Annotated in this window: 169 protein-coding genes, 21 tRNA genes, 5 rRNA genes and 2 pseudogenes (1 of these 197 cut by a window edge); 30 read left to right on the top strand and 167 right to left on the bottom strand. The window is 41.4% G+C overall.

Annotated elements, in window-relative coordinates; genetic code table 11:
* The 37 genes from LPB220_RS00990 to tgt all read right to left on the bottom strand — a co-directional run.
* Positions 1–1,166 (bottom strand): 23S ribosomal RNA (locus LPB220_RS00990); it reaches 1,734 nt to the left of the window's first position.
* 124 nt (positions 1,167–1,290) lie between these two features.
* Positions 1,291–1,363, bottom strand: a tRNA-Ala gene (locus tag LPB220_RS00985).
* 53 nt (positions 1,364–1,416) lie between these two features.
* A 16S ribosomal RNA gene (locus LPB220_RS00980) occupies positions 1,417–2,962 on the bottom strand.
* The 16S and 23S rRNA genes sit together here with 1 tRNA gene alongside, the layout of an rRNA operon.
* A 256-nt stretch (positions 2,963–3,218) precedes the next feature.
* Positions 3,219–4,490, bottom strand: coding sequence for a gamma-glutamylcysteine synthetase (locus LPB220_RS00975; RefSeq protein WP_150905109.1), 1,272 nt, complete (start codon positions 4,488–4,490; stop codon positions 3,219–3,221).
* Between the two features lie 254 nt (positions 4,491–4,744).
* Positions 4,745–5,131 carry a 50S ribosomal protein L17 gene (gene rplQ / locus LPB220_RS00970; RefSeq protein WP_003002399.1) on the bottom strand — a complete coding sequence of 129 codons (387 nt, stop codon included), beginning with the start codon at positions 5,129–5,131 and terminating at the stop codon, positions 4,745–4,747.
* Positions 5,132–5,142: 11 nt separating this feature from the next.
* Positions 5,143–6,081, bottom strand: coding sequence for a DNA-directed RNA polymerase subunit alpha (locus LPB220_RS00965; protein ID WP_003009635.1), 939 nt, complete (start codon positions 6,079–6,081; stop codon positions 5,143–5,145).
* A gap of 45 nt (positions 6,082–6,126) precedes the next feature.
* Positions 6,127–6,510 carry a 30S ribosomal protein S11 gene (gene rpsK / locus LPB220_RS00960; RefSeq protein ID WP_003002390.1) on the bottom strand — a complete coding sequence of 128 codons (384 nt, stop codon included), beginning with the start codon at positions 6,508–6,510 and terminating at the stop codon, positions 6,127–6,129.
* A 23-nt stretch (positions 6,511–6,533) separates the two neighbouring features.
* Complete coding sequence (gene rpsM / locus LPB220_RS00955; RefSeq protein ID WP_003009631.1) at positions 6,534–6,899, bottom strand: 30S ribosomal protein S13; 366 nt, start codon at positions 6,897–6,899, stop codon at positions 6,534–6,536.
* Positions 6,900–6,916: 17 nt separating this feature from the next.
* Positions 6,917–7,033: a 50S ribosomal protein L36 gene (gene rpmJ / locus LPB220_RS00950; RefSeq protein ID WP_001808836.1), complete on the bottom strand. Its 117-nt coding sequence runs from the start codon at positions 7,031–7,033 to the stop codon at positions 6,917–6,919.
* A gap of 23 nt (positions 7,034–7,056) precedes the next feature.
* Positions 7,057–7,275, bottom strand: a complete 219-nt coding sequence (gene infA / locus LPB220_RS00945; RefSeq protein WP_001029883.1) for a translation initiation factor IF-1 — start codon at positions 7,273–7,275, stop codon at positions 7,057–7,059.
* 116 nt (positions 7,276–7,391) lie between these two features.
* A complete protein-coding gene (locus LPB220_RS00940) occupies positions 7,392–8,030 on the bottom strand; it encodes an adenylate kinase (RefSeq protein WP_003009627.1) in 639 nt (212 codons plus the stop codon).
* Positions 8,031–8,126: 96 nt separating this feature from the next.
* Positions 8,127–9,437 carry a preprotein translocase subunit SecY gene (gene secY, locus LPB220_RS00935; protein WP_023920186.1) on the bottom strand — a complete coding sequence of 437 codons (1,311 nt, stop codon included), beginning with the start codon at positions 9,435–9,437 and terminating at the stop codon, positions 8,127–8,129.
* A gap of 12 nt (positions 9,438–9,449) precedes the next feature.
* Positions 9,450–9,890, bottom strand: a complete 441-nt coding sequence (rplO, locus tag LPB220_RS00930; RefSeq protein ID WP_003002405.1) for a 50S ribosomal protein L15 — start codon at positions 9,888–9,890, stop codon at positions 9,450–9,452.
* Positions 9,891–10,036: 146 nt separating this feature from the next.
* Positions 10,037–10,219, bottom strand: a complete 183-nt coding sequence (gene rpmD, locus LPB220_RS00925) for a 50S ribosomal protein L30 (RefSeq protein ID WP_002894509.1) — start codon at positions 10,217–10,219, stop codon at positions 10,037–10,039.
* Positions 10,220–10,233: 14 nt separating this feature from the next.
* Positions 10,234–10,728, bottom strand: coding sequence for a 30S ribosomal protein S5 (gene rpsE / locus LPB220_RS00920; protein ID WP_003009617.1), 495 nt, complete (start codon positions 10,726–10,728; stop codon positions 10,234–10,236).
* Positions 10,729–10,745: 17 nt separating this feature from the next.
* The gene (rplR, locus tag LPB220_RS00915) at positions 10,746–11,102 is read right to left on the bottom strand and encodes a 50S ribosomal protein L18 (RefSeq protein WP_003010871.1); all 357 of its coding nucleotides are present in this window, start codon (positions 11,100–11,102) and stop codon (positions 10,746–10,748) included.
* An 83-nt stretch (positions 11,103–11,185) separates the two neighbouring features.
* Complete coding sequence (rplF, locus tag LPB220_RS00910; RefSeq protein WP_003010839.1) at positions 11,186–11,722, bottom strand: 50S ribosomal protein L6; 537 nt, start codon at positions 11,720–11,722, stop codon at positions 11,186–11,188.
* Between the two features lie 190 nt (positions 11,723–11,912).
* Positions 11,913–12,311 (bottom strand): 30S ribosomal protein S8, encoded by a 399-nt coding sequence (rpsH, locus tag LPB220_RS00905; protein WP_003010897.1) that lies wholly within the window; start codon positions 12,309–12,311, stop codon positions 11,913–11,915.
* Between the two features lie 211 nt (positions 12,312–12,522).
* Positions 12,523–12,708, bottom strand: a complete 186-nt coding sequence (locus tag LPB220_RS00900) for a type Z 30S ribosomal protein S14 (protein ID WP_001085699.1) — start codon at positions 12,706–12,708, stop codon at positions 12,523–12,525.
* A 17-nt stretch (positions 12,709–12,725) separates the two neighbouring features.
* Positions 12,726–13,268: a 50S ribosomal protein L5 gene (gene rplE, locus LPB220_RS00895; protein ID WP_003009606.1), complete on the bottom strand. Its 543-nt coding sequence runs from the start codon at positions 13,266–13,268 to the stop codon at positions 12,726–12,728.
* Positions 13,269–13,291: 23 nt separating this feature from the next.
* Positions 13,292–13,597, bottom strand: coding sequence for a 50S ribosomal protein L24 (gene rplX / locus LPB220_RS00890; RefSeq protein ID WP_003002315.1), 306 nt, complete (start codon positions 13,595–13,597; stop codon positions 13,292–13,294).
* A 73-nt stretch (positions 13,598–13,670) separates the two neighbouring features.
* Positions 13,671–14,039, bottom strand: coding sequence for a 50S ribosomal protein L14 (gene rplN, locus LPB220_RS00885; protein WP_003002384.1), 369 nt, complete (start codon positions 14,037–14,039; stop codon positions 13,671–13,673).
* Positions 14,040–14,064: 25 nt separating this feature from the next.
* Complete coding sequence (gene rpsQ, locus LPB220_RS00880) at positions 14,065–14,325, bottom strand: 30S ribosomal protein S17 (RefSeq protein WP_003009600.1); 261 nt, start codon at positions 14,323–14,325, stop codon at positions 14,065–14,067.
* Positions 14,326–14,348: 23 nt separating this feature from the next.
* Positions 14,349–14,555 (bottom strand): 50S ribosomal protein L29, encoded by a 207-nt coding sequence (gene rpmC / locus LPB220_RS00875; RefSeq protein WP_150905107.1) that lies wholly within the window; start codon positions 14,553–14,555, stop codon positions 14,349–14,351.
* Positions 14,556–14,564: 9 nt separating this feature from the next.
* A complete protein-coding gene (gene rplP / locus LPB220_RS00870) occupies positions 14,565–14,978 on the bottom strand; it encodes a 50S ribosomal protein L16 (protein ID WP_000960947.1) in 414 nt (137 codons plus the stop codon).
* 3 nt (positions 14,979–14,981) lie between these two features.
* Entirely contained in the window at positions 14,982–15,635 is a 654-nt protein-coding gene (gene rpsC, locus LPB220_RS00865) for a 30S ribosomal protein S3 (protein WP_003002336.1), read from the bottom strand.
* A 12-nt stretch (positions 15,636–15,647) separates the two neighbouring features.
* Positions 15,648–15,992, bottom strand: a complete 345-nt coding sequence (gene rplV, locus LPB220_RS00860; protein WP_000818139.1) for a 50S ribosomal protein L22 — start codon at positions 15,990–15,992, stop codon at positions 15,648–15,650.
* 11 nt (positions 15,993–16,003) lie between these two features.
* The gene (gene rpsS / locus LPB220_RS00855; protein ID WP_000533766.1) at positions 16,004–16,285 is read right to left on the bottom strand and encodes a 30S ribosomal protein S19; all 282 of its coding nucleotides are present in this window, start codon (positions 16,283–16,285) and stop codon (positions 16,004–16,006) included.
* 96 nt (positions 16,286–16,381) lie between these two features.
* Positions 16,382–17,215, bottom strand: a complete 834-nt coding sequence (gene rplB / locus LPB220_RS00850; RefSeq protein ID WP_000512900.1) for a 50S ribosomal protein L2 — start codon at positions 17,213–17,215, stop codon at positions 16,382–16,384.
* A gap of 17 nt (positions 17,216–17,232) precedes the next feature.
* Positions 17,233–17,529: a 50S ribosomal protein L23 gene (locus tag LPB220_RS00845; RefSeq protein WP_003009593.1), complete on the bottom strand. Its 297-nt coding sequence runs from the start codon at positions 17,527–17,529 to the stop codon at positions 17,233–17,235.
* Positions 17,529–18,152: a 50S ribosomal protein L4 gene (gene rplD / locus LPB220_RS00840; RefSeq protein ID WP_003009591.1), complete on the bottom strand. Its 624-nt coding sequence runs from the start codon at positions 18,150–18,152 to the stop codon at positions 17,529–17,531. The genes LPB220_RS00845 and rplD overlap by 1 nt, the downstream gene beginning before the upstream one ends.
* A 24-nt stretch (positions 18,153–18,176) precedes the next feature.
* Positions 18,177–18,803 (bottom strand): 50S ribosomal protein L3, encoded by a 627-nt coding sequence (gene rplC / locus LPB220_RS00835; protein WP_003010846.1) that lies wholly within the window; start codon positions 18,801–18,803, stop codon positions 18,177–18,179.
* Positions 18,804–18,884: 81 nt separating this feature from the next.
* Positions 18,885–19,193, bottom strand: coding sequence for a 30S ribosomal protein S10 (gene rpsJ / locus LPB220_RS00830; RefSeq protein ID WP_003009585.1), 309 nt, complete (start codon positions 19,191–19,193; stop codon positions 18,885–18,887).
* Positions 19,194–19,516: 323 nt separating this feature from the next.
* On the bottom strand, positions 19,517–19,897 hold the full coding sequence (locus LPB220_RS00825; protein ID WP_150905105.1) for a hypothetical protein: 381 nt from the start codon (positions 19,895–19,897) through the stop codon (positions 19,517–19,519).
* 76 nt (positions 19,898–19,973) lie between these two features.
* Positions 19,974–20,885 carry a helix-turn-helix domain-containing protein gene (locus LPB220_RS00820; protein WP_191904612.1) on the bottom strand — a complete coding sequence of 304 codons (912 nt, stop codon included), beginning with the start codon at positions 20,883–20,885 and terminating at the stop codon, positions 19,974–19,976.
* A 108-nt stretch (positions 20,886–20,993) separates the two neighbouring features.
* Complete coding sequence (locus tag LPB220_RS00815) at positions 20,994–21,614, bottom strand: uridine kinase (RefSeq protein WP_150905101.1); 621 nt, start codon at positions 21,612–21,614, stop codon at positions 20,994–20,996.
* A gap of 1 nt (position 21,615) precedes the next feature.
* Positions 21,616–22,758 carry a tRNA guanosine(34) transglycosylase Tgt gene (gene tgt / locus LPB220_RS00810; RefSeq protein ID WP_129299720.1) on the bottom strand — a complete coding sequence of 381 codons (1,143 nt, stop codon included), beginning with the start codon at positions 22,756–22,758 and terminating at the stop codon, positions 21,616–21,618.
* A 149-nt stretch (positions 22,759–22,907) separates the two neighbouring features.
* On the opposite strand from tgt, the gene LPB220_RS00805 reads away from it, so the two are divergent.
* On the top strand, positions 22,908–23,777 hold the full coding sequence (locus LPB220_RS00805; protein ID WP_150905099.1) for a DUF975 family protein: 870 nt from the start codon (positions 22,908–22,910) through the stop codon (positions 23,775–23,777).
* 56 nt (positions 23,778–23,833) lie between these two features.
* On the opposite strand, the gene LPB220_RS00800 is transcribed toward LPB220_RS00805, so the two are convergent.
* The 16 genes and pseudogenes from LPB220_RS00800 to hisS form a co-directional block, all read right to left on the bottom strand.
* Complete coding sequence (locus tag LPB220_RS00800; RefSeq protein WP_021154247.1) at positions 23,834–24,286, bottom strand: CoA-binding protein; 453 nt, start codon at positions 24,284–24,286, stop codon at positions 23,834–23,836.
* 71 nt (positions 24,287–24,357) lie between these two features.
* Positions 24,358–27,003 carry a DNA polymerase I gene (gene polA / locus LPB220_RS00795; RefSeq protein ID WP_150905097.1) on the bottom strand — a complete coding sequence of 882 codons (2,646 nt, stop codon included), beginning with the start codon at positions 27,001–27,003 and terminating at the stop codon, positions 24,358–24,360.
* 257 nt (positions 27,004–27,260) lie between these two features.
* Positions 27,261–28,724 carry an alpha-L-fucosidase gene (locus LPB220_RS00790; RefSeq protein WP_150905095.1) on the bottom strand — a complete coding sequence of 488 codons (1,464 nt, stop codon included), beginning with the start codon at positions 28,722–28,724 and terminating at the stop codon, positions 27,261–27,263.
* A 141-nt stretch (positions 28,725–28,865) separates the two neighbouring features.
* Entirely contained in the window at positions 28,866–29,642 is a 777-nt protein-coding gene (gene trpA, locus LPB220_RS00785) for a tryptophan synthase subunit alpha (protein WP_150905093.1), read from the bottom strand.
* Between the two features lies 1 nt (position 29,643).
* Entirely contained in the window at positions 29,644–30,849 is a 1,206-nt protein-coding gene (trpB, locus tag LPB220_RS00780) for a tryptophan synthase subunit beta (protein WP_150905091.1), read from the bottom strand.
* Positions 30,839–31,426: a phosphoribosylanthranilate isomerase gene (locus LPB220_RS00775; RefSeq protein ID WP_150905089.1), complete on the bottom strand. Its 588-nt coding sequence runs from the start codon at positions 31,424–31,426 to the stop codon at positions 30,839–30,841. The genes trpB and LPB220_RS00775 overlap by 11 nt, the downstream gene beginning before the upstream one ends.
* Positions 31,413–32,180, bottom strand: a complete 768-nt coding sequence (gene trpC, locus LPB220_RS00770) for an indole-3-glycerol phosphate synthase TrpC (RefSeq protein ID WP_150905087.1) — start codon at positions 32,178–32,180, stop codon at positions 31,413–31,415. The genes LPB220_RS00775 and trpC overlap by 14 nt, the downstream gene beginning before the upstream one ends.
* Positions 32,177–33,181: an anthranilate phosphoribosyltransferase gene (gene trpD, locus LPB220_RS10920; protein WP_229060287.1), complete on the bottom strand. Its 1,005-nt coding sequence runs from the start codon at positions 33,179–33,181 to the stop codon at positions 32,177–32,179. The genes trpC and trpD overlap by 4 nt, the downstream gene beginning before the upstream one ends.
* Before the next feature lie 9 nt (positions 33,182–33,190).
* Positions 33,191–33,751, bottom strand: a pseudogene (locus LPB220_RS10915) (aminodeoxychorismate/anthranilate synthase component II); the annotation flags it as partial.
* Positions 33,748–35,106 (bottom strand): anthranilate synthase component I, encoded by a 1,359-nt coding sequence (trpE, locus tag LPB220_RS00760; RefSeq protein ID WP_150905083.1) that lies wholly within the window; start codon positions 35,104–35,106, stop codon positions 33,748–33,750. The pseudogene LPB220_RS10915 and the gene trpE, both read right to left, overlap by 4 nt.
* A 509-nt stretch (positions 35,107–35,615) precedes the next feature.
* Positions 35,616–35,978 carry a DUF1304 domain-containing protein gene (locus tag LPB220_RS00755; RefSeq protein ID WP_003009544.1) on the bottom strand — a complete coding sequence of 121 codons (363 nt, stop codon included), beginning with the start codon at positions 35,976–35,978 and terminating at the stop codon, positions 35,616–35,618.
* Between the two features lie 15 nt (positions 35,979–35,993).
* Positions 35,994–36,422, bottom strand: coding sequence for a MarR family winged helix-turn-helix transcriptional regulator (locus LPB220_RS00750; protein ID WP_003009542.1), 429 nt, complete (start codon positions 36,420–36,422; stop codon positions 35,994–35,996).
* A gap of 268 nt (positions 36,423–36,690) precedes the next feature.
* Positions 36,691–37,320, bottom strand: coding sequence for an HAD-IA family hydrolase (locus LPB220_RS00745; protein ID WP_150905081.1), 630 nt, complete (start codon positions 37,318–37,320; stop codon positions 36,691–36,693).
* On the bottom strand, positions 37,317–38,597 hold the full coding sequence (locus LPB220_RS00740; RefSeq protein WP_150905079.1) for an MATE family efflux transporter: 1,281 nt from the start codon (positions 38,595–38,597) through the stop codon (positions 37,317–37,319). The genes LPB220_RS00745 and LPB220_RS00740 overlap by 4 nt, the downstream gene beginning before the upstream one ends.
* A gap of 50 nt (positions 38,598–38,647) precedes the next feature.
* Positions 38,648–40,132: a threonine synthase gene (thrC, locus tag LPB220_RS00735; RefSeq protein ID WP_150905077.1), complete on the bottom strand. Its 1,485-nt coding sequence runs from the start codon at positions 40,130–40,132 to the stop codon at positions 38,648–38,650.
* Positions 40,133–40,312: 180 nt separating this feature from the next.
* Positions 40,313–41,596 carry a histidine--tRNA ligase gene (gene hisS / locus LPB220_RS00730; protein WP_150905075.1) on the bottom strand — a complete coding sequence of 428 codons (1,284 nt, stop codon included), beginning with the start codon at positions 41,594–41,596 and terminating at the stop codon, positions 40,313–40,315.
* Positions 41,597–41,766: 170 nt separating this feature from the next.
* Here hisS and LPB220_RS00725 point away from each other — a divergent pair, with 170 nt between their 5' ends.
* Positions 41,767–42,108 carry a metal-sulfur cluster assembly factor gene (locus tag LPB220_RS00725; RefSeq protein WP_150905073.1) on the top strand — a complete coding sequence of 114 codons (342 nt, stop codon included), beginning with the start codon at positions 41,767–41,769 and terminating at the stop codon, positions 42,106–42,108.
* A 162-nt stretch (positions 42,109–42,270) separates the two neighbouring features.
* Here the strand turns inward: LPB220_RS00725 and LPB220_RS00720 are convergent, their stop codons facing one another.
* Together LPB220_RS00720 and ilvD are read right to left on the bottom strand one after the other, a co-directional pair.
* Positions 42,271–43,545, bottom strand: coding sequence for a uracil-xanthine permease family protein (locus LPB220_RS00720; RefSeq protein WP_150905071.1), 1,275 nt, complete (start codon positions 43,543–43,545; stop codon positions 42,271–42,273).
* Between the two features lie 585 nt (positions 43,546–44,130).
* Positions 44,131–45,834 (bottom strand): dihydroxy-acid dehydratase, encoded by a 1,704-nt coding sequence (gene ilvD / locus LPB220_RS00710; protein WP_150905069.1) that lies wholly within the window; start codon positions 45,832–45,834, stop codon positions 44,131–44,133.
* 214 nt (positions 45,835–46,048) lie between these two features.
* On the opposite strand from ilvD, the gene rpmF reads away from it, so the two are divergent.
* The 4 genes from rpmF to LPB220_RS00690 all read left to right on the top strand — a co-directional run bounded on the left by rpmF (position 46,049) and on the right by LPB220_RS00690 (position 47,572).
* Positions 46,049–46,231, top strand: a complete 183-nt coding sequence (gene rpmF, locus LPB220_RS00705; protein WP_003009516.1) for a 50S ribosomal protein L32 — start codon at positions 46,049–46,051, stop codon at positions 46,229–46,231.
* Positions 46,232–46,246: 15 nt separating this feature from the next.
* Complete coding sequence (gene rpmG / locus LPB220_RS00700; RefSeq protein WP_001265622.1) at positions 46,247–46,396, top strand: 50S ribosomal protein L33; 150 nt, start codon at positions 46,247–46,249, stop codon at positions 46,394–46,396.
* 383 nt (positions 46,397–46,779) lie between these two features.
* Complete coding sequence (locus LPB220_RS00695) at positions 46,780–46,968, top strand: hypothetical protein (protein WP_000171299.1); 189 nt, start codon at positions 46,780–46,782, stop codon at positions 46,966–46,968.
* A complete protein-coding gene (locus tag LPB220_RS00690) occupies positions 46,961–47,572 on the top strand; it encodes a Fic/DOC family protein (protein ID WP_000240414.1) in 612 nt (203 codons plus the stop codon). The genes LPB220_RS00695 and LPB220_RS00690 overlap by 8 nt, the downstream gene beginning before the upstream one ends.
* Positions 47,573–47,764: 192 nt before the next feature.
* Here LPB220_RS00690 and LPB220_RS00685 read toward each other — a convergent pair whose 3' ends face one another.
* Entirely contained in the window at positions 47,765–48,520 is a 756-nt protein-coding gene (locus LPB220_RS00685) for an SDR family NAD(P)-dependent oxidoreductase (protein WP_150905068.1), read from the bottom strand.
* Positions 48,521–48,802: 282 nt separating this feature from the next.
* Here LPB220_RS00685 and LPB220_RS00680 point away from each other — a divergent pair, with 282 nt between their 5' ends.
* Positions 48,803–49,165, top strand: coding sequence for a MerR family transcriptional regulator (locus LPB220_RS00680; protein WP_150905066.1), 363 nt, complete (start codon positions 48,803–48,805; stop codon positions 49,163–49,165).
* A gap of 357 nt (positions 49,166–49,522) precedes the next feature.
* Here the strand turns inward: LPB220_RS00680 and LPB220_RS00670 are convergent, their stop codons facing one another.
* From LPB220_RS00670 to LPB220_RS00645, 6 genes are all read right to left on the bottom strand, one after another.
* Positions 49,523–50,209, bottom strand: coding sequence for an XRE family transcriptional regulator (locus LPB220_RS00670; RefSeq protein ID WP_150905064.1), 687 nt, complete (start codon positions 50,207–50,209; stop codon positions 49,523–49,525).
* Positions 50,210–50,217: 8 nt separating this feature from the next.
* Positions 50,218–51,078, bottom strand: a complete 861-nt coding sequence (locus LPB220_RS00665; RefSeq protein WP_150905062.1) for an ImmA/IrrE family metallo-endopeptidase — start codon at positions 51,076–51,078, stop codon at positions 50,218–50,220.
* Positions 51,079–51,202: 124 nt separating this feature from the next.
* Positions 51,203–51,388, bottom strand: coding sequence for a hypothetical protein (locus LPB220_RS00660; RefSeq protein ID WP_150905061.1), 186 nt, complete (start codon positions 51,386–51,388; stop codon positions 51,203–51,205).
* The gene (locus tag LPB220_RS00655; protein ID WP_150905059.1) at positions 51,369–52,382 is read right to left on the bottom strand and encodes a hypothetical protein; all 1,014 of its coding nucleotides are present in this window, start codon (positions 52,380–52,382) and stop codon (positions 51,369–51,371) included. Before LPB220_RS00655 ends, LPB220_RS00660 begins: the two co-directional genes overlap by 20 nt.
* Before the next feature lie 29 nt (positions 52,383–52,411).
* The gene (locus tag LPB220_RS00650; RefSeq protein ID WP_150905057.1) at positions 52,412–52,828 is read right to left on the bottom strand and encodes a pyridoxamine 5'-phosphate oxidase family protein; all 417 of its coding nucleotides are present in this window, start codon (positions 52,826–52,828) and stop codon (positions 52,412–52,414) included.
* A 58-nt stretch (positions 52,829–52,886) separates the two neighbouring features.
* Entirely contained in the window at positions 52,887–53,228 is a 342-nt protein-coding gene (locus LPB220_RS00645; RefSeq protein ID WP_150905056.1) for a helix-turn-helix domain-containing protein, read from the bottom strand.
* Positions 53,229–53,889: 661 nt separating this feature from the next.
* Between LPB220_RS00645 and LPB220_RS00640 the strand changes: the two genes are divergently transcribed.
* The 17 genes from LPB220_RS00640 (at position 53,890) to LPB220_RS00560 (ending at position 70,003) form a co-directional block, all read left to right on the top strand.
* Positions 53,890–54,072 carry a hypothetical protein gene (locus LPB220_RS00640; protein ID WP_049488287.1) on the top strand — a complete coding sequence of 61 codons (183 nt, stop codon included), beginning with the start codon at positions 53,890–53,892 and terminating at the stop codon, positions 54,070–54,072.
* Between the two features lie 34 nt (positions 54,073–54,106).
* Entirely contained in the window at positions 54,107–54,403 is a 297-nt protein-coding gene (locus LPB220_RS00635) for a cytoplasmic protein (RefSeq protein WP_150905054.1), read from the top strand.
* 21 nt (positions 54,404–54,424) lie between these two features.
* Positions 54,425–54,886, top strand: a complete 462-nt coding sequence (locus LPB220_RS00630) for a conjugal transfer protein (protein ID WP_150905052.1) — start codon at positions 54,425–54,427, stop codon at positions 54,884–54,886.
* Between the two features lie 13 nt (positions 54,887–54,899).
* On the top strand, positions 54,900–56,588 hold the full coding sequence (locus tag LPB220_RS00625; protein WP_150905050.1) for an FtsK/SpoIIIE domain-containing protein: 1,689 nt from the start codon (positions 54,900–54,902) through the stop codon (positions 56,586–56,588).
* Positions 56,589–56,795: 207 nt separating this feature from the next.
* On the top strand, positions 56,796–58,028 hold the full coding sequence (locus LPB220_RS00620; protein ID WP_150905048.1) for a replication initiation factor domain-containing protein: 1,233 nt from the start codon (positions 56,796–56,798) through the stop codon (positions 58,026–58,028).
* Between the two features lie 14 nt (positions 58,029–58,042).
* Complete coding sequence (locus LPB220_RS00615) at positions 58,043–58,276, top strand: hypothetical protein (protein ID WP_049488277.1); 234 nt, start codon at positions 58,043–58,045, stop codon at positions 58,274–58,276.
* A 1-nt stretch (position 58,277) separates the two neighbouring features.
* A complete protein-coding gene (locus tag LPB220_RS00610) occupies positions 58,278–58,835 on the top strand; it encodes a conjugal transfer protein (RefSeq protein ID WP_150905046.1) in 558 nt (185 codons plus the stop codon).
* An 11-nt stretch (positions 58,836–58,846) separates the two neighbouring features.
* On the top strand, positions 58,847–59,842 hold the full coding sequence (locus LPB220_RS00605; RefSeq protein WP_150905045.1) for a conjugal transfer protein: 996 nt from the start codon (positions 58,847–58,849) through the stop codon (positions 59,840–59,842).
* Between the two features lie 9 nt (positions 59,843–59,851).
* Positions 59,852–60,076 carry a TcpD family membrane protein gene (locus LPB220_RS00600; RefSeq protein WP_001095596.1) on the top strand — a complete coding sequence of 75 codons (225 nt, stop codon included), beginning with the start codon at positions 59,852–59,854 and terminating at the stop codon, positions 60,074–60,076.
* Between the two features lie 2 nt (positions 60,077–60,078).
* Positions 60,079–60,489, top strand: a complete 411-nt coding sequence (locus LPB220_RS00595; protein ID WP_150905043.1) for a conjugal transfer protein — start codon at positions 60,079–60,081, stop codon at positions 60,487–60,489.
* A 13-nt stretch (positions 60,490–60,502) separates the two neighbouring features.
* Positions 60,503–63,007, top strand: coding sequence for an ATP-binding protein (locus LPB220_RS00590; RefSeq protein WP_150905041.1), 2,505 nt, complete (start codon positions 60,503–60,505; stop codon positions 63,005–63,007).
* 11 nt (positions 63,008–63,018) lie between these two features.
* Entirely contained in the window at positions 63,019–64,905 is a 1,887-nt protein-coding gene (locus tag LPB220_RS00585; RefSeq protein ID WP_150905039.1) for a multidrug effflux MFS transporter, read from the top strand.
* 1 nt (position 64,906) lies between these two features.
* Positions 64,907–65,131, top strand: a complete 225-nt coding sequence (locus LPB220_RS00580; RefSeq protein WP_006152844.1) for a hypothetical protein — start codon at positions 64,907–64,909, stop codon at positions 65,129–65,131.
* 16 nt (positions 65,132–65,147) lie between these two features.
* Positions 65,148–66,260 (top strand): CHAP domain-containing protein, encoded by a 1,113-nt coding sequence (locus LPB220_RS00575; RefSeq protein WP_150905037.1) that lies wholly within the window; start codon positions 65,148–65,150, stop codon positions 66,258–66,260.
* 13 nt (positions 66,261–66,273) lie between these two features.
* A complete protein-coding gene (locus LPB220_RS00570) occupies positions 66,274–66,531 on the top strand; it encodes a MerR family transcriptional regulator (protein ID WP_006149329.1) in 258 nt (85 codons plus the stop codon).
* Positions 66,532–66,639: 108 nt separating this feature from the next.
* A complete protein-coding gene (locus LPB220_RS00565) occupies positions 66,640–67,905 on the top strand; it encodes a tyrosine-type recombinase/integrase (RefSeq protein ID WP_150905035.1) in 1,266 nt (421 codons plus the stop codon).
* A 613-nt stretch (positions 67,906–68,518) separates the two neighbouring features.
* Entirely contained in the window at positions 68,519–70,003 is a 1,485-nt protein-coding gene (locus LPB220_RS00560) for an RNA-binding domain-containing protein (protein WP_150905032.1), read from the top strand.
* A 309-nt stretch (positions 70,004–70,312) separates the two neighbouring features.
* On the opposite strand, the gene LPB220_RS00555 is transcribed toward LPB220_RS00560, so the two are convergent.
* The 7 genes from LPB220_RS00555 to LPB220_RS00525 form a co-directional block, all read right to left on the bottom strand.
* Positions 70,313–71,092 carry a dimethylarginine dimethylaminohydrolase family protein gene (locus LPB220_RS00555; protein WP_150905030.1) on the bottom strand — a complete coding sequence of 260 codons (780 nt, stop codon included), beginning with the start codon at positions 71,090–71,092 and terminating at the stop codon, positions 70,313–70,315.
* Positions 71,093–71,119: 27 nt separating this feature from the next.
* Positions 71,120–72,199, bottom strand: coding sequence for an alanine/ornithine racemase family PLP-dependent enzyme (locus LPB220_RS00550; RefSeq protein WP_150905028.1), 1,080 nt, complete (start codon positions 72,197–72,199; stop codon positions 71,120–71,122).
* Between the two features lie 32 nt (positions 72,200–72,231).
* Positions 72,232–73,668 carry an amino acid permease gene (locus tag LPB220_RS00545; protein WP_150905026.1) on the bottom strand — a complete coding sequence of 479 codons (1,437 nt, stop codon included), beginning with the start codon at positions 73,666–73,668 and terminating at the stop codon, positions 72,232–72,234.
* Positions 73,669–73,754: 86 nt separating this feature from the next.
* The gene (locus tag LPB220_RS00540) at positions 73,755–74,531 is read right to left on the bottom strand and encodes a dimethylarginine dimethylaminohydrolase family protein (protein ID WP_150905024.1); all 777 of its coding nucleotides are present in this window, start codon (positions 74,529–74,531) and stop codon (positions 73,755–73,757) included.
* 649 nt (positions 74,532–75,180) lie between these two features.
* Positions 75,181–75,816, bottom strand: coding sequence for an SdpI family protein (locus LPB220_RS00535; protein WP_150905023.1), 636 nt, complete (start codon positions 75,814–75,816; stop codon positions 75,181–75,183).
* A complete protein-coding gene (locus LPB220_RS00530) occupies positions 75,803–76,084 on the bottom strand; it encodes an autorepressor SdpR family transcription factor (protein ID WP_031572731.1) in 282 nt (93 codons plus the stop codon). The genes LPB220_RS00535 and LPB220_RS00530 overlap by 14 nt, the downstream gene beginning before the upstream one ends.
* 618 nt (positions 76,085–76,702) lie before the next feature.
* Positions 76,703–77,305, bottom strand: a complete 603-nt coding sequence (locus LPB220_RS00525) for a hypothetical protein (RefSeq protein ID WP_150905022.1) — start codon at positions 77,303–77,305, stop codon at positions 76,703–76,705.
* 211 nt (positions 77,306–77,516) lie between these two features.
* Here LPB220_RS00525 and LPB220_RS00520 point away from each other — a divergent pair, with 211 nt between their 5' ends.
* Positions 77,517–78,434, top strand: a complete 918-nt coding sequence (locus tag LPB220_RS00520) for a helix-turn-helix domain-containing protein (protein WP_049472646.1) — start codon at positions 77,517–77,519, stop codon at positions 78,432–78,434.
* 489 nt (positions 78,435–78,923) lie between these two features.
* Positions 78,924–80,093: a CynX/NimT family MFS transporter gene (locus tag LPB220_RS00515; RefSeq protein ID WP_150905021.1), complete on the top strand. Its 1,170-nt coding sequence runs from the start codon at positions 78,924–78,926 to the stop codon at positions 80,091–80,093.
* 100 nt (positions 80,094–80,193) lie between these two features.
* Here the strand turns inward: LPB220_RS00515 and LPB220_RS00510 are convergent, their stop codons facing one another.
* The 19 genes from LPB220_RS00510 to LPB220_RS00420 all read right to left on the bottom strand — a co-directional run bounded on the left by LPB220_RS00510 (position 80,194) and on the right by LPB220_RS00420 (position 98,549).
* Positions 80,194–81,312: a LysM peptidoglycan-binding domain-containing protein gene (locus LPB220_RS00510; RefSeq protein ID WP_150905020.1), complete on the bottom strand. Its 1,119-nt coding sequence runs from the start codon at positions 81,310–81,312 to the stop codon at positions 80,194–80,196.
* A 305-nt stretch (positions 81,313–81,617) separates the two neighbouring features.
* On the bottom strand, positions 81,618–82,241 hold the full coding sequence (locus LPB220_RS00505) for a V-type ATP synthase subunit D (protein ID WP_070666698.1): 624 nt from the start codon (positions 82,239–82,241) through the stop codon (positions 81,618–81,620).
* Between the two features lie 3 nt (positions 82,242–82,244).
* Positions 82,245–83,630, bottom strand: a complete 1,386-nt coding sequence (locus tag LPB220_RS00500) for a V-type ATP synthase subunit B (protein ID WP_003002370.1) — start codon at positions 83,628–83,630, stop codon at positions 82,245–82,247.
* The gene (locus LPB220_RS00495) at positions 83,617–85,407 is read right to left on the bottom strand and encodes a V-type ATP synthase subunit A (RefSeq protein ID WP_070594659.1); all 1,791 of its coding nucleotides are present in this window, start codon (positions 85,405–85,407) and stop codon (positions 83,617–83,619) included. Before LPB220_RS00495 ends, LPB220_RS00500 begins: the two co-directional genes overlap by 14 nt.
* A gap of 33 nt (positions 85,408–85,440) precedes the next feature.
* Positions 85,441–86,145, bottom strand: a complete 705-nt coding sequence (locus LPB220_RS00490; RefSeq protein ID WP_150905019.1) for a GNAT family N-acetyltransferase — start codon at positions 86,143–86,145, stop codon at positions 85,441–85,443.
* Positions 86,142–86,462 carry a V-type ATP synthase subunit F gene (locus LPB220_RS00485; RefSeq protein WP_003009443.1) on the bottom strand — a complete coding sequence of 107 codons (321 nt, stop codon included), beginning with the start codon at positions 86,460–86,462 and terminating at the stop codon, positions 86,142–86,144. The genes LPB220_RS00490 and LPB220_RS00485 overlap by 4 nt, the downstream gene beginning before the upstream one ends.
* A complete protein-coding gene (locus LPB220_RS00480; RefSeq protein ID WP_150905018.1) occupies positions 86,443–87,462 on the bottom strand; it encodes a V-type ATPase subunit in 1,020 nt (339 codons plus the stop codon). The genes LPB220_RS00485 and LPB220_RS00480 overlap by 20 nt, the downstream gene beginning before the upstream one ends.
* 9 nt (positions 87,463–87,471) lie before the next feature.
* The gene (locus tag LPB220_RS00475; RefSeq protein WP_150905017.1) at positions 87,472–88,062 is read right to left on the bottom strand and encodes a hypothetical protein; all 591 of its coding nucleotides are present in this window, start codon (positions 88,060–88,062) and stop codon (positions 87,472–87,474) included.
* A gap of 70 nt (positions 88,063–88,132) precedes the next feature.
* Complete coding sequence (locus LPB220_RS00470; protein WP_003009435.1) at positions 88,133–88,612, bottom strand: V-type ATP synthase subunit K; 480 nt, start codon at positions 88,610–88,612, stop codon at positions 88,133–88,135.
* A gap of 30 nt (positions 88,613–88,642) precedes the next feature.
* Positions 88,643–90,604, bottom strand: a complete 1,962-nt coding sequence (locus LPB220_RS00465) for a V-type ATP synthase subunit I (RefSeq protein WP_150905016.1) — start codon at positions 90,602–90,604, stop codon at positions 88,643–88,645.
* Complete coding sequence (locus tag LPB220_RS00460; RefSeq protein WP_150905015.1) at positions 90,594–90,917, bottom strand: hypothetical protein; 324 nt, start codon at positions 90,915–90,917, stop codon at positions 90,594–90,596. The genes LPB220_RS00465 and LPB220_RS00460 overlap by 11 nt, the downstream gene beginning before the upstream one ends.
* 123 nt (positions 90,918–91,040) lie before the next feature.
* Entirely contained in the window at positions 91,041–91,937 is an 897-nt protein-coding gene (locus LPB220_RS00455; RefSeq protein ID WP_150905014.1) for an ROK family protein, read from the bottom strand.
* A complete protein-coding gene (locus LPB220_RS00450) occupies positions 91,934–92,770 on the bottom strand; it encodes a MurR/RpiR family transcriptional regulator (RefSeq protein WP_061591041.1) in 837 nt (278 codons plus the stop codon). Before LPB220_RS00450 ends, LPB220_RS00455 begins: the two co-directional genes overlap by 4 nt.
* A 213-nt stretch (positions 92,771–92,983) precedes the next feature.
* Complete coding sequence (locus LPB220_RS00445; RefSeq protein WP_049483957.1) at positions 92,984–93,433, bottom strand: YhcH/YjgK/YiaL family protein; 450 nt, start codon at positions 93,431–93,433, stop codon at positions 92,984–92,986.
* A gap of 150 nt (positions 93,434–93,583) precedes the next feature.
* Positions 93,584–94,693 carry a Gfo/Idh/MocA family protein gene (locus LPB220_RS00440; protein WP_000248712.1) on the bottom strand — a complete coding sequence of 370 codons (1,110 nt, stop codon included), beginning with the start codon at positions 94,691–94,693 and terminating at the stop codon, positions 93,584–93,586.
* A 188-nt stretch (positions 94,694–94,881) separates the two neighbouring features.
* Positions 94,882–95,340 carry a YhcH/YjgK/YiaL family protein gene (locus LPB220_RS00435; RefSeq protein ID WP_000587140.1) on the bottom strand — a complete coding sequence of 153 codons (459 nt, stop codon included), beginning with the start codon at positions 95,338–95,340 and terminating at the stop codon, positions 94,882–94,884.
* Between the two features lie 25 nt (positions 95,341–95,365).
* Positions 95,366–96,907, bottom strand: coding sequence for a sodium:solute symporter (locus LPB220_RS00430; RefSeq protein ID WP_049483958.1), 1,542 nt, complete (start codon positions 96,905–96,907; stop codon positions 95,366–95,368).
* Between the two features lie 27 nt (positions 96,908–96,934).
* Complete coding sequence (locus LPB220_RS00425; protein ID WP_150905013.1) at positions 96,935–97,858, bottom strand: dihydrodipicolinate synthase family protein; 924 nt, start codon at positions 97,856–97,858, stop codon at positions 96,935–96,937.
* A 16-nt stretch (positions 97,859–97,874) separates the two neighbouring features.
* Positions 97,875–98,549 (bottom strand): N-acetylmannosamine-6-phosphate 2-epimerase, encoded by a 675-nt coding sequence (locus LPB220_RS00420; RefSeq protein ID WP_049483960.1) that lies wholly within the window; start codon positions 98,547–98,549, stop codon positions 97,875–97,877.
* Positions 98,550–99,026: 477 nt separating this feature from the next.
* Between LPB220_RS00420 and LPB220_RS00415 the strand changes: the two genes are divergently transcribed.
* Positions 99,027–99,866 carry a MurR/RpiR family transcriptional regulator gene (locus tag LPB220_RS00415; RefSeq protein WP_150905012.1) on the top strand — a complete coding sequence of 280 codons (840 nt, stop codon included), beginning with the start codon at positions 99,027–99,029 and terminating at the stop codon, positions 99,864–99,866.
* Positions 99,867–99,982: 116 nt separating this feature from the next.
* Here LPB220_RS00415 and LPB220_RS00410 read toward each other — a convergent pair whose 3' ends face one another.
* The 18 genes and pseudogenes from LPB220_RS00410 to LPB220_RS00320 form a co-directional block, all read right to left on the bottom strand.
* Complete coding sequence (locus LPB220_RS00410) at positions 99,983–100,369, bottom strand: ABC transporter permease (RefSeq protein WP_150905011.1); 387 nt, start codon at positions 100,367–100,369, stop codon at positions 99,983–99,985.
* Positions 100,370–100,527: 158 nt separating this feature from the next.
* Entirely contained in the window at positions 100,528–101,580 is a 1,053-nt protein-coding gene (locus LPB220_RS00405; RefSeq protein WP_049472663.1) for a zinc-dependent alcohol dehydrogenase family protein, read from the bottom strand.
* A 159-nt stretch (positions 101,581–101,739) separates the two neighbouring features.
* Positions 101,740–102,063 (bottom strand): hypothetical protein, encoded by a 324-nt coding sequence (locus LPB220_RS00400; RefSeq protein ID WP_003009394.1) that lies wholly within the window; start codon positions 102,061–102,063, stop codon positions 101,740–101,742.
* A complete protein-coding gene (locus LPB220_RS00395) occupies positions 102,063–102,368 on the bottom strand; it encodes a hypothetical protein (RefSeq protein WP_003002376.1) in 306 nt (101 codons plus the stop codon). The genes LPB220_RS00400 and LPB220_RS00395 overlap by 1 nt, the downstream gene beginning before the upstream one ends.
* 13 nt (positions 102,369–102,381) lie before the next feature.
* Positions 102,382–102,930, bottom strand: coding sequence for a hypothetical protein (locus LPB220_RS00390; protein ID WP_150905010.1), 549 nt, complete (start codon positions 102,928–102,930; stop codon positions 102,382–102,384).
* Between the two features lie 310 nt (positions 102,931–103,240).
* The gene (gene adhE / locus LPB220_RS00385; protein ID WP_150905009.1) at positions 103,241–105,892 is read right to left on the bottom strand and encodes a bifunctional acetaldehyde-CoA/alcohol dehydrogenase; all 2,652 of its coding nucleotides are present in this window, start codon (positions 105,890–105,892) and stop codon (positions 103,241–103,243) included.
* A 401-nt stretch (positions 105,893–106,293) separates the two neighbouring features.
* Positions 106,294–108,096, bottom strand: a complete 1,803-nt coding sequence (locus tag LPB220_RS00380) for an acyltransferase family protein (protein ID WP_023920066.1) — start codon at positions 108,094–108,096, stop codon at positions 106,294–106,296.
* A complete protein-coding gene (locus tag LPB220_RS00375) occupies positions 108,086–108,490 on the bottom strand; it encodes a hypothetical protein (protein WP_070586627.1) in 405 nt (134 codons plus the stop codon). The genes LPB220_RS00380 and LPB220_RS00375 overlap by 11 nt, the downstream gene beginning before the upstream one ends.
* Positions 108,491–108,518: 28 nt before the next feature.
* Positions 108,519–108,944, bottom strand: coding sequence for a low molecular weight protein-tyrosine-phosphatase (locus tag LPB220_RS00370; protein WP_070594674.1), 426 nt, complete (start codon positions 108,942–108,944; stop codon positions 108,519–108,521).
* Between the two features lie 118 nt (positions 108,945–109,062).
* Positions 109,063–109,629: a nucleotidyltransferase family protein gene (locus LPB220_RS00365; protein ID WP_150905008.1), complete on the bottom strand. Its 567-nt coding sequence runs from the start codon at positions 109,627–109,629 to the stop codon at positions 109,063–109,065.
* Between the two features lie 6 nt (positions 109,630–109,635).
* The gene (gene ruvB, locus LPB220_RS00360; RefSeq protein WP_021154208.1) at positions 109,636–110,634 is read right to left on the bottom strand and encodes a Holliday junction branch migration DNA helicase RuvB; all 999 of its coding nucleotides are present in this window, start codon (positions 110,632–110,634) and stop codon (positions 109,636–109,638) included.
* 417 nt (positions 110,635–111,051) lie between these two features.
* Positions 111,052–112,092 carry an aldose epimerase family protein gene (locus LPB220_RS00350; RefSeq protein WP_045760100.1) on the bottom strand — a complete coding sequence of 347 codons (1,041 nt, stop codon included), beginning with the start codon at positions 112,090–112,092 and terminating at the stop codon, positions 111,052–111,054.
* A gap of 81 nt (positions 112,093–112,173) precedes the next feature.
* A complete protein-coding gene (locus LPB220_RS00345) occupies positions 112,174–113,343 on the bottom strand; it encodes an SIS domain-containing protein (RefSeq protein ID WP_150905006.1) in 1,170 nt (389 codons plus the stop codon).
* 83 nt (positions 113,344–113,426) lie between these two features.
* Positions 113,427–113,831 carry a PTS sugar transporter subunit IIA gene (locus tag LPB220_RS00340; protein ID WP_150905004.1) on the bottom strand — a complete coding sequence of 135 codons (405 nt, stop codon included), beginning with the start codon at positions 113,829–113,831 and terminating at the stop codon, positions 113,427–113,429.
* Positions 113,832–113,842: 11 nt separating this feature from the next.
* Positions 113,843–114,661 (bottom strand): PTS system mannose/fructose/sorbose family transporter subunit IID, encoded by an 819-nt coding sequence (locus LPB220_RS00335; RefSeq protein ID WP_023920055.1) that lies wholly within the window; start codon positions 114,659–114,661, stop codon positions 113,843–113,845.
* Entirely contained in the window at positions 114,648–115,562 is a 915-nt protein-coding gene (locus LPB220_RS00330) for a PTS mannose/fructose/sorbose/N-acetylgalactosamine transporter subunit IIC (RefSeq protein WP_023920053.1), read from the bottom strand. Before LPB220_RS00330 ends, LPB220_RS00335 begins: the two co-directional genes overlap by 14 nt.
* 26 nt (positions 115,563–115,588) lie before the next feature.
* Positions 115,589–116,065 carry a PTS system mannose/fructose/N-acetylgalactosamine-transporter subunit IIB gene (locus LPB220_RS00325; RefSeq protein WP_003009322.1) on the bottom strand — a complete coding sequence of 159 codons (477 nt, stop codon included), beginning with the start codon at positions 116,063–116,065 and terminating at the stop codon, positions 115,589–115,591.
* Positions 116,062–117,848, bottom strand: a pseudogene (locus LPB220_RS00320) (glycoside hydrolase family 35 protein). The gene LPB220_RS00325 and the pseudogene LPB220_RS00320 overlap by 4 nt, the downstream one beginning before the upstream one ends.
* A 132-nt stretch (positions 117,849–117,980) precedes the next feature.
* Between LPB220_RS00320 and LPB220_RS00315 the strand changes: the two are divergent.
* Positions 117,981–118,697, top strand: a complete 717-nt coding sequence (locus tag LPB220_RS00315) for a GntR family transcriptional regulator (protein WP_031572835.1) — start codon at positions 117,981–117,983, stop codon at positions 118,695–118,697.
* 338 nt (positions 118,698–119,035) lie between these two features.
* On the opposite strand, the gene purB is transcribed toward LPB220_RS00315, so the two are convergent.
* From purB to purD, 6 genes are all read right to left on the bottom strand, one after another.
* Positions 119,036–120,334, bottom strand: coding sequence for an adenylosuccinate lyase (gene purB / locus LPB220_RS00305; protein ID WP_003002393.1), 1,299 nt, complete (start codon positions 120,332–120,334; stop codon positions 119,036–119,038).
* Positions 120,335–120,388: 54 nt separating this feature from the next.
* Positions 120,389–120,616: a phosphoribosylaminoimidazole carboxylase gene (locus LPB220_RS00300; protein WP_150905002.1), complete on the bottom strand. Its 228-nt coding sequence runs from the start codon at positions 120,614–120,616 to the stop codon at positions 120,389–120,391.
* An 8-nt stretch (positions 120,617–120,624) separates the two neighbouring features.
* Positions 120,625–121,575 carry a ketopantoate reductase family protein gene (locus LPB220_RS00295; protein ID WP_150905001.1) on the bottom strand — a complete coding sequence of 317 codons (951 nt, stop codon included), beginning with the start codon at positions 121,573–121,575 and terminating at the stop codon, positions 120,625–120,627.
* Positions 121,576–122,667 (bottom strand): 5-(carboxyamino)imidazole ribonucleotide synthase, encoded by a 1,092-nt coding sequence (purK, locus tag LPB220_RS00290; protein ID WP_150904999.1) that lies wholly within the window; start codon positions 122,665–122,667, stop codon positions 121,576–121,578.
* Entirely contained in the window at positions 122,654–123,142 is a 489-nt protein-coding gene (gene purE / locus LPB220_RS00285; protein ID WP_003015335.1) for a 5-(carboxyamino)imidazole ribonucleotide mutase, read from the bottom strand. Before purE ends, purK begins: the two co-directional genes overlap by 14 nt.
* Before the next feature lie 234 nt (positions 123,143–123,376).
* Positions 123,377–124,642 (bottom strand): phosphoribosylamine--glycine ligase, encoded by a 1,266-nt coding sequence (gene purD / locus LPB220_RS00280; protein ID WP_150904997.1) that lies wholly within the window; start codon positions 124,640–124,642, stop codon positions 123,377–123,379.
* Positions 124,643–124,824: 182 nt separating this feature from the next.
* On the opposite strand from purD, the gene LPB220_RS00275 reads away from it, so the two are divergent.
* Positions 124,825–125,844 (top strand): GBS Bsp-like repeat-containing protein, encoded by a 1,020-nt coding sequence (locus LPB220_RS00275; RefSeq protein WP_150904996.1) that lies wholly within the window; start codon positions 124,825–124,827, stop codon positions 125,842–125,844.
* A 54-nt stretch (positions 125,845–125,898) separates the two neighbouring features.
* On the opposite strand, the gene purH is transcribed toward LPB220_RS00275, so the two are convergent.
* The 52 genes from purH to ychF form a co-directional block, all read right to left on the bottom strand.
* The gene (purH, locus tag LPB220_RS00270) at positions 125,899–127,446 is read right to left on the bottom strand and encodes a bifunctional phosphoribosylaminoimidazolecarboxamide formyltransferase/IMP cyclohydrolase (RefSeq protein WP_049490653.1); all 1,548 of its coding nucleotides are present in this window, start codon (positions 127,444–127,446) and stop codon (positions 125,899–125,901) included.
* 1 nt (position 127,447) lies between these two features.
* Positions 127,448–127,912 (bottom strand): GNAT family N-acetyltransferase, encoded by a 465-nt coding sequence (locus LPB220_RS00265; protein ID WP_049486264.1) that lies wholly within the window; start codon positions 127,910–127,912, stop codon positions 127,448–127,450.
* 43 nt (positions 127,913–127,955) lie between these two features.
* Positions 127,956–128,510, bottom strand: coding sequence for a phosphoribosylglycinamide formyltransferase (gene purN, locus LPB220_RS00260; protein WP_150904994.1), 555 nt, complete (start codon positions 128,508–128,510; stop codon positions 127,956–127,958).
* Positions 128,510–129,532, bottom strand: coding sequence for a phosphoribosylformylglycinamidine cyclo-ligase (purM, locus tag LPB220_RS00255; RefSeq protein ID WP_014712617.1), 1,023 nt, complete (start codon positions 129,530–129,532; stop codon positions 128,510–128,512). Before purM ends, purN begins: the two co-directional genes overlap by 1 nt.
* A 209-nt stretch (positions 129,533–129,741) precedes the next feature.
* Positions 129,742–131,181 carry an amidophosphoribosyltransferase gene (gene purF, locus LPB220_RS00250; RefSeq protein ID WP_014712616.1) on the bottom strand — a complete coding sequence of 480 codons (1,440 nt, stop codon included), beginning with the start codon at positions 131,179–131,181 and terminating at the stop codon, positions 129,742–129,744.
* 12 nt (positions 131,182–131,193) lie between these two features.
* A complete protein-coding gene (locus tag LPB220_RS00245; protein WP_150904992.1) occupies positions 131,194–134,919 on the bottom strand; it encodes a phosphoribosylformylglycinamidine synthase in 3,726 nt (1,241 codons plus the stop codon).
* 63 nt (positions 134,920–134,982) lie between these two features.
* Positions 134,983–135,690, bottom strand: a complete 708-nt coding sequence (gene purC / locus LPB220_RS00240; RefSeq protein ID WP_061590634.1) for a phosphoribosylaminoimidazolesuccinocarboxamide synthase — start codon at positions 135,688–135,690, stop codon at positions 134,983–134,985.
* A 150-nt stretch (positions 135,691–135,840) separates the two neighbouring features.
* Positions 135,841–136,089 carry an acyl carrier protein gene (locus LPB220_RS00235; RefSeq protein WP_024054589.1) on the bottom strand — a complete coding sequence of 83 codons (249 nt, stop codon included), beginning with the start codon at positions 136,087–136,089 and terminating at the stop codon, positions 135,841–135,843.
* 3 nt (positions 136,090–136,092) lie between these two features.
* Positions 136,093–137,088: a phosphate acyltransferase PlsX gene (gene plsX / locus LPB220_RS00230; RefSeq protein ID WP_150904991.1), complete on the bottom strand. Its 996-nt coding sequence runs from the start codon at positions 137,086–137,088 to the stop codon at positions 136,093–136,095.
* Positions 137,085–137,864: a DNA repair protein RecO gene (gene recO, locus LPB220_RS00225; protein ID WP_045760082.1), complete on the bottom strand. Its 780-nt coding sequence runs from the start codon at positions 137,862–137,864 to the stop codon at positions 137,085–137,087. The genes plsX and recO overlap by 4 nt, the downstream gene beginning before the upstream one ends.
* Complete coding sequence (locus LPB220_RS00220; RefSeq protein WP_150904989.1) at positions 137,848–139,029, bottom strand: pyridoxal phosphate-dependent aminotransferase; 1,182 nt, start codon at positions 139,027–139,029, stop codon at positions 137,848–137,850. The genes recO and LPB220_RS00220 overlap by 17 nt, the downstream gene beginning before the upstream one ends.
* Before the next feature lie 155 nt (positions 139,030–139,184).
* Positions 139,185–140,033, bottom strand: a complete 849-nt coding sequence (gene srtB / locus LPB220_RS00215; RefSeq protein ID WP_049490639.1) for a class B sortase, LPKTxAVK-specific — start codon at positions 140,031–140,033, stop codon at positions 139,185–139,187.
* Between the two features lie 88 nt (positions 140,034–140,121).
* Complete coding sequence (locus LPB220_RS00210; RefSeq protein WP_150904987.1) at positions 140,122–140,871, bottom strand: hypothetical protein; 750 nt, start codon at positions 140,869–140,871, stop codon at positions 140,122–140,124.
* A 169-nt stretch (positions 140,872–141,040) separates the two neighbouring features.
* The gene (locus LPB220_RS10735; protein WP_191904611.1) at positions 141,041–141,181 is read right to left on the bottom strand and encodes a hypothetical protein; all 141 of its coding nucleotides are present in this window, start codon (positions 141,179–141,181) and stop codon (positions 141,041–141,043) included.
* A gap of 48 nt (positions 141,182–141,229) precedes the next feature.
* Positions 141,230–142,204, bottom strand: coding sequence for a ribose-phosphate diphosphokinase (locus tag LPB220_RS00205; RefSeq protein WP_150904985.1), 975 nt, complete (start codon positions 142,202–142,204; stop codon positions 141,230–141,232).
* A 179-nt stretch (positions 142,205–142,383) separates the two neighbouring features.
* Positions 142,384–143,625 (bottom strand): peptidoglycan hydrolase PcsB, encoded by a 1,242-nt coding sequence (gene pcsB / locus LPB220_RS00200; protein ID WP_049473285.1) that lies wholly within the window; start codon positions 143,623–143,625, stop codon positions 142,384–142,386.
* Positions 143,626–143,718: 93 nt separating this feature from the next.
* Positions 143,719–144,219, bottom strand: coding sequence for a rod shape-determining protein MreD (mreD, locus tag LPB220_RS00195; RefSeq protein WP_150904983.1), 501 nt, complete (start codon positions 144,217–144,219; stop codon positions 143,719–143,721).
* 1 nt (position 144,220) lies between these two features.
* Positions 144,221–145,039: a rod shape-determining protein MreC gene (gene mreC, locus LPB220_RS00190; protein ID WP_150904981.1), complete on the bottom strand. Its 819-nt coding sequence runs from the start codon at positions 145,037–145,039 to the stop codon at positions 144,221–144,223.
* Positions 145,040–145,101: 62 nt separating this feature from the next.
* Positions 145,102–145,189 (bottom strand) — tRNA-Ser (locus LPB220_RS00185).
* A 4-nt stretch (positions 145,190–145,193) separates the two neighbouring features.
* A tRNA-Ile gene (locus tag LPB220_RS00180) sits at positions 145,194–145,267 on the bottom strand.
* 33 nt (positions 145,268–145,300) lie between these two features.
* Positions 145,301–145,371 (bottom strand) — tRNA-Gly (locus LPB220_RS00175).
* 16 nt (positions 145,372–145,387) lie between these two features.
* A tRNA-Phe gene (locus LPB220_RS00170) sits at positions 145,388–145,460 on the bottom strand.
* Positions 145,461–145,463: 3 nt separating this feature from the next.
* A tRNA-Met gene (locus tag LPB220_RS00165) sits at positions 145,464–145,537 on the bottom strand.
* A 9-nt stretch (positions 145,538–145,546) separates the two neighbouring features.
* A tRNA-Ser gene (locus tag LPB220_RS00160) sits at positions 145,547–145,636 on the bottom strand.
* 10 nt (positions 145,637–145,646) lie between these two features.
* Positions 145,647–145,720 (bottom strand) — tRNA-Ile (locus tag LPB220_RS00155).
* 16 nt (positions 145,721–145,736) lie between these two features.
* Positions 145,737–145,810: transfer RNA gene (locus tag LPB220_RS00150), tRNA-Met, on the bottom strand.
* Positions 145,811–145,816: 6 nt separating this feature from the next.
* Positions 145,817–145,890, bottom strand: a tRNA-Pro gene (locus LPB220_RS00145).
* Between the two features lie 19 nt (positions 145,891–145,909).
* Positions 145,910–145,983, bottom strand: a tRNA-Arg gene (locus LPB220_RS00140).
* A gap of 36 nt (positions 145,984–146,019) precedes the next feature.
* Positions 146,020–146,093, bottom strand: a tRNA-Arg gene (locus LPB220_RS00135).
* Positions 146,094–146,112: 19 nt separating this feature from the next.
* Positions 146,113–146,198: transfer RNA gene (locus tag LPB220_RS00130), tRNA-Leu, on the bottom strand.
* A 7-nt stretch (positions 146,199–146,205) separates the two neighbouring features.
* Positions 146,206–146,277: transfer RNA gene (locus LPB220_RS00125), tRNA-Gly, on the bottom strand.
* 23 nt (positions 146,278–146,300) lie between these two features.
* Positions 146,301–146,373 (bottom strand) — tRNA-Thr (locus tag LPB220_RS00120).
* Positions 146,374–146,390: 17 nt separating this feature from the next.
* Positions 146,391–146,472 (bottom strand) — tRNA-Leu (locus LPB220_RS00115).
* Between the two features lie 6 nt (positions 146,473–146,478).
* Positions 146,479–146,551: transfer RNA gene (locus LPB220_RS00110), tRNA-Lys, on the bottom strand.
* 24 nt (positions 146,552–146,575) lie between these two features.
* A tRNA-Asp gene (locus LPB220_RS00105) sits at positions 146,576–146,648 on the bottom strand.
* A gap of 2 nt (positions 146,649–146,650) precedes the next feature.
* Positions 146,651–146,723: transfer RNA gene (locus LPB220_RS00100), tRNA-Val, on the bottom strand.
* Positions 146,724–146,854: 131 nt separating this feature from the next.
* Positions 146,855–146,970: ribosomal RNA gene (rrf, locus tag LPB220_RS00095) — 5S ribosomal RNA — on the bottom strand.
* Between the two features lie 79 nt (positions 146,971–147,049).
* Positions 147,050–149,949: ribosomal RNA gene (locus LPB220_RS00090) — 23S ribosomal RNA — on the bottom strand.
* A 124-nt stretch (positions 149,950–150,073) separates the two neighbouring features.
* Positions 150,074–150,146, bottom strand: a tRNA-Ala gene (locus LPB220_RS00085).
* A 53-nt stretch (positions 150,147–150,199) separates the two neighbouring features.
* Positions 150,200–151,747 (bottom strand): 16S ribosomal RNA (locus LPB220_RS00080).
* Between the two features lie 243 nt (positions 151,748–151,990).
* A complete protein-coding gene (locus LPB220_RS00075; protein ID WP_003009261.1) occupies positions 151,991–152,470 on the bottom strand; it encodes a sigma-70 family RNA polymerase sigma factor in 480 nt (159 codons plus the stop codon).
* Between the two features lie 154 nt (positions 152,471–152,624).
* Positions 152,625–152,696 (bottom strand) — tRNA-Glu (locus LPB220_RS00070).
* 91 nt (positions 152,697–152,787) lie between these two features.
* Entirely contained in the window at positions 152,788–154,761 is a 1,974-nt protein-coding gene (gene ftsH / locus LPB220_RS00065) for an ATP-dependent zinc metalloprotease FtsH (protein ID WP_003002062.1), read from the bottom strand.
* Positions 154,762–154,771: 10 nt separating this feature from the next.
* Positions 154,772–155,314, bottom strand: coding sequence for a hypoxanthine phosphoribosyltransferase (hpt, locus tag LPB220_RS00060; protein ID WP_003018402.1), 543 nt, complete (start codon positions 155,312–155,314; stop codon positions 154,772–154,774).
* A gap of 4 nt (positions 155,315–155,318) precedes the next feature.
* Positions 155,319–156,593 (bottom strand): tRNA lysidine(34) synthetase TilS, encoded by a 1,275-nt coding sequence (tilS, locus tag LPB220_RS00055; RefSeq protein ID WP_150904980.1) that lies wholly within the window; start codon positions 156,591–156,593, stop codon positions 155,319–155,321.
* Complete coding sequence (locus tag LPB220_RS00050; RefSeq protein ID WP_225305917.1) at positions 156,593–157,858, bottom strand: serine hydrolase; 1,266 nt, start codon at positions 157,856–157,858, stop codon at positions 156,593–156,595. Before LPB220_RS00050 ends, tilS begins: the two co-directional genes overlap by 1 nt.
* Positions 157,851–157,979 (bottom strand): SP_0009 family protein, encoded by a 129-nt coding sequence (locus tag LPB220_RS10910; RefSeq protein ID WP_003009253.1) that lies wholly within the window; start codon positions 157,977–157,979, stop codon positions 157,851–157,853. Before LPB220_RS10910 ends, LPB220_RS00050 begins: the two co-directional genes overlap by 8 nt.
* Positions 157,980–157,982: 3 nt before the next feature.
* Positions 157,983–158,351: an FtsB family cell division protein gene (locus LPB220_RS00045; protein WP_003009251.1), complete on the bottom strand. Its 369-nt coding sequence runs from the start codon at positions 158,349–158,351 to the stop codon at positions 157,983–157,985.
* Positions 158,344–158,610, bottom strand: a complete 267-nt coding sequence (locus LPB220_RS00040) for an RNA-binding S4 domain-containing protein (protein WP_003002258.1) — start codon at positions 158,608–158,610, stop codon at positions 158,344–158,346. Before LPB220_RS00040 ends, LPB220_RS00045 begins: the two co-directional genes overlap by 8 nt.
* Before the next feature lie 68 nt (positions 158,611–158,678).
* Positions 158,679–162,173 carry a transcription-repair coupling factor gene (gene mfd / locus LPB220_RS00035; protein ID WP_150904976.1) on the bottom strand — a complete coding sequence of 1,165 codons (3,495 nt, stop codon included), beginning with the start codon at positions 162,171–162,173 and terminating at the stop codon, positions 158,679–158,681.
* Between the two features lie 4 nt (positions 162,174–162,177).
* Positions 162,178–162,747: an aminoacyl-tRNA hydrolase gene (pth, locus tag LPB220_RS00030; RefSeq protein WP_003009246.1), complete on the bottom strand. Its 570-nt coding sequence runs from the start codon at positions 162,745–162,747 to the stop codon at positions 162,178–162,180.
* Between the two features lie 68 nt (positions 162,748–162,815).
* On the bottom strand, positions 162,816–163,931 hold the full coding sequence (gene ychF / locus LPB220_RS00025; protein WP_003009244.1) for a redox-regulated ATPase YchF: 1,116 nt from the start codon (positions 163,929–163,931) through the stop codon (positions 162,816–162,818).
* Positions 163,932–164,108: 177 nt separating this feature from the next.
* Between ychF and LPB220_RS00020 the strand changes: the two genes are divergently transcribed.
* Entirely contained in the window at positions 164,109–164,606 is a 498-nt protein-coding gene (locus LPB220_RS00020) for a DUF1307 domain-containing protein (protein WP_031574824.1), read from the top strand.
* Positions 164,607–164,641: 35 nt separating this feature from the next.
* On the opposite strand, the gene LPB220_RS00015 is transcribed toward LPB220_RS00020, so the two are convergent.
* The 3 genes from LPB220_RS00015 to dnaA all read right to left on the bottom strand — a co-directional run bounded on the left by LPB220_RS00015 (position 164,642) and on the right by dnaA (position 167,500).
* Positions 164,642–164,833, bottom strand: coding sequence for a DUF951 domain-containing protein (locus LPB220_RS00015; protein ID WP_003002008.1), 192 nt, complete (start codon positions 164,831–164,833; stop codon positions 164,642–164,644).
* A gap of 12 nt (positions 164,834–164,845) precedes the next feature.
* Positions 164,846–165,982: a DNA polymerase III subunit beta gene (gene dnaN / locus LPB220_RS00010; RefSeq protein WP_021154169.1), complete on the bottom strand. Its 1,137-nt coding sequence runs from the start codon at positions 165,980–165,982 to the stop codon at positions 164,846–164,848.
* Between the two features lie 159 nt (positions 165,983–166,141).
* Entirely contained in the window at positions 166,142–167,500 is a 1,359-nt protein-coding gene (dnaA, locus tag LPB220_RS00005; protein ID WP_031574821.1) for a chromosomal replication initiator protein DnaA, read from the bottom strand.

Genomic DNA, 167,500 nt, shown 5'->3' with positions numbered 1-167,500 from the left:
TACATTTTCGGCGCAGGGTCACTCGACTAGTGAGCTATTACGCACTCTTTGAATGAATAGCTGCTTCTAAGCTAACATCCTAGTTGTCTGTGCAACCCCACATCCTTTTCCACTTAACAATTATTTTGGGACCTTAGCTGGTGGTCTGGGCTGTTTCCCTTTCGACTACGGATCTTAGCACTCGCAGTCTGACTGCCGACCATAATTCATTGGCATTCGGAGTTTATCTGAGATTGGTAATCCGGGATGGACCCCTCACCCAAACAGTGCTCTACCTCCAAGAATCTTAATGTCGACGCTAGCCCTAAAGCTATTTCGGAGAGAACCAGCTATCTCCAAGTTCGTTTGGAATTTCTCCGCTACCCACAAGTCATCCAAGCACTTTTCAACGTGCCCTGGTTCGGTCCTCCAGTGAGTTTTACCTCACCTTCAACCTGCTCATGGGTAGGTCACATGGTTTCGGGTCTACGACATAATACTAATCCGCCCTATTCAGACTCGGTTTCCCTACGGCTCCGTCTCTTCAACTTAACCTCGCATCATATCGTAACTCGCCGGTTCATTCTACAAAAGGCACGCTCTCACCCATTAACGGGCTCGAACTTGTTGTAGGCACACGGTTTCAGGTTCTATTTCACTCCCCTCCCGGGGTGCTTTTCACCTTTCCCTCACGGTACTGGTTCACTATCGGTCACTAGAGAGTATTTAGGGTTGGGAGATGGTCCTCCCAGATTCCGACGGGATTTCTCGTGTCCCACCGTACTCAGGATACTGCTAGGTATAAAGACTATTTCGAATACGAGGCTCTTACTCTCTTTGGCTGACCTTCCCATGTCATTCTTCTATAATCTTTAAGTCCACATTGCAGTCCTACAACCCCGAGGAGTAAACTCCTCGGTTTGCCCTCCTGCCGTTTCGCTCGCCGCTACTCAGGCAATCGCTTTTGCTTTCTCTTCCTGCAGCTACTTAGATGTTTCAGTTCACTGCGTCTTCCTCTACCTATCCTTAACAGATAGGAGTACTAGCCATCAGCTAGTGGGTTCCCCCATTCGGACATCTCTGGATCGTCGCTTACTTACAGCTCCCCAAAGCATTTCGTCGTTTGTCACGTCCTTCTTCGGCTTCTAGTGCCAAGGCATCCACCGTGCGCCCTTATTAACTTAACCTTATTTTTGGTCTTGCGACCTAAACTCTTTAAATATTTACAGCGTTTCGGTTTATTTTCTTGTTACTATTTGATATAGATATTCAATTTTCAATGTTCAATCTTAACACTCCTTAAAGTGTTAATGGAGCCTAGCGGGATCGAACCGCTGACCTCCTGCGTGCAAAGCAGGCGCTCTCCCAGCTGAGCTAAGGCCCCACAAGACCTCTCAAAACTAAACAAGACCAACGTACAGGTTTCCTTTTCCTTAGAAAGGAGGTGATCCAGCCGCACCTTCCGATACGGCTACCTTGTTACGACTTCACCCCAATCATCTATCCCACCTTAGGCGGCTGGCTCCAAATGGTTACCTCACCGACTTCGGGTGTTACAAACTCTCGTGGTGTGACGGGCGGTGTGTACAAGGCCCGGGAACGTATTCACCGCGGCGTGCTGATCCGCGATTACTAGCGATTCCGACTTCATGTAGGCGAGTTGCAGCCTACAATCCGAACTGAGACTGGCTTTAAGAGATTAGCTTGTCGTCACCGACTCGCGACTCGTTGTACCAGCCATTGTAGCACGTGTGTAGCCCAGGTCATAAGGGGCATGATGATTTGACGTCATCCCCACCTTCCTCCGGTTTATTACCGGCAGTCTCGCTAGAGTGCCCAACTAAATGATGGCAACTAACAATAGGGGTTGCGCTCGTTGCGGGACTTAACCCAACATCTCACGACACGAGCTGACGACAACCATGCACCACCTGTCACCTCTGTCCCGAAGGAAAACTCTATCTCTAGAGCGGTCAGAGGGATGTCAAGACCTGGTAAGGTTCTTCGCGTTGCTTCGAATTAAACCACATGCTCCACCGCTTGTGCGGGCCCCCGTCAATTCCTTTGAGTTTCAACCTTGCGGTCGTACTCCCCAGGCGGAGTGCTTAATGCGTTAGCTGCGGCACTGAGTCCTGGAAAGGACCCAACACCTAGCACTCATCGTTTACGGCGTGGACTACCAGGGTATCTAATCCTGTTTGCTCCCCACGCTTTCGAGCCTCAGCGTCAGTTACAGACCAGAGAGCCGCTTTCGCCACCGGTGTTCCTCCATATATCTACGCATTTCACCGCTACACATGGAATTCCACTCTCCCCTTCTGCACTCAAGTTAAACAGTTTCCAAAGCGTACTATGGTTAAGCCACAGCCTTTAACTTCAGACTTATCTAACCGCCTGCGCTCGCTTTACGCCCAATAAATCCGGATAACGCTCGGGACCTACGTATTACCGCGGCTGCTGGCACGTAGTTAGCCGTCCCTTTCTGGTAAGTTACCGTCACAGTGTGAACTTTCCACTCTCACACTCGTTCTTCTCTTACAACAGAGCTTTACGATCCGAAAACCTTCTTCACTCACGCGGCGTTGCTCGGTCAGGGTTGCCCCCATTGCCGAAGATTCCCTACTGCTGCCTCCCGTAGGAGTCTGGGCCGTGTCTCAGTCCCAGTGTGGCCGATCACCCTCTCAGGTCGGCTATGTATCGTCGCCTTGGTGAGCCGTTACCTCACCAACTAGCTAATACAACGCAGGTCCATCTCTTAGTGATGCAATTGCACCTTTCAAATCATTATCATGCGATATCGACTTTTATGCGGTATTAGCTATCGTTTCCAATAGTTATCCCCCGCTAAGAGGCAGGTTACCTACGCGTTACTCACCCGTTCGCAACTCATCCAGAAGAGCAAGCTCCTCCTTCAGCGTTCTACTTGCATGTATTAGGCACGCCGCCAGCGTTCATCCTGAGCCAGGATCAAACTCTCATTAAAAGTTTGAGTTCTCACTCATTTCTGTCACTGACAGATTTATTGTTTTTTCATTGTTCAGTACTATAACCTTAGTTATAGCGCCCTGCACATTGGTTCGTCTTGTTCAGTTTTCAAAGGTCTTTGTCGCTCTCGCGCGACAACTATATTAGTATATCATGACCTTACCTTACTGTCAATACTTTTTCTTAAAAAAATTTATTTTTTTGAAAGTTTTTTTAAAAGTAATAAAGAAAAGCCTGTATTACAGGCTTTTCTATTATTCTAGTTCTTTGTTAATGATGAGAAATTTTTCTTCTCCGTAACCTCTTTTCATTAAACCTGCTTCAGCTATGTCTAGAAGATCTTTTGAAAAGGATTGGATCGCTTCTTTTTCTTCTTTACTTAGAATTTTCTTTGAATATTTCTTTCTAAGTTTTCGATAGTCCTGTTCTTCATTTTTAAAAAATGAAGAATCTTCTAAAAAGTTTTCCAGTTTTTCTAATTCTACAAACAAGCCCAGCTCAAAGGCTATCGGGGCAAAGGTGGTTTCTAATGCTTGTGTACAAACGCTTCTAAATTCCACAGTCCCACGAGCAGTTAAATCTTGAAATTGGTAACTTCGATGTTGTTTTAGATCTTCTTTTACAGGGTTAATGATCTTCGCATTTCCATCAGCCGTATAGGCTGTAATTTCTTTTTGATCTAGATAGTCCTCCACTCGAATTGGTTTAAAATAATAAGATTTCTCCTCTCTAGTTGCCGTAAAAATAGCCGTTCTAGCGAGATTATTAAAAAACTCTTCTTCGCTTTGGTAGTCCTTAGGATAAATCCCTACATTTTCCTTATAATAACCATGTAAGGATTCTTCCCAGAAAATATCTCTGGCAATTTTTGTATCCCAAGCCTCTGCTGAAAATTCTGAGTTAGAAAACAAATATGCTTTTGCTGCTTCAATTTTATTAAAGGCATTAATGATGCGAAGATAGTTATCGCGCCTTACATCCAATTGAACCTGGTTTCCGCATATAAATGCTCCGTACGAAGGATAAGAGTGTGTTTTCATCCCTGTACCATTCATTGCAAGGAAAGCCATTAACATCTTGTATCGTTCGATTTTCACTGGGCTATTATCATTTTCTTGCCACAGAGGATGGATTCCGTGCCCTTGGATTTCGTGATTATTTTCTTGCAAAATCGGTTGAATAATCTTCAAATAGGCCTCAAAACGTTTGGCCACCTCATTTATAGAACGAGCTCTCTCAAATGCAAATTCAATTGTATTGTAACTCAACTCGAATAGAATACGATCTTTAGAAGAGCAGTGAATCAATTGAATAGGATTTTGATCGTCATCTATTTTTTCAACTTCAAAATCTGATAAGTTGGCTAAGGTTCGAAAAAGATTTTTCGTCACCTCTATATTTGTTTTATTTCCATTTGTTTCTACAATCGGGAACTCTAATTCAACTCCGACAAAGAGTTCCGAATCCTCTTTCATATTACTAAGGTACTTCTCTTTTAGTAATTTAATTGCTTGTTGTTTTGTCATTGAATCCTTTTTCTTCTATTGGAGATATGGGTTTCATTATATCATTTTTTGTTATTCTCGACTACTCATGAAAAGCAAGACAAAACGCCTGCTTACGAAATTGTTTTAAATTAAAGCAATTTCGTAAACAAGCGTCTACCATTCATTCAATATGATGAGTGTTCCCGCTGGGGAAAATCCCCAGCGGTAGACCAGAGCTAGACTAAGAATAACAGTGTATTCCATCATCATAACACTCAACAAAATTGATGATATTATACCAATTCGATGATAGCCATTGGCGCAGCATCACCACGACGTGGTTCAGTTTTAAGGATACGAGTATATCCACCATTGCGCTCAGCATAACGAGGTGCTAATTCAGAGAACAATTTTTGAAGTGCAGTTGTTTCTGAGTATTTACCTGTTTCTTCATCAAAGTTTTGTGATGCAACTTCGTTACGTACGAATGCAGCAGCTTGACGACGTGCATGCAAATCACCACGTTTACCCAAAGTAATCATTTTTTCAACTGATTTACGGATTTCTTTCGCACGTGCTTCAGTTGTTACAATTGCTTCATTGATGATAAGATCTGTAGTCAAATCGCGAAGCATCGCTTTACGTTGAGAGCTAGTGCGTCCTAGTTTACGGTAAGCCATGTATTCCTCCTCTATTTATCGTTTTTTAACCCAAGGCCTAAGTCGGCAAGTTTGATTTTAACTTCTTCAAGACTCTTACGTCCCAAATTACGAACTTTCATCATTTCTGCTTCTGATTTTTCAGTCAAATCATAAACAGTATTAATGCCAGCACGTTTCAAACAGTTATATGAACGAACTGAAAGATCTAATTCTTCGATCGTACGTTCTAAAATGCGATCATCAGAAGTTGTATCCACTTCCTTCATAACATCTGTTGCAATAGCAATTTCAGTTAAGTTTGTGAATAGATTTAGGTGTTCTGTCAAAATACGAGCAGACAAACCTAAGGCATCTTCTGGAATGATTGTCCCATTTGTCAAAATTTCAAGGGTTAGCTTGTCAAAGCCATCGTTGCTACCAACGCGTGCTGGTTCAACTTGGTAATTGACTTTAGTCACTGGCGTATAGATTGAATCTACAGCAAGTGTTCCCACTGGTGCATCATCTTTTTTGTTTTGATCAGCTGGAACATAGCCACGTCCACTGTTTACAGTAAGCGTTGCTTTCAAAGATGCTCCTTCTCCGATTGTAAATAGATAATGATCAGGGTTTACAATTTCGATGTCACTATCAGTCAGAATATCTCCAGCAGTTACTTCTGCAGGTCCTTCTACATCAAGTTCAATAATCTTTTCGTCTTGGACGTAAGATTTAACGGCGATTCCTTTAACGTTAAGAATAATTTGCATAACGTCTTCACGGACTCCTGGAACGGTATCAAATTCGTGGAGTACACCTTCAATGTTGATTGAAGTGACAGCTGCACCTGGAAGTGAAGCCAGAAGTACACGACGAAGTGAGTTTCCAAGTGTTGTACCATAGCCACGTTCAAGTGGTTCTACGACAAACACGCCATAATCTTTGTTTTCATCAATTTTTGTTATATTTGGTTTTTCAAACTCAATCATTTGCTATACTCCCTCTTAAACGAAAAGCTGTGTAATTGTTGATGATTATACACGGCGACGTTTTGGAGGACGAGCACCATTGTGTGGTACAGGAGTTACATCGCGGATTGCAGTTACTTCAAGACCAGCAGCAGCAAGTGCACGAATAGCAGACTCACGACCTGAACCAGGACCTTTAACAGTTACTTCAACAGATTTAAGTCCGTGTTCTTGAGCAGCTTTTGCAGCAGCTTCTGATGCCATTTGAGCAGCAAATGGTGTAGATTTACGAGAACCTTTAAATCCAAGTGCACCTGCAGATGACCAAGCGATTGCGTTACCATGCACATCAGTAATCATAACAATTGTGTTGTTAAATGTAGCGTGAATATGAGCAATACCAGATTCGATATTCTTTTTCACACGACGTTTACGTGTTGGTTTAGCCAAGATTTTTACCTCCTTATTTTATTTTATTTTTTCTTACCTGCAATCGCAACAGCTTTACCTTTACGAGTGCGAGCATTGTTTTTAGTGTTTTGTCCACGAACTGGAAGTCCACGACGGTGACGGATACCACGGTATGAACCGATTTCCATCAAGCGTTTGATGTTCAAGTTTACTTCACGACGAAGGTCACCTTCAACTTTGATTGCGTCAACTTCACGACGGATAGCATCTTCTTGATCCGGTGTAAGATCGCGAACACGAATATCTTCAGAAACGCCTGCAGCAGCAAGGATTTTCTTAGATGTTGGAAGTCCGATACCGTACACATAAGTCAATGAAATTACTACACGTTTGTCATTTGGAATGTCAACTCCAGCAATACGAGCCATGTTTTCTCCTTTCTATCTTATCCTTGACGTTGTTTGTGTTTTGGATTTGCTGGGCAAATTACCATAACACGACCATTACGACGAATTACTTTACAGTATTCGCAAATTGGTTTGACCGATGGTCTTACTTTCATTTTTATCCCTCCAAGTTTTTCGATTATTTAAAGCGGTATGTGATACGTCCACGTGTCAAATCGTACGGACTCATCTCCACTGTAACACGATCTCCCGCTAAAATACGAATATAGTTTTTACGAATTTTACCAGAAACTGTTGCTAAAATCTGATGTCCATTTTCAAGTTCAACCGTAAACATAGCATTCGGCATAGTATCAACTACTTTACCTTCTACTTCAATCACATCGTCTTTTGCCACGCAAAAGTACCTCCATAAATTTCGATTCATTCCTCTGAGCACAGAGGTAACAATTATAAGTCAGACTAACTAATTGTATCACTTGTCGTCAAATATTGCAAGTGACTAAAACGTTTTTATTTTAAATTCTCCAAGACCTTTTGGATATCTTTGAAGACGTCGTTGATGTCTTGATTTCCTTCAATATCATGGACCAATCCTTTTGCACGGTAATGAGCAAGAATTGGCTCACCTTGAGCAATATTTACATCCAGACGGCGTTTCACTGTTTCTGGTTTGTCATCTTCACGTTGGTAATAGTCTTCTTCCTTGTAGTCAGCTGGTGGGTTGAATACTTTATGGAAGGTTTCACCTGTTTCACGATGGATGATGCGACCACTCAAGCGCTCGAGGAGACATGATGGATCCACTTCAATGTTGATCACTCCTTCAAGCTCCAAACCAAGGTCTACCAAGATTTGATCCAAGGCATGAGCTTGTTCAATCGTGCGAGGAAAACCGTCCAAAAGGAATCCTTTTTCCTTAATGTCGTCTTGAGCCAAACGTTCTTTTACAATCCCATTTGTCACATCATCGGGCACCAATTCACCTTTGTCGATGAATGATTTTGCCAATACACCCATTTCAGTTTGGTTAGCCATTGCTGCGCGGAACATATCTCCAGTGGAGATGTGCGCTACGTGAAACTCTTCAACGATTTTAGCTGCTTGAGTTCCTTTACCTGCTCCAGGCAACCCCATAATTAAAAGATTCATGATGAATTCTCCTTATTTTGTTTTTAAATGGAAGCAGGAGCGAATTCCTATTTCCATTTAAAAACAAAATAGAAGGCTGACAAAGTCAACCTTATTCTATTCTGTTGTTGTGTCCATAAATCCGACATACTTACGTTTTAATAAGTAGCCTTCTAATTGTTTCATTCCCTCAATACCTGTTGAAATAATGATTAACAAACTAGTTCCTCCAAGAGCAACTGCATCTGTCAAACCAAATAAATCTCGAGCTAGGATTGGAATGATGGTAATAAAGCCAAGGAATACTGATCCGACGCTTGCTAAACGACGTAGCAAACGAGACATAAACTCTTCTGTCCCCTTACCAGGGCGAACGCCTGGGATATAGGCACCACTCTTTTGAAGGTTTTCTGCCGTTTTTTCAGGATTGATCTGAACAAACGTGTAGAAGAAGGTGAAGAGAATGATCAATAAGGCATACATTGCCACACCAGTTGGTGTGTTTGTAGCCAACATGGCTTGAGCTGTTTTCACCCATCCTGCATTGTAACCCATAGCGCTAATCACTTGGAAAATTGCAGCAGGCGCTGCTGTAATCGAACTAGCGAAGATGACAGGAATAACTCCTGCTGGGTTTACTTTCAAAGGAAGGTAAGAACTTGATGGAGCTCCTTGTGCAATCTTTGTATATTGGATTGGAATCTTGTATTGTGCTTGCTCTACAAAGGTTGTAAAGTAAACAATAACCAAGACAGCAAGGATTAGTACCCCAACAAAAATGAGGGAATTGGTCATTTGACCAGAACGAACGTTCACAAATGCATTTTCATAGATTTCTTTAATCATCTCAGGAATCGATGACACAATCCCTGCAAAGATAATCATTGATACACCATTACCGTAGCCTTTATCTGTGATTTGTTCTCCAAGCCAAGTCACAATCATGGAACCGGTCGTTAGAATCGCACCGATTAATAGATAGGTCTTGGTATTTGGAGTTGCGACTAATTTCGCCTGAGACAAGGTGTGGAAGGTTGCTGTAATCCCGATGGATTGAACAAAGGCTAGAACCAAAGAAATATAGCGTGTTGCTTGGTTAAGCTTTCTTCGACCAACTTCCCCTTGTTTGCCCCATTCAACAAACTTAGGTAACAGATCCATTTGCAAAAGTTGCACGACGATCGAAGCTGTGATGTATGGGCTAACCCCTAATGCGAAAACTGAGAAGTTCCTCATGGCATTCCCAGAAACCAAACTGAGCATGTTCAAGAAGGACACATCTTGAAGGTTGTTCAGAATTTTCGCATTTACACCAGGCACTGTAATCGTGGTCCCAATGCGGAAAACAAGAATGATGAAGATCGTAAATAAAATCTTCGACCGTACTTGTTTCACCTTAAATGCATCTTTTAATAATTTAAAAAACATAGGTCACCTCACTTAGATGACTTCAACTGAACCACCTTTAGCAGTGATAGCTTCTTCAGCTGATTTAGAGAATTTAGCTGCTTTAACAGTCAACTTCTTAGTCAATTCTCCGTTACCAAGAATTTTGATACCTGATTTTTCAGCTTTTACAATTCCTGATTCTACAAGTACTACTGGAGTTACTTCAGCACCATCTTCAAAGGCGTTCAATTGATCAAGGTTCACAATAGCATATTCTTTAGCGTTGATGTTTGTAAATCCACGTTTTGGAAGACGACGGAACAATGGAGTTTGTCCACCTTCAAAACCAAGACGTACACCGCCACCGCTACGAGCTTTTTGACCTTTTTGACCACGGCCAGAAGTTTTACCATTACCAGATGAAGTACCACGACCAACACGGTTGCGGACTTTACGTGAACCTGTAGCAGGTTGTAATTCATGAAGTTTCATTATTAATTTTCTCCTCTTTTGTAAATTGCTAACGCATGTAATCAGGAAAAGGTGTCCTAACTACAAACTCGCCTATACTTATATTTAGTTTTAGGGGATGAGAACCTCTCATACCCCTGAAAACTTTGTTTCTATTTTTAAATAGATTATTTTACTTCTTCAACTGTTACCAAGTGAGATACAGCAGTGATCATACCACGTACTGCTGGGTTATCTTCTTTAATAACAGAGCTGTTCAATTTGCCAAGTCCAAGTGCTACAACAGTTTTACGTTGTGACGGGATGCGTCCGATTGGAGACTTAGTCAAAGTAATTTTAATTTGAGCCATTTGAATCTCCTTTCTTAAGCCAAGTCAGAAACTGAAATACCACGAAGGGCAGCAACTTCATCAGCGCGTTTCAATTGTGCCAAACCGTTAACAGTTGCACGAACGATGTTGATTGGAGTGTTTGATCCAAGTGATTTAGATGTAACATCTGCAATACCTGCCAATTCGACAACGGCACGAACTGCTCCACCTGCAGCAACCCCAGCCCCTTCGATAGCTGGTTTCAACAATACACGAGCTCCACCAAATACTGATGTTACTTCGTGTGGAATTGTTGTTCCAACCATAGGAACTTCGATCAAGTTTTTCTTAGCATCTTCAACAGCCTTACGGATTGCTTCTGGAACTTCTTGAGCTTTACCAGTACCAAATCCAACACGGCCATTACGGTCACCAACAACTACAAGAGCTGCAAAACGAAGACGACGTCCACCTTTAACAACTTTTGTTACACGGTTGATGGCAACTACGCGTTCTTCAAGTTCAACTGCATTATCTTTAAATGCCATTTTCTAGTGTCCTCCTATTAGAATTTCAATCCGTTTTCACGAGCTGCATCAGCCAAAGCTTTAACACGTCCGTGATATAGATATCCACCGCGGTCGAACACCACTTCAGAAATACCTTTAGCAACTGCACGTTCAGCAACAAGTTTGCCGACAACAACGGCTTGTTCAGTTTTAGTTCCTTTTGAAACTTCTTTGTCAAGAGTTGAAGCGCTTGCGAGCGTTACACCCGCTACGTCATCAATCACTTGAGCGTAGATGCCTGTATTAGAACGGAATACGTTCAAACGTGGGCGATCAGCAGTTCCAGAGAGTTTTCCGCGAACGCGACGGTGGCGTTTTTGACGGATTTTGTTTTTATCTGGTTTCGAAATCACAATTTTCACCTCTTAATTTTAAAATCATGTGCTAAGCACTGAGTTGGTAAGATGAAGGTTGGTTGAAAAACAACCAAACTACATTATTTACCTGTTTTACCTTCTTTGCGGCGAACGTATTCACCAACATAACGGATCCCTTTACCTTTGTATGGTTCAGGTGAACGAAGGCTACGTACATAAGCAGCTGTTTGACCAACTACTTCTTTTGAAATTCCGCTAACAACGATTGTTGTTGGGTTTGGAAGTTCAAAAGTAATTCCTTCTGGAGCTTCAACTTCATCTGGGTGTGATTTACCAACAGCCAAAACAAGTTTTGATCCTTGAAGTTGTGCACGGTATCCAACCCCGCGCATTTCAAGTTCTTTCTTGAATCCTTCTGATACACCAGTAACCATGTTGTTCAAAAGGGCACGAGTTGTTCCGTGGATTGTTTTCATTTCTTTTGAATCGTTTGGACGGTGAAGAGTTACTTCAGTACCTTCCACACGGATTTCAATATCTTTTGAGAACGTACGAGTAAGTTCTCCTTTAGGTCCTTTTACAGTTACAACGTTGTCATTGTTAGTGATTTCAACACCAGCAGGCAACACGATAACTTTATTACCAATACGTGACATGTTTTCTATTCTCCTGTTAAATTGTCAGGCCTTTGCGGGCCAGTTTTCACGGGGTTTAAATCTTTTTTGATTTAAAAGTTAATGTTTAGGTCTCAATTTCTAAGTGAATCAAGGCATCGTCTCGCAGACATAACTTTGGGTTAGGCAAGAGACAATAACGAAGAGTCACAACGAAATTGGGAGCTAAATATTACCAAACGTAAGCGATAACTTCTCCACCAACGTTCTTTTGGCGTGCCTCTTTATCAGTAAGCAAACCTTCAGAAGTTGAAAGGATAGCAATTCCAAGTCCGTTAAGAACTTTTGGAAGATCTTCACGTTTTTTGTAAACACGCAAACCTGGTTTAGATACACGTTTCAAGTTTGTGATAACTTTTTCACCGTTTTGTCCGTATTTCAAGAATACACGGATGATGCCTTGTTTGTCATCTTCGATGAATTCAACGTTTTTTACAAAACCTTCGCGTTTAAGGATTTCAGCAATCCCTTTTTTGATGTTTGATGCAGGTACTTCAAGTACTTCGTGTTTTGCTTGGTTAGCGTTACGAATACGTGTAAGGAAGTCTGCGATTGGGTCAGTCATAACCATTATAATTTCTCCTCTTACTAGTAGTTTGCAAGTTGCACTTGCTAGTTAATGATTGAGCTAGGCTCAGAAAGTTTTGATACATTCAAACAAGATAATCTCATTTGAACACGAGCTACAACCTGGGCAAAAAAGATAGATTTGTCTTGGAGCATCGCTCCTGCACCAAATCTCCTATTTTTGCTGGGGTTGTTACGCTCTTTGTATCATAGAATTACCAAGATGCTTTTGTGACACCTGGGATTTGACCTTTGTATGCCAATTCACGGAAGCAAACACGGCAAAGTTTAAACTTGCGGTAAACTGAGTGTGGACGTCCACAACGTTCACAGCGAGTGTATGCTTGAGTAGAGAACTTCGCTGGGCGTTTGTTCTTAGCAATCATTGATTTTTTAGCCATTAGTTTTACCTCCTATATTATTTTGCAAACGGCATACCGAGGCCAGTAAGCAATGCACGTGATTCTTCGTCTGTGTTCGCTGTAGTTACGATTACGATATCCAAACCACGAGTTTTATCAACATCATCAAAGTTGATTTCTGGGAAGATCAATTGTTCTTTCACACCAAGTGTGTAGTTTCCGCGTCCATCAAATGATTTTGTTGGAACACCATGGAAGTCACGTACACGTGGAAGTGAAACTGTTACCAATTTATCTAAGAATTCGTACATACGTTCACCACGAAGGGTAACTTTTGCACCGATCGCAACACCTTCACGAAGACGGAAGCCGGCGATTGATTTTTTAGCCTTAGTGATCAATGGTTTTTGACCTGAGATCAAAGCAAGCTCTTCAGCAGCTTTTTCAAGGTTTTTAGCATTTGATACTGCATCACCAACACCCATGTTCAAAACGATTTTATCAACTTTTGGCACAGCCATAACTGATGAATAGTTGAACTGTTCAGTCAATGATGGTACTACTTCATTAAGGTATTTTTCTTTTAAACGATTAGCCATTATACTTCTCCTTTCCTTCGTGATTAGTCAAGCACTTCGCCTGATTTTTTGTTGTAGCGAACTTTTTTGCCGTCTACAAATTTGTAGCCAACACGTCCAGCAACACCGTTTTTGTCCAAAACTTGAACGTTAGAAGCATGGATTGGAGCTTCTTTTTCAACGATTGCACCTTGAGGGTTTTCGTTATTTGGACGTTGGTGTTTCTTGATGATGTTTACACCTTCTACAACAACTTTATTTACTTTTGGAAGAGCAGTAAGAACAACAGCTTCTACGCCTTTGTCTTTACCAGCGATAACGCGAACTTTGTCGCCTTTTTTTACAAACATTTTATTCTCCTTTTATTCTTACGCCCGATGGGCACCCTGGCTGAGCCAGGGGACTGTGTTTGTTTTTGATTGATTAAAGTACTTCTGGAGCAAGTGATACGATCTTCATGAATCCACCGTCACGCAATTCACGTGCAACTGGGCCAAAGATACGAGTTCCGCGAGGAGTTTTGTCGTCACGGATGATCACTGCTGCATTTTCGTCGAACTTGATGTACGAACCATCTTTACGACGAGCACCTGATTTAGTACGAACGATAACAGCTTTTACAACGTCACCTTTCTTAACCGCACCACCAGGAGTAGCTTGTTTTACAGATGCAACGATTACATCACCGATGCTCGCGAATTTACGTTTTGAACCACCAAGAACTTTGATTGTCAAGATTTCGCGTGCGCCACTGTTGTCAGCGACTTTCAAACGAGTTTCTGTTTGAATCATTTACGTTTTCTCCTTTCAGGTATGATTAGATGATGACCGCTTTTTCAACGACTTCTACAAGACGGAAGCGTTTTGTAGCTGAAAGCGGACGAGTTTCCATGATACGAACGATATCGCCTTCTTTAGCAACATTGTTTTCATCATGAGCTTTGTATTTTTTAGAATAGTTGATACGTTTACCATAGACTGGGTGGTTACGTTTAGTTTCAACTACAACTGTGATTGTTTTGTCCATTTTGTCAGACACAACGCGTCCAACAAGAACTTTACGATTATTGCGTTCCATTGAAATTCTCCTTCCCTAGTCTATTATTTAGCTTCTGATTGAACAGTTTTGATGCTAGCGATTTGTTTTTTCACTTCTTTCAAACGTCCAGTTTGTTCCAATTGACCAGCGGCTGCTTGGAAACGAAGTTCAAACAATTCTTTCTTCAATTCATTTTCACGCTTCGCGAGTTCTTCTTGAGAAAGACCACGAAGTTCTTTAACAAATTCTTTTACTTCTGTAAGTTTCATGACCTCTCCTTATTCTGCTTCACGTTTCACAAATTTAGTTTTAACTGGCAATTTGTGGCTAGCAAGACGAAGCGCTTCGCGTGCGATCTCTTCAGATACACCAGCGATTTCGAACATCACTTTACCACGTTTAACTGGTGCTACCCAACCTTCAGGAGCCCCTTTACCAGATCCCATACGTACCCCGATAGCTTTAGCGGTGTATGATTTGTGTGGGAAAATCTTAATCCAAACTTTACCACCACGTTTCATGTAACGAGTCATGGCGATACGAGCAGCTTCGATTTGACGGTTTGTGATCCAGTGGCTGGTTGTAGCTTGAAGACCGTATTCACCGAATGCTACTTCTTTTCCACCTTTTGCTTCACCGCGCATTTTACCACGGAATTCGCGACGGTGTTTTACACGTTTAGGTACTAACATTGGTTATTTACCTCCTTTAGCGTCTTTACGAGCTGGAAGAACTTCACCACGGTAGATCCATACTTTAACACCAAGTTTACCGTAAGTAGTGTCTGCTTCTTCCCAAGCGTAATCGATATCAGCGCGAAGTGTGTGGAGTGGAACAGTTCCTTCAGAGTATCCTTCTGCACGGGCAATATCTGCACCGTTCAAACGACCTGATACTTGAGTTTTGATTCCTTTAGCTCCAGCACGCATAGCACGTTGGATCGCTTGTTTTTGTGCACGACGGAAAGCAACACGTTGTTCCAATTGACGAGCGATTCCTTCACCAACAAGGTGAGCATCCAAGTCAGGACGTTTGATCTCAATGATGTTGATGTGTACTTGTTTACCAGTCAATTTGTTAAGAGCTGCACGAAGTGCATCAACGTTTGCTCCACCTTTACCGATAACCATACCTGGTTTTGCAGTGTGAAGAGAAACGTTAACTTTGTTTACTGCGCGTTCGATTTCAATAGTTGAAACGGCTGCGTCAGCCAATTCTTTTTGAATGAATTTACGGATTGCAAGATCTTCATGAAGGTAATCCGCGTATTCTTTTTCAGCATACCATTTGGCATCCCAATCACGGATGATACCAACACGCATACCAATTGGATGTACTTTTTGACCCACGAGTTTACCTCCTTATTTTTCTGCAACAGCTACTGTGATGTGAGCTGTACGTTTGTTGATTGGTGAAGCTGAACCTTTCGCACGTGGACGGAAACGTTTCATTGTTGGTCCTTCGTTTGCGAATGCTTCAGATACTACCAAGTTAGCTTTTTCCAAACCAAAGTTGTTTTCAGCGTTTGCTACTGCTGAGTTCAACACTTTAAGGATGATCCCTGCAGCTTTGTTTGGTGTGAATGTCAAAATAGCGATGGCATCGGCTACGCTTTTACCACGGATGTTGTCAAGAACAAGACGTGATTTACGAGGTGAAACACGCACTGTACGAGCCATTGCTTTAGCTGAAGTAATTTCTGCCATTTATGTTCTCCTTATTTTCTACGTGTCTTCTTGTCGTCTGCCGCGTGACCTTTGTAAGTACGAGTTGGTGCAAATTCACCAAGCTTGTGACCTACCATGTCTTCTTGGATGTAAACAGGTACATGTTTACGTCCATCATAAACTGCGATAGTGTATCCGATGAAACTTGGGAAGATCGTTGAACGACGTGACCAAGTTTTAATTACTTTTTTCTTTTCGTCGTTTGCTTGAGCTTCAACTTTTTTCATCAAATGCTCATCGACGAAAGGTCCTTTTTTAAGACTACGTCCCATTTTGTAATTTTCTCCTTTAAAATTTAGTACCACAGCGGCTTGCGCTGCTATGCAGCGCTACCGAGCTGGCGGAAAGTGTAAGCTAGTTGCTTATGATTATTTTTGGTTGCGACGACGAACGATAAGTTTGTCAGATTTCGCTTTCTTGTTACGAGTTTTAAGACCAAGCGCAGGTTTACCCCAAGGAGTAGATGGCGCTTTACGTCCAACTGGTGCTTTACCTTCACCACCACCGTGTGGGTGATCATTCGGGTTCATTACAGAACCACGAACTGTAGGGCGAACACCTTTCCAGCGGTTACGTCCCGCTTTACCAAGGTTGACAAGTCCATGTTGTTCGTTTCCAACAACACCAACTGTAGCACGGCAAGTTCCAAGAATCATACGAACTTCGCCTGATTGAAGACGAACAAGTACATATTTACCTTCAGAACCCAATACTTGAGCAGAAGCTCCAGCAGCACGTACCAATTCTCCACCTTTACCAGGTTTCAATTCGATGTTGTGGATCAAAGTACCAACTGGGATGTTAGCAAGTGGAAGAGCGTTTCCGACTTTGATATCTGCTTCTGGTCCTGATACGATGCGTTGACCTACTTCAAGACCTTTAGGGGCGATGATGTAAGCTTTCACACCGTCAGTGTAGTGTACAAGCGCGATGTTAGCTGAGCGGTTTGGATCGTATTCGATCGTTTTAACGACTGCTTCAACTCCATCTTTGTTACGTTTGAAATCGATCAAACGGTAATGACGTTTGTGTCCACCACCTTGGTGACGAACAGTGATACGACCGTTGTTGTTACGACCTGCTTTGTTTTTAAGAGAAACAAGCAAAGTTTTCTCAGGTGTGTTTGTTGTGATTTCAGCGAAATCCAAAGAAGTCATATTACGGCGACCGTTTGTTGTTGGTTTATAAACACGAATTCCCACGATATTTCCTCCTTAGATTATTCAGCTTCAGTAGCAAACAACTCGATTGCTTTAGAATCAGCTGCAAGCGTGATGATAGCTTTTTTAGTTTTTGAAGTAAAACCAGTGTAACGTCCAACGCGTTTTGCTTTAGGTTTTACGTTTACAGTGTTCACATTCGCAACTTTTACACCTTCAAACGCAGCTTCAACAGCTTGTTTGATCAAAAGTTTGTGAGCGCGAGTGTCAACTTCGAATACATATTTGCCTGCCTCAAGTTGAGCCATTGACTTTTCAGTGATAACAGGTTTTTTGATAACATCATACAAATTCATTATGCAAGAACCTCCTCGATTTTAGAGATAGCTGCTTGAGTAACAAGAAGTTTGTCACTATTTGCGATGTCAAGAACACTTGCAGTTGTAGCAGTCGCAACTTTCACGTTTGGAAGGTTACGAGCTGAAAGAGCTGCGAATTCGTTTCCTTCTTCAAGAATAACAAGGACTTTAGAATCGATGCTCAAAGCTGCAAGAACTTTTGCAAATTCAGCAGTTTTTGGAGCTGTAAATTCAAGAGAATCAACGGCTACAAATTTGTTTTCAGCAACTTTTTCTGAGTAAACAGATTTAAGTGCAAGGCGACGAACTTTTTGAGGAAGTTTGTACGCATAGCTACGTGGAGTTGGTCCGAAGACAATTCCACCACCACGCCATTGTGGAGAGCGGATAGAACCTTGACGAGCACGTCCAGTTCCTTTTTGACGCCATGGTTTGCGTCCGCCACCTGAAACGGCTGAACGGTTTTTAACTGCGTGAGTTCCTTGACGAAGGCTAGCACGTTGGCTGATGATCACATCAAATACAACTGCTTGGTTTGGTTCGATACCAAAGATCGCATCGTTAAGAACAACTTCGCCCGCTTGTTTACCAGTTTGGTCGAATAATGTTACATTTGCCATTTTGACTGTATTCCCCTTTCCTTATTATTTACCAGCTTTAACTGCTGACTTGATAGTGATAAGAGATTTCTTAGCACCTGGTACGTTACCTTTGATAAGGATAACGTTCTTTTCTGGAACAACTTGTACAACTTCAAGGTTTTGAATTGTTACACGATCGCCACCCATACGTCCTGCAAGGTTTTTACCTTTGAATACGCGGTTAGGTGCAACAGGTCCCATAGAACCTGGACGACGGTGGTAACGAGAACCGTGAGCCATTGGTCCACGTGATTGTCCGTGGCGTTTGATAACACCTTGGAAACCTTTACCTTTAGAAGTACCAGTTACATCAACAATGTCTCCAGCTTCGAAAGTGTCAACTGTGATTTCAGCACCAACTTCCAAGCCTTCAACGTTTTTGAATTCACGAATGAAGCGCTTAGGAGCCGTGTTAGCTTTTGCTACATGTCCTTTAGCAGGTTTGTTGCTCAATACTTCGCGTTTGTCATCGAAACCAACTTGGATAGCGTTGTAACCATCTGTTTCAACAGTTTTAACTTGAAGAACAACGTTTGGAGTTGCTTCGATAACTGTTACAGGGATCAATTCGCCAGCTTCAGTGAAGATTTGAGTCATTCCCACTTTTTTCCCTAAGATTCCTTTTGTCATGAGAAAATAGTTCCTTTTCTATAGTTTTTTATTCAAAAAGTTTTTAACGAGCGTTTTTTATGCTCTGGATCAAGCTTTAAATTAAAGTTTGATTTCTACGTTTACACCACTTGGAAGATCCAATTTCATCAAAGCGTCAACTGTTTTTTGAGTTGGGTTGATGATGTCGATCAAACGTTTGTGTGTACGCATTTCGAATTGTTCGCGAGAATCTTTGTATTTGTGAGTCGCACGAATGATTGTGTAGAGGCTACGCTCAGTTGGAAGTGGGATTGGACCCGCAACTTGTGCACCTGTACGAGTAGCTGATTCTACGATTTTTGCAGCCGCTGTGTCGAGTGTACGGTGTTCGTACGCTTTCAAACGGATGCGGATTTTTTTGTTTGCCATCTTTTTCTCCTTTTCGTCTATTTAAGATAATAGGCTAGCTCCACAAGAAAACCGACGCGCGTTGCGTGGCAATGCAACCGAGCGTGTCGCAACCTCTTGCATCAAAGCTAATAGCTGTTTTTCACAGCACCATAGTAGTTTAACACAAACAAAGGCCCAATGCAAGGGATTTGAGAAGATTTTTTTCGTTTTTTTGATGAAAGTGTTTTCGAAAGAAATTGAGTGCTAAAAAAGTTGCTATTATATAGAAAAAAGTTCTACTTTTTCGTAGAACTTTTTAACGTAAAGAGATACGATGATTACATCTTTGATCTTTTCACTTTTTATTTATTGATTTTCAAGGCTGCTTTTATTTCACCAATTGTTGATGCAGTGCTTGTATCTTGAAATGACTTTAACTCTTTATTCCCTCTCTCATCAATAGTTTCAACTGGATTACTATAATCATTTGTGGAACTCGTTGTAAATCCACCGGATTCATCAGCGACAATTACTTTACTATCAGGTAAATTACCAAAATAATCATTTATTTCTTTTTCTGATTTACCACTCAAGAGTTTTTTATAAATTTGTATTGTTTGATTTTCCTTTTGATCAATTCCTGTTGATTCAGCAACGGCGTTTTTTTGTAATGCATACGATACAATCCCAATAGATAGAACTGTTGCTATTAGAGATATGATCTTTTTAGTTTGATTAGCCATTTTTTCACCTACTTTCTTAATACACTTATTATAGGTTTTTGATATATAGTTTAACAGGACAAAAATGTCCTGCTAATTATTTGATATCCTGTTGCCATTCCTGTTTTAGTTTTTTTAATAGCATATCTTCTTTAATCATTTCTGCAAAGTGTATAGCTGATTCGTAATACTTTTTAGCCTCTTTCTTATCATTCTTAAAACTAAGATAATATTTCCATTCGAACATATCTATCAAAGATTTTTTCTGATAGTCTTGAGTTCGTTCCATAATTTGGATTAACCTGTCTAATATTTCTCTAACTTTTTTATAATCACCTAATCTAAAAAACAACCCTAAAGCTAGAAAAAGTGTATCTCTCAATACAAATTGCTGATAGATCAATAATTCACCATCATCTACCAATAACCTTTGTACAATTTGCGGTAACAATTGCCATCCTGGATTACAGTATATGTCATCATCGTGTATCATTACTATTAAAAGTAATTTAATCAGCAATAGATCATTTAAGGTATATGTATTCTTCTTTTTTAGTTGATCAAGATAATCCTCCAATAAATGATTCCCAAGTTCAATCAATTCACTTTCATTAACATCGGATATAGTGGTTAAGATATCAACAATCAATTGCTCCTCTTCAGGCAAATCTTCATAATAATTCTCATATATGATTTCGAAACGTTTTTCCTCTTCATAAATCTTTCTTTTATCCGAATACGTCGTATTTCTTAATAATTGGTATTTTAAGTCTAAATATTCTTTTGGTAATTCTGTATAGTCTGGCATCAATGAAAATAAATTCATGTCTAGTCGTTCAGCTAAAAAATTTATCTTAGTTAATGTTGGTCTCGACAAGCCTGACTCTATTCGAGTTAATTGACGTACAGTCAACTCGCTCTCATCCTGACACAACTCTTCTTTGGTCATTCCTTTTTGTTTTCTATATTTTTTCACAAGAGTTGCAAATTTTCGAAGATCTTCTACCATAGTTATCGTCCTTCCTGAATACATTATACCCAATAACAAATTTGCTTACAACAATATCGATGCTCTATGAAATTTAATCAAAAAAGTTCTACTTTTTCGTAGAACTTTCTATTCTTTTTCAATACAAAATTGATCTTGTGATGTATTGACCAGGATATCTGCTTCACCTTCCATAGGTTGGTAGTACTGATGGTATTGTTCTCGCCTGATCTGGTGAGTTCGATAGATGAAGTCCATTTCTCGATTTCGTTGGGCAACGTCTCTACTTAATCGTCTTTCTAGTTCCGTATGATCATCTGTGTAAAAACAAATGGTTTGATCAAACAAAGACTTGGGTAAAAAAGCTACTGACATCCCTTCTACGATGAGAATGGGCTTGTTGCCAGATAATATGTGGCTTGGAGACCATGGCTGATCAATCGTTCGTATATCCATTCCCGCTTGAAGGGCTTGAATATCTCGTTCTAGACTAGCTAATTCGTGGGCACTCGACAGACATGCGGTCACTTTTTGACCTGGGGAGTCTTTTGGTACAACCAATCCTCTTGGACTTCCAATAACATAGGGATCTGTCTCTAAAAGATTAACTTTCATGAGGTCCAATCGCTCACAGAGTGCTTTTGCAAAGGTTGTTTTTCCTGAACCACCATGACCATAGATCCCAATGGTCTGCCATTCTTTTGCCTGGATCTTTTTTACCAAGGAGTCTAATAGTCTTTCGCGATCCATCCTAGAAATTCCGTCCTGATTTGTTATATCCATATTTTTCGACGAAATGCTCCCGGAATTCTAAGAGATTGTCATCCATGATGGCTTGACGGACCTGCTTCATAAGGTTGATCAAGAAATAGAGGTTATGATAGCTTGTCAAGCGAATGCCGAAGGTCTCATCTGCCTTTAGGAGGTGGCGAAGATAAGCTCGGGTGTAATTCTTACAAGTGTAGCAATCACATTCAGGATCCAGCGGTGTAAAATCTTCTGCAAATTGAGCATTTTTCACTACCAGGCGTCCTTGACTAGTCATACAGGTACCATTTCGAGCGATCCGCGTCGGCAAGACACAGTCAAACATATCCACACCACGAATCACCCCATCGATCAGACTGTCTGGAGCTCCTACTCCCATGAGATAACGCGGCTTGTTCTCTGGTAAGAGCGGAGTTGTGAAATCAAGTACTGCATTCATCTCTTCATGGCTTTCACCAACAGCTAACCCACCAATAGAATAACCTGGAAAGTCCATGCTGACAAGATCCTGGGCGGACTGACGGCGCAAGTCTTCAAAACCAGCCCCTTGGACAATCCCGAACAGACCTTGATCATGAGGGCGACGGTGAGCTTTTAGCCCACGTTCTGCCCAACGGCTGGTCCGTTCGATTGATTTTTTCACATAATCATAAGGCTGATAGAACTGAGGACATTCGTCAAAGGACATCATGATGTCACTGCCTAGATTGTTTTGGATGGAAATAGCCTTTTCTGGAGAAAGGAACATCTTCGAGCCGTTGAGGTGGTTTTTAAAGGTCACCCCTTCTTCGGTGATATTGCGGCTATCCGCTAGTGAATAGACTTGGAAACCTCCACTATCTGTCAAAATTGGCTGATCCCAGTTCATGAACTGATGCAATCCTCCTGCTTTTGCGACTAGATCATCCCCCGGACGAAGCCAAAGATGATAGGTGTTGGCCAAGATAATTCCGGAACCCATCTCCTTGAGTTCTTCTGGCGATTGGGTCTTGACGGTTGCCTGAGTCCCTACGGGCATAAACATTGGGGTTGGGAAGGTCCCGTGAGGGGTGATAATTTCTCCCAGACGAGCACCTGTATGCTTTTCTTTTTTGATTAATCGATATTGAATCGGTGAATCTGTCATGGTTACCTCCGTACTGGGAAAAACAGTCCCAGCCTTCTTATTCCTGTCACAGTTTTCCTGTGAGCACCTGTAGATTGTACCAAATTTTACCGGCTCTGTCACGGACTTATGTTATAATAAAAAGTACTACTATGAAGAGAGTGTCATCTATGAACCTTAAATTGATTCGCCTCCGGGCACGTACCATGCAAGTCCAGCATCCGGGCTTAGCTATCCTTTTTGCTCTTCCGGTCCTGTTGACCATTCTTGCTAACTTCCTCTTAAGTGGGCAAGATCTGGTCGATCTACTACCGGATATGACCTTGCAGCAAGCAAGTATCTACATGATCCAGCGGCAACTCTTTCCTTCTGTCGTCTCCTTTGTCATCTCCATTTTAGTGTTCGGTGCGACTTTTAGCTATTTAGATACGATTAATCCCAAGATCGAACACCGAACACGTGTCTTAGATATCTTTAAACAAGATCGCTTTACCTCTGTATTTGCCACCTTGATCTTGAAGCAAGCCGTCCTCTTTTTATGGGGACTCATCCTCTATGTGGGGAGTCTCATCAGCACCTACGCCAGCATTCGATTTTTAGCGATTTACGACAAGGTGAGCAACCCTAGCACTTTGAGTGCTTCCAGTCCTGAATTTCAATCTCTCATGCAACAAATGCCTCTGATGACTGCTGGTGTCGCACTCGGCCTGATCGGCCTCCTCTTTTACCTGCCACAATACTACAGTCTCAGCTTGGTCGAATTGATCCTCTATGAGCAATTACGAGACGGCGACTACAAGGGAGCCTTTGGAGTGCTTCGCCAAAGTCGTGAAACCATGAAAGGCTTTCGCAGCAATCGCTTGGTGCTCGACCTAACCTTGATTGGTTGGTACTTCTTGAATTACTTCACGCGCGATGTCATCGGCTTTTATACCATGCCTTACTTTATCAACTGCCAAATTGCCTTTTACGATCAAATCAAGCAGATCAAACAAGGGCCGCGCCATTTTACAGGCCATCCAAGCCATGAAACTGAATAAGAGTAAGAAGAAAACCCCAGCTTGCTGGGGTTTTCTTCTATTCAATTGTTTATCATTTATAAACCGTATAGGGAGTCCCCTAAGATCAGTCGGGTGTGTTCCCGTTTGATACAGCGGTTCATGACGATATCTTCTCGTCCAGCTCCACGAAGGATTTCTTCTGCTTCTTGATTTTCCAGCTCCAATTGTGCCCAGAAAATTTTCGCATCCGTCTCAATAAAATCACGTGCCACATCTGGTAAAAACTCACTGCGACGGTATACATCGACGATATCTACTGGGAAAGGAATCTCCTGCAAGCTAGCATACACCGTTTCTCCAAGGATTTGCCCTCCAGCTGCGCGGGGGTTGACAGGAATAATCCGATAGCCCCGCTCTTGCATCTCCTTGCTGACACGATGACTGGTTGTGTCTTCACGATCAGATAATCCAACTACAGCGATGATCTTGCTCGTTTCTAGGTAATGTTTGATAATGCCATCACTAGGATTGCGAAATGAATAAGCCATAAGAATCTCCTTTTTGTGTTTCTTGTCTTAAGAATTTATATGATACTGGACGTGCTTGTACGACTGCCATTTTATTTGGCTTCATACCATGTTTTGCCTTCATTTTCATCGGCTTCCAGTGGTACTGCAAGCTCAATAGCGGATTCCATGGTCTCTTTGACGAGTTCTTTGATCGCTGCCAGTTCATCACTTGGTACTTGCAGAACGATTTCATCGTGGACCTGAAGGAGCATCTTGGTCTTGTATGCTCCTCTTTCTAGCGCTTGGTCCAAGTGGATCATGGCAATTTTCAAGATGTCTGCTGCCGATCCTTGGATTGGTGAGTTGATAGCTGTCCGCTCCGCAAACCCTCGAACATTGAAGTTGCGAGAATTGATATCTGGAATCTCCCGACGGCGCTTGAAGAGAGTCTCCACATAGCCTTTATCACGCGCTTCCCGTACCACTCTCTCCATATAGTCCTTGATGCCAGGGTAGCGTTCGAAGTAGGTCTCAATGTAGGCCTTGGCTTCTTTTCGACTGATCCCTAGGTTGTTAGACAGTCCAAAGTCGGAAATTCCATAAACCACACCGAAGTTTACTGCTTTTGCATTGCGACGGTCGTTCGGCGTCACGTCTTCTGGTTTTTCAATATTGAAAACGCGCATAGCAGTCGATGTATGGATATCTGCCCCATGTTTAAAGGCATCAATCAAATGCTCATCTCCCGAAATATGGGCCAAGACGCGCAATTCGATCTGTGAATAGTCTGAACTCAGCAAGACACTGTTTTCCTCTTCTGGGACAAAGGCCTTACGAATAAGGCGACCTTGTTCCAATCGGACAGGGATATTTTGCAAATTGGGATCCACGCTAGACAAACGGCCTGTCTGCGTCAAATCCTGTACATAGCGGGTATGGATCTTCCCATCTTCCAAAATCCAATCTTGAAGACCGATGACATAGGTCGACTGGATCTTAGCAATTTGGCGGTATTCAAGAATCTTAGACACAATCGGTGCAATTGGAGCCAGGCGTTCCAAGACATCAACGGCTGTTGAATAGCCGGTTTTGGTCTTCTTCGTATATTCAAGAGGGAGTTCCAATTTTTCAAAGAGGATGACACCCAATTGTTTTGGAGAATTGATGTTAAACTCTTCGCCTGCTAGCTCGTAGATTTCTTGGGTCAAGCGTTCCAAGACTGCTTCGTTTTCCGCCTGCATGTCTTCTAGGGTCTGGCGTTCTACCTTAATCCCTGCGATTTCCATCTTGGCCAAAACAGCTGCTAGTGGTTGCTCCATATCATAGAGCAAATCTAGCTGGTCATGGGCTTGCAACTGTTCCACCATGGGCTCTTCGGTATCCAGTAGAACAGCGACTTTCCGTGCCAAATGCTCTAATAGGACCGCCTTCTCTGGGATAGCTTTTTTGACTCCCTTGCCATAAACGACTTCGTCCAGCGGCAGCGCAATCTGACTATAGAGACTCGCAATGGTTGAAATTTCATTGTCCTCTACGGTCGACAAGAGATACTTGGCCAATCGACTGTCAAACGCGGGATTTTGAAGGGAAATGCCCAAGTGGCTGAGCAAGACCTTGGCCCGCTTGAAGTCATAGACCTTGAGGAGCGTTTTTTCGAGAAATTCTTTGAAAATCGGTGTTTGTAAAAGACCAGTATCTGTACTCGCGTAGAGCTGACCTTTGGTCCCCCATGCGAAACCGATGATGGGTTCCGTATGGTAATTGTCCCCAAAAATCTCAAAATGGAAGAAACTATCTTCCGTGAGCATATCTGAAGTGACTTGCTCGACTTCTGTATAGTCAATAGCTAAAGGAGCCGCTTCTTCTCCACTGAGATCCAAGGCTTGACGGAGTTGCTTAAAGCCCATCTCCTCATAAAACTTGGCGAGATTTTCTAGATGAGGGCCCGTATAGGTGATATCGTCAAGTCCAATTTCAATGGGCGCATTGGTATCGATGGTCGCAAGGGTCTTAGACAGATAGGCCTGCTCCTTGTCGTTGATGAGGTTTTCCTTCATCTTAGAAGCCTTCATCTCGTCGATATGCTCGTAAATGCCATCGAGAGAGCCGTATTCTAGGAGTAGTTTGATCCCGGTCTTTTCTCCGATCTTTGTGACACCTGGGATATTATCCGACTTATCTCCCATCAAGGCCTTGAGGTCGATAAATTGCTCGGGTGTCAGCCCCATCTTTTCTTTGAGGTAGGATGGAGTGAATTCCTCAAACTCCGCTACCCCTTTTTTAGAGATTTCAACCACCGTATTGTCATCTGTCAGCTGGATCAAATCCTTGTCCCCAGAGACAATGGTCACATCAAATGGCACCGAGCTAGTTTCTGCCATCTTATCTAGCGTCCCAATAATATCATCCGCTTCATACTGGGCCAGCTCATAATGGCGGATTCCCAAATGATCCAGTTGCTCACGAATGAAAGGAAACTGCTCACGGAACTCATCTGGAGTTTTTGCACGGCCCCCTTTGTAGTCGGCATACATCTCTGTCCGGAAGGTCGTCTTTCCTGCATCAAAAGCAACGAGGACATGGGTTGGTTGGATGCGCTCCAATAGATGGCTCAACATGAGGTTAAAGCCATAGACCGCATTGGTATGCAAACCATTGGCATTTTTGAAGCGATCAATTTGATGATAGAGTGCGAAAAAGGCACGAAAAGCGACGGAAGACCCGTCGATGAGTAGTAATTTATTCTTTTTTTCCATAGGCCTATTATACCACGAATCACAAGGTCTCTGGTACATAAAAACTCTACCCTTTCGGGTAGAGCCTTCTTTAGGAGTTTCTTATGAAAAATGAAGAGAAGTGTTTATTCGCCGTAACAAGAACCTTGTTGTGGCAATTTCTTAAAGCGTTTTGGATAATTGACTGAGATTTTCATTTTCTGTACCTCATTTCTTATTGGATGAGTACAGTATACAAGAGAAACCTAAACGATTCCTTATAGAAAGCTTCAAGAAAACTAAAAGCTGAGGCGCAAAACACGCGGTTGTTTTTTGCTACAAGCTGGTAACTGAAGATGGAGCCCTGTCTCATCTTGGCTCCAAGAAAGGGGCTGGCTTTCTCCAAGGAGCTCCACCTTTTGAATGCGCGCATGAAGAATTCTCGGTTGCTTGAGATCATAGGCGAGAGATGGCAAGGTCAGCTCTTCTGTCCTTCCACTTGGTTCCAGCTGGATGGCATAAAGAAAGCCATCACGCATGGTATAGCGGAAATCTTGGCTGGTATAGAGTGGTGCTTGTCCATCTGAGAAGGAACCTTCCTGGGCCTCGGTCGGTCCGTCCGATGACACCCGCCAAGGCCGGCTCTGATAAATGGCTTCTCCGTTTACCGCCAGCCAGTCCCCGATCTCTGTAAGGATGTCTTGATCTTGCTCAGGGATGGTACCATCTGCCTTGGGTCCAATATTGAGCAGAAGATTCCCATTTTTTGCCACAACATCAACTAAATTTTGCAACAATTCCTTGCTGGTCTTGTAGGCTAGATCCAGGGTATAGCACCAAGAATTACGGGCAATCGCAGTATCCATTTGCCACGGAAAGGCTTGCGTCTCTCCGTAGCCTCCCCGCTCCATCTCGACGATTCCTGAACCAAAAGGTAGGGCATCCTGTTTGTAACAAACGGCCACCTCGCGATCCTCTTGTGCTGCTAGATTGTAATAGTAAGCCAAAAAGCACATTAAGTAGGGACGGAAACTCTCATGCTGGATCCACCAATCGAAATAAAGGAGCTCTGGCTGATAATCCCGCACCAGTTCACAGGTTCGCAAGAGCCAGTCTTCCAAAAACTCTTCACTTGGATAGGGCTTGGAGGTGAGATCAAAATGATCCTTCGGTTCTGGCTCTGCTGGCCAATAGAGGCTGTCTCTTGGAACTTCTTGCAGAATATCACTGGCAAACTCCTTGCCATGTGAAAAGAAAAACTGGTGCTCTGCCCGGTGAGACGACGTACAGAAGTGTAGACCACGTTTTTCTGCTTCCACCCTCAGTTCTCCTAAGACATCTCGTCTCGGCCCCATTTCTAAGCTATTATAAGGCGAGAGAGTAGAGGCATACATCTGAAAACCATCGTGGTGCTCCGCAACTGGGAAAAGATACTGAGCGCCTGCTTTTTGAAAGAGATCCAGCCAAGATGCCGGATCAAATCGATCCGCTGTAAAGAGAGGAATGAGCTCCTTGTAACCAAAGCTAGCCTGATCTCCGAAATACTCTCGATGGTAGTCATAGCAAGGATTCCCTTGGATATACATATTTCGTGAATACCACTCCGAACCGAAGGCAGGTACACTGTAGACGCCCCAGTGGATAAATATTCCAAATTTAGCATCCCGATACCAGTCTGGACAGACTTGATGGCTAAGAGAGTCCCAGCTTGGTTCAAAAGGGCCTGACTGGACGACTTGATTAATCTCTTCAAGGCTTATCATTCTCTTCTCCTCTTTTCTTATTACTATCTCTATTGTATCGAGAAACCCTCGTTTGTAAAGATAAACGAGGGCAATGTTTAAAATAGTAGACAAAGAGCTTGATCTAGGAGAATCAAGCCAATTACAAATAGAATAGACCTGTTAGCCCTTCACTGCTTGAGAAATAAAATGAGCGACGGCGTCTGTCTCCCCTTGGTGGAGAGCCTTAACGATTTTAGATCCCACAATAACGCCATCTGAGACCTTGTTGAAACGGTGAATATCCTCCATGCTGGAAACTCCAAAACCTGTTAAAACAGGAATCGAAGCTATTTCGTGTAATTGGGCCAAGTGGTGATCCAAGTCATCTCGATAGCTACCAGCTTTCCCCGTCACTCCATTGACAGCAACGGCATAGATAAATCCTTCTGCATCATGGATCAATTTCTTCTGGCGCTCGATTCCTGTGGTTAAGCTCACTAGCGGCACCAAAGCGATGTCTTTATCCACTAAGAGAGGCTCTACCAGATCCGCATGCTCATGAGGAAGATCCGGAATAATCACTCCCTTGACCGCTGTTCCTTCTACAGCTCTAAAGAAGTTTTCGAGCCCATATTGGAACAAGGGGTTGAAATAGGTCATGATGACCAAAGGAACACTTGTCTTCAGACGCTGGATCGTTTGCACCAGTTCCTCTGTCGTCGTCCCATGGGCTAAACTTCGTAGTCCCGCCTCTTCAATCACAGGGCCATCTGCCACCGGATCCGAAAAAGGAATGCCAACCTCAATAGCTGAGACACCAAGCTCCTCCAAAAATTGGATGGTTTCCTGCAAACCTGCCAAGCCTTTTTCATGATCTCCTGCCATGATATAAGGAACAAAGATCCCTTGCTGCTGGTCTTTCAGCTTTTGTAAATGCTCTGTTAAGGTCTTTCCCATCTTACTCTCCCCTCTCTTGTTCTAGGCGGTCTTTGACTTGTACCACATCTTTGTCCCCACGACCTGATAAGCAAACGATCATAGATTTTTCAGGCCCCATTTCCTTGGCCAACTTCACCGCATAGGCGATAGCATGGCTCGATTCTAGAGCTGGAATGATTCCTTCTACTTTCGAAAGCAATTGAAAGGCTTCGAGTGCTTCTTGGTCTGTAACAGGCACATAGGTTGCCCGCTTGATGTCATGGAAATAAGAATGCTCCGGCCCAATTCCTGGATAATCGAGACCTGCTGAAATCGAGAAGGCTTCTAAAATCTGTCCATGGGCATCCTGTAACACATCCATCAAGGCGCCGTGAAGGACTCCCGGACGCCCCTTGGTCAAGGTTGCTGCATGCTGGTCTGTATCTACCCCAAGGCCAGCAGCTTCTGCCCCATACATGGCAACAGAGGTGTCCTCAACAAAAGGATAAAAGAGCCCAATGGCATTCGATCCGCCTCCTACACAGGCTAGGACGGCATCTGGTAGCGCACCATCATTTTGCTCTGCAAATTGGCGTTTGGCTTCTCGACCGATGACACTTTGAAAATCACGGACAATTTCTGGGAATGGATGAGGTCCTAGAGCAGAACCCATGATATAGTGGGTATCCTCCACATTTGCTACCCAAGCTCTAAGAGCAGCATTGACCGCATCCTTGAGGACACGCGACCCATCTGTTACTGATTGAACCTTGGCGCCCAACAATTCCATCCGAAAGACATTGAGAGCTTGGCGTTTGACATCTTCTTCCCCCATGTAGATGGTGCATTCCATATCAAATAAAGCAGCAGCCGTTGCCGTTGCAACACCGTGCTGTCCAGCCCCTGTTTCTGCGATGATCTTCTTTTTGCCCATCCGGTGTGCCAACAAAACCTGTCCTAGGGCATTATTAATTTTATGAGCCCCTGTGTGGTTGAGGTCTTCTCTTTTAAGAAAGATCTTGGCTCCACCGACATACTTGGTAAGATTTTTAGCGTAATAGAGCGGTGTTTCCCGACCGACATATTGTTTCAGAAGCTGATCCAATTCTGCTTGAAAAGAAGGATCTGCTTGACTTTCTCTGTAGGCTTCTTCTAATTCTAAAACTGCTGTCATCAAGGTTTCAGGGACAAATCGTCCCCCGAACCGCCCGTAAAATCCATTTTGATCTGGTTGTTTATATGCCATGCTTGACCCTTTCTATAAATCGTTTTATCTTTTCTTGATCTTTTTTTCCATTTGTCTCGACCCCACTGGATACATCCACCGCATAAGGATGAAAGAAGCAAATGGCATCTGTTACATTGTCTACCGTCAAGCCTCCTGCAATAAAGAAGGGCTTTGTGAAATTTTGGGTTTCGAGCTTTTGCCAGTCAAAAGTCTGCCCACTTCCTGCTACAGGAGCATCAAAGAGCAGATAATCGGCACTGGTCTCAGAAAGAGCTGTATCTTTCCCCACTTGAACAGCGCGAATCGTTTGTTGGGGAAACTCTTGCAAGATGGTTTCATCCATCGGTCCATGCACTTGTATCAGGTCCAAGCCCACAACTTGGCAAGCTTTCTCCACTTCTTCTCTTTGTGGTGATACAAAAACTCCGACTTTTTGAACCCCCTTTGGAATCCCTGTAGCCAACTGCCGGGCCTGCTCCAGCGTGACTTGCCGTTTGCTTGGTGCAAAAACAAAACCAATGTAATCCGCACCGGCCTCAACAGCGGTCTGGACGGCTTCTGGAGTGGATAGTCCGCAAATTTTAACCTTTGTCAATCTGCAACTCCTTTACCTTTTCAGCCACATTGTCTGCCTTCATGAGAGCTGTCCCAACGAGAATACCATTAAAATAAGGACCCAGCATGCGAGCATCTGCTGCTGTAAAAATAGCAGACTCCGAGATGTAAACCGGTTCTTGTTCAAAATTGGCCGCCAATTCAAGGCTAGTATGGAGATCTGTCTCAAAGGTCACCAAGTTGCGATTATTGACCCCTATGATCTGAGCCCCAATCCGGTGAGCCACCTCTAGTTCTGTCAGATTATGGGTCTCCACCAAGACCTCCAGGCCAAGATGGGTCGCAAACTCATAGAGCTCTTTCAGACGAGTCTCTGATAAGGCTGCAACAATCAACAAGATCACGGTTGCCCCTGCATTTCGCGCCCGAATTATTTGCTTTTCATCCACAATGAAATCTTTGTTGAGGGTGGGGATACGCACCTGACTAGATATTTCGCGGAGATACTCGATACTGCCCTTGAAAAACACTTCATCAGTCAAGACAGAAATCATCACGGCCCCATTTTCTTCGTAAATCTTAGCCTGCGCGACGATATCCACATCGACATGAATATCTCCCAGACTCGGGCTAGCCTTTTTCACCTCTGCGATGATCTGAAGCTTTTCTGGATGACTCTTTAGGTAATCATACAGGCGGTAGGTCTCGCGCAAAGGTTGGAGTTTCTCTTCTTTCATCGCAGCCACTTCACGCGCCTTTTCCTTTAGAATCTTTGGCAAGAATTCTTGACTCATTTTTGATACTCCTGTAATAATCTCAATTTCTCAAGGGCAGCCCCACTGGCAATCACTTCACGTGCCAAGGCAATCCCTTCCTTGATAGAATCTACCTTGCCATTGGCATAAAAACCAAGGCCAGCATTCAAGACCGTCACCTCTAAGAAGGGACTTGCTTCATTCTTCAAGACACTGAGCAAAATTTCCGCATTGCGTTTGGCGTCACCACCTCGTACTTGATCAATTTCAATGCGCTCCATTCCTATATCTTCTGGTTGAAAACTGGATAAAGTAACCTGTCCATCTTCCAGAATAGCGAGCTGGGTTTCTCCATCAAGGCCTGCCTCGTCCAAACCTTGTGGACCACTCACCACCACTGCGCGTTTCCTTCCCAAATTCTTTAGAATCTCCGCCGTACTTTCCAGCATATCTGGACGACTGGTTCCCAATAGCTGGGTTTCTAGAGGAATCGGATTGATAAGAGGACCGGTTAAGTTCATCACCGTTGGAACCCCTAGCGCCAAGCGAGCGGGCATAATATAGCGCATGCCAGGATGCAGATTTTTGGCAAATAGGAAGACAATTCCCGCCTTTTCAAACACTCGTCCCAAGTCTTCTGGACCCAAATCAAGGTTAATTCCTAGAGCTTCTAGTACATCCGCAGAACCGGATTTAGAAGAGATCGAACGATTTCCGTGTTTCGCCATCTTGATGCCACCACCAGCAAGGACGAAGGCAGCTGTTGTTGAAATATTGAAACTATAAGAACGATCGCCCCCCGTTCCACAATTGTCCATTGCTCCTTGAACTTCTGTAGGAATAGCGACTGCATAGGCCTGCATCACTTTTGCAATAGCCGTCCGCTCTTCAACCGTTTCTCCCTTCATTTTAAGACCTAGAAGAAGGGCCGTCACCTGTGCTTCTGAAGCACGACCAGCAACAACTTCCTCCATAGCAGCTTCTAACTCTGCACTGGTTAGATCCATTCCTTCCGCTACTTTTGCAAGCACTTGTTTCATCTTCCGCTCCTTGACTAGTTTGACAAAATTTTCGATGGTCTTGAGCCCATCTGGCGTCCCGATACTTTCTGGATGGTATTGAAAACCATAAATCGGTAAGCTACGGTGTTGAATTCCCATAATCGCTTGATCATCCGTCGTCCGAGAGGTAATGACAAAATCCTCTGGCATGGCTTCAATCGTCAGCGAATGGTAGCGCATGACTGGGACTTCTTTTGCGACACCCGCGTATAGAGGAGAGGGAGCTTCTAGCTGGATCTGGCTTTGTTTGCCATGCATGACCTGTGGTGCCAATCCCAAGCGCCCTCCAAAAACTTCTGCAATCGCTTGATGCCCCAAGCAAATCCCCAAGATTGGTTTGACTCCCGCGAAATCTCGTATCATCTCCTCCATCTCACCCGCATCCTTTGGCCAACCTGGACCTGGAGAAAAGACCAAGGCATCTGCTTCTTGGGCAACCTGGTACAAATCCGGATCATCATTTCGAAGCACCTGGACCTCATCAAATTTCCCGATATACTGCGCTAAATTGTAGGTAAATGAATCGTAATTATCGACTAATAAAATCATCCTTCTTCTCCAATCCTTGTCATCGATTTTGCCTTATTGACAGTTTCTTGGTATTCATTTTCAGCGATCGAATCATAAACGATTCCTGCTCCAGCCTGCACATAAGCCTTCTTATTTTTGAGGATCATGGTTCGTATCGCAATAGCAAAATCAAGATCCCCCGTCACAGAGAGATAGCCAATAGCCCCCGCATAGACCCCGCGTTTCTCTTTTTCAGCCTCATAGATCCGCTTCATGGCTCGAATCTTGGGAGCACCCGAAACGGTCCCCGCTGGAAGAGTTGCCTTCAGAGCCTCAATGGAGGCTAGTCCAGGAAGTAATTGCCCCTTGACCACACTCGTCAGGTGCATCACATAACGGAAGAATTCCACTTCCATATATTTGGTCACTTCAACCGACCCATTTTGAGCGATACGTCCAATATCGTTTCGCCCTAGATCCACCAACATCCGGTGTTCTGCGACTTCTTTTGGATCCCCTGCCAAATCAGCTGCCAATTGCCGATCAGCCTCTTCATCGATCCCTCTTGGGCGTGTGCCCGCAATGGGATTGGTTGTCACCACTCGATCCTTGACCGACACTAGACTTTCTGGACTGGCACCGATAATTTGGTACTCCCCAAAATCATAAAAGTAGAGATAATTCGAAGGGTTGGTCACGCGCAAATTGCGGTAATAATCCAATGGTTTACCTGAAAAATCAGCTGAAAAACGTTGACTGAGCACGCATTGGAACATATCCCCTTTTCGAATATAGTCCCGCGCTAGGGCCACCATTTCCTCAAACTCTTTTTGCTCCAAATGATTGTGGAAATGAAGTGCATGCAGGTCCTTGTCCTGAAACTCTTCTTTTGCAGGTCTTGCCAATTGTGCTAATACTTGCTCCAAGCTCGATGCTTGCTCTGCTTCACTCCGTCCACTATAGAGGTTCTCTTCCACCACATAGACCTTTTCCTTTTTGTGATCAAAAATCACATAGCTCTCATATAAGAAAAAGTGAAGATCTGGTGTGCCAATCGTATCTTCAGGAATGGAACCAATGTTCTCATAGAGGCCAATCAAGTCATAGCCGACAAATCCAATCGCCCCACCGTTAAAAGGAAGCTCTTCAGAAGTTCTCGTTTTGACCGTGATGCGGTTCAAAAAGTCTAAAGGATCCTCTTCAACAATTTGATCATTGTAATAGAGGACGCCATGTTCAAACTTGACTTCACTGACTGGCCGATAGGCTACAATTGAAAAACGCGCATTCTCTTTTTCACGAGGAATTGACTCTAAGATCATTTTATGGGGCGCATCCAAACGCATATAAGCCAAAATTGGACTCAACACATCAGCAGATAAAACTTTTTTCATATCAGAAACCTCTCTTCTAGAACTCTTTTATTCTAATAAATTCAACCGCACCTTGGCTTGCTAAGGCGATCAAGGGTATCCCATCGCTCTATTTGCGCTTTGGGATCTATGTGCCTAAGCTCGCTTCGCTTGCTAAACACATAGAAAAGCCCTCACACAAAAAACTGTGTGAGGGCGTGTTGTCCGCGGTGCCACCTCTTTTATAGGGAAAAATAGCTGGTCTTTCCCTACATCTCTATCTCCTCTATCAAGGAGTTGCACGGTAAGGGGTGCCAACCGAATTCACATGGGTTAGAATTCATTAATCATAACAGTCCAATTTTCATCAGTCGCTATTGCTTGTTCGCAATTCCCACAAGCTCCCTGAAAATAGCTGACTCATTACTTTTCTGTTGCTACCATTATAACCCTTTTTCTTAGAAAGTCAATAAAATTTTTAGTCTTTTTTTATACTTTTTCTACACTTATTTAATAAAATCAGCTCAAAGAGCCCTAGCGTCCCGTCCTTTTTATCCCAACAATAGGATACTCAATAAAGCTAAAATTGCAGGACCACCTTGGGTCAAGATAATCTTTTTATTGGCTGTCATCGCACCGTAGGCTGCAGCTCCAATAATAAAAAGCACAAAAATCGTAACAACTTCACTATTTTTAGAGACAAACAATCCATACAAGAGGAACACCCCAATCAAGGCATTGTATATCCCTTGATTCTTAAATAAAGAGGTCACAGATGGGCGAGCGAGTTCTTCTTTATCCATGTTGAAAACCCGACTTGTGGTATCAGATGTGGTTCTGATGCTCTCCAAATAAAAAATATACAAATGCTCCAGTGCAGCAAGACTTGCTAAAATAATCGTCAGTAATGACATCGTAGATTCTCCTTTTTATTCAACTGTTATTTGTTCAATGCCAGATACTAATTTGTCCAGCAGGTAAGAAAATTGCTCTTGTTCTTGAGCAGTCAAAATCCGACTCATCTGTTCTTTCACCGCCACATGATGGCGAGGGGGATGTTTGACCAAACGATTATAGGCCGTATCCGTCAAATGAATTAGGATTTCCCGCTGATTCTTTGGATTTCGACTCCGATGGACAAATCCTTCCTTTTCTAATATTTTGAAATGCCGGGTTAAAGCCGCTGGATCAATCTGCAAGCGTTCCTGAACCGCGATCTGATTGCAAGGCGCTTGTTCTAATAAATCCTGCAAAATTTGATAACGTGTTAAGCTAATCCCTAGTCGCTTTTCAAATAACTGTGTAGTCGATTGATCTGCCAAACGTAGTTGGTAGAGCAAATCATTTATTTCTGCCATGTCCCTTCCTCTATTCTTTTTTGATAAATCAATAATTGACTAGTCAATTATAAAACATTTCATATCCTCTTGCAAGAAAAAGAGCTTGTACTGTTTTTTCACACAAAAAAAGCCGCCTGATTTGGCGACTCTTAGGGAGATTATTATGAAAAAGAAAAGTTTTAGGATTTTTCTAAACAAAGTTAGGAGGTCTTTGTTTATGGTTCTATTATAGCGGACATTTCTTAAAGAAAGCTTACGACTTTATTTCAAAATGAAAACAAATTCTTTACAGATTCTTTTCAGCGTTTAAAATACCTGGGATATCTAGTAAGGTGTTCATCTGATGATTGCCTTGATAGTCAGACGTCAAGAAATTGATACTCTGAATCTGGCTATTTCTTGCAAAGTCAATATCCAGGCTCCGATCCCCAATATAGTAGGTATTTTCTGGCTCCAACCCGTACTTCTCCATCAGATACATGGCAGCTTCTGGGTCAGGCTTGCGGGAAAAACCACTTTGACTGGTCAAAATCTCTGTAAAAAAAGATTCCAAACCCAAGTCCCGCAGGATGACAAAGGCATTCTCTCCCTTATGGGTATAGACAAACTGCTCAATTCCAGATTCTTGTCCCCAAGATAGGATATCACGCGCCCCATCCATCAGAAGGACCTGGGCATTTTTCTCTGCTAGACTTTCTGCTCGGCGATGATTCAAGTCCGTCACATCCAGATGATACTCCTCCGCCACAGCTACTAAAAGATCTTGAACCGAATGCTTCAAGATGTAATCTTTAATGCTAGCCCGGTCAAACGGAAGCTGATAAGATGCATAAGTCTCCTCAAGACCTGCCAGAATAGCATCATAGGAATCCAGCAAGGTTCCGTCCAAATCCCAAATAAAGGCTCGTTTTGTCATTTTTTCTTCTCTCCTACTTTTCGTCTATATAGCTGACTCAAAAATAGCCAACGAAAACCATTGTCGAGCAGTGTCCCAGTCCAGACACCTGGAAGGCCAAAGCCAAGAGTTACTCCAAGCAGATAACCGGCTCCAATTCGAATGACCCACATGCCAATCGTCGTTGCATAAAATGGAAGTTTCCCATTTCCCAACCCTTGCCAAACAGCTGTATAGATGACCGTTCCTGCTGTAAACGGCGTTCCCAACAAAGAAAAGAGGACAACCGACAGGCTAGCTTCTACCGCTTTCACATCTTGTGTGTAGAGATAGGTCAGAAGGGTGCCCCCAAAAAAGATTCCCAAGGCAATGGGTAACATGAACACGAAGGACAAGCAGTAAGACTGCTTTCGAAGGCGGGCAATCTGCTCAAGATCACCTTCACCCAGGCTCCGTGCTACGAGCATGACCGTCGCTGTGGCCACCCCAAACACAGGCATGTAGTTAAACTGGGTCAAGGTCTCTCCGATAGCATTTCCTGCGACTGCCTCGGTCCCAAAAGCAACCACGATCGCAATGATCACCACATCTCCAGCTCGCATCATCAGCCGCTCTCCGGCAGCTGGAAGTGCTAAGTTCAAGAGCTTACGATCCAATCCCCAACGAAGAGGTGCAAAGGGTAACTGGACCTTTCGCCACAAGAGGATGACGCCCACCAGACGGGCCAGCACTGTCCCTAAGGCCGCACCGACAATCCCCCAGCCAAAAAGGAAAATGGCCACAGAGGAGAATAGAGCGTTTAATAGATTGGTCAACAGGCTCACATACATAGGAAGACGTGGATTGTTGGCCACCCGAACCAAGGAGCCCAAGGTCGTCATCAATCCTAAGAGAACTATGGTCCCGCCAACCAAGGAAAGGTAAATCCCCCCACTTTCGGCTACTGCAGCTTCAGTCCCCAACAGCGAAATCATCTGGCGTCCAAATAACAGCGAAGCCCCTCCTAGGAGAGCACTCAACAACAAGGTCACCTTTAGTGACTCTGTCGCATGGTAGGCAATGTTGGCTTGATTTTTTTCACCCAAGCTTTTGGACATGACACTGGCAACTGCCGCACCCAGTGCCAAAAAGATGGCTTGATAGATGGTGATGATATTGCCTGCGACGGAAACACCCGAGATGGCAATCAAGCCCAGGTGAGCCACTAAATAAGAGTCCACCATGCCCATCAGCATTTGTAAGAAATTTTCACCCATGGCAGGAAGGGCGATATTTAAGATTTTTTTGTATGAATTCATGAGTATATAAAAGAGCCAAACGGCTCTTTTGATCTTTCTAATACAGAGAATTAAAGTCCCAAGTAGTCTTCTACGGCTGCTTGCATGTCTTTGGCTGCCACGCTTGTACGATGGCGAACCGGTGCAGTTTCAAGGCCGTCTACAGCCGGTGGTACAGGAACACCTGAAAGTGTGTGTAATTTAGCCAAGGCTTCGAAATCGCCTAGACCTGTCTCGCCTGTCACCGCTTCTACTGCTACAACAGGGAATTTGTAAGGACTTGCTGTAGAGGCAATGACTGTTTTAGCAGTATCCCCTGTTTGGGTCCGGTATTTTTGATAAACGGCTGATGCTACAGCTGTATGAGGGTCTTCGATGTAATCAGACGCTTCATAGACCCGCTTGATCTCTGCAGCAGTTTCTGATTCATCTGCATATGCAGCCGCAAACAAATCTAAGATATCTGCATCAAAGTCGGACAATTGGTATTGACCTGTTGCAACGAGACTTTCCATCAACTCTTTGGTCTTTGTGGCATCATTGCCTACCAAGTGGAAGATCAAGCGTTCCAAGTTTGAAGAGACCAAAATATCCATCGATGGACTAGTGGTTACTTTGAACTCACGTTTCTTATCATAGACGCGTGTTTTAAAGAAGTCTGTCAAAACATTGTTCTCGTTTGAGGCACAGATCAATTTTCCAACTGGAAGACCGATTTGTTTGGCATAGAAAGCTGCCAAGATATTCCCAAAGTTCCCTGTTGGAACGGTGAAGTTGACTTTTTCTCCAGCTGTGATTTGACCTGTCTTCACCAATTGCGCGTAGGCATATACGTAATAAACAATTTGAGGCACCAAACGGCCGATATTCATGGAGTTGGCTGATGAGAATTGCATCTTGTTGGCTGCCAATTTTTCACGTAGTTCAACATCGTTGAACATATGTTTGACATTGGTTTGAGCATCGTCAAAGTTTCCATCGATCGCGATGACATGAGTATTGTCCCCAGTCTGAGTCGTCATTTGCAACTCTTGTACCTTGCTGACACCGTCTTTTGGATAAAAGACAATAATTTCAGTACCTGGAACATCGGCAAAACCTGCCATGGCAGCTTTACCAGTGTCCCCGGATGTCGCTGTCAAGATGACGATTTTATTTTCCAGACCGTGCTTCTTGGCAGCTGTCGTCATAAAGTAAGGCAAGATCGACAAAGCCATATCTTTAAAGGCAATGGTTGAACCGTGGAAAAGTTCCAAGTTGTATTGGCCATCGAGTTTGACAAGAGGCGCAATGACTGGTGTATCAAACTTGCTATCATAGGCGTTAGTAATACAGTAGTCCAACTCTTCTGCTGTAAAGTCATCCAAAAAAGCTGACAAAACAAGCTTAGCCACTTCTTGGTAAGACGCGTCTTTGAGGGTATCAAAATCCAGCTCCACTTGAGGATAAGAGACCGGAGTAAACAAACCGCCATCTGTCGCCAATCCTTGAAGGATGGCTTGACTAGCTGTTACAGTATTTTTTTCATCTCGTGTTGATTGGTAAACTAATGTCATGACTGTTTCATTCCTTTACTAGTAGTCTTCTCATTATATCATAAATGTCAGAAAATTTAACGGCTTTTCGCCAAATCTTGGCAAAGGTCGGCAAACAGAATCAAGATAAAAGAGAGCAGGAGCAACCATTTTGCCCCTACTCCCAGATAAATCTTGTCTACCCTTGTCTTTCCCGTTCGATCAAGCCAATCCCAACTCTGCTAAAACAGATGGGAAGTCTTTCTTCAAGCTTTCAAGAGCTACCGTTACTTCTTGACGAGTTTGGTTGTTTTTCACAGTGACTTGACCACTTTCAACCTCACTGCTTCCTAAGGTAATCAAGGTTTTGGCCGCAAAGACATCTGCTGACTTAAATTGTGCCTTGAGCTTACGTCCAAGATAGTCACGTTCTGCCTTGAAACCTTGGATTCGAAGGGCTTGAACCAAGCTAAGCGCTGCTTCATTGGCCTCATCTCCTAGAACGGCAATATAAGCATCTAATCCTGTTTCGATCGGTAATTCAATGCCTTTCTTTTCAAGAACGAGAAGGATCCGTTCCACACCGATACCAAAGCCAAAACCAGCTGTCGCAGGACCACCGAAGTATTCCACCAAACCATCATAGCGACCACCCGCACAGACTGTCAATTCATTGCCTTCAATTTCTGTAATGAACTCAAAAATCGTGTGGTTGTAGTAATCCAAGCCACGCACCATATTGGTATCGATGACATAGGCTACCCCCAAGTCTTCCAACATCCGACGAACCGCATCAAAATGCGCTTGGCTTTCTTCATCTAGATAGTCTAGGATGGAAGGAGCCTGTTCAACCGCTGCCTTGTCTTCTTTTTCTTTTGAATCCAAAACACGAAGCGGATTTTCTTCTAAGCGACGTTGGCTGTCCTTAGACAATTGATCCTTCATTGGCAAGAGGTAATCAATCAAGGCTTGACGATAAGCTTGACGACTGGCAGGGCTTCCCAAGGTGTTCAAGTGCAAGGTTACATTGTCAATTCCCAATTCTTTCAGGAATTGCGCTGCCATGGCAATGGTTTCGACATCCGTTGCAGGATTGCTCGATCCAAAGCATTCTACCCCAATTTGGTGGAATTGACGCAAACGACCTGCTTGAGGACGTTCGTAGCGGAACATTGGGCCTATGTAATAGAACTTACTTGGTTTTTGTACCTCAGGCGCAAAGAGTTTATTTTCTACATAGGAGCGGACAACAGGAGCTGTTCCTTCTGGACGAAGCGTGATATGACGGTCTCCCTTATCATAGAAGTCATACATTTCTTTGGTAACGATATCCGTCGTATCCCCTACTGAACGGCTGATGACTTCATAATGTTCGAAGATCGGTGTGCGGATTTCATCATAATTGTATCGCGCAAAGACCTTGCGTGCAAAGCCTTCTACATATTGCCATTTCGCTGAATCGCCAGGAAGGATATCCTGGGTCCCTTTTGGTTTTTGTAATTTCATAGCCTTCATCCTTTGTCTTACTTTTGCCTCTATTTTACCACAAATTCGAAGAGAAATGGAGACTGGACCGAATTTCCTTCGTTCGACACGTTCAAATCGTCTTTCTCTTCTTGCCTTATCAGCCGAATTATGAGAAAATGGAAGCCATACTACACTGAAAGGATCTTGCGATGAGAGAGGATATCAAAATCAATGACCGCGCCCTGGCACTAGAGAAGTCGTTAATCGAAAAATTGGAGCTTGTATTTGATACCGATGTTGAGTTAGATGTCTATAACCTAGGACTGATCTACGAGATCCATCTAGATGAAACCGGCACTTGCAAGGTGGTTATGACCTTTACCGATACGGCTTGTAGCTGTGCTGAGAGCCTTCCGATCGAAATCGTTTCGCGCCTCAAGGAAATCGAGGGGATCGAAGATGTCAAGGTTGAAGTGACTTGGTCACCCGCTTGGAAAATTACACGAATCAGCCGATACGGACGTATCGCCCTTGGTCTTCCACCACGATAACAATCATTACAATTTAATAAACGCAGTCAACTAATGAAGGAAAGCCTCTTTGGAAATCCAATCCATCATAAAAAAACGAGGAACACCAACTCTGCCATCAGAGTTTGTTCCTCGTTTTTATAATGTTTAAATCCATTCAAACTTGTTCACTACCAGAATGGACTAAGCCTCATCAACTTTTGGTTCTGGAAGGATTTGATACAACACAATCCCAAGAATGGTTGACGTTGCCACACCCGTGATTTGGAGACCACCGAGGTCAATCATCAAACCACCGATCCCTGATACTAAGATCACACTTGCAATCAAGAGATTCTTTTTATTATCAAAATCAATCTTATGTTCAACTAAAATTTTCAAACCACTAGCAGCGATAACCCCAAAGAGGGCAATAGACAAACCTCCCAATACAGGAGTTGGAATAGAGTGCAAGAGTGCTGATAGCTTCCCAATAAAGCTCATGACAACCGCAATCACTGCTGCGCCTGAAATAACGTAAACTGAGTAGACCTTACTAAGGGCCATCACCCCAATGTTTTCCCCATAAGAAGTTACCGGAGGAGCTCCAAAGAATCCAGCAATAATCTGTGCCAAGCCATCACCAGTAAGCGTATGGTCAAGCCCTGGATCCTTGAAGTAATCACGCTCAGTCAAACTATTTAAAACCATGAGGTGGCCAAAATGTTCCGTCATGGTCACAAAGGCAATCGGAGCCATGGTCAAAATCGCACTTGGATAGAGCTTAAAGCTATAATCCACAAATGGAATGTCAAAGTTTGGAACTTGAATCCAATGCGCCGCACTTACCTCTGAGAAATTGACAAAACTATGTCCTGTCATCAAACCAAGAGCCAATGAGAAAATATAGCCCACAATTAATCCAAGTAAAATTGGGACGACACCGACAATCTTCTTGCCATACATGTTAAAGAGGATAACCGCAAAGAGGGTCACCATCGAAATCAATAGAGCATAACCACTATAGCTTTTATTTAAGGTTGTCGCATCAGTGACTGCATTTGCCGCAAGATTCAAACCAATTACCATGATAATGGGACCAACCACGATTGGTGGAAGGACCTTATTAATCCAATCTTTACCCGCATACTTAACAATCAGAGCTACAAACAAGTAGACAAAACCACCCGCCATGGCACCTTGGGCAACTGCTGCGATTCCATCTGTCTTCATCAACATCTGCATAGCAGCAATATAAGCAAAACTAGACCCCATATAAGCAGGAATCTTATACTTGGTCACGGTTAAGTGAGCCAAGGTTCCCAAACCAGATGAGAAGAGAGCAATGGCAGGATCAATTCCAACCAAAATCGGCACCAGTACTGTCGCCCCAAACATGGCAAACAAATGCTGGAAAGATAAACCAACCAATAAACCAGGTTTTGGCATTTCATTCACATCATATTTAACGTCATTCACGATCGTAAAAACCTCCTAAAATTAAGATGCGATAAGCTATGGCTGAACAAAAACGTCTACCTTCGATGACCAAATCGTAAGGGAGTGCTTCATGCTCCATCATCGACGATTTCTTTTTTATCAAACCACTTTTCAATATACAAAAAAATCCCCCACAACAAGGAGATACACAAAATATAGGCTGGTCTTCCCAGGCCTTTCATTTCCATGGCTCCTTGCCTGCCTCTCTGGACAGTATTAAAGGATTGATTCGATTAGTCACAATTATAGCAAATTATAGATGGATTTACAAGAAAAATAACAGATGATACACCCAAATCCCCCAAAAAGTAATATTCATACGTTTTAGCGACAGGGTTGAAAATAGCGACTTTGAGCCAAAAAAGAGGCTGGGACAAAAGTCCTAGCCTCTCAATTATTTTTGGATTGTCGAGCAAGACGCAGTGGTTGAGTGGACTCTACTACACTGATTTCATCAGCTTTTACAGCCCTACTCAACTGTGCGGAGGTGGGACGACGAAATCGAATTCTAACGAATTACCGATTTCTGTCCCATTCTCTCTTTGGACAAAGTCGTCCATCCAATTACTGTTTACCAGACTGTTCCATATTCCAGAAGTCGGTTACAGCACCACGTGATGCTGAAGAAACGATGTGGGCGTATTTACCCAGAACCCCACGGCTATACAGTGGTGGCAAGGTTGTTTCAGCTTTCCGTTTCGCCAACTCTTCGTCTGAGACGTGCATGGTGATTTCTTTGGTATCTTGGTCAACTGTTACCAGATCCCCTGTGTGGAGGTAGGCGATTGGGCCACCGACCTGAGCTTCAGGCGCGATATGTCCAACAACGAGACCATAAGTACCACCAGAGAAGCGTCCGTCTGTCAAGAGGGCCACCTTGTCCCCTTGACCTTTCCCAACGATCATGGATGACAAGGATAGCATTTCTGGCATACCAGGACCACCCTTAGGACCTACGAAGCGGACAACAACAACGTCGCCATCCACGATTTCATCCGAAAGAACCGCTTCAATGGCAGCTTCTTCGGAGTCAAAGACCTTAGCAGGACCCGTGATGTTACGAACTTTCACACCTGATACTTTAGCAACCGCCCCTTCTGGAGCCAAGTTCCCTTTCAAGATGATCAATGGACCATCCGCACGTTTCGGATTTTCAAGTGGCATGATGACTTTTTGACCCGGTGTCAAATCAGCGAAGGCTTCCAAGTTCTCAGCTACTGTTTTACCAGTACAGGTGATGCGATCCCCATGAAGGAAACCATTCTTAAGAAGGTATTTCATGACAGCTGGCACACCACCGACATTATAAAGGTCTTGGAAGACGTATTGACCAGAAGGTTTCAAGTCTGCCAAGTGAGGCACACGCTCTTGGAAATCATTGAAGTCTTCCAGCGTCAAGTCAACGTTAGCTGCGTGAGCGATCGCAAGCAAGTGCAGAGTCGCATTGGTGGAACCACCGAGCGCCATTGTGACAGTGATGGCATCTTCAAAGGCTTCACGGGTCAAGATGTCAGATGGCTTCAGTCCCATTTCAAGCATCTTGACAACAGCACGACCTGCTTCTTCGATATCGGCCTTCTTATCTGCTGATTCAGCAGGGTGAGAAGAGGAGCCAGGAAGACTCATCCCAAGGACCTCGATCGCTGTCGCCATGGTGTTGGCCGTATACATACCACCACAGCCACCAGGGCCAGGGCAGGCATTACATTCCAGTTGCTTCACTTCTTCAGCAGTCATATCACCGTGGTTCCATTTCCCGATCCCTTCGAAAACAGAAACCAAGTCGATATCCTTGCCGTTCAGATTACCAGGAGCAATGGTACCACCATAAGCGAAGATCGCAGGGATATCCATATTGGCAATGGCAATCATCGAACCAGGCATGTTCTTGTCACAACCCCCGATGGCTACAAAGGCATCCACGTTGTGACCGCCCATAGCCGCTTCGATAGAGTCCGCAATGATATCACGAGACGTCAAGGAGAAGCGCATACCAGGAGTCCCCATAGCGATCCCGTCCGCAACCGTAATGGTTCCAAATTGGACCGGCCAAGCTCCCGCATCTTTTACACCTTCTTTGGCCAATTTTCCAAAATCATGAAGGTGCATGTTACAAGGCGTGTTTTCAGCCCAAGTAGAAATCACCCCTACGATTGGTTTTTCAAAGCTTTCATCGGTCATTCCCGTCGCGCGAAGCATGGCACGGTTGGGAGATTTTACCATGCTATCGTAGACACTACTACGATGGCGTTTGTCTAATTCTGTCATGTCATTCCTCTCGTTTCATTTTTTACCATTATAGCATAAAAGAAGGCCCAAAGGCAGATCCAAACTTTGAGATTAACTATGGAGAAGCAAGTTTTTCCAAAAATTTCATTTTTTTTGTCAAGTAACTTTACTTTACAAAAAAGTTTTGTTATACTGTTAAAGTTGATGAAAATCAAACCTAATTGAATTTATATCTTAAAAGGAGAAAAACGAAATGGCAGTACCTGCACGTCGCACATCAAAAGCGAAGAAAAACAAACGTCGTACGCACTACAAAGTAACAGCTCCATCTGTAAACTTTGACGAAGCAACTGGAGATTACTCACGTTCACACCGTGTATCACTTAAAGGATACTACAAAGGACGTAAGATCGCTAAAGCTGCATCAGCTGAATAATAGAAGGGAGATACCATGCGCGTAAATATTACACTTGAACACAAAGAATCTGGTGAACGCTTGTACCTTACTTCTAAAAACAAACGTAACACTCCAGACCGTCTTCAATTGAAGAAATACTCACCAAAACTTCGCAAACACGTTGTGTTTACAGAAGTGAAATAGGGGTTCACTACACGTCAATAGACGTTAAAAACCTTGATTTTAAGCAATTTTTGAAATTTCAAATTTCACTACATTGCAATATAAATCAATCGAATCACTACCTTTTTCACTACCTTTTTTGAAATAAAAATAATGATTCGGATATTTAAAAGAAGAGGAACTTTAGTGTGAAGCTCCTCTTTTTGTTATTTGTTCTTTTACTTATAAATAGTAACATTTGGTTTGGAAAGTATGGGTTTTCAGTTGGGTTAAAAACAGGGGAATATTTTTAGTTCTGTAAGTATTAATCTATACGCTTACATATATCTTTTGCTCTCTATCCTTTAGGTGAAAATACCGATTTTATGGTATAATAAGGATAACTCTATATAAGGAGGTGTGCCATGACTCTTGATGTGAATAAAGAAGAATTAACAATTTTAGGAATTCCCTTTGATAACTTTTCAGATTTTGATACTGTCTGGTATGCTATTGGGTCATCAATGATTGAAAATTATGAACCTACTGTTCAAGATGTGATTGATTTAAAAACTTATGTTATCAACAAACGAAAGGAATTGAATATTGGTTAAAAATCAATACGAAGGCTATGAGTACATTGACCCCAATCACCAATATACCTATCCAAATTCTACAGTCTTAATCAACAAACAAAATATTACAAATATTGAAGAAGCCTATCGGAATGAGCATTTATTCGTTACTAAAAGGCTTGCAGACTTGCGCTTGAAAACCATTGAAGTATATTCCATTAGTGATATTTTAGCCATTCATAAATATTTATTTCAAGATGTCTATGCTTGGGCGGGGCAATTTCGCAAGGTGAATATCTCAAAAAATGGGAATCCTTTTATGTCAATACAATCTTTCAGTACTGCCCAAGTATATATAAACCGCCTTATTCATACCTATTATCAAACTGCTAATTCAAAAGATGGGATTATTAAACAATTAGCAAAAATTCTTGATAATCTTAATTATTTCCATCCCTTCCGAGAAGGTAATGGACGAACTCAACGAGAAGTTATTCGTTCCTTAGCACTGTCAAAAGGATATTCTGCACAAATACGTGTGGAGCAAGATGACGAGGTTTACAATCTTTATATGGACGGAACAGTCTATGGAGATTTAAGAAAGTTAGAAGAACTACTTGGTAAAATACTGGAAAAATTGTAAATTAGTCTACAAAAATACTTCTATATTTTTAAATATCCTAAATATCACAGAAAATTATAACTTACCAAGGTTTAAATCATAATAGATAGACAAAAAGCTTCTGAAATCTAACATTTCAGAAGCTTTTTTCTTGTCATAAAATGGCTACAACTATTATTATTCAATACATATTATATCTATTTATTAAAATAATTAATAATTAAGTAGTGGTCCGCTAAGATGAAATTCAAAATTTGTAACATCAACTAAACCAACAACTTTGTCACTTTGATATAATTCCATCAAAAATTGTGCCATCTCTTCACTTGTGTGATATTTAGCAAAATGCTCATCATAATCATATTCTTTAGAATCTGTAGCAACTTGACCGAATTCCGTTTTTGTGGCAGCTGGAGCTAAAACCTTAGCTTTTAATTGATGTTGATTTGCCTCTAGTTCCAATGCCAAGCCTTCTGTAAAAGCACTGACATAAAATTTACTTGCACAGTATGTAACTGCATTTGGAACCAACATGTATCCGCCTCTAGATGATAAGTTAATCAATTGAGCGCCTTTACAATCTTTATAATCTCTCACATATAGAGTTGATAGAATTGTTAAAGCTTCAATGTTTAGATGGATTAATGTTATTATCTTTTCTAAATCTTGAGATTCAACCTTATCATAATTTCCAAAACCAGCATTATTTATTAGCGTAGTAATGTGATATTTTTTCAAGCTTTCATAAAGAGCAAAAACATTACTGGACTTCGATAAATCAACAACTTTAATAACAACATCTAAATCCGGATAATGGTTCAAAATATCTTGCTTCAATTTTTCTAGTCGTTCTTGACGCCGAGCAATTAAAATAAGATTCGTTCCTAATTTTGCAAATTGTCTTGCTGTCTCCGCTCCTATACCAGCACTGGCTCCAGTAATACAAGTATAATTCTTCGTTTGTTCCATACTATTTTCTCCTTTACAGATTGCTATTTGCATTTTTTATAAGAGTCGCTGCTCCCATCAAGGTTCTTGACAGCCTTATCACTAAGCCCCTTTGGAGCTCTCTATTCCTTCAAACCAATTTTTCGTCTATATGGTATTACCTCCTCTCCTAGCTTTATATCAAATTCCTTTGATGCTATGTATTTTACATAGTAAAGTGCACTTTATGTCAAGAGAAAACTGAAAATTTCTTGATTTTTTAAAAATTATGCTAAAATAATAAAAAAAGGGGGGAAAAATATTATGGCTCACTATTCTATTGGAGAATTTGCTAAAAAAACTGGACTTTCTATTTCCACACTTCGATACTATGAGCAAGAAAAATTGATTTACTCACACAGAGAAGAAAATAATCGTAGATACTATGATGACTCTGATATAGCGTGGACTCAATTCATTATTAGATTAAAAAAGACGGGAATGTCTATTAAAAATATGCAAGAATACGCTGACCTAAGATATAAAGGAGACTCCACAATTCCTCAACGACTTAGACTACTATTTTTTCAACTTGATGAACTTCATAAGCAACAAACTGAAATTAACAAACATATTGATTTTCTTGAAAAGAAAATTAAAACTTATTTAGGTATTAATCCTAATTAGCACCATTATTATTTTCTTTATCCAAAAAAGGGATTGAAAACAAAATTTCAATCCCTTCAGAACGAAGACAAACGTTATTTTTGGCGTTTGTTTTTTTGTATTTTCAAAAATATTTTGTTTCATCATTTGATATTCTATCCAAAAACCGGATTTAGAACAAAATAAAAATAGATAGCAAATATCCCTTTTTATTACTACAATTTAAAGAAAAATAATTCTTCTTATTAACAACTATTGTAGAAAGAATTTCTTTAAATCAAAAAACTATGGTTCAACTATTTTAATTAAATAATACTTTTATATATTTTAACTTTATGTTTAAAAGATTCTATTCCACCTTCAAGATAATCAACAATATCACTGTTCAACAGGTAAGAAATTCCCTACAATAATCCCTACAATTCTAGGATCTTCATCATACGAAAGAAAAATATCTTTATAGTTTGGATTGATAGAAACCAGTCTTAAGCCATGCTCCTCTCGATAAACTCGTTTAATATAAGTCTGGCTATTGCAGACTACGGCATAAACTGCTCCATCATAATCAAATCCTGTCTCACGAATGAGAGCCACAGAGCCATTTTGATATTTGGGCTCCATTGAGTCACCAGAAATCCATGAGGCGAAATCATGGGCTAGTTCTTCATGAAAATAAACAGTATCATAGTTCTGATCGTTATACACCGATGAACCGATACCGGCAGACATTTTTTCGTAAACATGGTATTCGTATAGTTTTTCTGATAGCGAAACAACATTCTTACATTGTTCTTTTTGAACCAAGTTTCTAACATAATTAAGTGCTTGATCCTTAGCTTTATCTGATAAAATATTATATAGTCGGGCAATTTCAAGCTCTGTAAAATAGCCTTTTGGAGCATTTAGAATCTGCTCCAAAAGCTTTATTTTTTCTCTAGATGGTTGTTTTATTCCGCGTTCCCATGCAGAATAGGCTTGGTAGGTAATACCCAGTTGATCTGCAATATCTTTTTGAGTCATTTTTAGCTCTTTTCTGCGAGCCTTTAGTTTTTCTGGTTGGTACATCGTTTTCCTCACATTAATAGTAATTTCAATTCAGCTTTTTGTTTTGCCTCTTTATCTGTTAGCTTATTTTTATCCCAAACATAAGCTATAGATTTTCCTTTGTCATAAATGAGCCATACTTTTAAATTGTCACGGCAAGCCTTTATTGTTTTCCAATTCTCTAGATTTAGAAGTTCTGGATACTCTTGACTAGTAACGAAACCTCTTTTGCTCACTGCTGGCTCTATCTTATTAATTAGAGAAGTCTGGTAGTTGTTAAACTCCTTTATAATATGTTCTTTTATGCTATGAAACAAAAGGAGAAGTGTGGCATTTTGTCCATCAATATAAGCATCGATCGCCTGTTTAATGGTATTTTCTTTTCCAGGATAATATTCCCTAAGAAGGTCTAAAAGGCGAAAGAACAATGCCTGTTTTGAAACATCTAGGCTATTTTGAATGTGTTGAAAGGTGTCGCAACTATAATAAATCTTCGACAACAAAACAATGTCAGGCATTAATACTACAGCAGAGAAAATATTCGCTTCTCGCTCTAGTAGGTTCTCCTGATTATCAATAGATTCTGCAAAATAATTACCTTCATGCTCTAGGATAAAATGTCCTAGCTCATGACACAGCGTAAAATTTTGCTTCACAATGGGATTATCCTTTTCATAAGAAAAACTAATACCTAATTTATCAATAACAGTTAATCCTTCAATCTTGTGATTTGAGAAGTGGTGACTAATTACTTGAATTTGATATTTTTGAATACAATATTGAAAGAAGTAGTTGAAATTATAATTTAGTAATGAAATATCATGATCCTTCATGTATTGGTATAACATATGTTTTGTAGACTTACTTATTCTTGTATACAATTCATCCAAAGAATGGTACCTCCTTTAAGTATAAATTACAAAACTAAACTATTTTGGTTGAGTTTATTATATAAAAAAAGTGGATGGGTGTCCACCTTTTTTATATTACGTTAAATATATAGACATAGTCTGATTATTTCTTTTGTTTTTTTACTAAAGCTGAAAGAGCGATACCTCCAAAAGTCAGCAACGCACCTCCAATTTTATTTCTGTGTTCTCTATAAAATCTTTCGTGCTCTCCACAGAATTTTGCTTTTGGAGAGTATACTTCTTTATTACATCTAAGGTATTTACATGTTTTAACTTTCTCTTCTTTCATTCGTATCTTCCTCTACTAATAATGTTTCTGAATGGTTAACCAATGTATTGATATTTTCTGAAATACTCTGTGTCAAATTTATAAAAGTGTTGCTATTTCCTTTTGTAAAATTATCAATTTTCCAAGCTAAACTTTTTCCATCATATTTAGGCTCAAGTAAAGTTTGCTCAGTAAAAGCTTTGTAATTGCTTAACACAGCTATAACAGACTCATGTTCCTCTAATACCGTATAAGCAACAACATTTAACTGCATTGCAGATGATAGGTAACTAATTGATTGTTGAAGTAGAATGTTTATTCTATTAGCGTCTGTTTGTTTTGTTTTGAGATTGGTAAAATCTATACTATCAGTGTAAATTGACATCATTAGTTTTGCAATAGTATTGTTATTTTCTTTAATTGCTGACAGTAGTAATTCTTTTTTTAATTGCTCATTTCTGGTTGCTAAGGCCTCTACAATTAGTTGGCGAGCACTGAAAAATCCTGAAAATCTATCATTGTATTGCCCTTGTTCTACGCGGATAACTAGTTCATTTAAGCTTTCAATTTGTTCTGAGATAGAGGCTAGTTGCCCTTGTATTGCAGAAAGCTCAGGAAGATTTCCTAACTCTTTGACAGCCTTTTTCTCTAAGGTTACACTACTTTTAATTTTTCCAGTTTTAGTATCTTTTAATACTGCATAGGTCTCGCCTGTTTTTTTTCGTATACCATAACTCCATTCTCCCGATTTTAACTTTTCTTTTGCAACTTCAGATAATTTTGCAACGTATTCTACATTGTCATTATCATTCTTTTCAACAAGCTTTTTTAATAATTTAGCTTCAGGAATATGAGTAAATAAATTATTTCTAATCTTATTAGCAACTACTAAAGAGGCTTCTTTTTGCAGTGGAGTTAATGAATATGATTGGAAATCATAGTTGTATAATTCCTTTTTTCTGACATCAACTTCAAAATGCTCAATTTTTGGTATTTCAATTTCAAAACTTTCCATACTTTAATCTCCATTTTTGGAACTTTAATTTAAAGTTCTATAGTTTGAATTGTTTCTAGATCTTTGGTAACGATCGCAGTATCAAATCGTATTTCAAATAAAACTAAAGATTCCCCTGCAAATTCAATAGTATTTTTGTAACCTGGTACTTTAGCAATAAACTGGTCCGCCACTTCAAAAATAGTTCTGGTACTTTTTTGAACTAAGCCCTTAGCTTTTACGTGTTCATTCCCAGAGTGTGGAATTGTAGTAAATGCAATATGAGAGTTTGATTCCATTTCCTTAATCTTATCATTACCTTTGAAAGATGAGAAGTAGAGTATATTATTGGTTGAATCAAAAATAAAATTGACTATTCTTACATTTGGAATATCGTTTACAGATGTCGCTAAGGCTATTTCTTTTTGTTCAGACATTATTTTCAAAAATTCTTTTTTTACATCCATTTATAAAACACTCCTTTTAATCAATGAAGTTATCAAACAAAAAAGGCTAATTTTTAGTTTACTTGTTTTCTTCAAATGCTTTTTTTCTCTTTTCCATAAACTCAATCAGTTCTTTTTTGAAGATTTCTTTTTCTTTCTCAGTTAAACCTTTTGAATTCATACGGAAAAGCAATTCAATATTATCTAGTTCATCTGATTTTTCTTCTGAGTTTCCTACTAAATAGTCAACTGATACATTTAAAATTTGTGCAATTTTAACGAGATTTTCTTGCGTTGGTTTTTTGACGCCACGCTCCCATGAAGCATATGCCTGTTGGGAAATACTTAGTTTTTCAGCTATTTGAGCTTGTGTTAGTTTTACTTGTTTCCTTAGTGTTTTCAAGCGTTCTGCGAATTCCATATGTGACCTCAAAAAATTATTTTAAAATTTTGCAGAAAATCGTTGACATATACAACCAACAGTTGTATAATATAACCAACAACTGATAGTTGTATAGCGATTGAAAATAATAACCTTATCTTCAAGGCTAAATCACGATCATTGACAATTAAATAAAAAGTGCGTCTGACAACCAGAGGACTGATCATCAGAACAACACATAAACTTCGTACCTTTATTGTAAATGTTTTGATAAGAAAAGTCAAGTCCGTTTTATGGTTGAAGTGAAGATAGAAAACAAGATTCAATTCTTGTGGGCTTCCACGCATTTCGGACTTTCGCACTTTTCCGAATAGTAAAGTGAACTGGCTTCGCCAAAGGGCGTAAGAGAATCCCTTGGGTATGATCATGACTACCTAAAGAGATTGGCTGGGAAAGCGATGGTAATTCACGCAAAGCACCTTGCTAAACGTTGCCACCGTGAAGGAGGGATCCTTCAACCAAATAACTTTTCTTTACTGCTGTCTATCTAATTAGATAGACCTACTCTCAAGCTACTAAGTTCTTTCCTTTTTTCACTTAGTAGCTTTTTTACTTATTACAATAAAGGAGAATGATATGACAAACTTTTTTCGCACTACAATGTAAACGACTCTATGATAACTATGAATTTACCTATGGCATGTTTAGCGAATCTGATAAACTACAGGCTAAACTCTATGCTCAAGCTCAAATTGATTTAGACCATCTCGCAGATGCTGCTCGTAGAAATGGCTATGCTCATGGGGATATTCAATTTTATAGTCGTATGTTTAAACGCAAACTATTTACCCACTATTACTCAAGAGTGAAGCAATTAGCTTAACTCTTTTTATTTTACACTCAGAAAGGAAAAACTTATGATCTCAGAAACACTTAAAATGAAACCAGAATTTATTGGCCCTGCTTACTACGAACGTTTGGGAAATGCTCCTAAATTTATTTTTGGAAAAGAAGGTAAATACCAACGTCATATTCTAAACAGCGCAGAGCACGGAGCCTTCCATGTCATCACACCAGCTTCTACAACGGTATTCCCTGAAGATGCTCTAGTAGAAGCAGTTAACCCAATCTTTTTCCCAGACACTGCACTAAATGGCAATAATGTTGCACCTTATCTCAATGTCTTTGCGGAAAAATTGGTAATCAAAAAATAAGAAATAAAAGGAGAAAATCACATGGCTAAAATTGGATTAAACTACGGAGAAAAACTACAAATTGCTGACAAGACTTATCGTGTTATTACAGATGGACTAGATGTCCCAGCTGTCCTTGGAAAACTGTCTTTCCGAGGCATTGAGGGTCCTGATATCATCTTTGAAGTGGATCGCTCACAACGGAATCCTGATGGATCATTTGTACAGGTCAATACAGGTGAGATCCGTGGAATTGTTGTAGGGATTCACTCTTCTGTCCAGCACGAAACACTCTTTTTCACTATCGCAGATATGTCTGAGTCTGAAATTGAAGATTTGGGCATTAAATACCGTGAAGAAGTTGAATTGGAAGATATTGTTATCACCCATACCCACGTCAATCGTAATGATATCTATAAGCTCTTTGCTTCTAAAATCAAGAAAAAAACTGGAGGCGCACCGACTAAAGAAAACAAACCAGTAGAAAATAAGAAGGAAAACTAGGAGGTGATGCAGAATGAAACTCTTTACCTATCGTGGAAAAAGAGTTCGAGTTTTTCATCGTAAACTAAAGGGAATCACATGGTTTATCTGGTGGTTTCCTTTTTTGTTGGCTATTAGTTACTACAGCTACTTACATTTAGAAGAATTAAAAGTTCATCCCTTACCCCAAGGATATTTTCTAGGAGCTGGGCTTCTCTTTTCTTTAATCTTCTCTTGGTTTATCAATCGAGTTTGCTACAGGAAGATGCTCTTTTTTCAAAAGCTAAACAGCCTTCGAATTCTTTCTCGTTTTTTGCTAGAGAATAACCTCTATCTAGTTAAAAAGGTCAGACGTGAAAACAAGATCATTGAAAAAATCACCTTACCTCAAGTGTATATCAAACAGTCTCGCTACAAGATTGAAGTGAGTTTCATTCTAGAAGGTAATAAATTCCAAGATCGCTTTTTAAACCTTGGAGCTACTCTTGAAGTCATGTTTAACGGGGACTTTCGTAATAAAACCTTTGATAACCGCTTTATCAAATATGAAATTGCTATTAATCGGATTAATAGCCGAATCACCATCGATGAAGTAAAAGTCAAGGGATCCAAACTCCAACTCATGAAAGATGTATCCTGGGATTATATCGAAGAACCTCATCTTCTCATTGGCGGTGGAACAGGTGGAGGAAAAACAGTTATTCTCATGACCATAATCTATGCACTGGCTAAAATTAGCTTTGTCGATATCTGTGATCCAAAGAATTCAGATCTAGCTGGATTAAAGAAAATTCCAGTCTTTCATGGCCGTGTTTATACTAGTAAGGAAGATATCATTAACTGTTTTAAAGAGAATGTAGAGTTCATGGAAAAACGCTATGAACGGATGTCTACTTCGCCAAAATTCCAAGCTGGGAAGAACTTTACTCACTATGATATGAAACCAAAATTCATTCTGGTGGACGAGTGGGCAGCTCTTATGGCAAAGATTGATCGTGACTATAGCCAACAGTCAGAACTCATGGAATATCTTTCACAGTTAGTTCTAGAAGGTCGTCAAGCCGGAGTCTTTATCATCTTTGCTATGCAACGGCCCGATGGTGAATTTATTAAAACTGCTCTTCGGGATAATTTTATGAAGCGTCTCTCCGTCGGTCATTTAGAATCAACAGGATATGACATGATGTTTGGAGATGCCAATAAAACCAAAGAGTTCAAAAAGCTAGATGAAATTAATGGAGTCAAGGTCAAAGGACGGGGCTATATCGCAAACAACGGCGAGCAGGCTGGTGAGTTTTTCTCTCCATATGTACCGCTTGATCAAGGCTTTTCTTTCTATGATGCCTACTCTAAAATTCCCATCATGGAGTTTGAAGGAGAAGAATTCTCAGTATTTGAAGAATATAAACCACCGCTTGAAACAATTGATCCTATATATGAAGAGGAGACCATAGAAAATGAATCAAACAAACGACCACTCAAGGAATTTGCGGACGAACAAAATCTTAAAATGCCAACCTTACGCAAGATTATCTATCTCTTAACAGAACAAGGGATCATCTTTGAACGGACTGTATCCGCTATTCTAGTGGATCCTTTTCAAGAAAAACTTCTTCTTGAAATCCTCGCTCAATTTGAAGAGGGAGGACGCAGGTCTTATCCAAAAGCAGTTGAAGCGACGATTGTTCATCATGGGCTAGGACAAGGGCAAGGGCAAGCCTGACCGAAGGTCAGGCGCAGACCGTAGCCCGAAGTCTCTAGGCCATGATGAAACTTCAACCCCCGTTTTCTAATAGGGGGGTTACATTTGGCAAAAACGCCAAGTCCACCCCTCCTCATTCCTTATGGGAGTTGAGTTTTCAATTTTTATGAAGTGTGTCACTTTCGTCAAAAAAGTGTGTCACTTTGTTAGAAAGAGGTGTTGCGATGAATGGACAAGATTAGTCCTTTTCATATTAAGAATTTCAGAAAACAAACAGGACTTAGTCAAAAAGCATTTGCACAAGCTGTTGATCTACCTACAAGAACCTATCGCTCTTATGAAACAGGCGAAAGAGGACTGACAATTGATAAGTTTAGAGAACTAAAAGAAAGACTTGGTTACTATCAAGATTGCGATAAAAACAGTCTTCGGGCTCAAATCGACTATCTACGATTGACCTTTCCTCGATTAAAAGATTTAGATGCTTTCTGTGAAAACTTTCTTCACTGCCACCTAAGTGAATTTACAGACCAAGAAACCCGTCTTATGAACTATACCCACTTGTGGCAACGAGGAAACATCTGGATTTTTGATTTCTTTGATAAGTCTGTGACCAATGACTACCAAACTTGTCTTCAACTATCCGGGCAAGGATGCCGTGAGTTGGAATTGCTTCTAGAAGACAAGGGAATCACTTGGCAGATCTTTCTTCAAAACATTCTTTATTCCTATGAAGATGTTCGGGTGAAGCGACTCGATATTGCTCTAGATGAACTCTATAAGGGTTACGGTCACGAGGACGAACAAATTCAAATCCCTAAATTGATTGATAAACTCTATTCCAAAGAGATTGTTCTAGATACGATCAAGAAATGGAATATCACAGGTGGTGGATCTTTCACAGATAATGAAGACATGGAAGCGAATCACGGCTTGTCCATTTACTTTGGGAGCCGTCAAAGTCAACTCTACTTCAACTTTTATGAAAAGCGCTATGAAATTGCTAGAATGGAAAACATCTCCTTGGACGAATCCTTGGAGATTTTTGGTATCTGGAATCGCTATGAACTCCGTTTTTCAGATCAGAAAGCTCAGGGCATTGTGGAGGAATATATCAACGGTGTAGATCTCGGAGAAATCGCTAGAGGCATCGTCAATAAAGAAATCCAAGTCTATGATGGAGTTACTCGTTTTGGAGCCTATAAACCCGACGAAAAATGGCAACGGCTCTTTGGGGGTGTCGAACCCTTAAAACTCTCAACCAACCCACAACCATACAGTATTGAGCGAACCATTCGCTGGCTGACCTATCAAGTTGCTAACTCCCTTGCACTAGTCACTGAAGCAGATAAAATCCTGCAAACAGAATACATGAAGATGATTCAAAATAGTGGGGAGATCACTGATCGAGGAAAAGCCATGTTACGACTTCTCAAAGCTAATAAACAATATGAACACTAGAAAGGAAAAACGATATGGAATACAAAGTTCAAATTAATTCACTAGATAACTTTAAAGCCTGGTCTGGTGGACTAACCACCTTGAACACTGTCCGTGAACGTGGTGGAGTAGATACTCTAACCGTCATTTGTGAAGATATCTTCTCTGGGAATACACCAACAGAAGTACAAATCAATGACTGGCTCTGGTTTGATTCAGATTTTATCTACCAAGCTCTAGGCTACGATGATCTGCTTGAGGCTTCTTGAGATGCTGAAGAAGATTTATCAAGCAGACTTTCTGCTTCTTCCAGAACAAGAATTCTGGCATATGTATGTTCTCTTACGAAAAGGAAAGGACTTCTACTATGAATGCGCTGGAAGATCTACCGAAAAAGCACCAGATGCGAAAGGTTTCTATGACTATGAACATGCCTGTTTCACGCTAGATGGTCAAGTGTTGAGCGTGAATAAAAAAATGCGCCCCTCACTCATTACTTATATCCAAAAGACCATCAAAGACAATCAAGAAAAATTTAGAAAGGAAATTGAAATGGCTACTAAAACTATTTTTGAAAAGAAAGTCTCTCAAGTCACGAATGAACTGGGAGAATTACTTAAAAAGAAAGATCACAGAGAGGCTTGGACCAAGGCTGGAGAATTAAATAGTCTCCTTAAAAAAGAAGAAGCCAAAGACCTAAAACCTGACCTGATCGAACAACTCCAAACTGAGCTACGAGGCTACTATTACATTAATGGCGAGATCGAAAAAGCCAATAAGCGCCTCTATGCAAAGGGCTCAAAGCTCATTGAACTCGCTACTCTCTAAAAGGAGGATCTATGGATAAAGCTAAACGCTACTTGCTTCAAGCAAAAGAATATCTATCACATTTTAAGAAGATAGACAAAAAAGGAGGTCCACCAAAACTAAAAGTCACCAATAAAAAGACCGTCAATATTGCAGTCATAGGAGGAATTGCTTTCCTCCTATTTGTTGGCTTCTTGGGATCTATCCGTGCTATCACACTTTCAAATAAGGTAGGTACACTACAAGCTCAAGTGGAGGCTACTAAAAAACAAAAGGCACAACCAGTGGAGTCTAGTAGAAAATACGACTACAAACTCCAGTACTACTTGAACGACTATGTCTACGCTTATTTCACCCTTCCACAAGAAGGAGACAAACAACAAGCTCAAGTGGAATACTTAAACAGCTTTTACAACTTCATTCCTGATGTGAAAGCCCAAGGTCAAGTTCGAAATCCTAGTGAACTTCTCTATTCTCAGTTAGTGACTGTAGAAGGGAAGGTTGCGACCTATAAGATTAAATACAAGGAAAGTATCCATCGGGATAACAACACAGAAGAAAAAGAAATTGTGACAGGTTTCAATATTCCATTTGATGAAAAAGATGGAAAATATTACGTTTCTGGCCTTCCTTGGTTTTCTGCCATTGAATCCTCACAAGCTGGACACTTTAGCGAAGATGATAAGCTCCAATTAACTGCCAATGATCATTTTTCAGACAGTGAGCGAAAGAAGGTAGAAAAATTCCTCAAGGTCTTCTTTACCAACTATACTACTAACCAAGATAACCTTAATCTGATTGCTAAGGATGTGGATATCATCGCAAATAGCACTTTCAAAACGATCGACTACACTTATCTCAAACAGGACGGTGATGATTTAATCGCTTATGTCCAAGCTACCTTTGAAGTTGGAGGTACCACTCACTCGGAAAACTTCACCTTTACTCTCTCAGAAAAAGAAAAGACCTACTATGTCTCAAAACTAGAACACACCATTCCACTGAATTACGCAAATGATAAAGAATAGGAGAACTCTATGAATACAAACAATCTACGAACCTTCCTTCAGGGTGATGGAATTTGGATCCTGACAGCCATTGCCGTGCTCTTAGCGATCAAGGCTTGGCGGAACAGCTCTTGGCTTCAACTCTTCTCTGTCGTTGGTTTCTATGCCGTTATTGTTTCAATTGCGAAAGGACAAGATATCCTAAAAGCAGTCGGCTGGTTCCTACGACTCTTCGGTATTGAATCAGGACTTTAAGTATGAATGAAGAAAGACTTTATGATTACAGTAAGGGCCTAAATGCTCCTTATTGGATCCAAGAAATCAAGACAAAAAAGGGCACTCGACTATGGTACTTTGCGACACCTATGCAGTTGTCCTTTTTCATTGTTTTTATCATCGTCTTTGTGGCCATGTTACTCTTTGGAGGTTTTATCTTTGTGCCACTCGCAAAAATTACTCACTCAATTTCTCTCTTGCTCTATTGGTATCTCCCTTACAAATTGGCTAAATTCTATACTGAATACGAGCCTCACGGTAAAAAGATGCACGTCTTTATGGGAGATTACCTGATTTACTTCTGGGACTTTAAGCTAAACAAAAAAGCTATCTACCATGAAGATCGAATAGAACCTATAGAAGAAATTGTCTTTGAAAAAACAAATCTATAGAAAAGGAGGACCTATGAGTATTACTTTAACTTATCCTATAAGGGAAACACATGAAAATCTAGCTCTCAAAAAAGATCAAACAGTCGTTGCTTATTATCGTATTCCTAACACTCCCATCACCATTACAGATGATGAAAAAAAGGGCAAACATAAAATTACGGTTGCTCAAATGATGAAGAAGCTCCAGAAAAACAAGTTCTTTGAAATATCTCTGATCCCTAAAGACTATCTCTTAGAAGAGAAAATGCGAGACTTTTCAGATGCTCTAGCAGATGACAGTCGTGAACTAGGAGAAGAACTTCTTCTATACACAGTGGATCGCCTAACAGATGAAATGGAAATCCCTTATCAGTTTGACTGGGTCGTAGGAGTGACTTTACGCAAACAAAATCATGGAGCTACAGTCAAAGACTTGGCCTATGAGAGCTTTAATGAGTTCACTGAAAAGATCGCAAAGGGTCTTGGCTATGAATATGAATTAAGTCCCACTTGGTATGAAGACTATAAAAGTGATGAATTCACCATTTTCCAAGCCTTCTCTGTCCTTCGGGCAAAACGGTTATCTAATGAAGAACTCTTTTATTACCAGCGGATGCAGTACCTTCGCTATATCCCTCACTACAAGAAGGAGGTCCTGGCCAATCGTGCTCAATTCAATATCACAGATACCTTGATCAAAGTCCTAAAAGGTGGCTTTCTCAAGCTAGAAAGCCCTTATGGATCTTCCTTTGTAACTATTCTTCCTGTAGGTAAATTTCCTGTTCAATTCAATGGTTTTCACCTGGGCGAATTTATCCAACGCTTAAACTTTCCCGTTGAGCTACGAATCAAGGCAGAATTCATTGATACTGGTAAAATCAAGGGTCGAATGGGACGCTCGAATACACGTTACAGAAACATCATGGAAGAGGCAGAAAATACCGATACTGTCCAACAAGACGAGATCATCATGGGTTCTATCTCCCTAAAGGACTTAATGAAGAAAGTCGGAAACAAGGAAGATATCATCGAATACGGAGCCTATCTGATTGTTTCTGCTTCTAGTGTGAACCAACTACGACAAAGACGGCAAGTGGTTTTGAACTATTTTGATGATATGGGCGTTGAAATCAGTGAGGCCTCTCAAGACGGACCTTATCTCTTTCAAGCCCTGCTCTATGGGGAAAACCTCCAAAAGAAAACTCGCACCTGGACACATATGGTCACAGCTCGTGGATTTTCAGAACTTATGCCCTTCACCAATACCTCTTCTGGAAACCGTATCGGTTGGTATATTGGCCGAGTAGATAACTGGACAGGCCGTTGGGACAATATTGAGAAAGCTATTGATTCTTCAAAGAACATTGTCCTATACAATGCGACAGTAGGAAATAAGGAAGATATCGCTGGAAAGATTACCAAGAACCCGCATATCATCATCACGGGTGCAACAGGTCAAGGAAAATCTTTCCTTGCTCAGATCATCTTTTTAAGTGTGGCTTTACAAAATGTTAAAACCCTTTATATTGACCCTAAACGTGAACTTAGAAATCACTACCAAGAAGTGATTAACTCACCTGAATTTGCACGTCTCTATCCTGAACGAAAGAGACAGATTGAGAACTTTAACTTTGTGACACTGGATAGCTCGCTTCCATCAAACCACGGTGTCTTAGATCCTATTGTCGTTCTAGATAAAGAACAGGCTGTAGAGGTCGCAAAAAACATGCTTGAGTTTCTACTACAAGCTGTAGATGATGTCACAATGGACCAGAAAACAGCTATCACAGAAGCTATTAATGCAATTGTAGAAAAACGAGTCGCTGGTGAGAAAGTTGGCTTTAAACACGTCCTAAAAGTACTTAGAGAATCCACTTCCTCTGAAATTGCTTCGGTTGGTCGTTATCTGACTTCAATTGTCACAAACTCTATCTTGGAACTAGCCTTTTCAGATGGAACCACTCAAGGACTTAACTATGAATCACGGGTGACCATCCTTGAGGTCAACAACCTCAAGCTCCCAAAGGATGATTCCACAAAAATTTCAGATCATGAACGCAACTCTATTGCCCTCATGTTTGCGCTTGGTGCCTTCTGTACCCACTTTGGAGAACGAAATGAAAATGAAGATACCATTGAGTTCTTTGATGAAGCATGGATTCTTATGAAGTCCGCAGAAGGAAAAGCCGTTATCAAAAATATGCGTCGGATTGGACGCTCCAAAAACAATACCTTGGCACTGATTACTCAATCTGTACATGATGCAGAAAATGACGATGATACAACGGGGTTTGGGACTATCTTTGCTTTTTATGAAAAATCTGAACGTGAAGATATCCTAAAACACGTCAATCTAGAAGTCACTGAAAGCAATCTCGAATGGATTGATAATATGATCTCTGGCCAATGCCTGTACTATGACGTGTATGGCAATCTCAATATGATTTCCGTACATAACATCTTTGAAGATATTGATATGCTTCTAAAACCAATGAAAGCTACGGTATCATCAAGCCTTGAAAATAAATACGCTAGTTAGGAGGTGAATCCATGCAAGAAGCTTTTGACAAACTAAGAGGAGTCGATATCTTCTCTCTCAAGTCCTATATGGAGCCTACTGGGTTCGCTTCCTTTAACGGGGCTTGGGTTCTGATTAATGAGCTTTTCGTCAACTTCTTCTTTTTCATTCTAAATGCAGTGGTAGGCTTCTTTTCTTTGCTGATTCGAATTCTTGAAAAAATTGATCTCTACTCTAGCTATAAAAACTATGTCTTTAATGGAGCAATGAATATCTGGAAAGGATTTATCGGTTCAAATTCTGGTGGAGTCGCAAAACAATCACTCGTTTCGATGTTGCTTCTAATACTAGCTTTCTATCTCTTTTATCAGTTTTTCTTTTCGAAAGGAGCTTTTTCAAGAACTCTCCTTCATGTCTTTCTAGTTCTCATCCTTGGATTTGGTTACTTTGGAACAATCGCTGGAACATCAGGTGGTCTGTATCTACTTGATACTATCAATAATATCTCTAAAGATGTCACTAAAAACATCACGAATATCAAGGTAGAATATGGCAATAATAAATCCATTAAAATTGGTGATTCCATGGCAGATAGCTATATTGCAGAAACATCTTATAAAGCTTACGTTTTTGTCAATACAGGTCAAGAAAATGGAAAATATAAGAATAGCCAAGATGGGAAACAAGAAACTTTTGACGATAGTAAGGTACTAGGAACAGGCGATAAGAATGGAAACTTTAAAGCGGTTAAGTCTAAAGATCGCAATAAATATCTAGATGAACTAGGAAATGGAGCTAATGATGATGGTGAAAAGAACCGTTGGGTTTCAGCTATGCCAGATTTCATCTTTACTCGTATGTTTTATGTGATCTTTAAAATCTGTGAAGCCTTTGTATTAGCGATACCCGTTATCTTGATTCAGATGTTAAACGTCATTGCTCAGACACTCGTCCTGATGATGATCCTGCTCTTTCCAATTGTGCTATTGATGTCCTTCGTACCAAGAATGCAAGATTTGATTTTTGGAGTTCTGAAAGTCATGTTTGGTGGTCTGCTTTTTCCAGCTATCACGAGTCTATTAACTCTTTTAGTCTTCTACATTGAAAAAATGATAGAAAACATTGTTATTACAGGTTTTGATGGCATTCTTAAAACACTCCCATCCTTAATCATTTTTGGCCTTGTCTTTAAACTACTCATTTCAGTTGTCTCAAAAGGACTTGTATACTTCCTTCTATGGAAATACAAAGCTGAGTTGATCCAATTCATTCTAGGATCTAAAGCACGAATGGTTGCGAATGATATTGGAAATAAAGTTGAAAAAGGGGTCACAAAGACCAGAGAGGTGGCTTCACAAGTACCATCGAGAAGTCTTTCATCTGCTCAACATCTTGGGAACTTTGCCTTAGCAGGTGCTGGTTTCGGAGCTGGGATGATGATGAATGCCAAGAGTCATTTCCAAAATGTTGGTTCTTTCTTTACCAATAAGGAATCAGAGCACCAACCTGATGAAGTGCTCCCATCAGAAACACTTGAGACTTCAATAAGTCCAGATGCTCCAGAACCAAGCATTCCAAAAACAAAGGCAACGCTAGAAGGGGTTAAACCAGTTGAAGAAAAAACACCACCAACTCCTTCAATGGAATCCCCAATCACAGTAGAGCCAACACCAAGTTCAAACGAGGAATTTCAAACTCTTAAAGAAGAGTGGATTTCTCCATTTAAACAGCTCCGCATTAATAGTATTGAGCACAAATTAGAGGAATATAAAGATCCTCAAGCCATGTACAAAGCTAAAGGATCGAATGCTTTCACTCGTGCTTATAGAAAGACTATGACACGAGATGATAAATTGAGAGCCAATATTGAACGAAGAGACCGATTAACAGAACGCTTAAAACAACTTAGAGGAGAATGATATGAATACCAAGATACGCTCAAGAACTGCTTTTCCAAGAGTTCTTGAAGAAACTCTTTATCAAGCCTACCAAGAAGGAAAACGCTCAATCGATTTCCTTCTTTTGTTTCCAGTCTCAGAACAAGAAAGAGACCAAATCATCCTACAGACTAAGTCCTATTCAGTCGTCTTAGATGCAAAATGGCGTTTTGGGACTGTTCTGTTCACTGCTTATATAAGACATTAACTAGAAAGGAGATTCGATGAAAAAACTAAAATGGTTTCTATTAGCCGGTCTCATTCCTCTCTTTCTACCGGTCCTCATTATCATTATCCTTATGGGGGCTGTCGGAGGTGGTGGAACGAATGGCTCACCCCAATCCCAAAATGGAGTGACTTATGCGGATCACTGGTCAGATGGAGATCCCTATACTCACAACCTACTGGTTCATCGCTTCGGTATTACAGCAGAGCAATTAGACGGCTTTTTAGATACGTTAGGAATCTCCTATGATAAGAACCGAATTAATGGAAAAAAGCTCCTCGAATGGGAAGCTAAATCTAATCTTGATGTTCGTGGAATCGTTGCGATCGCACTGAATGAAAGTTCTCTTGGAACTGCTGGAGTAGCCACTAATCCTGGTGCCAATATGTTTGGTTTTGGGGCCTATGACTCCAATCCAGAATATGCCAATAACTTTAATGACGAGGTTGCGGTTGTCGGACTAACCCAACAAACCATCATTGGAAATAAAAACCAAACCTTCAAAATTCAAGATGACAAGGCTAAAAAGTTTGCGAATGGAACACTCAATCCAGCAACTGATGGTGGAGTCTATTTCACAGATACCACAGGATCAGGAAAAAGACGTGCAGAAACCATGCAAAAACTGGATGCCTTCATTGATGAACATGGAGGAACTCCAAAAGCTCCTGAACAAACTACAGGAAAAACTAGAGATGGTGGAGGGGTAACTTCAAAAGATATCCCTGTTGGCTACAGTCTGACAACAGCTATTGATACCACAGGATATATCACTAGTACATATCCTTGGGGACAATGTACCTGGTATGTCTTCAACCGTGGAAAACAAGTCGGAGTCAACTTTGATCCATTTATGGGAAATGGCGGACAATGGATGAATAAGCCAGGATTCACAACAACCCATACACCAACAGAACACTCTGCACTATCATTTAGCCCTGGCCAAGCTGGAGCTGATCCAATATACGGACATGTTTCATTTGTGGAACAGGTCAAATCAGATGGTTCAATTCTCGTCTCAGAGTGTAATGTTAAAGGATTGGGGATCATTAGTTACCGGACATTTGATGCGGAAACTGCCAAACAATTTACCTATGTAATAGGACATTAGAAAGGATAATTATATGGATACACTACAACAAGTAAAACTAGATAAAATTGAAAATCTTCTTCAAGTATTGGTGAACCTTCTTGACAAAAAAAGCAACTCCAATCACTTGGAAATTATAACTCAAAAAGAAGTTCTAAAAGAATTGAATATATCACCTAACACACTGAAAAGTTGGGAAAGAAAAGGACTAGCTCGTCTGGAGCCACCTATTGAAGGAACGAGAACAGTCTACTATAAACGGCATGACATCATTAAATTTCTATCAACTTAATAGTAAAGCAGAACTGCAACAAACAACTCATGAATATGCTAAAATAATATCATCTTAAAAGAAGGTGATATTATTTTAGCCTTTTAAATATCCGAATCAAGAGGCGATATGAATAAAGAAACCATTCAATACAACAATAAAAAAGTTATAAAAATTACCAAGCAGAACGGTGAAATAAGCTATTCAATCAAAGGTGTTTATATCGGAACAGACATTAAGACTGGTAAGCGAATTACAAGAACAATCACTGCTAAAACATTAAAAGCTCTAGATAGAAAAATTATTGAATCCAAAATTCAATTTGAAAAATCTGGGTCAACTACTAAAGAAACTATCCAAATCGGTAATTTTGAAAGTTTAGCTGAAATTTGGTTCAGCCATTTTAAAACTTGGGTATCTTCGCAAAATACAATAAATCGCGTTCGAGGGTACTTAGATACTTACATCATTCCACAATTTGGCGATTATAGACCAGAGCAGATCGAAGCATCAGATATCCAATTATGGCTAAATCAATTAGCCAAAAAAGCCAAACAAGCAATTGAATCTGGGAAAAAACGTGCCCCGAAAGGCAGTGCAAAAGATTTTGGTGCAATGGCACATAAAATGAGTGATATTTTTGATTTTGGAATAACAAATTGCGGTTTAAAAAACAATCCTGCAAAGACAATCAAGATACCACCAAAACCCAAAGCTATTAAAGAACGTATCATGGTCCTTCATGATGAGGATTTAAAACTTTGGTTAACTTACCTTGACACACTACCAAACACGAGAGCAAATCGGCGGTTTAAAATCATTTGTAATACATTACTGGCTTCAGCACTACGAATCAATGAACTATTAGCTTTAGAAATTACTGATCTTGATTTTGAAACTAATGAAATCATTGTCAATAAAACTTTAATGTGGAAAAGTGCTAATAAAAAATTGAACCAAAAAGGAGGGATCATTTGTAAGAATTCTCCTAAAACTGATGCCGGTAATCGTAGAGTTGCTGTTCCAATATCAACTTTAGAAGGACTAAGAGAATTTCATCAAGAAATGAGTCTCTACTTTGAAGAACATCATTTACCAAGATCCAAATTGATATTTCCAACGATTTATGGAAATTATATGTGTGATAGAAATGAGCGTGCAACTCTAAAAAAACGACTGATCGAATTAGGACTACCAAATTATGGGTTTCACCTATTCCGACATACACATGCCTCTATGATGCTCAATGCCGGAACTAACTGGAAAGAGCTACAACATAGGATGGGACATAAGTCTATTACCACAACTATGGATACATATGCTGAACTAGCACCAAAGAAAAAATTCGAAGCAGTTGATATTTTTCTGGATAAATTACAAGAACTCACGGATTAATACAATCACTACCTTTATCACTACCTTTTTACTTCAAAAGCCTGTACTCCTTGATTTGACAAGGATTACAGATTGATTATTTAACCCTTACAGAAGTTAAATAATTGAGTTTAAAAAGTCGTTGAAAATCAATTTCAACGACTTTTTTCTTTTTGCCAAATGCGAACTATTGCACTAAAAACCAACCGAATCACTACCTTTTTCACTACTTTTTTTGAAATAAAAATAAAGATTCGGACAATTAAAAGCAAGAGAAACTTCACGATAAGGTTTCTCTTTTTCCTATGTATACTCCGACATCTATTTATTCTTATCATTGTGTTATAATAGAGTGAATTATATATTCACGCAATAGTGCTTTAAAAATTCCATCAAAAAGTTCCAATTAAATCTGCCTGTTTTATCTTTCACAATTAAAAGTCCTACAAGCTTTTAAATCGAATTTTGATGGAAAATATTCGCGTGATTTTCGCGTGATTTTCGCACGACGGTTTAAGATGACATCTTAGAAAGACTATGAAATCAAGGATTAGTAGTTATCTATCAAATTTATTTTTTCGCGTGATAATCGTAAAAAACTTTAAGAAATATTGTATTTTAGGAAAGGGAAAAAATGAACTTAATTTTTGAAGGGGTTGATTTAGAATACAAAAAAGCTGAAAATAGTCTACCAAAATCTTTCTGGGAAACCTACTCAGCATTTGCAAATACCAATGGCGGAAAAATAATTCTCGGAATAGATGAAAAAAATATCGACCCCTACCAAGGAGTCAATAATCCTCAAAAAATACGAAACAATTTATTTGCTTTGGTTGCAAACAAACAAAAAGTTAGTTGTAATCTACTTACTGATAATGACATTGAATACATTGACATTCCAAACAAAGATAAACAACTCATAGTAGTCACTGTAAGAGAAGCCAACCCTGACCAAAAACCTGTTCATCTAAAAAATGATTATCGTGAATCATATAAAAGATTAGGTGAAGGTGATGTTCGACTTGACAAAGAAGAGCTCAAGTATCTGATGACGAGTTCTCATGATGATATTGATAGTGAGTTACTTAATAATTTTGATGAAAACGACCTAAATTTAGATACAATAGAACATTACAAAAAGTTATTAATTGAACTTACTGGAAACACAAAATATAATAGCATTTCTTTGAGAGATTTTCTAATCGAAATTGGTGTATTTAAAAAAGATAGAACAAATAATACATATAAATTAACCGCAGGAGGACTGATATTCTTTGGAAAGTATAACTCTATCATTTCTCGTTATCCAAAATTTCAACTAGACTATTTTGAAAAAGATACCTCTCTTTCAACTAGGTGGAACGATAGAATTTCAACAGGTGATATGATGTACCCTGATTTAAACATGTTCGACTTTTTCAATTTAGCATATAAGAAATTAACTACTACAACAAATGATAGATTTGAGTTTAATAACGAATCTGCTCATCGTTTACCATTCAAGAAAGACCTATCTGAATCTATACGTGAAGCTTTAGTAAATTGCTTAATGCATGCTTACTATGATTTTGATTCTCCTATAGTTATTACGGCTTATCAAGACTTCTATGAATTTAAAAATCCAGGTAAGATGAAAATTTCTATTCCTGAATTTATACATGGCGGAACTTCCAAAACGCGAAACAGTACAATCTCTTCATTATTCCGTAGAATTGGGATGTCAGAAAAAGCTGGGTCAGGCGGACCGAAAATTTTTGATATTTCCGAAAAATATAAACTAAAAATTCCTGAAGTAAGCACTACCTTTGATAGTACTGTTGTTACAATCTGGAAAGTAGATTTATTATCTTCTTATTCAGACATATCAGATAATGAAAAGATAATACTTGAATATATCATAAAAAATGGTAGCATTACTAAAAATGATGTCCTCGAAAATTCTTTAATGACCGAATATAAATTTAGAGAAAACCTGAAATCTCTACAAAATAAAAAGTATATTGAGATAGAAGGTAAGGGACGCTCTACAAGATATGTTCTCCCCAAAAGTTCAACCGAACAATACCATATTATTAAACAACAAATCAAAAATCTTGGAGATTTCATGACTATGTATTAAACATTAAACCTGTTCAAAAACTAATGTTTATCCTTTATCTTACTTTTCCAAAATTTTCAGAATCTAAAATGCAGACTTAACAAGCCTGCATTTTTGGGCTCTATAATTTCTGTAGTGAGTAAAACTACCATAGGAATTATGGAATCCATAATAAGACCTCTTAAATAGATTTTGGGTATTTACCATGTCTACTTAAGAGGTCTCATATCAGAATGTGAATTAGAGTGTTTCTTTTGCTGTAAGTAATGGAAAATTACTCTCAATAGTATTTTAAAATAATCTTTTTATTCTTGAGGGTAACTAAACAAATTAGAAACGCAAAGATAAACAGGTTAAACTACCATCGATTTTCTTAAATTCGTCTGTATTAACGACTTTTACAGGGTAACCTAGATTTTTTATATGTTCTAATGTTTTTGGGTATCCAGCAGGAACTAACACTGTGCCATTTATATACAAACTATTAATTGCATATAATTCCTCTTTAGGAACTACAAATCTATTAAATTCTCTGAACTCGGGAACTTCATTCATTTTTGCACTAACCAACATATTGTTATTTTCTAGATAAATCACAAAATCTTTCAAATGCAAACCTTCTGTCACTGGTATTGTGGAAGAAGTGTAACCGAATTGAGAAACTATTTCACCAAATTGTTTAGCACCTTCTTTATTGGTACGATCAGATAAACCTACATAGAAATGTTTTCCTACAAGCATTACATCTCCACCTTCCATCGTTCCTGGGGATTCAATGTGAAAGATTTGTTCGTCAGCGTAGAATTTCTTTATAGCAGGTTCAATTTCAAATTTTTCACCGTTCCTCGATTCTCTTGGGGAATTAGTAATAATTGCACATTCTTTCATTACTACTGCTGGATCTTCAACAAAACATGAATCTGGGTATTCCTCTAAAGCTTCAAGAACCAGTGCTTTTACTCCTAAACTTTCAATTGCATCAACATATTCTTGGTGCTGACTAATTGCTTTTTCATATATAGGCTTATCGTCACTGAACATTCCTGTACTAATTCCTTCAAGCATTGCTTTACATGGTTTTCTAGCAATAATATTCTCATATTTTATCATATTACTTCCTCCAGCAATCATATTCTTCTAAATATATTCTTTTTCAACATACTCAGATTGGCTTAACATCAATAGATTTTCATACATTACATGGAAACTAACAATATCTCCTAATTCGTAACAATGTTCGCTTTCAGTAATATCTAATATCGTATGGTCGCTACTACCACCAATTACTTCAATGTTTGAGTCTAATGGCCGAAGATGTAAACAATCTCCTAAATCTTGCCTTCCAACCGCTATCAGAGCTCTGCGACGAATACCTTTGTCTTCATATTCCTTCTTGTTTCCAAATGCATCAACTGCAATTGTACCAATTGGATGACTTGGTTTGTTTTTCAATTCAACAATTTCCGCCTGTAGCGTAAATGCTTCATCTTCATCAGGAAATACCTTATAATCAAAGCAATCATCCAAATCACTAATATACAACGCATCCCCAACTCTTAGCTGCGTGATACCCTCTGGCATAGATCCCTTTGCAACTAAAGGTAAACTAGTTGAAGCACCCCCAGAAACAACCTCAATCCTACGTCCAATTGCTTTACTAACTTTTTCAGCCTTTGAAATCAGTTCCATCATTTTTTCTGGGGTAGGCATAATTGAGCCATAACACCCTAGATTTGTTCCAACGCCTAATAAATGTAAGTTTTTTAATTCTTGTTCAACAGTACGTGTTGTATTCAGCAATTCCTCTTCGTCAAAAATTCCCTCACGCAAATCACCACATTCAGTCATAATAATCACATTATGAATTTTATTTTGCTCTGAAGCAGCCCGGTTTAATTCTTTTAAAATCTCTAACGAAGAATTCAAGCTAATATCTGCACAAGAAACTAATTCATCAACTTCACTAAGCATTGGTATACGTAAGTCGTAAGTAAGAATATTTGGATTAATCTCTTTTACTCTTTTCAATTGAGATAGTCGCGAAGAAGCCAACGTTTTAAAACCTGCATCTATTAATGTCTTAATAATTTCTTCAAGTCCGTTAATTCCTTTTATTACACCAACAACCTCAATTCCAATATCATTACACATGTCTAATACATTTTTGGCATTATGTTTTAACTTTTTCTTATCAATAACAAACTTTGGATAACCCACGTTGTTCACCTCAAATCTATTATTATTATTTTTTACATGGTAGATAAATCAATTGTACCGTTAAAAATCAGGACTAGACTGACAATTGCCAAGGCTACTATTACTAGGGCAATAATTTTTTCGATATTAGTGAGGAATTTCTTATTATTTTCTTTACGAGCCAAATAGTAAACAATCATACAAGGGGCGAAAAGAAGTGCTGTAATAATAATATACTTCCAGCCTGTTGAATACATCAAATATCCCATTGCAATAGTTGAAATACAACCAAGCAAAGCATTCAATTTAAAACCGTTATCAAACCTGATTGATTTTTTAATCATAGTCAAACTAACTGTGAAATATGGAACCAACATTGTACTTGAAGCAAATAAAGCCATAACATTATAAATTGATTCATTGATTATAATGGTAATGAAAAATGCTTGTTGAATAATTGTGGATACCAGTAATGAATTTGTTGGTTGCCCAACAGTATTTTCAACACCAAAGAATTTAGGGACAATTTCATGCTTCGCTGCAACATCTAAAATTTCACCAGCAAATAAACAACATCCGAACCAACATCCCATTGCTGAAAGTGCAATACCTAGGTTCATTAGAATTGCTCCCCATTTGCCTACGACTGCCTCTAATATGCCACCTAATGCAGGTACTTCCATTTTTGAAACTTGCACTTGTGAAAGTACTCCAAAGGTTAAGAAGGTCAGCAAGAGATACGTCACTGCAATTACAATATAAGAAATCACAATTGCTTTTGATGCATCTGATTTCGATTTCGCACGTGCAGAATAGATTAATGCCCCTTCAATACCAACATACACCCAAATAGTTGAACTCATAGCTGTTCCAATTTGACCATTTATAGATGAAGGTAAATCATTTGAAGCAAAAGCGTTTTCCCACAGTCCAGAGTTAAATACATCTACCTTAAATGCCATCAATAAAGCTATAATAAATACTACAATTGGAATCATTTTTGCAAACCAAATAACAGTATTAACTAATGAAGCGTTTCTCGCTCCTGACGCACATATATAGTAGAAGACCCATAAAATAACTGATAACAGAATTAAAGAAGGGATATTATTTCCCCCACGAAACATTGGAATAAAATATCCAAGAGAACTTACCGAAAGTACTCCTAATGAAATATTACCTACAACAATAGATAGCCAATATCCTACACAAGATAAAAATCCAATAAACTTTCCAAATCCTTGTTCTGGAAAACTAAAAATTCCTGCGTCTAAATCTGGATAGTGATCTTGTAGATATTTCAAACAGTAAACGAAAACAGCAAAGGCAATACTTGCAAATACTAGTGCAATTAAAGCAGGGCCTGGAGCTACAGATTTTGCTAAATCACGTGGTAAATTAAAAACCCCTGCACCTATTACCGTAGTAACTGTTAAAGCAACTAAGCCGAGTAGACTAACATTTTGTTGGACAGTATTTTTCTCAGTCATATAACTATCCTCCCCATAAAAATTAAATTATTTTTTAAATATGATGGGAAAAAGAAAATCTTTATCCCATCATATATATTGTTTTATTAAAAACGTAATGAAAGACAGCTCAAACCACCATCAATTTTACGATATTCAGAGGTATCGACAACAAGAACATCATATCCTAAATGTTCAACGGCAGATTGAACCTTAGGATATCCGGCTGGAACAATAACAGTTCCATTAACCCATATACAGTTTGCGGCATATGCTTCATCAGAATCAACAACTATCTTATTAAATGATTCAAATAAAGGATTATCAACAAATTCACCAGCAACCAATAAATTATTATCCTCTAAATAATTGACTCCTGTCTTAAGATGCAATACTTCTTCCAACGGGACTTGAATGACCGTTTTACCATATCCCTCTAATATTTCTTTCATCTGTGCAAAACCTTCATCATTTGTACGGGCTGATTTCCCAACATAGAAGGTATCGCCAACCATCATAATATCGCCAGGTTCAACCATTCCTGGAGCTTTAATTTCATGAACATTTGAATAAAAACTAGATAGCAGTTTACGGAAGTCTTCTAGTTGAGTCTCATTTCGACGAGTATCCGCACCTGGTCTGGAAATTATAGCACATTTATCTGTACAGAGTGCAGTATCTTCCATAAAACATGAATCTGGAAAATCGTCATTTGGTGGTAACACATTAATTTTGACTCCACATTTAGTTAAAGCTTCAACATAATGTTCATGCTGAACTAATGCACTTTCATAAACAGGTTTTCCAAGTTCTGGATTAGAAGTAATACCTTCACTAATTCCTCTTCCAGGAATACGAACAATTACATTCTTAAAGCGTTTCATAAATTACACCTCTCTAATATATCCTGTAAAGTCTGAGTGATACAACCGAAAACATGCCCCATTGTGTATGCGCTTACATTTTTGTGGAGGAAATAACAATGGGACATATAATGGACGCCATCTTTACTTTGAGCAACTATTGAAATACAATAAAACTAAGTTCATTGCACATCATTTTTCCTGTTTTACATGAAAATGTTAACAATATTGTTTCCGAGATTATTCCTTTCTAGTTAACAATTCATGTTCTATTTCTATTCTACCACTTAATTGTTGCATGTCAATATTAGCACTTTGAAACTAGTTTCAAAAACATATAATATCAAGTATTTTGGTATTTCAAAATAGAAAGTTGATATCGGTTGATATCTATATAGAAGTTAAATAATTGAGTAAACAAAAGCCTTTGAAATCAACATTTCAAAGGCTTTTTTCTTTTTGTTCATTTGTGTACATTGCAATATAAATCAATCGAATCACTACTTTTTTCTTCTCGAATTTGATTAATCTTATTAAGGTAAATGTCAACTGCTTCAGATTTATCAAGAGCGTATGTTTAGATGTAATCTAATCTATTCTTATGAAAACAAGCAAAAACAACCGGAAAAGAAACAGTTCACGACTGCTTCTTCTCTGGTTGCTTTTTAAACTAACAATCTTTCCGACTTAATTGACAAGAATATAGGATCGGAATGAGAACAATGGTGAGGATGACCAGCACCAGTACATAAGAAAACGCGAATTGAAGGCCTGCTTCAAGTAGAAGGATCAACCCTCCGAGGACCCACAACTTCCCTGCCAAGCGATGGGTTTTGTGCCAGTTATCTTCACTCTGTAAGGTCCAAGGCAGACGGATCCCAACCGTGTGATTCACTTTCAACTTAGGCATGTAATTGCCCATGATCACAAAGATGAGGCCTAGCAAAACCGAAACAACAATAGAGGGATTGGTCGTAGAGCCTAGCGCCTTGCTATAGATGAGATAGGAAATACTTAAGGAAACGATTGGGGTCAACCAGTAAATCGCTCTGATCATTTTTTCATTCATAGCGCTATTCTTAGAATCGCGACCGATCATAAAGATCATAAACAGATGCACCATGAGATCGAAAATAGGAAGACCAAACACAACCAGGGGTTTCGATTGGAAGTTATTGGGCTGGCCAGCAAAATTGAAGTGAATCGGGATTTGGTTAGGTAATTGCGACCAAATCATCAGCCCCCAAAGCATGGGGAAAAGGATCACCATAGAAGTTAATAGCAATAGTTTTTTATTCGTTTTCATCAGTAGAGTCTCCTTTCAAATCAACGAGCCAGACCATTAAATCCTCCAAGACAGAAGTATTGAGTTCATAGTAGATAAAATTCTTTTCTTTTTCCTCTCGAATTAAATCTGCCTGCTTGAGGAGGCTTAAATGATGGGAAATGGTCGCCCCTGCCACATCAAAGTGGCTAGCGATATCTCCAGCAGATAATTTTCCCGCCTTTAGCAGTTCTAAGATACTTCTTCTTATCGGATTTGATAAAGCTTTAAATGTTTGCGCAAAATTCATTCTCTATCTCCTCTAATCTATTTAGATTTCTTTCTAAATAGATTGTACAACTCCACTATCATTTTGTCAACTCTATTTAGAAAAAAATCTAAATAGCTTCTGTTGTAAAATTTATCAGACCTAAGACCGATTCTTATAGACAGTGTCTTTTCTTAAGTTTTCTTTAAGAAATGAGCCTTATAATAAAACCATCAAATGAAGACCTCCTAACTTTGTTTGATAGAAAATCCTAAACTTTTTCATAATAATCTCCCTATAAGGGCCACCAAAACCGGTGGCTTTTTTCTACGTACCTTTACGAGCATCGGCGAGTTTAGGTACGTTGACGCAGTTTGAGCAAAGCGAAAACTACGATCTTTAAAAAATTAATGAGGTGAACTCAGAGAGTTCAACCGAATTTAGAGATATTGATGCAGTTTGAGCGAAGCGAAAACTACGATCCTTATTCTCTTTACGAACGTTTATGAATTTAGGTACGTTGACGCAGTTCGAACGACAGTGAGAACTACTGTCCTTTTCCGAAAATATTTTTAGCCTGACTTGAAAAGAGCCTCTACAAAAACCTGGATCATCGATCAGGATTTCTGTAGGGGCTCTTCATCTTTTATCTTTTTGACATTACATATCTTTGTGGATGCGATAGGTATTGTAAGCAGTAACTACATTAGCAACGGCGCTGACCCTTGAGCTACGTGCGATATCGGCTTGTAGGGCATTGGCTTCTTCTTGCAGATTGACTTGCGTTTCTTGGAATTGTTGCATTTCAAGCAGATTATAGGCTTCTGGCAAGGTAGAGGCACGGCCTTCTGCAATTAAGTTATATAGTCGGAAGAGGTCGTGGTAATTGTAAAATTTTTGTGGGAAACCTTGCATCCCTTGTTGGTAGGCTGGTTGGCTGATTTCCTGGTTATAAAGAGCCCGGGCATTGGCAAGAGCCTGCTTGGCTGGGGCTACAAATACAAAATATTTGATCGCAATCAACCCACCCATCAATCCGAGCATCAGTAGAAAACCGTGCATCAGGTGACTTTGTTCTAAGAGAAAAATCGTAAAAGCAAAAAGAAGATTGAGGGCCAGTGTGACCGTAATTGGCCCATTGAGTCTCTTCGCTGCTTGATTTAATCGGTTTTGTTGCCGTTGAACTTCATCCCAAGCAACTGCTGCAGGGGCCGTTAGCACGCGCTTTTCATCTAATAGTTGTAAAATTTCTTGTGTCGTCATTGTAAATCTCCTTTTGTTATAAGCTTATCTTCTAGAATTGACCTTATTTTATCAAAAATCCCTCCCTAAAAAAGGGCCATGTAAACTATAGTTTCATTTTTCTTAAAAATCGAAGAATTTCTAGTTTTTTTGTCAAAAATTAAACTCTGAGTTTAATTCCAGCCTTTTTTGAGGTATACTAATGGTATGCTAATTGAAAGGAAGCCCCCCTATGTCCTCATCTTCTCCATTTGGTCCAACATTCCGTAAAATTCGTGAAGCACGCGGTCTTTCTCTAAAAGAAGTCGCTGCAGATATTGTCTCTCCTCAGTTCCTCAGCCAATTTGAGCGTTCTCAAAAAGGAGTGACCATCGAGACCTTCTCTCGCCTCTTGCTGTCTATGGGGGTGGATTGGGACACCTTTTTGTCCCATTATCCTGGCTTAACTATTCAAAATTTCAGCCCCATTTTGATGAAACATATCAATCAAGAAAACATGGATTTTCTGTCCATTATTGAGCGCTTAAAGCACGAAAAATCACCTGTTGCCGAGGAGAACAAAGAGCTCTGGCAACTCTATTTGCGTTCGCTTGAAATCAATGTCAATAACGCGATGGGAAAAGAAATCCACCTGGAGGACGCACCTGTCTCGATTCAACGAATCGCTCAAGAAGTGCCGTTTGCCTATCAAAATGAAATTGAGCAAGACTTCACCATTGCCCTTTTATCTGTCTTGCCCTATGAAGTCGTCGCTAAGATTCGAAAAGAATCCTTGGAACTTTTTGAAAGCAGTTATTCTGCCTACTCTGCCAATGCGTTGGCCTCTTTGCTGTTAAATCTGGCCAACTATCTTATTAAAAAAGAACTCTACCTAGAAGCTCTGAATTTTCTTCAATCAATTAACCAGCTTCGCAAGCGCAAACCGATTTTAAACACCAGTATTTCCATGCAGTTAGAATTTATGCAGGTCTATGCCCTCCTTGGCTTAAATGACAAGGAAGGGGTTTACCGTGCCAAGCAGGTCCTAAAAGCCCTGGAAGGTTTGATTGCACTCGAAAATTTCGGAAGCCCGCTTATTCAAATCAAGACAAAATTCATGTTGCGGGTCAATGAACTCAACAAAACTGGCATTGATTTCTTCAGTGAGTAAAGGCATCTCAGACTTCAGACCGATTCTTTCGATCAGCGCCTTTTCTTAAGTTTTCTTTAAGCAAACCGCCTTATAATAAAACCATCAAATAAAGACCTCCTAACTTTGTTTGATAGAAAATCCTAAACTTTTTCATAATAATCTCCCTATAAGAGCCACCAAAACCGGTGGCTTTTTCTACGTACCTTAGTGAACGTTAGTGAACTTAGCTACGTTGATGCAGTTCGAACGCTAGTGAGAACTACGGTCCTTATAAAACTGAGCGAGGTGAACTCAGAAAGTTCAACCGAATTTAGAGATATTGATGCAGTTCGAACGGTAGTGAGAACTACGTTCCTTATTCCTTTAGCGAACGTTAGTGAGCTTAGGTACGTTGACGAAGTTCGAACGGCAGTGAAAACTACGTTCCTTCTCCTTCATTTGTACAAATACTCCAATTTATACTCGATCTGTGTTATAATGAAGAGAATTTTTGTCTGAGGAGGATTTATGAAAAAAACACATTCTAAGCTATTCATCCCGGGCATCATTATGCTTGGGATTGTTTTACGAACACCATTTACTACGCTTCCGACGGTCTTGTCTGACATCGCAGCTGGTTTGGGGGTGGATGTGAGCTCTCTGGGACTATTGACTAGCTTGCCACTTCTTACCTTTGCCATTTTCTCACCTTTTGCGATTCAGTTTGCTCAAAAATTAGGAATTGAGCGTCTCTTCTTTCTTGTTTTGATCGCAATGACGATCGGATCTGCCATTCGGATTATCAATCTTCCCTTTCTCTATCTGGGGACCATCTTAATTGGAGCAAGTATTGCCTTTCTCAATGTTCTGCTTCCAAGCTTGATTCAGGTCAATCGGCCTAAGCAACTCGGTGTGCTAACGACTCTCTACATCACCTCTATGGGGATGTCCACAGCAATCGCTTCTTCTGTAGCGGTTCCTATTACCAAAGCTACGTCTTGGCAAGGTCTAGTGACCCTTTTGACCGCCCTGTGTGCTCTTGCTTTGGTCATCTGGATTCCTAACCTTCGCTACAACCACCGACTCAAAAAGGCTGCTACTACGGAATCTAGTAGCAAGTGGTACACCAATAAATATGTCTGGGCTATCATGATTTTCGGAGGATTGCAGTCACTACTTTTCTATACAAGTATGACTTGGCTTCCGACCATGGCTGTTCAAGCTGGCCTTTCAAAGGTTGAATCTGGACTACTTGCCTCAGTGTTCACCTTAATCAGTCTCCCATTCTCCTTGACGATCCCAAGCTTAACCACACGGTTATCCGATCGCAACCGACGCTTGATGCTTGCCATTGTTGTCGGAGCAGGAATTTTAGGGGTAGCCATGCTCTTAATCCCGACTAGCAACTTCTTCTACTGGCTGGTCATCAATGCCCTGATAGGAAGTTCCGTTAGTTCGCTCTTTCCTTACCTCATGGTCGCTTTCTCCATGAAATCCAGTACACCTGAAAAGACAGCTCAACTTTCTGGTCTTGCCCAAACAGGAGGCTACGTCTTTGCAGCATTTGGTCCCATTCTCTTCGGCTACAGCAAGTCTCTCTTCCACTCTTGGACACCAGCTATCCTCATGCTACTGGTCTTAACCATTATCATGGCGATTGCCCTTTATCAGGTGGAAAAAGTCGATCATATTTTATAACTATTGACCGGCTGGAAGATTCGTCTTCCGGCTTTTTTTGTGTGCACAAAAAAAGAACTAGGCTCTAGGCCTAGTTCAATGTTTCTGGATTGAATTTTAATTATTCGTAAAATGAGATATGTACGTGATCATAGTGGTTTGCTGTATCTCCACCACGGTCAGGCATTTGGTTCCAAGTGTTAGCTGGTCCGTACATATTGTCTACTGACATGTAGAATTGTTGTTTCCAGATAACATATGAAATACCTGCACGGTCCATGTTATCAATCGCATATTGTGCCACTTGATCTCCAAGTTGTGAACTGGTTGGGACCATTACGTCCACTGCAAGTCCTTTACCATGATCGTCTGGATCCCCTTCGCGGTAACCACCAATGTTTGTGATACCAAATTTTGCAGCGATTTCTTGACGGAAAGCTTCTGCTTGTGGTTGAAGGTGTGGATCATTTGGAATCGTATTTCCGCTCGTTGAGGTTTCTGCTACTGGTTGCACTTCTGGTGCTGCGACAGTTTCTGCTGCCGGAGCTTCGTCTGCAGGAGCTGGTGTTTCAGCAGGAGCTTCTGGTTGAGTTGCTGGAGCTTCAGGAGCAGAAACTGAGGCTGTTTCTGGGTTTTGAGTTGCAACATTGGGAGCTGGAGCACCGTAGCTTGGTGTTTCTGGAACAGCCGGTTGTGCTGGTGTTTCTGCTGCTGGTACTTCAACTACAGGAGCTTCCGCTGGAGCTTCTTGAGCTTCCGCTGCTGGAGCTACTGGAACAGCTTTGTTATCTTCGTTTACTGGTTTAGACAAATCGTTGACAGCGACTGTTTGGTCATCAACTGTCACTTGGTTTGTTGTCAAGTCAGCACTTGCAACGGTTGCATCTGTCGTACCTGCTTGAGGAGTTTGGATTTCAACTGAAGTTACTTCTTTTTGATCATTTACTGTTGTTTTCAAAACAGTACCTGGGTAGATCAAATCCATGTTGCTGATGTTGTTCAAGTTTGCCAACACATGAACATCGATTCCAAGGGCTTCTGCGATCGAACTCAATGTATCACCATATTTGATGGTATAAGTTTGTTGGTTTTCACCGCTTTGTTGGATATCATGTTTGATTTCATCTACTGAGCGAGCTACCCAATCTTCAAGTGTTTCTGCAGTGGCTTTTGTAAAGGGAATCACTGCAAGAGCTACTGTTGAAGCGATCAAGGCTTTCGTATTAACTTTTAATTTCATCTTTTATCCTCTTTTTTCTTTGTTTTTTTGCTCAAGATTTTCTTGGACAAATTAACTACCATACTATCTTATCACAATTTAAAAATAATAAAAGGCCTTTTTGGCTATTTAACAAAACTGTATTTTTCTTGTAACATTTCGTCTTTCTTGTCACATTGTTACAAACTAGTAACATAAAAATAGGGTGCTGGAAGAAGAGTACGAGGGTGCAAAAGAACCTCATCTAGGAATGGTTTCTTGATGAGGTTCTTGTCTTTTTTAAGTAATTGAACACAGCTTTTTACGGCTTTGTATCTTGATGCATCTTATTTTACCTTCATGATTCTGACGAGGTTGGCGCGTTCGGCTTCTTCGAGTTTCATTTCGATATAATAGATAGTCTCTTTGAGGTCTGGGATGGTCGCATACTCCAGTCCATTCACTCGACGGCGAGTTTTCTCGATTTCATCTGCCATGAGTTGGCAACTTTTTTCGATTTCCGCTAATTTGAGCAAATCTGGGAGGAGATCTCCCATTTCTTGAATGGTGCTGTCCATTTGACTGTTAGAGGCGAGATAGCTATAGACCACGTCCCCTTCATCATCTCCGTATGGATTATCGATACGAGCATGGAGCTTGGGCACGCGCACACTCATGACATTTTCTTCCTCAATGTGTAGCATCACTTCTCGAGTGGGAACAGCGAAGATTTCTTCCACCATGAGGTCGCTCTCTAAGGACTTGGCCATCACGAAATCTTGCATATTGTCCACAAGCGCCGCCTCTACCTTTTGGCGCAGGCGATTATTCTCACGAACAGCTTCAATAAAGCGACGCATGAGTTCATCTCGCTTGTCCTTGAGCAACTTATGGCCTCGGGTTGCTGTCTTGAGGCGCTCTTTGAGAATATTGAGCTCCATCCGAGTTGGTTTTACATTTAATCGTGCCATAGGCTAATCCTCTTTGTTTGGCAGATACTTGTCAATCATCTCATCCTTGATCCGTTTGAGCTCTGTTCGCGGAAGGATGGATAAGAGTTCCCAACCGAGATCCAAACTTTCCTCAATCGTCCGATTGGTAGTGAATCCTTGGTTGATGTATTCTTGCTCAAAGCGGTCGGTAAATTTGACATAAAGCTTGTCGGTATCTGACAAGGCAGACTCCCCAAGCACTACAGCCAGTTCTTTGGCTTGTTTTCCTTGGGCATAGGCCGCAAAGAGCTGGTTCATGGTCGCCGCATGGTCTTCCCGAGTCTTACCTTCACCAGAACCCTTATCCTTCAAACGAGAAAGGGATGGAAGAACATTGATCGGTGGGCGGTAACCACTATTGTAGAGATCGCGGGATAAGATAATTTGTCCTTCTGTGATGTAGCCTGTCAAGTCAGGGATAGGGTGGGTGATGTCATCTTCTGGCATGGAGAGGATCGGAATTTGAGTCACCGATCCCTTTTTCCCAACCAAGCGTCCTGCACGTTCGTAGAGGGTTGAGAGGTTAGTATAAAGATAACCTGGATAGCCCCGACGTCCTGGAACCTCCCGGCGGGCAGCGGATACTTCCCGAAGAGCTTCACAGTAGTTGGTCATATCGGTCATAATAACCAAGACGTGCATGTCTTTTTCATAGGCCAAATATTCTGCAGCGGTCAAGGCGATCCGAGGAGTCGCAATCCGCTCGATAGCTGGGTCATTAGCTAGGTTGATAAAGAGGACAGAGCGGTCAATAGCTCCTGTTTCCCGAAGGTCGTTCATAAAGAACTCGGCTTCTTCAAAGGTAATCCCCATAGCCGCAAAGACCACGGCGAAGTTTTCTTCGGAATTAAGAACCGTCGCTTGACGAGCAATCTGAGCTGCCAACTCCTTGTGAGGGAGACCAGAACCTGAGAACACGGGGAGTTTTTGGCCCCGAACCAAGGTATTCAAATGGTCAATGGCTGAGATCCCTGTCTGGATAAATTCATCTGGATAGTCCCGCGAAACAGGATTGATGGCTTGACCATCAATGTCCAAGTATTTCTCTGGGATAATTTCTGGACCACCGTCGATGGGTTTGCCCATCCCGTTAAAGATGCGGCCCACCATGTCTTCAGACACAGGGAGTTCTAAGGGACGTCCGGTAAAGCGAACCTTGGCTTTTTCCAAGTTGATCCCGCTAGACCCTTCAAAGAGCTGGACCATGGCCTTGTCTTCTTGGACTTCGAGGACTTGTCCCTGACGGGTTGTTCCGTCATGGAGCTTGATTTCTACCAGTTCATTGTAGTGAACCCCTTCGACCTGATCGACAATCATCAAGGGGCCAACAACTTCGCTGACAGTACGGTATTCTTTAATCACGCTCATTGTCTACTCCTCCTTTTGCGACGATTTGGTGTAGGGTTTCTACGATTTCTTCTTTCAAGGCCTGGATAGTGGTCAACTGGTCCTCATGGATGAACTTGCTCCGGGCAATGCGGTCTCGAAGAGCCACGGTTCCTTCCATGATTTCTGTGAAGTAAGCCCCTAATTCTAGTGCTTTTTGACTTTCTTGGTCAAAGGTCAAAATGTTGGTCAACAAGGCCACCTGCTTGCTGAAAGAGGTATAGGTATCGACCTCATCAAAGGCATTTTGTTGCAGGTAGTCTTCACGGATCATCTTGGCCGCATTCATGGTCAAGCGGTCTTTTTCAGACAAGGAATCTAGACCAACCAAGCGGACGATTTCTTGCAATTCACTTTCCTTTTGAAGCAAGTTCATAGCGCGGGTCACTTTTTCAGACCAGCTGATTTGTTCATGTAGATCGATATAGCGACCGACTTCATCTTGGTAAAGGGAATAAGAACTCAACCAGTTGATGGCTGGGAAGTGACGACGTTGGGCCAATTGAGCATCTAGTCCCCAGAAGACCTTGACAATCCGCAAGGTATTTTGGGTCACCGGCTCTGAAATATCTCCACCCGGAGGGGAAACGGCACCGATAGCGGTAATTGAACCTTCGCGCGCAGTGGTTCCGAGTGTCTTGACCCGACCTGCACGCTCGTAGTATTCGGCGATCCGGCTACCAAGATAGGCTGGGTAACCTTCATCTCCGGGCATTTCTTCTAGACGACCAGACATTTCACGGAGAGCTTCAGCCCAGCGCGACGTCGAATCGGCCATGATGGCAACGGAATAGCCCATATCACGGAAGTATTCCGCAATGGTGATCCCTGTGTAGATAGAAGCTTCCCGCGCAGCTACTGGCATGTTCGAAGTATTGGCGATCAGAACAGTCCGTTGCATGATGGATTGGCCAGTTGTTGGATCGATCAATTCTGGAAATTCATTCAGAACGTCCGTCATTTCATTTCCGCGTTCCCCACAACCAACGTAAATTACGATGTCTACATTGGCAAACTTAGCCACCTGGTGTTGCACAACTGTTTTTCCAGCTCCAAAAGGACCAGGAACTGCTGCAGCTCCACCTTTTGTCACAGGGAAGAAGGTATCGATGACCCGTTGACCGGTGACCAAAGGCTCTACTGGAATCAGTTTTTGTGCAAAGGGACGGCCTCGACGAACTGGCCATTTTTGCATCAAAGTACCAGTAAAGAGACTGCCATCTGCCTGCTCGATCTCATAAACTGGCTCTTCCACTGTGTAAGAACCTGCTGCGATCTTGGTTACACGTCCACTGACACCAAAGGGTACCATGATGCGGTGTTCCACCATATTGGTCTCTTGAACGGTACCGACGATGTCTCCTGCAACCACCTCTGTCCCTTCTGTCACACTTGGTTCGAAGGCCCATTTGGTGTCCCGATCTAGATTTGGAACTTGCACCCCACGAACCAAAAAGTCACTGGCAGTAACTTCTTGGAAACGTTCCAAGGGGCGTTGGATCCCGTCAAACATCTGAGAGATCAAACCTGGTCCCAATTCAACAGAAAGGGGAGCTCCGGTTGTGACCACTGGTTCTCCTGGACCGACTCCAGACGTTTCTTCATATACTTGGATAGAAGCTTCGTCACGCCGCATCTCAATAATTTCACCAATCAAACCAAGATCGCCGACCCGGCAAATGTCTTGGATATTGGCCTCCTGCATCCCTGATGCGACCACCAAGGGACCGGAAACTTTGATAATTTTTCCTTGAGTCATGTATTCCTCCTGGGAATCCTTTGTTTCTTTGTTTTACTTTTGTGCTATCTCTCTTAGAGATTGCTTTTGTTGGCCATTGGCATCGAAATTGCTTGGATCCAACCAGGCTTCGAAGCGCTGTTTGATAGCTGGCCATTCTTGGTCAATGATGGACAACCAGTCTGTATCACGGGTACGACCTTTATAAACAACAGCCTGACGGAAACAGCCTTCATAGGTGAAGCCTAAGCGCTCAGCTGCTTTGCGAGATGCTTGGTTTAAGGCATCGCATTTCCACTCATAACGGCGGTAGCCTAAATCTTCAAACACGTAGCGCGCTAACAGATACTGGGCTTCCGTAGCCATGCGTGTCTTTTGGAGCGCTGGTGAGTAGGTCACTGCTCCAACTTCGATCACCCGATTGGCTTGATCGATCCGCATGAGAGAGAAAGTCCCCAAAGCCTTGCCTGAATCTTTGTCTACAATCGCATAGTAAAAGCGACCTTGGGCTGTCATGAGATCATCTAATAAGCGGTCCCACTCCTCCTCATTGCGGGCAGGGCCTTTGAACAGAAAGGTCCACATCGCTGCTGGAGAGTCCGGCCCGTAGACCTGATAAAGATCTGCTCCATGTTTTTCTTTTGAGAGGCGCTCGATCACGGTATAGCGACCTTCGATCCGCTCAATAGCTGGCAGAAGCCCCGGTGTAAAATCCGGCAGTGCATCGCCAATCGCTTGGCCAAATTCATTTGTTCTCATAAAATATCCTGTCCTACTGCTTTTTCGACATTATCACGAATCCGCTGTTGGCCCAGTCCTGTAGTCCCTCTATGGGTCGGGATAAGGATCAGAGCTGGTGTCAGCTGCTGGTCGTAAAAAGCTACTGTATCTGGAATGGCCTGAGCAATATCCTCTGTCAGGTAGATAATCCCGAAGTTTTCCCGACTGAGTTTTCGCAAGGTATTGATCGCTTCTTGTGGCTCTGTGACCGGATAGGTTTGAAAGCCAATCAGGCGAAAAGGAAGGATGGCGTCCCGATTGCCCACAACGGCGATCTTATAGGTCTGTTTGTCCATAAATCGGTCTCATCCTTTCTTTGATTTCTGCTAGCGGGAAACCATTGTCCAAACCAGAGAGGACCAAACGAAGGTTGGTCACCTCTAACTCTTTTCCGTAAAGATAACGAACAAGAGGGAGTGGTCCATCGACTTCAAAACGGCCAGCGTCTAGAAGACTGAATTTCACCAAACTCTCTAAATACTCCAACTCTACGGTCTTTAGTTGGCCGGTGCGCATCTTTTCTTCATAAGTCTCTAAGGCGAGATCGTAGTCCAGCGGATTAACTTGATAAAACCAGGTCAACCATTGACCGGATTCTAACAGGTCGATCACCTGATGGGCACTGAGGCTTCCTTCATCTGAGAGCAATTGGTGCATAAAACTATGCGGTTTTTGCTGATCCAAGGCCCGCTTGACCGTAATCGCATTGTAAAAGTCAATGGTCACGTCCACCAACTGCTTCAGAATCGGATGATCTAGGCTGTCCCCTAAGTATCTCAGGTGTTTAAAATAAGCTAAGTCCATCCCGATTTCGAGGACCCGCAAGTCCTGATAGTCTTGGAATTCTTGCCAGGTTGCAGCCACTTCTTCCGCCATAAAGGCCGGACAATGCTCCGCAGAAAAGGTCGCCACCAAATGCTCGAGCACATCGAGAGAATAAGGACCGATAGGGATCAATAAGTGCCCCAACTTGCGCTCTGTTGCCTTGTGTTTCAGACAAACCTTGAGATTATGATAGGTGTATTTCAAGGTAAACAGGCTAACCAAGTCTGGCTGAGGGCTTACCTCAAAAGCCCATTGGTATTCTGCCAACAAGGCTGCCATCAGGCGGGCTTCAAGGGCTGATAAATCCTTGATCTCGTGGCTGTCTAAAGCATAAGGTGTTCCTTGTAGCAAGCCTTCTCGGCTCTCGCTTGAGGGACTTGCAAGCAACTGCTCGAACTGACTGGGACTGAGAAAACTAGCCTCACGTACGCTGATTCCTGTATTGACTTGAGAATAGGTCCGTTCGCTCATTGCAACCTCCTAGTTCTCTTCATCTGTGAAAATGCTGGCTGCCATCTGGTAGCTTTCTTGCTCCCAAATGGAATCCACCAAATCACGGTAGAGATAGTTGTCATCAATCTTCCCAACCGACAAGACAAAGCCTGCTTGAGCTGGGATCGTTGCATCTGCAACTGTCACATTCTGATGCGTCTGCTTCAATCTCTCGAGAGCTGCTGAATCAAATTTAGCAGCGCTCACCGCCCCAAAGGTCAGGGTCACAACTTGTCCCTGATAGCGCTCTAAGACCGCATCTACAAACTGCATTTCCTTTTCAAGGGGCCAAGCCGCCATCGCTTCATAAGCATCCGCAAAGAGATCCTTTAAGACTCGTTGCTTGGTGACAAGGGTGGATTGGCGTTTTTTATTTTCGATTTGTTGGGTTTCACGTTGCAATTGACGTTGAATCCGCTTGAGCTGCTCGGAGCGTTGATTGAGTTTGTCTTGAATCAAACGCTCTTCTAGCGCAGTCTCTTCTTTTAGGATGGTTTCCTTGGCCTCTTCTAAGAGTTTACGCCCTTTTTCATGGGCTTGGGCCAAGATCGAATCCTTTAATTGGGTTTGTTCATCCATATCGTTTTTTCTCCTATTGCATGCGTCTTGTGTTTTTCGCCTCGCGAGGCGAATCCATCAAAGCTAGCTCTTAGCCGACGCGTAGGGTCAATAGGAAGGACACAACGAAGGCCAAGATGGCGTAGGTTTCAACCATGGCCGCAAGGATAACCCCTTTCATCATGTCTTCAGGGCGTTTGGCCAAGATTTGCATCCCTGCTGTCGCAACATTTCCTTGGTGTTTGGCTGAGAAATAACCAACGATCGCAACTGGAAGAGCTGTAAAGAAGTAAGCAACCCCTGTTTCAAGTGGCATATCTGGCTTAATTTGCAACCAGATCAAGATCCCGATAACGAAACCGTACAAACCTTGTGTACCTGGCAACAATTGCAAAATCAAGGCTTGGGCAAATTTTTCAGGTTGTTCTTTCAAGAGCGCTGCTGCTGCTTGACCCGTTTTACCAACCCCAAGGGCAGATCCCATTCCACTAAGTGCAACGGCGATCGCCACACCAAATGCTGCAAAGAAGGCGCCCCCATGGGCTGAAAAATATGATGCTAAAGATTCCATGAATATACTCCTATTTATTAAAGATAATACTTATTTTTTTGTTTTAATATAGCGTTCAGAAGGTTTGAGAGGACGAAATGGCTTGCCTCCTCCTTCGTAGAACTTACCGAAGAACTCCACAAAGATCAAACGGGCTCCATGCACATATCCTGACAAGAAGGACAGGAACATATTAATGGCATGTAGAACGATAAAGAGCAGAAGCCCTACCGTAAACCGTCCAAGCGGTGGGAAGAGATTGACAATGAGGTTGAAGGCCGAACCGATACTCGCTCCAGACAAGCCCAAGGCCATCAAACGGGTGAAGCTGACCAAGTCTCCGACATAGCCACTAACATTGTAGAGGTTAAAGAGACCAGACGCTAAACCGGATAGCTTCTTGGCACTGACAATGGAAACAATCAAGATCCCAATGGCATTCAAAATAGCTAGCCACTTGCCGATCGGAACTAGAAGGCTCATTCCTGGCAAGATATTGCCTACAGCTAGAAGCATTAAACCAAGTAGGATCAAAACCCAAGCAAAGCCCGCATTATAGGCTTCCGTGTAGTCTTTGAGGCGGACATTTTTCATCCCCCCTAGGAACAGTCCCACTAAGACAGTGACAAAACCAAAGACCACTGAGAGGATCAGGATGGTCATAGCGTTGCTGGTCGTACTGATCAGGGCAAAAGGCATCTCAAATCCAAAGAAAGAGCCATAGACCACACCCCAAAGGGCAACGGAAATTCCAAGAAGACTGAAGAACCGAAGGTTCTTGGCTGTCCCAGGCTTGAGCTTAAAGGCTTTAAGGGCAAACCCTGTCGCTACCGTTAGCAAGAGCCCATAACCGATATCTGCGACCATCATGCCAAAGAATACAAAGTAGAAGAGCGAAACGATCGGTGTCGGATCTTTCTCGTAATACTTAGGCAGGGCGTACATCTCTGTGACTAATTCAAAGGGCTCTACCAAGGCACTATTTCGCAACTGGATCGGAACGTCATCCCAATCTTTTTCTGTCACATCGCGCGTTTCTAATAGGGCCCGAGAACCAAAACCTTGCTGCAAGAAATCTCGTAACGATGCCACTTGGGATGTTTCAATCCAACCCTCTAAGGCTACCAAACTTTGCGTGCTGGCTAGCAGTGACTTGACTTCCTCACGAGCTCCCAAGCTCAACAAGTAATCCATCTGATACTTGAGTTGGTCCAACTCCTTCTGGGAGTTTTGTAACTCTGCTAGGGTTGCTGCAACGACAGCTTCCTGCTCTTTGATTTCCCCTTCTAGGCGATCTAAGTAAGCGGCTGGGACTTGCTCTTCTTCATAGTCCAATTCTTTGAACCCATGTTCTTCCAGAAGCTCCTGAACAGCTACACGGTCTCCCGAACGATACAAGATGACATAGCCGTGTTCGGTTTCAGACGTAAAGACTTCTTCTAACTCCAGCTCAGGATGAGCTTTTAAAGAAGAACGAACAGCGTCTGTATCGCTATTAGGGATGGTCCCAATCAAACCATGCACATAGTGAAAGGTAGCAAGGGCTGTTGGTGTCACCTCTAACGGTCGCCATTTTTCTAAGCGTTCGATCTCTCCCTTTGCATCTGCAATCTTCTGGCGAGCCTTGTCTAACACGCGCATTTGGCGTTTCAACTTGGTCAATAGAAGATCCTCGTCTCGAATCATCCCGTGGGCCTGCAGATCATCAAAAGACAAACTTAAAGGTTCTTCCTTCAGAGCTTGCAGGGCCTTTTTCTCAGGCATGTAGCGCTCTAGAGTCTGAATCATTTTTTCGACTTGTTCTTGACGTTTTTGTAGCTCTACCAAGGCTTGACGATTGTCCTCTGTCAAGGGTTGAGACAAGGTATTTGCCTCAAAGGCAGCCTGCCATTCTTCATGCTCACTGAGGTCATAAATCTGGATTTTCGCCTCAGACTGCAGCGCTAGTAGGAGACCGTCCAAGTCATCTTTGGGCAAGATGAGAGACAGTTTTTGCATCTGACTAACGGCCATAGCTTGCTACCACCTTTTCTACAATGGCTTCAACTAACCCAGCTCGCTTATCGGTCATCGCTTGCTGTACTTTGGCATCATTGCGCGCAACCGTTTCTTTCAGATCTTTCGTTAAACGGACGAGTTTTTCCTGGGCGTTTTTTTCTGCCTCTGTGACCAATTGCTTGGTTTCCTCATCGTAATGCTGTGCCACTGTTGCAAGGCGATCGCGTGAATCCGTTCGGATTTGTTCGACTTGAGCTTCATAGCCTACGATCACGGCCTGAGCAGCTTGCTCGATCTCTTGCATCATCTCGAGTGTTGCATTCGACATCGTCACACCTCCTTATTCAACCATTGTTCTTCCAACAACAGTACAATTATCTTAAATTATACCATATTTTACATAGTTTTGTTCGGGGATTTAGGGATCGATCACTCCTAAAACGACCGTTTTTTAAGACAAGTTCTTCCCCTGATCCATTAAAAATTTGGCTACTGCTCCCAATCTTCCTGCTTCATTTCCTAATGTAGCCGTTACAATTTCTCGCGGTAAGAATCGTTGGTCCTGAACCGCATGATACAACTCATTTTGCAACAGAGGCAGCAAAACATCTGAGCGAGCAAAGATGCCACCTCCTAAAATCATTTTCTCTGGATTTAAGACATAAGAAAGAGTAACCAATCCTTGTGCCAGATGATAAACGTATGTTTCTAAGACCTTCAAAGCAACTGGTTCACTCTTATCCACCGCCTCAAAAAAAGTTTTACCGGTTTGATGGTGTAAGCCAGATGCTTCCTCATACATCTGAACGAGTGCTGACGCAGACGCTAAGGATTGCCAATCTGTATTCCCAATCGGTAAATATCCGATTTCACCTGCTGTAAAATTATGCCCGGATAAGATTTGTTCATTGGTGAAAATTCCACCACCAATACCGGTCCCAACCGTAATCATAACAGTAGAATGGCTATTTCTGGCTGCACCTTTCCATATTTCTCCTAACAAGGCACAATTGACATCATTTTCTACTGTAACGGGGATGGAAAATCGTTTCTGAATCTCGCTGGAAAAATCAGTCCCACTGTAAGAAGGAATGGTGTAACCTGCATATACGATTTTCCCTAATTGGCTGTCGACCACACCTGCTGTCGAAATAGCAACTCCATCTAAGTCAATAATAGATTGATAGCCAGCAATGAGGTCACAAATTTGATCCAGTATACCATTTGTTTGGTTCTCATGGCATATATTGGTTCTCTGTTCTGAAAAATGTCCCAAAGCATTGCCATCTTCATTATATACATCCGACTTAATAGATGTACCTCCAATGTCGATCCCTAAAATATTCATTGTTCATCCTCCGTTTTATGTAAATTGAGGGCCGAAAGTGTATTGGTGAATATATGATTCCTTCTCTCTCTATCCAAGTCAACATAATAGGCATAAAAAATATCGACTACAACTAAGACTGGGAATTGTGGTGATATGAGCGTACCTTGGGGCAAACTTTCCTTTACTGCCACAGACACCAGTTCATCACACCGCCCTTTTAAAAACGCACTTATTTTCGATGTTATTAGAACAGTCCTAGAACCTTTTTGCTTTGCTTGATACACAGCATCCAGAATTTCTTTTGTCTCACCGGATAACGAAATTCCAATAACCAGACACTCATCATCCAGCATGACCTCATTGACTCGTATCATGTGGTCATCGGTAATAGCCTTACAAATCATTCCCAGCCTCATAAAGCGAAATTCCATCTCACGCGCTACAAGACCTGAACTTCCAATTCCGTATATATAGACCCGCTTAGCCTTGTCTAACATCCGACTAACACGTAATAACTGTTCTTCATCAATCAAAGAAAAAGTCTTATTTAACAACTCTCCATAATCAGATAAGACACTTTTTGTAATATGTCGACTAACATTTTGAATGTCCTGATTTGACTCCTCAAATTCATAAACAAATTGACGATATCCTGTGAACCCACACTTCTTAGCAAATCTTGTCAAAGAAGAGAGGGAAACATACAATCGTTTAGCCACTGATTTTGCAGATAAATCATCTTGCATGACATGATCAGATAAAAAATAGTCAGCTATTTTCTTTTCTAAATCTGTTAAGCTTTCATAGACTGACTCAATGACAGGTTGTATACTTTTTTCTAATGTAACCATTTCTCCTCCACTCTGACAACATCTTCTAAAAACGGGGAAAGAGGCTGGGAATAGTCTCCAACCTCCATTAACAATTCATGAGAACATCCATCATCTTATAGGACCTTTCGATCCACTCAATGAGAGAAATCAGTGACTAGATGATAACAAGATCCTTCTCTCAAAAATTGTTCTATTTCTCCCGCTCGGAATGAAAAGAATGAATAATGCGCGCTATAACCGCACTTTAAATACTATCTTGCGAATATCTTGAGCCTGATCGACTTTCAAACCTGTCTTATGCGCATCATTTGGATCTAATAATAAAATGGCACCAGGTGTAAAATGAATATCAAACATCGAATGGCCAGACATTTGTTGCCAATCCTCTTCTTTCACATAATCTTCCAAGTTCATATTGGACAGAAAATTATATGAGATTCGTTCTTTACCTTCGAATAGAACATGAACGTCATAGTAGTCTCGGTGACTTTCCCACACACGATGTTCTTCATCCGTTGTTTCCATTTCAATCACATTGTAAAAGAAATCATCAGAGACTGAATGTGTCCCCTTTTCATCTTGACTGACATCATGTGTTTTTAAATAATCTACAACTTTCTTGAGTGCAGGGTGTTGAATGTCCCGTGCAATCACTGCATCTTTATATTGTACTAATTCCATACTGGAACTCCTTTCGAATTCAACCTGGGCTTCTTAGAAATAGCAAGCAACATCTTCTGATTGCTCTTATTCATTGAAATAGGGCCTTATTTTCTTATCGTATCAATAGCCTATAAAATGACAAGAATTTACTATTCTGTTTTACAATAGTTAAGCATTTGTGATTTCTGAAAGACTTACTTTTCGATCTTCTTTAACTGATAAAGTACATGCATCAGCGGTAGCGATTGATTCTAAAGCAGCTACACCATTGAGAAGTTTTTCGTATTCTTCTGTAATTTCTCCACCTTTAATGATGTCATGTAGATATTCCATTTCTTTATCAATACATGTTTGTAACCATAATGGGCAACGTACTCCTGGTTTACCGTACGCAATTGCTCCATCCATACCACGACCGGTATAGATAGCTGTACGGTCATCATCTTCCTCTTGAGTTTCATGTACTAAGAAGTGTGATTCTCCTTCACCTTTAACACGAAGAGTACCTCCAGTATTGAACAAGTCAAGTTTGATAGCTCCTTCAGTTCCTTGAATCAAGACGTAGTGTTCACCCCAACGGAAAGCATTACCATATTCCAAAACAGCATAACGATCATCAGAGTATTCTAGGTTTACAATGAGCATATCATCTTCATCACCAAAGTTTTCACCTTTATGATATACATTGCCTCCTACCATTGTCGCTTTTTCAGGAAGTCCTCCCATGATGAACTGAATGCAATCTAATTCATGAATATGGTGGTACAAATGTCCTCCAGATTGAGAACGAAGTTTCTTCCATGATACAGTTGGTTGTTGTTCTTCCCAACCTGTACGAGCGGCATGGCAATAAAGAACTTTACCGATTTTACCTTGAGTAATCAATTCTTTAGCATGGTGTACACCATTAAAGAAGTTCATGATGTGACCAGCCATAAAGATAACATTATTTTCTTTACATGCGTCAACCATGGCTTTACAATCTTCATAAGACAATGCAATTGGCTTTTCACAAAATACGTGTTTGCCATGTTGAGCAGCTTTCACAACAGGTTCACGGTGAAGGTAGCTAGGTGAAGCTACGATCACACAATCAATATCTTCACGTGCTACAAGTTCATCTAAACTTGCACAAACATCTGATCCCAACTCTTGAGCAACTTCTTCTCCATGATTTGGGTCAAATACCGCAACCACTTTTGCATCTTCAATTTTGTTCATTGAGCGAGCCAAATCAGCTCCAAAATATCCAGCTCCAACAATACCGTAATTTACCATAATTTTTATTCTCTTTCTATATATTTTTAAATTTCAGCTTTAATTCTTTTTCAAATCTTCAATCTTAAATGTTATATATGGTACAACATTTTTCATATGAAGTTCATTACGATACCATGAATCAAATTTTTCAAACATCAATCCAATACAGTACCTAAGGTTACATATTGTTTAATATTTTTTTCATTTTATTTTTCCTCGTTTAAAACTTTGATAACAAGTTTTTTAACAGTTTCATCATTGCAATGAATCTTTGGTTGGTGAAGATCTTCTTCAAAAGTCACCAACATATTCCCTGGAAGCAATTCAACAATTTGATAGTCTTTGCTATCGTAAAAAGCAATATCCTTCTCTTCGCTAAAAGGTACACGTGACTGAGCACGAACTGGGGAAGTTACTGCCATTTTTTCCGTATTTTCAACAACAATATGAATATCTAAATATTTCTTATGAGTTTCAAAAATATCTCCTGGGACTCCATCAGCTAGATAAGTCATACAATTTGCAAAAACATTTTCCCCGTCAATATCAATTTTTCCATCAACTAAATCTGTCAAATTTGTATTTTCTAAAAAATCACAGACTTTTGAAAAATGTTTATTGACAGAAGCATATCGTCTAAAATCAGATTGTTCAGAAATAATCATATTATTTTCTCTTTTCTATTAGTGACTAGTGACGAACTTCCCAACTTGAATCCGCTTTAATTTCTGAAATATCATAAATCGTTGTATATTTAGGTGCAGATACTTTATTTTCAGTAAGAACAGATACAATATAACCTGAAACTACTGATACAGAAATTGAAATCAATGAATATGCCCAGTAGCTAACAGCTGTTGGAGGAAGGAAGTATTTAATAAATACCATAACGATGGTTGATACAATCAGCGCTGCATAAGCACCTTGTTTATTTGCTTTTTTAGAAACAAAACCAAGAATGAATACACCACCAAGTAGACCAAGTACAAGTCCCATGAAACTATTGAACCATTCGTATGCAGATTTAATATCTGAATGAGCCATGATAATGGAAACAACAATTGAGAATAAACCTACTGCTAGAGATACGAATTGTGCAATTTTCGTACGACGATCGTCTGACATATTTTTAGAAATGACATCTTGAATATCCAATGTCCATGAAGTTGCAACAGAGTTCAAACCTGTTGAAATAGTTGATTGAGCTGCTGCATAAATCGCTGCCAAGATCAAACCTGTGACACCTACTGGTAACTGGTATGCAATAAAGTACATAAAGATTTGGTCTTGAGGGATATTGCTAGCTGCACTACCTGCATTTTGTACTTGATAGAATACGTACAAGCCTGTACCGATCAAGTAAAAGACTGTTGCAGTTGCAAGTGACAAGACACCATTTGTGAACAACATTTTATTAAGTTTCTTAATATTTTGTGTTGTAGTAAAACGTTGAACCAAATCTTGAGATGAAGCATAGGAAGACAAGATTGTAAAGCCTGAACCCATCACAATTAAGAAGATGGAGTTTGAAAGCAAGTTAGGATCGAAAAGTTTTTCATTTGCAGCAAGGAATTTCCCGTTTGCTAATGTTTCTGCTACTGCACCAAAGCCACCTTTAATATTAGCCATCAGTACAAATAAAGCTACAACGACACCACTAATCAGAACCACACCTTGAATAAAGTCTGTCCATAATACGGATTTTAGACCACCAGTATAAGAATAAACAATTGCAATTGCACCCATCAAAATAATCAAAATATTGATGTCAATTCCTGTCAATACTGATAAACCAGCTGATGGGAGGTACATAATGATAGACATACGTCCCAATTGATAAATAATAAACAAGAGTGCTGAAATAATACGAAGTGCTTTAGAATTAAAACGTTTATCCAAGTAATCATATGCCGTATCGATGTCTATCCGTGCAAAGATAGGTAAGATAAAACGAATTGTCAGTGGAACAGCTACAACCATCCCTAATTGAGCAAACCATAAAATCCAGCTACCTGCATAAGAGTTACCAGCGAGTCCCAAGAAGGAAATCGGACTGAGCATTGTGGCAAAAATGGATACCGAAGTAACATACCAAGGAACCGAACCATCTCCTTTAAAGAACTCTTTTCCTTTCATCTCTTTTTTAGAGAAATAGATACCTGCAACCAATACCACAAGTAAATAAACAATCAAGATAATTAAGTCAATTATTGTAAATCCTGTTGTGCCCATAACATATCTCCATATTGATTTTATTTATTATAAAAATTCTTTTCGTGCTTGTTGAATAAGTTCTGCTGCTTCTTTTGCAATTGCCAGATCTTCTTCATGCAAGGGTTCGAGTGGGGCTCTTACAGAACCAAGATCTAATTTTTCATTTAGACGGAGAATTTCTTTGATCACTGCATAAAGATTTGCTCGACCACTGACCATCTTATAAATGACATCATTGATCGCATATTGCAATTCTTTAGCTGTTTCAAAATCGGATTCTTTGATCAATTCATTTAATTTTAAGAACAAATCAGGCATCACCCCGTAAGTACCACCAATTCCAGCTTTTGCACCAATAACGCGGCCACTAATGAACTGTTCATCTGGTCCATTAAAGACAATATGGTCATCTCCTCCATCAGCTACAAACATTTGAATATCTTGTGTTGGCATAGATGAATTTTTCACCCCGATCACCCGTGGATTCTTGCGCATTTCAGCATACAGGTCGCGTGTGAGGGTGGTACCAGACAGTTGCGGAATATTATAAATGATAAAATCTGTATTTGGTGCAGCCTTGCTCATGTCATTCCAATAGCGAGCAATCGAATAGGCAGGAAGACGGAAGTAAATAGGTGGGATAGCAGCAATAGCATCTACTCCAAGACTTTCAGCATGCTTTGCAAGTTCAACGCTATCTTTGGTATTGTTACATGCGACGTGGGCAATAACAGTTAGTTTTCCTTTAGCGACCGCCATTACATTCTCTAAAATCAGCTTACGATCTTCAACACTAAGATAAATACATTCTCCAGAAGATCCGTTGAAATAAACCCCTTGTACTCCTTTATCAATATGGTATTGAGCCAAAGCACGTACTCTTTCTGGGCTCACTTCACCATTTTCATCATAGCAAGCATAAAACGCTGGAATAACACCTTCATATTTCTTCAAATTTGTATTTGTCATTTGGAAACCTCTTTCTTTATTTTGTTGCTTCTACAAATTTTTTTGTAATTAATTGTGGACGTGTAATAGCTGAACCTACGACAACACTATAGGCACCTAACTCCAATACCCTATGGACTTTATCAGGGGTATCTATGTTACCTTCTGCAATTAATGGATGAGATAGTTTACTAAGAGCTTTGCGAATAATTTCAAAGTCATTTGATTCGATTTTATCGCCCTTACTTTGCTTGGTATAGCCTACCAATGTTGTCCCAATATAATCAAAACCTAATTGGTCAGCCGTAAGCATTTCATCAATAGTAGAACAATCTGCCATCCACAATTGATCCGGATATTTTTTCTTTACTTTTTGGAAAAAATCTTCTAAGCTTTCGCCATTTGGTCGTGTAGAGGTTGTGGCATCTATCGCAATGATATCCGGACGAACCGTCATGAGTTCATCTACCTCTTTCATAGTTGCCGTGATATAAACATCTGCATCTACGTAATCTCGTTTTATGATCCCAATGATCGGTAAATCCACCGCTTTTCGAATCGCTGCAATATCAACAACAGAATTGGCGCGAATTCCAGATGCTCCGCCCTCCTCGGCAGCTACTGCCATACGAGCCATAATAAAATCACTATGCAATGGTTCGTCTGGTAGAGCTTGACACGAAACAATCAGCTTATGCCGTAACTCTTCCATGATTTAATCACCTGCTTCTTTTTTTAGTTTGTAAGCTCTTACACCATTAATCATAATACTTTAAATATGTATTTTCAATACTTTCCCTATAATTAGAAAGTACTTTCTAAAAAATCCTAGTAATTCCTATATTTTTATTGTATACCTATTTTATTTATTATACAAATACTTTATGTTATTTATAAAGGCTCTTTCTTATCAAGCTATGAGAATGGGTTCTTTCACAACATTACCTTACTTTCCTATTTATTTCTTATAGCTACAATTTTATGATCTCTATTTTTAGCCTTCTATTTCTGAAAGTAAATTTAGTCTTTTGAGCACTTTTAAAATTATTATTTCACCCTTTAAATACTGATACTAGTTTCAATGTATTTTACTTGCTTTTACTTGAATAAAAGGGTGTCTCCATGTTATAATGTGTAATATATTATAGGAGCATCCTGTTATTTCATCCTGTGAGAAAGGAGGATTGCTGTGAAACAAGATCAAGATTTACGAACCATTATCGCCAGCCATGAAGCTGAGTTAACGGATATGGAACGCGACATTGCCCAATATTTTTTATCATCCGAAGCACGACAGCACTCTCTGTCCTCTTCTCGTGTAACTGAGCTACTCCATGTCTCAAAGGCTGCCTTAACGCGTTTCTCTCAAAAATGTGGTTTCACCGGCTATCGGGAATTTGTTTATCACTTTAACGAAGAAACCAAAAATCAAAAACAGGTACAAGAACATGACGAGCTGACGCTGAGTGTCTTGCAACGATACCACCATATCAGTAATGTCACTGAAAATTTCGTCAAAGATCCCCAATTAGAGCATGTAGCAGATTTAATTGATCAAGCAGATCGGATCTATTACTTCGGGATTGGAAGTTCCAGCTTGGTGGCTCGGGAGATGAAATTGCGCCTTATGCGACTTGGTGTGGCAGGGGAAGTCGTGACTAATCAAGACGGATTTAATCAGACCACCAGCATTCTAGATTCCTCCTGCTTAGTCATTGGATTTTCCTTATCAGGCAAGACATGCGCAATTACAGATACTATGTTGAAAGCCAAGAAAAACGGCGCAAAAACAGTCCTTGTAACTGCCAATCCTGCTGGTATCCACCAAGATTTCACTGAAGTGGTGCCAGCTGCACCTCTTCCAAGCAATACCTATATCGATCGCATCTCGGCGGTTCTCCCCTTACTAATTGTGGTCGATCTCATCTATGCCCATTTTCTTAATATCAACCGAGAACAAAAAGAAATCGTTTTTAATAGCTACTGGGAAAACAAAAAACTCTCTAGTCAACGTTCTCGAAAATCTTAATATGGTCTCCCTATTTAAAAAACCAAGAAGGATGAGATAAAACTCATCCTTCTTGGTTTTTTTGATTATTCTAAAGAAGTATTTCTACTCTATAATATTGAAACCATCTCATCTACCTAGGCCATCTTTTGAGTTGCTTTTTCCTTTACGACAAATACAAAGCCAATAGAGCCGACGACGGCTCCAAGCAAGATCCAATAGACCATATCCGATGAAGCCATTGGGCCTGCCAAGAGACCAGCTAGTAAAAAGAGATCGATATACAGTCGGGTATCCCGATAAAAGGTCCAATTGAAATGGTAGCTACCTTCTGGATACTGACGCGTCGATACAGGCGGTTGAAAGACCTGCAGCAAGATCAAAATCCCAACAAAAGCAAGATAAGCTAGGCTAACTACCGAAAGCGGAGCCCGCATCGTCAAAGCCACAGCCGCTAAAAGCAAGACCAAGATCCAGAAATGGAAGTCCATCCAGAATTCATGATGATAACAAAACCGTTTCATAAGATCACACCTTTCTCTTTATGTAATCGTTTTCTGTACTTATATTATAAGACAACAAATTTATTTTGCAAGGAATCATTGGCTTTTTGGGGTTGAAAATAGGACCAGAATATCTCTGGTCCATCTAAAAAAACTATGAACAAATATTAGTTGCCACTTCATTCACTGATGTCATTTTCGATAATCACCTTGAGTGCATGGTTTTCACCCGCATGTTTAAAGACATCATAGGCTTTTTCAACTTCTGAGAGTTTGAAGTGGTGGGTGATGAGCTTAGTAGCATCGATCTTGCCTGATTTCAAGACATTGAGCAACATTTCAGTGGTATTGGCATTGACAAGACCGGTGTTAAGAGTAATGTTCTTGATCCACAAATCATCCAAATTGAAGCTAACCGGTTTCCCGTGGACACCGACATTGGCGATGTGACCACCGACAGAGATGACGTTTTGGCAGACATCAAAAGTAGCAGGATAGCCCACACATTCCATAGAAATATCGACCCCACGGCCGTCCGTCACTTCATTGATAAAGGCTTTGATTTCAGCGATATCACTGGAGCAGATGGTATGAGTTGCCCCAAATTTCTTAGCCGCTTCAAGACGAGATTCAGACAAGTCCACCATGATAATCGTAGCAGGTGAGAAGAACTGAACGGTCAAGAGAGCAGCAAGGCCGATTGGACCAGCTCCAACGATACAGACATTATCGCCTGGTTTTACATGAGATGGAAGCACCCCAATTTCATAAGACGTTGGGAGAATATCTGAGAGCATGACCAAAGCTTCGTCATCCACAGTTTCAGGCGCATGATAAAGACTACCATCCGCATGTGGAATGTGGACATACTCTGCTTGGGTCCCATTGATTAAGTGACCCAAAATCCAACCACCATCTTCACAGTGAGAAGGCAAACTACGTTTACAGTAGTAGCAGGTATTACAAGCTGTGACACAAGAGATAATGACCTTGTCGCCCACCTTGAAGTTATTCACTGCATCGCCGACTTCTTCGACGATCCCGATTCCTTCGTGGCCTAAAATCGTGCCTTCTTTACAAGCTGGCACATCTCCTCCTAGGATGTGAAGGTCTGTCCCACAGATGGTTGTCTTCAAGACACGCACAATGGCATCCGTTGGATTTTTGATCACTGGTTTTGGTTGATCCAGCAGTTGCAGATTGCCTGCAGATACATAAGTTGCAGCTTTCATAAGCGACTCCTTTTTGTTGGTTTGATAAAACCATTTTATTTTCGTTTCTTTGTGAATATTATAACATACTAAGTAAGCGCTTGCAAGAATTTACAGGCACATTTTTAAAAGTTTTTGAGCAAACAAAAACATTCCTCTTATCTCTACCAGAGGAATGTTTCAATCACCTTGTTCTAATTGTTGACGCTGCTTGTAGTACTCTTGCTGCTCGCGCTCACGTTCTTCTTCTAAACGCTCTTCATAGCGCTTAAGTTCTGCCTCAAACTCTTCTTGCAAGGCAAATAAACGCTCCAAGCCACTTTGAGCCTCCGCACTTGGGGCTTGAAAATGCAAGGCACTCAGCCAGTCTACTAAATTTTCTGTATGTTGGCGGACATCCATACGCATATCCGCATAATCCCACTCCAACTCGCTAAGCTTTTGATTGAAGCGGTAATGTCGATCTTCTAGTTGTTCTAATTCACTATTTCCTGAATGGTACATCACATACCTCCTTTAATCGGACTCAATAAAATCGGCTTCTTCACTGATTTCAGTGCTGTTTCTACCGCGTCCGCTGCTCCTCCTGTAAATCCATCTTTCAAATCACTAACTAGGGTCGTTGTAGCAAAAGAGCGCATCTTTTCGGATTGACCGCCCAAGGTTACCTGCAAACTCATCCCTTCCAACATCATCAAGGCTTTCTGCGTTGCAATCAAACTTCTGATCGCAATCCGCTCTTGCTCCTTTTTAATCTCTCGATGGAGCTCCTCAATTCGTTCTCTGTCCTCTCCCAGGATCTCTAACATCTTTTTCTCCTACTTATGAAAAATCAAAGGCCGTCGCTTGTCCCTTGTCCAAGTCCACCAATTGAGCTGATGCAGCCTCCAGCTGACCTGCCAAATCTGACAAGCGATTGGAGTAGGCCTTTGCTTGGGCGAGGTTTTCCGCCTCTACTGCTTGGTCCCAACAAGTATCCATGGAGAACTCTCCTAATAGTTGCTCCACTTCTGCGTCTGTTAAAAATTGGGCCATGCTGTGGGCCATTTGAGACACCTCAGCGACCTTATGAGAAACCGTCTCCTTAGCCTCTTCCAGCTTATCCTTGACTTCTGCCTCAAAGACAATTGCTTGCGCTGAAGCATTCTGCGCTACCGCCAGCACCAATTCCTCCCGCAAGTGAATGGTCTGGGTCCCAGACGCGCTCGCTAGTTGCTGATGGAGGCTAGAAATGCTTGGCTTTTCCTGCCCATACATGGAGACCACCGAAGCAGATGATGGCTGATTTTCTGAAGCGGACGTTGCCCGATCTCGTTGGGGCATGTCAATAATTTTCTGTGTCTGATCTTGCACTTCACCTTCTAACTCCATTTGAGATGGCCTCCTTTCTTGGATTTGTTTTCTCGTTTCCTATAACTGAAAAACTATCCTAACCCTTCAGCTACAGGCAGATTCACATACTATAGGGTATCATAAATTAGCCCGTAATGCTATAAAAATAGCACAGATTCTTAAAAAAAGTCTAATTTTTTATGAAAAAACGGTTCGGAGGTCTGAAAAGCAAAAAAGGCAGGCAATCCCTCAGCTCCCTTTTTTCGATCGAAACTTGAAAAGGCCATCAAAAAACCCCCACTCTTTCGAGCGAGGGATAGCTGATAAACATGAATCGTTCAATAACGTTTTATTTACGACGTCCTGGGCGTTCCTTGTAACCATAGTATGCATCTTCGATGATTTCTTGCATATGGTCTACCATTGGAAGACGTGGGTTCGCTGGCGAACATTGATCTTCGTAAGCAAGGAAGGCCAATTCACGAGAATGTTTCTTCCATTCTTTTTCATCGATGCCTTGTGCTTTGAAGTTCATTTCGATACCACAGCGTTCACCGAGTTCGTATACAGCTTTTGCGTAAGCTTCAACGGCTTCTTCTGGAGTAGAGCATGGAAGTCCTAGCATACGAGCGATATCTTGGTATTTTTCATCTGCACGGTAGTAGTTGTACTTAGGCCATGTAGCTGTCTTAGCTGGGCGTGTACCGTTGTAGCGGATAACGTATGGAAGCAAGATGGCATTGGTCCGTCCGTGGATGGTGTGGAATTGCGCACCGATCTTGTGGGCCATTGAGTGAGAAATACCGAGGAAGGCATTGGCGAAGGCCATACCTGCGATGGTTGACGCATTGTGCATCTTTTCGCGTGAATGGAAGTCCGCATTCTTGACTGAGCTTTCCAAGTTTTCAAAGACAAGTTTAATAGCTTGAAGAGCAAGACCATCTGTGAAGTCGCTAGCCATTTGTGATACGTAAGCTTCTGTCGCGTGCGTCAAGACGTCCATACCAGTGTCTGCTGCAACAGATCCTGGAACTGTCAATACCAAGGCAGGGTCTACGATGGCAACTGTTGGAGTCAATGAGTAGTCTGCGATTGGGTATTTACGGTTGTTTGCTTTATCAGAGATAACGGCAAATGGAGTTACTTCAGATCCTGTACCAGATGTTGTTGGGATCGCAATAAATTTAGTCTTCTTACCAAGCAATGGGAACTTGAAGGCACGTTTACGGATATCCATGAATTTTTGTACCAAGTCACGGAAGTCCACTTCTGGTTGTTCGTAGAAGAGCCACATAACTTTGGCCGCATCCATTGGTGATCCACCACCGAGAGCAATGATCGTATCTGGTTTGAAGGCACGCATGATCTCTGTACCACGTTCAACAGTTGTGATATCTGGATCTGGTTCTACGTCTGCAAAGATTTGGTAAACCACCTTGTTGCGACGAAGGTCAAGCTGTTCGATGATACGATCAAGGAAACCAAGCTCTACCATAGCGTGGTCTGTAACGATCATGACACGTTCAACGTCACGACATTTTTGTAGGTATTCAATTGAATCACGTTCAAAGTATGTTTTTGAAGGAAGTTTCATCCATTGCATGTTATTTCTCCGGCGTCCGACTTTTTTGATATTCAAGAGGTTGATGGCACTAACGTTGTCCCCAACAGAGTTGCGTCCGTAAGAACCACATCCAAGTGTTAATGATGGCAAGAAGGCATTGTAAACATCCCCGATACCACCGAAAGTCGAAGGAGAGTTGCAGATCACACGAATAGCTTTAACTGCTTTACCAAATTCTTTGGTCAATTCTTCATCAGCAGTATGGATGGCTGCTGAGTGACCAAGGCCGTTGAATTCAACCATTTGGCGAGCTTTGTTAATTCCGTCTTCACGGCTTTCAGATTTCAAAACAGCGATGACTGGTGACAATTTTTCACGAGTCAACGGTTCTTTTTCACCAACTTCTTTACATTCTGCTGCAAGGATATTGGTTCCTTCTGGTACAGTGAAGCCAGCTTGTTCAGCGATCCATGCTGCTGGTTTCCCAACGATGTCCGCATTCAATTTCGCACCCGCGCAGTTCTTGCTGTTGGCTTTTACGCCGAAGCAGAACTCTTCAAGAAGGGCTTTTTCTTTTTTGTTAACAAAGTAAGTGTGGTAAGATTTGAATTCTTCAACAAACTCATCGTAGATTTCTTTATCTATGATGACCGCTTGTTCAGACGCACAGACCATACCGTTGTCAAATGATTTAGACATGACGATATCGTGTGCTGCTTGGCGGATGTTGGCTGATTTTTCAACGTAAGCAGGCACGTTTCCGGCAACAACCCCAAGAGCTGGTTTTCCACAAGAATAAGCAGCTTTCACCATGGCGTTACCACCGGTCGCAAGGATCGTAGCAACTCCTTCATGGTTCATAAGGGCACTGGTTGCTTCCATAGAAGGTTGGGTAATCCATTGCACACAGTTCTCAGGTGCTCCAGCTGCAATTGCCGCATCGCGGACGATTCGTGCCGCATGAGCAGATGATTCTTGAGCAGATGGGTGGAAGGCAAAGACGATAGGGTTCCGTGTCTTCAAGGAAATCAATGCTTTAAAGATTGCTGTTGAAGTAGGGTTGGTTGTAGGAGTGATCCCGCAGACAACTCCGACTGGCTCTGCAATCAGCGTTAAACCAGTGACGTCATCTTCTGAAATGACCCCAACTGTCTTGGTGTGACGCATGTTGTTCACAACGTGTTCACAAGCGAATAAGTTTTTTGTTGCCTTGTCTTCAAAGACCCCACGACCAGTTTCTTCATAAGCATGAAGAGCAAGCTCACCGTGTGCGTCAAGAGCAGCTACAGATGCTTTCGCTACAATGTAGTCCACTTGCTCCTGGTTCAATTTGCGCATTTCTTCAAGCGCCACCAGCGCTTTTTGCACCAACTCGTCTACGTGTTTTTCAGCAGCGAGTTTCTTTTCTTCAGGTGAGAGAGTTTTTTTATCAGCCATTTGATGCTTTCCTCCAATGTTTGAAACCCTTATCCTTTTCTAGAACTTTTTCATGTTTTCGGAAATTTTCAAGAATAGTGTAAGAAATTTCGATTTGTTAATTATTTCACAATATAATTGTACTCTATTTTGAGATTTTTGTAAACACTTCCAAGCAACTTTCACAAAGAATTTTTCGAAGTTTGTGAAAACTTTATCAATCGTATTGCTGTGAAAGCAATTCTTTAGCAAAATTGTGAAGAAATAATTAAAAAATTTTTTCTTCACAAAGTGATATTTTCAATTGATTTTTGTAAGCGTTTTCTTAATCTTACTAAAAAAAGCAGCTTTTTACAAGTAAAAAGTTGCTTTTTGTTTTATTTTGTTAGGATTTGTTTTGTTTCAGTTTCAGAGAAGCATTGTTACTTCTTGACCGGACCCTTTTCGGCCTTATCAAGGGCTTCTTTGACTGTTTGAGCATAGAGTTCCCCACCATTGGTTTCCATATTGAAGTGAACAGAGTCTGTTCCCACCCAAATGTTTGGATTTTCAATTGCTACTTGGTACCAGTCCGCAATGGTGATAAAGTCGTATTTCTTAGCTAGTTCCAACTCATAAAGACGCGTTTGAACCGATTCACTGGACTGATCGTTGGCATAGCGCCCATCATATGGTGTCACAAGGATCAAGCGACGGCCTTTTGGAAGTTTCTCAACATACTGATCCAGCAATTCTTTGTAGTTGCTTACAGTATTGGTTCCTAGGGCAATGACCACATTTTTTAGGAGAACTTTATTGGAGATATCGGTCTCAAAGACCTTCATTCCATTTTCCAACTGACGGCTCACCACTGCATCGATCTGGATGCCCGGGATCGCTTTGGTTAGGTAGTCCTGCGCTCGCAAGTTAACCGAATCACCGATCATGGTCACACCATTTGAGACGTTATAGTCTGTTGCAGTCGCATTGTCCACTTGCGTCCGAGTGACCTGCATTTTGCTGTCTGCTTGATTGAGCCCACTCACTACCAAACTCTCATCAAAAGCTCCGACTGTTGGTGCAAAGGCAGAGATCCCGATCATCAAGAGAGCTAATGGAATCATGAGGTAAAAGATTGGCTTGGTCAAAAAGCTGAGATCCATCTTCATACCAAAGACACGAGGCTCCTTGCCTGCAATGGTTGGCTCCAAAATATAGAAGGACAGAGCCGTTAGAATCAAGGAAACGATCGTCGTCACAAGGGCTGCCATCATATTTCCCAAATGTTGAGAGAAGATGATAAAGAAAGGCCAGTGGAAAAGATAGACACCATAACTGGTATCTGCCAAGAAATTGAGAATGGCTGGTTCTTTTTTATCTGGCGTCTTTTCATGGAGAATGCGGGCCGACAGAATCATGGCACAAGCTGCGATTGTCGCTGCTAAAAAGCCAAACAGATAGGTCCACAAGCTATCAAATGGCAAGAAAAGACTGAGCACAAACAAGAAGGCAAAGCTTCCACCCAAGACCGATAAGGTCTTTTTCATGCTCCAAGACTGCACCAGCTTTGTAAAGTTCGGGCTGACATTGGCAATCCCTGTCACCGTTGCTAGGCATGATCCCGCAAAGAAGGGGAAGATGTGAGTGAAGCTAGAAAAATAGATGGTAGAGAAATTGGCTGTCAGAAAGGCGCGGATGAACATGGACAAGAAGGTGAAGAGAAAGAGCCCGCTGGATGCTAAGAAGAGCATGCCTCGGTATTTTCCAACCGTCTTAGCTCGCTTAGCCAAGAACCATGCCAAAAGTGCCCAGAGCACATAGTAATGCACTTCTAGAGCCAAACTCCAGGTATGAAGGAAGAGATGCGGAATGAAGTTGCTTTCGTAACTACCACCCGTTGCCATCTCAAAGAAATTAGTCACAAAACCAAAGACCGCCGCAATCTGAGTCCCAATACCAGCCACGTAGTCCCGTTGGACCATAAAGGTAAAGGGCATTACGACCAAGACCATAAAGACAAGGGGTGGTACGATCCGGTAAAAGCGCCGTTTCAAGAATGCCAGGTAGTCGATTCCTTGCTTGCGCGCAAATTCATCGATCAAGAGCGCTGTAATCAAAAATCCTGAGAAGGTGAAGAAAATATCTACCCCAATGAAGCCTCCAGGAAAGGCTTTTTGGAAGAAATGGTAAAGCAATACCAATAAGAGTCCTGTAACACGGACTAGTGAAAACCATTTAATGCGCATTTTGATAAATCCCCTGCTTGAATGTTCCTTTGTATACGACGTTGGCTTCTGTGGTTAAGGTGCCTTTGCCCTCCGGCTGGCCATTAACAAACTGCCCTTCATAGGTCCAGCCATCCTTGGACTTAAACTTACCATAGCCACTAAAAGAGCCGTTGACGAGGTTACCTGTATAGGTATCCCCATTTTTAAAAGTGACGGTTCCCTTGCCATTCATCTTGCCACGGACCAAACTTCCGTCGTAACGGATCGCCCCCTTATCCAAGGTCAAGACGCCCTGACCTGGAATGGCTGAAAGGAAAACCAGCAAAGCAGATAGAATAATCACGACTAATGCTGCTATTTCTAAATTTTTTCTTGTCAGATAGACCTTATAAGTCTCATAAAATTCTTTCATATTCTGTATTCTCTCACATATCAAACTCTTAGGAAGTTGCTAACTGATCTAACCAAGCCTTACAGCCGCTCAGGACTCTGGAATAGGTCTCTTCGAAATCTCCTGTGTACCATGGATCTGGAACACTTTCTCCTGCAAAGAGATGAATCTTGTGCTCTGTTCCAGGCGGTGCCATTCGTTTGAGGTCAGCCACATTGTTTTCATCCATCCCTAAGATCAGGTCAAAGGTATGAAAATCTTGGTCACTGATTTGAAGGGATGTTTTAGACACATCATAGGGTACGCCATGACTGCGAAAAATCTTTTGAGTCCCTTGGTGAATAGGGTTCCCGTGCTCCCAGTTAGAAGTGGCACGGCTCTCAATCTCATACTGGTTGGTCAAATCCTTCATGACAAACTCTGCCATGGGGCTCCGACAAATATTTCCTAAACACACAAATACGATTTTTTTCATGACAGCACCTCCTTTCTATTATAACAGAATGTAAGAAAAATATAATCTGCTAAAATTATAATTTTGAGGCAAGATGAAAAAAGCCTGTCCACCGTTGAGGTGGGCTGACTTTCTTTTTTTATTCAGGCAGGATGATCTGAAGGGCTGGCCATTTTCGTTTCCAATCTTTCTTCCGCATCCGCTCTGTATAAACCGCCAAACGCTCGGGACTAGCTAAAAAATGTGGAGTTGGCTGAACGATGAGGTCTTCGATATCCTTTGTCCCATAAGGGAGAAAGAGCTCTAGCTGACCCTCTTTCCTTAAGCGAACTGCAAGTGCCGTACACTGCTCGGGGTATTTAGAAACCGCGTCACAAGCACTGCGATAAGGAGCCGTCCCCGGACTATGCTGGTGCATATAGACTTGATTTTTCACTTCCCAAGCGTACTGGGGATAGGTCTTCTGTAATTCCTGCTCGATCTGCTGAGTCTCCTCATAGCTGATCGTAGGGTCATAAAAGACCAGATCCAGATCTGTCGTCGCATCAAACCCTGGTTTTCCAGAGAGCTGGTTCCAGATGAAATTGCGCACCGCGCCCGCCGCTAACCAGGCATCTGTTAGGTTGAGATCTCGAATGATAGCCAAGACTTTCATCATCTCCGGATCCGCTTGAATTTGTTCTACTATTGCTTCTTCCGTCAGCATCTTCTTCTAGTCTCCATTGTAGGGATAACCCAGGTGTTCGTAAGCCTTGCGAGTCGCCACGCGCCCTGTCCGGGTCCGCATGATAAAGCCTTTTTGAATCAAGTAAGGCTCATACATATCTTCTACGGTCTCGCGCTCTTCGGCAATATTGACCGATAGAGTCCCAAGCCCGACCGGGCCACCGCCGTACATCTCAATCATGGTACGCAGGATCTTTTGATCGACATAGTCCAGCCCTTCATGGTCCACATCTAGCATAGAGAGGGCCTTGTCGGTAATGGTATCGTCAATCAAGCCATCCCCCATGATCTGGGCAAAATCGCGCACCCGTTTGAGCAAGCGGTTGGCAATCCGAGGAGTCCCCCGACTACGAAGAGAAAGCTCTTCGGCAGCTTCGTGGGTGATCTCCATCTCAAAGATCTCGGCGGTCCGCTCGACAATCTCTGTCAAATCATCTTGCTCATAGTATTCCATGTGCCCCGTAATCCCAAAGCGAGCGCGCAAGGGATTGGACAGCATCCCAGCTCGCGTTGTCGCCCCAATCAAAGTGAAAGGAGGAAGGTCCAGATGGACACTCCGGCTGCTCTCACCAGCGCCAATCATGATATCGATGTAAAAATCTTCCATGGCGCTATAGAGCACTTCTTCAACTGACATAGGAAGACGATGGATCTCATCGATAAAGAGGACATCCCCCGGCTCTAGATCATTGAGGATAGCTACCAAGTCACCAGCCTTTTCAATGACAGGACCGGAAGTCTGCTTGAGATTGACGCCCAGTTCATTGGCAATGACAAAGGCCATGGTGGTTTTCCCCAGCCCCGGAGGGCCAAAAAGAAGGACATGATCCAGCGCTTCATCCCGAAGCTTGGCTGCCTCAATAAAGATTTTCAGCTGGTCCTTGACCTTATCCTGACCGATATATTCATGTAAATATTGCGGGCGCAGCGTCCGTTCAACGGCCTCTTCATCGCCCATGATTTCATTGTCTAAAATTCTACTCATACAGTCTATTATAGCAAAAAATGATACCTTCGGTACCATAAATAGAATGTGTTTTTTAAAGATCGTAGTTCTCACTAGCGTTCGAACTGCGTCAATGTACCTAAACTCGCTAATGCTCGTAAAGAATAAGGAACGTAGTTTTCGCTCCGCTCAAACTGCATCAATGTACCTAAGCTCACTAACGTTCGCTAAGGTACATAGAAAAAGCCACCGGTTTTGGTGGCTCTTATAGGGAGATTATTATGAAAAAGTTTTAGGAGTTTTATCATTCAAAGTTAGGAGGTCTTTGATGATGGTATTAGTATACGATAGGAAGCTTAAACTTTCCTTATAGTTTTTCTAAAAAATCTTTTTCGAGAAAAAGAGGTGGTCCCAAGCAAGAATTTCACATCCTTTTTTGGGTCACCCCTTTCCTCCTTATTTCTTAGCAATGGCATGGTAGCTAGTCTTGCTGGTGAAGACTTGACCTGCTCTCAAGATGACCTTTTCAGCTTGGTCACTGTGAATGGCATCTGGCACTGTTTGGAATTCTAGAGCCAAGCCATTGTGCTGAACCATTGGTTGGCCTTGCAGATGAACAGTTTCGTCTACGAAATTGGCTGAATATACCACCAAGGCTGGGGCTTCTGACTTAAAGGTCAAAAAACGTCCAGATGGCTGATGGTAAAGAAAGCCGGCATTTTCATGCCCTTCTGGAAGAGCAAATGGATGGTCTAATCCTTCTACCAGACGGATTTGCGGATCAGAGTCCTTAAAAAGATCCTCCAAGAGCATTGCTTGGTAGAGATGCTGGACAACCGGACTTTCTCTATCCACGGTCTGAAGAGGAACACCGTCTGGATGGATAGGGTAAAGCCCTTGATGGTTGATCTGAAAGACATGGTCATTGATCGGCTGGGTGAAGTTGCCTGATAGGTTGAAATAGCTGTGGTTGGTCGGGTTGACCAAGGTATCTTGATCCGTTTCTACCCGATAGGCAATCTCAAGTTCACCATCTTCCGTCAAACCATAGGTTACCCAGACCTTGAGATTTCCAGGGAAACCACCGGTTCCATCTGCACGTTCTGTGTATAGGGTAATTTCCTGATCCGTTACCGACTCCACGCTAAACAAAGCGCTGTCCCAGCCTGTTGATCCACTGTGGTTGCAGTTGGTACCATTATTGGCTTCCAAGTGATAGGTCTCTCCATTGAGTTCAAAACTTGCCCCTGCAATCCGGCCTGCTACCGGGCCAATACTAGCCCCATATTTAGGGCTATTGCCCACATAGTCCTCAAAGCGATCAAAGCCTAGAATAATATTCGTAAAATGGTCTTCTTTATCCGGTGTCACATATTCTAAGATCGTCGCCCCATAGGTCATGACAGATAATTGGTAACCCTTGTCATTTTCGAGGCGATAAGCCCGAACCTCTTGATTCTGCCATTTCCCAAACACGCTTTCTTGATACTGTTTCACAAACCTTCTCCTCCCACTGTTTTTCTCCATTGTATCAGTTTCACAAGAAGAAACACTCCACTTTTTATAGAAAATTAGTGGCTATTCTTTATGAAATGGATGAATGATCACCCCTTGAACAACCCGATTGACGGTACCAGTCGGTGAAGGTGTGTCTGGGCGATTTTGCACCTTGAGCGAAGTCAAGAGAGAAATCAACTGACCGTAGATAATGTATGGGAAGGCACGGTAGATATCTAGTGAGTCTGCTGATGCTTCTACGAACACTTCTCGTACATGCTCAATTCCTGCAGCTTGGTCGGTCAAGAGGACAACTTGACGGGCAATCCGATCCCCTGCAACTTCTCGAACCAAGTCCAGATCATATTGACGGGTATAAGGATCAATAGATCCAAAGACCAAGACCAGAGTCTGGTCATTGATGAGGGATTTCGGACCGTGACGGAATCCGACAGGACTCTCATACATGGTTGCGATTTTGCCTGCTGTTAATTCCAAAATCTTGAGCTGGGCTTCATGAGCTAGACCAAAGAAAGGTCCTGCCCCCAGATAGATCACGCGCTCAAAGTCTAGATCAACCACTTCTTTGACCGCACGGTCCTTCTCCAAGATTTGCTCTGACAGGTGAATTAGTTCTTCTACTCGTTTTTCCTTGATCTCTTCCTCGCTTGGATCAAAGACCAAGAGAGCTGTCAAAAGCATGGAGGTAAAGCTAGAGGTCATCGCAAAGCCAGCATCGTTGGTTTCTTTTGGTTGGAGAAGCAAGAGATTGCGCTCATCTCCGTGGGCTTGCTGGGCCAGTTTCCCTTCTTCGGCACAGGTAATGGTGATCTGATAGAGCTCATCAACCAAGTCTTGAGCCAACTGCACGGTTGCGACACTTTCTGGCGAATTGCCACTCCGGGCAAAAGATACTAAAACCGTCGGAACCTCTTTTTTCAAATAGGTTTGAGGATGAGCTACGATATCCGTCGTCGCAATGGATTGGAAATTCCAGTGGCGTTCATCGTGCACTTCCTGCAAATATGGAACCAAGGTATCCCCCACATAGGCTGAGGTCCCTGCCCCTGTCAAGATGACCTTGATATAGTCATGCTCTTGCCCAATTTTTTCTAAGAAAGTTTTTATTTCCGCTTTTCTTTCTTGGTACAAGCGAGCCGTTTCTTTCCAAACCCTTGGTTGTTGGTAGATCTCACGAATGGTGATCTCTGCTCCTAGCTCCTGCAAGTCTTCTTTTGTATAGTCTAACATAGAACCTGTTGTTCCTTTCTACAATCTAACGTTGATAAATGGGAAAGGAGCCTGAGATGATTCTCCCAGACTCCCATACCAACCTACTCATCTTCATCATCATCAAGGTTTGACAAGAGGTCATTGACCTTGACAATACTTTCTTTTGCACGTTCAGGGTAGTCCCCTTCATTACCAGTCAGGCTACTATTGATGAATTCGATGACCATCGGAAGATTCATCCCTGCGTATAAGTCAATCGCACGTCCTTCAAGGATCAAGCGGCTCACAGTGTTGCAAGGAGTTCCTCCCAAGAGATCTGCAAATACAATATAGTCTTCTAGACCTTGGACTGTTGCTTCAAATTTAGCAGTAAAGTCTTCTGGGCCTTCTTCTGGTAAGAGTGCAACCGTATGGATGGATTCTTGTGGTCCCATAATCATCTCTGTGCTCGCTTTAAGCTCTTCACAAAAGCGACCATGGCTGACCAATACTAACTGTTTTGCCATACCTTACTCCATTATGCCATTCCAAAGAAGAAGTGGCCAAATGCTGAGAATGCGATTGCTGCAAGGATGATGAGCAAGATAGCTTTTGTAGAGTTCATACCCTTACGTCCAAGCAACCAGTAGATTACACCTGTGATGATAGCTGGTACCAAACGTGGGAAGATAAGGTTGAGCATATCTTGAATTTCAATCGCTTTGTCCCCAATGTGTGGAGTCCAAGAAACTTCAACACCAATCATGCTGGCAATCAAGGCACCAACCATGAAGATACCCAGAACGGCAGCTGCGTCGATCAAAGCTGTCAAGGTACTTTGCATGTTGTTGATGAGGTTAACCCCTTCTTTATAGGCAAATTCCAACTGTTTCCAACGGAAAATGTCATAAGCAACTGCCACAGCGATCCACAAGAAGATACCGGCTGGGTTTCCTGCAATAGCCAAAGTTGCTGCGATTGAACCCATAATAGCTGGTACCAATGATCCAAAGATTGAGTCCCCAAGAGGAGCGAATGGTCCCATGAGACCTGTCTTGATCCCGTTCACCGCATCTTTTGATTTGACACCATCTTTTTCTTCCAAAGCAAGGTCAAAACCAGTGATAATGGTGTGGAAGAATGGTGAAGTATTGAAGAATTGCGTATGCAATTTCATCATTTCTTTCAATTCTGGAGTGCCATCACCATACATTTTACGCAACTGAGGTAAAAGCATATAAAGGTAACCAGAAGCCTGCATCCGTTCGTAGTTCCAACCCAATTGGAAGGTGAAGAGGCTACGTTTGTTGATTTGTTTAAAATCTTCTTTTGTTAGTTTGTAATTAGAATTCGTCATCTTCAATTTCCCCGCTTTCTACATTGCTTGCTGGAGCAGCTACGACTGTACGTTGGCTGTTTTTGAAGTGTTGCACTGCAAGGAAGATACCGATAATGGCAATACCAATCATAGATACACTCTTGAAGTTGTTAACAAAAGTAATAGCTTGTTCTTTTGGAAGTTTAGCGAACACATCAGAACCAACAATGCTAGACACTGCAGCACCAAGGCTTTGAACATTGCTATAAAGCACTGTCAACATTGCTGTTAAGCCAAAACCAAGTGCAAGATAGTGAAGGTTACGACGAACAGGAAGGTAACGAAGCAAGATCGCAAATCCAAGACCTGGAAGCATTTGACCTGCGAGTTTCAGACCGTTTGCCAACCATTGTACATTAGCAAGACCTGTAACAACAGTTTCTACGAAAGAACCACCAAATGCAAGAGCCAAGAAGACTGGAAGGGCACGAGAAAGAGCCCAAGGAACAGCACCAAGAAGGTAGTTGCGTTCAATTCCTTTATAGTCGTAACGTTCGATCGCAGCATCTACACGGTGAGCGAAGTAAGTTGTAGTCATACGACCAAGAATATCAAAGTAGGTCAACAAAGTTGCTACCGGCACAGCGATTGTAGCAATAGCAATCTCTGGATCAATCCCTTTTGCTACTGAGAAGGCAGTCGCAAGAACGGCACCAGATGTTGCGTCAATACGAGAAGCTCCACCGAAAGTACCTACACCGAGCACTGTCAATTGAAGAGAAGCTCCGATAAATAGACCTGTCTTTAAATCCCCCATGACAAGTCCTGTAATGAAACCAGCAAAGACTGGTGATCCTGCTGATGAAACAATCGTCAACTCATCACAGATTTGATAAGCTGAGTACAAAGTAAGTAGTAAAATTTGCCACCATTGTATCATGACAATTTCCTCCTAAAAATTTTCTTTTACTTTAATAACTTCATAAAGTCTTCTGCAGTGTCGTTTGGCACCATCTGAGACGTAATCTTTACACCTTTTTCGTGGATCTTGTTGAAGTCTTCCACGTCCGCGTCCACCACATTGATCGAGCGGGTAATCGCGCGTGTCTCATCAGATTGAGACATATTGCCGACATTCAGCGTTTCAAGCTGAACGCCTGCTTCGATCAAACGAAGGAAACGATCAGGTTTGCGAGCTACGATAAAGAGTCGTTGGCTATCATATTTTCCAGCCAAGATATTTTCCGCAGCCTTTGCGACTGGCAAGATACTGAGCTTAACACCAGGTGGTGTCGCTAGTTTCAAGCCACTTTTTTCAATATCATTTTGAGCGACTTCATCATCGATCACCATGATACGTGAAACATTTAGTTTGGTAGTCCAAAGATTGGCTACCTGCCCGTGGATCAAACGTCCATCGATACGGCATCCTACAATAGTCATAAGTTTTCCCCCTTTACTTCTTTGAATGTAGGTTGTTGAACAAGTTGAAGTGTCTCTTGGTAACGCCCTTCTGTCTCAAAGACGATCAGGCTATTGGCTCCTTCTTTGAGGAAGCCATGAGGCACGTAGAGTGAAGTGGTCGGTCCGACTTCCCAGAAGCGACCAAGGTTATGGCCGTTGACAAGACGACCCCTTTCCCAAATCCTGTCATATCCAGATAGGTGTCAAGGGTGTGGTCCAGCTGAAAATCATATCGGTAAAATGCTGGAGCACCTGCCTGCCATTCCTTTGAAAAATCGAGCTGACTGAGATCTTGTAAATCCAGTGGGTACTGCTTCCAATGAAGGTGGAAATGCAAATCCACACAGACACCTGTGCGAATGCCCTTGTGCTGGCTATCAGCTAAGAGCTTGTGCCCATAGTTGACACGTCCCATATTTTCAAGCAAGATTTTTAAATTCGTAACCGCTTTCTTTTTTCCTTTGATAAAAAGATCTTCACCGATCTCTGTTTGGTATTGTGTTGCTACATGTTGATCATCCAGGTAAATCTGTACCCGATCCCGACCATCAATGATGCGCAGTTTTTCTTCTTCCGCATCCAACTCAAGGTCTGTCTCATATAGTAGATAACCTGTGGTTTGCCCCAACTCTTCCATCTTTTCGGGATAAAGGCTGATCTCAACCTGAGCCAAATTGTCCAAATTCCCAAAAAGACTAGTCTTGGCTGCCAATTGCAAAGTTTGTTCTGGCAAACACTCTTTGATGAGCGGTTCCTGCTGTGGGTATTCCGGATAATAAGTCGCCATCATCTTTTGAATAGCATAATACTTCTCCGTCGGATTGCCCTGCTCATTGAGCAAAGCCCCATAGTCATAGGACGTCACCTGTGGCAAATCGAGCGTCCCCCGAGCTGAGCAACCATTCATGAAGCCGAAATTGGTTCCGCCATGAAACATATAGAGGTTGATCGAGCCAAGCTCCAAGACCTCATGGACAGCTTCTGCCAACTCCTCTGGGTCCCTTTGAATCACGGGTTCCTTCCAGCGGGTAAACCAGCCATCCCAGAATTCCATACACATCAAGGGCCATTTCTTGCCGTATTCGTCAAAGAATTCTTGCATCTGACCAAAGTTATAGGCTGCTTTGGAACCGAAGTTTCCCGTCACGAAGAGGTCTTCTTCGATCAAGGTTCCTGTTCTTAGCGTTGCTCGCCATGGCCCATCTGATGTAAAGAGGGGACAGGTCACGCCTTTTTCCTTCATCAAATCCCGAATGGCACGAAGATAATCCTTATCCTCTCCATAAGAGCCGTACTCATTTTCCACCTGCATCATGAGGACTGGACCACCCTGATCCACTTGGTAGGGTGTCAACAACCCAAGCAAGCGATCATAATAACGATCCACTGCTTCGATAAAGGCTGGGTCTGATGAGCGAATTCGCAGGTCTTCTTCTAAGAGCCAGGCTGGTAATCCACCAAATTCCCACTCTGCACAGATAAAGGGCGACGGCCTTACAATCACGTAAAGTCCTAGGGACTGGGCTGTTTGAATGAAACGCTCTAGATCCAATCGGCCACTAAAGTCAAACTCCCCTTTGCGGGGTTCATGCGCATTCCAAGGGACATAGGTCTCAACCGTGTTAAAACCCAAAGCCTTTAGATTATACAAGGAATGATACCAGTCTGCTGGGTCAATTCGGAAATAATGGATCGCTCCGGATAAAATCTTGAAGGGTTGATCTTTTAAATAGAAAGCATCGCGAATCTCAAAAACTCCCATAAACGCCCCCCTTTCTTATATGTAACCCTTTTCATTTATTAATATAATAAATTATTTAAAAAATGTCAACACTTTTATAAAAAATATGTTAAAATAGGGTTAAATAAGAGAAATCTAAAGAGAGGTAGCACTATGGCAATTCCAAAGTACCAACACATCAAAGATGAATTGAAGCAGCAAATTATCTCCGGAAAATTTGAAAATGGAGATAAATTTTATACTGAAGCTGAACTCATTAAAATTTATGATGTCAGCTCTATCACCGTTGTCCGTGCTTTGAACGACCTCGCTGCTGATGGCTACATTGTCCGCCAGCAAGGAAAAGGAACCTTTGTTTCTCGTGCTCGAAAACACAAACTGGTTGAATTTTCAGATGTTGAAACTTTCCCAATCCAAAAGGCCAAAGTCAAAGTTCTCTCTATTAAACGTGGAAATACCTTAAGCATCCTAGACAAACTAGGCCTCAACCCAACGCAATTCTACTATAAGATCGAACGGACTCGCCAGACAGGGGATGATACCTATATCTTCCACCAAACCTATATTCCTGAACAATACATCAATCCAAACTATCCAAATTTGGAATACTACAGCTCTATCTATGATCGCTTCAAAGAAGACTACCACATTCATATGAATGATGAGCACTTCGAAGAAGTCAACGAAATCGTCTTTCCTACACCAAGCAAGGTTGCTAAAGTATTGAAGATCGACGAAAATTTCCCAACGGTCAAACAAGTGAAGACGACCAAGCTAGAAGCGACTGGCCAAATCCTTGAATACACGGAAACCTATAAACGCGGTGACTACTACAAGATCAAGTTCATCTCCTGTGACCGCGATCACTAAGAACCAAAAAGACTGAGACATCTCGGTCTTTTTTATAGCTCCAGTATAGCATGTTAAAAACGATTTCTAAAGACCTCTTTAAAAATATATATAATTAGTGATAGTTTAGCTATAAAAAGTTTAAAAAGAGAGTGGGACAGAAATCGGTAATTCGTTAGAATTCGATTTCGTCGTCCCACCTCCGCACAGTTGAGTAGGGCTGTAAAAGCTGATGAAATCAGCGTATTAGAGCCCACTCAACCACTGCGTCTTGCAGTTAGTCTTATCAAACATCAAAGGCTGGACAGTTTTTGCCCAGCCTCTTTCGTCTATTTTTCAAATTCCCTTTTTCGTTGCGATTAGTCACCCAAACCGATGCGTTCGAAGATTTCATCCACCCGTTTGGTGTAGTAAGTTGGGTTGAAGATTTCGTCGATCTCTTCTTGAGTGAGGCGTGAAGTCACTTCTGGATCTGCTTCGAGAAGTGGTTTGAAGTCGACTTGGTTATCCCATGATTGGGCAGTCTTCGGTTGAACAAGGTCGTAAGCTTGCTCACGTGTCATGCCTTTTTCAATCAAAGTCAACATGGCACGTTGGCTGAAGATCAAACCAAATGTAGAGTTCATGTTGCGGATCATGTTTTCTGGGAAGACTGTCAAGTTCTTAACGATGTTTCCGAAACGATTGAGCATGTAGTCAATCAAGATGGTTGTGTCTGGTGCAATGATACGCTCAGCTGATGAGTGAGAGATATCACGTTCATGCCAAAGGGCTACGTTTTCATAAGCTGTTACCATGTGACCACGGATCACACGCGCAAGACCTGTCATGTTTTCAGAACCGATTGGGTTCCGTTTGTGTGGCATTGCTGAAGATCCTTTTTGACCTTTGGCAAAGAACTCTTCCACTTCACGTTGTTCAGATTTTTGAAGACCACGGATTTCAGTCGCCATCCGCTCGATAGAAGTTGCGATGCTAGCAAGAACTGCAAAGTACTCAGCGTGAAGGTCACGAGGAAGGACCTGTGTAGAGATTTCTTGAGCACGGATACCCAATTTGTCGCAGACGTATTTTTCAACAAATGGTGGGATGTTGGCAAAGTTACCAACCGCACCAGAAATCTTACCAGCTTCCACACCAGCAGCCGCATGCTCGAAACGCTCAATGTTTCGTTTCATTTCGCTGTACCAAGTAGCCAATTTAAGACCAAAAGTTGTCGGCTCAGCGTGCACACCGTGGGTACGACCCATCATGATAGTGAACTTGTGTTCTTTCGCTTTGTCAGCGATGATGTTGAGGAAGTTTTCAAGATCCTTGCGGATGATATCGTTGGCTTGTTTGTAGAGGTAACCATAGGCCGTATCTACCACGTCAGTAGAAGTCAACCCATAGTGAACCCACTTACGCTCTTCACCAAGCGTTTCAGAAACCGCACGTGTAAAGGCAACCACATCGTGACGTGTTTGCTGCTCGATTTCCAAAATACGGTCGATGTCAAAGTCCGCTTTTTCACGGATCAAAGCCACATCTTCCTTAGGGATTTCTCCCAATTCAGCCCATGCTTCGTCAGCCAAGATTTCCACCTCAAGCCAAGCACGGTATTTATTTTCTTCAGTCCAAATGTTCGCCATCTCAGGGCGGCTATATCTATCAATCATATTTAATTTTCCTTTCTTTTGATGTTTTACATCAGTTAGCAACCGACAGTCGCTTTACTCAAATTCTTCTTTCCCAATCCACACAGATGGATAGTGATCGAGTGTATTCAAATCCGTATCCAGCGGCAGATCATAGATAGCAAAATAGTTTTCAGGATATTGAGCAGTCAGCTCTTCATACTTAGCTTTCACTTTTTCGTGATTGCTACTAGCATATAAGACTTCGACGACTGCTCCTGTCTTGTCCTTCTCAACAAAAGCATTGACAATGAGTTGAATCATAAAACCTCCTAAATCGAAATGCCCTTCATGTTTGCTTCCAGAATAGGCATCTTCACACCTAACTCCTGACCAGTCTGATAAACACTTTGACAACAATAGAAGATGTCCTGTTTATCATTGTGTAAGGTCATGATTTTTCGGGTTAGCTCATTTTTCGCAAACATAACTTTCATGGCTTTGCCGGCTATCCAAGCCGGAATTTTGTAGGGTAAGAGTTCTGCCTTGTAAAGCTTCAAATTCACTCCACGCGCTTCTACAACTTTCAAGGCTTCTCGAATGGCCTTGATGGCTAATGATAATTCTGAAGAACTATTCATCAAGTTCAAAGCCAATTCTTCTGGATTTTCCAGATTTCCTGAGCGAGCAGCCGTCGAAGTGACACCCGCATTAATCGCCATGTGAATCCAAATCCACTCGACCATATCATGAGGCACTTCCCACTTCAAATCTGCAGAAGTCAGCAAAGTTGTCAGATCAGCATAGTTAGAAATGTGTGCTTTGTGTTCATCTTCTAGCATTAAATGGTCAAACAAGACACCATCCAAATGGTCCTCCTGCATGTGACCACCCGCTGTCGGAAAGGCCAGAATATAATCGTAATCTCCTGCCCACTCTTGGACCTCTTCTCGAGTATCCCAGAAATTACAGAAGAAAACAAGGGTGCCTTTGATATTATTTTTTCGCAAGGTCTCCACAGCTTCTTTGACAAAACCATGACGCACACTCAGAAAAATAAAATCATATTCCGAATCAGCTTCCGCCACATGAACCTCATAGGTGTCGTGTTTGTTTTCACCTTTGGAATGATAGCGACCATCTAGTAGATCAACCGACAACTCCTTCGGAGCTGTACTTTTCTTACTATCTCTCAGTACGTGTTCCACTTGATGGCCAGCTTTTTGAAAGGCGTAGGCATAAGTGGTCCCGATGACTCCAAGTCCTAAAATCGCTATTTTCACTTAAAAATCAATCCCTTTCCCAAACTCAACCACATTGTCTGGTTCACTACTAAACAAGGTCACATGCCCCATCTTGCGGTTATGCTTTGCTTCTAGTTTACCATATAAGTGGAGGTGGGCGCTTGGATTTTCTGTCACATATGTTTCAACAGCCTCGACGTGTTGGCCGAGAACATTGAGCATGACAGCTGGCGAATGAAGGTTGATTGCTGGGAGTGGCGCTCCGAGAACACCCAAGATGTGGGTATCAAACTGGGAGAAGTCGCAAGCTTCAATTGAATAATGCCCTGAATTGTGTGGACGTGGCGCAATTTCGTTGACAATGATGTCATCTGCTGTCGCAAACATTTCCACACATAGCGTTCCAGAAAGGTTGAGTTGTTCAGCTATTCGCACTGCCATGGCTTTGGCTTTTTCAGCTAGACTTTCTGAAATGCGAGCAGGCACAATGGTTTTTGAAAGAATGTTGTTGCGGTGGATATTTTCCTGAACAGGGAAGACTGTCACGTCCTTGCCATTACCAGACACGATGACAGAAATTTCAAGGTCAAAGTTGACGAACTCTTCTAAAACGCAGTCTGCTGAGTCCGCTAAAGCGTAGGCTTCTTCCAAGTCTGCTTCTGAACGAATGACCTTCTGACCATGGCCATCGTAACCACCGGTCGCTGTCTTGAGGACATAATTTTTCGACAGATCGATATCTGTCAAATCTTGGCTTGAGGTCACAACCTTGTAAGGAGCCACAGTGACTTGGGCCTTGTTGGAAAGAAAGTCCTTCTCAAAAATGCGATTTTGGGAAATGCGAAGCAGGTCTGTCCCTTGTGGGAGTTGTCCATCTTTGATAACGGCATCCAAACCATCAGCATCCACATTTTCAAATTCATAAGTGAGAACATCACAGCGATCTGCCAACTGACGAAGGGCATCCACGTCGTCGTAAGGAGCTACGATGATTTCCGCCACACGAGAGGCTGGGCAATCAGCTGCTGGATCCAGTGCGATAACCTTGTGCCCCATGTAGATAGCTGAGATTGCCATCATCTGACCGAGCTGGCCACCACCGATAATCCCAATGGTTTTAGTTGAGCTCATTTGTAGACTCCTCTGCGATTTTTCCTTGTTCTTCTGCGAAATCCGCTAACGCTGTCGCAATAGCCTGGTCCTCTACTGAAAGAAGACGGAGGGCAAAGAGGGCAGCGTTGGTCGCACCTGCTTCACCGATCGCCATAGTTGCGACAGGCACTCCACCTGGCATCTGAACGATGGAATAAAGTGAATCCACACCGCTAAGAGCACGAGACTTGACGGGTACCCCGATGACTGGAAGGGTCGTTTTAGCAGCAACCATACCTGGCAAGTGAGCAGCGCCACCCGCACCCGCGATGATGACCTTGATGCCACGGCTACGTGCTTCTTCCGCATGTTTGAACATGAGGTCTGGTGTCCGGTGAGCAGAGACAACTTTCTTTTCGTAAGCGACGCCGAAGTTGTCGAGGACTTCAGCAGCTTTTTGCATGGTTGCCCAGTCAGATTTTGAGCCCATGATGATGGAAATTACTGGTTTCATTTTTTCTCCTTTTTCGATAATCGTCTATTGTAGTGCGGACGTAAGCGAACGCCTGTAGCGTTCCATTACTAAAACTGGAGCCTGAGTCTCCAGTTTTCCGCTCCTAGTAGCAGAGCTACTAGGAGTTCCACTACTGCGACGATTATCCTATACTAGCTCGCTAACGCTCGCAAATCAAGCGACCATTATCTTAGTTTGGCTCGCTTTCGCTCGCCATGACAAAGTTAGTATCTGTTAACCTTTTATTGCCTTACTACCAATATCGTTTCGGTAGAAGAGGCCTTCTGTGTTTTGTTTGTTGAGTTCGTTGTAGATGATGTTTTGACCGTCTTTGACGGTGTCTGCTGTGGTAACCAGCATGTAGACACGTCCACCATTTGAGAGGAGGTCTTGGCCATTTTCAGCGAATTTGGCACCAGCATAGTAAGTGATGATGTCACCATCTGTCTTGGCTGGAAGTTTGACACCCTTCTCATAAGCGAGTGGATAGCCGTTTGATGCTACAACCACGCCCAATGTCACACCCTTGTCCGTCCAAGTGATAGCTGGCTCTTTTCCATCCAAAATGTCAGTGATATTTTGCGCAAAGTCAGATGTCAAACGAGGCAAGATAATTTGCGTTTCAGGATCTCCAAAACGAGAGTTGAACTCGATGACTTTCGGTCCATCAGCTGTCAAGATAAGCCCCGCGTAAAGGACACCAAGGTAGGGACGCCCTTCTTTGATCATGCCTTCAAGAACCGGCTTGACAATGGTGTCAACCGCTGTGTCAACCACGCTCTGTGGCAAGTGAGGAACTGGTGCATAGGCACCCATCCCACCAGTGTTAGGACCTTTGTCGCCATCGTAGGCACGTTTGTGGTCCTGAGCCGTCGGCATAATGTAGAACTTATCCCCATTGACAAAAGCAAAGAGAGAGAACTCTTCCCCGTCAAGGAATTCCTCGATGACGACACGCGCACCTGAGTCCCCGAATTTATTGTCTAAAAGCATCTCGTGAGCGGCTTCAACTGCTTGCTCAACCGTCTCCGCAACGACAACACCTTTCCCAAGGGCCAGACCGTCTGCCTTGACGACGATTGGAGCGCCTTTTTCTTCGATGTAGGCCTTGGCTTCCTCGAAATCTGAAAAGGTTCCATAGGCTGCTGTCGGAACATCGTATTTGACCATGATTTCCTTAGCAAAATCCTTAGACCACTCCAGCTCAGCTGCAGCCTTGGTCGGACCAAAAGTCTTAAGACCAGCTGCATTGAAATCATCCACGATTCCAGCCGCAAGGGCATCATCTGGACCGATAAAGGTCCAAGCAATATCGTTGACTTTTGCGAAGTCAATCAGCTTATAATGTTCGGAAATTCCGATATTGATCAAATCCAGACCGTCTAATCGCATCCCATCATTACCAGGAGCCACAAAAACCTGCTCAACGTTTGTAGACTCCAACAATTTCTTAGCAATCGCATGCTCACGACCGCCAGATCCAACAACCAAAAGTTTCATCTCGAACCTCTTTTGCGAATTATTTTATTAAATTATATCATAATCGTTCGTTTTATTCTAATGATTTCAGCAAAAGTCTCCTATTTCCAGTAGAATCCAAACATTTTTTGCTATTTTCTCCTATTTCTCATTTTTTTCCGAATAGTATAGGTGAGACCTACTAATTGACGAAAAGGAGTATTATGCAAACAATCAAAAAATTTCTCGTACTGACTTGTGCGACATGGGGGATGCAAGCCTCTATTGCTCATGCAGATCAAACGACCAATGCTATCTATGCTGAAAAAGGGCAGTTGGTGATTCATCTTGGAAACGTCCCGGATAAGTATCAAAAGATCCAAGTTCCCATCTGGTCTGACCAAAATGGCCAAGATGACCTGATTTGGTATCCTGTGGAACGCAGTGACAAAGGATTTGACCTACAAGTGCCTTTAACCAACCACTCTGATCAAGCCGGACTTTATCATGTGCATGTCTATGGGGTGGAGGCAAATGAACAGCTAACCGGTCTTTACCCTCTCACGACCAGCGTCCAGCAAAAAGACCTAGCTTCCTCCCAACCCAAGATTACGATCACACCCATCTCCTCACAAGAATTTGAGGTAGACCTAAAGTTGTTCGAAGACGTTGACGAGATTGTATTCCCCATCTGGTCAGAAGAAAACGGGCAGGATGATTTAGTCTGGTATCCCGCAAAGAAGATTGCACCTGGACATTTCCAACTGCGCTTTCAGACTCAAAAACACAAGGGAAGCGGGCTATTTCACCTACATGTCTATCAGAAAAGCCAAGGACAACTAAAAGGGCTATTCCCCACTACCTTTCAAGTGGAAAAGGCAAAGCCAAAGCTCACTCCACTCGCGACACATCCGGGAAATACCTACCCCATTGGTGAGTGCACCTGGGGAGCCAAAGAATTAGCCCCTTGGGCCCACAACTGGTGGGGAAATGGCGGCATGTGGGCAGCTAGTGCACGCGCTGCTGGATTCCGGACAGGAGACACTCCAGAGATCGGTGCCATCGCCTGTTGGGACAATGGGGGATATGGCCATGTCGCCTTGGTTACGGACGTCGAACATGACCAAAAAATTCAGATCCAAGAGGCTAACTACAATGGCCATCGCTATATCGACAACTTCCGTGGTTGGTTCGATCCAACCAACCCCATCTGGGGAACCGTCACCTACATCTACCCCGATTAAGGTCTTCTTAATCAGCAGAAAAGACACTCATCGTTGAATGAGTGCCTTTTTTGATTAATGTCTAAAATGCCTTACTCCTGTGAAGATCATAGTCAAACCATGTTTATCAGCCGCTTCGATAGACTCTTGGTCACGGACTGATCCACCTGGTTGGATGATCGCTTTAATCCCTGCTTTGGCGATTTCTTCCACGTTATCCGCAAATGGGAAGAAAGCATCTGAAGCAAGAACAGCACCGTCAAGACGGTCTTTAGCTTGGTCAATAGCGATGCGGACGGAAGCCACACGGTTGGTTTGACCTGGGCCAACACCAAGTGTCATATGGTCGTTGGTCACGATAATACCATTTGATTTCACATACTTGATAGCTTTCCAAGCAAACTCAAGAGCTGTCGCTTCTGTCTCAGTTGGTTGGCGTTTCGTCACCACTTGCCAGTCAGCTGGGCTTTCTTTCACCACGTCTTGGTTTTGAACGAGGAGACCACCAACAACACCAGTGTATTCTGCTTCCACTTCGCTAGCATCTTGAGCGTCAAATGGCAACTCAAGGATACGCAAGTTTTTCTTCTTGGTTGTCAAGATTTCAAGCGCTTCATCTGTATAGCTTGGCGCGATGATGATTTCGAGGAAAACGCCATGCATCTTCTTAGCTGTCGCAGCATCTACCTCACGGTTGAGAACCACGATTCCACCGAAGATCGATACTGGATCAGACTCATAAGCATAGTCCCAAGCAGTTTCGATGTCGTCAGCTTGACCGATCCCACATGGGTTCATGTGTTTGAGGGCCACAACAGTTGGACGGTCTTTGAAATCACGGATGATCCGGATAGCGGCATCAGCGTCACGGATATTGTTGAAGGATAATTCTTTCCCGTTCAGCTGTTTAGCGGAAGCGATGGAGTAATCCGTTGGCAAAGCTTTTTGGTAGAAGTCTGCATCTTGTTGAGGATTTTCCCCGTAACGCATTGGTTGCTTAAGATCATAAGTCAAAGTGAGTTTTTCAGGTTTTTCTTCACCCACTTGAGCAGTGAAATATTCTGCGATCAAAGCATCATAGGCTGCTGTATGACGGAAGACTTTCGCTGCCAAACGTTGGCGAGTTTCGTAACTTGTTTCGCCGTTTGCTGCCAATTCGTCAAGCACCACAGCATAGTCAGCAGGGTCTACCACAACCGTTACGCTAGCGTGGTTTTTCGCTGCTGAACGAAGCATGGATGGTCCACCGATATCGATGTTTTCAACCGCGTCAGCGTAAGTTACGTCTGGTTTGAGAATCGTTTCCTTGAATGGGTAAAGGTTGACCACAACAAGGTCGATCAACTCAATATTATTGTCCTTAGCAGCCTCTAGGTGACTATCGAGGTCACGACGAGCGAGCAGACCACCGTGGATATTTGGATGAAGAGTCTTCACACGACCGTCCATCATTTCTGGGAAACCAGTCACATCGTCGATGGCAATGGTATCTACCCCAGCATTGTCAAGGGCAATTTTAGTCCCACCTGTTGAGATGATGTCCCAACCGAGTTTTTTGAGTTCTTGGGCAAATTCAACAATACCCGCTTTGTCTGAAACACTAATTAGTGCGCGTTTAGTCATTCTATTCCTCTTTCTTTAGATCCAACCGCATAGCGACTTCGTTATTTTCTTCTATAAATCCTGTTTCCTGAAAACCCAAACTAGTCAGCAGGTACTTCATTTTTTCATTTCCAACTACATAATCTGCGATAATATGATTGCAAGCTCTATCCATCTGAGCCTCTTTGATCAGAGCTTCCAAGGCTTTTCGTCCATAACCTTTTCCTTGGTACTGCTGGCCAATCATTATCCGCCAGATAAAGTATTCTGCCTCATCCTTATCTATTTCCAACAGTAGAAAACCAACTACTAGCTCATTCCAATAGATTGCCATTGGAAACACATCCCCATTCTCTCGGTAGAGCCATGCGTCAGCTAAAGAACGCACATTGGGAGCTACAAAACGTGCTCGTTCATCAGCTTCAGATATTTTCAAATCCAGCACTGCCTGAAAACTGCTCTCATCTACTAACTTCAGATTAATCATTTTTCTCCTACCAAGATTACACAATCAAAACTTGATTTCCTTCTTACCTTCTCTCCACTCCCAAACGTTCCAAGACTTCTGGATAGAGTTTGTACTCTGTTTCATGGATGCGAGTTTCGAAAGTATCAAGGGTATCCCCTTCAAGGCGCGGCACGCGGACTTGTTTGATAACCTTACCAGTATCCACACCAGAATCCACCCAGTGAATCGTCACACCGCTCTCAGCAACACCTGCATTCCAAGCATCCTCAATACCATGAGCACCTGGAAATTCAGGGAGATAAGCCGGGTGAATATTGATGATACGGCCTTCATAAGCTGCTAGCAAGGTTGAGCCAACGATTTTCATATAACCCGCCAAGCAAACCAAGTCAATCTGGTGCTCATCCAAGAGTTTGACGATAGCTTCTTCATAAGCTGCTTTATTATCAAATTCCTTGAGTTCAAAGGCATGACTAGCTACACCAAGGTTCTTGGCACGTTCTAAGACATAGGCATCCCGGTGATCTGAAAAGACAAATTCTACTGGAAATTGTTCTGCAATCACCTGGAAGTTTGAGCCGTTGCCAGAGGCAAATACAGCAATCCTTTTAGCCATTATTTAATCACCACACTTGCGCCATCTTTCTTCACAATACGACCGATTTCATAAACAGGTTCGTCAAGAAGTTCTTTGACACGTTCCACATGTTCTGGTTTAACCGCAAGCATAAGACCAATACCCATGTTGAAGATTTCAAACATTTCTTCGTGTTTGATTTGGCCATATTTTTCAAGAGCTTTAAAAATTGGAAGGACTGGCACTTTGCTTTCATCAATTTCAGCAGCCAAGTCATCTGCGAACATACGAGGTACATTTTCGATGAAACCACCACCTGTGATGTGGGCAATTCCATTCACCAATTCTTCTTTGATGAGTGGCAAAGCCGCTTTGACGTAGATACGAGTTGGCTCCAAAAGAACTTCTTTCAGTTTTTTGCCTTCCAATTCTGGGAGAACTTCTTCACCTGTATAGTCCGCAAAGACACGACGAACCAGTGAGTAACCATTTGAGTGGATACCGCTTGAAGCAAGTCCAAGAATCACATCCCCTTCAGCTACTTTTGAACCGTCAATGATTTGAGATTTTTCTGCAACACCGACAGCAAACCCAGCCAAGTCATAGTCATCTTCTCCATACATACCAGGCATTTCAGCAGTTTCACCACCAATGAGGGCAGCACCAGCTTGCACACAACCTTCAGCCACACCAGCAACGACCTGTTCCAATTTAGCTGGTTCATTTTTACCAGTCGCTACGTAGTCAAGGAAGTAAAGGGGCTCAGCACCTGCAGCGATGATATCGTTGACACACATAGCCACACAGTCTTGACCGATCGTATCGTGTTTGTCATACTTGATAGCTAGCATGAGCTTGGTTCCAACACCATCTGTACCTGAGATCAAAACAGGTTCTTTGACACCTGTTTTTGAAAGGTCAAACATGCCACCGAAACCACCAAGAGCTCCCATGACACCCGCACGTTCCGTACGTGCCACGTGTTTTTTGATCCGTTCAACAACTTCATAACCCGCTTCAACATCCACACCAGATTGAGCGTATGCATTCTTATTTGTCATTTTTTAATCCTTTTCTTTTTTTGAGAAAGAGTGCGACGTATTTTTAGATAAACAATTATTTTATCTAAAAATACTAGTCAGGTCTCTAGCTTTGGTCCCATAGGGCAAAGCGTCTACTGACAAATGCTTTAGCTTTTAGTCAGTAATGAGACGTGGAGCGTAAGCATTTTTATTTGTCATTTGTTTATTCCTTTTCTTTTGCACTGCTCTTAATAGAAAGAAGTATGTTCTTTCAAACTTTCTACATAGCGTTCTTCGTAGTCATACAAAGGCGTAGGATAATTACCATCAAAGTAAGCCACACAAAGACCGCCATTCGGGGCATCTGTATCAATTCCAATAGAATCAATCAAACCATCGATTGACAAATACGTCAAGCTATCCGCACCAATGATTTCGCGTGTTTCCTCTACTGTATGATTGGCCGCAATTAATTCCTTACGCGTTTGAATATCAATCCCGTAGAAACATGGATAAGCCAGAGCTGGGCTACCGATTGCTACGTGAACCTCTGTTGCTCCTGCTTCTTTTAGCAAATTAACGATACGACGTGAGGTCGTCCCACGTACGATAGAATCATCGATCATGACAACCCGTTTGCCTTTCACGACACCGGATACGGCAGAGAGCTTCATCCGAACCCCTTGCTCACGCAATTCTTGTGTTGGTTGGATAAAAGTACGTTGGGTGTATTGGTTTTTAATCAAGCCCATTTCATTTGGGAGGCCAGATTCTTCCGCAAATCCCATGGCTGCACTAAGTGAAGAGTTAGGTACACCGACCACAATATCTGCTTCATGTTTGAATTCACGTGCCAATTGAGCCCCCATACGTTTACGAGCAGTATGGACATTCACCCCTTGAATATTGGAGTCCGGGCGGGCAAAGTAGATATACTCCATCGAGCAAACAGCCAATTGGGTATCCGTTGTATAGTTATCGTAAGTAATGCCATTATCATCAATGATCACGACTTCACCTGGATTCACATCGCGGATCCACTCAGCACCAACCACTTCAAAAGCACAGGTTTCAGAGGAAACTACGATTGCGCCATTGGCCATTTTCCCAATCGAAAGAGGACGGAAACCATTTGGATCCAAGGCCGCAATCAGCTTATCTTCCAGCATGAGAAGGTAAGCAAATCCACCTTTCACCGTATTCAAGGCTTCTTTCACCTTACCCATGAAGGATGGGTTGTGGCTCCGACGAATCAAGTGCGCTAAGATTTCTGAATCAGAAGTTGAGCTAAAGATCGCTCCGTTATTTTCTAACTCCCGTTTGAGGGACTTGGCATTGGTCAAATTCCCGTTGTGAGCAAGTCCAAACTGGGTATCATGAAAGCGAAAGAGGAAAGGCTGGATGTTATCCACCGAAGCTTCCCCAGCTGTCGCATAGCGAACATGTCCAATCGCTCCCGTCCCTGTTAACTTATCCAAGTTAGCAGGATTCCGAAACACCTCTGAGAGAAGCCCCGTATCACGATACCGTTTTAATTGACCCGCATCATTTGAAAGGATCCCTGCCCCTTCTTGACCACGGTGTTGAAGACTGTGTAATCCGAAATAAGTCAGTTTTGCAGCATCTGGGTGTCCCCAGATCCCAAAAATACCACATTCTTCATTAAGAGATTTAACTTCGTATGTCATTTTGTATACCTTTTATTTTCCAGTAAAGTATTTAACCGCTGACGCAAAGAGATGTTGATCTTTATTTCCTGGAATATTTTGGAAGAGACCGTCTTCGAAACGTTCTGAGTGTCCCATCTTCCCGATGATTTGACCGTTCTTACTTGTGATACCTTCGATCGCATTGACAGAACCATTTGGATTGTATTTTGAATCCATGCTTGGTTTACCTTCGAAGTCAACATATTGGGTAAAGATTTGACCATTGTCACGAAGCTCTGCGAATTCCTCAGCTGTCACGACAAATTTACCTTCACCGTGTGATACTGGAATGGCATGGATGTCACCAACTTCTACTCCGGCAAGCCATGGTGAATTCGTGTTGGCAATCCGTGTTTCCACCATTTTAGCCACGTGTTGGTTGGCATCATTGTAGAAGAGGGTTGGACTCATGCTGCTTGCATCTTCAAAGTTACCATATGGAAGAAGACCTGATTTAACAAGAGCTTGGAATCCATTACAGATACCGATGATCAAGCCACCGCGTTCAATGAAGTGATCAATGGCTGCACGCACTTTTTCATTCAGCAAGATGTTCACGATGAATTTAGCTGATCCATCTGGTTCATCCGCTGCTGAGAAGCCACCTGCAAAGAAGATAATGTTAGCTTTTTCGATATTGTCAACCATAGTGTCAACAGACTTGACAATAGCTTCTTCATTCAGTGTGACAAATGGTACCAAGTTGACTTTTGCCCCTTCTTTTTCAAAGGCCTTAGCTGAATCGTACTCAGAGTTAGTACCTGGGAATACTGGGATATAAACCACTGGTGTATCAACTGTTTCTTTAGCTTTGATCACAGCATCTGATGCCACAGCTGGTACTTCTTCCAACTCAGTTGCCTGTGCAAATTCCGTTGGGTAAACTTCTTCCAATTTACTTTGGAAAGCACTGTCAAGTTTGTGTCCATCAAGCGTTACACCATTGACAGTAAGTGTAAAGTCAGCTACTGTTTGTCCGATCTTAGCAACACCTGCAATGTCTTCAGGCGATGCGAAGACGAATCCACCCAATTGGGCTGTCAAGCTAGTGTCAAGGTCATCTAATTCAACGTTTGCTCCGATATGGTTCCCAAAGGTTGCAAGGGCAAGAGCTTCAAGGACACCACCATATTTGACAGCTGATGCTGCTGTTACTTTGTGATCAGCTTGGATGGCTTCAAATTGAGCAAAGTTAGACTTGATAAGATCAAAGTCAATTTCTTGTGCCAAAGCTTGACCTGGGATGTAATAGATATTTTCACCAGTAGCTTTAAATTCTGGAGAAAGGACCTTACGGCTATCCGCAGTTGTTACCCCAAAAGCAACCAAGGTTGGTGGTACTGTCAATTCTTCAAAGGTACCAGACATAGAGTCTTTTCCACCGATAGATGGCAAACCAAGTTGAATCTGAGCTTCGATTGATCCAAGGAGAGCTGAGACTGGTTGACCAAAACGCTCTGCTCGTTTATCCATACGCTCGAAGTATTCCTGATAAGAGAAACGAGCCTTAGACCAGTTTGCACCAGCAGCAACCAAACGAGCTGTGGCTTCGATGACCGCATAAGCAGCGCCATGATATGGAGACCATTCTGCTACATAAGGGTTGAATCCTTGCGCCATAACAGATGCAGTTGTTGTCACGCCATGTTGGACTGGCAATTTCTGTACAGAAGCTTCCGTTGGTGTGATTTGGTAGCGACCACCAAGTGGGTGATTAACTGTTGAACGACCAACCGAGCTATCAAAGATGGTTTGTAAACCTTTTTGACTGGCATGGTTCAGGTCAGCCAAGACTTCAAGAGTATCCGCTTCAAGGGTTTCAGCAGATGTTTGACGTTCTTCTGGAAGCTTGACATCCTTGTCAACCACCTTAGCATCTACAACCACACGTACACCGTTTGTATCAAGGAAACGACGTTCCAAATCAACGATGGTTTCACCATTCCAGTGCATAACAAGATTTGGTTTTTCCGTCACTGTCGCAACAACAACAGCATCAATATTTTCTTTATTACATGCTGCAACGAAAGCATCTACATCTTCTGGACGAACCACTACAGCCATCCGTTCTTGAGATTCTGAGATAGCAATTTCTGTACCGTTCAAACCTTGGTATTTCAATGGCACTTTGTCTAGATCAATTTCAAGACCATCTGCCAATTCACCGATCGCCACACAGACACCACCGGCACCAAAGTCATTTGATTTCTTGATCAGACGGGTCACTTCTCCATTACGGAAAAGACGTTGAATCTTACGTTCTTCGATGGCATTTCCTTTTTGAACCTCAGCACCAGCTGTTTCAACAGATTCAACCGTTTGAACTTTAGAAGAACCTGTCGCACCACCGACACCGTCACGTCCAGTCTTACCACCAAGCAAGATAATCACATCACCTGCTTCAGGTTTTTCACGAACCACATTTTCTTTAGGAGCCGCACCGACAACTGCACCTAGCTCCATACGCTTAGCAACAAAACCTGGGTGGAAGTATTCACGAACATAAGTTGTCGCCAAACCAATTTGGTTACCGTATGAAGAATAACCGTGAGCCGCTGTTTTAGAAATCACTTGTTGTGGCAATTTACCAGCGCGAGTTTCAGCAATTGGTGTTGTAATATCACCAGCACCTGAGATACGCATGGCTTGGTAAACGTATGAACGACCTGACAATGGGTCACGAATGGCACCACCGATACAAGTAGCCGCTCCACCAAATGGTTCGATCTCCGTTGGGTGGTTGTGCGTTTCGTTCTTGAACATGAGAAGCCATGGTTCTTTGACACCATTGACATCCACTTCAATTTCAACAGAGCAGGCATTGATTTCATCAGACACTTCCATGTCATCCAAACGACCATTAGCACGCTCATAACGGCCAAAAATAGTTGCCATATCCATCAAGGTTTGAGGTTTTTCTGTACGTCCCAACTCATCACGCATGGCAATATACTTGTCATAAGTCGCTTGCAATTGTTTTTTAAATTTAGAAGCTGAGAAGTCGATGGTTTTCAACTCAGTTTCGAAAGTCGTGTGACGACAGTGGTCAGACCAGTAAGTATCCAAAACCTTAAGCTCAGTCTCAGTTGGTACACGTCCAATGGATTTGAAGTAATCTTGAATGAAGAGAAGGTCATCCACTTCCATGGCCAATCCTTGCTCAGCCTTATACTGTGCAAAATCTTCTGCCGTATACCTTTCAAAGAAATCCAAGCTTGGAATGGTCTTGTCAGACTCAGAGAAATCCTGTTTCGCAATGCCAACAGTGATATCTTTGAAACGAGAATCCACTGGGTTCAAAAGGTAGTTTTTAACAGCTTCCAACTCATTCGCATCGATATCCTTGTTAACCAAGTACAATTGCGCTGTATTCACTGTTACGTCATTTGAACTACCCAACAACAGCAAAGCTTCTTGTGAAGATGCCGCACGTTGGTCAAATTGACCAGGTAAGCTTTCGATCGCAAAGAAAGCATATTTCTCAAGATCAGTCTGAACCGTAGCTTCATCCAAAACAGTATCGGTCACTTGCTCAGAGAAGATATGTTTTTCCGCACGCGCAAACAAGTCCTCTGCCAAACCAAAAACATCGTAAACCTGAACAATCCGAAGATCCTTCAATGTTTTCAACTGAAGATTATGCTGCAATTCTTTTACTAAAGAGTCTGATTTTACACGAAAATCAGCTTTTTTCTCAACGAAAATACGTTTATCCATTTTATTTCCTTTATTTCTATTCAAACATGTTATCGAAGACGAAGGTTTTCCGTTTCAACCAAATTATTTCAAGTCTTGCAACTTCTCTAACACAACCTTATATACATCCGTTAAACTGCCCAAATCTCTACGGAAAACATCCTTGTCCATATGGTGCCCTTCAGCATCCCAAAGGCGACAGTTATCTGGAGAGAATTCATCCGCCAAGATGATCTTGCCATCCTTATCAAAACCAAATTCCAATTTGAAGTCAATCAAGCGAAGACCAATTTGTGCAAACCAATCCTTCAGCAATTCATTGATACGACGCGTTTCTTCCTTAATATAAGCAATTTGTTCATCATTGGCAATATCCAAAAACTTCACATGCTCATCATTGATGAATGGGTCATCCAACTCATCGTTTTTATAGTAAAATTCAACGATTGGAGTTTTCAAGTCCAAACCTTCTTCAACGCCAAAACGTTTAGAGAAAGAACCCGCAGTCACATTACGAAGAACCACCTCCAAAGGAATAATTTTTACTTTCTTGTTGAGTTGTTCTGTGTCAGAAATACGTTTTATAAAGTGAGTAGCTACACCCGCAGCATTCAATTTTTCAAAAATAAGAGACGAAATCTGATTATTTAGCACACCTTTTCCCTTAATCGTCTCCTTACGAGCCCCATTCAGCATAGTGGCTTGGTCCTTATAGACCGACTTAATCACATGTTCGTCCTCAGTAGTATAGATATCCTTAGCTTTTCCAGTATAAATCAGTTGATTGGTCATGACTTTGTTCGCCTTTCGTATTTTATCACCTTCATTCTATCACATACAAAGTGTATTTTCAATAAAATTCCGTACAATATAAGCAGAATCCGAATAAAAAGAACAGAAAAAAAGACCCTCCAGAATAATCTCTGAACGATCCCTTTTTCATTAGTGACCAGCAGTTCGTTTTTCGATATAGTCGACAACATCCCCTACTGTGTTAAATTCATCAATAGCCTTGTCCGGAATCTCAATTTGGTATTCATCCTCAAGATTGATAATAAATTCCATCAATTCAACAGAGTCTGCTTGTAAATCCTTACGTAAGTCAGATTCCAAAGATACTTGAAAATCTGGTCCCTTGCGATCTTTGAGAAATTCCTCAATTGTAGCTAAAATTTCGTTTTGTTTACTCATACATTACCCTTCCTTCGATAATTCCTTCACTGATTTTCCAACAACATCTGTCTCTAACATGGTCCGAATCTGACGAATCGTGCTATAGACAGCTTTGGCATCACTCGAACCATGCGTTTTAACAACAGGTGCTTGAAGACCAAACAAGACCGCTCCTCCAACATCTGAGAAATCCAAGGTTTGCTTCAATGATTTCAAACGGTCCTTGAGCAGAAATGCTCCCAATTTCGCCTTCCAGTTTCCAGTGGCAATCGCTTGTTTCAATTGCTTCAAGATCCCAAAAGCCGTTCCTTCCATCGTTTTCAAGACAGCGTTTCCTGTAAAACCATCCGCCACAACGACATCAGCAACACCATTCATCAAGTCACGCGCTTCCACGTTCCCAACAAAATGAATCGACTCATCCTCAGATAACAGTTGGTAGGTTTCCTTGCGCAAAGGATCTCCCTTACTAGCTTCTGTCCCATTATTCAATAGACCCACGCGTGGTTTTTGAATCCCACGAACATTTTCAGCATAGTAGGATCCCATCACAGCATACTGATGCAAGTGCTCTGGTGTATTTTCCGCATTGGCCCCTAAGTCTAGCATATCATAGCCACGACCATCAACCGTCGGAAGTGTCGACATCAAGCCAGGTCGTTCCACCCCTTTGATGCGGCCAACGATAAAGAAACCAGCCACCAATAGCGCACCTGTATTTCCCGCAGATAGCATGGCATCGACCTCACCAGCCTTCACATCCTTGGCAGCTAAGACCATAGAAGCCTTTTTCTTCCGACGAATGGCCCGCGTTGGCTCATCATCTGAATCGATTTTTTCTTCCGTATGCACAATCGATACACGTTCTGTTGCGGTTAAATAGTCTTTGATTTTTGCCTCATCGCCATACAAGACAATCTCAATATCATCAAAATCACGAATGGCTTGATTCACACCTTCTACCAAGGCTTGAGGTGCATTATCGCCCCCCATTGCATCTACTGCAATTTTTTTCATGTTTCACCTCCAGATGAATCTTTCATAATCGCTCCCCAATCACTCAAGGAATCGATAAACTTTTTAGCTTTTAAATGGATCCCTACATACTCCTCATACAACTGATCAATTGCCTGACGCAGAGCTGCTTTCATCTCCGCTTGTAGGGAAATCGTCTCTAACTCACTGAATCGTACTGCTTGAAACTGATCCAATAAATAGAGAACATTCGGATGCCAGTGAGCGCGTCTCTCATCCTGATCATAGTGATCCGGACAAAGCACCCCACTATACCGAAAAGAGTAATCAAAAGGAAGTCCAACCCGATGACAGAAACAGCATTCATGCAGATTCAAGATAACTCCAAATCGTGATAGAATCTGAATCTCAAAAATATTGGTTAAAACCTCATAATCCAGTCCCTCTTCCATCAAAGACAAGGTCTTTTCCAAAAAAGCAAACAGGGCCGGATCCACTTGATTATCCTGAATACTTGCATCCGCAAGCGCCAGAACATAGGTCGCATAAGAAAGGGCAAAAAGATCTGCATTGATTTTCTTATAAACCTGCACATCTTGAAAATCATCAATATAACTCAACCCATCATCATTGATTTTCAACAACATATCTGCCGTTACTAAAGGTTGCAACATGGGATTCAACCGTGATTTTCCCGCATGTTTCACAAAAAACATCCGCTTCCCTGACTTCTCTGTGAAGATTTTGACCAGCTTGTCATCCTCACGAAACTCCCGATTATACAGGACAATTCCCCGGGTCTCAATTGACTCCAGCATGTTCTTCCATATACTCCTTCAAGCGTTTCATTGCTTCCTTGATAACCTCCATGCTGGCTGCATACGACAAACGCACATAGCCTTCACCATATTGACCAAAAGCAGCACCAGGAATGAAAGCAACCGCTTTTTCACGCGCAAAATCCTGCAAGAAAGCAAAGGAATCTTGATTATAACCAGCTGGGATTTTAGCAAAAATATAAAAGGCTCCATCTGGCTTAATAATCTCAAACCCAAGTGCGGACATCTGTTCGATAATATAATCCCGACGCTTCACATATTCCTTCTTCATTGGCTCCGCATCATCCCGACCTTCCGTCAAAGCTTCGATCGCAGCATACTGGTTCATGGTTCCAGCAGCCGTTACCAAATACTGATGGCTCTTGATGAGTTGGGCCGTCAATGCAGCAGGCGCAAAGATAAAGCCAAGCCGCCAGCCTGTCATGGCATGAGATTTGGACAAGCCATTAATGACAATAGTCTGCTCAGGAATAAAGGAGGCCATAGAGACATGCGCTTCTCCAGTATAAGTCAACTCTGAATAGACTTCATCACAAATCACAAAGACTTCATATTTTTTTAAGACAGCAGCTAATTCTGCCATCTGTTCGCACGAATAAGTGACACCCGTTGGATTAGCTGGATAATTAAGAATAACAGCCTTCAATTTTTCACCCTGCTCTAGAATGGCCTTTTCCAACTTTTCAGGAGTCAAGACAAAACGATCTGCTGTCGTATCAATTTCAATAATCTCCGCCCCAACCAAATTCACAATCGGTTCATAACCAGGATAAGCTGGTGCCGGAAGAAGCACTACATCTCCAGGTTCCAAGATTGCTGTCAAGGTTGCAGATAGGGCTTCAGTCGCACCGATCGTCACCAATATCTCATCTTCAGGACGGTAGTAAATACCATATTTATCAGCCACAAACTGACTCGCAGCCTCACGCAAAGCCAGCAAACCACTCATCCCAGTGTAATGGCTAAAATTCGCATCAATGGCAGCCTTTCCTGCTTCTTTTACATGTTCAGGAGTTGTAAAATCCGGTTCCCCCAAAGTCAAACGCAAGACACCAGGAATGGAAGAAATTGATTGATCGAACTGACGAATCAAAGAAACTTCGATCCGATTCAGATTTTTATTAAAACGTTTCGTTAAATCCATAATCCACCTCCAAAAACACTTATATTCATTATACTATAAATAGGACCCCATCGCAAAAGAACAAGCCAGATCCCCACCTTTTGCTGACCACCAAAGGACATTTCAAAAATCCTTCCATGAAAAAAAGACTTAGCAATGCTAAGTCTTTCAAGCCATTATTGTTGACCACGTGTTGCCACATATTTCAATTGATCCGCATGTTTTGCCACAAAATCCTTCATTTCTGAATCAGGAATTTGACGAAGGTAGAGGTTAGAACGAATGGTTTCATCCTCTTCACGACAAGTTGACAATACTAAATACTTATCAGATGCTTTGATCTTGATATTAGGATTCTTCGTACGAGCTGACTCATAGATATTCTTCAATTGTGTCGTAAAATCATTGTCATCAGTAAAGCTTGTACGGTAGAAAGCGGTGTCCTCTGGGACAATGACCAATCCCATTACTTCATAATAATATTTCCGCTCTGGTGTCTCAATCACAACATACGGATGTTGGTCTAAATACTCTTGTTTGTCATAGTAGTTGACATCATTAAACATGCGATGATCGCCGACCTTACTACCACGAGCATGACCAAACAACCAAGTCAAACGATCACTGAAGTCTTTCTTGTTGTCCATATCCATGAAGACTGTCCCCATGTATGGTTCATTTCCACCATCAAACGTCTTATTCAAATAAGTTTCATTGTCAGTGGTTTGTACAACAGGTTCATCCAACTCAGTACCCGGTGCATAGACATAAGCGATTGCCTCAGGGTTAACAGCTGTTAACTGAGCAAAACGATTTTTCAAGTAATCTTTTTCTTCTTGACTTGGTTCATATTTAGTTTCTTGCTTGGTTGAACTTGTTCCAGTTGTTTTTTTAGCCGTGCTAGATGACTTAGTTCCTCCAAATGGATTAAAGAAAATAAATCCAGCAACAAGAACAACAACTGCAACAAGAGCAGCAATCACAAGACCCAATTTATTTGAACTTTTTTCCCCAGCTCTTTTCATTGATTGATCTCCTCTTGATGATTTTTTCTAAAAAATAACACTGAACCCGAAGGTCCAGTGATATTTTACGAGCTAATTAATAATCAAATTATTTAGCTGCGCTTGTTTTTGGAAGAGCTTTACCAGCTTGAGCTGATGCTGCTTTACCATCTTTAGCTGCTTTAGCTCCTTTTTCAGTTTTTTGAGCTTCTGATTTAGCTTCTTCTTTATTTTGGTTGTTGTCAGAAGCTTTTACATCTTTAGAGTTTGTGTTGATTGTTGCAGCACGGTCATCCAATTTGTATGGAAGTGTTACTGAACCGTTAGTGTACATATCAGCAGTAACTGTTACTGAACCAGTAGCTGTTACAAGTTCTTTAAAGTCTGTAGCTGTTTTACCAACGCGGAATTCTACAACATCACCTTCGTTGAACAAGTATTCAATTTCAGCATCTCCACCAACATTTGTTACAGCAGAACCGATAGAATATCCTTTGTACATAAAGTCAATAGTAGCACCTGGAACTGGACGTCCACCACCATCAAGAACAGTTACACGAACATGTTTGTTTGTTTTTTCAGTTTTAACTGTTGTGGGACCATTTTTAAATGGATCTTTAACTTTAGGGTTGTGAAGATCAGTATCTCCAACAACTTGACCACCATCATATGCTGGGCTAAAGCTTGTATGTGATTCTTTTCCATCGCTTACAGTGATGTTCCATCCTGTAACTTTACCTTGAGCATCACGAACTTCTGTACGAGCTGTCTCAACAAATTTTCCTTGTTCTGCAAATGCTGGAGCTGCTGCTGCAAATACAGCAAGAGCTGCTACCGATGATAATAAAACTTTTTTCATTGTTTTATCTCCTTTTTTCTTTTCAAAAATTATTCGTTACTTCGTAACTATGACTAGTATACTAGGATATTCTTCCTATGTCAAGACTTTTTTTAGTTTTTTTAAAAAAAAGTTTAAGGTTAGGACCTATTTGAAAGATAAAATTACAAGATGTGGTGTCTTTTCTAAACTATTTCACAGCCCTATTCTCTGGCAACTTCTTCTTGGGCAAACTAGGATCCGTCTTTGCTTCTAGTTCTTTAGCTGCTTGAACCAGTTTTTTCCGTACCTTTTCTTTTTTTAGATCCTTCCACCATTTTCTGATTTCCATTTGTATTTCCTCCTAAACAAAAGAGGCTGTTTTTCAGCCTCCTTATTGTTAACATTTTTTGGCATTTCCGATTTCAAATAGAGGGGAAAGAGGACGATTTTCATGAATGCGAACAATGGCCTCAGCAAGGAGCTTCGCAATCGAAATTTGCTCAATCTTATCAATCAATCGATCTTCCGGTAGATAAATCGTATCCAATACCACCAACTTCTTAATGGCTGATTTTTGAATGTTGTCCATCGCTGGACCTGATAAAACTGGGTGCGTACAGCTTGCATAAACCTCTATAGCTCCTGCTTCAGCAAGGGCATCCGCCGCATGACAGATTGTACCAGCTGTATCAATCATATCATCAATCAAAATACAAGTTTTACCTTCAACACTCCCAATGATATTCATCACTTCACTCGTATTCATCTTATCGACACTCCGGCGTTTATCTATAATCGCAATCGGAGTCTTCAAAAATTCAGCTAATTTCCGAGCACGAGTCACACCACCATGATCTGGACTGACAACAACATAGTCTTTTCCAATCATCCCGCGACGTTCGAAATAGTCTGCGATCAAAGGCGCACCCATCAAGTGGTCAACAGGAATATCAAAGAAACCTTGAATTTGAGCAGCGTGCAAATCAATTGTCAACAGACGATCAACTCCAGCAACCTCAAGCATATTTGCTACCAACTTAGAAGTGATTGGTTCACGAGCCCGAGCTTTCCGGTCTTGACGAGCATAGCCGTAATACGGCATCACCACATTAATAGATTGCGCACTAGCCCGTTTCAACGCATCTACCATAATCAAAATTTCCATAAGATTATCATTGACCGGTGAGCTAGTGGATTGCAAAATATAAACATCTTTCCCACGGATTGATTCTTCAATATTAACCTGAATTTCTCCATCAGAAAATTGACGAACCGTTGACTTTCCAAGCGGTAGTCCCATTTCGCGAGACACACGTTGAGCCAATTCTTGATTTGACGACAAAGCAAAGAGCATTAAATCAGAAAATGACATGATTTCCTCCAGTAAAATCTAAAACCATATTGTACAGTCAGCACAAATTTCTCCTGTAAACATTTTATCGCTTTTTAAGCAAATATTCAAATATTAATTTATGGAAAATACAAAATCCGGCTCTACCGACACTATTTCAAAAAAAGAAGCAGAACAACTGTCCTGCTTCTTTTTTATTCTTAGTTTGGATAGATATAAGTAACAGTACCTTGAGCTGTTGTTGGGTTGAACCAACCACGGTAGTTACCAATACTACGGATACCGTTATAGTTAGATTCAGAAACTTGGATACTTGTTGTAGATTGAACAGCTGTAACGACTGCTACGTGTCCATATCCACCATCATTCCAACATGCAATAGCACCAACTTGTGGTTGAGATCCTGTACGGAATCCAGCAGCCGCTGCACTTGCAGCCCATTGACCACCGTTGCCCCAGTAATCGCCAGCCCATGGAGCCAATGTCTTCGCACCCCATGTACATTCACCAACTGGATAAGATGATGCAGATGTACTATAAGTTGGACGAGAAGTAGTTGCTACTGGTGCAGCCGCTGCTTGAGTTTGAACAGCAGGTTGAGGTGCTGCTTGAGTTTGTGCTGCCGCTGGTGTTGCAGCAGGTGTTTGAGCTGCCGCTTGAACTTGTGCTTGAAGAGTTGTATTAGCTGAAGCTTTAACAGCTGCTTGTTGTTCTTTTTGTTTTGCACGGTAAGCTGCTTCAGCTGCTGCCGCTGCTGCTGCTGCTTTTTCAGCTTCCGCTTTTTGTTGCAACAAAGCATTCTTTTCGTTTTCAGCAGTTGATTTTTCAGCAGCCAAGTTCAATTGTGCTACTTTCAACTCAGCTTCTTTTGTTGACAAAGCTTGCGCATCATCTTCTAATTGCTGTTTGTTTGCAATGACAGTATTGATAGCATCGTTGTTTTCTTTTTGTTTTTGTGCAATCTCTTCTTTATCACGTTTTTGCTCTTGCAACATTTTGTTGTTAGCATCTGCAATTTCGTTCATAGCAGAAATACGTGAGATAGCTTCTGTCAAAGATCCAGAGCTAACAATCGCATTAATATAGCTTGTTGCAGTCCCAGTTGTTTGAGCACTACGTGCTTGATTTGCAAGTGATTCTTGACGAGCAACAATATTTTTTGACAACTCATCAATCTCAGCTGACAATCGTTCAGATTCTTCATTCAAACGGTCATTTTCAGCTTGAAGATTTTCTTGTTGTTTTTTAATTTCAGATACTTGACCTTGAATTTGATCTACCTGAGCTTGTGCACTTTGTTGTTGTTGATTAATACTATTGATTTTGTTATCTTGAGCAGCAATCTTATCATCTGTTGAGTCAGCTGATACACCAGCTACAACAGCACCTTGTGATAAAGCAACTGTACTCAATAAGATTGTGGCAAATAATTTTTTCTTCATTAGATAAATTTTCCCTTTCTAATAAGACACTAACTAGTATAACAAATTTTTTAAAAATTTATATTACGCTATTGTTACATTTTTATTTCGAGTTTATAAATAAATCTTTTCAAGTAATGGCTGTAATACTATTAATAGAAGTACATTCAAAATTAAACTTGGGGAAATTTGGTAAATAATTAATGTAATCCAGTTAAATTTTATACCAATAAAAAGAATCAAAAGAAGGTTTGTTAAAATCTGAAATAATAGAATCGTTAATAAAAATGTAAAAAAACGAGTCAATCGATTGACCAAAATAATCTGATTACACCGATAAAAAATCACCTGTAGTAAAGGAAATACTAGGAAGGCAATTCCTAGGGTGTGTAAAAAATACACATCAAAACAAAAACCAAAGAAGACTCCCCACCAAATACTAGCTATCTCAGAGAAATAGAGACTCAATAACATAAAACCATATAGAAATAAAAATGAAGTAGATTCAAAGGAGCTTGGACAGAAACGAGAAATAAGAAAAGAGATCTGCCCGTCAACAAATAAAGATAAGAATAAGATTAAAGGGAAAAAATGGTACTTACGTATGACTTTCACACTACTCTCCAATCAATAGTACATAACGATTGACATCTAAATTAGCCTTTGGTTTCACACGAATTTCTTGCCCTAACTGATCAGATGCCTTTTGAGTAGAAGTCACTGTACCAAGAGGTAAGTCACTACTCTTATATTTTCCTAAACCACTTGTTGAAACCAGAGATCCTTTTTTAATTTCAACTGGATCTCCAATTTGCAACAACCGAAACTCACCCGTCTTCTCATCATAACCATTTAATAAGGCAAAAATAGATTGACCTTGACTCTCAATTTTAAACGTCAGGTGTTGTGAAGAAATAGTATCTTCGACTAATAATTTTACTTTACTAGAATTTTTCTCTATACTTTCTACCACACCAATGACACCACCAGATGAAAGAACAAACATGGAATCAGAAATTCCATCTGAACTACCTTTATCAATAACAAATTCCTGATCCCAAGAACCATAATTACGGTCAATAATCTCACTAACGATTTGTTTAGAACCCGATACAGAATTTTTGATTGACATCAAATCCTTTAATTCTCTATTTTCTGATTCCAAACGGTTAAGTTTTGACTGGTCTATATCCTTTTGATAAAGACGTGATTTTAACGAACGGTTTTCATCATTTAATTCAGATAAATCCTTTAAATCCTTTGCCTTAGATTCCACAACAACAAATGGTACCGATACTGCCTTATCAACAATAGCTAATAGATCAGAAGATTTTAAAACAATCGAAGTTCTAACAGATGGAAAAAGAAATAAAATTCCTGAAACAGTTAAAACAAACACAAAACTAAAAATTTTAAAGAATCGATTCAAGAACATAGACAAAACCTTCAAAAATATAAAAAATAGTTTGAGATGATATCTCAAACTTCGAAATTATACGGAGAATGGGGGATTCGAACCCCCGCGCCAGTTACCCGACCTAACGATTTAGCAAACCGTCCTCTTCAGCCTCTTGAGTAATTCTCCAAAATGGGCACGAGTGGACTCGAACCACCGACCTCACGCTTATCAGGCGTGCGCTCTAACCACCTGAGCTACGCGCCCAAGTTAAAAACTTGGTAATGAACCTATGTTCAAAGCGGGTGACGAGAATCGAACTCGCGACAACAGCTTGGAAGGCTGTAGTTTTACCACTAAACTACACCCGCTTATTATTAAAAGAAATGGCGCGAGACGGAATCGAACCGCCGACACATGGAGCTTCAATCCATTGCTCTACCAACTGAGCTACCGAGCCAAATTGCGGGAGCAGGATTTGAACCTACGACCTTCGGGTTATGAGCCCGACGAGCTACCGAGCTGCTCCATCCCGCGTTAATATTAAGGAGGATGTGGGATTCGAACCCACGCACGCTTTTACACGCCTGACGGTTTTCAAGACCGTTCCCTTCAGCCGGACTTGGGTAATCCTCCAAGATAATAATGGACCTTGTAGGACTTGAACCTACGACCACTCGGTTATGAGCCGAGAGCTCTAACCAGCTGAGCTAAAGGTCCAACAAGATCAACAATATAGCGGCGAAGGGGATCGAACCCCCGACCTCCCGGGTATGAACCGGACGCTCTAGCCAGCTGAGCTACACCGCCATAATATCGGGAAGACAGGATTCGAACCTGCGACACCTTGGTCCCAAACCAAGTACTCTACCAAGCTGAGCTACTTCCCGATCTAAAGCTACCGCTTTATGCACCCTAGAGGAGTCGAACCTCTAACCGCCTGATTCGTAGTCAGGTACTCTATCCAGTTGAGCTAAGGGTGCTCGTTCCTATTCAATTATTACATAGCCTTGCGACCATGCACCCTAGAGGAGTCGAACCTCTAACCGCCTGATTCGTAGTCAGGTACTCTATCCAGTTGAGCTAAGGGTGCTTCTTTCAACCTTTGTCTATGCCGAGGACCGGAATCGAACCGGTACGATCGTTACCAATCGCAGGATTTTAAGTCCTGTGCGTCTGCCAGTTCCGCCACCCCGGCCTCCTCAAGCGAACGACGGGATTCGAACCCGCGACCCCCACCTTGGCAAGGTGGTGTTCTACCACTGAACTACGTTCGCATTGCTTTCTTTATATAAAAAAATGCCGGCTACATGACTTGAACACGCGACCCTCTGATTACAAATCAGATGCTCTACCAACTGAGCTAAGCCGGCTCATTATTATTCTCTTATGCGGGTTAAGGGACTTGAACCCCCACGCCGTAAAGCGCCAGATCCTAAATCTGGTGCGTCTGCCAATTCCGCCAAACCCGCAAAATATGACCCGTACTGGGCTCGAACCAGTGACCCATTGATTAAAAGTCAATTGCTCTACCAACTGAGCTAACGAGTCTTAAAATAATTTTCATTATCTTAACGGTCCCGACGGGAATCGAACCCGCGATCTTCGCCGTGACAGGGCGACGTGATAACCGCTACACTACGGGACCTATGGGAGTTAACGGGATCGAACCGCTGACCCTCTGCTTGTAAGGCAGATGCTCTCCCAGCTGAGCTAAACTCCCAAATGGTCGTTTAACTCACTGGATCCCTGTCGTGCACTGACTTACGTCAGTTTCGACAAAGTCGAACTTGCGTTCTCCTTAGCTGAGCTAAACTCCCAAATGAGCCTAGTATCTACTAGGCTCAATCTCTTGCTAAGCGACTACCTTATCTCACAGGGGGCAACCCCCAACTACTTCCGGCGTTCTAGGGCTTAACTGCTGTGTTCGGCATGGGTACAGGTGTATCTCCTAGGCTATCGTCACTTAACTCTGAATGATTAAACATTCAAAATTGAACATCTATATTCTAACAAGTTAACCTTACATTGTCAATATCTTCTGACTCTTTGGATAAGTCCTCGAGCTATTAGTATTAGTCCGCTCCATTGCTCACACAACTTCCACTTCTAACCTATCTACCTGATCATCTCTCAGGGCTCTTACTGATATAAAATCATGGGAAATCTCATCTTGAGGTGGGTTTCACACTTAGATGCTTTCAGCGTTTATCCCTTCCCTACATAGCTACCCAGCGATGCCTTTGGCAAGACAACTGGTACACCAGCGGTAAGTCCACTCTGGTCCTCTCGTACTAGGAGCAGATCCTCTCAAATTTCCTACGCCCGCGACGGATAGGGACCGAACTGTCTCACGACGTTCTGAACCCAGCTCGCGTGCCGCTTTAATGGGCGAACAGCCCAACCCTTGGGACCGACTACAGCCCCAGGATGCGACGAGCCGACATCGAGGTGCCAAACCTCCCCGTCGATGTGAACTCTTGGGGGAGATAAGCCTGTTATCCCCAGGGTAGCTTTTATCCGTTGAGCGATGGCCCTTCCATACGGAACCACCGGATCACTAAGCCCGACTTTCGTCCCTGCTCGAGTTGTAGCTCTCGCAGTCAAGCTCCCTTATACCTTTACACTCTGCGAATGATTTCCAACCATTCTGAGGGAACCTTTGGGCGCCTCCGTTACCTTTTAGGAGGCGACCGCCCCAGTCAAACTGCCCGTCAGACACTGTCTCCGTAGATGATGAACCTACCGGGTTAGAGTGGCCATAACACAAGGGTAGTATCCCAACAACGCCTCCATCGAAACTGGCGTCCCGATCTCAATGGCTCCTACCTATCCTGTACATGTGGCACAGACACTCAATATCAAACTGCAGTAAAGCTCCATGGGGTCTTTCCGTCCTGTCGCGGGTAACCTGCATCTTCACAGGTACTAAAATTTCACCGAGTCTCTCGTTGAGACAGTGCCCAAATCATTACGCCTTTCGTGCGGGTCGGAACTTACCCGACAAGGAATTTCGCTACCTTAGGACCGTTATAGTTACGGCCGCCGTTTACTGGGGCTTCAATTCATACCTTCGCTTACGCTAAGCACTCCTCTTAACCTTCCAGCACCGGGCAGGCGTCACCCCCTATACATCATCTTACGATTTAGCAGAGAGCTGTGTTTTTGATAAACAGTTGCTTGGGCCTATTCACTGCGGCTGACTTAAAGCCAGCACCCCTTCTCCCGAAGTTACGGGGTCATTTTGCCGAGTTCCTTAACGAGAGTTCTCTCGCTCACCTGAGGCTACTCGCCTCGACTACCTGTGTCGGTTTGCGGTACGGGTAGAGTATGATTAACGCTAGAAGCTTTTCTTGGCAGTGTGACGTCACTAACTTCGCTACTAAACTTCGCTCCCCATCACAGCTCAATGTTATAGAATTAAGCATTTAACTCAATTCACACCTCACTGCTTAGACGTGCACTTCCAGTCGCACGCTTTAGTTAGCCTACTGCGTCCCTCCTTCACTACATACTCTAGTACAGGAATATCAACCTGTTGTCCATCGGATACACCTTTCGGTCTCTCCTTAGGTCCCGACTAACCCAGGGCGGACGAGCCTTCCCCTGGAAACCTTAGTCTTACGGTGGACAGGATTCTCACCTGTCTTTCGCTACTCATACCGGCATTCTCACTTCTATGCGTTCCAGCGCTCCTCACGGTACACCTTCTCCACACATAGAACGCTCTCCTACCATACCTATAAAGGTATCCACAGCTTCGGTAAATTGTTTTAGCCCCGGTACATTTTCGGCGCAGGGTCACTCGACTAGTGAGCTATTACGCACTCTTTGAATGAATAGCTGCTTCTAAGCTAACATCCTAGTTGTCTGTGCAACCCCACATCCTTTTCCACTTAACAATTATTTTGGGACCTTAGCTGGTGGTCTGGGCTGTTTCCCTTTCGACTACGGATCTTAGCACTCGCAGTCTGACTGCCGACCATAATTCATTGGCATTCGGAGTTTATCTGAGATTGGTAATCCGGGATGGACCCCTCACCCAAACAGTGCTCTACCTCCAAGAATCTTAATGTCGACGCTAGCCCTAAAGCTATTTCGGAGAGAACCAGCTATCTCCAAGTTCGTTTGGAATTTCTCCGCTACCCACAAGTCATCCAAGCACTTTTCAACGTGCCCTGGTTCGGTCCTCCAGTGAGTTTTACCTCACCTTCAACCTGCTCATGGGTAGGTCACATGGTTTCGGGTCTACGACATAATACTAATCCGCCCTATTCAGACTCGGTTTCCCTACGGCTCCGTCTCTTCAACTTAACCTCGCATCATATCGTAACTCGCCGGTTCATTCTACAAAAGGCACGCTCTCACCCATTAACGGGCTCGAACTTGTTGTAGGCACACGGTTTCAGGTTCTATTTCACTCCCCTCCCGGGGTGCTTTTCACCTTTCCCTCACGGTACTGGTTCACTATCGGTCACTAGAGAGTATTTAGGGTTGGGAGATGGTCCTCCCAGATTCCGACGGGATTTCTCGTGTCCCACCGTACTCAGGATACTGCTAGGTATAAAGACTATTTCGAATACGAGGCTCTTACTCTCTTTGGCTGACCTTCCCATGTCATTCTTCTATAATCTTTAAGTCCACATTGCAGTCCTACAACCCCGAGGAGTAAACTCCTCGGTTTGCCCTCCTGCCGTTTCGCTCGCCGCTACTCAGGCAATCGCTTTTGCTTTCTCTTCCTGCAGCTACTTAGATGTTTCAGTTCACTGCGTCTTCCTCTACCTATCCTTAACAGATAGGAGTACTAGCCATCAGCTAGTGGGTTCCCCCATTCGGACATCTCTGGATCGTCGCTTACTTACAGCTCCCCAAAGCATTTCGTCGTTTGTCACGTCCTTCTTCGGCTTCTAGTGCCAAGGCATCCACCGTGCGCCCTTATTAACTTAACCTTATTTTTGGTCTTGCGACCTAAACTCTTTAAATATTTACAGCGTTTCGGTTTATTTTCTTGTTACTATTTGATATAGATATTCAATTTTCAATGTTCAATCTTAACACTCCTTAAAGTGTTAATGGAGCCTAGCGGGATCGAACCGCTGACCTCCTGCGTGCAAAGCAGGCGCTCTCCCAGCTGAGCTAAGGCCCCACAAGACCTCTCAAAACTAAACAAGACCAACGTACAGGTTTCCTTTTCCTTAGAAAGGAGGTGATCCAGCCGCACCTTCCGATACGGCTACCTTGTTACGACTTCACCCCAATCATCTATCCCACCTTAGGCGGCTGGCTCCAAATGGTTACCTCACCGACTTCGGGTGTTACAAACTCTCGTGGTGTGACGGGCGGTGTGTACAAGGCCCGGGAACGTATTCACCGCGGCGTGCTGATCCGCGATTACTAGCGATTCCGACTTCATGTAGGCGAGTTGCAGCCTACAATCCGAACTGAGACTGGCTTTAAGAGATTAGCTTGTCGTCACCGACTCGCGACTCGTTGTACCAGCCATTGTAGCACGTGTGTAGCCCAGGTCATAAGGGGCATGATGATTTGACGTCATCCCCACCTTCCTCCGGTTTATTACCGGCAGTCTCGCTAGAGTGCCCAACTAAATGATGGCAACTAACAATAGGGGTTGCGCTCGTTGCGGGACTTAACCCAACATCTCACGACACGAGCTGACGACAACCATGCACCACCTGTCACCTCTGTCCCGAAGGAAAACTCTATCTCTAGAGCGGTCAGAGGGATGTCAAGACCTGGTAAGGTTCTTCGCGTTGCTTCGAATTAAACCACATGCTCCACCGCTTGTGCGGGCCCCCGTCAATTCCTTTGAGTTTCAACCTTGCGGTCGTACTCCCCAGGCGGAGTGCTTAATGCGTTAGCTGCGGCACTGAGTCCTGGAAAGGACCCAACACCTAGCACTCATCGTTTACGGCGTGGACTACCAGGGTATCTAATCCTGTTTGCTCCCCACGCTTTCGAGCCTCAGCGTCAGTTACAGACCAGAGAGCCGCTTTCGCCACCGGTGTTCCTCCATATATCTACGCATTTCACCGCTACACATGGAATTCCACTCTCCCCTTCTGCACTCAAGTTAAACAGTTTCCAAAGCGTACTATGGTTAAGCCACAGCCTTTAACTTCAGACTTATCTAACCGCCTGCGCTCGCTTTACGCCCAATAAATCCGGATAACGCTCGGGACCTACGTATTACCGCGGCTGCTGGCACGTAGTTAGCCGTCCCTTTCTGGTAAGTTACCGTCACAGTGTGAACTTTCCACTCTCACACTCGTTCTTCTCTTACAACAGAGCTTTACGATCCGAAAACCTTCTTCACTCACGCGGCGTTGCTCGGTCAGGGTTGCCCCCATTGCCGAAGATTCCCTACTGCTGCCTCCCGTAGGAGTCTGGGCCGTGTCTCAGTCCCAGTGTGGCCGATCACCCTCTCAGGTCGGCTATGTATCGTCGCCTTGGTGAGCCGTTACCTCACCAACTAGCTAATACAACGCAGGTCCATCTCTTAGTGATGCAATTGCACCTTTCAAATCATTATCATGCGATATCGACTTTTATGCGGTATTAGCTATCGTTTCCAATAGTTATCCCCCGCTAAGAGGCAGGTTACCTACGCGTTACTCACCCGTTCGCAACTCATCCGCTCGGTGCAAGCACCAAGCTTCAGCGTTCTACTTGCATGTATTAGGCACGCCGCCAGCGTTCATCCTGAGCCAGGATCAAACTCTCATTAAAATAATTGTTTGTCTTAAACTCATTCTGTCACTGACAGATTTATTGTTTTTTTATTGTTCAGTTACTATAACTTTCGTTATAGCGCCCTGCACATTGGTTCGTCTTGTTCAGTTTTCAAAGGTCTTTGTCGCTCTCGCGCGACAACTATATTAGTATATCATGACCTTCTCTTACTGTCAACACTTTTTTCCAAAATTTTTTATTTTTTTGAAAGTTCATTTATACACTGTCAACTTTCAGTTCTTAAATTGAATTTTTAAAATCCTTTAGATAGTTCTCTAATTTCTTTTTCATTTTTGTTTTTCCTAGACATCTTCTGTTTGCTAGTAATGCTTCATATTGTTCTTTTTCTTTTACTGTTAATTTTTCTTTAAAACGTTTTAATGCATCTCTCAGAACAACCAGCTCATCTAAATATATTTTTCTTGATGAAATTCTGTGACTAATTTCTCCGATTTCAATATATGGAAGTCTATTAATTTTTCTCTTATCACTTTCCTGTTGTCTTATTTTATCTTTAATATGATTTCTAAATTTTGTTTTGAAATATGTATAAAGTAATTCTTCATTTGTTTCAATTTCAGGATTTTTTTGATAAAGTTCAAACAGAGTTAGCTGACCTTCTTGTTCCCAATCATCCTTTTCCCATAATTGAATATAATACTCTTTTTCACATTTTCTTACGATATATTTTACTTTTTGATACATTTTATTAAATTCCATAAGCTCTCCTTTACTTTTATCTGTATTTTATAAAAATAAAGAAGCCCTTTGGGCTTTTTTTCTATTCTGCACCTTTTTTTAACTATTTGGTTATTATTTTTAACTATTTTGTCCAAATACACAAAAAAACTGCCACTTGGTGACAGTTTATCGATAGTCCGTACGGGATTCGAACCCGTGTTACCGCCGTGAAAAGGCGGTGTCTTAACCCCTTGACCAACGGACCATTTTTACAACATATTCTATTATACAGAATATTTTTACTCTGTCAACACTTTTTTAATAAAAAAAGAAGGAAATATTTTCCTTCTTTTGAATTAGTTATTTTCTTCTAATTTTGACTTAATCTCATCATATGATAGAGGTTTTGCTTCCTCTTCTAATTCATGCTCTGAATTTTCAGGCATTTTTCCTGTTTCATATAATGATTTAATTTGAACACTATCCAAGGTTTCATATTTTAATAGAGCTTCCGCAATTAGTTTATGCGTTTCTCTATTTCCTTGAATAATTTCTGCCGCTTTATTACGGGCTTCATTCAACAAACCACGAACTTCTTCATCAATTTCGTAAGCAGTTTGTTCTGAAATCATTTTTTGTGGGCTTTGAGCACCAAACATCGCATGATTTCCTTCATATTGGACTGGTCCAAGTTTTTCACTCATACCATATTCTGTTACCATTGCACGCGCCATTTGGGTAGCTTGTTCAAAGTCATTTGAAGCACCCGTTGTTTGTGAATTGAAAATAATTTCTTCGGCAACACGTCCTCCCATGAGCCCAGCTAATTGTTCTTTCATATCTTCTTTAGAAAGTAACATTTGATCTTCTTTAGGAAGGGCAATCATGTAACCGCCTGCACGACCACGTGGAACAATCGTAACTTTATGAACTACACGAGCATTTGATAAGACCAGACCAACGATTGTATGACCAGCTTCGTGATAAGCAACCATTTCACGTTCTTTTTGTGAAATCGTCCGATCTTTCTTAGATGGACCTGCAATAACACGATCTTCTGCTTCATCGATATCAGCAGCATCAATTACTTTTTTATTTCGACGAGCTGCAACCAAGGCCGCTTCGTTCAAAACATTTTCGAGATCAGCACCGACAAATCCTGGTGTTTGTTGAGCAACCAATTTCAAGTCCACATCTTGAGCAAGTGGCTTATTCTTAGCATGAACACGAAGAATTGCCTCACGACCTTTCACATCTGGACGTCCAACTAATACTTTACGGTCAAAACGGCCAGGACGAAGAAGGGCAGGGTCAAGGACATCAGAACGGTTAGTTGCTGCGATAACAATGATTCCTTCGTTGCCTTCAAAACCATCCATCTCAATCAAGAGCTGGTTAAGGGTTTGTTCACGTTCATCATTTCCACCACCAAGACCTACACCACGTTGGCGCCCAACAGCATCAATTTCATCGATAAAGATAATGGCTGGAGCTGCTTTTTTAGCATCTTCAAAAAGTGAACGAACCCGGCTAGCACCGACTCCGACAAACATTTCAACGAAGTCAGAACCAGAGATACTGAAGAATGGCACTCCAGCTTCACCAGCTACTGCTTTTGCTAAAAGGGTTTTACCAGTTCCGGGAGGGCCTTCAAGAAGCACACCTGCTGGGATTCTTGCACCCAATTTAGTAAAGCGTTTTGGATCTTTTAAAAATTCAACAACTTCAACAAGTTCTTGTTTTTCTTCTTCAGCTCCTGCTACATCTGAAAAACGAACTTTAATATCTTCTTTATTAGCAGCGCGGGCTTTATTACGACCAAAGTTCATGGCACCTCTGGCACCTCCGCCACCGCCTTGGTTCATCATTGAGAAGAAGAAGAACATGACGATAACAAATGGAACAATTGAAGTGAGAATTGTTATCCACATGCCACTTGAGCTCTCACGCTTGATGGTGATTTCTGCTTTGTGGTCAGCTGCTAATTTTTGTAATTCATTGACGGTGATATCAGATGGAAGGATGACACTAGTAAAGCGAGATACTTTTTGAACACTTGGGGTAAAAAATTGAATTCCTGTATCTTCTTTTGATTCTTTTGCTTTATTATAGGTACCTGCAATTTCAATCACACTACCATTTGGTTGGTAACTGATCGTTTTTACATTATCATTTTTAATTTCTTTGACCAATTCTGTGTAGTTGATTTGCTGACTTTGACCAACCCCATTACCCGCAAAAAAGTACTGGAATCCTGTCACAGCCGCTACAATAATCAACAAATACAGAAATGGATTTCGGACAAAACCGTTATTTTTTCTGTTATTCATCTAGTCTCCTCTATTTTGAGTACACTTCCTCTTTTAATACACCAACATAGGGTAGGTTACGATAATTTTCATCATAGTCTAAACCATATCCTACAACAAACTCATTTGGAATCGTAAAGCAGGTGTAATCTGCTTCAATCTCAACCAAACGGCCTTCAGGTTTATCCAGTAAGGTAGCAATCTTTACAGATGCTGCATTTCTTTCTTCAAAGAGTTCTTTTAGACTCTTGAGAGTTTTACCTGTATCGATAATATCTTCTACAAATAAAATATCTCTACCAGTAATATCTTGGTCGATATCCTTGATAATATTAATAATACCTGAGCTTGCCGTACCACCATGATAACTTGAAACCAGCATAAAATCCAATTCAATATGTGTATCCACGTGGTTGATCAACTCTGCCATAAATGGAACAGAGCCTTTCAAAATTCCAACAAAAATTGGATTTTTTCCTTGGTACTCTTTTGTGAGGGTTTCACCCAATTTCTTTGCTGCTTCTACAATTTCATCATGTGAAACCAATACTTTTTTTATATCTTTTTCTAACATGTTTTTACCTATCTATTTTTTGAATATAAAGACTATCTTTCATTATACCACTTTTTGAGGGCTTACTCAAATCACTCGTTACCAATCCCACTACAGAAAGAATATTATGATTCTGTTCTATAATGAGAGCTTTTTGCCGAAGCGAAATTGGAATTTTATGGTTGATAAACCACCGTCTTAATTTTTGATGGTGGCCATTAACAAGCAGCTGATCTCCTTCCTTTCTCCCTCTAATTAAGATGGGAGTTTCGCGTGAAACAGAAAGAATTTCTACATTTTCCCCTACTAATGGTTGTCCAAAAGATAGTTTATAATTTGCAATTTCAAAGATATTCCCAAATTCTAACAAAAATGGGAGGGGTTGGTCATCCGACTTTTGACTGATTTTTTGTATTTCAAAGAAATCATATTCTTGATGTAGTTCATAATTCGACTTTAAATAATGAACGCAATTTCTTTTTTTTCGCAGTAAATTTAATAATTCTTGAAACTGTACCCTACCAAGTTGCAAATCTGGGAATTGTGCCAAATACTCTTCTAATAAGAATGATTGTACAGAATGAGAATACGTTCTAAAAGAAGCTAAATCTTGAATGCTTAACTCGCTAGTCAATTCTTTTAGTGCTTGGTGCCAATGAGTCACTTCCTCTGCTAAATAGCGAAGACTTGCTTGCATTTGGGGATTTTCTTTTTCAAATTCAGGAAGGTATTGATGGCGTACACGATTTCGAAAATAGTCCTGTGAGTCATTGCTACTGTCTTCAAAGTGAGGGATTTCCATCAACTCATCTTTGGTAAAAGTTAACAAAGGACGGATTAACTCACCCTTGCCAAATGGTTGGCGTACAGGAATACCACTTAAATGGCGTAATTTTGTTCCTCGTATCAAGCGCATGAAAGTTGTTTCAGCTTGATCATTTGCATGATGACCTGTTACTAAAGCAGTGCAATCCTCTTTCTCCATAATCTGTTTAAAAAAATCATAACGAAAGGTACGAGCTTTTGCTTCCGTAAAATCACCCGAATAGTGAGCCACATGAATACGTGTCTCTCGCCTATTAGCTAGCGTTCGAAGTTCACTTTCTTCTAAATCTGATTCTGGCCTTTGTCCATGATTGACATGAGCGAGTACCAGATGGATTTTCAATCGTTCTTTATTCTTATATAAAAGTTCATACAGATTCATTGAATCCAATCCACCAGATAAGGCAACCAAAACACGGCGATGGGGAGTAAATAGATCTTGTTTTTCACAAAACTCTAAAAATCGCTTTTCCATTATTTCAATACCTCATAGATATCCTTTGAAATGTTGGAAATCGTATCATAATTCGAATGATCTGTAAAAATGGCTATTACATAGGGTGAATTTGTGTATACAATCGCAACATCATGTCTAAAATCATAGGCATCTCCAATTTTATGAGCAACTTTTACTGGAAGGTCACGCGCAATCCGTTGATCATCATATTTTGTAGAGGAGAGCGCATCAATAATAGAGCCATTTTGTTGATAGACAGCCTCCATGACATTGCCAGCCATTTCAGCGGATGCTTCTCTTTTTTCAACATCCCAATGTTTCTTTGCAATTTTATCCAAAGTTTTTTGGAAGTCTTGATCTGATTGATGAGTGACATAATAATTCAAGATATTATGTCCAACATTATCTGATTCTTTTGCAATTTTATCTACCAACTCTTGAACACTATATTCTTTTCCATCTGGTGTTTTTGAAAGGCTACCACTTCCTTCTGGTTCATAGCCACCTTTGAAATCATTGACTTCTGGAATATATTTGTAGGTTGTAGTTGGAGAAATGGCTTTTTTATTGAGCTGTTCTTGGACGTAGTACAAGTATGGTAATTTCGTTACACTGGCAGAATACATTTCTTTTTGCGGATTGATTCCAGCAGTATTTCCAGTCTCTAATTGTTTTACATAGATTCCATACGAAGGAGAATTGTATTTACTATTTAACAAGTCCTGGACTTTTTCCATTCGATTATCTTTTTCAGTAACGAATGCTTTGTTCACCCAGCCCTGACCTTCAATCTCCACAAATTCATCTCGTAAAGTCTTAGCTGTACGTAAGACTGTCACTTTTGTATAAGGAGAAAGAGGTGTATTTTTTTCTTTTGCACCATTTATTAAGGGTCGGTCATACACTTTAAAACCAGGTTTTAGCCACATGTCTTGTTTTTTTTCTTGTGTTTCTTGTACAACATCAGAAAAAATGACAGAAGAATCTGCTAATACATATCCTTTATCTGCTATTTTAAATACAGCTTTCCCTTCATCATTTACAAAGAGTTGTTCGATTGTAAACGGTGTGTTGGGAAGAATTTCTCCTTTTGCTTTTTTCAACTGAGGATCAGAAAAAACAGAAATTTTGCGATAGACATTCGGGTTCGCTGGAATTGAAGAAAAATAAAGTTCTGATGGATGAGCCATTGTCTGAGAAGACTCAGACTGCTCGATACTCGCTGCTTGAGACCCAATAAATAAAATTGGAACTAACAATAGGAGCAGAAATCGTTTAGACACCTGTATTCCTTTCCTTTTCATCCTTTTGAAGTTTGATCATTTGGTTTTTCTTTTTTAATTCCTCTAATTTTTCATCCGAAAATTCAAGAAATTGTTTAACTGTTTGTAAGATATTTTCCATCGGTTATTGGGGGAGTAAATCTGGGATGGTATAAACATATTCACCATCTTTTGAAAAAGAATACTTAGCGCGTGCATATTTTGTTGCATAATCATCGTCTTTTAATTTTTTAGCGATGTCTTGTTGGTATTCTTTTTGTTCACTTGTTTCTTTATACTCTTTTTCCAACTGTTTGTATTGTTCTTTTTTATCTTGTAGCGATTGATAGCTCTGGGCTAAATTATAAGTTGGAAGAATAAACAGTAACATGACTAATATCAAAACGAGCCCCAGAAAACGATTGCGTTTTTTTCTTTCTTCTTCTAAAAAACGTTTTCGCTGACTTTCGTCTTTGATATATTTATTGTTCATTTGAACGATATTTTTAGGCATCTTCTTCTATCCTTGTTTCACTAATTATTTCGTACATTTTGGATGCATCTTCTTTTTTTGTACTATCCAACATTTCCAAGACTTTAACCGTCAATACTTTATTTCCAAAACGAACTTCAATTTGATCATTCACTTTCAAATCCGTTGAACTTTTGGCTAATACTCCATTGACTTTGATTCGCCCTTTATCTGCAACTTCCTTTGCAACAGGACGACGCTTAATAATGCGAGAAACTTTTAAATATTTATCTAATCTCATACTGTCACCTCTAACATAGTATTGTATCATTTTTTATACATAAAATGCGAAAAATGAGCTAAGAACTGCTAGTCCTCTTCTTTTTCTTGTTTAATTTCCAATAAGGTTTTACCAAATTGCTTCAGAGCTTCTAAAATTTCAAAATCTTTCTTGTTTCGAATATCGAAAATCACTTCAATCAATCCCTTTTCTTCTGCAATCTGTGCCTTTAACTGTGTCATTGACAGAGCTTTGAAATAATCCTGTGTTAAAAACAGTTGTTTGGCAATAGGTTCAAATTTCACTGTCACTTTTTGTTGTTTTCTCTCAACAAGACGGACAAATACTTGATCCAAGTAAGCTTTCACTAAACCAATTTCTAGTAGGTAGGCCACAACATCTGGGTATTCTCCAAAACGATCGATCAATTCATCTTGCAAATATTCATAGTCCGTCGCAGAATTCATTTCACGAATTTGTTTGTAAATTTCAATTTTTTGACGTTGATCTGAAATATATTCATTAGGTAAATACGCATCTATTTGAAGGTTCAACTCTGCATTACTCTTTTGCCTGCGATGCTCTTGGCCTTGTTTCTTAGCAATAGCTTCTTCTAACAATTGAGAATACATTTCAAAACCAACTGAATCGATGAAACCAGATTGAGAAGCTCCAAGGATATTCCCTGCTCCACGGATCGATAAATCTCGCATAGCAATTTTAAATCCAGAACCCAACTCAGTAAAACCTTTAATAGCTTCTAAACGTTTTTCAGACACTTCTGTAAGAGATTTGTCTGGACGATACATCAAATAAGCATAAGCAATTCGATTGCTTCGTCCCACACGACCTCTTAGTTGATAAAGCGTTGAAAGCCCCATATGATCCGCATTTTCAATAAAGAGTGTATTGGCATTTGGAATATCCACACCTGTCTCAATAATGGTTGTCGTCACTAAGACATCGTATTCGCCATTAATGAAATCCAACAGGGTATTTTCCAGGCGAACTTCACTCATCTGGCCATGAACAAAGCCAATCGAAGCCTCTGGAATCAACTCTTTTAATTCAGACACTTTTTGTTCAATTGTATCTACCTTATTGTAAAGATAATAGACCTGTCCTCCACGATCCATCTCCCGCAACACAGCATCTCGAATAATGGTTGGATTGGTCTCTAGTACAAAAGTTTGCACAGGATACCGATTGGTCGGAGGTGTTTCGATGACAGACAAATCTCGAATTCCTAGCATAGACATATGAAGAGTTCGAGGTATAGGGGTAGCTGTCAAGGTAAGCACATCCACCTTTTTTTTCAATTCTTTCAAGGTTTCTTTGTGCTTCACTCCAAAACGTTGTTCTTCATCGATCACGATTAAGCCTAAGTCTGAAAAAACAACATCTTTGGACAAGAGCCGGTGAGTTCCAATAATAATATCCACTCGTCCTTTTTTCAACTTTTCAAGCGTTTCTTTCTGCTCTGCCTTACTCTGGAAACGACTTAAAACAGCAACCTCTACTGCAAAAGATTCAAAACGCTCCTTAAAATTGGCATAATGTTGTTGGGCAAGAACAGTGGTAGGAACCAACACTGCTACTTGTTTATGATCATTTACTGCCTTAAAGGCTGCTCGCATAGCGACCTCTGTTTTCCCAAAACCGACGTCTCCAACCAGCAATCGGTCCATCGGACGATTCGATTCCATATCTTTTTTGATTTCTTCAATGGAACGTAATTGGTCATCTGTTTCAATATATGGAAAATCTTGTTCAAAAGCCTCTTGATTTTCATCATCTTGGGAATAGGAAAAGCCTTCTAATTGACTACGCTCCGCATAAAGTTTTATCAAATCATCCGCAATGTCCTCCACCTGGGTCTGAACTTTTTGCTTCGTTTTTTGGAAACGCCCATCATTTAACTTGTTAATTTTTGGCGTTTTTCCATCACTTGCAACGTATTTGGACAACATCTGAATCTGATCGACAGGAATCGAGATGCGATCTCCATTTTGATATTGAATTGAAACATAATCACGATGGACACCCGAAATTTCAATCGTTTCAATTCCCAAATATTGACCAATACCATGAACTTGGTGAACAACATAGTCCCCTTTTTCCAGTTCATTATAATTTTTTAGGCGTTCTGCATTGGAAATATTTTGCCTGCGAATCTTTCGTTTGATCTTTTTCTGATAAATCTCTGATTCTGTAATGTAGACAATTTTTTCATCAACAAATTGAAAACCGTGAGCTAATCCTCCAACGACTAATTGACTAGCTTGAGGAATGATCGTATCCCCATCAATATAATCTAATCGAATTCCATACTCTTCTAAATTTTTATGGAGCTGTTGAAGATTGTGATGAGAAGTTGCTTGGACAATAACAGTATAGTTTGATTTTCTATACCGTTCAATTTCCTCTTTTAGTAAATTAAATTGTCCAAAAAACTCCTGCATTGGATATTGATTGAATTGATACAAATGATCAAACTTCAGATTTCCCAATCCTTTTTGAAAGTTTGAAAAATAAGTTGCAGGCGTATATTTTCGTAATGTTGTACTGGTGTCTGCAAAATACACTTGGCGAGAAGAAGCTCTATTTTTATGTAAATCTTCCGTCAAGAGATTAGCTGTATCTAGTTCAAATCTCGCTATTTGATCTGCTATTTTTTGATAATCATCCAGAAAGACTGAAGTGTGTTTAGGGAGATAATCGAATAGGGTATATTGCTTCTCGTAAAAGAAACTAATAAATTTTCTAAGATCCGGATGGAGTTTCCTTTGAGAAATATCTCCCAGAATTTCTGCTAGATAAGATTTAAATTCTTCATTTGCACTCTGTTCTTGCAATTGTTCTATTTGCTGCTGACCACGTATAAAATCTTCCTCTTGCAACAATAGATCACTCACTGCCTTCAGTTGAACTTCTTCAACATTTTCAACAGAACGCTGATTTTCTGGGTTAAAGATTCGGATTCCATCAATCTCATCTCCGAAAAATTCAATCCGATAGGGTTGGAGTTGGTCGATCTCAAAGATATCTAAAATATCTCCTCGTAGACTAAACTCTCCCTGTTGCAAAACTTGGCTCACCTTTTGGTAGCCAATCTTCTGTAATGTTTCACTCAGAGTAGTTAAGTCTATTTCTTGACCAACCTTCAATTGAAAAATGCTAGATGCAAAAACTTTAGGAGAAGGTAATAGTAGTTTTATACCACTCACATTGGTCACAAGGATGCCTTGACGATCTTCTTGGCATAAAAAGTTTAAAGCCTCTAATCGTGCAAATTGCCTTTCTTGTGAAGCAAAAACAAATTCTGCTAAAGGGTTATCATCTCCCAAAAATGTATGGACTTTCTCTTCTCCAAGTAAAGCAATAAAATCACTGGCCAATCGTTCTGCTTCGTTATAACTGGAAGTAATGAGGACTGCTTTTTCAATAGAATCAAAGGCTGAAGCCATTACAATAGCCTTTGTGGTCGCAGACAATCCTAAGATCAATTCCCTATTATTTTTTTGCAAACCTTGTTGCCAGGATAGAAGGTTGGAGTTTTGACTCACTAAATCAATTACATTCATCTACTTACCCGTTGTATTTCTGCATGCTTCTTTCAAAATTTTCTTCTACCAAGTAATCGTTAACCGCTTCTTCTACTCGATCGATTGTTTGTAGAATAGTGATGTAATCGTCTTTATCAAATTTTCCTAATACATGATGAACAACTGACATGCCCTGCTTAGGTCTTCCAATTCCAATCTTAATTCGATAAAAAGTCTGAGTTCCAATATGATTGATAATCGATTTGATTCCGTTATGACCTCCAGCTGATCCTTTCGCTCGAAGACGAATCTTGCCAACTTCCATATCTAAATCATCGTAAATAACCAAAAGATCTTCAATATCCAGACCATAATAAGTCAGAAGGGCATGGACTGCTTTTCCACTCTCATTCATGAAAGTGGTTGGCTTTACAAAATAGACCTTTTCGCCATTTAAAAATGTTGAGGCAATATCAGCTTGAAAAATTTTATCATGGGAGAAAGTAAGATTTAAAGACTTTGCCATTTGATCAACTAACATAAAGCCTACATTGTGTTTCGTTTCAAAATACTTATCACCTGGATTTCCCAATCCAACAATTAATTTCGTCATCTCTTTCCTTTCAAAACACTAAAAGGGTTGGAAATATTTTTTCCAACCTTTACATTTTTTTAACTATCTTATACATTAAAACGGAATTCCATGATGTCCCCGTCTTGGACAACATATTCTTTTCCTTCTTCGCGCAAGCGTCCTGCTTCTTTTACAGCCTTTTCAGAACCGTATTTGACCAAATCATCATAGGACATGGTCACGGCACGAATAAATCCTTTTTCAAAATCAGAGTGGATGATTCCAGCTGCTTGAGGAGCTTTCATGCCACGTTTGAAGGTCCAAGCACGCACTTCTTTTTCACCAGCTGTGAAATAAGTGCCAAGTCCCAACAAGTGATAAGCTGCACGCGTAAGTTTATCAACTCCAGACTCTGTTAGGCCAATCGCCTCTAAAAATTCTTGTTTATCTGCATCATCTAGCTCAGAAATTTCTTCCTCAGCACGCGCAGAAATCACCACGACTTCCGCGTTCTCTGTTGCCGCAAAGTCACGAATTTGCTTCACATAGTCAATAGAATCTGGATCTGCAACAACATCTTCATCCACATTGGCTACATAAAGAACTGGTTTGGTAGTCAAAAGGAAAAGTCCTTTCACCACTTTTTGTTCTTCCTCAGTGAATTCAATGGTCCGAGCTGATTTACCATCTTCAAGAACTGGTTTGATTTTTTGTAGAACATTAAATTCCGCAACAGAATCCTTATCTTTTTGTGTACGAGCGATTTTTTCTACACGCGCATAGCGTTTATTGACAGACTCTAAGTCGGCTAAAATTAATTCTAAATTGATGGTATCAATATCTGCCAGTGGATCAACAAAGGCATCTTCACGACCTTGCTCCCGCATGACATTTTCATCATCAAAAGCACGCACTACATGGACAATGGCATCTACTTCACGGATGTTGGCCAAGAATTTATTACCAAGTCCTTCCCCTTTAGAAGCTCCTTTCACAATCCCAGCAATATCTGTAAATTCAAAAGTAGTCGGAACTGTCTTCTTAGGAGTAATCATTTCCGTCAATTTTTGGAGGCGTTCATCTGGAACTTCTACCATCCCGACGTTTGGATCAATGGTTGCAAAGGGATAGTTTGCGGCCTCTGCTCCTGCTTTTGTAATTGCGTTAAATAGGGTTGATTTACCAACATTTGGTAAGCCAACGATACCTGCTGTTAATGCCATTTTTCTTTTTCTCCGTTCAAATTTCAATCTCTTTTATTATAACATAATTCAAAAGACAAGTGATGAAAAATGAAATATTTCATCACCTTTGAAACTAGATTTTTTCATCAAACTGTAACGTTCTAAAAAGATAAAAATGGTATACTATATTTAACAATGAACAAAGGAGTTTTTCAGATGAAAAAACAAACATGGAAATCTATTTTTCTTTCTTTAATTGCTATCTTTACTCTCTTTCTTCTTGGAGCTTGTGGACAACAATCTGTTCAAAAATCCTATCTTCAGGCAATCAACCAAGAAAAGAAAACAGATGTTCGTATTACACTAGAACATAAAGGTGATAAAGCGATCAGTAACCAAACCACCACTACTATTTATTACAAAGAGGCGGGAGTTACGAAAGATCAATTAAAGGAAATGATCGATAAATATGATGAAGAATACAAAGATGTCAAAGGATTCACACATTCTGCTGAATACAAAGATGATTATATGGTTGAAAAAACAACACTAAATTATGAAAAGGCAGACTTAGATCAGCTAATTGAAAAGAAATTAGTAACGACACAAAAAGATAAAAAAGTCGACTATATCAGCTTCAAATCAACTTTTGATATGATGAAACAGGGTGGTTTCAAAGAAGTTAAAAATGGAAAATTTGAAGAATTAAAATAATTGAAAAGGTTCGGTCACATAAGTGACTGAACCTTTTATAGTACTTTCTTCATTTTCTGTTCAAAATCATGGCGACTCATCATGACCACATGATCACAATTGCTACACTTGATTTTTATGTCTGCACCAAGTCGCGTAATTTCCCAACGATTTGCCTTCTTGCCTGTTTCTTTAATCACACAAGCGTGAGGCTTTTTCATTTCTACAAAATCACCTAAAGTATACATGATTCACCTTTGTTAATTTGTGCGAACTGGCGTAATCAATTGAATGAACCCTTGTTCATTTCCTTCTGGAACCAATGTAAACGGTCTAACAGAAGAAATAAAACGAATAACAACTTGTTCACTGTCAATAGCTTTGAGCGCTTCAATCAAATAAGTTGGATTAAAGCTAATAGACAAATCCTCTCCTGAAACGGCGCTCGTATCGATCTCTTCATTTACTCGCCCAACTTCTGGTGAATGAACGTGGGAAGAAACCACTCCATTTTTGAACTCTAATTTAACCGTTCCGTTTTGAGTCGCATTTGAAAGAAGACGAGCACGCTCCATTGCAAATCGAAGGTTGGCCACATTGAAGGTTGCCTCTGTATTGAATTCTGTTGGAATGAGACGGTCTGTATCAGGATAATTTCCTTCTAGCAAACGGGTATAAAAACTAATGTGTTCACTTCTAAAGAGAATTTGATTGTTAGCAAAGAAAACCTCAACTGTTTCAATATCATCAGAAAAAACAGAGGTGAATTCACGAAGAGAGCGACTTGGGATGACAACATCAAAGTTGTCTCCATTTTTCTCCAGTGTAATCACTTTTTGACTCATACGGTGAGAGTCTGTTGCTACTGTTTTTAGCTCTTTATTATCCGATAAAACAAAGTGAACACCTGTCAAAATTGGACGACTTTCTTGTACACTTGCTGCAAATGCTGTTTCATTAATTAATTGTTTTAATAATTTTGTTTCCAAAACTAATGGATTACTTGCAGCAATTTCTTGAATACGTGGATATTGATCTGCATCTTTTCCTTTAAGTGTAATTTCTGATTTTCCACTTGTTAAAAGAACCTGTTTTTGTTCAATCTCTTTAAAATCTAAAGTAACATCTGGTAAACTTGAAACCACATTAATAAAGAAAGTTGCTTCCAATAAAATAGAACCTGGAGAGGTCACTAGTAAACCAGCATTTTCATCTTTGATAGAAATAAAGTTTTCAATTGAAATTTGGCCATTCGATCCAGATAAGGCAACTCCTTCTGGAGTGACATCAATTTTAATCGTGGAAAGAATTGGGATAGCATTTTTTGAACTGATCGCTCTTTTGGTAGTATTTAGTGCTTGTAAAAATAAAGTTTTGTTAATAGAAAAATTTATCATGGTCATTCCTTTTATTTATTTTATGATTAGTAAGTTAATAGTAATAGTAGGTTGTGTGGAAGTTGTGGAAAACTCTCAGAATCCTATCTATGACTTAAAAAGTTACTTGTTTAAAAATTGTGCATAACCCCTAGAAGTTTAGAGGAAGTTATCCACAGATTAATTTAACTTTTTCTTGATACTTTGAATTTCGAGTCGTAGATTATCATCTGTGTCGACCATACTTTTAATTTTTTCATAAGCATGAATGACAGTCGTGTGGTCTTTTCCACCGAATTCTTTTCCGATTCGAGGAAGTGAGTTGTCCGTCATCTCTCTTGAAAGATACATGGCCACTTGTCGTGCTAGGACAATATTCTGAACTCTTCGAGAACCTTTGATTTCTTTTACACTGACTCCATAAAAGGCTCCAACTGCTTCCTGAATTTTTTCAATGGGGATGACAAGCGTCTTGCTATTATCGTTTTTACGAGCTCGAATAGCTTCAGCTGCAACATCGATCGTAATTTCTTTTAGTTTTTTCACCTTCGCCATTAAAGAAATATCATTTAAGGCACCTTCTAAGTCTCGGACATTTGAATCAAACTGACCAGCTAGATATTCTAGTGTGTCATTAGGAAAAATATAATCTAGATCTTCAATTTTATTTCGTAAGATGGCAATCCGAGTTTCAAAATCAGGTGGTGTTATATTTTGCGTTAGTCCCCATTTGAAACGAGTAACCAGTCGCTCTTCAAGACTATCTAAATGATCCGGACTTCGATCGCTTGTTAGAACAATCTGTTTGTTGTCGCTATGGAGGGCATTAAAGGTATTAAAGAATTCCTCTTGAGTCGTGACTTTTTTCCCACCGAGTGACTGGATATCATCAATCAGTAAGAGATCAAGACTTCGATAGGTATTCTTGAACGTCTTCATTTCTCCTAATCGAAGGTGTTCTAAAAATTCATTAATAAAGGTTTCTGCTGGGACATACTTAACTCGTGCATTTGGAATATTTTCTAGGATTTGATTTCCAATTGCGTTCAATAGGTGAGTCTTTCCAAGCCCTGGTCCACCATAAATAAATAGAGGGTTGTATGTTGTTGCAAGATTTTCAGAAACTGCAAGCGCTGCTGCTTTCGCCCAAATATTTCCATCCCCTTGCACAAAATTATCAAAGGTGTACTTTGATTTCAAACCTGTATCAATTTTAGGTAACGGTTCGGTTGTTAAGCTACCTGAAGATAATCTCCTATTCTCACCGCTATGACTACTAGGAATTTCTTCGGTATCTTCAAAAACGAAATGAAACTTCAAATCTGTATTGTAGACTTCAAAGCTGGCTGTGATCAAAGCATTTTTTAGATTTGTTTCCCAAAATAATTCTTTATAATTTCCATCAAGATAAATGGTAGCCGTCTCTCCATCGATTTTGACTAATTTTGAATCGGCGACAAAAAAATCATAGGCACTATCTTTTAGTTGTAATTGGGCTAATTCTAAAAAACGAGACCAAAATTGCTCTTCTTGTGACAC

It is taken from the genome of Streptococcus sp. LPB0220 (assembly GCF_008727815.1).
Taxonomy (GTDB): Bacteria; Bacillota; Bacilli; order Lactobacillales; family Streptococcaceae; genus Streptococcus.
This window is presented reverse-complemented; position numbering and strand designations above follow the sequence as displayed.

Excerpts from the sequence above, each read along its gene's own strand:
- LPB220_RS00380 (WP_023920066.1), bottom strand. The coding sequence starts at position 108,096 with ATGCGCATTAAATGGTTTTCACTAGTCCGTGTTACAGGACTCTTATTG.
- purM (WP_014712617.1), bottom strand. The coding sequence starts at position 129,532 with ATGACAAATAAGAATGCATACGCTCAATCTGGTGTGGATGTTGAAGCG.
- LPB220_RS00605 (WP_150905045.1), top strand. The coding sequence starts at position 58,847 with ATGGATAAAGCTAAACGCTACTTGCTTCAAGCAAAAGAATATCTATCA.
- LPB220_RS00370 (WP_070594674.1), bottom strand. The coding sequence starts at position 108,944 with ATGAAAAAAATCGTATTTGTGTGTTTAGGAAATATTTGTCGGAGCCCC.
- LPB220_RS00815 (WP_150905101.1), bottom strand. The coding sequence starts at position 21,614 with ATGGATCGCGAAAGACTATTAGACTCCTTGGTAAAAAAGATCCAGGCA.
- hpt (WP_003018402.1), bottom strand. The coding sequence starts at position 155,314 with ATGTTAGAAAAAGATATAAAAAAAGTATTGGTTTCACATGATGAAATT.
- LPB220_RS00845 (WP_003009593.1), bottom strand. The coding sequence starts at position 17,529 with ATGAATTTGTATGATGTTATCAAAAAACCTGTTATCACTGAAAAGTCA.
- LPB220_RS00580 (WP_006152844.1), top strand. The coding sequence starts at position 64,907 with ATGAATACCAAGATACGCTCAAGAACTGCTTTTCCAAGAGTTCTTGAA.
- LPB220_RS00630 (WP_150905052.1), top strand. The coding sequence starts at position 54,425 with ATGGCTAAAATTGGATTAAACTACGGAGAAAAACTACAAATTGCTGAC.
- LPB220_RS00275 (WP_150904996.1), top strand. The coding sequence starts at position 124,825 with ATGCAAACAATCAAAAAATTTCTCGTACTGACTTGTGCGACATGGGGG.
- dnaN (WP_021154169.1), bottom strand. The coding sequence starts at position 165,982 with ATGATAAATTTTTCTATTAACAAAACTTTATTTTTACAAGCACTAAAT.
- trpD (WP_229060287.1), bottom strand. The coding sequence starts at position 33,181 with ATGAAACAAGTGCTTGCAAAAGTAGCGGAAGGAATGGATCTAACCAGT.
- rpsJ (WP_003009585.1), bottom strand. The coding sequence starts at position 19,193 with ATGGCAAACAAAAAAATCCGCATCCGTTTGAAAGCGTACGAACACCGT.
- LPB220_RS00220 (WP_150904989.1), bottom strand. The coding sequence starts at position 139,029 with ATGGATTTAACGAAACGTTTTAATAAAAATCTGAATCGGATCGAAGTT.
- LPB220_RS00505 (WP_070666698.1), bottom strand. The coding sequence starts at position 82,241 with ATGGCACGATTAAATGTAAAACCAACTCGGATGGAGCTCAATATTCTC.
- LPB220_RS00510 (WP_150905020.1), bottom strand. The coding sequence starts at position 81,312 with ATGAAATTAAAAGTTAATACGAAAGCCTTGATCGCTTCAACAGTAGCT.
- rpmC (WP_150905107.1), bottom strand. The coding sequence starts at position 14,555 with ATGAAACTTACAGAAGTAAAAGAATTTGTTAAAGAACTTCGTGGTCTT.
- LPB220_RS00575 (WP_150905037.1), top strand. The coding sequence starts at position 65,148 with ATGAAAAAACTAAAATGGTTTCTATTAGCCGGTCTCATTCCTCTCTTT.
- rpmF (WP_003009516.1), top strand. The coding sequence starts at position 46,049 with ATGGCAGTACCTGCACGTCGCACATCAAAAGCGAAGAAAAACAAACGT.
- LPB220_RS00335 (WP_023920055.1), bottom strand. The coding sequence starts at position 114,661 with ATGACGAATTCTAATTACAAACTAACAAAAGAAGATTTTAAACAAATC.
- LPB220_RS00615 (WP_049488277.1), top strand. The coding sequence starts at position 58,043 with ATGGAATACAAAGTTCAAATTAATTCACTAGATAACTTTAAAGCCTGG.
- LPB220_RS00585 (WP_150905039.1), top strand. The coding sequence starts at position 63,019 with ATGCAAGAAGCTTTTGACAAACTAAGAGGAGTCGATATCTTCTCTCTC.
- LPB220_RS00020 (WP_031574824.1), top strand. The coding sequence starts at position 164,109 with ATGAAAAAACAAACATGGAAATCTATTTTTCTTTCTTTAATTGCTATC.
- LPB220_RS00425 (WP_150905013.1), bottom strand. The coding sequence starts at position 97,858 with ATGACAAATACAAATTTGAAGAAATATGAAGGTGTTATTCCAGCGTTT.
- LPB220_RS00210 (WP_150904987.1), bottom strand. The coding sequence starts at position 140,871 with ATGAAAAAAGTTTTATTATCATCGGTAGCAGCTCTTGCTGTATTTGCA.
- LPB220_RS00245 (WP_150904992.1), bottom strand. The coding sequence starts at position 134,919 with ATGGATAAACGTATTTTCGTTGAGAAAAAAGCTGATTTTCGTGTAAAA.
- rplP (WP_000960947.1), bottom strand. The coding sequence starts at position 14,978 with ATGTTAGTACCTAAACGTGTAAAACACCGTCGCGAATTCCGTGGTAAA.
- rplO (WP_003002405.1), bottom strand. The coding sequence starts at position 9,890 with ATGAAACTTCATGAATTACAACCTGCTACAGGTTCACGTAAAGTCCGC.
- LPB220_RS10910 (WP_003009253.1), bottom strand. The coding sequence starts at position 157,979 with ATGGAAAATATCTTACAAACAGTTAAACAATTTCTTGAATTTTCGGAT.
- LPB220_RS00565 (WP_150905035.1), top strand. The coding sequence starts at position 66,640 with ATGAATAAAGAAACCATTCAATACAACAATAAAAAAGTTATAAAAATT.
- tgt (WP_129299720.1), bottom strand. The coding sequence starts at position 22,758 with ATGACAGATTCACCGATTCAATATCGATTAATCAAAAAAGAAAAGCAT.
- LPB220_RS00205 (WP_150904985.1), bottom strand. The coding sequence starts at position 142,204 with ATGTCATTTTCTGATTTAATGCTCTTTGCTTTGTCGTCAAATCAAGAA.
- LPB220_RS00515 (WP_150905021.1), top strand. The coding sequence starts at position 78,924 with ATGAAAAAAACACATTCTAAGCTATTCATCCCGGGCATCATTATGCTT.
- trpE (WP_150905083.1), bottom strand. The coding sequence starts at position 35,106 with ATGAAAAAAGTTTTATCTGCTGATGTGTTGAGTCCAATTTTGGCTTAT.
- LPB220_RS00555 (WP_150905030.1), bottom strand. The coding sequence starts at position 71,092 with ATGATAAAATATGAGAATATTATTGCTAGAAAACCATGTAAAGCAATG.
- LPB220_RS00325 (WP_003009322.1), bottom strand. The coding sequence starts at position 116,065 with ATGACTATTGTAGGATGCCGTATCGATGGACGTTTGATCCACGGGCAG.
- LPB220_RS00460 (WP_150905015.1), bottom strand. The coding sequence starts at position 90,917 with ATGTCGAATGCAACACTCGAGATGATGCAAGAGATCGAGCAAGCTGCT.
- LPB220_RS00040 (WP_003002258.1), bottom strand. The coding sequence starts at position 158,610 with ATGAGATTAGATAAATATTTAAAAGTTTCTCGCATTATTAAGCGTCGT.
- LPB220_RS00330 (WP_023920053.1), bottom strand. The coding sequence starts at position 115,562 with ATGATACAATGGTGGCAAATTTTACTACTTACTTTGTACTCAGCTTAT.
- purD (WP_150904997.1), bottom strand. The coding sequence starts at position 124,642 with ATGAAACTTTTGGTTGTTGGATCTGGCGGTCGTGAGCATGCGATTGCT.
- purH (WP_049490653.1), bottom strand. The coding sequence starts at position 127,446 with ATGACTAAACGCGCACTAATTAGTGTTTCAGACAAAGCGGGTATTGTT.
- LPB220_RS00825 (WP_150905105.1), bottom strand. The coding sequence starts at position 19,897 with ATGGCTAATCAAACTAAAAAGATCATATCTCTAATAGCAACAGTTCTA.
- LPB220_RS00655 (WP_150905059.1), bottom strand. The coding sequence starts at position 52,382 with ATGGAAAGTTTTGAAATTGAAATACCAAAAATTGAGCATTTTGAAGTT.
- purF (WP_014712616.1), bottom strand. The coding sequence starts at position 131,181 with ATGACATACGAAGTTAAATCTCTTAATGAAGAATGTGGTATTTTTGGG.
- LPB220_RS00975 (WP_150905109.1), bottom strand. The coding sequence starts at position 4,490 with ATGACAAAACAACAAGCAATTAAATTACTAAAAGAGAAGTACCTTAGT.
- LPB220_RS00475 (WP_150905017.1), bottom strand. The coding sequence starts at position 88,062 with ATGGATGAACAAACCCAATTAAAGGATTCGATCTTGGCCCAAGCCCAT.
- trpC (WP_150905087.1), bottom strand. The coding sequence starts at position 32,180 with ATGAGTCAAGAATTCTTGCCAAAGATTCTAAAGGAAAAGGCGCGTGAA.
- LPB220_RS00420 (WP_049483960.1), bottom strand. The coding sequence starts at position 98,549 with ATGGAAGAGTTACGGCATAAGCTGATTGTTTCGTGTCAAGCTCTACCA.
- LPB220_RS00805 (WP_150905099.1), top strand. The coding sequence starts at position 22,908 with ATGAACCTTAAATTGATTCGCCTCCGGGCACGTACCATGCAAGTCCAG.
- purE (WP_003015335.1), bottom strand. The coding sequence starts at position 123,142 with ATGAAACCAGTAATTTCCATCATCATGGGCTCAAAATCTGACTGGGCA.
- LPB220_RS00535 (WP_150905023.1), bottom strand. The coding sequence starts at position 75,816 with ATGAAAACGAATAAAAAACTATTGCTATTAACTTCTATGGTGATCCTT.
- LPB220_RS00345 (WP_150905006.1), bottom strand. The coding sequence starts at position 113,343 with ATGTTAGACTATACAAAAGAAGACTTGCAGGAGCTAGGAGCAGAGATC.
- LPB220_RS00435 (WP_000587140.1), bottom strand. The coding sequence starts at position 95,340 with ATGATTATTTCTGAACAATCTGATTTTAGACGATATGCTTCTGTCAAT.
- rpsQ (WP_003009600.1), bottom strand. The coding sequence starts at position 14,325 with ATGGAACGCAATAATCGTAAAGTTCTTGTTGGACGCGTTGTGTCTGAC.
- LPB220_RS00525 (WP_150905022.1), bottom strand. The coding sequence starts at position 77,305 with ATGACGACACAAGAAATTTTACAACTATTAGATGAAAAGCGCGTGCTA.
- LPB220_RS00740 (WP_150905079.1), bottom strand. The coding sequence starts at position 38,597 with ATGAATTCATACAAAAAAATCTTAAATATCGCCCTTCCTGCCATGGGT.
- LPB220_RS00745 (WP_150905081.1), bottom strand. The coding sequence starts at position 37,320 with ATGACAAAACGAGCCTTTATTTGGGATTTGGACGGAACCTTGCTGGAT.
- rplD (WP_003009591.1), bottom strand. The coding sequence starts at position 18,152 with ATGGCAAATGTAACATTATTCGACCAAACTGGTAAACAAGCGGGCGAA.
- ilvD (WP_150905069.1), bottom strand. The coding sequence starts at position 45,834 with ATGACAGAATTAGACAAACGCCATCGTAGTAGTGTCTACGATAGCATG.
- pcsB (WP_049473285.1), bottom strand. The coding sequence starts at position 143,625 with ATGAAGAAAAAATTATTTGCCACAATCTTATTGAGTACAGTTGCTTTA.
- LPB220_RS00660 (WP_150905061.1), bottom strand. The coding sequence starts at position 51,388 with ATGAAAGAAGAGAAAGTTAAAACATGTAAATACCTTAGATGTAATAAA.
- LPB220_RS00790 (WP_150905095.1), bottom strand. The coding sequence starts at position 28,724 with ATGATAAGCCTTGAAGAGATTAATCAAGTCGTCCAGTCAGGCCCTTTT.
- LPB220_RS00390 (WP_150905010.1), bottom strand. The coding sequence starts at position 102,930 with ATGGAGTTAGAAGGTGAAGTGCAAGATCAGACACAGAAAATTATTGAC.
- LPB220_RS00595 (WP_150905043.1), top strand. The coding sequence starts at position 60,079 with ATGAATGAAGAAAGACTTTATGATTACAGTAAGGGCCTAAATGCTCCT.
- rplQ (WP_003002399.1), bottom strand. The coding sequence starts at position 5,131 with ATGGCTTACCGTAAACTAGGACGCACTAGCTCTCAACGTAAAGCGATG.
- ftsH (WP_003002062.1), bottom strand. The coding sequence starts at position 154,761 with ATGAATAACAGAAAAAATAACGGTTTTGTCCGAAATCCATTTCTGTAT.
- mfd (WP_150904976.1), bottom strand. The coding sequence starts at position 162,173 with ATGAATGTAATTGATTTAGTGAGTCAAAACTCCAACCTTCTATCCTGG.
- LPB220_RS00495 (WP_070594659.1), bottom strand. The coding sequence starts at position 85,407 with ATGACTCAAGGAAAAATTATCAAAGTTTCCGGTCCCTTGGTGGTCGCA.
- LPB220_RS00620 (WP_150905048.1), top strand. The coding sequence starts at position 56,796 with ATGGACAAGATTAGTCCTTTTCATATTAAGAATTTCAGAAAACAAACA.
- rplV (WP_000818139.1), bottom strand. The coding sequence starts at position 15,992 with ATGGCAGAAATTACTTCAGCTAAAGCAATGGCTCGTACAGTGCGTGTT.
- secY (WP_023920186.1), bottom strand. The coding sequence starts at position 9,437 with ATGTTTTTTAAATTATTAAAAGATGCATTTAAGGTGAAACAAGTACGG.
- LPB220_RS00400 (WP_003009394.1), bottom strand. The coding sequence starts at position 102,063 with ATGTACCATTCAGGAAATAGTGAATTAGAACAACTAGAAGATCGACAT.
- LPB220_RS00300 (WP_150905002.1), bottom strand. The coding sequence starts at position 120,616 with ATGATTCAACTCATTGTCAATGCTTTTGTTGAGAAGGACAAGACAGGA.
- purK (WP_150904999.1), bottom strand. The coding sequence starts at position 122,667 with ATGAGCTCAACTAAAACCATTGGGATTATCGGTGGTGGCCAGCTCGGT.
- rplE (WP_003009606.1), bottom strand. The coding sequence starts at position 13,268 with ATGGCTAATCGTTTAAAAGAAAAATACCTTAATGAAGTAGTACCATCA.
- LPB220_RS00365 (WP_150905008.1), bottom strand. The coding sequence starts at position 109,629 with ATGCTGACGGAAGAAGCAATAGTAGAACAAATTCAAGCGGATCCGGAG.
- LPB220_RS00235 (WP_024054589.1), bottom strand. The coding sequence starts at position 136,089 with ATGAGTAAACAAAACGAAATTTTAGCTACAATTGAGGAATTTCTCAAA.
- rpsM (WP_003009631.1), bottom strand. The coding sequence starts at position 6,899 with ATGGCTCGTATTGCTGGAGTTGACATTCCAAATGACAAACGTGTAGTA.
- LPB220_RS00500 (WP_003002370.1), bottom strand. The coding sequence starts at position 83,630 with ATGAGCGTGATTAAAGAATACCGTACTGTCAGCGAAGTTGTTGGCCCC.
- LPB220_RS00650 (WP_150905057.1), bottom strand. The coding sequence starts at position 52,828 with ATGGATGTAAAAAAAGAATTTTTGAAAATAATGTCTGAACAAAAAGAA.
- rplF (WP_003010839.1), bottom strand. The coding sequence starts at position 11,722 with ATGTCACGTATTGGTAATAAAGTTATCGTGTTGCCTGCTGGTGTTGAA.
- LPB220_RS00480 (WP_150905018.1), bottom strand. The coding sequence starts at position 87,462 with ATGAGCGAACGGACCTATTCTCAAGTCAATACAGGAATCAGCGTACGT.
- trpB (WP_150905091.1), bottom strand. The coding sequence starts at position 30,849 with ATGGCATATAAACAACCAGATCAAAATGGATTTTACGGGCGGTTCGGG.
- LPB220_RS00465 (WP_150905016.1), bottom strand. The coding sequence starts at position 90,604 with ATGGCCGTTAGTCAGATGCAAAAACTGTCTCTCATCTTGCCCAAAGAT.
- LPB220_RS00820 (WP_191904612.1), bottom strand. The coding sequence starts at position 20,885 with ATGGTAGAAGATCTTCGAAAATTTGCAACTCTTGTGAAAAAATATAGA.
- LPB220_RS00965 (WP_003009635.1), bottom strand. The coding sequence starts at position 6,081 with ATGATTGAGTTTGAAAAACCAAATATAACAAAAATTGATGAAAACAAA.
- LPB220_RS00600 (WP_001095596.1), top strand. The coding sequence starts at position 59,852 with ATGAATACAAACAATCTACGAACCTTCCTTCAGGGTGATGGAATTTGG.
- LPB220_RS00520 (WP_049472646.1), top strand. The coding sequence starts at position 77,517 with ATGTCCTCATCTTCTCCATTTGGTCCAACATTCCGTAAAATTCGTGAA.
- LPB220_RS00610 (WP_150905046.1), top strand. The coding sequence starts at position 58,278 with ATGCTGAAGAAGATTTATCAAGCAGACTTTCTGCTTCTTCCAGAACAA.
- LPB220_RS00900 (WP_001085699.1), bottom strand. The coding sequence starts at position 12,708 with ATGGCTAAAAAATCAATGATTGCTAAGAACAAACGCCCAGCGAAGTTC.
- LPB220_RS00440 (WP_000248712.1), bottom strand. The coding sequence starts at position 94,693 with ATGGTAAATTACGGTATTGTTGGAGCTGGATATTTTGGAGCTGATTTG.
- trpA (WP_150905093.1), bottom strand. The coding sequence starts at position 29,642 with ATGGGAAAGACCTTAACAGAGCATTTACAAAAGCTGAAAGACCAGCAG.
- LPB220_RS00625 (WP_150905050.1), top strand. The coding sequence starts at position 54,900 with ATGAAACTCTTTACCTATCGTGGAAAAAGAGTTCGAGTTTTTCATCGT.
- LPB220_RS00560 (WP_150905032.1), top strand. The coding sequence starts at position 68,519 with ATGAACTTAATTTTTGAAGGGGTTGATTTAGAATACAAAAAAGCTGAA.
- LPB220_RS00470 (WP_003009435.1), bottom strand. The coding sequence starts at position 88,612 with ATGGAATCTTTAGCATCATATTTTTCAGCCCATGGGGGCGCCTTCTTT.
- LPB220_RS00800 (WP_021154247.1), bottom strand. The coding sequence starts at position 24,286 with ATGGCTTATTCATTTCGCAATCCTAGTGATGGCATTATCAAACATTAC.
- purC (WP_061590634.1), bottom strand. The coding sequence starts at position 135,690 with ATGACCAATCAACTGATTTATACTGGAAAAGCTAAGGATATCTATACT.
- mreC (WP_150904981.1), bottom strand. The coding sequence starts at position 145,039 with ATGTTCTTGAATCGATTCTTTAAAATTTTTAGTTTTGTGTTTGTTTTA.
- LPB220_RS00430 (WP_049483958.1), bottom strand. The coding sequence starts at position 96,907 with ATGGGCACAACAGGATTTACAATAATTGACTTAATTATCTTGATTGTT.
- rplN (WP_003002384.1), bottom strand. The coding sequence starts at position 14,039 with ATGATTCAAACAGAAACTCGTTTGAAAGTCGCTGACAACAGTGGCGCA.
- LPB220_RS00265 (WP_049486264.1), bottom strand. The coding sequence starts at position 127,912 with ATGATTAATCTGAAGTTAGTAGATGAGAGCAGTTTTCAGGCAGTGCTG.
- purB (WP_003002393.1), bottom strand. The coding sequence starts at position 120,334 with ATGATTGATAGATATAGCCGCCCTGAGATGGCGAACATTTGGACTGAA.
- LPB220_RS00410 (WP_150905011.1), bottom strand. The coding sequence starts at position 100,369 with ATGAAACGGTTTTGTTATCATCATGAATTCTGGATGGACTTCCATTTC.
- LPB220_RS00940 (WP_003009627.1), bottom strand. The coding sequence starts at position 8,030 with ATGAATCTTTTAATTATGGGGTTGCCTGGAGCAGGTAAAGGAACTCAA.
- LPB220_RS00340 (WP_150905004.1), bottom strand. The coding sequence starts at position 113,831 with ATGGCAAAACAGTTAGTATTGGTCAGCCATGGTCGCTTTTGTGAAGAG.
- ychF (WP_003009244.1), bottom strand. The coding sequence starts at position 163,931 with ATGGCATTAACAGCAGGTATCGTTGGCTTACCAAATGTTGGTAAATCA.
- hisS (WP_150905075.1), bottom strand. The coding sequence starts at position 41,596 with ATGAAATTACAAAAACCAAAAGGGACCCAGGATATCCTTCCTGGCGAT.
- LPB220_RS00045 (WP_003009251.1), bottom strand. The coding sequence starts at position 158,351 with ATGCCTAAAAATATCGTTCAAATGAACAATAAATATATCAAAGACGAA.
- recO (WP_045760082.1), bottom strand. The coding sequence starts at position 137,864 with ATGCTGGAGTCAATTGAGACCCGGGGAATTGTCCTGTATAATCGGGAG.
- LPB220_RS00450 (WP_061591041.1), bottom strand. The coding sequence starts at position 92,770 with ATGGTTACATTAGAAAAAAGTATACAACCTGTCATTGAGTCAGTCTAT.
- LPB220_RS00375 (WP_070586627.1), bottom strand. The coding sequence starts at position 108,490 with ATGAAAGAATTTTATGAGACTTATAAGGTCTATCTGACAAGAAAAAAT.
- rpsH (WP_003010897.1), bottom strand. The coding sequence starts at position 12,311 with ATGGTTATGACTGACCCAATCGCAGACTTCCTTACACGTATTCGTAAC.
- LPB220_RS10735 (WP_191904611.1), bottom strand. The coding sequence starts at position 141,181 with ATGGAAATCAGAAAATGGTGGAAGGATCTAAAAAAAGAAAAGGTACGG.
- srtB (WP_049490639.1), bottom strand. The coding sequence starts at position 140,033 with ATGAAAAGAGCTGGGGAAAAAAGTTCAAATAAATTGGGTCTTGTGATT.
- LPB220_RS00075 (WP_003009261.1), bottom strand. The coding sequence starts at position 152,470 with ATGGAATTTAATAAAATGTATCAAAAAGTAAAATATATCGTAAGAAAA.
- adhE (WP_150905009.1), bottom strand. The coding sequence starts at position 105,892 with ATGGCTGATAAAAAAACTCTCTCACCTGAAGAAAAGAAACTCGCTGCT.
- LPB220_RS00545 (WP_150905026.1), bottom strand. The coding sequence starts at position 73,668 with ATGACTGAGAAAAATACTGTCCAACAAAATGTTAGTCTACTCGGCTTA.
- LPB220_RS00670 (WP_150905064.1), bottom strand. The coding sequence starts at position 50,209 with ATGTACCAACCAGAAAAACTAAAGGCTCGCAGAAAAGAGCTAAAAATG.
- polA (WP_150905097.1), bottom strand. The coding sequence starts at position 27,003 with ATGGAAAAAAAGAATAAATTACTACTCATCGACGGGTCTTCCGTCGCT.
- ruvB (WP_021154208.1), bottom strand. The coding sequence starts at position 110,634 with ATGAGTAGAATTTTAGACAATGAAATCATGGGCGATGAAGAGGCCGTT.
- LPB220_RS00530 (WP_031572731.1), bottom strand. The coding sequence starts at position 76,084 with ATGAATTTTGCGCAAACATTTAAAGCTTTATCAAATCCGATAAGAAGA.
- LPB220_RS00485 (WP_003009443.1), bottom strand. The coding sequence starts at position 86,462 with ATGGACAAACAGACCTATAAGATCGCCGTTGTGGGCAATCGGGACGCC.
- pth (WP_003009246.1), bottom strand. The coding sequence starts at position 162,747 with ATGACGAAATTAATTGTTGGATTGGGAAATCCAGGTGATAAGTATTTT.
- LPB220_RS00455 (WP_150905014.1), bottom strand. The coding sequence starts at position 91,937 with ATGAATATTTTAGGGATCGACATTGGAGGTACATCTATTAAGTCGGAT.
- LPB220_RS00315 (WP_031572835.1), top strand. The coding sequence starts at position 117,981 with ATGGCAATTCCAAAGTACCAACACATCAAAGATGAATTGAAGCAGCAA.
- LPB220_RS00695 (WP_000171299.1), top strand. The coding sequence starts at position 46,780 with ATGACTCTTGATGTGAATAAAGAAGAATTAACAATTTTAGGAATTCCC.
- rpmD (WP_002894509.1), bottom strand. The coding sequence starts at position 10,219 with ATGGCTCAAATTAAAATTACTTTGACTAAGTCTCCAATCGGACGCATC.
- LPB220_RS00685 (WP_150905068.1), bottom strand. The coding sequence starts at position 48,520 with ATGGAACAAACGAAGAATTATACTTGTATTACTGGAGCCAGTGCTGGT.
- LPB220_RS00755 (WP_003009544.1), bottom strand. The coding sequence starts at position 35,978 with ATGTCATTACTGACGATTATTTTAGCAAGTCTTGCTGCACTGGAGCAT.
- rplX (WP_003002315.1), bottom strand. The coding sequence starts at position 13,597 with ATGTTTGTAAAAAAAGGCGACAAAGTTCGCGTTATCGCTGGTAAAGAC.
- LPB220_RS00405 (WP_049472663.1), bottom strand. The coding sequence starts at position 101,580 with ATGAAAGCTGCAACTTATGTATCTGCAGGCAATCTGCAACTGCTGGAT.
- LPB220_RS00750 (WP_003009542.1), bottom strand. The coding sequence starts at position 36,422 with ATGGCAGAAATAAATGATTTGCTCTACCAACTACGTTTGGCAGATCAA.
- plsX (WP_150904991.1), bottom strand. The coding sequence starts at position 137,088 with ATGAAAAAAATTGCAGTAGATGCAATGGGGGGCGATAATGCACCTCAA.
- thrC (WP_150905077.1), bottom strand. The coding sequence starts at position 40,132 with ATGACATTAGTTTACCAATCAACACGAGATGAAAAAAATACTGTAACA.
- tilS (WP_150904980.1), bottom strand. The coding sequence starts at position 156,593 with ATGGAAAAGCGATTTTTAGAGTTTTGTGAAAAACAAGATCTATTTACT.
- LPB220_RS00635 (WP_150905054.1), top strand. The coding sequence starts at position 54,107 with ATGATCTCAGAAACACTTAAAATGAAACCAGAATTTATTGGCCCTGCT.
- purN (WP_150904994.1), bottom strand. The coding sequence starts at position 128,510 with ATGGCTAAAAGGATTGCTGTATTTGCCTCTGGCAACGGCTCAAACTTC.
- rpsS (WP_000533766.1), bottom strand. The coding sequence starts at position 16,285 with ATGGGACGTAGTCTTAAAAAAGGACCTTTCGTCGATGAGCATTTGATG.
- LPB220_RS00680 (WP_150905066.1), top strand. The coding sequence starts at position 48,803 with ATGGCTCACTATTCTATTGGAGAATTTGCTAAAAAAACTGGACTTTCT.
- LPB220_RS00640 (WP_049488287.1), top strand. The coding sequence starts at position 53,890 with ATGTTTAGCGAATCTGATAAACTACAGGCTAAACTCTATGCTCAAGCT.
- LPB220_RS00015 (WP_003002008.1), bottom strand. The coding sequence starts at position 164,833 with ATGTATACTTTAGGTGATTTTGTAGAAATGAAAAAGCCTCACGCTTGT.
- LPB220_RS00490 (WP_150905019.1), bottom strand. The coding sequence starts at position 86,145 with ATGAGAACAAATGAATTTGGCCAAGCGATTGGCGATGCACTGCCGGAT.
- LPB220_RS00395 (WP_003002376.1), bottom strand. The coding sequence starts at position 102,368 with ATGTTAGAGATCCTGGGAGAGGACAGAGAACGAATTGAGGAGCTCCAT.
- rpmG (WP_001265622.1), top strand. The coding sequence starts at position 46,247 with ATGCGCGTAAATATTACACTTGAACACAAAGAATCTGGTGAACGCTTG.
- rpmJ (WP_001808836.1), bottom strand. The coding sequence starts at position 7,033 with ATGAAAGTAAGACCATCGGTCAAACCAATTTGCGAATACTGTAAAGTA.
- LPB220_RS00725 (WP_150905073.1), top strand. The coding sequence starts at position 41,767 with ATGAGAGAGGATATCAAAATCAATGACCGCGCCCTGGCACTAGAGAAG.
- LPB220_RS00645 (WP_150905056.1), bottom strand. The coding sequence starts at position 53,228 with ATGGAATTCGCAGAACGCTTGAAAACACTAAGGAAACAAGTAAAACTA.
- rplC (WP_003010846.1), bottom strand. The coding sequence starts at position 18,803 with ATGACAAAAGGAATCTTAGGGAAAAAAGTGGGAATGACTCAAATCTTC.
- LPB220_RS00445 (WP_049483957.1), bottom strand. The coding sequence starts at position 93,433 with ATGGAATTAGTACAATATAAAGATGCAGTGATTGCACGGGACATTCAA.
- LPB220_RS00570 (WP_006149329.1), top strand. The coding sequence starts at position 66,274 with ATGGATACACTACAACAAGTAAAACTAGATAAAATTGAAAATCTTCTT.
- LPB220_RS00590 (WP_150905041.1), top strand. The coding sequence starts at position 60,503 with ATGAGTATTACTTTAACTTATCCTATAAGGGAAACACATGAAAATCTA.
- rpsE (WP_003009617.1), bottom strand. The coding sequence starts at position 10,728 with ATGGCATTTAAAGATAATGCAGTTGAACTTGAAGAACGCGTAGTTGCC.
- LPB220_RS00540 (WP_150905024.1), bottom strand. The coding sequence starts at position 74,531 with ATGAAACGCTTTAAGAATGTAATTGTTCGTATTCCTGGAAGAGGAATT.